Here is a 226,500-nt window from a genome sequence, read left to right as displayed (position 1 = left end):
TCGCGGCCTCGGGTGCGCGCGACTTCGACGACCACCGACGCCGGGCCGGGGGCCTCCCGCGGCTCGTCATCGTCATCGACGAGTTCCGGCTGCTCGCGGACGAGCTGCCCGACTTCGTCGACGGAGTGGTGTCGCTCGCCGCCGTCGGACGATCGCTGGGCGTCCACCTCGTCCTCGCCACGCAGCGCCCTGCAGGCGCCATCACGGCGGACATCCAGGCCAACGTCAACCTGCGGATCGCCATGCGCATGCGCGATGTCGCCGACTCCACCGATGTCGTCGGCGCCCCGGACGCTGCCCACCTCAGTCCTCACCTGCCGGGGCGAGGCTTCGCCCGCGGCGGTGACGGCGAGCTCCTCGAGTTCCAGGCAGCCCGCGTCGGCAACGGCACGGCCACGCCGACGACGCGGGTGAGCGTGCTCGACGCATCGGGTCTGCCGACCGGGCGGGACGTCACGTCGGTGGACGCTGCGGTCGACGCGTCGGCAGGTCGGGACCTGTCGGCGAGCTCGCCTGCCGAAGCGGACAGCCCCGGCCTGGCGACTCTCGCCGCGACGGCACGGCGGGCCGCCGCGCAGGCCGGGTCTGGTCGGCCGCACCGCCCGTGGCTGCCGCCACTGCCCGAGGTCCTTGGCAACGTGGGCATGGGGGTGCACTCGGTCGGGTTGCTGGACTCGCCAGCGCACCAACGTCAGGACGAGTTCGAGCACTCGGGCGGGCACGGCCACTGGCTCGTCGTCGGTGGGCCACGGTCGGGACGGACGGCGACCCTGCGGACGCTCCTCGCCTCGCACGTCGCACAGACCGGCAGCCCCACCCACGCCTATGTCATCGACACCAGCGGGGAGCTGGCCGACCTCGAGGCCCTTCCGCACGTCGGCGCCGTCGTTCGTGCCGACGACATCTCGCGCGTGCGGCGGCTCGTGGACAAGCTCCGTTCGCTGACGGATCGACCATCGACCCAGCACGGGGACGTGCCCACCATCCTGTTGCTCGTCGACGGCTGGGAACGGCTGGACTCCGACGAGACGCTCGCCATCGGTGGGCTGCGTGACGACCTGCAGGACCTCCTGCGCGCTGGTGGCAGTGCCCTGAGGGCGGTCGTCACCGGGGACCGGTCCGTCCTGTCGAGCCGGCTGAGCGCTGTGGTCTCGGAGACCTTCCTCCTGCCGTTCGCAGATCCATCCGAGGCGGCGTATGCCGGCCTCTCACGCCGGGACCTCCCGTCCAGTCGGGCGCCGGGTCGGGGGCTGCGGCTGCGTGATCGGGCCGAGGTGCAGTTCGCGCTGCGAGATCCTCTGGCGGAGGCGGCCCCTCGTGACGATCGCGCCGCGCCACCCTTCTCGCTGCCGCAGCTACCCGAGATCGTCGATCACGCCCTCCTGCTGGCCGGGCTGCCGGCTGGCTCCCCGGGCGACGAGAGCGGCACCACCGGCGGCGGGGCCGGGGGCAGTGGCAGGTCGAACTCCGACCGCGGCCGATCGTCGGCGCTGCCCGTGGGGCTGTCTGCCGAGACCGGCGGGGTGGCCACCCTGGACCCGGACGTCCACGGTCGGAGGATCCTGGTGGCAGGGCATGCACGGTCGGGTCGCTCCACCACGCTCGCAGCGATCGGCCGCTCTGCCGTCGCCTCGGGTCGGCCGGTCGCCGTCGTCGAGGGGCGCGGGGGCCAGGTCGGCCGCAGAGTCGCTGCCCACGTCACTGTCGACCCTTGGGACGACCGAGCCCTGGTCGAGGCGAAGCGTCGCCACCCGGACCTGGTCGTCCTCATCGACGACGCCGAACGTCTCGACGGGAGCCCCGTCGAGCCCGTGCTCAGCGAGATTCTCGCGCTCGTGGATCGCGACGGTGGCCTCGTCGTCGGCGCGACGACCCCCACAGCGGTCGCGACGGCGTTCCGTGGGATCGTCCATGCGGTTGCTCGGGAGCAGTCCGGCATCCTCCTCTGTCCACGCACGCCCAGCGACGGTGAGGCGTTCGCGATCCGGGCGCCGAGGGGGCTCACGTCGACACCGGGGCGAGCCCTCCTGATCAGTGGACGGCAGCACGAGGAGATCCAGGTGGCCCAGCCGCTACCCTCGGACCGCGTGCCTGCGTGAGGCGCCATGTCGGAACGGATTCGTCGCGCAGGTCGTTGCGCGAGGTGGAAGCCAGAGACGCCGCAGAGCGTGGACGCAGAAGTCCATTCCCCCGGAATCGCTGCAGAATTGGGACCCAGGGTCTAAACTAGAGGTTCGGACGTCTGTGTGTGTCTACGCCCGACTGGTTTGCAAGGACGCAACCCCCGGTTGGCCCTTGCTCACCCCTGCAAGCGGCCAGCACCACCTGAACTCCACGGACAAGGAGCACCACCCATGGATTGGCGCGACCGCGCTGCCTGCCTCGATGAGGATCCCGAGCTGTTCTTCCCCATTGGGAACACCGGCCCGGCGATCATGCAGATCGAGGAGGCCAAGGCTGTCTGCCGCCGTTGTGAAGTCGTTGACACCTGCCTCAAGTGGGCGTTGGAGTCCGGACAGGACGCTGGCGTCTGGGGCGGACTCTCCGAGGACGAACGGCGCGCACTCAAGCGCCGCAATGCCCGCGCACGCCGCGCAGGCTGACTCACAGCACGACACTCGACGGCCTCGCCATTGCGGCGAGGCCGTTCTTGTCTCTCCAGCATCGCCGACCACGTGCTGCTCAGGTGGTGGTGGTGCTGCGTGCTTCGTCGAGCATGCTGGCGAGGGCGTCGTCGAACTCGGCGTCGTGCAGCGCCTGTGAAAGCTCGCGGGTCCGCTCCTCCGCCATCCACTGGTCCACCCAGTGGGCGATGAGGTGTGCGGGCGGTTCGTGGGTCCAGGGGTCGGGTGGTCCGGTGTCGAGGCCGGTCCGTCCGACCGCGCCCGGCGCGTCCGGGCGGTTCTTCTTCGTGCGGGCGCGCCGGATCGCGGTCAGGCGTGCGGGCAGGTCCCGGTCGTAGGAGCCGGGCGTCAGCTCCCACGTCACCGACCGGCCGTGTTCGTCGGGTGGGTGCACCGTTGCGGTGAGGCGTTGGTCGTGAACCTGGGTGTGGTGCCGCTGACACAACAGCGCCGCGTTGGCCAGGTCCGAGGGGCCGCCGTCGACCCAATGGACCAGGTGGTGCGCCTTGGCCCACCCGGCCGGGACGTCACACCCCGGATAGGTGCACCCACCATCCCGAAGCCACAACGCGCGACGCTGAGCCCGGGTGAAGAGCCGCACCGCCCGGCCGAGGTCGAGGACCTCACCGTCGGCACCCAACACGACGGGGAGGACGTCGGCGTCGCAGGCGAGCTGCCGCACGACCGCCGGGGACAGCATCGTGGCCTGCGCCCGGGACACCATCACCCGCCCACACCCCGACCCAGCACCCGTACCCGTCATCGAGCCCGCAGAGGCGGTAGCAGTGCCGGCGTCGGCGTCGGTGTTGGTGTCGTCGCTGTCAGGGTCGTCGCTGCCCTCGCAGCCTTGGGTTCCGAGCCTGTCGAGCAGGTCCTGCAACGTCATCCTCACGTGCAACGTCGTCGACGCCGCACCAGGAGTGGTGTTCGCGGCGTCCTCGCCCGCGACCCGGCCGCAGACCGCGGCCAACGCTTCCGCGCGGCGTTGCTCGGCCGGACGGGTGTCCCGCTCTCCGGTGACGTCGTTGGGCGCGGGCTGGGACAGCGGCCCGATCGCCGCCTCCAACGTCGCCGCCTGTGCTGGGGTCAACCCCAACCGGTACTCCGTGATCTCCGCGTCGTTGACCCGTGGTGAGGTCAGGTACGCCGCCTTCCGCAACCTGACCTGCGCATCATCGAGCTCGCCCTCGACCCCGAACATCGCCAACAGGTGCGGCCGCAACCGCCGAGCCTCCGCGCACCCCCACCGCACCCCATGGTCCAGGACCGCGCCCGCCACCGTCGGCACCGCACCCGGGCGCAGGTGGTCGGACAGCTTGGCCATCTCCTTCAACGCCGTCAACGCCAACCCCGCACCCACCTCACCGGTGACCACCCGAGCCCACACCACCCCCTCAGCCCGCTCCGGGTCCGCGTACGCCCCCGCCCCCGGACCGGCCGTGGACCAGAGCCCGCCCGGGACCGAGCACGCCACGTCCTGCGCGAGCTGCGCCACCTGCCCCGCGCCCCCCTGCTGCAACGACGGTGCGTGCTCGCGCACCCAGGAGTGCACCGACCCCACCCCACGCCGGGCCGAGGTGAACTCCCCCCGGTGCGCCGCCTCCGCGACCACCCGCACCTGACCCGCCCCCGCCCGAGCCTTCACGTCATCCAACAACCCCATGAACTCCGCCAGCTCGGGACCGGTCAACCGAGCCAGCACCTCCCCCAACGGACCCGCCCCCGCAGCATCCGAAGCCAGCACCTCGCGAGCACCCTCCAACACCGCACGCAGCCGCGCGATGTCGTCCCCGGGTGCCTCGTTCATACCCACCATTATCCTCGAACAAGTGTTCGTATGTCAAGTTTCGAGGCCACAAGGATGGGGTGAATTCGCCACTGGCACAGTCGATTCGCGGGGACGCGCTTAGCGTCGGCCGACCCGAAACCCTCGGCTGGCGCGACGCTACTCAGGACCTGTGACAAGCGTCGGATGGTCGTCAAGGTGAGCCGGGCGGGCGGACGGAGTCACATAGGGCGATGCGCGCGTTTGCGACGAAGGAGCAACTGAGCGCGCGTCGCCCTATGTGACGGAGGGTCGCCCTCTGTGACAGAGGTTCGCCATGGGTGACGGAGGTTCGCCATGGGTGACGGAGGTGAGCAGGATGACGAGCGCGAGCGGACGGCATACGCCGGGGTTGGTGCCCTAGTGACGGGTGAGCGGGCGCAACCGGGCCGTGAACTCGACCCGCGTGCCCTGAGGAGACACCGACTCCCAGCGGATCTTGCCCTGCAGGTCCTGGACCAGCGACGTGACGATGCGCGTCCCGAGTCCGGCCAGCACCGGACGGAAGCCGGCCGGCAAGCCGGTGCCGTCGTCCGTGATCGTGACGGTGAGGCCCTCGACCCCGGGCTCCACCTCGGCCCGGTCCACCTCGATCGAGATCGAGCCACCGCGTGATGCCAGCCCGTGCTCCACGGCGTTCTGGACCAGCTCCGAGACGATCATCGCCAGTGAGGTCGCATCCTCGGCGCGCATCCTCCCGAAGGAGCCACGCACGGTCGAGTCCACCCGATGTTCGGTCACCGCGATGTCGACGACCGCCCGCAGGCCCCGCACCGCGATCTCGTCGAAGTCGACCGTCTCGTCGATTCCCTGGCTGAGCGTCTCGTGGACGAGGGCGATGGTCCCGACCCGCCGCACGGCCTCGTCGAGGGCGTTGCGCGCGCCCTGGTCGGGGACCCGTCGGGACTGCAGCCGCAGCAGCGCCGCCACGGTCTGGAGGTTGTTCTTGACCCGGTGGTGGATCTCGCGGATCGTCGCGTCCTTGGTGATGAGCTCCTGCTCCCGCCGACGCAGCTCCGAGACGTCGCGCAGGAGCAGCATCGCGCCGTCACGGCTGCCGCCCGCCGTCAGTGGAATCGCGCGCAGCGTGACACTGGCCGACTGGGTCGAGACCTCCGTCCACCAGGGGGCGCGGCCGGTGATGACGACGGCCAGGGACTCGTCGACCCCCGAGCCGGAGGCCTGCAGCAGCTCCGTGACCACCGTGGCCAGGACCTCGCCGATCACGTCACCGCGGTGACCGAGCCTATGGATGGCACTGATGGCGTTGGGGCTGGCATAGAGCACGGACCCGTCGACGTCGAGGTGGACCACGCCGTCCCCCACGCGCGGCGCCCCACGACGGGCACCGGTGGGCGCCGCGGTGCTCGGGAACTCCCCTGTCGCGATCATCCGCGTCAAGGCGTCCGCGAGCAGCCGATAGGTCAGCTCCAGCCTGCTGGGGGTGCGTCCCGACACGACGTTGGTGTGCCGGGTGATGACCGCGAGCGACCGCCCCTGGGTGACGACGGGGATCGCCTGCTCACGCACGGCCATCTCCCCCTGACGTTCGGGTTCGCGGGCGTCGACGATCCGCCGGTATCGGTAGGCCTCGTCGAGGATGGGGTCGCGCCCGCGCCCCGAGGTCCGCCCGACGACGTCGTCGTAGAAGACCATCGGCCCGGTGTTGGGTCGCACGTGCGCGACGGCCCGCCACCCCTCCAGCCCTGACGGAACCCAGAGGACGAGATCGGCGAAGGAGAGGTCGGCGATGAGCTGCCAGTCGCCGACCACGAGGTGGACCCACTCGATCTCGTGGTCCTCCATGGTCGTCGAGGCCCGCAGGGATTCGGCGAGGGTGCTCACGAGCCGAGCCTAGGTCCTGACGTGGTCACGTCCCCGAGCGGACCATGGACCGAAGGGCGCGCAGCGCGACCGACAGAGCAGCGATGTTGGGCTTCTCGAGCGAACGTATGCCGGTCAGCTGGCTCGCTCCGCGCGCCACCCCGTCCGCGTTGGCCCGGCTCCAGGCCTCGATGCGTTCCTCTGCGGTGACGACGCCGTCCCCGTCGAGGTCCTCCTCGAACTCGAAAGCGCTGCGGGTGAACGCCTCCAGCACGCCATAGAGGTCGTCACGCAGCGCGCCACGGGCCAGGGCGTCCCACCGGTCGTCACGTGGCAGGCCCGCCACCCGGGTGAGCATGCCGTCGATGCCGAACCGCTCGGACATGCGGAAGTAGACCTCCGCCACGTCGCGGCTCGTGCGACCGAGGTCGGTCGCGATGTCGACGACGTCGAGGAGCGAGTAGCAGTCGAGCAGCGTGGCCGCCCGCCTGGCGAGCCCGGTGGGCACCCCGGCCTCCTCCCATCGCGCCGACTGGGCGACGACCCGCTCACGCTCGGTCCCCTGCAGGAGCTCCGGGATCCGCGGGGCCAGCTCGGCGACGACCGGCGCGAATCGCTCGACCTCGGTGGTGATGTCGAGCCGCGAGGGCCGGGCCGCGAGCAGCCATCGCACCGCACGGTCGAGGAGCCGCCGGAACTCGAGATAGAGCTCGGTCTGGACCGCGGTCGGCAGGACGTTGTCGAGGGCCTCGACGGCCTCGACGTGACCGCGCAGGTCGAAGACCTCACGGCAGACGATGAAGGCGCGAGCCACCTGCTCCGGACTCCCTGCCGCCTCCTCCTGCGCGCGGAACGCGAAGGTGATGCCACCACGGTTGACCATCGAGTTGACGACCGAGTTCGTGACGATCTCACGCCGCAGCGGGTGCTCACCGAGCTCCGCGGCATACGTCTCCCGCAGTGCTGCCGGGAAGTACTCGGCGAGCGTCGCCTGGAAGTAGGGGTCGTCAGGCAGGTCGCTGACGAGGATGTCCTTCTTGAGGGCGAGCTTGGCGTAGGCGACGAGCACCGCGAACTCCGGCGACTTCAGCCCGATGCGCTCTGAGGCACGCTTCTCGATCTCGGCGTCCGTCGGCAGGAACTCCAGGGCACGGTCGAGCTCGCCGCGCCCCTCGAGCCACCCCATGAGGCGCATGTGCACCGGAACCATCGAGAGCTCCTGCGCCCGGGCGTTGCCGAGGAGGACGTTCTGCTCGTAGTTGTCGCGCAGCACGTGGTCGGCCACGTCGTCGGTCATGGAGGCGAGCAGGACGTTGCGCTCCTCCGTCGTGAGGTCCCCGCGTCGCACGACGTCGCCCAGGAGGATCTTGATGTTGACCTCGTGGTCGGAGGTGTCGACCCCGGCGCTGTTGTCGATCGCGTCGGTGTTGACGCGCACGCCCGCGAGGGCCGCCTCGATGCGCCCCAGCTGTGAGAGCCCGAGGTTGCCACCCTCGCCCACGACCTTGACCCGCAGCTCGTTCCCGTTGACGCGGATCGCGTCGTTGGCCCGGTCGCCGATCTCGAGGTGGGTCTCGCTCGACGCCTTGACGTAGGTGCCGATGCCGCCGTTCCAGAAGAGGTCGACCGGAGCGAGCACGATCGCGTGGATGAGCTCGGTCGGCGTCATCGTCGTGGCGTCGTCGGGCAGGCCCAGTGCCTCGCGGATCTCCGGCGTGACCGCGATGGACTTGAGCGAGCGCGGGAAGACACCACCACCGGCCGAGATGAGCGAGCGGTCGTAGTCGTCCCAGGACGAGCGCGGCAGCTCGAACAGTCGCTTCCGCTCCTGGAACGACTGTGCCGCAACCGGGTTGGGGTCGATGAAGACGTGACGGTGGTCAAAGGCCGCGACGAGCCGGATGTGCTCGGACAGGAGCATGCCGTTGCCGAACACGTCGCCGCTCATGTCGCCGACGCCGACGACGGTGAAGTCCTCGGACTGGCTGTCGACACCCATCTCGCGGAAGTGTCGCTTGACCGACTCCCACGCGCCGCGAGCGGTGATGCCCATGGCCTTGTGGTCGTAGCCGGCGGAGCCACCCGACGCGAAGGCGTCGTCGAGCCAGAAGCCGTAGGACTGGGCGACGCCGTTGGCGATGTCGGAGAACGTGGCCGTGCCCTTGTCCGCAGCGACGACGAGGTAGGGGTCGTCGCCGTCGTGCCGAACGACCCGCTCGGGCGCCTCGATCTCGGTGCCGGCCCGGTTGTCGGTGAGGTCGAGCAGACCGGAGATGAAGGTGCGGTAGGCCGACTGCCCCTCCTCGAGCCACTTCTCGCGCGAGAGTGCCGGGTCGGGGAGCTGCTTGGCATAGAAGCCACCCTTGGAGCCGGTCGGCACGATGACGGCGTTCTTGACCATCTGCGCCTTGACCAGTCCGAGGATCTCGGTGCGGAAGTCCTCGCGCCGGTCGCTCCATCGCAGCCCACCACGGGCCACGGAGCCGAACCGCAGGTGAACGCCTTCGACCTGGGGGCTGTAGACCCAGATCTCGTATGCCGGCCGCGGAGCAGGGAGGTCGGGGATCGCCTGGGGATTGAGCTTGAGCGAGACGTAGGGCTTGGCCCCGGCCTCGCCGTCGCTGGTGTCGTCGGCGTCCCCGACGGCCTGGAAGAAGTTGGTGCGCAGGGTGGCTTGCATCACCGCGAGGAAGGAGCGGATGATGCGGTCCTCGTCGAGCGAGCTCACCTCGTCGAGGGCGCTGGTGATGCGCTCGGCGATCTCCTGCTCGGCCTCCGCGCGCTCCGGTGTCGCGACACCCCCGAAGCGGTCCGGGTCGAACCGCGCCTCGAAGAACTCCACGAGGTCGGTGGCGATGGCCGGGTTGGAGACGAGCGCGTCCTCGAAGTAGGACTGGCTGAACGTCGCCTGCGTCTGGCGGAGGTACTTGGCGACCGTGCGCAGGATGACGACCTGGCGCCAGGTCAGCCGGGCGGCCAGGACGAGCTGGTTGAAGCCGTCGGACTCGGCGCGCCCGTCCCACACGGCGAGCACCGCGCTCTCGAAGAGGTCGCGCAGGTCCTCGTGGGTGACGCCGCCCCAGATCTTGGGGTCGCTCACGCGCAGCCCGAAGTCGTAGACGTGGAGTGGTGCGCGATCGGAGCGAGTCACCTCATAGGGCTGCTCGTCGACGACCTCGACCCCCATGTCGGTGAAGATCGGGAGGATGTCGGTGAGGGAGAGCGGGTCGATGCGGAACAGCTTGAAGCGGCGCAGGTTCTCGGCCGAGTCCGACGGGCGGTAGAGCGCGACGCTCGTGCCCTGCCCGTCGCCGAGCCGGTCGAGGTGGTGGAGGTCGGCCACCCCCTGGACCACCGAGAACGTCTCCTCGTAGGCGGTGGGGAACCCGCGACCGAACTTGTCGAGGAGGCGGTCACCCTCGACCTCGCCGAGCCGGTCGCGCAGGCCGTCACCGAGGCGGTCCGCCCAGTTGCGGCTGACCTCGACGAGCCGGCGCTCGAGGTCGGCGCGCTGCGCCTCGTCGAGGGACTGGATGCGCTCGCCGACTGGAACCCGGACGACGAACTGCAGTCTGGAGAGGGCGCGTTCACTCACCCTGGCCGTGAACTCGACGCTCTCACCGCCGAAGGCCTCCTTGAGGATCGAGGCCATGCGCGTGCGCACGCCCGTGTTGTAGCGGTCGCGCGGAATGTAGACCTGGCACGACACGAACCGACCGAAGTCGTCCTCGCGCAGGAAGAGCTTGGTCCGACGCCGTTCCTGGAGCTGGGTGACGGCCATGGCCGTCTCGAAGAGCTGGTCCGGCGTGGCCTGGATGAGCTCGTCCCGCGGATAGGTCTCAAGGACCTCCACGAGGTCCTTGCCGGTGTGCGAGTCGGCCGCCAGTCCGGATCGTTCGAGCACCGCGGCGACCTTCTCGGCGACGACGGGCAGCCGGAGGACGGACTCGGTGTAGGCCGTGGAGGCATAGAGCCCGAGGAAGCGCTTCTCGCCGAGCGTCTGTCCGTCCGCGGAGTAGGTGCGCACCCCGACATAGTCGAGGTATGCCGGACGGTGCACCGTCGAGCGCGAGTTCGCCTTGGTGAGGACGAGGACCCCTCGCTCGCGAGCCTTGGCGCTGGACTGGGGCGACAGCGGGATGAGCCGCTTGTCGGCGGGCGGGTCCTGCTGCAGCATGCCCAGGCCGGTACCACCGAGCGGGCGGATGACGTCGCCCTCGTCGGTGGCCTCGAGCGCGTACTCCCGGTAGCCGAGGAAGGTGAAGTGGTTGTCGGCCATCCAACGCAGGAACGCCACGGCCTGCGAGACCTCGCCCGGGTCGACTCCCCTGGGTGGCGCCCCCTCGAGCTCGGCGGCGATGACGAGGCACCGGGTGCGCATCGCGGGCCAGTCCTCCACTGCCTCACGCACGTCGCCGAGCACGTTCTCGAGGATCGCCTGGAGCTGCTCGCGGGCGGCCCCGTTGCTCTCGCGGTCGATCGTGAGCAGGATCCATGACTCCGAGAGGACGTCGGGGTCGCCGTCCCCGGCCGTGGCGCAGTCCTCGTCACAGGTCTCGAGCAGCCGCCCGGACTCGTCGCGGCGCACGCGCAGCTGCGGGTGGACCACGAGGTGGATGTCGATGTCGCGCTGGACCAGGGCCGAGGTGACGGAGTCGACGAGGAAGGGCATGTCATCGGTGACGACCTGGATGACCGTGCGGGCGCTCGACCAGCCATCGGTGTCGGTCGTGGGGTTGAAGACCCGGACCGCTGCCCTGCCGGGGACACGGGTCTGGGCGATCTCGAGGTGGGACTTGACCGCCCCTGCCAGCGTCTGCGCAGGTCGCGCGCTGAGCTCCTCGTCCGGCACGTGGCGGTAGTAGCGACTAACGACGACGGGCCCGTCCGGGCGGTCATCGAGGTCGGCGAACGCCGCGATGATGGCGTCGAGCGTGGTCGATCGGGGCTGGACCGATGACTCCGTCATGGTGCGCTGCAGATCCTTTGGTTGCGGCCTCGCCGATGGCGCCGGCGGGACACGTCTCTGTGTCCGAGACCGAGACTACTCACCCCGGTGGGGCTGTGGATGAGGGGCCGGGAGAGTGGCTCCTGAGCACTAGAGTGACGTGGTGCGCAGGCCCGTCGACTCCCCAGCACTCACTGAGGTGAGCGGCGTTCTCGAGGGCCTGTCGGAGACCGCCGCTGACGTCGAGGAGCGCCTGCTGTCCTGCCTCGTCGTCATGGGTGAGCCCGACGCACAGCACACCGTCGACGCATGGGTGGACCAGCTCGTGGACCTCCTCCGGGCGGTCGACGACATCACCGGTCAGCACCGGTCGACGCTGTCCCGGGTCACGACGCGGCTCGCCGACCAGCACTCCGCCGAGTCCCGGGAACCCTCGCTCCCCGTGGAGCAGACGTGAGGAGCTCGGTGCCCGGCGACCCGGGGTCCCTCGCAGCGGCCGGCACGGCCGCCCGTCAGTCAGCGCGCGACCTGGCCCGGGCGAGCGCAAGCGGCACGACGGCATACCTGTCCCTCAAGGACGTCTGGGGCACGTCGACGTCGGTGCGCACCCGCAAGGAGGGGCAACGGTCCATGGCGGCCCTCGCCGAGGCCGGCCGTCAGGCCGACGTCGTGGGCACTGCACTGCAGGGGTATGCCGCGGAGCTGAGTGCGTTGCAGGCTCGCGCTCGCCGGGTGGTCGACGCCGCAGACCTGGCCGGCCTGGTCATCGAGAACGGACAGGTGCGTCTCGGGTGGGGGGTGACGGGCGAGGCCGACCTGGAGGCGACCATCGACCGCTCGGCCCTGGTGGGCACGCTGCAGGCGGAGCTCGACGGGCTGGGGGCGCAGCACCGGCGTCGCCGCGACCGGCTGCTGGCGGAGCTGGCCACCTCGACGCGTGAGCTCGACGAGATCGCGACCGACCTCCGCCTTCGCTGAGGGGCGGCCGGTGAGAGGATCGGGATCCGCCACATGAGGAGACCCAGGTGAAGTTCACCCATCGAGCCGAGTACCCCGCCAGCGTCGACGAGGTCTGGGAAGTCATGAGCTCTGCGGACTTCCAGAACGCCAAGTGCGAGGCGACGACGACCGGTGACTGGACGTCGCACGTGTCGACGACGGCCGACACGACGAGGATCACGAGCGAGCGCGTCCTGCCGACCGATGACCTCCCCGACATCGCCAAGACCTTCGTGGGGCCGACACTCACGATCGCCGAGCTGCAGGAGTGGGGACCCCGCGCCGCTGACGGCAGTCGGACCGCCGACCTCCAGGTGCAGATCAAGGGTGCCCCGATGACCCTCAAAGGGACGGTCCGCTTGTCCCCCACCGCTTCTGGCAGCGTTCAGCTGATCGATGGCGACCTTCGGGTGAGCGTGCCGCTCATCGGCGGCAAGCTCGAGAGGGCGGCCTCGGACCCGCTGGCGCTGGCGGCGAGGACCGAGACCGACCTCCTCCGCCAGCGCGTCAGCTGAGCCTCAGCCCATGTGCGGGTAGGGGTGGGCCTTCGGCGGCACGAACGTCTCCTTGATGGAGCGCGGGCTCGTCCAGCGCAGGAGGTTCTGCGCCGAGCCGGCCTTGTCGTTGGTGCCGGACGCGCGCCCGCCACCGAACGGCTGCTGGCCCACGACCGCGCCCGTGGGCTTGTCGTTGACATAGAAGTTGCCGGCGGCGAACCGCAGGCGGTGTGACGCCTTGGCCACGGCCGCGCGGTCCTGTGCGATGACCGAGCCGGTCAGGGCGTAGGCCGAGGCGCTGTCGATGATGTCCATGACCTTGTCGAACTGGCGGTCCGGGTAGACGTGGACCGAGAGCAGCGGGCCGAAGTACTCGGTCGTGAAGATCTCGTCGTGCGGGTCCTCGCCGACCATGATCGTCGGTCGGACGAAGTAGCCCTCGGAGTCGTCATAGGTCCCGCCGGCGACGACGTCGATGCCGCTCGTCGCCTTGGCCCGGTCGATCGCAGCCTTGTGCTTGGCGAACGCACGGTCGTCGATGACGGCGCCCATGAAGTTGGACAGGTCGGTCACGTTGCCGACGGTGAGACCCTCGGTCAGGCCGACCAGGTCGTTCTTGATGACCTTCCAGACGCTGCGCGGGATGAACGCGCGCGAGGCCGCCGAGCACTTCTGGCCCTGGTACTCGAACGCGCCGCGGATCATGGCCGTGCGGACGACGTCGGGGTCGGCGCTCGGGTGGGCCAGGATGAAGTCCTTGCCGCCGGTCTCACCGACGATGCGCGGGTAGTGGCGGTAGGTCGTGAGGTTGGACCCGATCTCCTGCCATAGCTGCTGGAAGACCCGGGTCGAGCCGGTGAAGTGCAGCCCGGCGAACTCGGGGTGCTTGAGGACGACGTCCGAGACCTCGGTGCCGTGACCGGTCACGAGGTTGATGACGCCCGGCGGCATACCGGCCTCCTCGAGGACCTCGAGGACGAACTGCGCCGCGAGCGCCTGGGTGTGCGACGCCTTCCAGACGACGGTGTTGCCCATGAGCGCCGGTGCAGTCGGGAGGTTGCCGGCGATGGCGGTGAAGTTGAACGGAGTGATGGCATAGACGAAGCCCTCGAGCGAGCGGTAGTCCGTGCGGTTCCAGATGCCGGGCGCGTTGGCCGGGGGCTGCTCCTGGAGGATCTGACGGGCGAAGTGCACGTTGTAGCGCCAGAAGTCGATGAGCTCGCAGGCCGCGTCGATCTCTGCCTGGTATGCCGTCTTGCTCTGTCCCAGCATCGTCGCGGCGTTGACCTTGGCTCGCCAAGGGCCGGCCAGGAGGTCGGCGGCCTTGAGCAGGATCGAGGCGCGGTCGTCGAACGACATGTCGCGCCACGCGGGGGCTGCGGCCTGGGCGGCGTCGACGGCGGCTCGCGCGTCAGCCTTGGTGGCGTCGCGGATCGTGCCGAGGACCTGTGCGTGGGCGTGCGGCTGGACGACCTTGATCCTCTTGCCGTTGCCCTCGACCCGCTTGCCGCCGATGGTGTGCGGCAGGTCCCACGTGGTGCCGCCGACCTCGGCGAGCGCGATCTCCAGAGCAGCGCGCTCCGGGCTGCCGGGGGCGTAGTCGCGGACCGGCTCGTTGGTCGGGGCGGGGACCTGGGTCACAGCGTCCATCGGTGGTTTCCTCGATTCCATGGGTGTCTGGGGCCTTCCCATGGTCGCACGCTGCACCCCGCGCGACGTGCCCCCTCCCGGCCGCTGAGGTCTGCGCCGATGGCTGCTCCAGCGACCACCAGCGCAGACGGTGCGAACGTCGGGGCGGTCAGCTGCCGAGGAGGGCGATGACGTCGTCGAGCTCGGTGACGTCGTACCAGAGCAGGTCCGAGACGTCGCCGCCCGGCTCCTCGTCGATGTGGAACGAGGCGATGCGCGGGAGGGCGATCACCGTGTCGAGCTCCACGACGGTGTCATCGCTCGCTCCGTGATGGACCACGGCGGCGTCGACGTCGGCCGAGGCGATAACCCGCCGACCACCGTCGGGTGCACGGTCGGCAGCGTCGGCTGCGGCAGCCGACCACGCGGCATACTCACGCTCCTCGTCGTCGTTGCCGAGGCCGGGACGTGCCGGGGGCGTGAGGGCTGCGTGGGCTGCGACGGGAGCGGGTCCGACCTCACCGTTGCGGCGCAAAGCCGCGAGCGAGGCAGGGTCGAGCGGGACGTAGACGCGGACGAGGGGCACGACGGTTCCTTTCAGCGAGCCCTGGAGCGAGGGGCCTCGAGCAGCTCCTGGAGGGCGTCGACGATCGACTGGCCGAGCACGTCGACGTCGGGGAGGGCATCTCGATCGGCGTAGAGCCCGTAGTAGACGCCGCCGTCGTAGGACGTGACCCCGATCGACAACGCCTTGGACTGCCCGAGCGGCATGACCGGGTAGGTCGAGGCCATCTGGGCCCCCGCCACGAAGAGGGGGTGCTGCGGGCCGGGCACGTTGGTGACGGCGACGTTGTAGAGGCGGCGCGACATGGCACCACCGAGACGTGCGGCGAGGGTGTGCATCGTCGGCGGCGCGAATCCCCCGAGCCCGGAGAGGGTGTCGGCGTCGACCGCCCGACCGGCCTCCATCTGCTGGCGCATCGCGAAGGCGATCTGGTGCAGGCGCATGGAGGCGCCCGGCTCACCCACGGGCAGGTCGACGAAGCAGGCGGCGAGCTGGCGGCCGGGCGAGAGCTCGCTGTCGTCGCCGTGCACGCTCACGGGAACCATCGCGCGCACGGTCGTCCCGCCGTGCACGCTCTCGCCGCGCGTCATGAGCCAGGTGCGGAAGGCGCCGGTGACCGTGGCGAGCACGACGTCGTTGATCGTGACGTCGTCGGCGAAGGCACCCTTGGTGAGGCGGGACCGGATCTTCTTGTGGTCGTCGAGGTCGGTGCCGACCATGACGAAACGGCGGGAGCGCCCCACGGTGGCGTTGAGCGGTGACGTGGGGGCGGGGCTTGCCGAGGCGCGGGCCAGGGTCGAGACCACCGCCCCTGCTGCGCCGAGGAGGCGACCGGTCGTGGCCTTGACGTCGGTGATGCCCGACTGGACCGTGTCGACCACCTGGCTCGGAGTGCGCACGGAGTCGGCGAGCGCACTCACGACGAGCTCGGTCAGGGAGGGTTCGCGGCTGGGACGCCACGTGTCGTCGATGCTCTCGGAGCTGGGCGTGTCGGAGTCCTCGAGGATGAGGTGGGCGATGTCGACCGCGTGGACACCATCGACCAGCGCCTGATGGGTCTTGGTGATGATGGCGAACCGGTCGTCGGCGAGGCCCTCGACGAGGTAGACCTCCCACAACGGACGGCTGCGGTCGAGCGGACGCGGCTGGATGCGGGCGATGAGCTCCTCGAGCTGCTCGTCACCGCCGGGTCGGGGCAGGGCGGAGCGCCGCACGTGGTAGGTCACGTCGAAGCGCTCGTCGTCGACCCACACCGGGTTGGCGATGCGGCCGGGCACGGAGCGCACCCGCTGGCGGTATCGCGGGACGTAGGCGATGCGCCGCTCGATGATGCCGACGAGCCGGTCGTAGTCGAACCCCTCCGGGGGCGCATCGAAGACCATCACCGAACCGGTGTGCATCGGAGTGGCCGCTTCCTCGAGCGCGAGGAAGCTGCTGTCGAGGGGGCTCAGACGGTCGGACACGGCCCCATGCTCGCAGATCGCATCGCGCGACCCGGCCGAACTCTCACCCGGGCCGACGTGTTCCTCGTCCGAACCGGGTGCGTGCCCTGGCCCGGCCCACCCGGGTCTCGGCCGCCGGGGCGAGGTCGGGACGCACGACGTCGACGATGCGCGCCACTGCCCGGGTCACCGGCGCGGTCGGCGCGGACTCGACGAGGCTGCGGCCGGCAAGCAGGGCCGCGTCGCACTCGTCGGGAGCCCACGGCACGAAGATCGGCTCCTCGAGTCCGGCGAACCGGCCGAGCACGTCGCTGATCGCCCGCTCGGGCCGCGCTCCGGCAGCGGAGGCCCGCACCTTGTTGACGACGATGACCGGCGGGGGTGAGGGCACGACGCCGACGTCCTGCACGGCCCTGACGAGCCGCTGCAGACCGATGGGGTCGGCGCCACCGACGACGACGAGGCTGTCGCTGGTCTCCAGCGCGGTGAGCGTGGTCGCGTTGCGGCGCGGAGCGGCCGTGTCGTAGCTCAGCTCCTCGTCGTCCTCGATGGAGAACCCGCAGTCGACGACGACGTGGTCGACGAGACCGCGCGACTTCTCGAGGACGTCCTCGACCGCCGCGGCTCGCAGCTCGGGCCACCTCTCGGGCTTGGGTATGCCGGTGAGCACCCTGAGCCCGGAGCTCACCTCGGGCGCGACGCGAGAGAGTGAGGCCCGGTCGAGCGTCCCCTGCTCGGAGGCCCGGGCGGCGGCGGCGACTCCGGGCGCCTCGTCGATCAGCGCGAGCGCCTGGGCGACGCTGGCCCCCCACGTGTCGAGGTCGACCAGCAGGGTGCGGATGCCACGGGAGGCGAGGTCGGCGGCGAGGGTGACGGCGATCGTGGTGCGGCCGGGCGCACCTGCCGGGCCCCAGACGGCGGTGACGCGGGCACTTCGGGGCTCACCGAGGTCGGTCTCTCCAGCGTCGGTGGAGTCGAGTGGGGCCGAGCCGCCCGAGGCGGCCGAGGCGGCCGAGTCGGCCGGGGCCATCGGGTCGACACCGTCCCGTGTGGTGGCGGCCCCATCAGCCGTGCCGGTGTCGGGGTCCGAGTCGGGGTCCCGGCGGGGACCGGGCGCGCTCGTCGGATCCTCGAGCCAGCGGGCGAGGTCGGCGTCACTGACGCTCGTCGCGCTGCTGGGTCGGGGTCCTCCGGCCCGTGCCGAACGGTCGCCGCCCTCGGCCAGGTCGATGACGGTGCGGGCCAGCTCCTCAGGGTCGGCGCCGGGTCGGACCAGGGTGTTGACGCCGAGCTGACGAAGCCGCGCCTCGCCCGCGTCATCGCCCGTGGTGACGAAGCCCGCGACCCGGACACCGTGCCCGGCGAGATGACGCAGGGCGTCGCGGTCGAGCCCTCGGAAGTCGGCCGAGACGATGGCGACGTCGGCGATGCCCGAGGCGCCGGTGGACATGAGCTCGGCGACGTCAGCGCACCGACGCACGACGCTCACCCCGGAGGCGTCCTCGATCCTGGTGACGAGCTCCTGCTCGTGATGGTGCGAGACCCCGGTGATGACAGCGGTGGTCATGACGTCTTCGGCGCCACGGCGCCCGGGACCGCCACGAGGGTGATCTTGGCGCCCAGGTCGACGTCGCCGACGAGCTGCTGCACCTCGTCCTTGGGCACCATGACCTGGACGGGCCGGGTGTCGCCCGTCCCTCCACCCATGACGCTGTCCTCGCTCGAGAGTCCGACGACGGTCACACCCTCGAGGGCGAGGTTGGGTCCGGCGAAGGTGGCCGAGCCCACGGGGCCCTTGGCGGAGGCAGCCGGGCGGTTGACGTAGACGTCGACGACGGACCCGGTCTGGAGCGTGGCCGCCGACGTGGCGTCCACCTGGAGGGCGACCGGCTGGGCCGTGGCCCGGTCACGAGGGCCGACGGCACTCTGCGGGATGAGCTCGCCGGCGCGGACCTCGCGCAGCACGAAGTACGTCGGCGGCAGGCCGCCCTCTGCGCTCAGGTAGTCCGTGCCCGCCTCGCCGAGCTGCACGTCCACCCGGGTGACGTCCTCGGCGGTGAGCGGCTGGCCGGCCATGAGACCCGCCTTCGCGGCATACATCGGCACCCGGTCGTCGGCCCGGCTCATGGCGAAGGCACCGATGGCGGTCGAGGCGAGGACGAGCAGGAGCCCGATGAGGAGGCGGCTGTCGCGCCACGACGGCTTGCGCAGTCGTTGGGCGGTGGGCGTGGGCAGGTCACTCATCGCGTGCTCCGTGTCGTGTGAACTCGGCGGCCGGACATCGTCGGGGGTCGCCGCGCTCATCCCCCGCAGTGATTCTGACGCAGATCCGCGCACGCCGCGCGGGGAGGGCGGAGCCCTGTGGACAACCGCACGGTCCGGGTGGAGGCTGTGGAGGAGTGCCCCGGGGTGGCCTGCTGCGCGTGGCAGACTGTGCGTCGCAGACGACGAGAGGAGCCAGCCCGTGGCCAAGCGGTTCATCCCGCTCACCGAGGTGTCCGAGATCCTCGACATCTCCTCGGCGCAGGCCTACGCGCTGGTGCGCTCCGGAGACCTCCCCGCGATCAAGGTCGGTGGCCGCGGTCAGTGGCGCGTGGAGACCACCGCCCTCGAGGACTACATCCAGCGGATGTACTCCCAGACCCGGGACTTCGTCCGCACCCAGGGAGACGACTGAGCCCTCAAGGCTCAGCGTGCCTCGACGAGCACGACGGCCCAGAACGGGATCGTCTGGCGACCCCTGAGGTTCTCGGCGCGTCGGCTGTCCCCGATCTCGTGCTCCGCCAGGTCGAGCGAGTCCGCCCCGACGACGTCGATGGTTCCGGTGAGCACGTGCCCACTGGTGTCGGTGACGGCCACGGCAGCACGGTCGCGCGACAACCCACGAAGCGCATAGCCGAGCGCGAAGCGCCGGGCCGTGCGCGCCGCCGAGGCACGCACCGGTAGGCCGGCCACACCCGTGACCGAGGCGAGGGGGACGACGGCCTGACGACCGTTCTGGACCTGCACGAGGAGCCAGTCCTCGCCCAGGTCCAGCAGCTCCCCCTGCACCTGCAGCCCCGAGCGCAGCCGCAACCGCAGCACGGCGCCGACCGCTGCCGCCAGGCGAGCGCCGAGCTCGACGCTGGCCCGCTCGCGCCGGGTCCGGTCGGCCACCTCGGAGTCGCGCTCTCGCCGCTCCTCCGCCCCGAGCTGCGCCTCGAGGTCGTCGAAGAGCTGGTCCCACCTCATGCCCGGAGCGTAGAGCGCCCCGCCTCACACGTCCTGTTGCGTCATCAAGCGGGATGAAATACGGTCAATCACATGCAAAGCGCATCAAACAGCATCAAACGCCCTCGAAAGGGGCCCACGACGCATCTCATGGTTCGCACGGTGGTGGCGGTGGGGTCCCTCGTCGCCGGCGGTGCCGCCGTGTGGCTCCTCACCCGGGCCTGGCTCTCGGCCCACGCCGACGTCACTGCCCCCGGCCCTGCTACCAGCGACGAGCTGCTCGCCCTGGCAGCCGCCTCGTTCGCCCTGGCCATCGTGGCCTGGCTCGGGCTGGGCACCGTGCTCGAGCTCCTGGCGCGCCTGCCGGGACGCGTCGGGCGCCTCGCGCAGGTGTGGTCCGATCGGCTGACGCCCGTCCTCGCGCGTCGCGTCGCGGCGTTCGTGCTCGGCGTGGGAGTGGGCGTCGCAGGAGGCCCCACCCAGGCCGTGGCGCACCCTCGGCCCTCCAGCACCGTCGCCTCCGTCGCGGACCCGGGCTTCGTGCCCCACCTTCCTGTGCCGGATCCCGGGTTCGGTCCCGTCGCGGCCGCAACCGGCTTCACGCCGGCCACCCGACCCGCGCCCACACCCCCGGCCCCGGGCTTCACGCCCGCCGCCCCCCGCGTGCGCCCCCAGCCCGACGCCGGCCTCATCGGCGGGCGACCGGGTCCAGCCGTGGGCCACGAGGTCGTCGTCCACCGGGGCGACACCCTCTGGTCGATCGCCGCGCGTCACCTCGGCCCGCAGGCCTCCGACGCCGAGATCGCAGCGGCCTGGCCCGAGTGGTTCGCCCACAACCGTGACCTCATCGGGGACGACCCCGACCTCATCCTTCCCGGCCAGATCCTGCGTGCCCCCGACACCGACGAGACAGCGAGTGTGCACCGATGAGCCCGACGACGACGTCCCACTTGCGGTCCGTGAAGGTCCTCTCCCCCGCCACGCAGCGCCCACCCGCCATTCCCCTGGCCGAGGCCATGCGGCGGTCGGTCGACGAGCTGGGCCACCCGGCATACGTCCAGGACTCTCTCGCGGTCGACCTCGCGCACGCGAGCGACGAGCAGATCTTCGGCCCGCAGAGCACCTCGCGCGTCGACCTGCCGGACCCGGGCCCGTGGGCCGGCCAGATCGCACAGGCGATCGTCGAGGTCATGTCCGGACTGCGGCCGGCCCCCCAGGTCGTCCGGTGGACGACCCCTCAGGTGTATGCCGTGATCGCCCGTCGCGGAGCCCTTGCCGCCCGTCGGCGGGCGTCACGGTCGCGAGCCGTCGCCCAGCGCGCGATCGTCAGGTCCGTGCACGTTTGCGAGCCGGACGACGGCGTCGCCGAGTGCAGCGTCGTCGTCAGCGAGGGGGAACGGGTGCGGGCGATGGCGTTGCGCCTCACCGGACAGGACGGACGCTGGCGCGTCGAGGCCCTCCAGATCGGGTGAGCTCAGGCGCTCTGGCCGTGGCACATCTTGAACTTCTTGCCCGAGCCACAGGGGCAGGACGCGTTCTTGGGGGTGTTCGCCAGCTGGTCCGCCGTGAGACCGTCGCGCCCACCTCCAGCCGAACCGCCGTTGCTTCCGGCGCGCAACGCCACGTCGCGCTCCTCGACCTCACCGGTCTCGGACGGAGCCGTGTAGTGCAGCTGGGCCGGTTGGCGCGGCCGCTCGATGCCGACACCGGCCACCTCGACGTGCGGCTGCTCGGACGCCGGCGCCGCGGCTGAGTCCCCGCCAGCCGCGAGCCCACCGAACATGTCGGACACGTGCTGCGGTGCCGCCGCGACCTCGGGTGCCGGCTGGTCGACCTGGACGTCGACGTGGAACAGCAGCCCGACGGCCTCCTCCTTGACCGACTCGTTCATGGCCTCCCAGAGCTGGAAGCCTTCGCGCTGGTACTCGACGAGCGGGTCGCGCTGGGCCATGGCCCGCAGGCCGATGCCCTCCTGGAGGTAGTCCATCTCGTAGAGGTGCTCACGCCACTTGCGGTCGAGGACCGAGAGCATGACGCGGCGCTCGACCTCACGCATGACCTCGCTGCCGAGGAGCTCCTCGCGCTGGTCGTAGGCGTGGTGGGCGTCGGAGAGCAGCTCTTCCTTGAGGCTCTCGCTGCGCAGGCCCGACACACCGCCCGCGGCCTCGATGACCTGCTCCTTGCTGAGCGAGATCGGGTAGAGCGCGCGGATGGCGGTCCACAGGCGGTCGAGGTCCCAGTCCTCCGGGAAGCCTGCGGCGGTCTCGGCGTCGACGTAGCCACCGACGACGTCGTTGACGAAGAAGCGCATCTGCTCGTGCAGGTCCTCGCCCTCGAGGACACGCCGGCGCTCGTCATAGATGACGGTGCGCTGGCGGTTGAGGACGTCGTCGTACTTGAGCACGTTCTTGCGGATCTCGAAGTTCTGCGCCTCGACCTGGCTCTGGGCCGAGGCGATGGAGCGCGAGACCATCTTGGACTCGATGGGGGTGTCGTCCTCCATGCCGGCGGTGCTCATGACCCGCTCGACCATGCCGGCGTTGAACAGCCGCATGAGGTGGTCCTGGAGGGAGAGGTAGAAGCGGGACTCGCCGGGGTCGCCCTGGCGTCCGGAACGACCACGCAGCTGGTTGTCGATGCGGCGCGACTCGTGGCGCTCGGTGCCGAGGACGTAGAGACCGCCGGTCTCGGCGACCTCCTCGTGCTCGGACGCGACCTTGGCCTCGGCGGCCTCGAGCGCGGCCTCCCATGCGGCTTCGTACTCGTCGGGGGTCTCGACCGGGTCCAGGCCGCGGTCCTTGAGCGCGGCGACGGCCATGAACTCGGGGTTGCCGCCGAGCATGATGTCGGTGCCTCGACCGGCCATGTTGGTGGCGACGGTGACGGCGCCCTTGCGTCCGGCGTCGGCGACGATCGCGGCCTCACGCTCGTGGTGCTTGGCGTTGAGCACCTCGTGCCTGATCCCCCGGCGACGCAGCTGCTCGGAGAGGAGCTCGCTCTTCTCGACGCTCACGGTGCCGACCAGGACCGGCTGCCCCTGCTCGTGGCGCTCGGCGATGTCGTCCACGACCGCGGCGTACTTCGCCTCCTCGGTGCGGTAGACGAGGTCGGCCTGGTCCTTGCGCACCATGGGGCGGTTCGTGCGGATCGGGACGACGCCGAGCTTGTAGATCGAGTTGAGCTCGGCGGCCTCGGTCATGGCCGTACCCGTCATGCCCGAGAGCTTGTCGTACATGCGGAAGTAGTTCTGGAGGGTGATCGTGGCGAGCGTCTGGTTCTCGTTCTGGATCGTCACGCCCTCCTTGGCCTCGATCGCCTGGTGCATGCCCTCGTTGTAGCGGCGGCCCTTGAGGATGCGACCGGTGTGCTCGTCGACGATGAGGACCTCGCCGTCCATGACGACGTAGTCCTTGTCGCGGGTGAAGAGCTCCTTGGCCTTGATCGCGTTGTTGAGGTAGCCGATGAGGGGAGTGTTGGAGGACTCGTAGAGGTTGTCGATGCCGAGGTAGTCCTCGATCTTCTCGATGCCGGGCTCGAGCACGCCGACGGTCTTCTTCTTCTCGTCGACCTCGTAGTCGCCGCGCGCCTCGATGCCACGCAGCTGGTCGGCGCCCTCGCCGCGCTCGAGGTGCATGACGGCCTTGGCGAACTCGCCGTACCACTTCGTCGGCTGGTCGGCCGGCCCCGAGATGATGAGCGGCGTGCGGGCCTCGTCGATGAGGATCGAGTCGACCTCGTCGACGATGGCGAAGTTGTGGCCACGCTGCACGAGCTCGTCGGTCGACCAGGCCATGTTGTCGCGCAGGTAGTCGAAGCCGAACTCGTTGTTGGTGCCGTAGGTGATGTCCTTGGCGTACTCGGCGCGGCGCTGGTCAGGCGTCATGTTGGCCAGGATGCAGCCGGTCTCGAGGCCCAGGGCGCGGTGGACGCGGCCCATGAGCTCGGCCTGGTACTCGGCCAGGTAGTCGTTGACCGTGATGACGTGGACGCCCTTGCCCTCGATCGCGTTGAGGTAGGAGGGCAGGGTCGCGACGAGGGTCTTGCCCTCACCGGTCTTCATCTCGGCGACGTTGCCCAGGTGCAGGGCGGCGCCTCCCATGAGCTGGACGTCGAAGTGTCGCTTGCCGAGGGTGCGCTTGCCCGCTTCGCGGACCGCGGCGAAGGCCTCGGGGAGGATGTCGTCGAGGGTCTCACCGTCGGCGAGGCGGGCGCGGAACTCGTCGGTCATGCCGCGCAGCTCGTCGTCGCTCATGGCGACGAAGTCGTCCTCGATCGCGTTGATCTGGTCGGCGACGTTCTCGAGCTTCTTGACGATCCGGCCTTCACCGGCGCGCAGCAGCTTTTCCATGATCTTCACCACGGGTGGGACTCCTCGTTGCACATAGTCTCGCTCGGCATGCCCCGCTGACACTCGACGAGACCTGCCAAGGGTAGTCGAGCCCTGCGTGACGGGCTGCACCTGATGCAGCACTCCACGGTCCCCAACGAGGGGGTCGGTTAATTCGGTTCCGGGTGCGCGAGCACTGTGATGACATTCGGGTATGCCGTTCCCGGACTCCGTCCCGATCCTCACCGATGGTGTCGTGCGCCTTCGCGCCCACACCGAGCACGACGTCGACCGCATCGTCGAGCAGTGCATCGACCCCGACAGCCTGCGGTGGACCCAGGTGCCGCGCGGCTACACCGCGGACATGGGGCGCGAGTGGATCGGGGAGATCGCGAAGGGCTGGGACGGCGGGGGTGACCAGGTCTGGGCCATCGAGGAGGTCGCCGACGCCCAGGGCCGCTTCCTCGGCTCGATCGACCTGCGCCCGCGCGCGGCCGGTCGCGCCGAGCTCGGCTTCGGGCTCCACCCCGAGGGCCGGGGGCGTGGCCTCATGGCGCGTGCGGTCAGGCTGGTCAACCAGTACTGGTTCGATGCCGACGGCAAGCGGGTCGACTGGTATGCCGAGCGCGGCAACTTCGCGTCGTGGGCGGTGGCGCGCGCCGCCGGCTTCGAGTTCCTCACGACTCTCCCGGAACACGTCGCCCACGGCGACGGCGGCCTCGTCGACGCGTGGTTCGCGACGATCGGACGCAACGACGCCACGGAGCCACGCACGGCCTGGATCAAGCCTCCGCCTCTCGAGGCCGACGGAATCCGGCTGCGTCAGTGGCGCGACGACGACGTCGAGAGCGTCGAGGAGCCGAGCCACCCCCCGCACTTCATCCCCCCGCGGGCTGTTCCGACCGCCGACACCTGGGACGACTGGCTCACCCGAAGGCGCCTCAACATGGCCAGAGGCGTGGGCTCCAACTGGTGCATCGCCGACGCCGACACCGACGTCGCGCTCGGCGAGGTCCTCGTCTTCGTCCACGACGGTGCGCTGGCCGGAAGTCACACGGCCGAGCTCGGCTACTTCCTCTACCCCCGCGCCCGTGGCCGGGGTGCGGCTCGCACGGCAGCGCGACTTGCTGTCGGGCACGCCTTCGCGTCGACGGACGACGGCGGGCTGGGACTGCGCCGCCTTGTCGCCGAGACCGCGGCCGACAACGCAGCGAGCAACGCGATCCTGACGTCGGTCGGTTTCACCAGATGGGGCCACGAGGCGGCGGCTCAGGCACCGGACGGGTCCATCGGCCCGGCCGACCACTGGGAGCTGCTGCGACCCTGACCGTCCACGGGGGTGAGTTCGGGGCGGGGCACGGGGTCGAAGGTCGGTCCGGCGCCGAGGCCGAGCCAGTCCGCCATCAGCTCGAGCTCCTCGTGGAGCTCACGCACGTCGTCAGTGTGGCCGCGCCCGGGTTCCCAGGACACCTTGCGGGCGAGGAGCCGCCCAGCCGCACGGTCGGCCTTGAGGTCGACCCGGCCGACGAGGTCCTCGCCGAGCAGGAAGGGCAGCACGTAGTAGCCGTGGACCCGCTTCTCCTGCGGCACGTAGATCTCGAGCCGGTAGTCGAACCCGAAGAGCGCAGACGTCCGGTCCCGCTGCCACACCAGCGAGTCGAACGGTGACAGCAGCGCCCGTGCCGAGATCCGCCGTGGTCGCCGTGCACCCACGTGCAGGTATGCCGCCCGCTTCCATCCCTCGATCGCCACCGGCTCCAGCTCCCCCGCCGACACCAGGGCCTCGATCGCCGGTCGAGCCTGCTCGGGCTTGAGCCGGAAGTAGTCGCGCAGGCACTGCTCGGTGCCGACCCCGTGGGCCCGGGCGGCGATGCGGATGAGCTCGACGAACGCCTCGTCGTCCGGCGGCCGGGCAGCCGGGGACTCCGCCAGCTCGCGCAGGTGAGGTGGCAGCACCCGCGAGGGCACGGCATACCGGCGTTCGAACTGGCTCGTGCGTCCGGACGAGCTGACCTCGCCGGCCCAGAACAGCTGCTCCAGGGCGCTCTTGACCAGGGACCAGTTCCACCCCCACCCGTCGCGGTCGCGGGGCAGGTCGTGGGCGAGCGCTGACTCGAGCTGTCGGCTCGTCAGCGGGCCGCGCGCCCGGACCTCGGCCAGAACGGCCTCGACGAGCTCGGGGTGGTCGCGCTTGACGCTCTGCATGCCGCCCCAGGACTCGTCGTGGGCGCGGCGCATGCGGAAGTCGAGCAGCGGCCACGTCGCCGGCGGGATGAGGGAGGCCTCGTGCGCCCAGTACTCGACGAGGCGGCGCGGCGCCCGGTCGCGCGCCCGGTCGACGAGTCCGCTGTCGTGCGGCCCGAGTCGCGAGAAGAACGGCAGGTAGTGGCTGCGCGAGACGACGTTGACGCTGTCGATCTGGATGATGCCGACCGTGTCGATGACGCGCTGCACCTGGCGCGAGGTCGCGGTCCACGGCGCGGGCCGCGACCCGCCGAAGCCCTGCGCGGCAAGGGCGATCCGGCGGGCGGCGAGAGTGCTCAGGCGCATGGGGCCATCATCGCGGCCACCCCCGACAGCCGCCCACCGCGGCGCCGGACTGCTCAGGCGTCGGGCTCGATCAGGTTGCGCCGCATGGCATACAGCGCCGCCTCGACCCGGGAGTGGAGCTGGAGCTTCTCGAGGATGTTGCGCACGTGGTTCTTGACCGTGTTCTCGCTGATGAACAGCTGGGACGCGATCTCCTTGTTGGCCTTGCCCCGGGCCACGAGCCCGAGGACCTCGAGCTCACGCTCGGTGAGTCGCGGGCCGGGGGCGGCGTCCTTGGGCGGCTCGTTGCTCAGCCGGGAGAACTCGGCGATGAGCTGGCTGGCCATGTGCGGCGGGATCATCGACTGACCGTCGTGGGCCATGCGCACCGACTGCGCGATCTGCTCGGTCGGCAGGTCCTTGAGGAGGTAGCCACTCGCGCCGGCCTTGATGGCGGCGAAGAGGTCGGACTCGTCGTCGGACGCCGTGAGGATCAGGATCTTGGTGCGGGGCGCCTTCTCCTTGATCGCCGTGCACGCCTCGATCCCGCTGTTGCCGGGCATGCGGACATCGAGGAGGACGACGTCGGGGTCGAACTCGAAGCACTTCTCGACGGCCTCGATCCCGGACGCTGCCTCGGCAACGATCTCCAGGTCGGGCTCCAGGCCGATGACGGCCTGCATGCCACGACGGTAGAGATCGTGGTCATCGGCGATGACGATGCGGATGCGGTGGTCACGGGCCTCCCCCGAGGACGGGGCCCGTGATCCCTGCTCAGATGGGGGCGGACTCACCACGCAATCGTGACACGGCGTGTCCGCCCCCGTCTGACGATTGGACAACCTCGTCCGGGACAGCGACGAGGTCACGCCGTCAGGAGGCCTCAGCGCGCTCGACGACAGGGGCAGGGACGGGAGGACCGGGATCCACGAGGATGGCGTCGGGGTCCTCGGCCGTCTGCGGGGCCGACTCGTCGAGGTCGAGGTGGATCACACCGTAGGACCACCCGCGGCGCCGGTAGACGACGCTCGCCTTGTCGGTCTCGGTGTCGTGGAAGAGGTAGAAGTCGTGCCCGACGAGCTCCATCTCGCGCAGCGCCTGCTCGAGGTTCATCGGGGCGGACGTGTGGACCTTCTCGCGCACCTCGATGGGCGAGTCGACGAAGGGTCCCCCGTCGTCCTCGGGTGCTGCGGCGTCGTCGGGACCGGTCTCGTCGGGGACATAGGCGGTGGCGCTCGCCACCGACTCCTGCGTGTGGCGTCCACGTCGCACGGTGCGGTCGTGCTTGCGACGGAGCCGCTCGAGGAGCTTCTCGAGAGCGACGTCGAGCGCTGCGTACTTGTCCTCCTGGCAGGCTTCGGCACGCACGACGGGTCCCTTGATGTGACACGTGATCTCCACGCGGTCACAGGCCTTGGACTGTCGACGGTTCGCTTCGTGGCTGATGACGACCTCGATCCGGCGCGTGCGCGGCGCGAGCTGCTGGACCTTGTCGAGCTTCTCCGCGATGTGCTCCCGAAATCGGTCCGAGACGGTTGTGTGACGTCCGGTGACGACGATGTCCACTAGTCCTCCTGAGGATTGACGTGCCTGGCTCTACCAGTAGGCGCCTGTCGAGGGCTAAGGGCGGCGGCACCACCTCCACGGGATGCGTCTCATGCACCGACGTTAGACCTGTCCCCAGACCCTTTCAAGTGGAGGACCGTCTGTTTGTCCGTCGACCGGCAAACGCCTCCTCGTGGCACCGATGGCTGCGGCCAGGACCTCCGTCGCGCCCGCGTCGCGCAGGGCCCGCGACGCCTCGGCGAGGGTTGCTCCCGTCGTGATGAGGTCGTCGACGACCACGCACACCGCGCCCTCGACGACGCGTCGGTGACGCTCGCGCACGACCATGGCGCCGGCCAGGTTGAGGGCACGCTCCGCGGCGTCGAGGGCGGACTGGTCGCGGGTGATCCGCGTCGGCGCGAGCACGTCGGCGACGAGCGCCCGACCGGCCAGGCTCTCTGCAGCCGAGGTCACGAGCGGACGCAGGGGCACGTCGCCACGCCGCCGCCGGGCCCGCGGCGAGCCCGGCACGGGGACGACGACGAGCCCACGCCCGCGCAGTGCCCGGCGCGCGCCTGCGTTGCCGCCTGTCGCAGCTGCCAGGGCCGGAGCCAGCCAGGCGGAGAGCGGTCGCGCCAGGTCGCGGCGCTGCTCGTCCTTGTATGCCGTGACGACGGCCCGCAGCGCACCGCTCGCCTCCCCGGACACCCAGCACTGCGGCATACCGCGTGGGCACGGTGACGGCAGCGCGATCCGCGGCGATGGGTGCAGGCACTCGGCGACGGCTGCACGACACCCTGGGCACAACGGCCCGTGGGGACGGTGACAGAGCGCGCACGAGGCGGGCAGCATGAGGTCGAGCAGGTCGGAGAACATCGAACGACCCTGTCGCACAGGGTGATCGGGCGCCAGGAGCTGGAGAGGCCCTGTGGACGGGCCTGGCCCGTCCACGGACCTGTGGACGAACTAGCGGCCGGGGATGACGACGTTGGTCCCGGGGCCGAGCGAAATCCACTGCTGACCTGCTCGACTCAGCACGACGCCGTCGGACGTCGTCACGAGGATGTCGCGCTCGCCTCCACCTGATGTGATCGCGATGCCCCTCGACACCTCGGCGAGGGACTGCTCCTGACCATCGACCGAGATGACGTAGGGTCGGCGCTTCTCGGTCGACCCGGCGCGACGGGCCAGGGTCGCCACCGTGAGGTCGGAGAGCCACACGAGACCGGCGACCTCGACGAGGTTGGCGCCGAGGCGTTGGGGTGCCGCCAGCTGGGTCGGCTCCCCTCCCGGACCACGGACGACCCCGGCCAGGTCGAGCTGCGGCTTGGAGCCGTCCTGCGCCGTGTGGAGGATGGCGACCCGGGAGCCGTCGGGAGAGGGCTTGGACTCGATGACGCGGCGCGCCTTGAGCCAGTCCGCGGCGACCGCCTTGGCGGTCGGCTGGCGCTGGGTCGCGGGGTCACCGGCCATGTTGAAGGCCCAGAGCCTGAGGTCGGACTCCTCGTCGAGCCCGATGCCACCGGCCCACAGGAACCCTCGGGTGTCGTATGCCGGGTGGCCGACCTTGGTCCCGAAGAACGGCATCTCGTAGCGGGTCGTGCCGTGGAAGCGCGAGAGCCCCTGTCCGTCGGGGTCGACGGCGGTCATCTCGGTGGAGTCGGCGGACATGGCCAGGGAGTGGAACGTGCGAGCGAGGTCGACGTGGCCCGACTTCTCGGGCTCGCGGCCGGCCGCGCTCGAGCTGGGGAGGAAGAGGAGGGAGTCCCCCGGCGCACGACCGGCCGTCCGGTGCTCGAGGCCGGGGCGTCTGGGAAGCCGACCTGCTGGACGGTGCGCACGGGTAGGTCGACACCCGGCAGCTCCAGCGTGACGTCGCCGACCCGCACGGTCACTGCCTGCACGCGCGAGTCCTGAAGCAGGGTGGAGACGAGCTGCGCCCAGACGTTCTCCCGTTGCACCTTGTCGGTGGGGACGCTCCCAGTGATCTCGACGCGGGCGATGCCGTCGTTGACCGACACCGAGTCGGCCGTGAGCCGTGACCCGCGCGGGATGTCGTTGCGCACCGAACCGGCGAGGTATGCCGGTGGGTCGGCGAGCTGGGCCCGCGCAAGTCGCGTGGCGAGATGGTCACGCGGGAACCAGCGCCGGTCGGGGACCAGTGCGCGGCGGTCCTTGGCGAGGTAGTGGAGCGTGTAGGGCTTGAGCAGGTTGCCGAGGTCGGAGGTGGTGATCCACCGACCGAAGTCCTTGGGAACCTTGCTGATCCGCCACTCTCCCTTGACCCGGACGAACTCGAAGACCACCGTGCGACTCGTGGACGGGGCCGCGTTGACGTAGCGGCCGTTGACGTCGATGGTGCCCTCCACGCCACCGGAGAGGATGGCGACGTTGGGTGGCTTCGGGGTGACCGTGAGCGGCGTGCTGGTCGAGTAGAGCAGCACCTCACCCTCGGGCACCCAGGCCTTGGCCGCCTCCGGGGTGAGGAAGCTGCGAGCGGTCCCGTAGTCGCCGTCGCTGGCGGCACCGGCTCGGACGAAGCCGGCGGCGATCTGCTGCTGCGTCGCCTGCTCGGCCGGTCCGGGGAAGAACGCACGCACCGGCTGGGCCTCACCGCCGCGCACCTCCAGACCCGGCTCGACGGCCCTGCCTGCGCCCACGCTCCCGCTGCACCCGGCCAGCACCGCGGCGACCAGGGTCAGCACGACGCCGAGGGCAGCACCCGAACGACGTGGCCGGCGCGCGTCCCCCTGTCGCACGACGTTGCTCACCTCCGCTCCCCCGGCGAGAGCGCCAGGGGCGACGACGTCAGGGACTCGCCCGCACGCTGCGGCAGCGTGAGGCGGAAGCGAGACCCGACGCCTGACTCACCCCAGGCCTGGAGCCAGCCGTTGTGCAGGCGGGCGTCCTCGAGCGCGATGGCGAGCCCGAGGCCGGTGCCGCCTGTCGTGCGCGCGCGGGCGGGGTCGGCACGCCAGAAGCGGGTGAAGACCATCGAGGCCTCGCCCTGACGCAGGCCGACGCCGTGGTCCTCGACGACGACGGCGACCGCGCCGTCCCCCTCGCGCAGGCGCACGGTGATGGGATTGCCGTTGCCGTGCTCGATGGCGTTGACGACGAGGTTGCGCAGGATCCGCTCGACCCGGCGCTCGTCGACGTCGGCCTCGACCGGTCCGGAGGCGAGCACCGTGATCGTCGACCCGCGCCGGTCGGCCAGGGGCTGGGCTGCGTCGACGACCGCGGCCACGGTGCCGCGCAGGTCGACCGAAGCCAGGTCGAGTGCCGCAGCACCCGCGTCGAAGCGGCTGATCTCGAGCAGGTCGGACAACAACGACTCGAAGCGGTCGATCTCCCCCTGGAGGAGCTCCGCCGAGCGCCCGACGACGGGTGAGAAGTCGGCGCGGGAGTCATAGAGGAGGTCGCCGGCCATCCGGATGGTCGTGAGCGGTGTGCGCAGCTCGTGCGAGACGTCGGAGACGAAGCGCTGCTGCACCCGGCTGAGTCCCTCGAGCTGGCGGATCTGCGCCTGGAGGCTGTCGGCCATCGCGTTGAACGACGTGCCGAGCAGCGCGAGGTCGTCCTCGCCGCGCGCCGGCATACGTTCGTTGAGCTTGCCCGAGGCGAGGCGCTCGGACACCTCAGCGGCCCGACGCACCGGTGAGACGACCTGTCTGGTGACCACCCAGGCGACGGCGCCGACGAGGACCGTGAGGATGAGGCCGGCGATGCCGAACGCGGTGGAGATCAGGCTCATGGTCCTGAGCTCCTGCGTCATCGGATAGATGTAGTAGAGGTCGTAGCGACCGGCGCCGGGCACCTCGACCCCGCTGCCGACGAGGACCGCCGGGACCTCCTGGCCGTCGATGACGACGTCACTGACCATCTTCTGCTGATGTGTCGGGTCGGCCGCGACGCGCTCGCGGATCTCGTCGGTGATGGAGGCCAGGCCGAGGCCACCGGACTCGAGGGAGTTGAGGGCGATCGGGTTGTTGTTCCTCAGGCCGCGCAGCATGACGACGTAGCGCGACGGCTCGGGCCCGGGTGGGGTGAGCACGGACCCCATGATGTCCTTCGCCGCAATGTTGAGCTCCTCGGCGGTCGTCGCCGCGTTGTTGTCCCACTGCTGCTGCGCGGTGTTGGTGAGGGCCCTGGCTTCGTACTCGCTCGTGCGGATCTTGTCGTCCTGCAACCCGGTGGCGATCTCGTTGTAGAGGTAGGAGCCGAGCAGGGAGACGACGACGAGACCCAGCAGCACGGTGGTCGTGACGACCCGGAACTGGAGGGAGCGACGCCAGGTGCGCAGCAGGGCCGAGGCGGCCGCGACGATCGCCCGGGCCAGCCGGTGCAGGGCGCGCAGTGAGGTGCCCCCGAGCTGTTGGAGCTGTCGCGACAGCGTGGGGGACGGTGACGGTCCGGCGCCGGCAGCGGCGGTCGGCGTCTCCGCCATGGTCAGGCCGGTCCCGCCCGGTAGCCGACGCCACGCACGGTGACCACGATCTCGGGCCGCTCCGGGTCCTTCTCGATCTTGGAGCGCAGGCGCTGGACGTGGACGTTGACGAGGCGGGTGTCGCCGGCGTGGCGATAGCCCCACACCTGCTCGAGCAGCACCTCGCGGGTGAAGACCTGCCACGGCTTGCGCGCGAGCGCGACGAGGAGGTCGAACTCGAGCGGGGTGAGGCTGAGGGACTCGCTGTCGCGCTTGACCGCATGGCCCGCGACGTCGATCGTCAGGTCGCCGATGGTCAGGCGCTCGGGCTCGGCGTCGTTGTCGCGGCGCAGGCGGGCGCGGACGCGGGCGATGAGCTCCTGCGGCTTGAACGGCTTGACGACGTAGTCGTCGGCGCCGGACTCGAGCCCGACGACGACATCGATCGTGTCCGTGCGAGCGGTCAGCATGACGATCGGGACCCCGGACTCCGCACGGATGCGACGGCACACCTCGAGCCCGTCGATGCCGGGAAGCATGACGTCGAGGAGCACGACGTCAGGACGGGTCTCGCGGAAGGCCGCGAGCGCCCCCGAACCGTCGGCGACATGGTCGACGTCCAGGCCCTCGTTGCGCAGCACGATGCCGAGCATCTCCGCGAGAGCCAGGTCGTCGTCGACGACGAGCACGCGACCCTTCACGCTCACTCCTTCAAGTGCAGAGGTGATCCGGCGCTGTCCCCGCGCCGATTCCTCATGATCCCACAGCCGTGGCCGTGCCCGGTTCATCCAGCCCCAACCCGGCGCCTGCCTTGACCTCCACCTCGGGTGACCCGACGACACAGGGCGGGTATGCCGGAACGCGAGTGTGCGGCATACCCGGCGTGGTGCCGTGGTCAGGACGAGCCGCGCTCAGCGACGCGGGCGGACCGCCAGGTAGACCGTGTTGGTCGACTCGCCCCCGGTGAGCGGGTTGGGGAACGGGACCACGTGCGCGTCGGCGTGCTCGAAGGCCTCGCCCAGCCGCCGCACGACCTCGGGCTCGGGGGGCTCGTCGGACCAGATTGCAAAGGCTCCGTCGTCGGTGAGCATCGCGCCGACGCGAGCGAAGCCCTCGACGGTGTAGAGGTCGCCGTGGTCCTCGCGCAGCAGCCAGTCGGGTGCGTGGTCGATGTCGAGCAGCACCGCGTCGTAGGTCCGGTCGGCGCGGCCCGCGCGGACCATGTCGAAGAAGTCGTCGCGCACGAGGCGCACCCGCGGGTCGGCGGCCAGCCCCTCGGTGTCGGGCAGCAGGTCGCGCTCGTGCCACGAGATGACCAGCTCGAGGGCCTCGACCACGGTGAGCTCGGTGACCCGGTCGTCCTCGAGCGCGGTCAGTGCGGTGTAGCCCAGCCCGAGCCCACCCACCAGGACGGTCAGGGAGTCGCGGTCCGCGCCCAGTGCCGCGAGACCGATCCGCGCCAGCTCCCGCTCCCCCGTGGTGAACTGGCTCGACATGAGGAAGTCGTCGCCGAGCTTGACCTCGTGGACGTCACGCTCCGTGACTCGGTCCCGACGACGGCGCAGACTGATGACGCCCCACGGGGTGTCGCCGAAGTCGAGCTCCTGGATCCTCATTCCCGGAGACTAGTGGCGCTCCGGTCTGAATGTTTTTTCCACAAAGTTGTCCCACTCCGGGTCTTCCCAACACGCGGCGTCAGGCCTAGTGTCGAGGAAGTCCTCTCCCCTGGAGGCACCTGAGCCCGGAGGCACCACATGATCAATCGGCCAGCAACCCCCACCCGCCGCACCGTGATCCGGCTGCCCGCCATCGGCGTCGCCGTGGCGCTGACAGCGGCGTTCGGTCCGTCCGCGACCGGCGACCCGGGACGATCGGGCGACGCGCCCTATCACGGCAGGATCGTCAGCCTGATGAACCACATGACGTTGGAGCAGAAGGTCGGACAGCTCTTCGTCATCGAGGTGGCCGGTCGCGACGCCAACACGGTGAGCGCCACGGCCAGGGCCACGAACCAGCGGCTCTACGGCGTCGACACGCCCGCCCAGGCGATCGCGAAGTACCAGCCCGGCGGTGTCATCTACTTCACGACCCGCAACAACGACGACAACATCGGCGACCCCGCCCAGGTGGCCACGCTGTCCAACGGCCTGCAGGCCGCAGCCGTGGCCCAGCCCGCCAAGATCCCGCTGCAGATCTCCGTCGACCAGGAGGGCGGCGCCCTCGTCGCCCGCTTCGGTGCACCCGCGGTGCAGATGCCGGGCAACATGGCGCTCGGCGCCGGCCGCTCGAAGGCTGACGCCTTCCGCTCGGCCGAGCTCATGGGCAAGGAGCTGGCCGCCGTCGGTGTGACGCAGGACTACGCGCCGGACGCCGACGTCAACATCAACCCGAACAACCCGGTCATCGGGATCCGCTCCATCGGAAGCGACCCCGGCCTGGTCTCCGACCTCTCGGCGGCGCAGGTGCAGGGCTTCCGCGCGGGCGGGATCTCCGCAGTCGCCAAGCACTTCCCGGGCCACGGCGACACCGGCGTGGACAGCCACTACGGCCTCCCCTCGGTGACCCACACGCTGGAGCAGATCCACGAGATCGACCTTCCGCCCTTCAGGGCGAACATCGCAGCCGGGGTCGACTCGATCATGACCGCCCACGTCGTCATGCCGGCGATCGAGCCGGACGTCCCTGCCACGATGTCGCACAAGATCCTCACGGGGCTGCTGCGCGAGGAGCTCGGCTTCAAGGGACTCATCGTCACGGACGCCCTCGACATGGCCGGCGCCGCGGCGACCTACCCGCCCGATGTGGCTCCGGTCCAGGCCCTGCTCGCCGGCGCCGACCAGCTGCTCGTTCCGCCGCAGATGGACACCGCCTATGGCGCTGTGCTCGATGCCGTCGAGGCCGGTGTGGTCAGCGAGAAGCGCATCGACGAGTCCGTCTACCGGATCCTGCTCCACAAGCACAAGCGCGGCATCTTCCAGGACCCGATGGTCGACGTGGCCGCTGCACCCCAGGTCATGGGTGCACCTCAGCACTCCGCCGAGGCGCAGGCGATCACGAACCGCACGACGACCCTCGTCAAGAACGACGCCGGACTGCTGCCCCTGGCAGCCGGTCCCCGCAAGGTGCTCGTCGCCGGTTGGGGCGTCGGAACCACCCAGAACATGGCGAACGCGTTCGCTGCCCGTGGAGCCACGACCCAGGTCCGCGAGTCCGGGACGACACCGTCGCAGACGGCGATCAACAACGCCGTCGCCGCGGCACAGACCTCCGACCTCGTGGTGGTCTCGACGAACAACGCCTACGCCGTCAGTGCGGCCACCGGACAGCCGACTGCGGCCGCCGCGGCGCAGACCAAGCTGGTGAAGGCGCTGCTCGCGACCGGGAAGCCGGTCGTGGTGGCGGCGATGCGCAACCCCTACGACGTCGCATCCTTCCCGGAGGCGCCGACCGTGCTCGACAGCTTCGGCTACACCGCACACCAGGTCGAGTCGCTCGTGCGCGTGATGTACGGCGAGGTCAACCCGGTCGGCAAGCTGCCCGTCTCCATCCCCAAGGCGGATGGCTCAGGCGTGCTCTTCCCGTTCGGTCACGGCCTGGGTCTCTGAGGCGACAGAACAGACCCACGACGAAGGCCGGGTATGCCGGGAGCTCACGCTCCCGGCATACCCGGCCTTTGTCCGTGGTCACATTGTGACCGGTGCGTCGCCTCAGCTCGAGAGGTTCACTGGCTGCCGAACAGGTCGGAGATGTTGATCGCGGCCGGACCGAGGATGACGACGAAGATCACCGGGAAGATGCAGAGCAGCACCGGGAAGACGACCTTGACCGTGACCTTCTGTGCCTTCTCCTCGGCGAGCTGCCGGCGGACGACCCGCATCTCTCGCGTCTGCTCCCGCAGGACACCAGCGATGGGCACACCCAACCGGTCGGCCTGGACCAGGGCCGACACGAAGTTCTTGACCTCGGGTGAGGTGTTGCGCTGAGCCATCGCCTGGAAGGCCTCCCCTCGCGTCTTGCCGATGTGGAACTCGGACAGCACTCGCGCGAACTCCCCGCCGATCGGCCCCGTGACGTTGCGCGCCACCTGCCCCAGAGCCGCGTCGAAGCCCTGTCCGGACTCGACGCAGACGGTGAGCATGTCGAGGGCGTCGGCAAAGCCCTTGCGGAGCTGCTCCTGGCGCCTGACTCCGGTGTTGTAGACGAGGAGGTCGGGAAGGAAGAACAGGGCGGTGCCACCGATGACCGCATAGAGGATGCCGCGAAGTCCGAGCCCTCCGAGCAGCAGGCCGATGAGCGCACCGAGGACGAGTCCGATGCCCTTGGCGCCGAAGATCCGCTCGACCGGCCAGGCAGGGGGGTTGCCCGCGCGGTTGAGACTGGATGCCAGCCGCTCCGCGGTGCCGGAGGGGGAGATCCGGCGGGCCGCCCCCTTGAGCCCCTGCTCGAACGGCACGAGAAGGCGATCCTTGGCGGCGAGCTCGGACTTGGCCACGCTCCTGCTGTCGGGCCGGTAGTTGACCAGCTCGAGGGAGCGCGCCACACCCGTGGTCCCCGCGCCCATGGTCCCGAGCAGCGCGACGACGACGCAGAGGGCGACGGCGACGAGGACGACTGCGACGATGAGCATGTCTCACACCTCGATCTGGATGATCTTGCGCATCCACAGGTAGCCGATGACCATGCTGATCCCGCTGCCGATCAGCATGACGACGCCGATACTGCGCGTCCAGAGCAGCGACGTGTATGCCGGGTTGCTCCACGCCATGTAGAGGAAGAGCAGGATGGGGAGCGCGATGAGGATGTAGGCGGACAGCCGGCCCTCGGCCGAGAGGGCGTTCACCTGACGCTTGAGCGACTCACGCTCGCGCAGGGTGTTGGCCGTGGTGCGCAACGTGTCGGCGAGGTTGCCACCGACGTCACGCTGGATCCTGATGGCCATCGTCGTCCAGCGCATGCTCTCGCTGTCCATCCGCAGCGACATGTTGTCGAGGGCGTCGGAGACGTCCGCGCCGATGCGTGTCTCGGCCAGCGCTCGAGAGAACTCCTTGCCGGCCGGCTCGGCGGCGTCGCGAGCGATCGCGTCGAGCGCCTGGGTGAGGCTGAAACCGCTGGCGAGCGTGGTGGCCACGAGCATGAGGACGTCGGGGAGCATCCCTTCGAACTTCTTCGCCCGGCGCGCGGCGAGGAACCGAAGGACCAGTGCCGGGAGGGCATAGCCCAGGACGAGCCCGAGGGGGAAGGTCAGCCACCAGGGCATGGGCAGGAGGAACGGGAGCATGAGGCTCGCGACGATCACGGCGACCACGCGCAGGACGAACCACTCGCCGGCCCGCAGGGGAAGGTCCGCACGCTGGATGAGCCTCATCGTGTGGCTCGTCGACTCCCGCTGGGCCATCACCCTGTCACCGAGCCGTACCGCCGACTGAGCCACCGCGGACGGGGCTGCCTCCTCATGACGGGAGATGCGCGAAGCCCCTGCCAACGTGTAGAGCTCGACCTCGGCGACGCGGTCGTGGCGCCGGGACCGGAACGGGTTGAGCACGGCGACGGTGAGGATCAGCACCCCGACGAAGAGCGCGACGAGGGCAGCGATGAGAGAGGTGCTCACCCCTGCCTCAGCGCGCTTGAGGACGGTGGGTGCGGCGCCCGCGTCGGCGATCACGAGGGGCGTGGGTCGGGGTGATGGCTTCGCCACGCCACCGGAGCCGAAGTTGATCGTCGACTTCACGAGGAACGGGCGTCCGGTGGCTGTGCCCTTGAGGGTGAAGGGGACGGTGCCGGACAGACCGGGTGGGCGGGTGATGTCGAGCTGGACCTGTGAGTCGAGGACCTTCGCGGCGTTCTCGAAGGCGGTTCGGACCGCAGCCGTGTCGCCGGCCTGCACCACCGAGCCTCCCCCTGCCCTGGCGAAGGCCGCCAGAGCCGCTGGGTCGTTCTCTCCCGTGGTGAACCGGACCACCTCGACCCGCACCTGGGACGAGGTCAGCGCCTTCACCGACGCAGCCAGCCCGGGGGCTCGGTCGCCGACGGTGTTCTTGCCGTCGCTCAGCAGGACGATGCTGCGGTCCCCGTCCGCGCCGAGCATGGCCACGGCCTCGGTCACTCCGCTGAAGAGTGCCGTGTTCCCGTCGGCGCGCAACGCGTCCACCGCGCGTTGCACGGCAGCCCGGTCCTGGGTCGGAGCGACCTCGGGACCGGCGGTGTTGCCGAAGGACACGACACCCACCTTGACGTCCGCGGGCGCGGATGCCAGGAAGTCCTTGACCGCTCCTCGCACGGTCGCCATGCCCCTGGTCCCCATCGACCCGCTCGTGTCGATGAGCAGGACCGTGGTCCGCTGGCTTCGGGCCGCCGGAGTCGCTGAGACCGGAGCGAGCGTGTCCCCCAGCATCGCCGTCATCCCCGGGTCGACCGACGCGGCCCGGCCACCCGGACGCAGGGTGAGCACCCCGGTCACGTTGTCGCGTCCGATCGTCACCGAGCCGATCGTCGCCGGCACGGGGACGGGTTCGGCAACCGATGCTGCGAGCGGCACTCCGAGGGTCGCCGCAGCCGTCGCGGCGGTCAGCAGGACGGCTCGCCAGCCCCCGAGCCCGCCCATCAGTACCGCGGGGCGAAGAGCTGGATCGGCAGCTCGACGCCGAGGTCGTGGAGGTCCTGGGTGAACTTCGGACGGATGCCGGTGCTGCGCAGCTCACCCAGGAAGCGACCGCTGGCATCCCTGCCCGCGGCGTAGTCGAAGGTGAAGAGGTCCTGGAGGGTGATGATGTCGCCCTCCATGCCCACCACCTCGGTGATCTGGGTGATCCGCCGGGTCCCGTCCTTGAGGCGGGACTGCTGGATGATGAGGTCCACCGCTCCGGACACCTGCTCGCGGATCGCCCGGATGGGCAGCTCGATCCCGGCCATGAGCACCATCGTCTCCAGGCGAGAGAGCGAGTCGCGGGCGCTGTTGGCGTGGACGGTGGTGATCGAGCCGTCGTGGCCGGTGTTCATCGCCTGGAGCATGTCGAGCGCAGCTCCGTCTCGGACCTCCCCGACCACGATCCGGTCGGGACGCATGCGCAGGGCGTTGCGCACGAGGTCGCGGATGGTCACCAGACCGGAACCTTCGATGTTGGCCGGGCGCGACTCCATCCGCAGCACGTGCTGCTGGTGCAGCTGCAGCTCCGCCGCGTCCTCGATGGTCACGATGCGCTCCTCCTCGGGGAGGAAGGACGAGATGACGTTGAGGGTCGTCGTCTTCCCGGAGCCGGTCCCGCCCGAGATGATGATGTTGCGCCGGCCGATGACGCAGGCGTGGAGGAAGTCGCGCACCGGAGGGGTGAACGTCCCGAAGGAGAGGAGGTCCTTGTCGGTGAACGGGTCCGCCGCGAACTTGCGAATCGTCAGGATGGCGCCGTCGAGCGCGATCGGCGCCACGACCGCGTTGACTCGCGACCCGTCCGGAAGGCGCGCGTCGACCAACGGGCTCGCCTCGTCGACGCGGCGACCGACGCGGCCCACGATCTTGTCGATGATCCGTCGCAGATGGGTCTCGTCGGTGAACCGGGCCGAGGTCGGGTAGATCTTGCCGGCCCGCTCGATGAAGATGCTGCTGGCGCTGTTGACCATGATCTCGGTGACCTCCGGGTCACGCAGCAACGGCTCCAGTGGGCCGTGACCGAGGATCTCGTCGGAGACCTCCTGCGCGATGCGGGTGCGGTCCGAGAGGGTGAGCGGCTTCTGCTCCGCGTCGATGACCTCCTGCAGCGTCTGACGCACCTGGTTGGCGAGGTCGCTCTCCTTGAGGTGCGGGTCGTACAGCCGCGGTCCGAGCGAGTCGATGAGCCCCTGGTGGACCCGCTCCTTGACCTCGACGATCGGGTCGACCCGGTGGGACTGCGCCGAGGCGCTGCCGTGGACGGGAACCGTCTCCTGCGAGCGACGGGCGGTGTCGAGACGATCGGCAAGGCTGCTCATCGACTTCTCCTGCTGAAGAGGCTGCGGCGCTGGGGTTCCTCCACCGGGCCGCCGAAGCGGGCGCGGATGTGCGTGTCGGCGATCTCCCTGAAGGCCGCGCTCACCGGGTCACGCGGGGACTCGAGGACCAGGGGAACACCCCGGTTCACTGAGGCCGGGACGGTGTTGCTCGCCGGGACGCTCACCGCGATCGGTGCTCCGATGGCCTGCACGACGTCCTCCGGGCGCAGGCCCACCTTGACGTCGGCACGGTTGAGGACGATCACCCGGGAGTCCCGCGGGCTCCCGATGGCATCGAGCGTCTCGAGAGCGAGCTTGAGGTTCTTCACCGCAGGGATGTCCAACGTGGCGATGAGCACGAGGAGGCTGCTCACGTCGCAGGCGGCCAGCACGTGCTCGGTGAACGACGGTGGCGTGTCGACGATGACGAAGTCGTAGTGCGCTGCGGCCACCCGGAGCAGCTCGGTGACCACCTGCGCGCTGATCCGGTCGGCCAGGGACGGGTCGGTGGGGGCGGCGATGACGTCGAGGCCACTGGGCGCATGGTGCGTCACGAGCTGCGCCAGCCCCTCGCCGTCGAGGTGGCCCTGCATCCCGACCGCGTCGTGCACCGAGCTCGTGGGCAGGAGCTGCAGGCTGATGCTGACGTCACCGAAGGACAGGTCCAGGTCGACCAGCACGGTCCGCAGACCGCTGAGGGCGAGGTGGGTGGCGAGGTTGGTGGACAGCGTCGTCTTGCCCACGCCGCCCTTGGCCGAGAAGACCGTGACGATGCGCCCCTGAGGGGTGGCCACGGCTCCGTGGTGACCGGCGAGCTTGGCCGTGAGGTCACGGCTGCGCCGCACGGCGTCCGAGAGAGCGGGCGCGTCGTCGGACGCGATGACCTCGCGAAAGCCGCTGCGCAGGGCCTGCCCCATCGTGGTGACGTCCAGGCGGTGGCGCAGGAGGATGAAACCCACCTCGGGGCGCGACGCCCGGACCGACTCCACGAGCATCGACGCCTCGTCGATGTGCACCAGCGGACCGATGACGACGAGGTCCGCGCGCTGGTCGTCGTCGAGCGCACGGTGCACCAGCGGGGCTGACCCGAGGAGCAGGACGTCGCCCAGCGCGAAGTGGTAGCGCTCGCTGGCTCCGGGCTCGTTGTCCCACAGGATCGTCATCGAGGTGTCCCGTGATAGCTGAAGTCGTCCGTGCTCAGGTTCGGTGGCACGGTCGTGTCCGGTCCCTCGAGGCCGAAGTAGATGTGCTTGGCCGGGTTGTTCTGCAGGTTCTGGGTGTGCTGGATGGCGTGCACGAGCTTGAGCGAGTCCGCAGGCGAGAGCTCGACCGTGACCAGATAGGTCTGCACCGGGGTGGCGGCGGTGGGCGCCTGCTCCTCCGTCTCGTCCTTCTCGTCCTTCCGGGGCTCGGAGGCGCCTGTCAGGCTGGTCGTGCCGATGCCGATGACCGGGACCTTGGTGAGCAGCACGCTCGTCCCCTTGACGCTGAGGTCGTTGTACTGCGCGGTGGCGTCGTCGGTGCCGAGCCGTTTGCTGTCGTAGGTGTCATAGATGGTGATCAGGCTTCCCGGCGTCACGAACGCGCCTACCCGGTTGGGGTCCTCGAGGCTGATGGAGATGGCGACCTTGCCTGAGGCCACCCCGATCGCCTTCTGTCCCAAGCGCTCCGTCCCGAAGGCTGCCTCGAGGACGACCTGCCCGGGTGCGATGTCCGCCAGGGCGAGGAGACCGCTGTTCTCGGCGTTGATCGCGGTGAGGGCACCAGCGGGCTTGGCCTTGGCCGCGACCTGCGTCCGCGTGATGAGGCCGCCGCGCTCCGCGTCCTTGAGCGTGGTGCCCGACGGCACGACCTCGGCGGTGACGTAGACCGTCTGCGGCTGCTGTCCCTCGAGCGCACGCTCGTCCGCGCCATTGGCATAGAGCAGGACGAGGACGGCGCCGACCAGCGCGAGCAGGACGGCGACGATGAGGGCGATGACGCGACGACCCATGGGGTGCAAGCCTTTCGACAGGGCGTGTGTGGTTCAACCGGCGGCGACGACAGCCGAGAGACCGAAACCGGTGGTGGAGGACGGAGGGGCGATGGTTGCGGCAGGCACGTTGAGCACCCCTTGGACGAACCAGCCGGAGATGCAACGGCGGGGGTTGCCACAGGGAACAGCACCTGAGACGTGACTGGCCTTCGTCACCCCGCCGCCGATGCGGTAGCCGCTGAGGTAGAACTTCGCGATGCCTGCCACGTGGTAGTAGGTGTTGGCGCCGCCCGCGTCAGACGGGTCACAGTCCACAGGTGGCGCTCCGGAAGGGGTGCCGCTGGTGGACTTCACCATGCAGTCGAAGACCGGCAGGTCGATCACGGGGCCACTGGTCCAGATGTTCGACAGAGCGCTCTGGCAGCTGCCGGTGGTCGAGGAACCCGTGTCGATGTTGGCCCAGACGTTCACGCCGTTCGTCGTGGTGAGGGTCGTGCTGCACGAGCCGGTGGTGTCCAGGTAGCCGAAGCCTCCGGCCGTGTCCTTGCCCTTGTACGAGCACCCCGGCTTGGACGGGTCGTGCAGGTCGATGATGACCTCGCGGCCGGGAGTGTTCGGGGTCGTCGCCGGAAGCGGGTAGGCAGGCTGCCCGGCGCCGCCGTACCCGGGCCACGGCGAGACGGGCGGCTGGGCGACGTACGTGGCTCCGCCGCTGGTGTAGGTCTGCCACTCGCAGGTCGAGATGGTGATCGGCGACGTGAAGGTCGCGGAGGTCGGCGAACCCCAGGCGGCCCGGGCGCACGAGACGACGTTGCTCGTGTCAGGACCGGTGTTGTTGACCTGGGTGAAGAGGTTGGGGATGAGACCCGGACCGGTGTCGTTGGCGCGGACGCGAACCTCGACGTAGGGGAACCCCGAGGACAGCGACGACGGCAGGGGTGGGCACTCGCGCAGCTCCGTGACGCTGGGCGCCGAGGTGCACACGGGCAGTGAGCCCGGGATCGATCCCGTGGACTTGCACTGCCGCTCGATGGTGTGGGTTCGGGTGCCGATGTTGATCGTGTTGGCGTTGACCAGCGCCGGCAGGCCGTCGGCGTTGAGGTTGCAGTTCGTCTTGGCACAGCTCTGCGCCAGGGCGAGGGCCGCGGCGTCGGCAGCGTTCTGGGTCTGACGCCGCTCGAGGATGACCTGTCCGGCATCCACGGACCACGCCAGAAGGCCGGTGACCACGAAGAAGCCGAAGAGCATGGCCACGAGCACACCGACGGCTCCTCGTTCGTCGCGTGGACGACGGCGTGCCGGTCCCGTCATCCGAAGCACCTCATCGACGAGGTCGCCGTGGGAGTCGGCGGGGCGATCGCGCCTCCGGGGAAGAGGCCGCTGATGGCGCCGAGGGCGACCCAGCTGAACCCGTTCACCGTCACGCGCACCCGTGCCGCCTGCGCCGCGGTCGGGGCAGCCGGGCACGCGTCGAGGATCTGGACCGTGGTGGTACCCCCGGACACCCCGTTGATACCAGGCATCGACGCGTTGGCGCGGGTCGGCACATCCGCGTCGAGGCGGAAGGCGGCCATGCGCGCGCCCTCACGGGCCGCGTTGGTGACCATCGCCTGGGTGAGGAACATCCGACCCATGTCGATGAGACCGAAGAGGACCAGGAGGAGAAGCGGCAGAAGGAGGGCGAACTCGACCATGGTTGCTCCGCGCTCACGGTTGTGGCGCATGGGTCGACCCCCTTCGCTGCTGAGGTGATGCAAGAACTCGTGGAGAGAAACACTGCGGGTCGACGGCCGCCAGGCTGTCGACCCGCAGTGTCAACCGCTCAGATCGCGGCGGCGACACCGGCAAACATCGTCGAGATCGCCGCGCCAAGGGCGCTGGCGGCCACCCCTACGACGACGGCGACGAGCGCGACCATGAGGCCGTACTCCACCATCGTCGCGCCCTGCTCGGACCCCCAGTTCCACCGCAGCCGCTTGACGCGCTCAGACATGTGAAGCCCTTCGGTCCGTGACGAGATCAGGGGAAAGCGAGGCCGGCGAACATCGTGCTGATGTTGGTGCCGAGGACGGTCGCAGCGACAGCGACGACGACGGCGACGAGCGCGACCATGAGGCCGTACTCGACCATCGTGGCGCCCTTCTCTGCGGTGAGGCGCTGGTGGAACTTGATGAGGGCCTTGGACATGTCGTTCTCCTTGGGTGATCTGAGTGTTGAGGGTCGGGCTGCATCCGGACTGCCGGTCGGGCGACCGGCCTGCCGATCCGGGTCAAGCGTGGAGGTTCCGACTTTCCGCAGCCATGACATAAAGAGGCTGTTATGGACTGGTCATCATTGGCTAGCTTGACCTAGTCATCTCCACGACCCAGAAGCGCGACCATCTCACGCGCCGAAGCGCTGCGTCCAGAGAATCGCGAATTTTGTGCTTGGAAACCGTGGGGGGTCAGTGAACGTACCTCACTGATCGCCTTCTCTCCTGCCCACAGGTGACCCCTTCATGAATGGTCACACCGGGCTAGGTGCTTTTATGCAAGAAAAATCTCCAAAACCAGCGCCCCCACCGTCCTTCATGCCGGATACTGCGGCCATGTCCCGGACCACCCCGCTCGACCTCGGCCGCACCGTGCTCGTGCCCGTCTTCGCCTGTTTCGTGCTCCTCAACGTCGTCAAGCTGATCGACAACGACGACCGCACCGTGGTGGCCACGCTCGGTACCATCGCGGCGCTGTCCTTCAACGCGGCCCTGGCGGTGATGTACCTCCGTCGGGGGGTGGCCTCCCACACGGACAGACGGCCTCAGGTGTGGCTCGTCGCGGGCGCAGCGACGTTCTCCCCCTTCGCAATTCCCGTCGTGGCCCCCCATGAGGCCGGGCCCGCCGCATCCTCCGCAGGAGCCCTCCTCGTCGTGCTCGGCATCGGCCTCTCGATCTGGGCGCTGCTCAGCCTCAACACCAACATCAGCGTCGTGCCGCAGGCGCGCGAGCTGGCGACCACGGGTCCCTACCGTTTCTTCCGGCATCCGCTCTACGTCTTCGAGTACGTCGCGGCCATCGGTCTGGTGCTCGTCTCGGGTGGCGGCTGGGGTTGGCTCGTCGTCGCCGCCCTCGGCGTCCTTCAGGTCCTTCGCGCCCGTTGGGAGGAGCTTCTCCTGCGTGAGGAGGTCGCCGGCTACGCGGCATACGCCTCACGCACCCCCGGCTTTTCGTGAGGGCACGCTGGGACTGGGTCGTCCTCGGGAGCTGGGTCGCCGCCATCGTGGTCCTACGATCCGCGAGGATGACCGAGCGCGACCCCTACTGGCAGGCTCGCGACGGCCTGGAACGCTGGTCCGGCGCACCGCTGGCACGAGCGGACACGTGGAGCTGGGCGCAGCCCGAGGGCACCTTCCGTCCGACATCTCCGGCGTGGAACACCGCCCTCGGTCTTGGGCATGACGGGCTGGGCGTGGCGGGCATCGCTCTCGTCGGGGCGCTCGGGATGGCGGCCTACTTCGTCGTCGCCATCCGCGTGTCACGCCACCTCGGCGCGCGCGCCCTGCCCACCCTGGCGACGACGGCGCTCGTGGCCCTGCTGGCCCTCCCGATGGTCTCGCCACGGGCAACGATCGTCATCGAGGCCGTGCTCCTCCTGACCCTTCTCCTCGCCCACGTTCTGATCACCCGACCTCTGCCCCGACGGTGGTGGACGCTCGCCGGTGCTGCCGCCACCGGCGCAGCCCTCGGCTGGGCGGGTGCGTGGTTGCACGTGTCCTGGTCGGTCACCGCGCTCGGCCTGGCGGTCGGCCTGCCCCTTCTCGCAGTGCTTGCGGGCGTGAGCCGGTGGCGCGTCGGCGTCGCGGCCACGCTGGGGGTCGGCCTGGCTCTCGGCAGCCTCCTCGGCCCCTTCCGGTGGTCCGTGTGGCAGCTGCTGGCCGACATCGGTTCGGCGTCCGAGGGCCAGGTCGTCGAGTGGCTCTCGCCGTTCACCGAAGGGCTGCGCCTTCGATGGCTCCCCGTCGCCGGCCTCTGCCTCCTCCTCGTCACCGTGTGCGCGGGGCGGCTGCTGCGACACCGGCCCGGGGCGCGCGGCTCGGCCCAACGCGCCCGCTGGGCTCTCGAGGTCCTCCTCGTCAGCATCGCTCTGCTGGCAACGCTCGCCGGGCTGGTCGCCATCCGGTTCCTCGGTGTCGCGACACTCACCCTCCTGCCCGTCCTTGCGGCGGAGCTTCTCGGCGGCAACCGTTCGATGGCGCGCCCGTCCGGGCATGCACCCAGCCGTGCGCACCCGGCTCACCGCCCACTACTGGCGACCGATCCTCACCGGCGTGGTCGTCATCCTGCTGCCGCTCGCGGTGGTGAGGTCCGACACCCCGGGCCGACCGTCACCAGAGGCGGAGCTCCTCGTCTCGCTCCCCCGAGCTGCCAGCTCTTCAGCGACCCCGACACGGCCGGGGTGACGCTGCTCCTCCGCCCGGACATCAAGGTCTGGATCGACATGCGCACCGAGGTCCACGGCGCTTCGGCCTACTCGCAGGCGCGTGAGCGGCTCCTGACGTCGCCCGCCGTGTCCCTGCCCGACGGAGCGACCTGCGCCGTCGTGCCCTCCACAGCGTCGACCGTGCACGTCGACGCCAGCCCTGACGTGCCGTGGACGAGGTCGGCCACTCGAGAGGGACTCAGCGTCTGGCTCCCCTGAGGCGCGGCCGGTCTCCGCTGGGTCTGTCCCTCATGGACCCACACAAAGGCCGGGTATGCCGGGAACTCGCGTTCCCGGCATACCCGGCCGGTGTTCGTTCTGGGCGAGCCGGAAGGCTCAGTAGCGGTAGTGGTCGGACTTGTAGGGGCCGGCCACGTCGACACCGATGTACTCGGCCTGCTCCTTGGTGAGCTGGGTGAGCTCGACCCCGATGGCGGCGAGGTGGAGGCGGGCCACCTTCTCGTCGAGGTGCTTGGGGAGGACGTAGACCTGCTTGTCGTACTCGTCGTTCTTGGTGAACAGCTCGATCTGGGCGATCGTCTGGTTCGCGAACGAGTTCGACATGACGAACGACGGGTGGCCGGTCGCGTTGCCGAGGTTGAACAGGCGGCCTTCGGACAGGACGATGATCGAGTTCCCAGCGGAGAACGTCCACTCGTGGACCTGCGGCTTGATCTCGGTCTTGGTGACGCCCGGGACCTTGGCGAGGCCGGCGATGTCGATCTCGTTGTCGAAGTGACCGATGTTGGCGACGATCGCCTTGTTCTTCATCCCCTGCATGTGCTCGGCAGTGATGATGTTGAAGTTGCCGGTCGTCGTGACGAAGATGTCGGCGCTGTCGAGGACGCTCTCGAGCTTGGCGACCTGGTAGCCCTCCATCGCGGCCTGCAGCGCGCAGATCGGGTCGATCTCGGTGACGATGACGCGGGCGCCCTGGCCGCGCAGCGCCTCGGCGCAACCCTTGCCGACGTCGCCGTAGCCGCAGATGACCGCGACCTTGCCGGCGATCAGGACGTCGGTCGCGCGGTTGAGGCCGTCGATGACGGAGTGGCGGCAGCCGTACTTGTTGTCGAACTTGGACTTGGTGACGGAGTCGTTGACGTTGATCGCCGGGAAGAGCAGGTCGCCGGCGCGGGCGAGCTCGTAGAGCCGGAGGACACCGGTCGTGGTCTCCTCGGTGACGCCCTTGATCTCGGCGGCCACGGTGGTCCACTTCTGCGGGTCGGCGGCGAGCGTCTTGCGCACGAGCTCCTTGAAGACACCGACCTCCTCAGAGTCCTTGTCGTCGGTGGGGGGCACCTGACCGGCGGCCTCCCACTCGCGACCCTTGTGGACGAGCATCGTGGCGTCGCCACCGTCGTCGAGGATCATGTTGGCGCCCTCGCCACCGGGCCAGGTGAGGATCTGCTCCGTGCACTCCCAGTACTCGGTGAGGCTCTCGCCCTTCCAGGCGAAGACGGGGACGCCCTGCAGGTCCTGCGCCGAGCCCTCGGGCCCGACGACGACGGCCGCAGCGGCCTCGTCCTGCGTGGAGTAGATGTTGCAGGAGGCCCAGCGGACCTCGGCACCGAGCGCGGTGAGCGTCTCGATGAGGACGGCGGTCTGCACGGTCATGTGCAGCGAGCCGGCGATGCGGGCGCCCTTGAGGGGCTGGCTCGCGCCGAACTCCTCGCGCAGGCTCATGAGGCCCGGCATCTCGTGCTCGGCAAGACGGATCTGGTGACGGCCAGCCTCGGCGAGGCCCAGGTCGGCAACCCTGTAGTCAAAAGTCGTGGTGTCAGAGGACATGCGACATCTCTTCCGTTGAAAGTGTGGTTTGCGACCCGGCGCAGCCCATCTGGGCGGTCTCGAGGAGCGGGGTATCACCCGCGCCGGCAGCCTCCATGGTACCGACTCCCACGGTAGACATGGACGTGTGCGGGACCGACCCGCACGACGCACGGACGGAGAACCCGATGAGTGAGACCTTCGGCAGTGGCAGTGGCGGCGCCAGCGGTGACGAGGTGCGGGACGAGGTGCGCCTCGACCTCGACGAGGAGAAGCTCGACACGTGGGAGGACGTGCGCGCCGACTACGCCGTCGACCCCGACTCCGAGGTGGCCCGACCGGGGATCAACGACAGCGGCGAGAGCCACCGCGCCGACCCGGACGGCGGCGGGCACGACGACCGGGTGCTCGTGGAGGGCGAGCGCCACGACGACCTCGAGATGTCTCCGGACGGCACGAGCGCCGACGAGGAGTGAGAGTTCGCCGTGGGTACGCTGGGCGGGTGCCTCACCACTTCCTCCTCCCAGACCCTCGGGTGAACTGATGGCCGGCGGCCTCTTTGCCCTGCTCGACGACATCGCCCTGCTGGCCAAGGCCGCTGCCGCCTCGGTCGACGACGTGGCTGCCGCGGCCGGCCGCGCGAGCGTCAAGGCGACCGGCGTCATCGTCGACGACACCGCGGTGACACCGCGATACGTGCAGGGTCTGTCACCAGCGCGCGAACTGCCGATCATCAAGAAGATCGCCATCGGCTCGCTGCGCAACAAGCTCCTCTTCATCCTTCCGGCCGCCCTGCTGCTGAGCCAGTTCCTCCCGCAGGCGCTCACCCCGCTGCTCATGATCGGCGGCACCTACCTCTGCTTCGAGGGCGTCGAGAAGATCTGGGAGCGCGTCAGCGGGCACGCCGAGGACGCCGCCAGCCAGGCGCACGACGCCGGTGAGGTCGCCGACGAGGACACCATCACGAGCGGCGCGATCCGCACCGACTTCATCCTCTCGGCCGAGATCATGGTCATCTCGCTCAACGAGGTCGCGGACGAGAGCTTCGTCTCGCGACTGGCCATCCTCGCCGTCGTCGCGGTCGCGATCACGCTCCTCGTCTATGGCGTGGTGGCGCTCATCGTCAAGATGGACGACGTCGGCCTGCATCTGTCACAGAAGCCCGGCTCCCGCGCGCCCATCGGGCGTGCCCTCGTCGCGGCCATGCCCAAGCTCCTCACGACCCTGTCCGTCGTCGGGATCGCGGCCATGATCTGGGTCGGCGGGCACATCCTCCTCGTGGGCCTGGACGACCTCTCCAAGGAGTACGGCTGGTCGATCCTGCACCAGCCCTACGCCTGGGTGCACGGCGTCGAGGAGTCGGTGCACGACGCCACCGGACCCCTCGGCGGCGTCCTCGGCTGGGTCACCAACACGATCGGCTCGGCCATCCTCGGCCTCATCGTCGGGGCCATCGTCGTCGCGGTCATGCACGTCATCCCCCGCAAGGGCGGTCACGGGGCTGATGGGACGAGCAAGCCGGCGGTCGATGCCCCCGTGGCAGACGTCCCCCAGAACGACAAGCACTGACCCGTATGCCGTCCGCTCGCGGAACGCTCGACTGGTCGCCTGCCGCGTCGCACCCGGAGCTCCTCGCACCCTCGGTGGCCGCGGCCTTGGGAGCGGCCGCTGCGCCGGAGGCAGCCAAGGACAGCGGGATCGCGGCAGCGGCGGTGGCCTCCATCGACGCGACGCTCGCCGACACGGAAGCCTTCTGTGCGGCATACGACGTGGCACCGGGGGCCAGTGCCAACTGCGTCATCGTCGCCGGGAAGCGCGCCGGCGAGACGACGTATGCCGCGGTCATGGTCCTGGCGACCGACCGCGCCGACGTCAACGGGGCCGTCCGCAAGCACCTCGGAGTCCGCAAGATCTCGTTCGCGCCGCACGACGATGCGGTGACGCTCACCGGGATGGAGTTCGGTGGCATCACGCCGATCGGCCTGCCCGGCGCCTGGCCGGTCCTCGTCGACGCCGCCGTCGCCGCTGCGGGTGAGGTCGTCATCGGCAGTGGGTTGCGCCGCAGCAAGCTCCTCGTCGAGGGTGCTGCCTTGGCGCAGCTGCCGAACGCGACGGTGCTCGAGCTCCGTCAGCCCTGACCGGCGCCCAGCAGGTCGTCCAGAGCGTCCTCGAGACGCGGGTGGGCGAACTCGAACCCGCTCGCCGGCAGGATCGACGAGGTGGCCCGGCGGCCGGTGAGCCCGAGCGCTGCATCGGTCCGAAGGAGCACCGCGCCGAGCCGCATCAGCGGGACCGGCGTCGGTGGCGACCACGGGCGATGCAGCCGGAGGCGCAGCTGGGCCATGAGCTCTGAGTTGCGGACGGGGAAGGGTGCGGAGGCGATCACCACTCCGTCGGGCAGCCGCACACCCGGCTCGACGCCCAGTGCGGCGCGCACGACGGCAAGCCAGTCGTCGATGTGGATCCAGCTGATCCACTGGCGTCCGGTGCCGATCGATCCTCCCAGTCCGGCCCGGGTCAGCGCCACGAGCCGGTCGACCACGGGAGCACCCCGATCGAGCACGAGCGACGTGCGGAGGATGTGGAGGTGCTCGGCAGCCGCGCCCTGCACCGCGTCCTCCCACGGCTGCGCCACCCCGGTCATCTGGGGCAGTCCCAGGGGCACCGGGCTGGTCTCGTCGATCTCGGCCTCACCGGCGTCGCTGTAGATCGCGGTGCTGCTCGCCTGCACCCAGGCGGCCAAGGGGGCCGTGAGGCCACTGCTCGCACGGACGAGGGCGCGAGTGGAGTCCACCCTGCTGGATCGGAGGGAGGAGATGTTGGCGGTGGTCGGGCGGACATCGACGAGGCGTCCGGCGAGGTTGACCACCGCGGTGCGCGAGGCGGGCTCCAGCTCGGCGGCCCAGTCCTCCACCGTGACGCCGTCCCACAGTGCCTGGCGGATCGGCAGGTCGGGCTGAGGGCTGCGGGTGAGGACGACGACGTCGTGCCCACGAGCCGCGAGGTCAGCCACGAGCCGCCGCCCCAGGGTGCCGGACCCGCCCGCGACGACGACCCGGACCAGGTCGGGGTCGATGACCCCGCCGGCCAGACGCCACAGACGCAGGGCGTCCATGGCGAAGTCCGAGGCCAGGGCGTGACGAGCCACCGGGCCCATGCCGAACGACAGCGGACCCCGTCCGGCGAGGCGTTGGGTGAACAGGGTGTGGCCAGGTGTGTGCGAGTCCGCCGTGACGGTCCACTCGATCGTCAGGCTCCCCCCGGGCTGCGGTTGCTGCAGCACGATCCTGGATCCGAGCTCGAGCTCCCGGACCCTGACCGGCGGGGCGGTTGCGCGGTGGACGTGGCGCACGACAGGGACGTCGAGCGCCATCCGGGCGGTCTGACCGACCCACATCGGACCGTCGAGGCCGGCTTTGGAGACGCCACTGCACCACTGCCCCCACTGGTCCAGGTCGGCGAGGGCGGCGAAGACGGCGTCGGGAGCGGCGGCGAGCACCGCGCGGTTGGTCTGGTTCCAGGACATGACTCTCCTCAGGTCCGTACGGATCGGACGGTCTTGGTGAGGTCGCCGACGACCCCGCGCATGCCCGGAAGGCGGCTCAGCCGCACCAGCCGGTCCACGAGCGGCACCGCAGTGCGGATGAGGGTGCGGGTGCGTCGTTGGCCCGGGCTCTGGTCGTGGACCCAGAAGAGCACCACACCCATCTGGGCCAGCCAGAGCAGCTCGGGGAGCTCCTCGCGCAGCCCCCGCGCCACGGTGACGTCGGACTCCTCGATGACCCGCCGGTGGAGGGCGATGGCGGCCTCGCGCGCTGGGCGCGACTGCGGACTGAACGGCGACAACGGGCTGGTGGGTTCTGCCGCCGCCTTGAAGAAGGCACCGGCGAACTCGTGGAAGGGCTCGGCCACGTCGACCCAGGCCAGCAGGACGGCCTCGTAGCGGCTCGCGAAGGTTCGTCGACGACCCAGCGCCGTCGCGCTCGACGCCGCGTGCTCGACCTGGATGCGGTCGTAGAACGCCTGGACCAGGTGCTCCTTGGACGCGAACCAGTAGTAGGCGTTGCCCACGCTCACCCCCGCGCGTTCGGCGACCGCCCGCATCGTCGTGCGGTCGTACCCGTGCTCGAGGAACAGCTCCTGTGCAGCAGCAGCGATGGCGTCGCGCGTGGCCTCGCCTCGCGGTGGTCGCGAAGGGGCGGGCTCCGGGCCATCTTGAACGTGTTCAACATCCATGATCCCACCCTAGCGCGCAAGTTGAACGCGTTCAATAATCGCGCCCAAACGAGCCGACAGGCTCGGCTGCTGGCGCCTCCGGGCAGCACTGATCCCCGCCGCTGAAGGCACGGGCTACTGCACCGTGAGGGGGGATCAACGCCCCTCACGGTCCAGTGGGTGAGTGGCTAGGAGGTGCGGTCGCGCAGCTCGGTGACGTGGCGCGACACCGCGGGATCGAGTCCGAGCCCGAGGGCGAGGTAGGTCGCCGCGTAGTCGGTCATCGAGATGAGGGAGGCCAGCCGCTCGATCGGGTGACCCCCGAGCGCCTCGACCTCCCAGACACGCACCCCTGCGTCCCGCGCCGACCCGGCGACCGCATCGGCGAGTCGACCCGCCTCGAGCGCCTCCTGATGGTGGGGCGCTCCCGGCGTCACCGGATGGTCGCGCAGCACCAGCAGCCCGAGCTGGGGTGCCGGCGGAGCGTCCAGGAACGGGTCGGCGAAGAGATCGCTTCCGCCGTCGGGCGCCGCTCCCCCGGCACCGCTGAACGGCCCGTCGAAGCAGGCGACCACCTGGGAGGCTGCATCGGGGAGGGAGCCGTGGGTCGTGGGGATCCGGGCGGTGCGCGCGAACATCGCGGCGGCACGGCCCGCCGCGACCCCGGTGAGGGCGCCGTCGCCCAGCACGACGGGGACCGTCTCGGCGAGTCCGAGAGCGAGGACCTTGGCGGGGTTGACGAAGGACTCCGATGACGGACGACACTCCTCGGCGCGCTCGTCGAGCAGGTCGGCCACGCGCTCCAGCTCCGCCTCGGAGCAGTCGACCAGCCCGAGCCCGTCGGCAGCGAGCAGCACCGGCGTGAGCATCGACCACAGGGCCGCTCGGGACGTGGGCGCCGGAGAGGCGACATCGACATGGATACCGCGGCCGCGAGCGCAGACGTCGGCGAGCGGCGAGTCCGAGGCTCCGACCGTGAGCAGCGAGGCGCCCCGGCGGGCTGCCTCGGCCGCGAGGGCCAGTGGGCCCGGCGCACGACCGGAGAGGGAGACGGCGATGACGAGGTCGAGGGGGCCGATCCAGCCCGGCAGCGGCGCCTCACGCCTGGTGGTCACGGGGACGGGCGACCCGGGCTCGGCGAGGACGTCGAGGACGTCACAGACGACGGAGGAGCCGCCGAGGGAGGCCACAAGGACCGAGCGCGGGCGGTCGCCACCGGCGACCCGGTCGATGCCCGCCTCCCGCGCCGCGACGATCGCGCGCCGCACCTGGGCGCCCGAGGTCGCGAGCGCACGGAGCGAGCCCCGGCTGTCGAGAGCCTCGAGGGACTCGGCCGAGTCGAGGAACGCCTCGTCCAGGCGTGGCACGGTCGTGCTGCGCAGCCGGTCAGACCGGCGTGCGCGCCTCGTCGACGAGCAGCACCGGGACGCCGTCGTCGATCCGGTAGATGAGACCGCACGCATCGGCCGTGCAGACCAGCTCGGGGCCGGACTCGCCCGCCTCGTCACGCAGCTCGGCTCGGCACTTCGGGCAGCGCAGGATCTCGCGCAGCCAGGGCTCCATCGTCGACATCAGCTGACTCCTCTCGCAGTGCCTCGGACGAGGCTCAGGACATCGTCGCGTATCGCGGCCATCGTGTCCGCATCGGCTGCCTCGACATTGAGCCGGAGCAGGGGTTCGGTGTTGGACGCGCGCAGGTTGAGCCACCACATCGGGTCGCCCGCGCCGTCGCCCGCGTGCGTCAGGGTGAGGCCGTCGAGCTCGTCGACCTCGACGCCCCTGTCGGCAGCCCACTGCCGGACCTCAGCGGTCCTCGCGGCCTGGTCCTCGACCGTCGAGTTGATCTCGCCGGAAGCGGCGTATGCCGTGTAGTCGCCCATGAGCTCGCTGAGCGACCCGCTCTGCTCACCGAGGGCGGCGAGGACGTGCATCGCCGCGAGCATGCCGGTGTCGGCGAACCAGAAGTCGCGGAAGTAGTAGTGCGCACTGTGCTCACCGCCGAAGACGGCGTCGGCCCGGGCCATCTCGTCCTTGATGAACGAGTGCCCGACCCGCGTCCGGACGGCTCTGGCACCCAGTGCGGCGATGACCTCGGGGACCTGCGCGGACGTGATGACGTTGTGGACGATCGACACCTCGCTCGCCGCGGTGCCGGCGGCCACCTCACGAGCGACCTCGCGGGTGGCGATGAGCGCGGTGATGGCGCTGGGGCTGACGGCCTCGCCTCGCTCGTCGACGACGAAGCAGCGGTCGGCGTCACCGTCGAAGGCCAGCCCGAGGTCGGCGCCGTGCGTCAGGACCGCTGCCTGAAGGTCGCGCAGGTTCTCGGGCTCGAGCGGGTTGGCCTCGTGGTTGGGGAAGGTGCCGTCGAGCTCGAAGTAGAGCGGGATGACCTCGAGCGGCAGCCGTGGCAGGCCGGCGGCCGTCTCGAGGACAGCGGGGACGGTGTGACCGCCCATCCCGTTGCCCGCGTCGACGACGACCCGCAGCGGCCGGATGGCCGAGAGGTCGACGAGCCCCCGCAGGAAGCCGGAGTAGTCCGCGAGGACGTCCCGCTCCCCCGTGCTCCCGACCCGCGAGTCACGCTGCTCGCCCGTGCCGTCGAGGAGCTCCTGGGCGAGGTCGCGCACGTCCGTCAGGCCGGAGTCCTGGCCGACCGGGCGGGCGCCCGGGCGGCACAGCTTGATGCCGTTGTATGCCGCGGGGTTGTGGCTCGCGGTGAACATCGCACCGGCGAGACCCAGGTGACCACTGGCGAAGTAGAGCCCGTCGGTGCTGGCCAGTCCGATGTGCGTGACGTCGACCCCGCGGCTCGTCACACCCGCGCCGAACGCACGGGAGAAGCTCGGGCGACGTGGCGCGCATGTCATGACCGATGACGCAGCCGGATGGTCCGGTTCCGCCGGCTTCACCAAGGATGACCACCTCGGCGAAGGCCGCGCCGAGGGCCCACGCGACATCGACATCGAGCTGCTCCGGCACGAGGCCCCGGACGTCGTAGGCCTTGACGAAGTCAGCAAGGTTCTGGGGAGGCACGCAGTGACCCTACTAGCGCACTAGGTTTGGGCTCGTGACCGCCGAACCCCACGTTGCCGACAACCACGACCTCATCCGCGTCCAGGGCGCCCGCGAGAACAACCTCAAGGACGTCAGCCTCGAGATCCCCAAGCGCCGGCTGACCGTCTTCACGGGGGTGTCGGGGTCGGGCAAGAGCTCACTCGTCTTCGGCACCATCGCGGCCGAGTCGCAGCGGATGATCAACGAGACCTACAGCGCGTTCGTCCAGGGCTTCATGCCCTCACTCGCCCGGCCCGAGGTCGACCATCTCGAGGGCCTCACGACGGCGATCATCGTCGACCAGGAGCGCATGGGTGCCAACCCGCGCTCGACGGTGGGCACCGCGACCGATGCCAACGCGATGCTCCGCATCCTCTTCAGCCGCCTCGGCAAGCCCTACGTCGGTCCGCCGACGGCATACAGCTTCAACGTGCCCACGCGGAAGGCCAGCGGGGTCATGTCGACCGACAAGGAGGGTCGCACCGAGAGGGCCGTCGTCAAGGACGCCGTCTACCTGGGTGGCATGTGCCCGCGCTGCGAGGGCATGGGCAACGTCAGCGACATCGACAGGTCCGCGCTCTACGACGAGACCAGGACACTGGCCGAGGGTGCCCTGACGGTGCCGGGCTACTCGATGGACGGCTGGTACGGCCGGCTGTTCGAAGGCATGGGCCTTCCGATGGACAAGCCGATCTCGGCGTTCTCGAAGAAGCAGCTCGAGACGATGCTCTATGCACCACCGACCAAGATCAAGGTCGAGGGCATCAACCTGACGTTCGAGGGGATCATCCCCAAGATCCAGAAGTCGATGCTGTCCAAGGACCCCGAGGCGATGCAGCCCCACGTGCGACGCTTCGTCGAGCGGGCCGTGACGTTCCAGAAGTGCCCCGAGTGCGAGGGCACGCGGCTCACCGCCGAGGTGCTGAAGTCCAAGATCGGCGGCAAGTCGATCGCGGACCTGGCCGTCATGCAGATCAGCGACCTGGCCGACTGGGTGCGTGAGCTCGAGGAGCCCTCTGTCGCACCGCTGCTCGCGGGCCTGCAGCACCTGCTCGACTCGTTCACCGAGATCGGTCTGGGCTACCTCTCGCTCGACCGACCCGCCGGGACGCTCTCGGGTGGCGAGGCGCAGCGGACCAAGATGATCCGCCACCTCGGGTCCTCGCTCACCGACGTCACCTACGTCTTCGACGAGCCGACCATCGGGCTGCACCCGCACGACATCGCGCAGATGAACGGGCTGCTCATCCGCCTGCGCGACAAGGGCAACACGGTCCTCGTCGTCGAGCACAAGCCCGAGACGATCGCCATCGCCGACCACGTCGTCGACCTGGGTCCCAAGGCCGGGACCGCCGGCGGCGAGATCGTGTTCGAGGGCTCCATCGACGACCTCCGCAAGAGCCCGACCCTGACCGGTCGCCACCTCGACGACCGCGCGGCCCTCAAGGACGAGGTGCGCGCACCGACCGGATCGCTGGAGATCCGTGGCGCGTCGACCCACAACCTCAAGGACGTGGACGTCGACGTCCCGCTCGGGGTGCTGGTGGCCGTCACCGGTGTCGCCGGATCCGGCAAGAGCTCCCTCATCCACGGCTCGGTCGACGGACGCGAGGGTGTCGTGGTCATCGACCAGGCGGCCATCAAGGGCTCGCGTCGCAGCAACCCCGCGACCTACACGGGCCTGCTCGAGCCGATCCGCAAGGCGTTCGCCAAGGCCAACGGGGTCAAGCCGGCCCTCTTCAGCTCCAACTCCGAGGGTGCCTGCCCGACGTGCAACGGAGCCGGCGTCATCTTCACCGAGCTCGGGGTCATGGCCACCGTCGAGTCACCGTGCGAGGAGTGCGAGGGCCGCCGGTTCCAGGCCTCGGTGCTCGAGTACCGGCTCGGCGGCAAGAACATCTCCGAGGTGCTGACGATGTCGATGGAGGAGGCCGAGCTCTTCTTCAGCTCGGACGAGGCCAGCATCCCGGCCGCCCACAAGATCCTCGACCGCCTCGTCGACGTGGGCCTGGGCTACCTCACCCTGGGCCAGCCGCTCACGACCCTGTCCGGTGGCGAGCGCCAACGCATCAAGCTCGCCAGCCAGATGGCCGAGAAGGGTGAGATCTATGTCCTCGACGAGCCGACGACGGGGCTGCACCTCGCCGACGTCGAGAACCTCCTGGGCCTGCTCGACCGGCTCGTCGACTCAGGCCGGTCCGTCATCGTCATCGAGCACCACCAGGCGGTGATGGCCCACGCCGACTGGATCATCGACCTCGGCCCTGGCGCCGGCCACGACGGCGGCAAGGTCGTCTTCGAGGGCACGCCGAGCGACCTCGTGGCCCAGGCGAGCGCGAAGCCGAGGACGGCCACCCTCACCGGCAAGCACCTGGCGGCCTACGTCAGCTGACCTGGACACAGCGACACACGAAATGGTGCGCGTCAGCCCTCGCCGCTGCCGGGGACCATGCGCAGGTGCCCACGGCGGTGCTCACCGGCGACGGGTGCAGGCATCGCGCTGACCACGGCTCGGGCAACCGTGGGCTGCGGCGCCGAGTGCTCGCGAACGGCCTCGACCACGGCGACGAGGTCGTCGATCTCGGGGGCGGGCTCGTAGCCGTCGGACTCGAGGCGGACGACCTCCCAACCCTGCGGCACCGTCAGACGCGTCGCATGCTCAGCACAGAGGTCGTAGCTGTGCGGCTCGGCATAGGTCGCGAGCGGGCCCAGGACGACGGCCCGGTCGGCATACGCGTAGGTCAGGGTGGCCACTGCGTGACGGGAGCACGCGGTCTTGGTGCACTTCCTGGACGCGTTCACGCCATGGACTCTAGGTCACCGCTCCGAGCGCCGTGAGGTGGCGCGCCGTAGTCTCCCCATGTGGCCCCCAACGACCCCCGCACCCCGGCTCGCGCCCCCCGCCGCGACCGACGAGGCCGAGGCGTGCGCGGTCCTCTGGCCTGGCCCGCGGTGCCCGCCATGCGCACCCGGCGGGAGACCTTCGACGACGTCGTCATCGACGTCGCGGAACGGGCCCGGGCCTATCTCGGGACGCGCCACGCCGACGTCGAGTTCGCCGTCGAGGAGGTGCCGCCTGTCGACCCTGCGCCGTGGGAGGAGCAGGCTGCTGCGGTCGGGCGGCTCCTGCCCGTCGGCGGGACGGCGGGGCACCGGATCGTGGTCTATCGGCGCCCGGTCGAGACCCGCGCCCGCGACGTCGGCGAGGTGGCTGCCATCGTGCGCGAGGTCGTCGCCGAGCAGGTTGCCGCGCTGCTCAACGTCCCGCCATCCGAGATCGAGCTCTGAGGCTCCAGGGCGACGAGGCCCTCAGGACACCGGATGTGCGCGGCCCACTGTCGACGTGACCGGGCTGTCGACGAGCGGAGCCACCGACACCAGGCGCGCAGCATTGGGGCCGGTCAGCGAGCCGACACCGGCCCGCACCTCGCCGGTGCCCGACACCCGACGGACCCAGACCGCCTCGGGATCCCGGAGGATGACGAGCTTCGAGGTGTCGCGGGCGAGGTCGTGGGTCGTGGTCGACCAGGCACCGCCCACGCGGGACGTCACGGACACCGCCGCCGGGCCACCGCTGGCCGCGATGTTGACGATGCGGGTGAGTCGCTCCGGGCGTGAGGGATAGACGGCGCCGAGCAGGCCGTCGGCCGGGGTCGTCGAGGGAGCCCAGATGAAGTCTCCCGCGGAGGTCCCGACGCGCCAGGAGGCGAACAACGACGCGACGATCGGCACGTCCGCCGTGACCTCGACGGTGTAGGTGCCCTGGACCAGCCCGGTGAGCGCGAGCTCTCCGGTGCTCCGCCCGGGCACGCGGATCACTCCACCACCGGGCACGGGCACAGGCCCGTCCTCACCGATGACCCGGGCACTCACCACGGCCTGCTGACGGTCAGGGACGGCGATGCGGATGGAGCCGCCGGCGCGCATGATGGCGGCCGGGATCACCTGCCGCTTCGACGGGGCGGCCGTCGGCACGGTGGTCTCGGCGCCCACGGGCACCGACCCGTCGAGCCAGATGTCGCTCATGACGGCCCGGACCGTGCCCCCGTTGGCGCGCACGCGCAGGGCCGGTGACTCCTCGGCGCCGCTGATGGCGTCGACGAGCAGGGCGACGCGACCGCGTGCCGGCACGACCGTGGTGCCCGTGGGCGACGGGACGAGGCCCTTGCGACCGAGCACCTGCAGGTCCACCGTCACCTCGTTGGCGCCGGGGTTGCTGAGGACGAGCCGCTCCTGGCGCCCAGCCGCTCCCCCGCCGGCGACGAGCCAGAGGTCGGACCCGGGCCCGGCACACGGCACCGTGGCCAGCCCGTTGATCTCGTCGCGCCCGACGACCCATTCCTGGGTGGCCGCCAGCCCGGGAGCCATCGCACCCGTGGCGAGCACGTCGCTGGGGGCGGCCTGACGGCTCTCACGGCTGCTGGTGACACCACGTTCGGTGATCGGCGCGCTCACGTCCTGCCCGGTCCGGAACGTCAGCGTGCCCTGACCGGAGACGGTCAACGGCGCGAGGACGGCGTCCGGTGCGGTCGCGGCGGCGACCCTGGCCGGCACCTCGATGTCCTCGACGCCGGAGATCCCGCTGAGCTCGGGACCGGGGCACGACAGCGCCGCCGACGCCACCAGCTCGAGCGTGGACGCCGTGTCCTGGCGGTCGGCGGACGGGACGGCCCGGGTCGGTGGCGTCACGACGGCCAGCGTCACGAGACTGCCCGCGGCGACTGCGGTCAGGGCGAGCCGGCCGGGGCCGACCCAGCGTGAGCGCCTCATCGCCGCCTCCTCGAGGCGCGGGTGCCGAAGGGGATGGCGAGGAAGCCGACGACGAGGACCGCGATGCCCTGCAGCAGTCGCCACCACCCGTGTTCGGTCCTCACGTCGATGGCGAGCTCGGACGTGCCCTCAGGCAGGGCGTAGGTCGGCCGGTCAGCGTCGGATGTGGCGACCAGCTGCCGGCCGTCGATCTCGACGGTCGCGTGGCGGGCCCACTGCGCGGGTTCGGCGACGGTGAGCAGGTCACCCTGTCGAGCGGTGACCGTCGTCTCGGTGGCGCCGTGCTCGCCCGTCGCCGCCACCGGCGTGGGGTCGCCGCCGGTGACGATCGAGAGCCGGGTCGGCGCGACGGCTCGGTTGGTGGCGTTGCCGAGAGCAGCGATCCGCCAGACGTCGAAGCCGTCACGGCTGGCGAGGCGGGAGAGCCCCTGGGCCGAGTCGAGCCGCCGCGAGACGTCGTCACCGGCGCCCTGGGCCACGGCGAGGAAGCCGACAGCCTGCTCCGCCAGGCGCGGGCCCGCGTCGGCGCGGGTGCCGTCGAGGAGTCGGCTGACGTCGCTGGCGATGACGGCGTCACCGGCCACGCTCTGGGGAAGGGAGCGGGCCAGCGAGCCGGTCTCACGACCGACGATCCGGTATGCCGCCCCGCTGGGTCCCGGGGTGACGAAGACCGTGCGGTTGGCCAGCTCCCCGGCGGCCTGTTCGACGGCCACCGCCGGCCGCGGGTCGGACCACGTGCGCAGGGTGTCGCCGAAGCCGAACCAGCCGAGGGCACCGGCGCCCGTCAGGGCGAGAAGCCCGAGGGCCCCGACGGCGACGCCTCGGGCGCGGCGACGGAGCACTTCGGCGCCGATCACCGCCGAGGCGAGGAGGGCGAGGGTCAACGGCAGCATGAAGGTGCCGGCCCACGGAGTGACGACGTCGACCGCGCCGGTGTCGACCGTGGACTGCTTCGTGAGGTCGAGGTGCGGTGACGCGAGCACCCCGGCGAGCGCGGCCAGCCCGATGAGGGCGGCCGCCGTGGCCGTCGAGCGGATCGGCCACGGTGCCAACAGCCCGAGAAGGCCGGCAGCGATCACGACGCCGCCGACCCACACCGGCAGGCTGCCCGCCCCGCCGGGATGCAGGAGGGCGAGCTGGAGGGCGTCCGAGCTGGTGGCTCCCCACTGGCTGAGGCCGGGCCCGGTCGCGGCGAGCGCCCAGTCGTCGGCCACATCCGCCAGCCAGGGCCCCAGCAGGAGGGGCGCGACCACGGCCGGCACGAGAGCGAGGCGGCGTGAGACCGACGTGCCGGCCACGGCGACCCCCAGGCACACGAGCACGACGAGGAGGAGCAGCGGTGGGGCGAAGGCGCCCAGCACGGCCGCCCCCAGGGTCGTGGCGAAGGCACCGGTGGCCGTCGCGGCGGGTCGGGCGAGCAGGACGACACCGGCGAGGACCGCTGGGAGCAGGACGAGGGCGACGAGCGCACCGAGCCGGCCCTGGGCGACAGCGGCGCCAGCGGCTCCGGTCGTGGCCCAGGCCAAGCCCGCGGCGGCACGCACGACCCTCGACGAGGTGAGCACCCGCGCCGACGCGTAGGCGCAGAGGGCAGCGAGGGGAAGGGCGAGGACGAGGAGACCACCGACGACGGCGCCTGCCGGTGAGGCGAGGTCGCCGCTGCCGGGCAGGTGCTCGACGATCCAGGTGGGGATCGCCAGCAGGGCCAGGGACGGGCTGGCGGGACCGTCACCACCGAGCCCCGTGCCGTGCCAGCCGTCGAAGGCGGCGTGCCACAGGCTGCTCGACGTGGCCCGGGTCGTGATCAGCTCGCCGCCGGTGACACCGGACCCAAAGCGGTTGAGCAGCCCCCCACCGATCTCGCGCCCAGCGGCTGCGACGACCGCGATGGTGGCGAGGACCGTGAGGACCCCGGGATGCAGGGCCCCCTGGGAGACCAGTGACCGCTCCTGCGCCTCCGTGGTGTCCTCGCCGGGGAGACGCGATGGGGCGACGAGTGCCTCGTGGGCTCGGTCGAGGTTGGACCGCACCACGTCGGAGCCGGGGACGAAGAGGGTGGCGATGTCGCCGGGACGGACCTGTCGACGGCCACGGGTCCGCAGGCGGCCGAGGAGGCCACGGACCGGGTCGAGGCCGCCGAGGTCGCCGAAGGCCTCGGCGGCGGCCCGGGGCCGTTTGAGCAGGAGCAGGCCGATGGCGGCGGCGAGGGAGCTGACCAGGATCCACAGCGCGACGAAGGGTGCGGCCCACCACGAGGACCGCGCCAGGGCCACCCGCCGAGCCGCCCGGCGCCGCGCGCCGGTGGTGGCGGTCGCCAACCCCACCGATGCCACGGACCGCATCCGGGCATCGGGGGCGACGACCACGCGACGTCCGGCGAGCTGGGCCCGCCAGCCGAGGTCGAGGTCACCCCCGAGGTCACCGAAGGAGGACTCCCACCCGTCGAGCTCGCGGAGCAGCGCGGCCGTGGCGAGCATGCCGGCGAGCGGGATGGCCAGGACGTCGCGGCGCAGGTCGTACTGGCCCTGGTCCGGCTCACCCAGGGGTGGGTCCTCGACGACCCGGCCGCTGCGGGTGATGTTGATCCCGACAGAGCGCAGGGTGTGGGGGTCGGCCGCGGCGACGTGCTTCGGGCCGACGAGCCCCACGGACGGGCTCCGTCGGTGGGCGGCGAGCAGCCGCGACAGGGTCCCTGGCTCCGGGATGGAGCCGACCGGGAGCAGCCAGACGAGGTCGTCGTCGTCGAGGTCGGCGGACGGGACCCATTGCGTGACCGCCGCGCGATCCGGCATACCCGGATCAAGACGCACGTGCGAGATGGCGAAGGAGGGCGACTGCGCCGCGGCGACCACGTCGGCGACGGCAGTGCTCGAAGCGGGGGTCGTGTCGAGGACGACGACCCGGTCCGGGCGGGTCGAGGACGCGGCGACCGCGTCGAGAAGGGCGCGCAGGCCGGAGACGTCTGCCGACGTGAGGACGACCGCGTGGACCACCGCCGCGGAGGCCGGGGTGGAGGCAGGTGGCAGCACGGCGGCAGTCGTCAGCGTCATCGGGTGGGCGCGCGCCCGGGTCAGACTGCGCGCTTCTTCAGCTTGCGGCGCTCACGCTCGGACAGCCCGCCCCAGATGCCGAAGCGCTCGTCGTTGGCCAGTGCGTACTCGAGGCACTCGGACCGGACGTCACACCCGACGCAGACCTTCTTGGCCTCACGGGTGGATCCGCCCTTCTCCGGGAAGAACGCCTCCGGGTCCGTCTGTGCGCACAGACTGCGCTCCTGCCAGGAGAGCTGTGTCTCCTCTTCCACCATGGCGTCGATCAACGTCAACTCGTGCATCGCTGCCTCCTCGACCCTTCCGCGACCCAACTGCATGTTCCGACCCCTTCCCCCGAGCTGAGGGAACGCTTGTGCTGGAACACAATGATGAAATTACACGCGTGTCATCCCCATCCGTCAAGCCGAGTTCTGATATCGGGGCAACTTTCTTCGGGAAGACCGGCGTGTCGGCGGAACTCGCGGGTTGAGCCAGAATGTCCCGCATGCGAATCACAGCCCTCGCGGGCGGCGTCGGCGGAGCCCGGTTCCTCAGAGGCCTTCGAGCCCATCTCGACGTCGTGGCACCGGAATCCGAGCTGACCGTCATCGCCAACACCGGCGACGACATCAGCCTCTTCGGGCTCAGGGTGTGCCCGGACATCGACACGTTGCTCTACACCCTCGGCGGCGGGGTCGACGAGGTCCAGGGCTGGGGTCGGGCCGGCGAGTCGACCCGGGTGCAGGGTGAGCTGGCGGCCTACGGCGCGGTGCCGCAGTGGTTCACGCTGGGTGATCTTGATCTCGGCACCCACATCGTGCGCTCGCAGTGGCTGGCGCAGGGGCACACCGCATCGGTCGTGACGGCCCGGCTGGCGGAGCGGTGGGGGCTGCCCGAGCAGCGCATCCGACTGCTGCCGATGACGGACACCCCGGTGGAGACCCACGTCGTGCTCGACGAGGGAGAGACGCAGCGAGCCGTGCACTTCCAGGAGTGGTGGGTGCGCCTGCGGGCCGCGGTGCCCGCGTCGCGCTTCGTCGTCGCCGGTCTGGACCGGGCGGCCGCCGCTCCCGGCGTCCTCGACGCGCTGCGTGACGCCGACGTCATCGTGCTGCCGCCCTCGAACCCGGTCGTGTCGATCGGCATCATCCTCGGCGTGCCCGGTGTGCGCGACGCGCTGCGAGGCTCGACGGCCCCGGTCGTGGGTGTCTCGCCGCTCATCTCCGGGCGACCGGTGCGGGGGCACGCCGACGCCTGCCTGTCCGCCATCGGCGTGGAGTCGACGTCCGCTGCCGTGGCCGGGCTCTATGCCGACTTCCTCGACGGATGGCTCGTGGACCCGGCGGACGCGTCGGTGACGGTGCGGGGAGTGGAGACCGCGGTCCACGACGGCCCCCTGCTCATGACCGACGTGCCGGCCACCGCGCACATCGCGGAGAGCCTCCTCGCGCTCGCCGAGCGAGTCCGCACGTGACCCGATGACCCGGCCGCTGACGATCGTCCCTGTCCTCGGCGTGCCTGAGGTGCGCGAGGGTGACGACGTCGCCGCTCTGGTGCTCGCCGCCCTCGGTGACACCTCACTCGCTCCTGGTGACGTCGTCGTCGTGTCGAGCAAGGTCATCTCAAAGGCGTTGGGGCTCACCGGCGTCGGGTCCGACAAGTCCGTGCTCGTGCAGGACGAGTCCGTCCGTGTCGTGGCGGAGCGGACCTCCGGCGATCGCATCACCCGCGTCGTCGAGGCCCTTGCCGGACCCGTCATGGCCGCTGCGGGGATCGACGGGTCCAACACCGGCCCGTCCGGCGCGCTCCTGCTCCTGCCCCACGACCCGGACGCGTGTGCGCGTGCGTTGCGCTCGGGCCTGCTCTCCCTCTCCGGTATGCCGCCCAGCGCACCTCTCGCCGTCGTGCTCAGCGACACGGCCGGTCGGCCCTGGCGGGCCGGGCTGACGGACTTCGCCCTCGGTGCGGCCGGGCTGCGCGTGCTCCTCGACCACCGCGGCGAGTCGGACGCCGATGGGCGGGTGATGTCGGTGACTGCGCGCGCCGTGGCCGACGAGATCGCTGCCGCGGCCGACCTCGTCAAGGGCAAGGCGGACGGTGTGGCCGCGGCGGTCGTCCGCGGGCTTCCCGCGTCGTGGTTCGACGACGGCTCGGAGCACGAATCTGCCTCTGGTGCACGGCAGCTCGTGCGCACCGGCACCGGCGACTGGTTCGCGCTCGGCCACGTGGAGGCGCTCCGTCTGGCGCTGGGGGTCGCCCCGGGCTCCCCCGAGTCCGAGGCCGTCGGGATCCGTTCGGTCGGACCCGAGGCCTTCGCCGCGCGGGTGGCGCGCGTCGTGTCGCTGACGCTCCTGGCCGACGAGGACGCGAGCGTCGACCTCGAGGTGGCCACGACGGGGGGTGACCCCGCAGGCGACACCGAAGGCATGGCCACGGTGACCCTGGGGGCGGCCGACGACTACGCCCTCGGGCGCCTCAGCCAGCGGCTGGAGATCGCGGCTGCCTCCGAGGACCTGCACGCCGCCCTCATGGGCGAGCCCACCGCTGAGCACTCCGTCACGGCCACACTCACCGCCTCTGCCCCTCCCCCGCCCGTGGCGTGACCTGGCGATCCCACGCAACTTCGTGGCGGTGGGGCGCCGGATGAGCGACGCTCGTGGCCATGGCTCATGCGTCCGACTCCGCACCGACCTGGGTCCTCCTCGAGGGCACCAGCGACGTCGCCGCCGTGCGCTCCCTCCGAGCGGCACGAGGTGTCCGGCCGGCCGACGAACCCTGCCTCCTCGTGGACATGGGCGGCGCCACCAACATCCGACGCCATCTCGCCGCCGCCGCCGACAGCGACCCGCCGCCGAGGGTTCTCGGACTGTGCGACGAGCAGGAGGCGCCGTACTTCGTGCGGGCGCTCGCGGCATACCGGCCGGTCCTCCGGGTCCCCTCCCGTCCGGGACCGAGCGTCCAGCCGTCGGTGGCGACGTTGCCGGACTTCGGCTTCCAGGTGTGCCGACGCGACCTCGAGGACGAGCTGATGCGCGCCCTCGGCGTCGACGGCACGCTGGCGGTGCTCGCGGACCTCGACCTCGACGCGACGTTCGCCGCGTTCACCCGACAGCTGGCCTGGCAGGGGCGGCCGGTCATGGACCAGCTGCGGCGCTTCGTCGGCACGACCTCCGGGCGCAAGGAGCTGCTCGCGGGGGCCATGGCAGCGGCCCTCGCCGAGGATGACTGCCCTCCCCCGCTCACGGCGCTCCTCGACTCGATGCCCCTGTCCTGAGGGGCCGTCCAGTCAGCTGCGGCCGGGCAGGTGGGTCGGCAGGGTGAACCGGGGGCCCCGCCGCGGCCTCATGGCACCGGAGAGCTCGAGCAGGCGCTGCACGCGGTAGCGGTGGCCGGCATAGGGCTCGAGCAGCTCCGCGAGCCCGTCGTCGTCGACCGGCGACCCCGTGAGGGCCCACCCGATGTTCTTGGCGACGTGGTAGTCCCCGAAGCTCACGGCATCGGCGTCACCGAGGGCCCGGTGCGCGACCTCGTTGGCCGTCCAGCGGCCCACGCCGGGCACCGACTCGAGACGACGTCGGGCCTCGAGCGGCGGCATACCCACCACGCCCTCCAGCCGACCGGCACGGGAGGCGGCCGTCACCACGGGACGGGACCGGGCACCGTCGACGCCCGCGCGGAGCCACTCCCACGACGGGATGAGTGCCCACGTCCTCGGGTCGGGGGGAGCGACGAGGTGCAGTGCCGCACCGATGCCCGGGGCGGGAGTTCCGTTGCGGCGCACCAGTGCCCGGTATGCCGCGAACGCCTCTTTGCCCGTCACCCGCTGTTCGATGATGGTGGGGATGAGTGCCTGGACGACGAGCCCCGATGCGGGCACCCGCCAGCCGTCGAAGCGGCGATGAGCCTGCGCGACGACGTCATGGTGGGGCTCGAAGCCGGAGTCGTCGTCGTGCTCGCCGAGCACGTGCGGGAGCCGGTCGAGGACCCATTCGGCGCCCTCACCCCAGGCCTCTGCGGCGACCTCACCCACCCGAGGGTGGTCGACGAGACGCAGGGTGACCACCCCCGTCGGCACCCGCCATGCGAAGACCCAGGTGCGGCCACGGTCGGTCCAGGACGTCGGGTCCCCACCCCCCCGACGGAAGGTCGACACCACGGCGCCGAGCTGCACCGGCCGCGCAGGTCTCACCGTCCGGGTCAGCGGCGCAAGCTCGCTCATCCGAGGTGTCGGGGCGCGACTCGCAGCTCGGGACCAGCAGGCACGGCGGGCTCCTTGAACGCGAGCCAGACATAGGTCGGAACGAGCGGAAGGGTTGCGACCAGGGCCTTCTCGGGCAGACGACCGACCCACTGGGGCACGACGTCACCGCCGGAGAACGCGGTGGGGTCGCCGAGCACCGGCAGGGTGTAGTCCCACACGTCGAACGCTGCGAACATGCGCCTCAGCCCGGCCGGTGTCGAGTACTTCTCGTAGTAGTGCTCGCCCTTGCCGGCGAGTTGCAGGTAGCGGTCGGCGGCGCGCTGCGGCAGCCACGACAGGAACGGCAACCGGTGGTGTGGCTCGATCACCTGCCAGCGGTGTCCGATGCCGAGGTAGAGGACCCCGCCCGGCGCCAGCACCCGGTGGATGTCGGCGACGACGGCATCGGGGTCGACGACGTGCTCATAGATGTGGTTGAGGACAGCGACATCGACCGAGCCGTCCTCGAAGGGCAGGTCCTCGCCACGCGCGAGACGGAAGTCGACACGGTCCCCGAAGCGCTCGCGGGCCTTGGCCAGGCCGGGTTCGTCGATGTCGACGCCGGTGGTCTCAGCCCCCGCCAGGGCGAGCTCGTCGGCGATGAAGCCCGCCGAGCAGCCGACGTCGACCGCCCGCAGCCCGGCGAGTGCGCCCCCCTCGTCGGAGGCTGAGCGCCCCAGCCCGTGGGCGATGACCGCGATGAGCTTGTCGGCCTTCTGGCGCCGTGCCTGCTCGTCGAGCATCTTGCCCATCTGCTCCGAGTAGGCGAGCTGCTCCTCACGAGGCCTGTCGTTGCCGCTCATGTCCGTGATCCTAGGAGGTGGTGCGAACGTGCCCACGACCAGCCGACCGCGGCCACGACGACGTCGGCGACGACCGAGAAGAAGCGTGAGATCACGACGATGGCGAACGCGGCCGGCAGGGGCATGAGCGCCCCGAGCAGCAGGGCGAGCACGCCGTCGCGCACGCCGACACCCGCCGGCACGATGATCGAGAACATCCCGATCGCCGAGGCGAGGGCGAAGCCGCAGATCGACGTCACGACGAGGTCGCGCACCGGGGTGTCCGGCGACAGCGAGTGCGCGAGCACGAGCACCGAGAGGCCGGCGCTCAGCCAGGCAAGGACGAACCACAGCGTCGTCAGGGCGATGGCAGGTGCGGTGAGCTCGTGCTCGAGCGGTTCGCGACGCAGGATCCGCAGGGTGCGGGCAATGACCCGGTTGAGCAGCCGCGGCCAGAGGAGCAGGAGCAGCACCAGGGCGGGCGCGAACCACCACACCGACCGGAGCTCACCGGAACGCGCCAGCAGCAACGGCAGGGCGGGCACGCCGACGATGGCGCCGGTGAGCACCGAGAGCATGATGGACAGCAACCCGACGATGCCCATGCGTCGGCGGGGCACCCCGAGCCGTGAGCCCAGGTCGGCCTGTGCCACGACGCTCCAGACCGAGCCGGGGAGGTACTTGCCCAGCTGCCCGACGAAGAAGACGCTCGCCCCGGCGGGCACCGGCAGCCTGGTGCCGAGGTCGGCCAGCAGCACGCGCCAGCCCAGCAGGCTGAAGACGGGCGCGAGCATCCCGACGACGAAGGCACCGACGAGCGTCGCCGCCGGGACGTCGCGCAGGTGGGCCGACACCTCACCCCAGTTGCGCCACACCGCGATGACGACGCCCGCGAGCACCAGGACGGCGACGACGATCCGGACGGCGTCGAGCAGGCGCCCCCGCGTCATGAGCTCACGGCGTCACCGACGCCGGAAGGTGAGCCGCAGGATCCCGTATGCCGGGACCGCACCTGATCGACGCGCCTCCGGTTGCGCTGCGCGCACCTCACGGGCGGAGGCCGACGCGGCCCGGATGCGCTCGGTGATGTCGCCGTCGACGTCTCCGACGAGGACGAGGCCGAGGTCGTCGGCCCGGGCCAGGACGCCGCGGATGTCGGCTGGACTGATGGCCCACTCCGGGTCGTCCTCGCCCACGGGCAACGTGATGATGAGGAGGCCGCCCGAGCGCAGCGCCCAGGAGGCCTGTCCCACGGCGTGGTCGACGTCGTCGGCCCCACAGCCACCGGGGTGGAGGCGGGCGATGACGTCGAGGCTCGCGGTGTCGACGTCGAGGACCTCGACCGAGGTGCGCCGACCGGTGAGCTCGAGCTCGACCGGCTCGAACCCCAGCGCCCGGGACCATCGTGAGAACGGGCTGCGGGTGCCGGACTCGTCGACGATGAGCGCGCCCCGACGCCCGTCGTCCCGGATCCGCAGGATCGCGGCGAGGGCACCGAGCGCCGCCCAGGCCGAGACGGCGTCGGAGCAGCGCGGGAGGCCCAGCTGGCGGGCGAGGTGCTGCGCGTCGAGGGCGTCCTCGTCCACGGCGAGCAGGTCAGACGCCCGGACCCACTCGGGGAAGTCGGTGGGGCGCAGCGGGAGCTGCTTGCGACGGCGGAGCCGGACAGCGGTGACGAGGTCCTTGGCGCGCTGCACCGGGGTGTCCGGCGGCACGACGTCGCGCTCGACGTCGTCGACCAGCGCCTCGGACTCGGCGCTGGCCAGGGCCTCGATGCCGCCGACGTAGTGCGCCCACGGCCCGCTGAGATCAGGTGGGCGGACCCCGGAACGCAGCCGGGCGGCATACCCACGGTCGGAGAGGCGACGCAACGCCTCGACGAGGGACGCCCGGTCACTGGGCGGCACGAGAAGTCCGTCGACGCCGTCGCGGACCTGGCCGCCGAAGGTGCCGACGTGCGAGGCGAGGACGGGGAGGCCGTGCAGTCCGGCGAGCAGCACGTTCTGGGACGCGGTGGCGTGGCGGTAGGTCAGGGTCAGGACGTCGTGGCGAGCCATCAGCGCCGCGATGCGGTCGGCCGGGACGTAGCCGCTGTGCACCTCGACGCGTCCGGCCAGCCGCGGGTCGGCGGCGAGCTCCTTGACCCGGCGACCGCTGTCGCCCCACATCTCACCCGCGATGGTGAGGGTGAGCTCGGGGACCTCGAGCATGGCGTCGAGGAGCAGGTCCACACCCTTGTAGTCGCGCACGATCCCGAGCGCCAGCAGCCGCGTGGGACCGGTGGACTCGACGTGCTCCTCGGGTGGACCGCCGGGCAGGTGAGGCGGGAGGTCGAGCTCACGGACGTGCGCGGCGCCGAGCTCGGTCGCGAGCTTGGCCTGCGAGTCGGAGTGCACGACGACGGAGTCCACCCGTCCGAGGAGGGCGCCCATGAGCTGCCGGTCCCCCGGCCGGGTCTCGTGCGGCAGCACGTTGTGGGCGATGACGATGGAGCGCGGACCGAGACCGCTGCTCGAGGTGCGCCCGGCTCCGGCAGCCCGCAGGACGGCCAGGTTGGACGGGACCCCCTGCGGGATGACGTGGACGACGATGACGGCGTCCATGCCCCGCAGCCGCCGCCCGGTGCGCACCCACGTGTCCGGGCGCGCCCACGACAGCGAGCGGATGGTCCGCGGGAACGGCTCGACATCGGGTGCCCCACCGGGGACGGCCTGCTCGCCCGGGTAGAGGAACGAGGGGTAGAGGTGGCTCCACGAGACGAGCGTGACGTCGTGCCCCGCCTCGGCCAGCTCGTGGCAGAGCTCCGTCGTGTGCGAGGCGACGCCGCCCTTGTAGGGGTGGGTCGGCCCGACGACTGCGAGGCGGAGCGAGGCCGAGTTGTCCCGGTCAGACACCGTCTCTCGACCTCACGACGAGGTCGGAGAGCAGGGCGAGCGAGGCGATCATCATGCCGCTGACGATGAGCAGCACGGTCGACGCCGGGAAGTAGAACGGGTGCCGCACCATGTCGACGACGCCCTTGCCGAGGCCCAGGAGGATCATCCAGAGGGCCGGCGGCATGAGGACCTTGAGCGGGTCGAAGTACATGACCATGCGCAGGACCTGGAGGATGTAGCGGTAGGCGTCGCCCACGAAGTGGAACTTGCTCACGCCGGCGCGCTTGGCATAGGCCGTCTCGACGTACTTGATGTCGTGCTGGTTGCTGAGGAAGGCGATCGTGATCGTCGTGACGCACGAGAACCCGGCCGGGAGCAGCCGCAGGTAGGGCAGCGACACCTCGCGACGGAACGCGCGCAGGCCGCTGTTGAGGTCGGGGATCTTGGTCTTGGTCAGCCACTGCGCGACGTTGCGGATGAACCACTTCGCGGGGACGCGCGCCCACTTGTGGGTGCCCTCCTCGGTGGTGCGTGCACCGACGACCTGGTCGTAGCTCGCGTCGTCACGCAGGATCCGCACGAGCTCGGGGATGCGCTCGTTCTCGTAGGTCATGTCCGCGTCGGTCCACACGACGATCTCGCCGTGGGCCTGCTGGGTGCCGATGCGTCGGGCCGTGCCGGAGCCACCGTTGCGGCGGAACGGCATGATCCGCAGGTTGGCGAAGTCGCGCGCCGCCTGCTCCAGCACCTCGAGGGTGTTGTCGGTCGAGGCGTCGTCGATGCACAGCAGCTCGTAGGTGAACTCGCTGCTGTTCATCGCCGTCGTGATGCGGTCGATCTCCTTGAGGACGTGGGCGCCCTCGTTGAAGCAGGGCAGGACGATCGTCACGTAGGGCCGTGGCGTGCCGTCCTCGAGCAGGGCCGAGCGGGTGGCGGGCTCGACAGGCAGCTCGTATGCCGTCCGCTCACCGTGCGGTGCGCTGTCACCGACCTCGCCGGGGTCGTCACTCCCTCCCGCGAGCTCACCCGTGCGCACGGTGATGCGCTCGGTCGGTGGGGCCGTGGGCGCCGGCGGAGTGGTCGCGATGACCTCGGTCTCAGGGTGCTCGTTCATCGCTGCCGAGACTACCCGTCGGTGACGCGTTCTCCGGCGCCTCGACGACCCTGCCCACTAGCCTGCTGGCGTGAACTCGCTCGCCATCCCCCTCTGGATCGACGCCGTCGCGGTGGGGTTCGGCGGGCTGGCCGGTGCGTTGGCCGCGCGGCGTCAGGGGTTCGACATCGTCGGGGTGCTCTTCCTCGCCGTCATCGGCGGGCTGGGTGGGGCACTGCTGCGTGACCTCCTCCTGCAGGTGCCGGTGCGCGCCCTCACCTCGCCCTGGCTGCTGCCGTCGGCGTTCGTCGGAGGCGCGCTCGCCGCGCCGCTCCTCAAGGTCGTCGGGCCGTTGCGGTTCCGGCGGGACGTCGCGTTCACGCTGCTCGACGCGATGTCGCTCGCGATGTACTCGATCCTCGGCACGGATCGTGCGATGACGGTCGGGCTGCCGCCGATCTCGTGCGTCTTCGTCGGCACGATCGCCGGGGTCGGCGGGGCGCTCATCCGCGACGTACTCATCAACACCACGCCGGAGCACTTCAGGCCCGGGTCGTTCTACGTGCTCGCCGCCATACCTGGCTGCGTCACCTACTTCGTGCTGCGCTCGCTCGAGCTGCCGGTCCTGGTCTCCGCCCTCGTGTCCATCGGCGTCGTCATCGCCGTCCGCATGTCCTCGTGGTCGCTCGACTGGCAGACCGGCCGGCGTCCGAAGTCCGCGCGCTGACTCGGACGGGCACACGGCATACCGGCGTCGGATCGTCTCGGGCGCTTCAGCTGCGTCTGCTCAGGGGTGGAGAGACTGGTCTGCGTCGACGAGCCGCAGGTCGGTGAACCGCACGACCAGACCGGAGCGCGTGGGGGCGCAGCACAGAAGTCCCACGCGGAGCGGGCCGGGCGGCAAAGGCGCCACGCGGACAAGCCGCCAGGGCTCGTCGCCGCTTCGGGCCCGGACCGTGAGCGCATCGCCGGTGCGACTTGCGCGCACGACGACGGCCTGGCCCAACCACTCCGGCACGGGGGCCACCGACCAGTCCGAGACACCTCGCGTGACGACCGCCCCCAGCTGCAGGACGCCGTCGGCCAGCTCGACGCCGGCCTTGACCCACTGCTCCGCGTCGGCACGGATGAGCAGGCCCGCCTGGTCGAACTGGGCCGAGAAGTCGGCGATGAAGCTGACCTCGGCGGCCGTCCCGTCGGGGAAGTCGGTGAGCAGGGCGTGACCTGTGTCGTGGATGAAGCCGTACGAGGTGGTGCGCCACAGGTCGCTGCCCTCCGCCGCGGTGACCAGCAGGTCGTGCTGGTCCCGGACCACCTGCGGGGGTGGGTTCAGCCAGTCGAGATGCCGCCAACCCGTTCGCCACCCGTCGGCCGGTCCTCGATCGCTCATGGGGTCGACCCTCCCACGAGTTGCGCGCTGGAGATCGTGCGGTGATGCTCGTCGTCGAGGGGAGCTTGCTGACTGCCCCCAGAGTCCCGAGCTTCCGGATGGAAGGTGCGAGATGCCCCAGTTCGCCGTCCTCATCTACGCCGATGACTCTGCACACGAACCCGGAGAGACCGCTGCCACTTCCGACGACATCGCCGAGTGTGACGCGCACGCGGCCGAGCTCGCTTCGCAGTCCACCATGACTGCTGCGTGGGCCTTCACGCCCCGGGCCCTGGCCAAGGCGATTCGAGCCGGAACGGTCACCGACGGGCCGTTCGTCGACTCGCCGCAAGTGGTGGCTGGGATCTACATCCTCGACGCTCCAGATCTCGACGCTGCGCTCGCCACGGCGGCAACCAACCCGGTCGTGCGACAGGGAGGTGGGCTCGAGGTCCGGCCCATCCACAGCGGAGGTCCAACAGATCCTGCGCAGCCCTGAGGGAAGGCGCACGCTCTTGGCGGAAGTGCCCGAACCACTCCCGGCCACTTCCGGCTCAGGCGTCGTGGATGGGTTCCTTGGGCAGCTTGCGGACCTTGGCCCGGCGACGGCGCCGCTCGGGGATCATCGAGCGCATCTCCTCGAGCTTGCCGAAGCAGAGCAGGCGGTCCTCCGGCTCCAGCGCGGTGCGCCGACGCGGGTTGGGGATGACGGTGGTGCCACGGTGCAGGGTCAGCACCGTGATGTCCCGGTCCTCGAGCCCGGACTCCGCGATCGTCCTGCCGACGAGGTCGGCGCCGCCATGGACGACGAGCTCCGCGACGCCGTAACCCGTTGAGACAGTGAGGCGCTGGCGCACGTCGATCTCCGGGAAGGCCACCTGGTTGCCGATGTAGTCGATGATCGCGCCGGCGACGTCGAGCTTCGTCGCCGTCTCGATGCCCTCGAGTCCCGGCGAGGAGTTGACCTCCATGACGAGTGGGCCATCGGCGCCTTCGAGCATGTCGACGCCCGCCACGCGCAACCCCATGATCTGGGCCGAGCGCACCGCCGCCTCCTCGAACGCCGGGTCGAGCGTCACCGGCGCGACCGACCCGCCACGGTGCACGTTGGAGCGGAACTCGTCCCCCTGGGCGGTCCGGCGCATCGCGGCCACGACCCGGTCGCCGACGACGAGGGCCCGGATGTCGCGCCCCTTGCTCTCCTTGACGAAGCTCTGGATGAGGACGTTCTGGCTCGTGCTGTGCAACGTCTCGATGATCGCCTCGGCCACCTTGGTGTCCGGCGCGAGGATGACGCCGATGCCCTGCGTGCCCTCGAGCAGCTTGATGACGACGGGAGCGCCGCCGACCCGTTCGATCGCGGGCAGGACGTCAGCCCGGTTGCGCACGAAGGTCGTGGCCGGCATACCGATCTGGTGTCGCGACAGGATCTGGGTCGCGCGCAGCTTGTCGCGCGAGTTCGAGATCCCGTTGGCGGTGTTGGGGGTGTAGACGTCCATCTGCTCGAACTGCCGCACCACCGCGGTGCCGAAGTAGGTCACCGACGCCCCCACGCGCGGCAGGATCGCGTCGTAGTCCGAGAGCGTCCGGCCGCGGAACTGCAGGTCGGGCTCGGGCCCCGAGAGGTCGATCGCGAAGCGCAGGGTGTTGAGCACCTTGACGTCGTGCCCTCGGTCGAGTCCGGCGGTGCGCAGCCGCTGGGTCGAGTACGCCCGGGGCGCGCGAGAGAGGATCGCTAGCTTCATGTGGGGTACCTGCAAGGATGGTCGGGTGCCGGTCGAATCCCATCCAACCATCCGTGTCGGATGGCGTGAGTGGGTGCGTATGCCGTCCGCCGGCCTTCCGTGGATCAAGGCCAAGATCGACACCGGGGCCCGGTCCTCGGCGGTGCACGCGTTCGACGTCGAGCGCTTCGAGCGTGACGGGGAGCCGTGGGTGCGCTTCTCGATCCACCCCTGGCAGGGCAGTGACGAGGACGCCGTCACTCTCGAGCGTCCCGTCGTCGACGAGCGGCTCGTGCGCTCGTCCTCGGGCCACTCCGAGCAACGCCTCGTCGTCGAGCTCGAGCTCGTCCTCGCCCGCCGCCGTCGCACGACCGAGGTGACCCTGAGCCGGCGCGACGAGATGGGTTTTCGCCTGCTCATCGGCCGCGAGACCCTGCTCCACGGCTACGTCGTCGACCCGGCCGTGTCCTATCTCGGGCCCCGACCCAAGCTGCACCTGCGACGCCGCAACCGGGGCCGGTCATGACAGTCGCCAGGCCCGCTGCTCGCGCGTCGTTCGGCATCGGGACCGTGAAGGTTCGGCCCGGGCACACCCGCGAGATCGGGCTGCCCATCACCAAGCTCGTCACCGGGTCCGAGCTCAGCCTCCCCGTGCGCGTCGTCCATGGCCGTCACGACGGTCCGGTCGTGTGGGTCAACGCCGCGATCCACGGCGACGAGGTCGTCGGCGTCGAGGTCATCCGTCGTGTCCTGGCGACCCTGTCCCCCAAGACCTTCCGCGGCACGCTGCTCGCCGTCCCGATCGTCAACGTCCACGGCTTCATGGCCGGTGACCGCTACCTCCCCGACCGGCGCGACCTCAACCGCTCGTTCCCCGGCTCGCCCCGCGGCTCGCTGGCGGGGCGCATCGCAAGCCTGATGATGCGCGAGGTCGTCGCCAAGTGCGAGGTCGGCATCGACCTGCACACCGGCTCCGACCGGCGCACCAACCTGCCGCAGATCCGAGCCGACCTCGACGACCCCCGCACCCGTGCCCTCGCCGAGGCCTTCGGTGCGCCGGTGATGCTGCACGCCAGGCTGCGCGACGGGTCGCTCCGGGCAGCCGCCCGCGAGACCGGGGCGACGGTGCTCCTCTACGAGGCAGGCGAGGCGATGCGCTTCGACCAGTGGGCCATCGAGGCCGGCGTGGCCGGTGTCCTGAGGGTCCTCGAGGCCCTCGACATGGTCGACCCCGTGGTCGGCGCTCCTCCGGTGACCGGCCTGGTGAGCCGGCGCACCGGCTGGCTCCGGGCCCGACGCACCGGCATCGTCCACCTCGACGCGACCCTCGGTCAGCGCGTCGAGGTCGACGACCGCCTCGGCAGCCTGAGCGACTCCTTCGGCCGGACCCTGCGCCTCGTCCGGGCCGACCGCCCCGGCGTCGTCATCGGCCGCACGACCGCACCACTCGTCAATCGCGGTGACGCCCTCGTCCACATCGCCGAGATCGAGGGCGCCGAGCCCCCCGGCATCCCGGACAGCCCGGCAGCCAGCGACGGGTTCGACGCCCTCGACCAGATCCAGGTGCTCTGAGATGGCTGAGAGGGTGCGCTTCCCCAGCTCCTCCGGCGAGCTCCTCGCCGGGCTCGTCGACCTGCCCGAGGGCGAGCTCCGGGGCTGGGGGGTCTTCTCCCACGGGTTCACCCTCGGCAAGGACTGCCCGGCGGCCTCCCGCATCTGCAAGCAGCTGGCCGCCGAAGGCGTCGGCATGCTCCGCTTCGACAACCTCGGGCTCGGCGACTCGGCGGGCGAGTGGGGCGACGGGTCCTTCTCGCACAAGGTGGCCGACACGGTGGAGGCTGCGCGGTTCATGGCCGCGAGCGGCCGCCCGGTCGAGCTGCTCGTGGGCCACTCGTTCGGTGGCGCCGCCGTCCTCGCCGCCGCGGCCGACATCCCCGAGGCGCGGGCGGTCGCCACGGTGGGAGCTCCCTTCGACCCCTCGCACGTCGAGCACCAGTACGACGCGGTCGTCGAGCGGGTCATCGCCGAGGGTGAGGCCGTCGCGACGTTCGGCAACAAGGCGCTCACGCTGCGACGCGAGTTCGTCGAGGACGTGCGCCGAGCGGACCTGCGCGAGTGCATCACCAGCCTGCGTCGACCCCTGCTCGTGCTGCACTCCCCGACGGACAACACCGTGGGCATCGCCAACGCGAGCGACATCTTCCGCACGGCCCGGCACCCACGCAGCTTCGTCTCGCTCGAGGGCTCGGACCACCTGCTCACCGCACCCGGCCAGGCCAAGCGGGCCGCCCGCATCATCAGCGCCTGGGCCGACCAGTACCTCGTCGACTGAGCACCCCTGGACCCGCTGTGTCCGGAGCCACCCTCCTGTGGAAGCGTGGAGCGCGTGGACACTGGCGCAGTACTCGACCTCATGAAGCAGGTGGCCGCCGAGGTCATCACCCCCCGGTTCCGAGCCCTGGCCGATGGTGAGGTGATCGAGAAGAACCCCGGCGACCTCGTCACGGTCGCCGACCGCGAGGCCGAGGTGCTCCTCACCCAGGCGCTCAGCGCGGCATACCCCGATGCCGTCGTCCTCGGGGAGGAGGCGCACAGCGCGGACGGGAGCATCCTCGTGCGCTACACCGGGGCCGAGCACGCCTTCACCGTCGACCCGGTCGACGGCACCAAGAACTTCGTCCACGGCAGCCCCGACCACGCCGTGATGATCGCCGAGACCGTCGCGGGCCGGACGGTGCGCGGCTGGATCTGGCAGCCTGAGCACGAGGTGGCCTGGGTCGCCGAGCGCGGCGCCGGCGTCGAACGCAACGGCGAGCGCATCACCCGTCGACCCGTCGGACCCGACGACGCACCCCACGGCGCCACGTCCATCTGGTCGCTGCGCGGCCACGCGCTGGCGGACCTGCCGGCGCTCCGCCCGTCCTGGGTCTGCTGCGGCGTCGACTACCCCAAGCTCATCGAGGGCGAGGTCGACTACATCCTCTACAGCCGCTCCAACGCGTGGGACCACGCACCCGGGTCGCTCATGGTCACCGAGGCCGGTGGCCACGTCGGACACCTCGACGGCGTCGAGTACTCCCCGCGCTCGACGCAGCCGGGCCTCGTCGTCGCATCGGACCGGACGACGTATGCCGCCGTCGCCCGCCGTCTCCCGGACGACCTCACCCCTCGCTGACGCCCGTCCACACCTCGAGCGACAAGGGCACGAGCCCGTCCGGCCGCTGCTCGAGGAGCCGGTCGTCCTCGGCCACGAAGACGTCACTGACCTGACGGATGTCGTTGGCCCGCAACGCCTCCAGCTGCGCGGTCCCCTCCGCGGCGAGCAGGACGAGGCGACCGCCACGGGCCGAGACGGCCCGGTCGATCGTCGCGACGGTCGTCGCGAGTCTCGGCGGGTCCTGGCGCAGCGTCTGGGTCGTGGAGAGCGCGGCCCGACCACACTGCCCGCGGACGACCTGAGGCCACTCGTTTGCCGCACGTGAGTCGATGGCGAGGACGACGTCACCGTCCCTGAATGAGGCACACACACCCTCCACCGCCGCGAGAGCACCCAGCTCCACCCGTTCGGCACGATGTGGCCAGGTCGCGGACGCGGTCGGGATGAGGGTCGCCGCGACGACGGCCACCCCCGCGCCGACCGCCACGGCGACGGGAGCGCGCCGAGAGAGGTGGCGGACGGCATACGCCGCAGCCGCCACGCACAGCAGGATGACGAACGGCAGCACGATGACGAGGCGCCGCTCGGCCCACGGGTGGTCCGGCGTGATGCCCGGGCGCCAGAGGGTCATCGCCGTCGAACCGGCACCGACGAGCAGCGGTCCGGTCCAGGCCGGCAACGGCTCCCGCGCGACCCAGTGGGCCGCGACGAGGCGCACTGCCCAGGCGAGAGCGGCCAGCGCGATGACGAGCGCCGGGATGCCGACCCACCACGACAACCAGGCCACGGTCTGCTCGGCATAGGTGCGACCACCGTCGACCGTCAGGCCCTGACGCTGCTGGAGCCCGGCGACGACGCGCGAGCCGGGGTCGTCGGGTGACTGGCGCACCGTCTGCCACAGCGGTCGGCTCGCGAGGAGGAGGCCGAGGCCGACGACGGCAACACCCAGGGCGGTGGGCAGGACGCGTGAGAACGCCTGTGGCACAGCGCCCCCACGCCGTTGCCACCAGAGCATGGCGGTCGCGAGGAGGCCCATGATGGCGCCGAGTCCGACGAGCGGGACGAGGCTGGCGGCGATGGTGCCGAGGTACTGGTTCGACAGCCAGAGCGCTGCGAGACCGGCCAGCAGGGTCGAGGCTCCCGCCCCGAGCAGGGTCAGGCGTGGCCACCACTGGCCCTGGGCGAGCGCGAGGGCCGCGACGGGGATGAGCAGGATCGTCTCGCGCAGGCCGTCGATGCGGACGAACGCGGTGCCGCCGACGAGGACGCCGGCGAGGAGCGCAGCGCGGCCGACCTCACCGCGCGCACCCTCGCGGGCGGCGATGACGAGGGCGAGCAGTCCACCCCCGAGCGTCACCATGGCCAGCGGCTCGGAGTAGGTCGCCCGCGCCGTGTGCAGGACCGGGAAGAGCAGGGCGACGCCGACCGCGGCCACGGGTGACCAGCGCGGCGCGCCGACGCGTGAGGTGATCAGACCCAGCCCCAGGATGCCGAGCGCCGACATCAGCGCCGGGAGCAACAGGGCGCCCGTCGGGCCGCCGAGCCACACCCCCATCGACCAGACCGCGCCGGGCCCCACGACGAACTGAGGCTGGACGGCCGGGGCCGCGTCATCCCCGACCTCGTAGAACGCCGGGCTCGAGAGCGTGATGCCGTCGAGGGCGAGCACCTCCGGACCGCCGACCGAGGCCGGGTCGACGGGCACGACCCGGCGGTGCGTCTCCGCCATCGAGATCGCCGTCTGCAGATAGCTCGCGGAGTCACGCCGCGGCAGCACCTGCTCGGAATGCGTTGTGGCGGTCCAGATCCCGGCACCGACGCTGACGCCGACCAGCAGCGCTGCGGTCCAGACGGGCAACGACCGAGCGGGTATGCCGTGTGCCCACCACCCGCTCCCGGCTGCCGCGACGACGGCGAGGGGAAGGACGAGCCAGGGGAACCACCAGCCGATCCCGGAGAGGACGACGGCGAGCAGGGACATGACGACGACCCACGTCGCCGCCCCGAGGACGATCGTCTGGAGCCACCGACCTGCCGCTCGCTCGAGCGACGATGCGGGCAGGTCCTCCTCAGCGGTCGGCAGCGGGCGGCTCATGGTCGCCCACGCTATCTGGCGCCGGCTCCGTAGTCTGGGCCGGTGACCCGACCCGCCGACGTCCTGCAGCAGATGCTCCGCTCCGACTCCGCCAAGCCGCGGATCACGACCTACGACGACACCGACGGCCCGACGAGGGGCGAGCGCATCGAGCTGTCTGCGCGCGTCCTCGGCAACTGGGTCAACAAGGCGGCCAACGCGCTCCAGGACGAGTTCGACGTCGCCCCGGGATCGGTCGTCCGGCTCGACCTGCCGCCACACTGGCGCACCGCCTACTGGGCCCTCGCGGTCTGGTCCGTCGGCGCGACCGTCAGCCTCGACGCGCGCGACGCGACCCCTGGGCCGGACGTCCTCGTCACCACCGACCACGACACGGCGGCTGCCGCGACCGAGCACTCCCCCACCGTCCTCGTCACGCTCGCCGGACTCGCACGCGCCGCCACCCCGCCGGCGCCGGGCGGCATCATGGACGAGGCCAAGGAGCTCAGCACCCACGGCGACCAGTTCGCCGCGTGGGAGGAGCCGGCCGACAGCGACACCGCCCTGGTCGCCGAAGGTGGGCGGACGGCATACAGAGATCTGGTGGGTTCGGCTCTGCCGCAGGCGAGCTCAGCAGAACGCCGGCACCTCACGACGACGGACACGGTCGACTTCCTCCGCGCCTGCCTGGCCCTGTGGGCGGCAGACGGCTCGGTCGTGCTCAGTCGCGGCGAGGCGCCGGCGGACGTCCTGGCGGAGCGCTCCCGGATCGAGGGAGCCACGGGCCCCTGATCCGGGAGGGCGTCACATCTGCTTCTCGATGGCCTTCCAGGTCAGCGTCGCGACGACGCCGGTGGAGGCGAGTTTCGCGCGGGTCTGCGCGGCCTTGACGGCCGTCTCGGTGGCCGGGCCGAAGGAGCCGTCGGCGCCGATCCGCAGGGCCCGCTGGACCGCGAGGACGTGAGCGCCCTTGGAGCCGCGCTTGGCCACGCTGTTCCAGAAGGGCAGCAACGGGTGCACCTTGAGCTCGACCTTGGCCCACGTGGCGGCGTCGGTGACGCCGGTGGCCGGGAGACCGACGGACTTCTGGAACGCGACGACGCGTGCCGCCGTGGCTTGGCCGTAGGAGCCGTCCACCGCGAGCCCGCCCAGGCCGGCCTGCAGCACCTTGACGGCGGTGCCCTTGGAACCGGTGCGCAGGACGGTCGACTTGTATGCCGTGAACTCGGTCGAGAGGGCGGCGTTCGTCGGCGGCGGCGTGACGGGGGGAGGCGTCACCGTCGTGGGCTTGCCCATGAGGGCGGCCCAGGTCGACGCAGCCACCACTCCGGTCGGCGGGATCCGCTTCGACGTCTGGTAGGCCTTGACCTTGGTCTCGGTGTCCGGGCCGAAGGAGCCGTCGGCGGCGATCCTGAGGGCCTTCTGCAGCGCGACGACGGCAGGACCCTTCGACCCTCGCTGGAGGACGAGCTTGGCGTAGGCGGCCAGCGGCGACGTCGTGGGCGGCGGGGTGGTGGTGACCGGCGGGGGCGGGGTCGTCGCCACCCCCATGAGCGCCTTCCACGTCGAGGTGGCGACGATGCCGGTCGGGGCGATGCGCTTCGAGGTCTGGTAGGCCTTGACCTTGGTCTCGGTGCCCGGCCCGAAGGAGCCGTCAGCCGTGATCCTGAGGGCCTTCTGCAGGGCGACGACCGCCGGCCCCTTGGAGCCGCGCTGGATGACCGTGTTGACGTAGGGCGCGAGCGGGCTCGGCGCCGCCGCCACGCGTGACGGCACGAGTCCCCGCAGGACCAGTCGGGTCCACGTGGCGTTGTCGAGCTGCTTGGTGACGGCGATGGCCTGGCGGGACTGCCAGGACGCGACGGCCGACTCGGTGCCCGGACCGAACACGCCGTCCTTGGCCAGACCGAGGGCACCCTGGGCGAGGAGCAGGTCCTTGTGCGTGTCACCGCGCTTAAGCAGCGGGTAGCCGCTGGCGGTGACGGGAGGAACCGTGTTGGGGATCGGCGTCGCCGGACCGGAGCCGGAGACCGGGCCGGTGAGCTGGACCGAGGTGAGCGCCTGGCCGGTCCACCACGAGGTGCGCTTGTAGGCGCCGTCCCAGGTGAACGAGATGTGGATGTGGTCGGTGTGCGGCGAGACCCCCGAGTAGGGCGCCCAGCCACGGCCCGGGTCGTAGGCCCGCCACATCTGACGGTTCCAGATGATGTAGTTGATGCCGAAGCGGCGTGCCATGGCTCCGGGACGGCCCTGCTCGTCGGGTGCCGAGAGCCAGCGGGTGATCGCGTTGCCCAGCGCGAGTCCGTCGGCGCTGTAGGCGTTGACCATCCAGTCGAGCGCGCGACCCTCCCCGTGCTCGGCGGCACAGGTCCGGTTGATCCCGTAGACGTGCCTGCCGTAGTGGCCGTTGAGCAGCTGGGCGAACGCCGTCGGACCTGGCAGGTCACCGCTGAGGCAGCGGTAGCCCTCCTGGTACTTCGGGGCGATGTCGAGCTCGCTGGGGAGCGGCTTCGAGGGAGGCGTCGGGATGCCCGCCACCCGAGCGGCCGTGGCGGTCCCCCCGGCGAGGGAGAGGCCGAGCGGGATCGACAGGAGGGAGACGGAGACGGCACCGAGGGCGCGAACCGGTCCTCGGGTCGACGTGGCAGGCGAAGTGGCGCGCGTCAACGAAAGCTCCTCAGGGGGCAAAAAGTGAAAATTTGGTGCCGATGGTCAGTCACAGACGTCACACCAGACACGTGGGCCGTCACAGTTGTCCCATTGGCCACAGGGGTTCCGCAAGTGGAACGGACGAAATTACACACATGTACTTCGTCAGACCCCGTGTGGACACGCAGAATCTCCCGTTCAAGGCTCCAAACTCAGGAAGATCTCCGGCACGTGTTCGACGCCCATCAGGGCCCCGCCGTGCTGGCCCCCCACCACATCGAGGCCCCTCCCGTGGGGAACTAGAGTTCCCGCCATGGACAAGGTCGTCTCCTCTGCAGCCGCAGCCCTCGAGGACGTCCGCGACGGTGCCAGTCTGGCCGTCGGCGGGTTCGGGCTCTGCGGCATACCCAGCGTTCTCATCAACGAGCTGCACGCCATGGGGGTGCGCGACCTCGAGGTCTTCTCGAACAACTGCGGCGTGGACGACTGGGGCCTGGGCATCCTGCTCGGTGCCAAGCAGATCCGGCGCATGGTGTCGTCCTACGTCGGCGAGAACAAGGAGTTCGCCCGCCAGTACCTCGAGGGAGAAGCTCGAGGTCGAGCTCACGCCGCAGGGCACCCTGGCCGAGCGCCTGCGCGCCGGCGGCGCCGGCATCGCGGCCTTCTTCACCCCGACCGGCGTCGGGAGCCAGGTCGCCGACGGTGGACTGCCGTGGAGGTATGCCGCGGACGGGACCGTCGCTCTCGCCTCACCTCCCAAGGAGACCAGGTCCTTCTTGCTCGGCAGCGAGGAGCGGACCTTCGTCCTCGAGGAGGGCATCGCCGCGGACTTCGGCCTCGTGCGCGCCTGGAAGGGCGACCGCCACGGCAACCTCGTCTTCAACAAGTCCTCCCGCAACTTCAACCCGCTCTGCGCGATGTCGGGACGCATCACGATCGCCGAGGTCGAGGAGCTCGTCGAACCCGGGGAGCTCGACCCCGACGAGGTCCACCTGCCCGGGATCTATGTCCAGCGCGTGGTTCCCCTGACGCCAGAACAGGCCCAGGACAAGCGAATTGAGAAGCGCACCGTGACGACACCGAAGGAGGCCTGACGATGGCACTCACCCGCGACGAGATGGCAGCGCGCGCGGCCAGCGAGCTGACCGACGGCTCCTACGTCAACCTCGGCATCGGCCTGCCGACGCTCGTCCCCAACTTCGTCCCCGACGACGTCGAGCTGGTGCTCCAGTCCGAGAACGGCATCCTCGGTGTCGGCGCCTACCCCGCCGAGGACGCGGTCGACCCCGACCTCATCAACGCGGGCAAGGAGACGGTGACGACCCGACGCGGCGCGAGCTACTTCGACAGCGCCACGAGCTTCGGGATGATCCGGGGTGGCAAGGTCGACGCCGCGATCCTCGGTGCCATGCAGGTGTCACGCAACGGCGACATCGCCAACTGGATGATCCCCGGCAAGATGGTCAAGGGCATGGGCGGCGCGATGGACCTCGTCCACGGCGCGAAGAAGGTCATCGTCCTCATGGAGCACGTCGCCAAGGACGGCACTCACAAGATCGTCGACGAGTGCGACCTCCCCATCACCGGACTCGGTGTCGTGCAGCGCATCATCACCGACCTTGCGGTCATCGACGTGACCGCCGACGGACTCGTCGTGCGCGAGCTCGCTCCCGGTGTCACGCAGGACGAGCTGCGCGAGAAGACCGGGCCCGAGCTGACGTTCGACTGATCAGCCGGTGGCGCCGGGCGCGACGAGCTGCCAGGCCGAGGCGTCCGGCGAGTCGAACCGGGGTGTGGCAAAGGGCGCCAGCGTGTCGGCGTGGGGCATCAGCTTGTCGACATAGACCCAGCGGACGCCGAGGTCCCACAGCCGCTGACGGGCCTCCTCGGTGGGCGCGGCGATGAACTCGTCGTTCAGCCGCAGGATGTCGGGCTTCCAGTAGTCGACAGTGATCGAGTCACGACCCTCCGGGGCCTCGCGCGATGCCCGAGGCGTGGCGGTCCACCCCTCCACGAGCGACTGGCGTTCGCTGAACGCCGTGACCAGCCAGCGCCGGCTGTCGCAGCCACCGAAGGGTGCTCGGATCGCGGTGCAGTGACGGTTGGTCATGATGACGTCCCGAGGTCCCGAGTGGTCCCGGATGTAGCGAGCGGCATCGAGCTGGTCCTGGGAGACGGCCAAGGGCTGCCTGAGGGACTCGGTCGGCAGAACCGGAGGGAAGAGCGGAGCCCTGACCGTGTCGAACCCCGCGATGACTCCAGTGGTCAGTGCGGCGACTGCCAGGGTGGCCAGGCTGGCACGCAGGCGAGCACCCGGCCGACCGAGCACCCATCCCGCGCCCGCGCCCAGGACCACGACGGCCACGACCACCGCCAGGGCGTTCCAGAACAGCCCGACGTTCTCCTCGCCCAGCCTGCCCACGAGTCGCGTGGGAGCAAGGTAGACCAGGGCGCCAATCCCTGTTCCCAGCGCCAGCAGCGGGCCGACGACGTGACGCCCGAGGGCCTGTGCCAGCGCACGGGCACCCAAGGCGGAGCCGATGGCCGCCAACGGGATCGCCGTCAGCAGGAAGTAGTACTGGCTGCGGCCGGGGTGCGAGAAGAGCCCGACCGCGGCAGCTCCCGCGAAGGACCCACCGGCGAGGAGCCACGGGAGGGGGTCACGACGGGTTCCGCGCCCGAAGAGGGGGGCGAACGAGAGCGCTGCGGCGGTGAGCCCCCCCAGAACGGCCAGAAGCGCCGCGGCTCGCACGAAGCCCTGGTCCGGCAGCGAGCCCAGCATCGAGAAGACGTAGCTCTGCTCAGCGGCCTCCTCCACTCCCAGCGCGAGTCCGGCACTGGAGCCGTGGAAGACGACGATGATGGCGAAGACGAGACCCGCGGCGACGACGAGCAGGTCGACGACGACTCGTGCGACCAGGGCACGGTTCCACAGGAACATCGCGACGGCGGCGAGGCCGAGACCGGCGACGACGAGCGGTGACGTCCCGCCCTTGGTCCCGGCCGCGATGACGGACAGCAACGGCACCAACAGGTAGGCGGCTCGTGGCAGCTCTCCTCGCCAGCGCTGGTCCAGGAGCACGACCAGGGCCAGGAGGGTCGGCACGCCCAAGGCCAGGGTGGGCGAGTCAGGGGTGAGCGGGAGGCTCAGCCCCGGGATCGCGAACGGGTTGCCCCGTGAGGCGAACATCGCCAGCACACTCGCCAGGAGGGCCACCCTGGAGCTGCCCCCCGACAGCCGCAGGGCGGCGACCATGACGCAGACGGCCACCGTGAGCGGCATGAGGGCAGGCATGAACCGGAGCAGGACCAGGTCGAGCCCTGCCCCGGACGTCGCCGTGACATGGGCGAGCCAGGCGTGCGTGAACCAGTGGTAGCCCAGGTCCTCGCCCATCACCGTGGGCCAGCTGGTCGGCCCGCGGTGCAACAGCTGCGATGCCAGGGCCTGGTGCAGGTAGGCGTCGATGTGAGGTCGGCCCAGCCCCTCCCAGGTGACCTGGTTGGTCCGGAAGTAGGCGACGAGCTGCCGCAGCGCCCAGAAGGAGCTCAACGCGGTGAGCGGTGCGAGCCACCACGGGATGGGCGTCCAGCGCGCTGACCGGATCCGGGTGCGAGTCGCCGGGACCGCGAGCAGGATCACGGCGATCACGAGCGGGATCACCGTCGCGAGCCAGAGCTGCCCCGTGAGCCCCGCGATCACCTGCGTCGGCACGGCGATGGCGATGCCCAGCGCGAAGCCCATGGCGAGGTCCTCGAGCAGCCAGCCACTGCGCGGGCGCACGGCTCGCCACAGCAGGGCGCCGGGCAGGATCTGGGTCACCCCCACGGCAGCGCTCGCACGCAGGGCAGCGCCGATGGGCAGGTCGGTGCGCACGGCATACACGAGATAGACCCCGGCCGCACCCGCGACGAACGCCACGGACAGCAGGTTGCTCCACGTCGCCAGATCAAGACTCCCCCGCAGACGATTCGCTCGGCCGAGGGGACCTGACTTCGTGTTCACGTGGCTCCTGGGTGCGGGGGTTTGATGGACGGATCTCGCTCTCCGAGTGGGCCGGGGCGGCTGTTAGAGTCCGTGCGTCATCTTTACATCCAGACCTCAGGAGCACGAAACACCCATGTCGACGGAGTCCGGAACGCCTGAGAACTCTCCCGGCGTCTACACCCCAGGGTATTTCGAGACTCGTCTCAAGCAGGATGCGAGCCGCGCCAAGGTGTGGGAGCACCTGTGCGACTACCTGCAGAGGTTCGTGCCCGCGGACGCGGACGTCCTCGAGCTCGGCGCCGGCTGGTGCGACTTCTCCAACCAGGTCAAGGCCCGCCGGGTGGTGGCCATGGATCTCGATGCCACGGTGCACACCGCTGCCGCCGACCACGTGGAGTCGGTCGTGGGTGACTCGACGGACCTGTCCCAGTTCGACGACAGCTCGTTCGACGTCGTCTTCGCGAGCAACCTCCTCGAGCACCTGCACCGCGACCAGTCCGACTCGCTGCTGTCGCACGCGCAGCGGGTGCTGCGCCCAGGTGGACGGCTCATGCTCATGCAGCCCAACTTCCGGCTCAACCCCGGACGCTACTTCGACGACTTCACCCACGTCGCGATCTACACCGACCAGTCGCTGTCGGACTATCTCGTGTCGCAGGGCTGGTCCATCGAGCAGGCGATGGCGCGCTTCATGCCGTTGACGCTCAAGTCCAAGGGATCCAAGCTCACGTTCGTCGTCCCCTGGTATCTCCGCTCCCCCATCAAGCCCCTCGCCGGGCAGATGCTCATCGTCGCCAACCCCGGAAGGGCCTGACCATGTGGCAGGGCAAGTCGCTCGCCGTCGTTCTCCCGACCTACAACGAGAAGGACAGCATCGCCGAGTGCATCCGACGCTTCGAGGCGCTGCCCGAGATCGACAAGGTCATCGTCGTCAACAACAACGCGGCACAGGGCACCTCCGAGGAGGTCGCCACGACCGGCGCGATCGAGATCATCGAGACGACCCAGGGCTACGGCGCGGCCATCAAGCGGGGCCTGACCGATGCGGGGACCGACCTCATCGCGATCTGCGAGCCCGACGGCACGTTCGCGCCCGAGGACCTCACCAAGCTCCTGGCCTTCCTGCCCGAGTGCGACGTGGTCATCGGCTCGCGCACCGTCTCGAACTTCATCTGGAAGGGCGCCAACATGGGTTGGTTCCTCCAGTGGGGCAACTGGGCCGTCGCCAAGCTCATTGAGGTCCTCTACAACACGACCTACCTCAGCGACGTGGGCTGCACGTTCCGGGTCATGACCAAGGAGCACGCCGAGGTCATCCTCGAGCGCTCGCGACTCGACGGCTCTGCCTATGGGCTGGAGATGCTGCTGATCTCGGTCATCACCAAGGCCCGGATGGTCCAGATCCCGGTCAACTACCTCCCCAGGGTCGGCGTCTCGTCCGTGACCGGGGAGCTCGGCAAGACCATCTCACTGGGCACCGAGATGATCCTCCTGACCTTCAAGATGCGCCTGCGCGCCAGGAGCATTCGTCGTGGCTTGAGGACTCCCAAGGGGCCCCACCGCCAGGTTCGCGCCTCCTGACCACGGCCGGGGCAGCGGCCCCGGCCCCCTGTCTCAGGTGCGCGGGCTGGTCCACTCGTCGGACAGGTGCCCCTCGGCGATCTCGCTCATCCCACTGTGGTCGCCGTGCTGGCTGAAGACGTGCCGTCGGTAGGCCCAGAACCGGAAGGCCGTCCCGAGCACCAGGCCGACGCCGTTGGCCGAGACGTTGTCGGCCAGGGCTGACTGGAACCCGAGCCCATAGTGCGAGACCCACAGGCACGCCATGGAGATGAGGGTGCCGAGGGTCGCGACGACGGCGAAGAGCAGGAACTCGTGGTGGGCCTTGTCGCGTCGGGTGTTCCTGAAGGTCCAGAACCGGTTGCCGAGCCAGGCCACGATCGTCGCGAGGGTGCCCGAGACGACCTTGGCCGTCAGCGGGTAGTCGTGGAGCGGGCCCTCACCACCGGCGAAGCGCAGGAGGTTGAACCCTCCGACGTCGGTGATGAACCCCAACGCGCCGACCACGCCGAACCGCCCGAGCTGACCGAACATGGCGGACGAGGGCAAGCGAGGTGCCACCAGCACCCTTTCGGTCGAGGAAGGAGGCAACACCATAGCAACGCCTCACTCGTCGGTGACCGTCACCGCCCCGGTGGCACGGTGCCACCGCATCACGCCGCCCTGGAAGTCCTGCTCGTAGCCACCGGACCAGAGTCGGTTCTCCCCCACCGGGAACCCGAGCGAGGACGTCGGCCCACCCATCTCGACGTAGGCCTCGTTCATCGAGCCGAAGATGCCGTGCGCGCCCGTGGCCGGGTGCCAGGCGAGCCCACCGAGCTGGAAGACCTGGGACCTGCCGCCCTTCGGAGCGGACTGCTCCGCGGCGGGGTAACCGAGCCGTCCCGGGCTGGCACCGAACTGCAGGAACCGCGCCAGGATCTCACCGGACACGAACCTCGCACCCGTCGTGCCGGTGTAGTGGATCTGTCCGTTCTGGAAGGTCTGCGCCCACCCGGTCGGCGTGGGTCTCCACATGTGCGATGCGGGCATCCCGGGCGGTGAGGACGGCCCACCGCGCGCGTCCCAGGAGGTGCGGATCGCGCCGTGGACGGCATACGCCTGGTCGAGGTCGAACCGGAGGATGGCGGAGACCCCCTTGGCGAAGTCCGTCCGCTTCCCGCCGATGATCGACCTCTCGCCGGCCACCGGTGGCCCCCAGGCTGCCTCTCCACCCTGGAGCTCGTACAGCCGGGTCGCCTCCGGCCCGATGTGGAAGACGTTCGACGCCGTCGACCAGAGGGAGGTGCCGCTGCCGAAGATGGTCCGCATCCCGAAGGGGGTCGCTCGCTCACCCTGCTCGACCGGGCCGAGCCACCGCTCCCCGCCGCGCGCGAGCCACGAGCGGTGGATGCGGCTGGTCGTGTGGTCGGCGAGCGCGTCGACCGCGGACCGCAGTGCCGGCAGGCGCGAGTAGAGGTTGCTGCCCGGGCACTCGGTCGTGTTGGTGTCGCGGTGTGCACTGATGAAGGGCAGCGTCACCTTCGTCCCCTTCGGGAAGCGGGAACCCGAGTCAGCGCTCGTGAGGGTGGTCGTCCCCGTGGGCTCACGGTAGAAGGAGCTCGAACGCCAGGCGATGACCCGGGCCAGTGCGGACATCGTCGCGGAGGTCGGTGTCGCGGTCGAGTAATTGCCGAGCACGGAGACGCCCCACGTGCCGCTGTTGAATCCCAGGGCGTGGGCTCCCGTCACCACTCGCTCCAGACCACCGGCACGGCCCTCGAACGTCTGGCCGTACTTGTCGACGAGGACGTTGTAGCCGACGTCGCACCACCCGAGACTCCTGGTGTGGTAGGCGTAGATGCCCCTCACGATGCCGGCGGACTCCGATGCCGTGTAGCTGTTGGAGCCAGCGGTGTGGTGGACGAAGACGCCCTTGAGGGTCTTGCCGTAGCTCGGTCCGCAGGTGCGCAACGACTCGTCGGCGCCCCACCCTGCCCGCGAGACGATGTCCGGACGGGCCGTGACGGCCTGGACCGAGGCCGTGGAGGCCGTGGAGGCCGTGGCGGATGCGTCTGCGTCGGCTCGTCCGGGATCGATGAGCTCGACCTGGCCCAGGCTCGCCACGGATCGGGCGCCGCTCGCGGCGGACAACCCCTTGTCCGCCTTCGGGAGGCGGATCTGCACGGCGGACCCGCCGGGTCCGACCCACACGGGGTCGGTACCGACCCGCTGGGTGTGCGAGCTGCTCGGGTCCGTGGTGTCGTCGACCGACGTCGCCAGCCACGGTCCCCATCCTCCGCGCTGGGCCCGGACCCGCACGAGGATCGTGGCCTCGGCGGGAGGTGCCTCCCCCGCCTTCCAGGTCAGCGCCACGATCGGAGCCGACTGCGGCACCTCGACGGTGTCCGGAGCCACGGTGCGCAGGTCGGCCACGGCCCGCTTCGTCAGCGTGGGCCTAACCGGTTTCGCTGCGGCTGCGGGCGCGGTGGACGCTGCCCCCACGGTTGCGGGAGAAGCTGCGCCCGCCCCGGTCATCGGGAGGGCGGTCAGGCCGACCGACCCGAGCAGGACGAGGACGGGCACTCGAGCGGCACGGGCGGCGATGGGACGGCGGGTCGATCGCAGGGCGAGTGACATGGCGGCTTCCAAATCGTCTGGGGCCACCCATTGAACCGTGTGACTAGTGTGAATGGAGTAAACAACTGGTAAAGATGGTCCCCATTGTGACTAGACGCTTCTGGTCATGAACCTGTCAACCGCCACGAGCGACCTCGAGCGCTCGGCTGAGCCCTTCCCGGTGCCGAGCGTCGATCGGCGGAGGGAGGAAGGCCGCCAGCAGGCTGCGTTGCTCCCACCCCAGTCCACGCTCGAGGCGACGCAGCTCGGGAAGCGTCACCCGCAGCGCCGGCCTGCGCTGCACGGCTGCGAGGTTGAGCAGCGCCGTGCTGTCGGTCCCGAGCACGACCTGCGCCCCCACCACGGCAGGGTCGAGCTCGGCCGGGAGACTCCGCGCGAGCTCGGGCCACGCGGCATACCGGCCTCCCCCCTCGGCAGGGTGCGGACGCACCGCAAAGGCGAGCCCGACGTCGGCACACGCCGCGGCGACCTGCTCGAGGTGGGCCCGGAAGCCGTCCTCGGTGACGAGACCGAGCTCGACCCATGGTTGGGTGAGGTAGACCGCGCGGGCCTCGCCGGCTCCGGACGAAGGGGCGACCGACGCGTCGGCAAAGCCCGCCGCGACCTCCGGCACGACGCGCCACGTCCCACCTGCCTGTTCGTAGAGCGCCCATCGGAGGTCGGTGAGGACGCGCCCGGCACCGGTCACCGCCCACGAGCGGACGGTCGGCCACGGCTCGCGACCGCCCTGCCGACGCCACGCGTCACGGCGGGTCCGCCAGTCGCCGTAGGTCCCGATCCCCTCGTCCACGACGACGACCTCGGGCCGGGTGCGCGCTGCGGCGACGAGCCGCAGGTAGGGCTTGATGCCGGGGGCGCCGACCGACAGCAGGACGTGATGCTCACCGGCACCGATCGGGTCGGCGCGGGGCTCAAGCGCGTCATCGTCGCCGTCCGACCTTCGGACGGTGAGCCTCGGGTCATCCGGGAGGAAGGCGGTGACATGGTGCGGTCGGACGTTGTCGCGCCCGAGGAAGGACCCCGACCCCAGGTAGTCCACGACCACCTCACCCGAGGTGCGGCGCAGGAGGTGGCGCAGGTAGCTGCCGGCGTGCACGAGATGGGTCGCGCTGCGCACACCGGCAAGGGTGACGCGCACGACGGGCTGCGTGCTCACACCACCGGTGGGCGGCCAGCCCGCGTCAACCGCCAGACGGTCCGCCACCGCATCGGGTGGCGCTCCCCCGGGTCCACGCGCCAGCCCTCGGCGAAGCCCCTGAACCACACGCGGAGCGGCTCGGCCTCGTGGACGCGAGCCAGGGTGGCCGCGGTCCACACGCCGAGGTAGACGGGCACGAGTGGGGCGGGGAGGTTGCGCCGGGCGACCCAGACGCGGTTGCGGGCATTCATCCGATAGAAGACGGTATGCCGTGCTGCCTGCGTCGCAGGGTGGTGGACGACGACGTCCGGGCAGTACTCCAGCGACCAGCCGGCATCGACCAGCCGGAAGGCGAGGTCGATGCCCTCGTGCCCGTACCAGAAGTGGCCGGGCCAGCCGCCCACCGCCTCGAAGGCGGTGCGACGGATCATGCAGACGCCCTCCCAGAAGACGACGACGTCACCGGGGGCACCACCACCCTCGGTCCGCAGCCGCGGGACCCATCGCCTCGGCGACGGCTTGCCGTCAGGGTCGGCGCCCCGAGGCTGGGCCACCGCGCGTCGAGGGTCGTCGAACTGGACCGCGAGCCTGGCGAGGACGTCGGTGCTGGGGAGGTGCGCGTCGTCGTCGTAGAAGAAGAGGAGGTCACCACGCACGGCCCGGGCGCCGACGTTGCGACCCTCGGGGATGCCGACGTTCTCGGGCAGGTGAACCGTGCGCACCCCTGCTGGAAGGCCCGACGGCTCCCAGCCGTTGCCCACGAGGACGACATCGAGATCGACGCCCTCTTGCGCGAGAAGGGTGTCGAGGGCCGTGGCGAGCTCGGTCGGACGATTGCCCATGCTGAGGACGACAGCACCAACGCTGGGTCGTCCTGGCATGCACCACACTCCTGGAATCGCTGTCCGACCCCGACTCAGGTCGCCGTGACGTCGCCGTGACGCGGCCTCGATCGTCGCGCCGCTAGTGTAGGTGACACCCTTGCCCGGCACCCACCGGGCGAAGTCGATCGAACACTGAGAGGCCCCACGTTGGCAGCCAACCCCCAGTCGACGCGTTCACGCGATGGCGTCACCGGAGCCGAAGTCCTCACCGGTGAGATGCTCGTGTGGTCCGACCTCGGCTGGATCGCCGCACCTCTGGCGGTGGAGGTGGTCGTCGCTGACGTGGTGCGTGCCCGCTCCCCCCAGCGTGTGCTCCTCGCCGGTCCGCGCGCCGCAGCACTCGTCACGACCCTGCCGGAGAGCGCCAGGGTCGAGATCCTGTTGCGGTCCATCCCCGACTCTCGAGTGGCGAGCGACGCGGCCGGCCTCCACGATCGCGCTTCGCTCCACATCGGCGGTCTGGACGCCTACTCCGACGACAAGGGCTTCGACCTCGTCGTCGGCCTCGGTGGCCCGACGCGCCTGCTCGGCCCCGACTCGACCGGCATGGGCGAGGCCGACGTGCTGAGCAAGCTTCTCGGCCCTCGTGGCCGACGGCGGCACGCTCGTCGCGGACGTCGGCAACGAGCTGGGGCTCCACGAGCTGCTCGCGGCGCAGCCGCTCCTCGACATCGACTCCGACGACGCCTGGCACGTGGGCGCGGACGGGTTCAACCACCGACGTCTGCACCTCGTCGAGCTCGAGGCCTGGCGGCAGGAGCAGGGACTCACCACCGACGTCCTCTTCGGCGCCTACCCCTCACCGGACCAGCACCACCTCCTCATCGACGGTGCGGCGCTCTCGGCCGGCCACCCCGATCTCCTCGGCGCCGCTCGCGTCCGCAGCTGCCGCGCAGTCGAGCGCCACTTCCAGGACTTCCCGGTCCTGCGCGACCCGCGGAGCACGGTGGAGCGGCTCGTCGACGGCGGTCTGGTCACCCAGCTGGCCCCCGCCTGGCTGCTCGTCGCGCACCGCGGAGACGCCGCGTCCGACCTCACGCTGCCGGCCGTCATCGACGCCGAGACGTGGGTCGACCCGGCCTGGGCGCGGGTCAACCGCGTCGACCGGGCCGGCGGATCGACGGCGGTGTGGGCGAGCGACAACCGCGATGCCGAGGTCAACGTCGGGGCGATCACCCGGGACCTGGCTTCTGAGTCCGTGACCCACGGACGCCTCCTGGAGATGGAGCTGCGTGACGCGTGCGGTCGCCGCTCCCACCGCGACATCCGGGCTCTGATCCGCCAGTACAACAGCTGGCTCCACGACGCGAGCGTCTGGGACACCTCCATGGCCGAGCGTCGCAGCTTCGCCACGCTCGACAACGTGGTCATCGGGGACGACGCCACCTTGAGCATCATGGACGGGTCCTGGCGCCGAGCGGGCGTCGTCGCGGCCGACGACATGCTCGTCCTCGCCCTGCGCCAGTTCGCGACCAGGCTCGTGGCGTCTGCTGCGAGCCACCCGTGGAAGACGAGCACCACTCCCGACGACCTCACCGCCTCCCTCGCCGCCATGGTCGGCGTCGTGGTCACCGACGACGTCGTGCGGCGCGCGGTGCGCGTGCAGAGCGAGATCGCCTCCGTCATCACCCCGAGTGACCTCACTGTCGCCGAGATGGTCGACGCCGACCTCGAGCAGGGCGAGCTCCCTCGCAACCTCCCGTCAGCCACCGCCACCGGCTTCCGGGAAGCTCCTCGCCCTCGATCGAGCGCGCTCTCGGCGCATGCGTGAGCACGACGGCCAGGTGGCGTGGCTCGAAGGGACGCTGCGACACCGCGACCGCTACATCCGCGACCTCGAGCGCATCATCGAACGCTACGAGGACACGCTCACCTGGAAGACGGTGCAGGCCATGAGGGCCCCGCGTCGCATCGCCACGGACAAGGCCGTCGCCACGGCCAAGTCGACTGCCAACCAGGTCCTGCCCCCAGACTTCATGAGCAAGGCCCGTCGGCTCGCACGCCGGGCCGTCAAGTAGCCGTCCGGTCGCTCGTCAGGACGTCGTGCTCGAGATGGCGCAGGCCACCACGAGGTCGCCTTCCTGCTTGACGGCATACGTCACGGTTCTGCCCTGGAGGGTCACGGGACTTCGGCCCACCGGCCCCCGGGCAGCAAGCACGATGATCGGCACGTCGCCGAGCTTGGCGCACACCTCGGTGGCGCACCACGCGCTCCAGAAGCTGTCGTGCGCGTCCCAGAGGCCGCGCCATCGTCGGCCCAGCTGCGTCGGCACCGCCTGCGCCGCGATCTCGGCGTCCACTGCCCGGGTCTGACCCTCGCGTGCCGGCGGTGACCAGCACACGATCCGGCCGTCCGCGACACGTGAGTGCGCACCACCGGTGCACGTGTGGGTCGCGGCGGGCTCGATGAGCAGCGGCGAGCGCATCGCCTCCTCGAGGCGCGCGTCAGCCAGGTCGGTCATGTCCTCAGATGCTGCCGCCACCGTCGACAGTGATGACCTGCCCGTTGATGTTGGTGTCCTCGAAGAGGAGCGAGTGCACGACGGGCACGATGTTGGCGGGCTCCACGAGCCGACCCGACGGTGTGCGGCGGGTGATCGTGTCGAGCTGCGTCTGGCCCAGCACCGATGACATCTCGGAGGCGAAGAAGCCGGGCGCCACGCTGTTGACCAGCGCTCGTCCATGCATCTCACGTGCCAGCGTGCGCATGGCACTGTCCAGACCACCCTTGGTGGCCGAGTAGGCGACGAGTCCCGAGTAGCCGCGCTGAGCGCAGATCGAGGTCACCATGACGATGCGACCACGGTTGCCCTTGGCCATGATGCGGCGCAGCACCAGGCGGGTGAGGAGCAGCGGCGCGGTGAGGTTGGTGTCGATGATCCGGGCGATGTTCTCGGGCGAGGTGTGCACGTGCAGGCTGTCCTGGCCGGCGGCTGCGTTGTTCACGAGGGCGTCGATGGGACCCAGCGTGGCCTCGGCCTGCTTGAGGAAGGCCGACACTGCCTTGTTGTCGGTGGTGTCCACCGCCCCTGCGACGACCGACTCGGGGTTGTCCTTGGCGAGCTGTTCGAGCTCGGGCGTCACCGTCCGGGCGAAGGCCGCGACCTTGGCACCCTGGGCGAGGATGTCCTCGACGATCGCCAGTCCAAGACCGCGCGACCCCCCGGAGACGACGACGACCGAGGCGGGTCCGATGGGGGTGGTGGTGTCAGACATCGCTCTTCAGAGTCTCCTTGATGGGAATGGTGTCGAGGAACCGGATGCGCCTCGGGACGGAGTAGTCGGGGAGCCGCTCCGCGCACCACTGGGTGAGGTCGGAGTCGGTCGCCGGGCCGTCGAGGACGACCTCGGCCGTGACGATGCTGCCGACGATGGGAGCCTTGCGACCACGGACCGAGGCCCAGGCCACCGAGGGGTGGGACTGCAGGACGTTGCGGACGGCAGAGGCCGAGACCTTGGCTCCTCCGACGTTGATCTCGTCGCTCGCGATGCGGCCGGTGATCACCACGCGCCCGTCGGCAACGTCGACCCGGTCCCCCGTGCGCAGCCGGGCGTCGATGCCCTCGGCGCGCTTCGGTGAGTCGATGACGAGCTCTCCGTCCTCGACGCTGAGCGTGGCCCTGCCGGGCGCCTCGCGGTCGAGCCACTCCTGCGGGAACCCGGCTCGACCGTCGTGCACGGCGATGGTGGCACCGGCCTCGGAGGAGGCGTAGATCCATGACACCCGCGCCTGCGGGAACATCTCGGTGAGCCTGGTGAGGATCGCCTGGTCGACCGGCTCGCCGCCGAGGGTGACCTGCTCCAGTGGCAGTGCCGCCACGCTCTCGGGGTCGCGATACAGGGCCTGGCGCCAGAAGGTCGGGGTGCCCGACGCTGCGGTGACACCGGCGTCCAACGCGCGTGCCGGCCAGCTCTCGAGCTCACTCGGCTCGACGAACACGATGTGCTGCTCGGGCTGGGTCAACCCCAGTGTGACGAGCTGCCACCAGGCATACGCCCCGTGGGCATACGGGCACAGCCAGGTGCGAGGGGGCTGTTGTCCACCCACCGTGGTGAGCGAGTCCAAGGTGTGAGCCACGCGCTTGGGTCGGCCGGTGCTCCCACTGGTGAGCAGCCAGATGCGGCCCGGAATGAGGGGGCGCTCCGTCGTGGCCGGCAGCACCTCGTCACCGTCGACCACTGCCAGGCCCGAGGCACGCAGCTCCTCGACCAGCTCGGGAGTCCTGCGGCTGCGCGAGCCGATGAGCAGCTCTCCGTCACCCCGGCCCAGGTGCGCGGAGATGGCACGAGCAGCTTCGAGGTTGTCCCCGACCAGGACCGCGGCAGCGGCCGGAAGGGCAAGGGGCTCGAGCTCGCCCCACGTCAACGTCCCGGCGCCTGTGACGATCCGGTTGGCAGTGCCAACCGGATTCGAGCCACCGGACGTCACGCTGCTTGCAGCTGCTCGAGGAAGTCGAGCACGTCGGAGATGGTGCGGATCTGGCGCAGCTCGGGAGCGTCGAAGTTGAGCTCCTCGCCGATCTCGTCCTCGACACGGAGCGCCAGCTCGGAGAAGTCGAGCGACCGGAAGCCGATCTGCTCCAGAACGGCGGAGTCCTCTGCGGGAATGGACTTGCCCTGCGCAGCCAGGACGTCAGCCATGATGCTCCGAAGTTCGTTCCGGCTCAGCGCACCCATGAATCCACCTCAAAGTCGGGAAGTTGGTTTCGGATAGTCTACCCGTCACGAGGGCGCGCCCAGATCGGCGTGCCGCACCGCCAGACCCGCGAGGAGCACGATGCTGCGTCCTGCCACGGATGCCGACAGCGCCCAGATCCTTCAGTGGCGCAACCACCCCGAGGTTCGCGCGGTCTCCCTGACCCAGCACGAGATCTCGGCGCAGGAGCACAGCAGGTGGTGGGAGGCGACCAAGGGCACGGACACCCGTGAGGTCTACATCTTCGAGCGGCACGACGTGCCGTCCGGTGTGGTCACCTTCTTCGACATCGACCGGGACACCCGGACCGCCTGGTGGGGCTACTACCTCGACAACGCCGGGTTGAGCGAGCGCGGTGAGCTGCTCCCCGCCTGGATCGAAATACAGCGGCAGGCCAAACGGTTTGCCTTTGAGCAGCTCGACCTGGACACGCTCGAGGGCGAGGTCCTCGAGGCCAACGACGCGGTGCGGCGGTTCAACAAGCGCAACGGCTTCGCTGAGATCGAGTCCTCGGTCCGTGACGTCGACGGCACTGCCACGACCGTGATCCGCGTGCGCGCGACGCGCCCCTGACACATCCACACCTCTGAGACGAGAACGCCATGACCGACTCCACCACTGCCCCCGTCGACCCCGGCGCCTCGCGCCCCGCCACGACCTCGCTCACGATCGGGTCCCACGAGGTGGGACCGGACGCTACGCCGTTCATCATCGCCGAGATGTCGGGCAACCACGACGGCTCCCTCGACAAGGCGCTCGACATCGTCCGGATGGCCGCTGACTCGGGCGCTCACGCCGTGAAGCTCCAGACCTACACTGCCGACACGATCACCATCGATGTCGACGCGCCGGCCTTCCGCCTCTCCTCGGGTCACGAGCTGTGGGGATCGCGCCGTCTCTACGAGCTCTACCAGGAGGCGCACACGCCGTGGGAGTGGCACGAGCCGATCTTCGAGCTCGCCCGCGAGCTCGGCATCCTCGCCTTCTCCTCACCCTTCGATCCGACAGCGGTGGAGTTCCTCCACGATCTGGACGTGCCGGCATACAAGATCGCGTCCTCCGAGATCGTCGACCTGCCGCTGATCCGGCACGCCGCGTCGAAGGGCAAGCCCCTCATCATCTCGACCGGCATGGCGTCGGTCGGCGAGATCGCGGCCGCCCTGGGTGCCGCGCACAGCACCGGCAACGACCAGGTGATGCTGCTCAGCTGCACGGCGAGCTGACCCCGCCGATCCCGCAGCGTCCAACCTGCGCGGGATCCCGGTGATGCGCGAGGCCTTCGGGGTGCCGGTGGGCCTGTCCGACCACACGGCCGGCATCGGCGCCGCCGTGGCCTCGATCGCCTTCGGATCCTGCCTCGTCGAGAAGCACGTCACGATGTCGCGCGAGGGTGGAGGCGTCGACTCGGCCTTCTCCCTCGAGCCGGCCGAGCTCGCCGCCCTCCGCCGCGAGACCGAGGTCGCCTGGCAGGCCCTGGGTCAGCCACGCATCGGGGCTCGTGCCGCCGAGCGCGAAGGCCTGCGCTTCCGGCGCTCCCTCTTCGTCGTCGAGGACGTGCGCGCGGGCGACCCGGTCACCCCGGCCAACGTCCGGTCCATCCGCCCCGCCGGCGGCCTGGCACCCGACGACTTCAGTCGCGTGGAAGGGCGCCTCTTCCGGGAGGACACCGCCAAGGGCACGCCCATGGACTGGGACCTCGTCTGATCGCTTCCCGGCGGACTGCTTCCCGGCGGACTGCTTGTCGGCGGGTCGCGTCTCCGGCGCGATGACTCGCGCCGTCAGGGCGTAGCCGTGGCCACTCGGCTCAGCGAGCGGCCCCCTCTGGAGGGGACGGGGGCTCCGGGTGTGCTGCGTCGGGAGGTGAGGCGTCCACCGTCGCCGCTGTGCTCGAGGAGGCATCGGGAGCAGTCGTGTCCGAGTCCGGCTCCCGATCGCCGGAGGCGGAGCCCTTGGTGTCAGGGCGATCGGTCGAGTCGTCGCTGTCGACCTCGTCCGTGTCGCCGTCCGCGAGCCAGATCGTCTCGACCATGGCCTGCTCGGCGCCGGCCGGGCCCGTGTGGCTGTTCGCCCTCGACCTTCGACTGAGGGCGAAGAAGCCTGCCGGGAACTCCCGCGACGGAGCCGGGGGCGGTGCCGAAGGCTGCGGACCCATGGTCTTGGCCCAGCCGAACGCATCGATGACCTCTTCGGGCTGCAGCACGTCCAGGGCGCCCAGCTCCTCGTCGGCGACGGCCTTCGCGTAGTCCATGGGGATGGACACCTGGTGCATCTCGGGCCACATGCGACGCGGCTTGCCGACGCCGCCGAGGATCGCGTGGTCGGACTCCAGGGCCATGGGGTCGCCATAGATCCCCGCCTCGACGCCCGCCGCCGCGGCATAGAGGATGGCGCTGCTCATCCGGTTGGAGACGACCCGCTTGTGGCGCCGCATCTCGTCGAGCTGGCGGTAGAGGAAGGCCACGTCCGTGTCCTTCCAGAGGAAGCCCCGCTGCCCGTGCGTGATGACGCGGACCCCGGCGTCCTCGTACTCGCTGCGCACCTTCGGGTTGTCGAACTCGTTCCAGTGCAGGCAGACGGTGATCGGGACATCGCCCTCGGTGCTCTTGATCTCGTCGATGTATGCCGCGTGGTTGCCGACCACTTGCTGTCCCTCCCATCCGTGGAAGGGGTAGACGATGGTTCCCTCGCGCTCCTGCGCGGTGTTGCCCGCCTGGGTGAGCCACCGCTCCTGCTGCTCCATCCGCAGGAGGTAGAGCCACGGCGCGGCCACGAGCCGGTAGTCGCGCAGCCCTGCAGCCCAACCGCGGCGGGCGCACGCCTGGGACCAGACCAGCTTGGGGTAGCCAGGCGCGAAGACCGTTCCGACGGCGAAGCCGTCATGCATGTTCCACCCGTGCTGCAGGTAGCCCCAGATGCGCAGCGGCTCCTCGAGCCCGACGTAGCGCGCCATGATGTGGGCATGGCCGTAGAAGTGGTTCGCGTGGTGCATGTCAGCCTCGAACTGCGCGGTGCACGGCGTCGATGACGTGGTCGATGTCGCTGTCGCGCAGCCCCACGAACATCGGCAACGAGATCTCCTCGCCGTAGAACTTCTCCGCGACCGGGAACTGTCCGCGCCGGTAGCCCAGGTCCTCGAAGACCGGGTGCCAGTGGACGGGCATGTAGTTGACCTGGACGCCCACCCCGTCGTTGCGCAGGGCATCGAAGACCTCGCGCCGCCGACCTTCGAGCACACGCAGCGGGTAGAGGTGCCAGATCGGGTCGACGTGTCCCCGTTGCGTCGGCAGGCGCACTCCCTCGAGTCCGGCCAAGCCCTCCTGATAGCGCGCGAAGATCTCTGCGCGCCGCGCCTTGAACGCTGCCAGCCGACGCAGCTGTGAGAGGCCGAGGGCGCACAGGACGTCGGGAAGCCGATAGTTGAGTCCGACCTCGTGGACCTCCTGGTGCCACGGCCCCTCGTCGGGGTGACGCATGCGCTCGGGGTCGCGCACCAGCCCGATGAAGTGGAACTCGTGGGCGCGCTGCCCCAGGTCGCGGTCGAGGGTGGCGACGGCGCCGCCCTCGGCACTCGTCAGGTTCTTGGTCGGGAAGAAGGAGAAGGTCGTGATGTCCGACAAGGACCCCACCGGGCGTCCCTTGTAGGTCGAGCCGATCGAGTGGGCCGCGTCCTCCAGCAGCAGCGTGCCCGTGCGTTCGGTGATGGGTCGCAGCTCGTCGATCTCGATGGGGTGACCGGCGTAGTCGACGCCGGCCACGACCTTGGTGCGCTCGGTGATGGCGTCCTCGACGAGAGCCGGGTCGATGTTGAGCGTGTCGTCCTCGACGTCGACGAACTGCACCTTCGCGCCGAGGGCCATGGCCGAGGAGGCCGTGGCCACGAACGTCATAGGAGTCGTGACGACCTCGTCGCCGGGGCCCACACCTGCTGCGGCGTAGCCGATGTGCAGCGCAGCCGTCCCGCTCGTGCAGCTGACGCAGCGCGTGGCTCCGGAGAGGTCCTCGAGCGCCTTCTCGAAGGCCGTGACCGTGGGACCGGTGGTCAGCCAGTCACCCCGCAGCACCTCGACGACGGCCTCGATGTCGGACTCGTCGACGGACTGCCGACCATAGGGGATCACGAGTCAGACCTCGGTCTTGAGGATGGAGATCATCTCCTCGCCAGAGAACCAGCGGTCGTTGTTGTCCGAGGTGTAGTGGAAGCCGTCGGCCACCGCTTCGCCACCCTTGGGAGCGGTGTAGCCCCAGGACGCGAGGTCCGGCTGCAGGACGTAGCGATCGCCGATGAGCAGGGCGCGACGTCCCTCCTCCGCCGAGATCATCTCCTCGTGGAGCTTCTCACCGGGGCGCAGGCCGATCTCGTGCATCTTGGCTCCGGGCGCAACGGCCTGGGCGAGGTCGACGATCTTCATCGAGGGGATCCGCGGGACGTAGAGCTCGCCGCCCTGCATCTGCTCGAACGAGTCGGTCACGAACCTCACGGCCTGGGGCAGCGTGATGAAGAACCGGGTCATCCGCAGGTCGGTGATGGGCAGGGACTCCCCCGCCTCGGCGAGACCGCGGAAGAACGGGATGACGGAGCCGCGGCTGCCCATGACGTTGCCGTAGCGGACGACGCAGAACCTCGTGTCGTATGCCGCGGCGTAGTGGTTGCCGGTGATGAAGAGCTTGTCGGCGGTCAGCTTGGTCGCGCCGTAGAGGTTGATCGGCGAGGACGCCTTGTCGGTCGAGAGCGCGACGACCTTCTTGACCCCGGCGTCGATGCAGGCCTCGATGACGTTCTGCGAGCCGACGACGTTGGTCTGGACGAACTCCCACGGGTTGTACTCGGCCGTGTCGACCTGCTTGAGGGCGGCAGCGTGCACGACGTAGTCGACGCCGTGCATGGCGCGGTTGAGGCGGTGCTGGTCACGGATGTCACCGATGAACCAGCGAAGACGGGGGTCGTCACCGAACTTCTGGCGCACCTCGTACTGCTTCAGCTCGTCACGGCTGAAGATGACCACGCGCTTGGGGTTGTGCTTGGCCAGGACCTCGGCGATGAAGGCCTTCCCGAAGGAGCCCGTCCCGCCAGTCACCAGAATCGACGAACCCTCGAGCATGCTCACGAACAGACCTCCACAGCTTGATGACCACGACATCCACCATGGCGGGTTCGCCGGCGGCCAGCTCCTCGTCACGGCGGCCGCCGATGCGACCGGCCCGATCGCCTGACGGAGGCGACGCGAGCGAGGCTCAGGCTAACATCCACGTGATGCCCACCCTGTCCCCAACACCCCCAGGCCACCGGCTGCGTCACCTGCCCGATGTGCACGTGGGACTGCGGTGTGACGCGTCACCCGCCACGGGCGTCGGCCATCTGGCCCGCTGCCTGGCACTGGCCGACGAGCTGGGCACTCGAGCCGTCGACGTCACCGTCCTGGGAGGCATCGACGGCGCGCCCTGGCTCGTCCGGGCGGTCGCGGACCGCGGCCTCGACGTCGTCCCAGCACCCGAGGAGCCGGTCGAGCTCGCCTCGCTCTGTGGCGACCTCGGCCTGGACGGGCTGGTGCTCGACGGCTACACCCTGGACCCCGGCTGCGGGCGGGCAGCGCGCGATGCCGGCCTCACCGTTCTCGCTCTGAGGGACGGGCCGTTCGGTGCCGCGCAGTCCGCCGACATCCACCTCGAGCAGAACCTCGGTGCGACCCCGGTGGAGACCCTTGCCGCGGGGGAGATCTCCCTCGCCGGGGTGGAGTTCGCCCTCCTGCGCGACGACGTCCTGCGCCACCGCCGAGATCTCGACGCGCCCTTCCAGCCGCCCTCGCCGCCCAAGGTCCTGGCCTTCTTCGGCGGGACCGATGCGGCCGGGGCGGCTCCCACCGTGGCCTCGTTGGTGCTTGCCACGGCGCTCCCCCTCCATCTCACGGTCGTCGCGGCGACGCAGGAGATCGCCGACGACCTCGCCGCCCTCGAGCCACCGGCCCACCAGCAGCTCGTCGTCATCGCACCGACACCCGAGATCGCGGCTCTCGCGGCGAGCGCCGACCTCGTCGTCACGGCTTCCGGGTCCTCCGTGGGCGAGCTGCTCGCGATCGGTTCTCCCACGGCTGTCCTCACCGTCGCCGACAACCAGCTGGTCGGCTACACGACGCTCGTCGAGCACGGCGTCGTGGCACCGCTGGGAGGTCTGGATGCCCTCCGGCACGACGCCGCCGCGGCCACGACCCAGCTCGGCCAGCTGCTCAACAGCCCCGGGGCCCGCCTGCTGCTGGCCAGGCGTGGCCGCGCACTCGTCGACGGCCGTGGCCGCGAGCGGGTGGCCGACGCACTGCTGGCCGCCATCGAGGCCCGTCCTGCCCCATGAACCGAACCGAACCCGCAGGAGACACCGTGCGCCGCACCCGAGTCGTCATCCAGTCCCGTCTCAACTCTTCGCGACTGCCCGGCAAGGCGATGCTGACGGTCGGCGGTATGCCGCTCATCGAGCTCGTCGCCCGTCGCGCCTCTCGTGGTGGTCACGAGGTGGTGGTCGCCACGAGCGTCGAGGACTACGACGGCTTGATCGCCGAGCACCTGGAGTCCGTGGGGATCTCCGTCGTGCGGGGCTCGCTGGACGACGTGCTGGGCCGCTTCGTCGTGGCCTGCGAGGGTCTGGCCGACGACGACTTCGTCGTGCGCCTGACCGGCGACAACCCGGTGGCCGATGCGGACCTCGTCAACGAGCTGATCGAGTCCACGGTCGCGTCGGGTCACGGCTATGGCCGGGTCGACATGGAGGCGGTCCCGGAGGGTCTGGGCGCCGAGGTCTTCACGGCAGGCGCGTTGCGCGAGGCCGCCGCGAAGGCGGTCGACGCCTATGACCGCGAGCACGTGACCCCGTGGCTCATCCGGACCTTCGGCCAGCACAGCTTCGCTCCGGTGGACGCACCCACAGACATCCATGCCTTCCGGGCCACGGTCGACTCCTTGAGTGACTACGTCCGGGTCTCGCGACTGTTCGACCGCACGCAGGATGCCGTCTCCGTGCCATGGCGCACCGTCATGGACGCCCTCCGGCGCGACGTCGAGTCCCGGGGCGCGCTGGTGCCACGCAAGGACGCCTCGCTCGGCGGCCAGTCCTGCCTCGTCCTCAGTGCCCGCACCTTCGCGACCGGAGGGGTCCACGGCCAGAGCGCGAGCCAGCGGGCCGCCGACCTGCGCTCCCTGCTCGCCCGTGCCGTCGAGCTCGGCGTCAGCCATGTCGACGTGGACTCATCGGACACCGGCGCGGCCGAGGCTCTCGTCGGCGCCACCGAACCCGCGTTGACGCGTCGACTCAGGACGATCCTGCACGTCGACGCCGAGGGGAGCCAGTTCCCGTATGCCGTGGAGCGCGCCTTCGCTGCGCTCGGCCGACGATCCGTCGCCTGCCTCGTCGTGCCCTCCTCGAGCGCCAGGACGGACGTCTGGGACATCGCGCGCGAGTACGCGGCGACCGGAGCCGTCGCTCGGATCGGCATCGTCGCCACCACCCCCGGCGAGCTGGCGGCGGCTCTCGAGCTGCCGGGCCTCGGCTACCTCGAGGTGCGTGGGGGCGGCGGGGCTGCCTGGGCGCGCGAGCACGACGACGCGCTCACGCGACTCACCGAGACCGGTGTGGTGGTGAGCGTCGCCCTCGGGGACGCAGCCGAGACGACCGACCTCGACCTGGAGGCGGTCCTGAGGCCGCCGTGGGTGACCTCTCTCGTCATCGCCTGCGACGACGAGGAGCAGCTGGTCTCCGTCATCGCCGCCCTCACCTGACCGGCTAGGACGCGTTGTCGGCCTTGTAGGACTTGAGGATCGTGTCCATGGGACCGTCGTCGACCAGCTTGCCCGAACGCAGGTAGATGCCTCGGGTGCAGAACCGACGGAGGTCGGGCTCGGAGTGCGAGACGAGGAAGAGGGTCTTGTCCTGCGCGAGCAGCTCCTCCATGCGCTTGTAGCACTTCTCCTTGAAGTTGGCGTCGCCGACGGCGAGCACCTCGTCCACGAGGATGATCGGCTCGTCGAGAGTGGTGATGACGGCGAACCCGAGGCGGACCTGCATCCCGGAGGAGAAGTGCCGGAAGGGCATCTCCAGTCCTTCGCGAACCTGCGGTCCCGCGAACTCAACGATCTCGTCGAACCGCTCGTCGACCTGGTCCTTGCTGAGCCCGTGCAGTCCGGCAGTCAGGTAGATGTTCTCGCGGGCGGAGAGCTCGCCGAGGAAGCCGCCGGTCAGCTCGATGAGCGGAGCGACACCGCCATGGATGCGGGCGTGGCCCTCGTCCGGGATGAGCACGCCGGCGATCGTCTTGAGCAGGGTGCTCTTGCCCGTGCCGTTGGACCCCACGAGGCCGACGGCCTCGCCGTGTCCGACCGTGAAGTTGACGTTGTGCAGCGCCCAGAACGTCTCCGACGGCGCGCTGTTGCGTCCGAGGAAGACCATCTCGCGCAGGGAGAGGTTGCGGCGTCGCGAACGATAGAACTCGATCCCGAGGTTCTCCACCTCGATCATCACGTCGTTGTCCTTCATCAGATCTCCTTGAGGACGGAGCGCTCAAGGCGCTTGAAGACGGTCAGGCCGACGACGAGTGAGACCAAAGTGAGGACGACGCTCGTGATGATCGGCTGGGGCACGAGGGGCTCGTCGAACAGGCCCGCGCGATAGATCTCGAGGACCCCGCTCATCGGGTTGATCCAGAGCACCATGCGCAGGGACTCGGGCACGGTGTCGAGGCTGTAGATGACGGGGGTGCAGTAGAACGCCATGCGCATGATGATGCGCACGACGCGCTGCGTGTCCTCGACGAGCACCGTCAGCGGCGCGAGCAGCAGGCCGATCCCGATCTGCACGAGGAACTGGAGGGCGAAGCCGATCGGCAGCAGGACGAGGCGCCAGTTCAGCGAGGCCTCACCGGTGACGAGGTAGAAGATCGCGAAGGCGACGAGGATCGGCAGCGACAGGAGGTACTCGACGCCCTTGGCGATGACGACCCGGATGACCCACAGCTCCCGCGGCAGGCTCGTCGACCGCACCAGCTTGGCCTCGGAGAGCAGGGCGCGAGAGGTCTCGGTGACCGAGGAGCTGAACCACTGCCAGGCGAGCAGCCCCACGAGCAGGAAGAGGAAGTAGGGGTGGTGGCCGGCGTCGGGACGCTTGAAGATCACCGCGAAGATCATGAAGTAGATGAACGCCATGGCCAACGGGTCGATGATGGTCCACAGGTAGCCGAGAACGCTTCGCGCATACCTCACCCGCAGGTCTCGCCGCACGAGGGTCTGGAGAATTTCTCGACGCGCCCACAGGGCCTTCAGGCGGCCAGTATCCACCGAATGCACACTCCTCGATCCCGGAAACCACAAGGCCGCTCAGTCTGGCACACGGCTCGGGGCGGCACGTTCAGCTGCCCGCTCGACGCCCGAGGTGCCGAGGACTCGTGACGAAGCCGACCCCCCACGACCAGTGCATGGTCGCCAGGACGACCGGGGTGAGGAGCCGGGTGCGCACGGGTTCGCCGCCGCTGATCGCGACTCCCCCGAGGCCGATGCCCACGACGTATGCCGCCGGCACCAGGAGCGCTGGCGGCCAGAGCAGTGCCGCGAGGGTGGCGGCCGTCGTGCCGACGACCATGACCGGGGGTGCGAGGTAGCGGGGGTTGAGCGTCTCGGGGTGCTCGCGCGCGACGACCCGGCGCCACTGGCCGTACTGGAAGTACTGACGGGCCAGGGCTGCGACCGTGGACCGCGGCCGGTAGGTGACCTCCATGTCGGGGGTGAACCAGACGGTGCCGCCGGTCTGTCGCAGCTTGAGGTTGAGGTGCCAGTCCTGGGTCCTGGTGTAGCGCTCGTCGTAGCCACCGACGCGCTCCAGCCCGCTGCGGCGGAAGGCTCCGAGGTAGACCGTGTCGACCGGACCCGCTCCCCCGCCGACGTGGAACGTGCCGCCGCCGACCCCGATCCGGCTGCGCATCGCGCAGGCCACGGCCCTCTCGAAGGCGCTGCGTCCGACCGCCTTCATGAGACCACCCACGTTGTCGGCGCCGGTCTCCTCGAGCGTTCGGACGGCGGTCGCGACGTAATCGGCGGGGATCTCGGCGTGACCGTCCACCCGCACGATGACGTCGTGCCGGGCCGCGCGGATGGCGGCGTTGAGGGCCGACGGGGTGCGCCCGGTGGGGTTGGGCACGGTCCGCACCCGCGTGTCGGAGGCCACGAGGTCCGCAGCCACCGCGTCGGTGTCGTCGGTCGACGGACCGAGGGCGAGGACGACCTCGAGGTCACCGGCATACGACTGCCTGAGCACCTGGCTGACGGCATCGCGCAGGTGTCGACCCTCGTTGAGGACGGGGATGACGACGCTCACCGCCGGCAGTCCGGCGGTGCCGTCCCGACGGTCCCTGTCGGCCTCGCCCACAGGGCCGGAGTGCTCACTCATCGGGTCGATCATCCCCCAGCGGCGGTCGGTGATGGCGAGGAGGGGGTCGGCGCGCCGTTTTGCTTCTCCGGCAAGGGTCAGCGGAGGATGAGCCCGTGTCCGAACGCCCGCCCCGCGGAGACGACGTCCGGCCGACCCGCCCCACGGATCGGCCTCGTCGTCCCCCTCGCGACGCCGAGGACGACGACGAGGTCTACACCGTCGACACCCGCGGGCGGCGTCCGCCGCCCCGGACACCGCGGACGGCCGGTGCCGCCCGCCGGCAGCCACCTCGGCGGGCACCGCTCGACGCCGAGCGCCCTGCGCCTCGTCAGGACCGTGGCACGCGACCCCCTGTCGTGCCGGACCCGCGTCGCCAGGGTCCCCCGCGCGGCGGTCGCCCGGCGGCCGAGCCGCTCGACGAGGCCCGGCCGCGTCGCCGTCGCCGGTGGTGGCGGCTCGTCCCGCTGCTCGTCGTCCTCTGGCTGGCCTTCCTCGTCCTCACCCCGTTCCACGCGTGGAGCTCGGTCTCGCGGGTCGACGACGCTCCCGCCGGCGACCGGCCGGCCGAGACGCCGGGCAACACCTATCTGCTCGTCGGCTCGGATGCACGCGACGACCTCACGGCCGCCGAGCGCAGGGAGCTGGGCACGGGCAACGCCGAGGGTCGGCGCACCGACTCGATCATGCTCGTGCACGTGCCCTCCGGCGGTGGCAAGTCGGCCATCATCTCGATCCCACGCGACAGCTTCATGCCCATCCCGGGCCACGGGAGCAACAAGGTCAACGCGGCCTTCTCCATCGGGGGCCCCAGCTGCTCGTCCAGACCCTCGAGCAGGTCACCGACCTGCGCATCGACGGCTACCTCGAGATCGGCTTCGGTGGTTTCAACGCGGTCGTCAACAGCCTCGGCGGCGTCGACATCTGCGTCCCGTTCGACATGGACGACCCCAAGGCCCACATCAACCTCAAGAAGGGCTGCCAGACGCTGGACGGCAAGAACGCCCTCGGCTTCGTGCGAGCCCGCTACTCGGACCCCCGTGGCGACCTCGGCCGCGCCGACCGCCAGCGACAGTTCCTCGCGGCGATCATGAAGGGCGCAGCGACTCCGTCGACCGTCCTCAACCCCTTCCGCTACTGGTCCTTCACCCACACAGCCGCCGGTGCGGTGGGCGTCGGCGAGGACACCTCGATGAAGGACGCGTCCAACATCCTGCTCGCCATGCGGGGCGCCAGCAACGACTCCACGCTCAGCCTGACCGTGCCGATCGAGAGCGCGAACTACCAGACCTCGGCCGGCTCCTCGGTCAAGTGGGACACCGAACGTGCGCAGGCCCTCTTCACCATGCTGCGCGAGGACCAGCCGCTCGAGGCTCCCCCGGCCGGCACCGACGGCAAGCCCTCGCAGGGCTGACCCGGGCCGACGCTCCTCGCCTCACGGCTACTTGAGGACCTGTCGTGCCATGACGATGCGCTGCACCTGGTTGGTGCCCTCGTAGATCTGGGTGATCTTGGCGTCGCGCATCATCCGCTCGAGCGGGAAGTCACGGGTGTAGCCCGCCCCACCGAGGAGCTGGACGGCGTCGGTCGTCACCTTCATGGCGACGTCGGACGCGAAGCACTTGGCCGCCGCACCGAAGAAGGGCAGGTCGGCGTCGCCACGTTCCGACTTCGCGGCGGCCACGTAGACCATCTGGCGCGCGGCCTCCAGCTCCATCGCCATGTCGGCGAGCATGAACTGGATGCCCTGGAACTCGGCGATGCTCTTGCCGAACTGCTTGCGCTCCTTGACGTAGGCCAGGGCGTGGTCGAGCGCGCCCTGGGCGATGCCGACGGCCTGGGCGCCGATGGTGACGCGGGTGTGGTCGAGGGTGCGCAGGGCGATCTTCAGCCCCTCGCCGGGCCGGCCGACGATCCGGTCGCCGGGGAGGCGCACGCCGTCGAAGATCAGCTCGCGGGTGGGGCTGCCCTTGATGCCGAGCTTGCGCTCCTTCTCTCCGAAGGTGAAGCCCTCGTCGGACTTCTCGACGACGAACGCGCTGATGTTGCTGCCGCGAGGGCCGTCGGGGTCGGTCACTGCGAGGACGGTGTAGTAGTCGGAGACACCGGCATTGGTGATCCACGACTTCTGGCCGTTGAGGACCCACCCGTCCCCGTCAGCCCTGGCGCGGCACTTCATCGCGGCCGTGTCGGAGCCCGCCTCGCGCTCGGACAACCCGTAGGAGAAGGAGGACCTGCCCTCGGCCAGCGGCGTGAGGTAGGTGCGCTTGAGCTCCTCGGAGCCGGCGAGGATCACGGGCATCGAGCCGAGCTTGTTGACGGCCGGGATGAGCGAGGAGGACGCGCACGCGCGGGCGACCTCCTCGATGACGATGCACGTGGCGAGGGCATCGGCGCCGACGCCGCCGTACTCCTCGCCGACGTGCGGGGCGAAGAAGTCGGAGGCGACGAGCGCGTCGTGCGCCTCCTGCGGGTAGCGCGACTCCTCGTCGACCGCAGCCGCGAAGGGAGCGATCTTGGCCGCCGCCAGGTCCCGGACCGCTTCGCGGATCGCTTCGTGGTCCTCGTTGACCTGGAACAGGGGGAAGTCGCTCGATGCACTCACGGCCGTGATCCTACCGACGCGTATGCCGCCCGCCCGCCGGATCCCGTGTGGCACCGCCCACTCAGCGCAGGGCGGGGATGACCTCGCGCTCGAACAGCTCGACGCCCGAGAGGTCGTAGGCGGACTCGATGAAGTTCGTGATCGCGTAGGTCATCCCGAGGTCCTGCAGGTCGGCGAGCGCGCCGGCCACCTGGTCGGGCGTGCCGACGGCGGGGCCCTCGCGGTTGGTCTTCATCGTCCGCGCGACCGCCTCCTCGGGCACCCCCGCACTCCGGAGGTGGTTCTCGATCCAGCGCAGCCGCTCCTCCACCTCCTTCTCGTCGCGCCCGATGATGACGTTGAAGTCCGCCGACCGCGTGATCGAGTCGAAGTCACGACCTACGTCGGCGCAGTGCGACTTGAGGACCTCGCTCTTGTGCCTGAAGACCTCGGGCGTCCCGTCGAAGTTCGTGTAGTCGGCGTACTCGGCCGCGATCCGCAGCGTCTTGCGCTCACCTCCCCCGGCGATCCACATCGGGATGCCGTTCAGCGCCGAACCCTCGAAGGCGGTGCCCTGCAACGGCCTCGGGAAGCACATGGCCCCGTCGACCTGGTAGTGCTCGCCGGCATACGTCGCCGTCCCGGTCGTCCACATCTGACGGAAGATCTCGACACCCTCGCGCAGCCGCGCGAGCCGCTCCCCCGCGCCGGGGAAGCCGTAGCCGTAGGCGCGCCACTCGTGCTCGTACCACCCGGCGCCGATGCCCATCTCGAGCCGGCCCTCCGAGATGACGTCGACGGTCGCGGCCACCTTCGCCAGATAGGCCGGGTTGCGGTAGCTCATGCACGTGCACATCTGACCGATGCGCACCCGGCCGGTCACCGCTGCGAACGCCGCCATGAGCGACCACGCCTCGTGCACGGCCTCCTGCGTCGGGTGCGGCACCGGGTGGAAGTGGTCGAAGACCCAGATCGACTCCCAGTCGCGTATGCCGTCGGCCCGCCTCGCCAGGCCCGCCATCACGCCCCAGTGCTGGGCCGGCTCGATGCCGACGAGGTCATGACGCCAGCCCTGGGGGATGAAGAGTCCGAATCGCATGCCCTCAACTCAACCCGTCAGCCCTCTCGGCCGCAACCCCCCGCGCTGGGGTGCATGATGCCAAGCATGACGTTCAAGCACCGCAACGACCCCGATCTCATCCGCGAGCTCCTCAACGACCCCGGCACCTGGGTCGTCGTGGGCCTGAGCAACCACGTGGAGCGACCGGCATACGGCGTCTCGCAGTGGCTCAAGCACGAGCTGCACAAGGGCATCATCCCGGTGCACCCGAACGCCGAGACCGTCCACGGGCAGCAGGGCTACGCCACCCTCGCGGACATCCCCGACCAGGACGTCAAGGTCGTCGACTGCTTCGTCAACTCCACCCACGTCGGCGCCGTCGTCGACCAGGCCATCGAGCACAAGGACCGCCTGCAGATCGACGCCATCTGGATGCAGCAGGGCGTCGTCGACGAGGCCGCCGCCGGTCGGGCCCGCAAGGCCGGGCTCGACGTCGTCATGGACACGTGCCCCAAGATCGAGTGGCCCCGGGTCAAGGGCGAGGGCTCGGCCCGCTGACCTCAGTCGCCCTGCTCGGCCCGGCGCCGGCGCAGGGCCTCACCCTTGGCGTGCGCCTGGTTGCGCAGCCCCTTGCGGAACTCGCCCATCTCGGAGCGCAGTCGAGCGGCCTCCTCGCCCTCACCGGCGCCGAGGATGCGGGCCGCGAGCAGGCCGGCGTTGCGGGCGCCACCCACCGACACCGTCGCGACCGGCACGCCGCTCGGCATCTGCACGATCGAGAGCAGCGAGTCCATGCCGTTGAGGTGCTCCAGGGGCACGGGCACCCCGATGACCGGCAGCGAGCTCACCGACGCGAGCATCCCCGGCAGGTGGGCCGCACCCCCTGCGCCGGCGATGATGACCCGCAGCCCGCGCTCCTCGGCGTCCAGCCCGTAGGTGATCATCTCGTCGGGCATCCGGTGGGCCGACACCACCTCGACCTCGTGCGCGATGCCGAAGTCGTCGAGCACCTTGGTGGCGAGCTGCATCACCGGCCAGTCGCTGTCGCTGCCCATGACGACGCCGACGACGGGCGCGGCCGTGCCGGAACCGGCGCTGTTGATGCTTGTCATTCGAGAACTGCTCCCTCGATGTAGTCGGCGGCGTGGCGCGCGCGCTCGCGCAGGTCGGCGAGGTCGTCTCCGCTGACGTTGACGTGCCCGATCTTGCGACCGGGACGCACGCCCTTGCCATAGAGGTGCGCCTTGATCTCCGGGTCACGAGCCATGACGTGACGGTATGCCGGATAGAGCTCCGGGTGCTCACCGCCGAGGATGTTGCCCATCACTGTCCACCGGTGACGGGGCCTCGGTGAGCCGAGCGGCAGGTCGAGGACGGCGCGCAGGTGCTGCTCGAACTGGCCGGTGACGGCACCGTCCATCGACCAGTGGCCACTGTTGTGCGGGCGCATCGCGAGCTCGTTGACGACGAACTCGCCGCCGGGCAGCTCGAAGAGCTCGACGGCGAGGACACCGGTGACGCCGAGCTCGCCGGCGACGCGCAGCCCGGCCTCTGTGACACGCGCGGCGAGGTCGGGGTCGAGGTCGGCGGCGGGTGCGATGACCTCGGTGCAGATGCCGTCGGTCTGCACCGTCTCGACCACGGGCCACGCAGCAGCCTGCCCGGACGGGCTGCGGGCCAGCAGGACGGCGAGCTCACGGGTGAACGGCACCTTCTCCTCGAGCAGCAGCGGCGAGTTCTCTGCCGCCGCGCGCTCGAGCCAGTCGGTGAGCTCGGCGGACGAGCCGACGACCCTGACCCCCTTGCCGTCGTAGCCACCGCGTGGTGTCTTCGCGACGACCGGCCAGCCCACGTCCTTCCCAAAGGCCTCGACGTCAGCGGGCGTTCGAGCCGACGCCCAGCGCGGGCACGGGATGGCGAGCGCCGTGAGCCGCTCACGCATCGCCAGCTTGTCCTGGGCGAAGACGAGGGCCGCGGGCGTCGGGTGCATGGCGACCCCGGCCTGCGCCAGCGCGGCCAGCACGTCGGCCGGGACCTGCTCGTGGTCGAACGTCACGACGTCGCACTCGCGGGCGAACGCCAGGACGGCGTCGATGTCGCTGTGGGCACCGACCGGAGCCGACGGGATCACCAGGGCGGCGCTGGCGTCGGCCGCCTCGGCCAGCACGCTCAGGGTGAGCCCCAGCTCGGCCGCCGGCCCGGCACACATCCGGGCCAGCTGGCCCGCGCCGATGATGCCGACGACGGGGAACCCTCCGGGGGCGCGCTGGGGGACAGTCACCCCGGGAGGATAGCGGCGTGAAGTGCGCACACGGCATACCGGGATGGTGTCGGCCGGAGACGCACCGCGACGTTTCCGCCGGTTAGGCTCACTCGGTGACGTCCACGCCGCCCGCAGGGGGCCCGATCGACCGGCTCCGGGGAGCGATCGACGTGCTCTATCGCGAGGTCATCAAGTTCGGCGTCATCGGGCTGCTGGCGTTCGTCATCGACATGGGCAGCTTCAACCTGTTGCGCCACACCGTCCTCGAGGACAGGCCGACGGCGGCCGTCATCATCTCGGCCTCGCTCGCCACCGCGTTCGCGTGGGTCGGCAACCGCACGTGGACGTTCCGCCACCGGCGCAACCGCCCCGCCCACCACGAGGCGGCGCTCTTCGCCGGGACCAACGGTGTGGCGCTGCTCATCCAGGCCGCTGCCGTCGCGATCTCCAACTACGTCCTCGGGTTCGACTCGCTCGCGGCCGACAACGTCGCCAAGGTCGTCGCCATCGGGCTCGGGACGCTCTTCCGCTTCTGGGCCTACCGCCGCTTCGTCTTCGCCGGCGAGCCGATCGAGGTCGACCAGTCCCCTCTGGCCGACCTCAAGCACCACCCCGAGGACACGCACTCCTGAGCGGCACCCGCCGACGACGGACGCGTCGGGCTGGTGAGTCAGTCGTCTGCCTCGGAGAGGAAGACGGCGAAGACCGCGGGCTGGGTGCTGACCAGCTCGAGCCGCCCACCGTTGTCCTCGGCGAGGTCCCGCGCCAGCGTCAGCCCCAACCCGGAGCCCGAGGACGACACCGACCGCTCGAAGATGTGCGGGGCGATGGTGGGCCCCACCCCCTCGCCCTCGTCACCGAGCTCGATGACGACCGACGGCCCGGCGCGGCGGGCGGCGATGTCGACCGTGCCACGGCCGTGGGCGAGGGCGTTCTCGATGAGCGTCGAGACGATCTGGGCCAGGGCCATCGGCGTGGCACGGACCCGCAGGCCGCGCTCGCCGTGGATGCGCATGCTCCGCTTGGACGCGGCGAAGGCCGGCTGCCACTCCCGCTGGAGCGAGGCCAGCACGGCATCGAGCGAGACGCTGGGTCGCGTCGGGTCGCTGACCCGCGTGCGGCCCATGAGGTCGTCGACGACCTTGCTGAGCCGCTCCACCTGACCGATGGCGACCTGCGCCTCCTCCTGCACGACCGTGAGGTCGTCGGTCGAGGCGATCTCGTCGAGGCGCATGAGCAGCGCGGTCAGGGGTGTGCGGAGCTGGTGGGAGGCGTCCGCCGCGAAGTCGCGCTCGGCAGCGAGGTTGCGGGTGACCTGGTTGGCGCTGCGCGAGAGGACGTCGCTGATCCGGTCGAGCTCGCCGATGCCGGAGTCGAGGGGCAGGAAGCGCGACTCACCGGCCCCGAGCCGCTCGGCGCGGGTCGCCAGCTCGGTGAGGGGGTCGCCCAGGATGCGGGCCTGCCGCCGGGCCACGAGGAAGCCGGCGCCGAGCCCGAGCAGACACAGCCCGATGACCCCGGCGCTCAGCACCGCCGCCGGGCCGAAGCCCGACAACGAGTCGACGAGATCCTGTCGAGTGGGTCCCGAGAGCGCCGCGACCCACCAGGCGAGCCCGAGGAGCGGGATCGCGAGCAGCGCGAGCGTGGCACCGACGGCAGCAAGCGTTGACCTCAGCAGGAGCCGACGCACGGGCGGTCACTCCCCCGCAGGGTCGAACCGGAAACCGACACCACGGATCGTCGTGATGTAGCGCGGCTGCATGGCGTCGTCGCCGAGCTTCTTGCGCAGCACCGAGATGTGCATGTCGAGGGTCTTGGTGGAGCCGTACCAGGCCGTCTCCCACACCTCGCGCATGAGCTGCTCGCGCGAGATGACCTTGCCCTGGTTGCGTGCCAGCACCCGGAGGAGCTCGTACTCCTTGGCCGTCAGCTGGATCTCCTCCTCGTGGAGGAAGACGCGCCGCGACTCGGCGTCGACCCGGATGTCGACCTGCCCGGTCGGGGCCGCCTCGGGGATGCCCCGCCGGAGCAGGGCCCGGGCGCGGGCGAGGAGCTCGGCCAAACGGAAGGGCTTGGTGACGTAGTCGTCGGCTCCGGCGTCGAGACCGACCACGGTGTCGACCTCGTCGGCGCGGGCCGTGAGGACGAGGACCGGCACGGTGTGCCCCTCGCCACGCAACCGGCGGCAGACCTCGAGTCCGTCCATGGTGGGCAGGCCCAGGTCGAGGACGACGAGGTCCGGGTTCTCGCGAGCCGCCTCCAGCGCCTCGCGTCCGTCGGCGCGGACGATCACCTCGTAGCCCTCTCGCCTCAGCGCCCGGGCCAGGGGCTCCGAGATCGCCGGGTCGTCTTCGGCGAGCAGCACACGAGTCATGCCGGTGATGCTAGTGGGCGGGGGTGGTTCACGCGTGCTGATCCCACGGCCGGTCGCGCCGCGCACCGCTCGACCGGGCCAGCTCGAAGGGGGTGATCGAGCCGATCCCCCGCAGATGGCGACGGCGCTGCTCGATCATCGAGAAGCCCGACAGCGCACCGAGGGCGCGTGCGACCTCGTCGTCGACGAAGACCCGCCCGGGCGGGGTGACGGCCGTGAGCCGGCTGGCCCGGTTGACCGTCGTGCCGAAGACGTCCCCGAGCCGGCTGATGACCTTGCCGAACGCCATCCCGACGCGCACGTCGGGCAGCAGCGGGTCCTCCCCCATGGCGTCGACGAGGTCCAGACCGATGGCCGCGGCGGCGTCGGCATCCACGTGGACGAAGAGCACCTCGTCGCCGACCGTCTTGATGACGCGCCCTCCGTGCGTGGTGACGACGTCGCTCGCCAGCTCCTCGAACCGCTGCACGAGCGTCGCGAGCTGCCTCTCGGTCATGCGCCGCACGAGCGAGGTGAAGTTCACGAGGTCGGCGAACCCGACCACCCGCAGCGGCGCGCTGGGGTCGTGGTCGGTGTCGCGGGCGTCGGCGAGCATGCGGGTGATCGCAGCCGTGAGGTGGCGTCGCCACACATAGACCATGAGGGGCTCGAGCTGGTCGACGATCTCGACGAGCACCGTCGCCGCTGCCTCGGCCACCCCGCGGTCGGGAACCGACCGCGCGTCCTTCTCGCCGATCTCGGCCTCCTGCTCGGGCGGCGTGAGGTACTCGGCCACGAGCTGCGTCTGCCACACCGCGAGCCGGTCGGAGGTGCGGGCGAAGGCCCGCGTCATCGACAGGGCGAGGTCCTCCTCGAGGTCGTTGTCGCGGATGAGGTCGGCGACCCGGCGCAGCGCGTCGAGGTCGGCCTCGGTGAACATCAGCTCTTCGTCGTCGACGATCTGGAAGCCCAGGGCGTGCCAGAGCTTGCGTGCCGACATCACCGACACCGCTGCCTCGCGGCTGATCTCGCGGCGACCCATCGTCGCGGGACGCCCGAGCAGCCGTTCCTCGACCTCGGCCTCGAGGTCGCGCGGGATGTCGGTCACCTGGGCCCTCCCCTCATCGGACGTGGACGACGTCACCCGCCGCCACGGCATACGGACCGTTGTCCGTCCTCAGGCACAGTCTGCCGTCTGCGTCGACCTCGGTCGCGACTCCGTGCACCTCACCGTTCGGCAGGTGCGCGACGACGGTGCGTCCGAGCGTGCCGCAGGCGGCGGCGTAGGCGGCGCGGACGGCATACGGGTCGTCGTCAAGTCTGCGCAGAAGCGTTGCGAGAGAAGCAAGGTATGCCGTGAGCACGCCTTCGCGGCTCACTCCCGGTGCGCCGGCGAGACGCAACGACGTGGCGGTGTCGACGGGCAGGTCGGCGCGCTCCTGGTCGATGTTGATGCCGGTGCCGACGACGACGCCGACCGGGGTGAGCTCGGCGAGGATGCCGGCGAGCTTGCGGTCGCCGTCGGCGGGGACGAGCAGGTCGTTGGGCCACTTGAGGCTGACCTCGACGCCGCTGACCTCGGTGAGGGCGCCGCGCAGCGCGAGGCCGACGACGAGCGGGACCCAGCCGATCGGAGCGCTGTCCGGGCGGGGCACGAGGACGCTCGCGGCGATGCTCGTGCCGGGTGTCGTGGTCCACGCGCGGTCGAGGCGCCCGCGACCGGCCCGCTGCTCCTCGGCGGTGACGACCCGCCACGGTCGGGGGTCGCGGGCGAGCTCGGCGTTCGTGGAGTCGACGGACGCGTGCACCTCGACCGGGAGCCACGGTGGACCGGGTGTGATGAGGGACGCATCCATCGGGCGGGAGGCAGCAGGAAGGGTCACGTGACCAAGGCTAGAGTCGCCACCATGGCTCAGACGGACACCCAGCCCACCGGCGGAACCGACCTCCCCCCTGCGGACGCGGGCATCGACATCCACACCACTGCCGGCAAGCTCGCCGACCTCAAGCGTCGGGTCGGAGAGGTCGCCCACGCGGGGTCCGAGCGGGCCGTCGAGAAGCAGCACGCCCGTGGCAAGAAGACTGCCCGCGAGCGCCTCGCGATGCTGCTGGACGAGGGGTCGTTCGTCGAGATGGACAAGTACGCCCGGCACCGCTCGGTCGCCTTCGGCCAGGACGCGAACCGGCCCTACGGAGACGGTGTCGTCACCGGCTACGGCACGGTCGATGGCCGGACCGTCGCCGTCTTCGCCCAGGACTTCACGGTCTTCGGCGGGTCGCTGGGCGAGGTCTTCGGGGAGAAGATCACCAAGGTCATGGACTTCGCGATGAAGGTCGGCTGCCCGGTGGTGGGGTTGAACGACTCCGGGGGTGCGCGCATCCAGGAGGGTGTCGCCTCGCTCGGTCTCTATGGTGAGATCTTCCGCCGCAACGTCCACGCGTCCGGGGTCATCCCGCAGATCTCGCTCATCATGGGGCCGTGCGCGGGTGGGGCCGTCTACTCGCCGGCCGTCACCGACTTCACCGTCATGGTCGACCAGACCTCGCACATGTTCATCACCGGACCCGACGTCATCAAGACCGTCACCGGTGAGGACGTCGGCTTCGAGGAGCTGGGTGGGGCGAGGACGCACAGCTCCAAGTCCGGTGTCGCGCACTACATGGGCACCGACGAGGAGGACGCCGTCGAGTACGTCAAGGCGCTGCTGTCCTACCTGCCCTCCAACAACATGGAGGAGCCGCCGTCGTTCGAGGACGGCGAGCTCTCGCTGGAGGTGAGCGACGGGGACCGCTTCCTCGACACGATCATCCCGGACAGCCCCAACCAGCCCTATGACATGCACCAGGTCATCGAGTCCGTGGTGGATGACGGCGACTTCCTCGAGGTGTCGCCGCTCTTCGCGCCGAACATCGTCATCGGTTTCGCCCGCATCGAGGGTCGTTCGGTCGGCGTCGTCGCCAACAACCCCATGCAGTTCGCGGGGACGTTGGACATCGATGCCTCCGAGAAGGCTGCGCGTTTTGTCCGCACGTGTGACGCGTTCAACGTGCCGATCCTGACGCTCGTCGACGTGCCGGGGTTCCTGCCGGGCACCGACCAGGAGTGGGACGGCATCATCCGCCGCGGCGCCAAGCTCATCTACGCCTACGCCGAGGCGACGGTGCCCCTCGTCACGGTCATCACGCGCAAGGCCTACGGCGGTGCCTACGACGTCATGGGGTCCAAGCACCTCGGCGCCGACATCAACCTCGCCTGGCCGACGGCGCAGATCGCGGTCATGGGTGCCCAGGGCGCCGTCAACATCCTCTACCGCAAGCAGCTCGCCGCGGTGGCGGAGCGCGGCGAGGACGTCGACGCGGCTCGGCAGAAGTTCATCGCCGAGTACGAGGACACGCTGGCCAACCCCTACGTCGCGGCCGAGCGTGGCTACATCGACACGGTCATCACGCCGTCGAACACGCGGATGAACGTCACCAAGGCGCTGCGGGCGCTGCGGACCAAGCGCGAGACCCTCCCGCCCAAGAAGCACGGAAACATTCCCCTCTGATGGCTGAGTCAGCAGAGGGTCAGCAGGGGATCGAGGTCCTCGGCGACGCCACGCCCGAGCAGGTCGCGGCCCTCGTCGCGGTCCTGTCGGCAGCGTCGGGTGGGGCGAGCGATGAGGTGCCCGTGCGGCATACGTCGCGCTGGTCGGCACCAGCAGGACTCGTCCGTCGCCCGGTGACCCCGGGCAGCCGGGCCCAAGGCACCTGGCAGCACTCCCTCCGCTGAGACCGTCCCGAACCCACCTCGTGGGTTTCCCACCCAATTCCCCCGAATCCCACGAACGGGACTCGTGAGTTTCCCACCCAATTCCCCCGAATCCCACGAACGGGACTCGTGGGTTTCTCACCCAATTCCCCCGACTCCCGTGGGTGACGCGCCCGTATGCCGTCCGCTCGCCTACTGCTCCCAGCGCGCGAGCTTCTTGGCCAGCTTCGCGTGCTCCCTGTCCGCCATGACGCGCTCGGCCAGGACCTTGCGGGCGAGCTCGCGGTCACCCATGAAGGCCCGGAACACCTCGGGCGGGGTGACGCCGTGACTCGGCCGGGACAGCACCTCGATGCCGTCTCCCGGCCGGATCGTCCCGGACTGCGTCACGGCCAGGTAGGCCCCGGTCCGGCCCCGCGCCGCGAACTTCCTCACCCATCCACGTACACCCATGTGCGCCGCAAAGGTCGCGCAAGGCTCGCGAGGCCCGGTGACCGTCAGGACGACCGACGACCCGACGCGCCACTGCTCCCCGACCACCGCGGCGTCGACGTCGAACCCCTCCGTGGTGAGGTTCTCGCCGAAGGTGCCCGGCGCGAGCTCTCGCCCCAGGTCTGCGGCCCACCAGTCCAGCTCCTCGCGGGCAACGGCATACACGGCTTGGTCGGTGCCCCCGTGGTGCCTGAGGTTGACGACGGTGTCGTCCTGGACCCCGCTCGCGCCGACGCCCTTGGGGCCGGGGTCGAAGACCGCGATCTCGTCTGTCGGGTGCTTGTCGATCCCCGTGAGCCGGTTGATGATCCCGGCGACGGGGCGGCCGGTGTTGACGGAGAGCACGCGGGCGGTCATGGCCGCAGCCTAGGTGTCACTGTGGATAACTCAGAACCGGATTTCGCCGGACCCGACACAGTGTGGCGATGTCCGACTTCGACCCCTTTCGACCGTTCCGCACCGAATGGGCGCTGGCAGCGGGCGTCTCTTGGCGCGAGCTCGGCGGGCCCGCATACAGGCGCGTCTTTCACGGTGTCCACATCAGTGCGATGGTGCCCGACTCGCTCGTGGTCCGGAGCCGCGCCGCCTTGCTGCGTGCCCCCGGTCACGCGCTGCTGAGCCATGAGACAGCCGCGCAGCTGTGGGTTCCGTCGTGGCCTCGATCCAGCCAGATCCATGTGGCGTTCAGCCGGGATGTGAAGACGCTCGGCGACGGGATCCGCACACACCGTTTCACCTACCCCATGGAGCGTTGGTACCGGCACGGCCTGGCTGTGACCGGGCCGGCGATGACCTTCATCCATCAGGCGGTTCGCCTGGACCTCGTCGACCTCGTCTGCCTTGGCGACCGCCTCGTGGCTCGCGACGCGATCTCACCCGCAGAGCTCGTTGCAGCCGCAGAGGCTTGGGACGGTCATGGGAGGAGGGCTGCGGTGAACGCTGCGCGGCTCGTGCGTGCCCGGTCGGAGTCCGTTCCCGAAAGCCAGTCGCGCCTCCTCGTGGTGTTCGCCGGGATGCCGGAACCGCGATGCAACCACCCGTATGCCGTGGGTGGCGTGGAGCGCTACCGGCTCGACCTTGCGTGGCCCGAGTTCAAGGTGGCGCTGGAGTACGACGGGCGGTGGCACGACGAGCCGGAGCAGCGAAGGAAGGACGAGGCCAGGCGACAGGAGATGCGAGACGCCGGGTGGATCATCATCGTGATTCGCGCCGAGCACCTCTACGACGACCCCGATGAGGTGGTGAGCCGTGTCGCGGACGCGTTGCGCCAGAGAGGTTGTCCCGTCTCCCTGAGCGCGGCCTACCAACGCTGGTTCCAGGCGCGGGGTCGGATTGCGTGAGTTCTGGGGGAATTGGGTGAGAAACCCACGGGAAGGGGACGGACGGCATACCGGCGTGTCCGTGAGTTCTGGGGGAATTGGGCGAGAAACCCACGGGCGGCGGATCGGCGAGGTGGGTAGCGTCGCCCTCGTGACTGACTCCCCTGCCCCTGCCGCGGCCACCGCCTCGCCCACCCACCGCACCCCCACCGCTGTCGATGCCATCGCCGAGCGACACTTCGACGCCGTCATGGCGAGCAGCCCGATCGAGGCGACCTATCTCGGCATCGAGGTGCGCCAGGACGAGCTCGACGACTTCTCACCCGGGGGCTACCGCGCTCGCGCCGACCTCGCCCGCGCCACCCTCGCGCAGTTCGCCACCGCCGAGCCGGTCGACGACATCGACCGCGTCACCGTCGCAGCGATGCGGGAGCGGCTCCAGCTCGAGGTCGACCTCCACGAGGCCGGTCTCGACCAGTGCGACCTCAACGTCATCGCCTCGCCGATGCAGTCGGTGCGCGACGTGTTCGACCTCATGCCGACCGACACGCAGGAGCAGTGGGCGACGATCACCCGCCGGCTGGGCAACCTCCCACGAGCCCTCGACCAGTGGCGCGAGTCGCTGCTCGCGTCCGTCGACGCCGACCCCAGGCGCATCTCGGCCCGGCGCCAGGTCGAGTCCTGCATGAAGCAGTGCGACGACCTCGTCGGCGACGACGGCTTCTTCGCGACCTTCGCCGGTGACGCCCGCACCGACGGTGACACACCCCTGCCCGACGCGCAGCAGGCCGAGCTCGCCGCGGCAGCCCGACGGTGCGCCGACGCCTACGCCGACCTCAGGGCCTTCCTCGGGGAGCAGCTCCTCCCCCGTGCGCGCGAGGAGGACGCCGTGGGGCGCGAGCACTACCAGCTCGCCAGCCGCCACTTCCTCGGCGCGACCGTCGACCTCGAGGAGACCTACGCGTGGGGCCAGGAGGAGACCGCCCGCCTCGACGCCGAGATGCGCAGGACTGCGGACCGCATCGTCCCCGGCGGCACGATCCAGGACGCCATCGCCGCGCTCGGTGACGACCCGGCATACCGGCTCGACGGCACCGACGCGCTCCGGCAGTGGATGCAGACCAAGGCCGACGAGGTCATGGACCTGCTCGACGGCACGCACTTCGACATCCCCGAGCCCGTACGCACCATCGAGTGCATGATCGCGCCGACCCACACCGGCGGCATCTACTACACCGGCCCGAGCGAGGACTTCACCCGCCCCGGCCGCATGTGGTGGTCGGTGCCCAAGGGGGTCGAGACGTTCGGGACGTGGGCCGAGCTGAGCACCGTCTACCACGAGGGCGTCCCCGGCCACCACCTCCAGATCGCCCAGACGACCTACCGTGCGGAGCTCCTCAACCGGTGGCGCCGCATGCTCTGCTGGGTGAGCGGCCACGGCGAGGGGTGGGCGCTCTACGCCGAGCGGCTCATGGTCGAGCTCGGTCACATGGAGGACCCGGGCAACTACCTCGGCTTCCTCAACGCGCAGTCCTTGCGAGCCGCCCGGGTCGTCCTCGACATCGGCATCCACTGTGGCTTCGAGGCGCCGGCCGAGGTCGGCGGTGGCGACTGGACCTATGACAAGGCGTGGGCCTACCTCACCGCGCACAACACCGACGCGGAGGCATCCCTGCGCTTCGAGCTCGACCGCTACCTCGGCTGGCCGGGCCAGGCCCCGAGCTACAAGATCGGTGAGCGCATCTGGATGCAGCTGCGTGACGAGACCGCTGCGCGAGAGGGCGACTCGTTCGACCCGAAGGCTTTCCACCGTCGCGCCCTCGACGTCGGTTCGGTCGGACTGGACGTCCTGGTGGAGGCGATGCGTCCCTGACCGGTCGCGTGGGAAACGGGGGAATTGGGTGGCAAACCCACAGACGTGGGTATGCCGCCCGCTCTCGTGAGCGGACGGCATACCTTGCGTGGTGGTTCAGTCCGTGCGGGTCACCGGATCGCCCAGCAACTGCTCGCCTGCGGCAGTCCCGCGAAGCGCGCCTCGAAGAACGCGTAGCTCTCTGCCGAGGACGGAAGGGTGCCACCGAGGTGGGTGGGTCCCACGTTGCTCGACAGCCGCACGTTGGCACCGAGAGCACACCAGTCCTTGCCGAGCTGCCTGCCCACGGCGTAGGGGATCACGTCGTCGAGCAGCGAGTGGGAGAGCAGCACGGGGGCCGACGGCTTGCGGTTGCCGATGCGGTTCTCGGCGACGACCGAGGCGAACGGCTCCTCGGCGAGGTAGGCCGTGAGCGGCCGCCCGTCCCGGGTCAGGGTCGCCGAGTCCTGGAAGGCCGACTGCGCGAGGTCGAAGACACAGCTGCCCTCGGTGCGCTGCGCGACCGCCCTGCCCCTGTCGTTGAGGTAGCCGGCGACGTCGACCCCATGGCCGGCGGACAGGCCGAGGAGGGCGTAGTTGAGGAACTCCGCATAGAGGCTCCTGTCGAGGTTCGCGGCGACCTTGACGAGGCCGGCCGGGACGGCCCCGGCAACGGTGCCCCTGACCCTGAGCTCGGGTGCGTAGGTGCCGGCCAGCTCGGCCGCCGAGGCGGCAGCACCGCCACCTTGTGAGTAGCCGTAGAAACCCACGGGTGTCGTGCTCCGCAGCGTCGTCCCGGGCCGGGCGAGGGCGGCACGCGCCATGTCGAGGACGGCGTGACCCTGCGCGACGCGGTTGACGTAGGTGTGGGTGCCCGGCGTGCCGAGCCCCTGGTAGTCCGTGAGCGCGACGGCATACCCACGGGCGAGCAGGCCCTGGAGGAAGTAGTGCTCATACATCGTCAGGCTCTCGGCCAGCTGACGCGACGGGGCGCAACGGTCGCCGAGGCCCATCGTCCCCACCGCATAGCTGATGAGCGGACGCGAGCTCAGCCCGAGCCACGGCTTCCTGGGCTCGAAGATCGTGCCCGTCACCGCGATCGGTCGTGCGACGCGGTCCGTGGACGCATACATCACCCGGGTGGCGGAGACGTTGAGGGTGGACAGGCCCAACGGGTCGATGAACTGCGTCGCCGGCTCGGTGCGCAGGATCGCTCCCGGCGTGGCCGGTATGGCTGCCGGTGGCTGGTAGAAGGCCGGTCGCGGCGGCTCGGGGGTGTCGGTGACTGTCGTCGCGCCGGCCGTGCCGGGGACGGAGTCGGGGCCGGCGGTGGCGGGCGCCGCCAGCGCGGCGACGAGCCCCAGGGCAGCGAGCGGGGCGAGGGCCCGGCGGAACATGCGTGACGTCATTGTCAGCCTTTGGTTCGAGTGTGGCGAGGGCGAGCACTGCGCGGTGCGCCGAACCTACCGCCGGGTAACCGGGGCCGCAAGACGGGCCGTCACGTCGGTTGCGTCACACCTTCGGCCATCCACGACAATGAGCCGGTGACTCTCGCTCTCACGCTCGCCGCCATCGCCGTGACCGTCATCCTCGTCGCCCGCCTCAGCGCTCCTCTCGGTCTGCCCGCCCCGATCGCCCTGCTGGTCGTCGGGCTCATCGCGTCCGTCCTGCCGTTCATCCCCGACGTCTCGCTCGATCCGGATGTCGTCCTGCTGGGCCTGCTCCCCCCGTTGTTGTATGCCGCCGCCCTCAACACCTCGCTCGTCGACATCCGTGCCAACCGGCTCCCGATCCTCGGCCTGTCGGTCGGCCTCGTGCTCTTCACGACGTTCGGCGTCGCGCTGCTCGCGTGGTGGCTGCTGCCGAGCGTCCCGTTCACCGTGGCGGTGGCCCTCGGCGCGATCGTCGCCCCGCCGGACGCCGTGGCTGCGACGGCGGTGGCTCGCGGGATCGGGCTGCCGCGCCGGATCACGACCATCCTCGAGGGGGAGTCCCTCCTCAACGACGCGACCGCTCTCGTGACGCTGCGGACGGCCATCGCGGCTGCGGGGCTCGCCTCGTCGCACCACGGGTTCGCCTCTCACGGAGCGGTTTCGGTGGGATCCGTCGCGCGCGACTTCGGCCTCGCCGTCGTGGGTGGCGTCGGCGTGGGCTGGGTCGTGTTCATGCTCATCGGCCTCATCCGCAAGAACCTCACCGAGGCCAGCTCCGACACGGCGCTCTCCTTCGCGGCGCCGTTCCTGTCCTACCTTCCGGCCGAGCAGCTCGGCGCCAGCGGCGTGCTCGCCGTCGTCACCACCGGCCTCCTCCTGGCCCACAAGTCCCTCGTCCTCCAGTCCGCGGCCTCGCGTCTCAGCGAGCGGGTCAACTGGGCCAGCATCACCTTCCTCCTCGAGAACACCGTCTTCCTCCTCATCGGGCTGCAGCTGGCGAGCACCGTCGGCGACGTCCGGGCGAGCGAGATCTCGCTCGGCCGGGCCGTCGTGGTCGGCCTGGCCGTCCTGCTCGCCGTCCTGCTGCTGCGGCCGGTGTGGATGTTCCCGTTCAGCTACCTCTCGGGCGTGCTCGGGAGGGCGGAGCGTATGCCGGGCAAGGCCGCCAGCGTCGCCGTCACCTCCTGGGCCGGGATGCGCGGCGTGGTCACCCTCGCCGCCGCCCTCACCCTCCCGCCGGAGACTCCGGAGCGCCCGACGCTCATCCTCATCGCCCTCATCGTCACCGTCGGCACCCTGGCCCTGCAGTCGTCGACGCTGCCATGGCTGGCCCGCGCCCTCGACGTGCGCGGCCCGGACCCGCGCGAGGACGCCCTGCAGGAGGCGACCGTCGTGCAGGCCGCAACCGGTGCCGGACTGCGCTCGCTCGACGACGAGCCCGGCGTCGATCCCGTTGTGGCACAGGAGCTGAGGGACAATGCCGAGATCCGGGTCAACCGCATCTGGGAGCGGCTCGGCACGCTGGGACCCGGCGACGGCGAGCCACCCACAGAGACCCGCAGGCGACTGCGCATGGTCATGCTCGACGCCGAGCGCCGTGAGCTCGTCCGCATCCGCGACGAGGACGACGTCGACCACGAGATCCTCTCCAGCGTCATGAACCAGCTCGACGCCGAGGAGGCTGCCCTGACGTGGAGCATGGCCAGGGCAGCCCGGCTGCGTGATGCCCCGCTGCTCGCTCCCGACCAGGTGTCACCGGGTTGCGAGCACCTCACCTCCCTGCCCGACTGTGCGGTCCCCTCGAACGTCGAGGGCTGTGAGGAGTGTCTGCGTGAGGGTCAGACGTGGGTGCACCTGCGGATCTGTGTGTCGTGCGGCCACGTGGGCTGTTGCGACTCGTCGCCGGGGCAGCACGCCGGGAAGCACTTCACCGCAGAGCGTCACGCCGTGATGCGCTCGCTCGAGCCCGGCGAGGCGTGGCGCTGGTGCTTCGTCGACGAGGTGCTCGGATGACGGCGCAGACCATCACGCTCGTCCTGGCATCTGCCTCGCCGGCACGGCTCGCGACCCTGCGCGCAGCTGGTGTCGAGCCCCTCGTCCAGGTCAGCCGGGTCGACGAGCACGCCGTCGTCGCGGCCGTCGAGGCGGTCCACGGACGACTGCCCGCCGCCGACGTCGCGCTGCTCCTCGCCCGCGCGAAGGCCGAGGACGTCGTTCGCGCTCGCACCGACGCCGATGAGCCGGGTTGCCTTGTCCTGGGCTGCGACTCGGTCCTCGAGCTCGACGGCGAGGTCCACGGCAAGCCCGCCGACGCGGCGGAGGCGACATCGCGGTGGCAGCGGATGCGGGGACGTTCTGGGGTGCTCCATACCGGACACTGGCTCGTCGACGACCGGGACACCGACGACGGTGGCACGCAGGGCGTCGTCGGCGTCACCGCGTCGACGACCGTGCACTTCGCCGACCTCGACGACGCCGAGATCGAGGCGTATGTCGCGACCGGCGAGCCGCTGCACGTCGCCGGCGCCTTCACCCTCGACGGGCTGGGTGCGCCCTACGTCCGCGCCATCGAGGGCGACCCGTCCAACGTCGTCGGGGTGTCCCTGCCGGTCCTGCGCGAGCTCCTGGCCGAGCTGCACCTCCCCTGGCGGGCCCTTCGAGCATCCGCCCGAGACGCAGGTATGCCGTGACGCAGGACTCGCGCCACGGCATACCTGTGTTCGTGGTTCAGCGAGCGGACGCGACCGCTGCCTGGGCGTCGACGATGCCGTAGCCGTAGAGCGGGGTGAACGCTCCCTTGAGGCCGAGCACCGGGGTCCGTGCCGTGGTGAGCAGCGCCTTCTCGGTCTGGTCGACCGAGCGACCCTGGGCGAGGAGCAGCGCGGCAACGCCCGCGACGTGCGGCGTCGCCATGGAGGTGCCGGCGAAGGAGTCGTAGCCCGCGACACCGCAGCCGCTCGTGGCCTCGGTCGGCACGGTCGACCACACGTCGTCGTCGCAGGCGCCGAAGGCGAAGCCACCGGGGGCCGAGACCACCTTAAGGTCCGGCTTGATCGGCAGCTCGGAGAACGCCGAGTGCAGCTCGTTCCTGTCGGTCGAGCCGACGCAGATGCCGGTGCTGGAGAAGCCGGGACTGGTGCACGCGATGGTGGAGGTGTTGCCCGCGGCGATCACCGAGACGGCGCCCTTGGTGCGGGCGTAGGCGATGGCCTGCTCGACGGCCGTGTCGAGACCGATGACCGACAGCACCTGCGTGCCCGGCAGCGAGCCGAGCGAGAGGTTGATGACGTCGGCGCCGTGGTCGGCCGCCCAACGGATGCCGTGGGCGATGTCATCGGTCGAGCCGGAGCCGTTCTCGAGCACCTTGATCGGCATGATGCTCGCGTCCGGCGCGACGCCGGCCACACCGGTCGCGTTGTCGGTGATGGCCGCGGCGATGCCCGACACGTGGGTGCCGTGCGCGTCGACGTCCTGGCCGACCCCGTCGACGCCCTTCCAGCTGCCGTCACTGCAGACCGTCGCTCCGCCGGCACAGCCGACGAAGGTCGCCCCCGGCACGAGCTGGGCAGCGAGGTCGGGGTGGGCGAGGTCGACGCCCGTGTCGACGACGGCGATCGTCGTGCCGGCGCCCCGCGAGGTCGCCCACGCCTGCTCGGCGCGGACCTGGGTCAGCCCCCACTGCTTGTTGCGCAGCGGGTCGTTGGTGGCGGCGCTGGCAGGCGACGCGGTGGCCACGAGGGCGGTGAGTCCGAGCACGCCGGCGAGGGCGGCGGTGCGGCGTAGTGCACGCATCAGGAGAACCTTTCGGTGGGATCAGCCTCGACAGTGAGGCCTGACCCCATCGAGGCTACCCAGAGAAACCACCGAAGTGCGACCCGAGCGAGTCGCCCGACACGTCTCAGACAGGAGGTATGCCGCGTCGCTTGGTCGCGAACGAACGGTCCCGATTCGCTGCATAGCGCAGCCTGCGGAGCAGCTCGTCGCGCAGGTGCTCAGGCTCGGTGACCTGGTCGATGACGAGGTCGGCCGCGAGGCGTTCGAGGTCGACGTCCTCCTCGTACTCACGACGCTTCTCCGCGACGAACGCGTCCCGCGCCTGCGCGCCCTCGGCTGCCTCGACCTCGGCGATCTTGTTGGCATAGACGGCGTTGACCGCGGCCTCGGGACCCATGACGGCGATGCGCGCCGTGGGCAGCGCGATCGTCGCATCGGGGCCGAAGCCCGGGCCGCCCATGGCGTAGAGCCCGGCGCCGTAGGCCTTGCGCACGACCACGCAGAACTGGGGCACGGTGGCGCTCGACACGGCGGAGACCATCTTGGCTCCGTGCCGGATGATGCCGCCGCGCTCCACCTCGGAGCCGATCATGAAGCCGGGGACGTCGGCGAGGTAGACGAGCGGGATGGAGTAGGCGTCACAGAGCCAGATGAAGCGAGCGGCCTTGTCGGCGCTGTCGGTGAAGAGCACCCCGCCCTTGACCATCGAGTTGTTGGCGACGATGCCGACGGTCTCGCCACCCATGCGGCCCAGTCCGATGACGAGCTCGGGGGCGAAGAGCGCCTTGATCTCGAAGAAGCTGTCGTCGTCGAGGAGGCCGTCGATGACGTCATGGACGTCGAACGGCTGGCTCTCGCGCTCGGGCACGGAGTCGTGAGTGAGCGGGGCCTCCGGCGCTTCGGTCTCGTAGGACGGCGTCGGCGACCGCCAGTTCTGCGGGACGTAGGAGAAGTAGAGCTTGGCCATCTCGATGGCCTCGGCGTCGTCCTGGACGAGGATGTCACCAACCCCGGACACGGTGCAGTGCATGCGCGCCCCGCCCATGTCCTCGAGGGAGACCTTCTCCCCCACGACCATCTCGGCCATGCGCGGACTGCCGAGATACATGGACGCGTTGCCCTCGACCATGATGAGCAGGTCGGTGAAGCTCGGGATGTAGGCACCCCCGGCGGCAGACGGGCCGAAGAGGCAGCAGATCTGTGGGACCTTGCCCGAGAGCGCCACCTGGTTGTGGAAGATGCGACCCGCACCCCGCCGCCCGGGGAACATCTCGACCTGGTCGGTGATGCGGGCACCCGCCGAGTCGACGAACCAGAAGATGGGCAGCTCCTCGCGCAGCGCCATCTCGGTGGCGCGCACGATCTTCTCGACGGTGCGAGCTCCCCACGACCCGGCCTTCACGGTGGGGTCGTTGGCGATGACGATGACGGGGCGGTCATCGACCGTGCCGCGGCCGGTGACCACGCCGTCGGCCGGCAGGCCCGGAGCCAGGGCGTTGGCGTAGCGGCCGTCCTCGACGAAGCTGCCCTCGTCCACGAGCAGGGCGATGCGGTCCCGGACATAGAGCTTGCCCTGCGCGGCGAGCTTGGCCGCCGCCTTCTCGGGAGCGCTCGCCGAGGCGGTGTGCGCGGCCTCGAGCCGGCGACGGACGTCGGCGACCCGAGGGTCGCTGGAGGTGGACGCGGAGTCGCTCACCGGCATACCTTCCTTCTTCTCGTCGGCCGGGGGTCGGGGGTCAGCCGAGGCCGAGGTGGCGGGCGATGAGCATGCGCTGGACCTCGCTCGTGCCCTCGCCGATCTCGAGGATCTTGCCGTCACGGTAGAAGCGGGCGACGGGGTACTCCTCCATGAAGCCGTTCCCACCGAAGATCTGGACGGCGATGCGGGTGGCGGTGACGGCGGCCTCGCTCGAGTAGAGCTTGGCGATCGACGCGGCCTGCTTGACCTCCTTGACGGACCGGCGACCGGCCTCCAGCTCGTCCTTGAGCCACGCGGCCTTGTAGGTCAGCAGGCGGGCGGCCTCCACCGACACGGCGAGGTCGGCGACCTGGAAGGAGACGCCCTGGTTGGAGCCGATCGGGCGGCCGAAGGCGGTGCGGGTCTTCGCGTAGTCGGTGGAGAGGTCGAGCATCGCCTGGGCCATGCCGAGGGCGAGCGCCGAGATCGCGATGCGTCCGTCGTCGAGGGTCTTGAGGAACTGCTTGAACCCCTGGCCCTCCTCGCCGAGCAGGTTCGCCTCGGGCACCCGGCAGCCCTGGAAGGTGAGCCCGTGGGTGTCCGAGATGTGCCAGCCGAGCTTGTCGTAGGCCGGCTCGACCGTGAATCCCGGTGTGCCAGAGGGGATCATGATGGCGCTGATCTGGGCGTTGCCCTTGTCATCGGTGCCGGTGCGGGCGGTGACGGTGACGAGCGAGGTGATGTCGGTGCCGGAGTTCGTGATGAACGCCTTGGCCCCGTCGACGACCCACTCGTCGCCGTCACGCACGGCCTTGGTCCGGGTGGCGCCGGCGTCGGAGCCCGCATCCGGCTCGGTGAGACCGAAGCCGGCGAGGGCGCGGCCGGCGACGAGGTCGGGCAGCCAGCGCTGCTTCTGCTCGTCCGTGCCGTAGGTGAGGATCGGGTTGATGCCGAGCCCGACGCCCGCGGACAGCGTGATGCCGATGGACTGGTCGACGCGACCGAGCTCCTCGATGGCGACGCAGAGGCTGGTGAACGCCCCGCCCTCCTCGGTGTCGAGGCTGCCGCCGAACTCCTCGGGCACGACCAGGCCGAAGAGCCCCAGGTCGCCCATCTTGGGGACGAGGTCAGCCGGGAAGTGGTGGTCCCGGTCCCACTGCGCGACGTGGGGAGCGACCTCGCGCTCGGCGAAGTCACGCACGACCTTGCGGAAGTCCTCATGGTCCTGGCTGAGCTCGAACATCGATGTCCTCTCACACTGCTTCTTGACGTTGACGTTAACGTAAAGCAATACTGGCGCGCGTGGCAAGCCGATCCGAGGACAAGCAGACCTGGACGATCCGTGAGGTCGCCGACGAGTTCGACGTGACCCATCGGACCGTGCGGCACTACGAGGAGCTCGGCCTCATCACCCCCGAGCGCCTCGGCACCACCCGCGTCTACCACCGCCGCGACCGGACCCGGCTCGGACTCATCCTGCGGGGCAAGCGCCTGGGCTTCCCGCTCGAGGAGATCCGCACGATCATCGACCTCTACGACGCGCCCCGCGGTCGCAGGAGCCAGCTCGAGTACGTCCTGGCGCAGATCGACGAGCGTCGTGCCGACCTGGAGCAGCGACGCCGCGACCTCGACGCCGCGATCGACGAGCTGGGACGGTTCGAGGAGGCCTGCCGAGCCGACCTCGAACGGCGGGCCTGAACCCACGGCTGTATGCCGTTCCCACCTGGGGCGACCCTCTCGCCTAGCGTGGGTGGAAGCATCCGCCCTGCACAGCAAGGAGCCCTGTCATGGACCGCTCGGACGAACGATCGGCGCTGGCCTGGATCATGTCGGGGACGGTCGGAGCCGTCGTCGCCGCAGGCCTGGGCAAGGTCTTGCTGGATCGGCACCGCGCCCGTGCGCTGGACCAGGCGCGCGAGGAGGTCGAGGTCGAGGAGCAGGCCGAGGCAGAGGGGCACCCGAGCTGACGCGCGTGGTCGGTCAGGCGTGCTGGTCGAGGAACGTGTCGATCTCGGCTGCCGTCGGGGCCGTCGCCGGACCGCGGCGGGTCACCTTGATCGCTCCTCCGGCGTTGGCTCTGCGGGCAGCCTCGACCCAGCTCGCGCCGGCTGCGCGGCAGGCGATGAGCACACCCGTGTGGGTGTCGCCGGCGCCGTTGGTGTCGACCGGCTGCTGCGGATAGCCGTCGAGGTCGGTGGTCTCGTCGTCCGCATGGACCGCGCACCCCTCCGGTCCGTCACGGACGACGGCCACGGCCCCCTCCGGCAGGTGGTCGAGGCACTTCCCGGCCGCCACCACGATGTCGGCCTCGCCGGTGAGGGCCTGGCTCTCCTCGGCGTTGCCGGTCCACACCGTCGTCATCTCGAGCATCCGGCCGCGGATCTCGTCATCGAGCTCGGCGAAGATCGCGCCCGGGTCGAGCACGACCTCGACATCGCCCGGTAGCCCGGCAAGCCACTGCAACAACGGATCTCGGGTGGTGCCCGTCAGGCTGTAGCCGCTGACGCACACGAGATCACCCGCCTGCGGGTCGGAGGTCTGGAGCGACTCGACGGTGATGACGCGCTCAGCGGCCTGGGTGGTGACGAACGTGCGCTCCGCCGTGGGTTCGAGCATGACGACGCAGATCCCCGTGTCCAGGTCGGGCACGACAGGGCTGGAGACAGTCACCCCCTCGGCCGCGAGCGCCTCGCGGACGAGGTCGCCGTGCGGACCTGTGCCCGTCGCGCCCGCGTGGACGCAGTGCGCGCCCTGCCGCGCGGCGGCGAGGAGGATGTTCACCGCTCCCCCGGCATACTCCTTCGGCGGCGGTGCCATGACGTTGCCGCCGCGGCGGGGCAGCGAGGGCACCTCGACCACGACGTCGACGAGTGCCTGTGCGGTGTGGATCACGCGGGGAGCCATGAACGGCAGGGTATGCCGTGCGCCGTCGGCTGCGAGGATGTCACCGTGAGCACCTCGGCAGCCTCCCCGTCAGCCACGACACGGTTCGACTCGATCGACGAGGTGCGAGAGCGCCTGTCCGAGGCCGGCTACCTCGCCTCCGACGCCATCGCCACGACGACGTTCCTCGCCGACCACCTCGGCAAGCCGCTGCTCGTCGAGGGACCGGCCGGTGTCGGCAAGACCGAGCTGGCCAAGGCTGTGGCCGAGGCGACCGGGGCCAGGCTCATCCGGCTCCAGTGCTACGAAGGGGTCGACGAGGCTCGCGCCCTCTACGAGTGGAACCACGCCAAGCAGCTCCTGCGCATCACCGCCGAGCGCGACTCCGCTGACGGCTGGGATGCGCTGCGCGACGACATCTTCAGTGACGAGTTCCTCCTGCCCCGGCCTCTGCTGGCCGCCATCCGCAGCGACGAGCCGGTCGTGCTGCTCATCGACGAGCTCGACAAGGCAGACGTCGAGATCGAAGGGCTGCTCCTCGAGATCCTCGGCGACTTCCAGGTGACGGTGCCGGAGCTCGGCACGATCACCGCGACCCACCGCCCGTTCGTCGTCCTCACGTCCAACGCGACCCGCGAGCTGTCCGAGGCCCTGCGTCGACGCTGCCTCTTCCGCCACATCGACTACCCGGACGCCGAGCTCGAGCAGCGCATCGTCACCCTCCGCGCGCCCGGGCTCGACGACGCCCTCGTCGCCTCGGTCGTGCGCCTCGTCCAGCGCCTGCGCGAGCTGCGTCTGCGCAAGGCGCCGTCCGTCTCGGAGACCGTCGACTGGGCTCGCACCCTCATCGCCCTCGGCGCCACCAGCGACGTCGACCTCACGGCTGAGCTCGTCCGCGACAACCTCGGCGTCCTGCTCAAGCACCAGGACGACATCGAGCGGGCTGCCGTGGCCCTCGACCTGCCCGCCCCCGCCTGACCGTTCGCAGCATGTCCACCGCACTCGACTCCCGGCTCGTCGGCTTCGCGCGTGCCCTGCGCGGCCACGGAGTCGTCCTCGGGACGAGCGAGATCGTCGACGCCGGCGCCGCCGTCCGGGTCCTGGGGCTCGAGGACCGCGGGCGCCTGCGCGAGGGCCTCGCCGCCGCGCTGCTCCGTCGCTCCGGCCAGCGACAGGTCTTCGACGACCTGTATGACGTGTGGTTCCCCGCTGCCCTCGGGGAACGCTCCGGGGTGAGCGCGGATGCACCGCCCGGCACGCTGCAGGACCGGCGCTCCCGGGCCGCCGAGCTGCGCGACGACCTCGCCCGAGCCCTGGCCGCCGGCGATGAGCGGGCCCTCGACGAGCTCGCGGCCCGCGTCGTCGCCGAACTTGGGGCCCTCGCCAACGCCGCCACCACCGGGTCGTTCTCGGCGCAGCAGGCCCTCGACACCCTCGCCCCCCAGACCGCCGTCGCCGGAGCCGTCGCACGCCTGCAGGACGCTGCCGAGGACGCACCCGGCGGCTCCGGCGACGGCAGTGGTGGATCGGGCGGCTCCGGCTCCGGCACGGGCGGCCCTGCTTCGGGCAACAACTTCGCCTCCCGCTTCACCCGCGACGAGGTGCGCACGGGGGTCGCGGCCTTCCGTCGTCGGGTCGAGGCCGAGACGCGCCGTCGCAACGCCGAGGCCCGCGGCCCCGAACGGATCAGCCGGTATGCCGTCCGCCCACCTGCCGAGCAGACGCCCTTCCTCCTCGCGGGACCGGCCGAGCTCGAGGAGCTGCGGGGCGCGATCCAGCCGCTCTCACGCAAGCTCGCGACGCGGCTCGCAGCCCGCCGACGACGCGCCTCGCGGGGTCGGATCGACGTGCGACGCACGCTGCGTCGCTCACTGTCCACGGGCGGCATACCCATCCGTCCTGCACTGGAGCGTGCGAGCCCGCACCGTCCCGACCTCGTCATCCTCTGCGACCTGTCGTCCTCCGTGGCGGGCTTCTCGCGCTTCACGATCCTGCTCGTGCAGGCCCTCGCGACGCAGTTCCGCCGGGTGCGCATCCTCGGCTTCGTCAACCGCGTCGACGACCTCACCGAGCAGGTCATCGGCGCCCCACCCGGCAGCGACCTGGGTGACGCCTTCGACGACCTCTCCCGGATGACGCGGTGGCACCGCAACAGCGACTACGGCGCGGTCTTCGCCGACGTGGTCGAGCACCACCTCGACGTGATCGGCCACCGCACGGCGGTCCTCATCCTCGGTGACGCCCGCTCCAACCACACGGACCCCCAGTTCGACGCCCTCCGTGAGATCGCTGCGCACGCCCGACACGTCTCCTGGCTCAACCCCGAACCCGTCCGCATGTGGGGCAGCGGCGACTCGGTCGCCCTGCGCTACAGCGAGATCGTCGACATGCACGAGTGCCGCAACGTCGCCCAGCTGAGGGAGTTCGTCGGCCGCCTCCTCCCCGTCTGAGCCCCTGGGCGACGATCGCGAGTCGAGTGTCGGTGATCCGGGCCCTCCTCGTCCTCGATGGCCCCGATTCTCCGACTGTGGCCGCCGTCCACAGGGGCACGACAAACCCTGGGCCGTCCACAGAAACCGGTCACGGGAAGGCGTGGTGGTCCCAAGGCGGCGAGGCTCGTCGCATGTCCCGACCTCCCGCACCGCTGCCATCCGGCCTGGGCAGAGTCTTTCCCACGTCAACGGCGATGAGTGCCGGGGCCACTGCCGACCGCCTCCGAGCGAGCGACCTGCGCACGCCCACCTCCGGGGTCCGTTCGATGGGGTCGGACAGCCACAGCGTCGAGGCGATGGCTCGGGCCTACGCCTTGGTCCTTCCCCAGCCCTTCGTCTACTCGCATCGCACTGCTGCTCGGATCCACGGCCTGCCCGTGCCTCGCCCTTGGGACCCGAGCGAGTGCCTGCACGTCATGCGGCCTTCCGGCACACCTCTCGTGGTGCGAGCCGGTGTCAGGAGCCACCGCGGCCTCGAGCGACGTGACACCGAGCTCGTCGACGGCCTGCCCGTGACGGATCCGCTCCAGACGTGGGCAGACCTGGGTCACGAGCTGCCCGACGGTGACCTCCTCGCCATCGCTGACGCCCTGCTCGCTCGTGACCTGACACGGCCCAAGGACCTTGAGCGAGCGGCCGCGGATCGGCGAGCCCGCGGCGCTGTGGCACTGCGGCGGTGCGCGGCACTGGCTCGGCCGGGTGCGGCGTCACCCTGGGAGAGCAAGGCTCGGCACGCGTTCGTGACGTGGGGGCTCCCTGAGCCGGAGCTGAACGTGGACGTCTTCGACGCCGGCGGACACTGGCTTGCCAGGCCTGACTTCCTGTGGCGCGAGCGCAAGGTCGTGGGTGAGTACGACGGCGACCAGCACCGCACCGACCGCAGCCAGTGGCAGTACGAGCGGGAGCGGCGGGCCCGGCTCGAGGACGTCGGCTACACCTACGTGGAGATGACTGCACTCAGCCTGGTCGCGGCTCGCCACCGCATCGCCTTGCGTGAGCGGCTGGTCCGCCTGCTGCTTCACTGAAGGCCGGGTGAGTGTCGGGGATCTGGGCCGACACGTCCGTGTGAGACCCCGAATCCCCGACACCCAGCCGTGCGCGTCAGCCGTTGAACTTGTCGGGGTCGGGGCCGGTGCGGAATCCGCGGTCGAGGGTCGCGATCTGCGCCATGTCGTCCTCGGTCAGCGAGACTGACGTGGACTGGAAGTTCTCGGTGATGCGGCTCGGGGTGACGGACTTGGGAAGGACGACGAAGCCGCGGGCGAGGTGCCACGCGATGATCACCTGGGCGGGGGTGACGTCGAGGCGCTCGGCGATGGCGCCGATCACCGGGTCGTCGAGGACCTCCTTGCCGGAGGCGAGCGGGCTCCACGACTCGGTGACGATCCCGTGCTCGGCGTTGAACTCCGCGACCTCGCTCTGCTGGAGGTAGGGGTGGAGCTCGATCTGGTTGATCGAGGGCCATTCGCCGGTCTCGTCGAAGAGGCGCTGCAGGTGGTCGACGTGGAAGTTGCAGACGCCGATGGCCCGCACGCGGCCGGAGTCCCGCAGGGCCTGCAGTGCCTTCCAGGCGTCGACGTAGCGGTCCTGCTCGGGGAAGGGCCAGTGCAGGAGCAGCAGGTCGAGGGTCTCGAGGCCGAGGCGGTCCATCGAGCCGGTGAACGACTCCACCGTCTCCTGCGCGCCGAACTCGCTCGGCCAGACCTTGGTCGTCACGAAGATGTCGTCACGGGGGACGTCGGTGGCGGCGAGCGCGCGGCCGACGCCGGCCTCGTTGTCATAGAGCTTGGCGGTGTCGATGTGGCGGTAGCCGGTCTCGAGGGCCGACAGCACGGCGGCGTCGACCTCGGCGTCGGGCACCTGCCACACACCGAAGCCGAGCTGGGGGATGTCGACCTGGGTCGATCCGGACTTCAGGACGATGTCGTTGATGGGCATGCATCCACCGTATGCCGGGTGCCCACCCAGCGTTGACCGGTCCACCCTCGAAGGACCGACCGAAGCTGCGGCTGGGCCAGCAGGACGCTGCCGAGGACGAGACCCATGCCGAGGAGGTGAACCGCCCCGAAGGGTTCGCCGAGCAGCACGACGCCGAGCAGGGTGCCGGCCACGGGGTTGAGCAGCCCGATGACGGCGACGGCGCCGGCGCTCATGGTGGCGAGCCCCTTGAACCAGGCGACGTAGGCGACACCTGAGCCGATGACGCCGAGGTAGGCCAGCGCCACCCAGCCCGAGAGGGGCAGGCTCGGCGGCGCGCCCTCGAGGAGGAGGGCGAAGGGCAGGAGCACCAGTCCCCCGGCGACGAGCTGCCACGTGGTGACGACGAGGACGCCCTCGTCCACGGCCCATCGCTTGGTGAGCACGAACCCGATGCTCGCGGAGGTCACCGCCCCCACCGCGGCGACGAGCCCCACGAGGTCGACGTGACCGCCGACCTCGCCCTGGAGGACGAGGATGATGACGCCGAGCGCACCGACGAGCGAGGCGACGACGGTTGCCGAGGTGGAGCGTTCGCGAAGGATGGCCCAGGCCAGACCCATCGTGATCAGCGGAGCGATCGCCGTCATGGTCGAGCCCAGCCCGCTCGGAAGGCGGGTCGCCGCGACGAAGAGCAGCGCCACGAACAGCCCCATCGTCAGCGTGCCGAGGACGACCGAGCGCCACCACCACGACCCGCGGGGAAGGCGCCGGTGCCACGCGAGTATGAGCAGCCCGACGGGAAGGATCCGCATGACCCCCGCGAAGAGCGGGCGGTCGGCGGGGAGGAAGAGGTGCGTCACGGCATACGTCGATCCCCAGACGACCGGAGCGATCGCAGTGACCGCGACGAGCGCCAACCCACCGAGCTTGCTGTCCGAGATAGTTTCCACGGAAGGTACAATACCTTCCAGGGAAGGTATATTTCCACCTCATGCCACAGAAGCCCGAAAGGACGCCCTCCGACGACAGGGACATGGCGGACCACGTCGTCGAGCAGTGGCGGGCCGAACGACCCGACCTCGACCCGACCCCGTTCCTCGTCATCGGGCGGATGCACCGGGTCGCCAACGCGCTCACCGCCGAGCTGGTGAGCGTCTATGCCGAGTTCGGGCTCGGAGAGGGCGAGTTCGACGTGCTGGCAACCCTGCGGCGACAGGGCGGTGACCACGCCCTCACCCCCTCGGACCTCTCGGAGCAGACCGTGGTGACGTCGGGGGCGGTGACCAAGCGGGTGGACCGGCTCGTGGCGAGGGGCTACGTCGAGCGGCGCCAGAGCGGCACCGACGGCCGCTCTCGGCTCGTCGCCCTGACACCTGCCGGCAGGAAGCTCATCGACCGGGCCTTCACCGCCCACATGGCCAACGAGGCCCGGCTGCTCGAGGCCCTCTCCTCCACGGAGCGCGCCGGTCTCGAGCGCGGGCTGCGGGTCCTGGCCCAGTCCCTCGGTGTGTGACCGACCCCGCTCCACCACACCCCGCACGTGCTGGGGCGACCCACTACAGTCCGGGACATGGCCATCAGCAAAGTCCTCATCGCCAACCGTGGCGAGATCGCCGTCCGCATCGCTCGCGCCTGCAAGGACGCCGGCATCGGCTCCGTCGCCGTCTATGCCGAGCCCGACCGTGACGCCCTGCACGTCAAGGTCGCCGAAGAGGCGTTCGCCCTCGGCGGCACCACGCCCGCGGACTCCTACCTCCTCCAGGACAAGCTGATCGAGGTCGCCAAGGAGGCTGGCGCAGACGCGGTGCACCCCGGTTACGGCTTCCTCGCCGAGAACGCCGAGTTCGCACAGAAGGTCATCGACGCGAGCCTCGTCTGGATCGGCCCGGGCCCCGCCGCCATCGACTCGCTCGGTGACAAGGCCAAGGCCAAGCACATCGCGGTCAAGGCGAACGCGCCCCTGGCCCCCGGCACCAAGGACCCGGTCAAGGACGCTGACGAGGTGGTCGCCCTGGCGAAGGAGTTCGGGCTCCCCATCGCGATCAAGGCCGTCTACGGCGGTGGCGGTCGCGGCCTCAAGGTCGCCCGCACCCTCGAGGAGATCCCCGAGCTGTTCGAGTCCGCCGTGCGCGAGGCGGTCACCGCCTTCGGTCGCGGCGAGTGCCTCGTCGAGAAGTTCCTCGACAAGCCGCGGCACGTCGAGACCCAGTGCCTGGCCGACCAGCACGGCAACGTCGTCGTCGTCTCCACCCGTGACTGCTCCCTCCAGCGTCGCAACCAGAAGCTCGTCGAGGAGGCGCCCGCGCCGTTCCTCACCGAGGAGCAGAACGCCGAGCTCGTCCGCGCCTCCAAGGCCATCCTGCGCGAGGCCGGCTACGTCGGCGCCGGCACGTGCGAGTACCTCGTGGCCCAGGACGGCACCATCAGCTTCCTCGAGGTCAACACACGCCTCCAGGTCGAGCACCCCGTGACCGAGGAGGTCACCGGCATCGACCTCGTCCGCGAGCAGTTCCGCATCGCCGACGGCGAGGAGCTCGGCTACGACGACCCGACGCCGGTCGCGCACTCCTTCGAGTTCCGCATCAACGGCGAGGACGCCGGCCGCAACTTCATGCCCGCGCCGGGCACCGTCTCGCGCATGGTCGTCCCGCAGGGCCCGGGCGTGCGCTGGGACGCCGGCATCGTCGAGGGCGACACCGTCGCAGGCGCGTTCGACTCGATGATCGCCAAGCTCATCGTGACCGGCCGCACCCGCGAGCAGGCCCTGGAGCGCTCACGCCGGGCGCTGGCCGAGCTCGAGGTCGACGGCATGCCGACGGTGCTGCCGTTCCACCGAGCCATCGTGTCCGATGCGGCGTTCGCGCCGGAAGGTGACGCGGCCTTCACCATCCACACGCGCTGGATCGAGACCGAGTTCGACAACCAGATCGCACCCTTCGCGGGTGAGGCCGCCTCCGCCGACGGCGCGGAGGAGCAGGGCGAACGTCAGCGCGTCACCGTCGAGGTCGGCGGACGTCGGCTCGAGGTCGTGCTCCCCGCCGGTCTGTCCCTCGGGGGCGGTGGTGGTGGCGCCGCGAAGAAGAAGGCACCGAAGCGCTCCGGCGGCAGCAAGGCCGGCGCCGCGGCGTCCGGAAACTCCCTCACCGCGCCCATGCAGGGCACCATCGTCAAGGTCGGCGTCGAGGACGGCCAGCAGGTCGCCGCCGGTGACCTCGTCGTCGTGCTCGAGGCCATGAAGATGGAGCAGCCGATCACCGCTCACAAGGCAGGCACCATCAGCGGCCTCACCGCCGAGGTGGGCGCCACGGTGACCAACGGCGCCGTCCTCTGCGAGATCCAGGACGCCTGACGAACCCCGCACAACCGGTCGTCCCGGCCTGTGCCCTCCGAGACGACCAGCGCGGCCCACCGCTCCCTGTGAGGCGAGCCGCGCTGTGGGTCCTCGTCGAGCCCACTTTCACGCTAGGACCGTCGTCGGCACCCCCGCAAGCAGATGCGGCGAGGTCGACATGAACGTTCGTGAAGGCCGTGAAGCAGGACGAATGCTCAGCGGGTGCGGGTGTCGTCCTGACCGAGGTCGATCGTCTCGCCACCGTCAGCCGGCTGGTTGCCGCCCGGGGTCTGCGCCGACCCCGGATCACCCTGCTGGGTGGGTCCCCCCTGGGGCAGCCCACCAGCCTCCCCCTGGCTCGGGGAGCCCTGGGTCTGCGGCTGGGTGTCCGGCGACGGGAAGGACGGGTCGTCGGGCGCATCGGCACCCTCACCCGGGATGGTGGAGGGTGCGCCGGTGCCCGGCGCACCGCCCGGGTCCAGGGGGCCGCTCGGGTCCTCCTGGGGCTGCGGGTCACCGGTGCCGGGCGACGGGTTCGGGACGGGCACCTCGCCCGGCTGCTCCGGGGTCGACGGCGTCGTCGGGGTGGTGGGAGTGGTGGGAGTTGAACCCGGGTCGGCCGGGACCGGGGTCGTCGGCTCGGACCCGGCCGTTCCGCCGTGGTTCGAGGGCAGGCCCAGCTTGTCCTCGATGAAGTCGCCACCCCTGTCGATGGCCGACGAGAACTTGCCGCCAGTCCTCTGGTCGAGCAGGTCCTCGACCTTGTCGATGGCGCTGCGCGCCGAGTCGGGGTTGTCCTGGGCGTAGTCCTTGGCCCTGTTGAGGGCCTCGTCGCCAGTGATCGGCTGCTTCTGCTCACTCATCGGAAGTCTCTCCCACGGTGTCGGGGTTCGGATGAGTCCCAAACTAGCCACGCGTGGGTTCCGTGTGGGGCTTGGCACCAGCCGAGCACCCCTTGGGCACCCAGCGCCCCCGGACGCCTCGGTCAGCTCGTGGTCGTGTGCAGCCGTCGCGCGGCTTCGGCGATCGAGCCGGACAGGGACGGATAGACCGTGAAGGTGCTGGCCACCTGGTCGACGTTGAGCCGGTGGTGCACCGCCAGGGTGACCGGGAAGATCAGCTCAGAGGCTCGCGGCGCCACGACGACGCCACCGATGACGGCGCCAGAACCCTTCTGCGCGAACAGCTTCACGAAGCCGTCGGTGATGCCCGACATCTTCGCGCGCGGGTTGCGTGCCAGGGGGAGCGTGACCACGTCGGCGTCGGCGCTGCCGTCGTCGATCGCCTTCTGCGAGATGCCGACGGTCGCGATCTCGGGGTCGGTGAAGATGTTGGCCGAGACGACACCGAGGTTGAGGGGAGCCACGGCGTCACCGAGGGCGTGCGACATCGCGATGCGGCCCTGCATGGCGGCCACCGACGCGAGCGGGAGGACTCCCGTGCAGTCGCCCGCGGCATACACACCTCTGACCGACGTCCGCGAGACACGGTCGACCACGATGTGGCCGGACTCCGAGAGGTCGACCCCGACCTCCTCGAGACCCATGCCGGAGGTCTGGGGGACGGAGCCGACGGCCAGCAGTGCATGCGACCCCTCGACCTCACGCCCGTCCTCGAGCCGGACGACCACTCCGTCGCCACGCGTCTCGACGGCGGCCATGCGGGAGCGCCCGAGGACCTCCATGCCGCGCCGCCGGAAGACGTCCTCGATGACGGTGGCCGCGTCCGGGTCCTCGCCGGGGAGGACCCGGTCGCGCGAGGACACGAGGACGACGTCGGAACCGAGGCCGAGGTAGGCCTGCGCCAGCTCGGCGCCGGTGACGCCGGAACCCACGACGATGAGGCGCTCGGGCAGGGCGTCGAGCTCGTAGATCTGCTGCCAGGTGAGGATCCGCTCGCCGTCGGGCTGGGCCGTGGGCATGGTGCGAGGGGTGGCACCCGTGGCGAGGAGCACGACGTCGGCCTCGACCAGCTCGGTGGCTCCGTCGAGGAGGGTCGCCTCCACCTGGGTGGCCGACAGCAACCGGCCGGTGCCACGGAGCACGCTCACCCCGACCTCGGCCACTCGCTCGGCGATGTCACGGCTCTGCGCGGCGGCGAGGTCCTTGACGCGTGAGTTGACCTCGGCGAGCTCGGCCTTGGCGTCGCGGACCGCGTCTCCCTCACCGTCCTCGAGGTGGACGCCGAGGTGGGCCGCCGTCTCGAACTCGGACATGTAGTCGGCCGTCGAGATGAGGGTCTTGGACGGCACGCAGTCCGTGAGGACAGCCGCACCACCGAGGCCGTCACGGTCGACGATGGTGACCTCTCCCCCGAGGTGTGCCGCGACGAGCGCCGCCTCGTAGCCTCCCGGCCCGCCACCGACAATGACGACCCGAGTCGTTCGCGCATTCACGCGGTCCATCCAACCACGCGGCGGCTACCCTGCTCGCGTGACCGACAACGCCTGGGCCTCCTCCCCGCTCGACCTCGCCGACCCGGCGACCGACCCCTTCGCCGTCGCTGACGCGGCCGCTGCGGTGATCCGCGAGCGCACGGGCATCGAGCAGCACGACGTCGCGCTCGTCCTCGGCTCCGGCTGGGGACAGACCGGGGACCTCATCGGCGAGACGCTCACCGAGATCGACAACACCGACGTGCCGGGCTTCGGCAAGGCTGCCGTCGCCGGCCACTCGGGCACGATGCGCTCGGTCGCCATCGGCGACACGGGCCGGCGAGCCCTCGTCTTCGGCACTCGTACCCACTTCTACGAGGGCCGCGGCGTGCGCGCCGTCGTCCACGGCGTCCGCACCGCTGCCGCCCTCGGGTGCGGCACCGTCGTCCTCACCAACGGGTGCGGCGGCCTGCGCGAGGAGTGGCCTCCCGGAACCCCTGTCCTCATCCGTGACCACATCAACCTCACGGCACACTCCCCCATCGAGGGTGCGAACTTCGTCGACCTCACCGACGTCTACACCCCCCGGCTGCGTGACCTGGCCCGCGAGGTCTACGGCGGGCTCGACGAGGGCGTCTACGTCCAGTTCCGAGGCCCGCACTACGAGACCCCGGCCGAGGTGCACATGGCCAAGGTCCTCGGTGGTGACCTCGTCGGCATGTCCACCTCGCTCGAGGCCATCGCCGCCCGCCAGAGCGGCATGGACGTCCTCGGCATCTCCCTCGTGACCAACCCCGCAGCGGGCATCTCGAAGACGCCGCTCAACCACGAGGAGGTCCTCGAGGCCGGCGCGGCCGCGGCCGAGCGATGCGGCCAGCTGCTCGCCGCCGTCGTCGCGAAGATCTGAGGAACCCATGTCGTATGCCGCCCGCCACGAGTCCGTGCCGACCGTCCCGTCCGAGGCCGGGACGGAGAACGACGAGCTGATCGCCGCTGCTCGCGCGTGGGCTGCCGACGACCCGGACCCGGAGACGAAGGCAGAGCTCGTCGCCGTGATCGACGCGGCCGAGTCCGGCGACGCCACTGCCGCCGCCGACCTCCTCGACCGCATGTCGGGCCTGCTCCAGTTCGGCACGGCCGGTCTGCGTGGCGCCCTCGGTGCCGGTCCCAACCGGATGAACCGCTCGGTGGTCATCCGAGCGGCAGCCGGCCTCACGGCATACCTGAAAGGACAGGGCCGGGCCGAGCCGTTCGTCGTCATCGGGTTCGACGCGCGGTTCAACTCCGACGTCTTCGCCCGCGACACGGCTGCGGTCGTCGTGGGAGCCGGTGGTCGGGCCAATGTGCTGCCGCGTCCGCTGCCCACACCCGTTCTCGCGTATGCGATCCGGCACCTCGGCGCTGACGCCGGGGTCATGGTCACCGCGAGCCACAACCCGCCCCAGGACAACGGCTACAAGGTCTACCTCGGCGACGGCTCGCAGATCGTGTCGCCCTCCGACGTCGACATCGCTGCCGAGATCGCGCGCATCGACCGGACCCTGGACGTGCCGCTGGCCGACGACGGCTGGCAGACGCTGGACGAGGAGGTGCTCGAGAGCTACCTGACGCAGGTCGTCGACGTCGTCTCGTCGGACACCCCTCGTGACCTCGTGGTGGTCCACACCGCGCTGCACGGGGTGGGTTCCGAGACCGTCGCGCGTGCGTTCGTCGCTGCCGGTTATGCCGCTCCACTGCCGGTTCCCAGCCAGGCACAGCCGGATCCGCTCTTCCCGACGGTGCCGTTCCCCAACCCCGAGGAGCCCGGCGCGATGGATGCGGCCCTCGAGCTGGCCGAGCAGACCGACCCCGACGTCGTCATCGCCAATGACCCGGATGCCGACCGGTGCGCTGTCGCCGTTCCGGGCCCGGGCGGGTGGCGGATGCTGCGCGGTGACGAGGTCGGGGTGCTGCTCGGTGCGCACCTGCTCGATCGCGGCGTGCCCGCGGATGCGGTGTTCGCCAACTCGATCGTGTCGTCGCGGATGTTGGCGACCGTGTGCCGGTCGGTCGGCATCGCGCACGAGGAGACCCTGACGGGGTTCAAGTGGATCTCGCGGGTGCCCGGGCTGCGCTATGGCTACGAGGAGGCACTCGGCTACTGCGTCGACCCGGAGCAGGTGCGTGACAAGGACGGTGTGTCGGCTGCTCTGGTGGTCGCGGAGATCGCTGCGTCTCTCAAGGCTGCCGGGGGCTCGATCTCGGAGCGGCTCGACGAGCTCGCGGTGGCGCACGGGGTGCACGCGACGGATGCCTTCTCGGTGCGCGTCGAGGACCTCGCACTTCTCGGCCAGGTCATGGCGCGGCTGCGCGCAGAGCCGCTGAGCAGCGTTGCCGGAGTTGAGGTCTCACGGGTCGACGACCTGGCCGCTGGTGACGGTGGGCTGCCACCGACCGAGGGCCTGCGCTACTTCCTGGCGGACGACTCGCGCGTCATCGTGCGCCCGTCCGGGACCGAGCCGAAGCTCAAGGTCTATCTCGAGGTCATCGAGCCGGTCGTCGACGGCGACCTCGCCGCTGCCCGCTCCGTAGCAACCCAGCGACTGGCCGGCATCAGGGCCGACCTCGAGGCCGCCACGGCACTCTGACGCCGAGGATGGACAAGCGGGTCCACCGACAGGTGGAGGCGCCGGCGGCACCTCCGTGGGCAGGATGGAGCCATCAAGGGGGAAGACTTCCCACGTGCCGAAGGAGAACCTCATGGAACGCCGCTACCTCAACATCGCCTGGCTGCTCACGGCGATCCTCGCCATCTGGGCGATCATCGCCGGGAACGTCGACAGCATCCCGAGCTGGACCATCGCCATCCCCGCCGTCCTCACCGGGTTCTGGTGGGCCTTCGGCCGCGGCGCCCTCGGGGACGGCCCCCGCAAGGACGAGGGCCCGAGCGTCTGACCGCCCACGCGGGCACACTGGTGTCATGGCTTTCCACGAGTCGTGGGTCGAGAAGCAGATCCGTGAGGCGCAGGAGCGCGGCGAGTTCGACAACCTGCCGGGCGCCGGCAAACCGCTGACCGGTCTCGACGACCCCGACCCCGACTGGTGGGTCAAGAAGATGATGGCCCGCGAGGGTCTGAGCATGTCCGATGCCCTGCCACCGGTGCTCCAGCTGCGGCGTGAGTACGCGACCTTCCCCGAGTCGCTGCTCGACGTCCGGACCGAGGACGGGGTCCGCGAGGTGCTGCGCGACTACAACCTGCGCGTCATCGACGACCGGCGACGGCCGGTGCTCGGCACGCAGTCACCGGTGTGGGCGCCGACCGTCGACGTCGAGGCGATGGTCGCGCGCTGGCGTGAGCTCCGCGACGAGCAGGCTGCTGCAGCTGCCGCAGCCGTCGAGGTCGCAGCGGGCGTCAGCGAACCCGACCCGCCTCGGAAGCGGTGGTGGCAGCGACTCCGGCCCTGACGGCATACGCGATGCCGGCCAGGCCGAGAGTGGTCAGAGCGCCGGCGGCGACGAGGTTGGAGGTGCGAACGGCCACGCTGTCCATCTGCGACGACAGCCACCACCCGACGAACCAGGGCTCAACGACTGCTCCGAGCGGCACGACCATCCGGGCCGCGATTCCCCATCGGCTGCGGAACCGCGCCAGCGCACCCACAAGTCCCAGGGGCGCTCCGGTCACGGCAGCAGCCACGAACCACAGGGCATTCGAGCTGAAGGACCCGAGCGGCATGAGCCCGGTCAGCTCACCGACGCCGTAGTGCACCACCAGCGCCCCGGAGCCGGCGAGGAGCCCGGCGAGCGCGGCCGGAGCACGGCGTCGCAGCAGTGCGCCCGCGAGGACGGAGATGCCGGCCCATACGGTGCCCGCGTTGAGCAGCAGGCTGAAGGTCCGCCGGACGCCGAAGAGCACCTGCTGCTCGCCCGAGAGCTGGGCGTCGGTCGTGATGTTGACGATGAGGGACGCGACGCCCAGAGCCACCACCGCCAGCGCCACCCACGACGCGCGTCGCGTCCATTCCCCCATCACCCGGGCAACCCTATTCGGAACGATGGCCACCGTCGTCGCGGTGTTGGGCGGACGCGGTCGACCGCCTCGGTCAGGCGAGGTGGCGGGCGAACCAGGCGTGACGGGTGATCGCGTACTCGACTTCCGCGTCGGCTCAACCCATCGGGTGCCACTCCATTTCAGATCTGTCACGTCAGTCGCGTCGGTCGTAGTGTGTGGCGCGGTAGATGAGTTGGGTTGCGCTGCAGCGGAATTGGTGTGGATATCGTCGTGACTGTCACCGAACACGTGTACGATGAGAGGTATGGAGGGGACACCAGCAACCGGAGGGCCTGAGGTTCAGGTCCGCTCCGTGGTGTCCAGTCTTGCTGCTGTGAATCCGGAGGGTTTGACCGAGCCGGAGCGGGTCGCGGCGGTGTCGGCGCTAGAGGCGTTGAAGGGTGCGGCAGCGGCTGCACAGGCGCGACTGACGGCGGCTGCAGTGCTGGATCGTGAGGCGTTGGGTGAAGACTCGCGCAGTGTGCGCGCGGACCTGGCTCTGGCGCGGCGCTGCTCGCCCACGTCGGCGGACCAGCACGTCGGTGTCGCGAAAGCGCTCGTGGGTGAGATGCCCGAGACGATGGCGGCGTTGACCCGTGGGGAGATCAGCGAGCGGCGGGCGATGATCGTGGTGCGGGAGACGGCCTGCCTGAGTGTGGAGCACCGCGCGGAGGTCGATCGCCGCCTCGCACCCACGATCGGGTCGTTGGGGGACAAGGTGCTGGCCGGGGCGGCCCGGCGTGCGGGTGCCGCGTTGGATGCGGCAAGTCTTGCTGAGCGCAACCGCCGCGCTGTCGCGAGTCGTCGTGTCAGTGTCCGCCCAGCCGCCGATGGGATGGCATGGCTGTCGATCCTGGGTCCGATGAAGGAGATCATCGGAGCCCACGTCGCCCTGACGGCCGAGGAGTCTCGCCGTCACCAGATCGACCCGGACCTGCCGGCGGAGCAGTGGGAGGCCGCCGCGGCAGCGGCACGTGCCGACACCCGCGGCAAGGGTGCGTGGCTCGCCGACCGGGCCCTCGAGCTCCTCAGTGGTCGGGCGAAGGGTCAGCCGCAGCCGGTCGAGGTCAACATCGTCATGACCGACAAAGTCCTGCTACCGGCCGCGTTCGGTGGCCAGCCGCCTGCTGACGACGTGGCTGTCGTTCCTGGTTGGGGCCCGATCCCCGGCGCCGAAGCTCGCGCCCACCTCGCTGCACTGCTCGACGACGCTGACGTGGACGCCAAGACCACCGTGTGGCTGCGAAGGCTGTTCACCGACCCCTCCGGTCGCGACCTCGTCAGCCTGGACTCCAAGCGTCGCCGCTTCCTCGGCGGGCTCCGCCGCTTCCTGGAACTGCGCGACCCCACCTGCCGGGTCCCATGGTGCGACGCTCCCGCGATTGAGTCAGATCACGTGGAGGCGATCCATACCGACGGCACCACGTCGGGAGCCAATGGCGCTGGGCTCTGCAAACGCCACAACCTCGTCAAGGAAGAACCCGGCTGGCACGTCAGGGTCCAGTCGACAGGCCTCGACGGGACCGGAGCACACGGCATACGCATCACCACCCCGACCGGACGCGTCCACGACTCCACCGCTCCACCCATCCTTGGTGAGGGCTCGGTTCCACCCGATCCCGTCCACCTCCAGGACCGGCCCCTGCCCAACGACCCCTGGGGTGGCTGGATCCCCGACCCACCCGACGACTGGTTCACCCAGGACGTCGAGATGCGGGTCGCCTGATCGTCGTGCAGTTCTCACGCGGGCGTCGGCTCGTGTTCGCCTGGTCTGCCTAACGTCGACGGACGTGACCCGACGCCTTCGACCGATCCTTCTCCTGACCGCCGCCACGATGACCGTGCTTCCGGGGATCGCCACAGCGAGTCCTCAGCCGGGCCAAGGACGGGGCTCCGAAGCGTCCGCCGCGCAGCTCCGGGTGATCCAGCACAACACCGACCACGTCCCCGCCGCCTGGGACTTCGTCGTCGGCCAGGTCGACGCCTTCGAGCCCCAGCTCGTGGCCGTGCAGGAGGTGTGCCGGCCGTGGTTCGAGGCGCTGCAGGCCGAGCACCCGAGCTGGACCTTCGCCTACCACCCGCGCAAGCTTCCACTTCGGCAACAGCAAGAACCCCGGGTGTGGCGGCGACTGGATCGGCGAGCTCATCATCTACACCGGCGCAGCGAACCGCCCGACGATGACGCCCGACTACCCCAACAACAACGCCGACGGGGTCGAGAAGTTCGGCATGGCCTGTGTCGAGTTCCGCCGCGAAGGCATCCCGACCCTGGGTTGCTCGACCCACCTGTCAGCCTTCCCGACGTCCGGGGGACGCGGCACCCAGCCCGAGCGCGGTCCGCAGGTCCAGGCGGTCATCGACCACACCCAGCCCTACCGCGCAGCAGGGTGGGCCGTGGTCGTCGCTGGTGACCTCAACATGACCTCGGCCGCCGACAACCCCGACAACACGCCCATCATGAGCCAGCTCGTAGGGCCCGAGGTCGGCGGCACTGGAGACTTCTACGACGGCTCCCAGCACGACTGCACCTGTCGGCTCACCACCCCGACCACCGACAAGAACCAGCGCATCGACTACGTCCTCTGGTCGGGGAACCGGACGCCTTGGGCCGGTGCAGCCACCATGGAGCGGCTCGACAGCCCCGCGGGCCACCACCTCCTACGCTCCGTCGGCACGCTGTCCCGGCGGATAGACTCCCGGAGTGAGTACCACCAAAGCGGCCGTTGAGACGACGCTCGACCCGACGGCCCGAGCCCGGGACCTGCTCGACGTCTCCCGGCTGACCAACCAGTCCCTGACGCGCTGGCTCCACGGGCTCCCGGGCGTCGACCAGGTCGGCTGCGAGGCCCGCGCGGCAGATCTCGGCACCCGTTCGATCAAGACGACGAGCAAGGCGTGGGCCGTCGACCTGGCCATCTCGATGATCGACCTCACCACGCTCGAGGGCGCGGACACCAAGGGTCGTGTCCGGGGCCTCGCGTCCAAGGCGCTCCTCCCCGACCCGAGCGACCTCAGCACCCCTCGCCCGGCGGCGGTCTGCGTCTATGGCGACATGGTCAGCACCGCCAAGGAGGTGCTTGGCGACAGCGGAGTCAAGGTCGCAGCCGTCGCCACCGCCTTCCCCAGCGGGCGCGCGAGCCTGGCCGTCAAGCTCGCCGACACCAAGGACGCGGTCAGGGCCGGCGCCGACGAGATCGACATGGTCATCGACCGCGGCGCCTTCCTGTCCGGCGACTACCTCACGGTCTTCAACCAGATCGCCAAAGTCAAGGAGGTCTGCGGAGACGCTCGGCTCAAGGTCATCATGGAGACCGGCGAGCTCAACACCTATGACAACGTCCGCCGCGCCAGCTGGCTCTCGATGCTCGCGGGTGGCGACTTCATCAAGACGAGCACCGGCAAGATCCAGCCCGCCGCAACGCTCCCCGTCACGCTGATCATGCTCGAGGTCGTCCGCGACTGGCGCGACCTCACCGGCACCCAGGTCGGCGTCAAGCCGGCTGGGGGCATCAAGACGAGCAAGGACGCCATCAAGTTCCTCGTCACCGTGAGCGAGATCGCGGGCGAGGACTGGCTCGACAACCACTGGTTCCGCTTCGGCGCGAGCAGCCTGCTGGGCGATCTGCTCCTCCAGCGCCAGCGGATGACGACGGGCGCCTACTCGGGCGCCAACTACATCGCCGACGACTCCCCCTCCACGGCCTACTGAGCCCCGTGACAACGAAAGACGAAGCCTGATGCCCACGTTCGAGTACGCACCGGCTCCCGAGTCCCGCGCCGTCGTCGACCTCAAGAGCTCCTACGGGCTCTTCATCAACGGCGAGTTCGTGAGCGGGTCCGGAACGAGCTTCAAGTCGATCAGCCCCGCCACCGAGGAGGTCCTCGCCGAGGTCTCCGTGGCGAGCGAGGCGGACATCGACGCCGCCGTCAAGGCTGCGCGGACGGCATACACGCGCGTCTGGTCCCGGATGAGCGGCGCCGACCGCGGCAAGTACCTCTATCGCATCGCCCGCATCCTGCAGGAGCGTGCGCGCGAGTTCGCGGTCCTCGAGAGCCTCGACAACGGCAAGCCGATCAAGGAGAGCCGCGACGTCGACATCCCGCTCGCCGCAGCGCACTTCTTCTACAACGCCGGTTGGGCCGACAAGCTCGGGTATGCCGCGTTGCCCGGTGGTGACAACCCGCAGCCTCACGGTGTGGTCGGGCAGATCATCCCGTGGAACTTCCCCATGCTCATGCTCGCGTGGAAGATCGCCCCGGCCCTCGCGACCGGCAACACCGTCGTCCTCAAGCCCGCCGAGACGACACCGCTCACGGCGCTGCTCTTCGCCGAGGTGTGCCAGCAGGCCGACCTCCCGCCTGGCGTCGTCAACATCGTCACCGGTGCCGGCCCGACCGGTCAGGCGATCGTCGACCACCCCGGCATCGACAAGCTCGCCTTCACCGGCTCGACCGGCGTGGGCAAGATGATCGCCCGCGCGATCGCCGGCACCCGCAAGAAGGCCACGCTCGAGCTCGGTGGCAAGGCAGCCAACATCGTCTTCGACGACGCCCCCATCGACCAGGCCGTCGAGGGGATCGTCAGGGGGATCTTCTTCAACCAGGGTCACGTCTGCTGCGCCGGCTCGCGCCTGCTCGTCCAGGAGTCCATCGCGGACGAGGTCGAGAGCCGGCTCAAGCGCCGCCTCGGCACCCTGCGGGTCGGTGACCCCCTCGACAAGAACACCGACGTCGGCGCCATCAACAGCCGCGCCCAGCTCGACCGCATCATCGCCCTCACGGACGCCGGCGAGGGTGAGGGCGCCGTCCGCTGGGACAACGGCTGCGATCTGCCGAGCAAGGGATTCTGGTTCAGGCCAACGGTGTTCACCGGTGTGACGCAGACCCACCGCATCGCGCAGGAGGAGATCTTCGGTCCGGTGCTGTCGGTGCTGACCTTCCGCACCCCGCAGGAGGCCGTCGCCAAGGCCAACAACACGCCCTACGGCCTGTCCGCGGGCATCTGGACCGAGAAGGGCTCGCGCATCCTCTGGATGGCCGACCAGCTTAAGGCCGGGGTCGTCTGGGCCAACACGTTCAACCAGTTCGACCCGACCAGCCCGTTCGGCGGCTACAAGGAGTCCGGCTACGGCCGCGAGGGCGGCCGACACGGACTCGAGCCCTACGTGAAGACAGGGGTATGACCCACATGCCTAGAGTTGATGTGAAGAAGACCTACAAGCTCTACATCGGTGGCAAGTTCCCGCGCAGCGAGAGCGGTCGCTCCTACGAGGTCTACTCCGCCGCGAAGGGCAAGGCTCAGAAGGGCACCTTCCTCGCCAACGCGGCGCAGGGCTCGCGCAAGGACGCCCGGGACGCGGTGACCGCAGCGCGAGCCGCGCAGCCGGGCTGGGCCAGCAGAACGGCATACAACCGCGGTCAGGTCCTCTACCGCGTCGCGGAGGTCATGGAGGCCCGTCGCCCACAGCTCGTCCAGGAGGTGCGCGACGCCGAGGGGCTGACGGCCGCGGCGGCGGAAGCCGTTGTCTCGCAGGCGATCGACCGCTGGGTCTGGTATGCCGGGTGGTCCGACAAGTACGTCCAGATCCTCGGCGGGATGAACCCCGTCGCCGGCCCGTACTTCAACATCTCGGCGTCCGAGCCGACCGGTGTCGTCGCGGTGCTCGCGCCGCAGGAGTCGAGCCTGCTCGGCCTCGTCTCGGTCATCGCGCCCGCCATCGTGTCCGGCAACGCGGTCGTCGTCGTCACGAGCGCTGACCGTCCGTTGCCGGCGATCACCCTGGCCGAGTGCCTCGCCACGTCGGACGTGCCCGGTGGCGTCGTCAACATCATCACCGGCAGGGCGGCCGAGATCGCTCCGTGGCTCGCGAGCCACCGCGACGTCAACGCCATCGACCTTGCCGGCGCCGCCGGCGCCGAAGGCGTGGACTGGGGCGCCCTCGAGGAGGCCAGCGCCGAGAACCTCAAGCGCGTCCTGCGGCCATCGGGCACCGGCACGGCTGCGGTCGAGCCCGACTGGACCGCCACTCCCGACCTGTCCCGACTCACCGCCTTCCTCGAGACCAAGACGGTCTGGCACCCCAAGGGCCGGTGACCGCCTCGGATCACCGGGCCCGCGTCGTCGTCCTCGCCGGACCGAGCGGGGCCGGCAAGTCGCGGTTGGCCGAGCGCCTCCATGCCGCCCACGGGTGGCCGATCGTCCGGCTCGATGACTTCTATCGCGACGAGGACGACCCCTCGATGCCCCGCAGCGACGAGCTCGGGATCATCGACTGGGACCACCCGGACTCCTGGAACGCGTCGACGGCGGTGGACTCGCTCGTCCAGCTCGTCGACACCGGCTCGACCTCGACTCCGGTCTATGACATCTCGCTGAGCCGGGCCGTCGACACGACCACCGTGGAGGCCGCACCGGACGACCTCGTCCTCGCCGAGGGGATCTTTGCCGCAGAGATCGTCGCCGCCCTGCGTGAGGCCGGGGTCCTGCACAGCGCGTGGTGCATCCACCACCGGCCGCTGGTGACGTTCGTGCGGCGCCTCGCGCGCGACCTCAAGGAACGACGGAAGAGCCCGATGGTGCTCGTGCGGCGCGGACTCGCGCTCATGCGGGCCGAACCCGAGGTCGTGCGTCGACAGGTCGCACTGGGGGCAGAGTCCGCGCGCGCCAAGGACGTCGAGGCCCGCCTGGCCCAGTCCGCGCTCCAGTCCTGAGGACGGGGTCTGGGGCGCGGAGCGCGGGGCGCGATCAGTCTCCGCGAAGGAGCCGGACCAGCCGGGCGCCCAGTCCCGGGCGCTCCCTGCCAGCGGTGGAACGCGGCGGCTGCGAGGTCGCCGGCGCGTCCGTGGTTGCCGTCCCCGCGCCGGTGGCCTGACGGACCACCTCGTCCAGGAGGGCGTCGACGTCGCCAAACTCATAACCTCGTCGCATCGACGTCGTCGGGAAGCTCGCGTTGCTCGCGATGGCCGCCACCTCGGCGCCCGACGCGCCGCCCTGCACCGCGCGCACCAGCTCGTCGAGCAGCTGGTCGGTCGCGACCTCGTCGTACCCACCTCGCAGCTGGGTCGTCCCGAAGGTGGCACTGCGGATGGTCTCGGCGAGCGTGGCGGGGTCCATCGCCCAAGGGTAGATCCGTGGCACGGCGACGTCGTCGCTCGGTTAGGGTCGAGACCAGTCACTGCCACGGGGAGAAGCGCATGAGCGAGCAGGGTTGGACCGCACCCGGCGGGGATGCCGGCCGTCAGGACCCGCCGCCGCCCCCGCCCCCGTCGCCGACTCCTCCGGCCCCACCGGCGAGGTACGTCCCGACACCACCGGCCTGGGCCCAGCCGGCACCGGGCGCCTGGCAGCAACCCCAGCACGCGCAACCCCGTCACCTCCCGCCGTACCAGCCCCGCCCCCCGATGGACTTCCGGCCGGGCATCATCCCGCTGCGGCCGCTGACGATGAACGACCTCTTCGGAGGCGTCTTCCGTGCCGTCCGCGGCAACGTCGCCGCCACCGTGGGCCTCGCCGCGCTGACCTCGCTGATCTTCCTCGTGCCGTTCACCGCGCTCGGCGCCTGGGTGTCGAGCAACGAGGAGTCGGTCTCGCTCGAGGAGTCGGTCAACAGCGACACCGCTGGTCTCGTGGGCTCGCTGGGCTCCCTCATCCCCTCGATCGGCTCGTGGTTCTCGACCATCCTGCTCGCGGGGTTCCTCGCCTACGTCATCGGCCAGGCCGTCCTCGGACGCAAGGTGAGCGCCGCAGAGACGTGGCGCGGGACGAGCCGGCGCATCGGCGCCCTCATCGGCGCGACCCTGCTCACCTCGGCGATCTTCATCGGCACCATGGCGGCCATCGTCGCCATCCCGATCATCCTCCTCGTCGCGGGAGGGACCGCCGGCAACGACGGCACCATCGCGGCCGGGGTCGTCCTGCTCGTCCTCGCCGTCCTGCTCGCCATCGTCGCCACGCTCTTCCTGTGGACCCGGCTCGCGTTCGTCACACCCTCCATCGTCCTCGAGAACCTCGGAGTCACCCAGGCGTTCGCCCGCTCGTGGAGGCTGAGCGGCGGGAGCGTGTTCTGGCGCCTGCTCGGCATCCGGGTCCTGGCAGCCATCGCCATCGGCATCGTCGGCTCGCTCATCACCGCCCCGCTCGCCCTCCTCGGCGTGGCCTTGGCCTTCACCGGCATCCCCCTCGACCAGATGTATGTATGGCAGGCCGTCATCACTGGTCTCAGTGGCGTGGTCGCCGGCGCCATCACGACGCCCGTCACCGCCGGGATCGACGCCCTCCTCTATGTCGACCACCGCATCCGGCGCGAAGGCCTCGACGTGCACCTCATCCAGACCGCGCAGGGCACGGCCGCCGCACCGTGGCCACGTGCCGAGGCATGACGCTTCGTCTCGCGCACCTCGACACGCCTCCCCTCGACCCGTCACGGAGCGAGGGCCGTCGCCTTCTCGAGGACGAGCTCGCCAAACCTCGGTATGCCGTGGAGCCGAGTCTCTGGGACCGCTTCCGGGACTGGCTGCTCGGTCTCTTCGACAGCAGCGGCCCCGGGCTGCCCTCATGGGTCTTCGGCATCGTCGTCGTCCTTGCCCTGGCCGTGCTCGTCCTCGTCGTCGTCCTGTTCCTCCGGCCGGAGGCCCGAGCCCGCCGCTCGGGAACCGACCGCGGAGTCCTCGACGAGCGCGGAGTCGACGCAACGGCATACCGGGCTCGCGCGCAGAGTGCTGTGCAGCAGCGGGACTGGGACACGGTCGTCCTCGACGGTTATCGCGCCATCGTCGCCTCCGGCGTGGAGCGCACGATCCTCGACCAGCTGCCGGGACGCACAGCGCGCGAGGCCTCGCTTGAGCTGTCGCGGGCCTTCGCCGGCGAGCGCGAGGCCCTGAGTGCGAGCGCGCACCGCTTCGACGCCGTGCGCTACGGCCACGACTCCGCCACCGAGGACGAGGCCCGTGCGGTGCTCGCTCTCGACGACCGTCTGGCTCGTGCCCGCCCCGGGCTGGCGCCTGCCGGAGCCGGGCCATGAATGCCGTGAACGCCGGAGACGCGGTGGCCCTGTGGCGTCGCGCGGGACTGTGGGCGCTCGTCGTCGCCGTGGGCGTGGGTGCCCTCGCCGCCATCGCCATCGCGACCACGCCCCCGGGTGACGCGATGGAGCCCGAAGGAGTCGGGCCGGCAGGTGGGGCAGCCCTCGTCGCGGTCCTCGAGCAGAACGGTGTCGACGTCGAGACGGCCACCTCCGTCGACGACGTCACGACAGCGCTGCGCGAGCGCGATGACGACACGAGCGTCGTCATCGCCAACACGTCCAACCTGGGCACCGCCGCCGCCGCGACCCTGCGGCAGGAGTCGCGCGAGGTCGACCGGATCGTCGTGCTCTCCCCGTCGACCGCCCAGCTGCGGGCGCTGGGAGCCGACGCGACCGCCCTGCCCGTCGGAGCCGCCATCCAGGTCGAGAGCCGCTGTGACATCGGCACCGTCGACGAGGGCGACTCCCTCATCGGCATCGACACCCGCTACGAGCCCGGCAGCGTCCTGACCGGAGCCGAGGTCTGCTTCCCGCTCACGCTCCGGGCTCAGGACGGGGACGAGAGCGGTGAGGGCGAGCACGGCGCCGGGCTCCTCCAGCTGCCTCCGACCGCGGAGCACCCCCCGATGACCATCGTGGGCAGCACCACGGGGTTCGCCAACGGGGCCATCACCGACGAGGACAACGCCGCCATCGCGTTGCGGCTCCTGGGCGCCTCGTCACGGCTCGTCTGGTACCAACCCGACGTCGCGGACCTCGTCGACGGCGCCGGCGCCGACGACGGCTCCCTCCTGCCGCGGTGGCTCATGCCGACGCTCGCGCTCGGCTCGGTGGCCATCATCCTGCTGTCCGTGGTCCGCGGCCGTCGGCTGGGGCGACTCGTGCGCGAGCCGCTGCCCGTCGTCGTGCGCGCCGTCGAGACCACCGAGAGCCGCGGGCGGCTCTATCGTCGGGCCCAGGACCGGCCGCGGGCCGCCGCCGTCCTGCGGATCGCCACCCTGGACCGGCTCCGCGCGCGCCTCGGCCTGCGTCGCGGCGACTCCGTCGAGACCGTCGCCCGCGCCATCTCCGCCGCCACCGGCCGCCCCGTGCGTGAGGTGCTCGACCTCGTCGCCGGCCCCCACCCCACCGATGACGCCGCGCTCGTGCGGCTCGCCCAGGACCTGTCCGACCTCGAGGAGAAGGCTCACCGCCCATGACCGAGAACACCACCGCCCGCCAGCCCGCCGCACGTCAGGCGGCCGCCCCAGAGGCACGCGAAGCCCTGCTGCGGGTGCGCACCGAGGTCGCCAAGGCCGTCGTCGGGCAGGACGCCGCCGTCACCGGCCTCCTCGTCGCACTGCTGTGCCGCGGCCACATCCTGCTCGAGGGCGTGCCGGGCGTGGCCAAGACCCTCCTCGTCCGCTCGCTGTCGCAGGCGCTGGCCGTGCAGACGAAGCGGGTGCAGTTCACGCCCGACCTCATGCCGGGCGACCTCACCGGCTCGCTCGTCTTCGACTCGCGCACGAGCGACTTCACCTTCCGCCAGGGTCCCGTCTTCACCAACATCCTGTTGGCGGACGAGATCAACCGCACGCCTCCCAAGACGCAGTCGGCCCTCCTCGAGGCGATGGAGGAGCGGCAGGTCAGCGTCGACGGCCACCCGCACCCGCTGGCGCCGCCGTTCATGGTGGCCGCGACCCAGAACCCGGTCGAGTACGAAGGCACCTATCCCCTGCCCGAGGCGCAGCTCGACCGCTTCCTCCTCAAGGTGACGCTGCCGCTGCCGCCGCGCGCCGACGAGGTCGCGGTGCTCCGCCGCCACGCCGACGGGTTCGACCCCCGTGACCTCGGCGCAGCCGGTCTCGGCGCCGTCGCCTCCGCGGCCGATCTCGAGGCCGGGGCCGACGCCGTGCGGCAGGTGGAGGTCAGTGACGACATCGCGGCATACGTCGTCGACATCGCCCGCGCGACGCGCACCTCGCCGTCACTGTCCCTCGGCGTGAGTCCCCGTGGCGCCACCGCACTCATGTCCACGGCGCGGGCCTGGGCCTGGCTCAACGGTCGGGGCTACGTGACGCCCGACGACGTCAAGGCACTGGCGCACGCGACCCTGGCCCACCGGCTCTCGCTGCGACCCGAGGCCGAGCTCGAGGGCGTCGACGTGGCCGCCGTCCTCGACAGCGCCCTGGGCTCCGTCCCCGTTCCTCGCTGACGTGGGCTGACGCCTCATGGCTCTCACCTCCCGGGCTCTCTGGCTCGTCCTCCTCGGCATCGTCCCGGTGGTGCTCCGCCCCACCGCCTCGACGGTGTGGCTGTGGCTGCTGCTGTCCGCCGTGGTCATCGCCGTGGACGTGCTCCTCGCGCCCGCACCGCGCTCGATGCAGCTCGCCCGGTCGGCGCCGACCACCGTGCGGCTCGGGGAGTCGGTGACCACGTCGCTGCTCGTCACTCACCCCGGCTCCCGCCTGGCCCGGGGCCTGCTGCGTGACGCGTGGCCGCCCTCGGCGGGAGCCGAGCTGACGCGCCACCCCCTCCGCCTGCCGGGCGGGGAACGCGCACGCTTCACCACCACCCTCACGCCGACACGGCGTGGTGACCGCGACGCCGACCGTGTCACCCTGCGCCTGCGCGGACCTCTCGGGATGGGCGCACGTCAGTCCTCGGTCGAGGTGCCCGGCAGGCTGCGGGTGCTCCATCCGTTCCCCTCACGCAAGCACATCCCCAGTCGGCTCGCAGTGCTCCGTCAGCTCGACGGCCGCGCGGCGATGCGCACTCGTGGGCAGGGCACGGAGTTCGACTCACTGCGCGACTACGTCGAGGGCGACGACGTGCGCTCCATCGACTGGCGTGCGACGGCCCGACGCCGGGACCTGGTCGTGCGCACCTGGCAGCCCGAACAGCACCGCCGCATCATCATCGTCATCGACACGTCCCGCACGAGCGCCGGACGCATCGGCGACGCCCCGCGGCTCGACTCGGGCATGGACGCCGCGCTCTTCCTCACGGCCATCGCCGGCCACGCACGGGACCGCGTCCACGTGATCGCCGGCGACCGGGTCGTGCGCGCGCACGTCTCGGGTCACGACCGGGTCGGCGTCCTCCATGACGCGATCTCCGAGCTCGCGCCCGTGGACGCGCAGCTCATCGAGGCCGACTGGCGGCTGCTCGCGACCGAGGTGACCCGGGTCGGCACCCAGCGGGCGCTGGTCGTGCTCATCACACCGCTGGAGTCGTCCGCGCTGGAGGAGGGACTCCTCCCGGTGCTGCCCGCCCTGGCCTCACGGCACCGGGTCGTCATCGCCTCGGTCGCCGACCCCGCCGTCGAGGCGTTGCGTCGTGGGCGGGACACCGCAACGGACGTGTATGCCGCTGCGGCGGCCGAGCGGACCGTCGGCCTGCGTGCCCGGACGGCCGGGGCCTTCCGGTCCCTCGGGGTGGAGGTGCTCGACGAGACACCCGACAAGCTGCCGCTGGCACTGGTGGACCACTACCTCGCGCTCAAGCGCCAAGGACTCCTCTGACCTCAGCCGAGCGGGTCGGGCGGGAGCAGCCGCTGGGCCCTCGCACCGTCGGCGATCATGCGGTCGAGGTCGCGGCGACGCCGCTCCGCGAGGACCGCTCGCAGGACCCACTCCGGGTGCACGCCGGGAGGCGGCGGGGGTGACACGTGCCGCAGCACCTGGGCGCAGAGGTCGTCACCGAGGTGCTGGCGCGATGCCGGCGTCAGGGCGCCTGTTCGGGTGAGGAACTGGCGCACACCGATCGTCAGCGACGCCGACATCGGGCCGATGTCGGTCGCGCGGACCCAGTGCTCGAGCGCAGGCGGCGCCTCGGGAGGTGCTGTCAGCTCCAGCTTGTGGCGCAGCGACATGACGTAGGTGCCGGCGGCCATGTCGCCCAGGCGCTTGGCCCGCGGGTGGATCACGGCGGCGATGATCGCCGGGGCGCCCTGGAGGAGATAGAACTCGACGAAGCCGACGAGGTGACGAATCACGCTGTGGCGCAGCGTGATCGGTCCACCATCGTCACGCACGGTGCACAGGCCGAGGGCATACTTGCCGGGGCTGCGACCGCGCGTCAGGGTCTCGAAGACCGCCGGCAGGATCACGGTGAGGCCCACCATGAGGACGATCGCTGCGGCCGTGCCCGCGGCGTCCGACATCAGGCCGACGAGCGAGCCGACGACGAAGAACGCGCCGATGGCCAGCACGATCGTGATGACGAGGTCGATGAGGCGAGCGGCCACTCGGCTGAGCACGCCCGCCACGGGGACCTCGACCGAGACGCCCTCGCCGGTGACGAGGTCCTCGCCGGCGTAGGTGCGATATCCCCCGTCCACGCTCATGCCGTCGAGAGTACTTGTGCCGAGTCCGGCGCGGGTCGGTGACGCATAGAGTGGCGCCGTGGACCTCGACGCCTACATCGCCACCCATGTGGGTCAGTGGCGCCGCCTGGAGGAGCTGGTCGGTCGGCGCCGGCTCTCGGGGGCTGAGTCCGACGAGCTCCTCGACCTCTACCAGCGGGTCTCGACGCACCTGTCGGTCGTGCGCTCGGCCAGCCCGGACCCCTCGCTCGTGAGCTACCTGTCCACGCTCCTGGCGCGCGCCCGGCATACCGCCACGGGGTCCCGGACCACGTCGTGGGGCGACGCGGGCCGCTTCTTCACCCAGACTTTCCCGGCAGCGCTCTACCGGACGCGACGCTGGTGGCTCGCGACGACGATCGCCAGCGTCCTGCTGGCAGTGGTCGTCGGCGCATGGGCGGTGCGTCACCCGGAGGTGTTCACCCAGCAGATGACGGCCGCCGAGATCGAGGCCTATGTCGGGACGGACTTCGAGAACTACTACTCCGAGTACCCCCACCACGAGTTCGCGACCCTGGTGTGGACCAACAACGCCTGGGTGGCGGCGCAGTGCATCGCCCTCGGTGTGCTCGGCCTGCCCGTCCTCTACATCCTCGCGCAGAACGTCATCGGCGTCGGCATCGCCGGTGCACTCATGGTGAGCCACGACCGGGGCTCCCTCTTCTTCGGGCTGATCCTCCCCCACGGCCTGCTCGAGCTGACGGCCGTCTTCGTCGCCGCGGCAGTGGGTCTGCGGCTCTTCTGGTCGTGGATCGAGCCCGGCCCCCGCAGTCGACTCGACTCCTTCGCCGCCGAGGGCCGGACCGCCGCGGCCATAGCCCTCGGCCTGGTCGTCGTGCTCTTCGTCAGTGGCGGCATCGAGGGGTTCGTCACGCCGTCGGGTCTGCCGACCTGGGCGCGCATCCTCATCGGAGTCGTGGCAGAGGTGCTCTTCTTCGCCTACGTGTTCGTCGTGGGTGGGCGAGCCGCGCGGGCCGGCATCACCGGTGACGTCGCAGACAGCGACCAGCCGGCAACGGCTCCCGTCGCGGCCTGAGCGAGTAACACCCTTCTCGCAACGTCTGCGGATGTGGTCGATAGAGCAACCACCTACGCAGACGCAAGCCGCACCTTGGCCTTCTCAGCCGGCCCATCCACGGGCGCGCAGAACCTGGACTAGGGCGTCGAAGAGTGGGTCAGGATCACATCGAAGCGTCAGCACTGACAGCGGTATCACAGCATGGCCCTGTGCCTGGAGATCCGCGATCCGCACCTCATCGCGCATCGCGACGTCCAGGGCGTCGTGTCCGGCGCCGTTCACCTCGACCACCACGCCGTAGTCCTCCCAGAACACATCCAGCACAGCTTTGCCCTGCGAGATGTGGCGCACCACCTGCCGCGTCGGTTCAGGTATGTGTCGCCGCCTGCACGCGACCGCGAAATCAAGTTCGTTGAGCGACTCGGCGCCCAACGAGATGTCGCGGAGCCCGGCCAACAGCGGTTTGCGAAAGCGATGCCTTTTGATCGGTTCGAAGGCGACGGCGACGTCGTCCGCCCGGACAAGGCCCTGTTGAATCGGCATCACCAAGCACAGCATCGCCTGTCGAAGGGAGACCGCCCACAGGGCACCCTGGACGGTAGCCACCGCGGGACGGGAGCGCGGAAGTCCTACGGTCGTCGCATCCTTCGCGGTCCATCGCCTGGTCTCGTGTAGGCGCACACCCGTCACGGGCTGCTTCTCAAGCCCTTTGGGCACCCAGATGTGGATCATCGCCTCGACGTAGCCCTTCAGTCCGTCAGACTCCAGCGCCGTCATGCCGCCCAGCCGGGCCCCAGGGCCAACGGCGAGCAGGGCCTCACGCCATGCGGCCTCACCACTTGTTGCGACGGTGCTGGTGACGACACCCTTGCCGGGGAGAACTCGCCAGCGTTCAGCGGAGACCATCGCCCGTCGGCGGCCTCGGCTCACTCCAGCGTCGCGAAGTATGGACAGCGGAACCACGCCACACCGTTCATCGATGAGAACGCTGAGGTCCGGATGTGGTCGTTGGATCGGCATGGCGACCACGATCCGCGGCCAGGACCTTGGACGGAGGAGTCATGTGTCGACGTGTGGACAAGACAAGGTGCGGCGATGGCCTGTGGATGAGCGAACGGCATACACGATGTCGGTGCTGCGTCTGCGGGAACGGTCGCCAGAACCGCCACATCCGCCGACGCAAGTAAGTGTCTCGCTCACTGCGTCTGCGCAAACGGTTGCTAGAACGACCACCTCCGCAGACGCAAGCTGGAGGGAAAACGCGGGCTCAGGTCGCCGCGGACAACGCGGCATACCCCGGCTTGACGACCCGCTCGATGATCGCGAGCCGCTCGTCGAACGGGATGAACGCCGACTTCATGGCGTTGATCGTCGCCCAGCGCAGGTCGTCGAGGGTCCATCCGGCCTCGTCGACGAGCTGCTGCATCTCGCGCGACATCGACGTCCCCGACATGAGGCGGTTGTCGGTGTTGATCGTGACCCGGAAGCGCAGGTCCTTGAGCATCGTGATCGGGTGTGCAGCGATGGACTCGGCCGCACCCGTCTGCAGGTTGGACGTCGGCGCCATCTCGAGCGGGATCCGCATGTCCCGCACGTATGCCGCGAGGAGACCGAGCGTGTGCGTGTCGCCCCTGGTGGTGATGTCGTCGACGATCCGCACCCCGTGACCGAGACGGTCGGCGCCGCACCACTGGATCGCCTCCCAGATGCTCGGCAGCCCGAAGGCCTCGCCCGCGTGGATCGTGAAGTGGGCGTTCTCGCGGCGGAGGTACTCGAAGGCCGACAGGTGACGGCTCGGAGGAAATCCGGCCTCGGCGCCGGCGATGTCGAACCCACCGACGCCCTCGTCGCGATAGCGCACCGCCAGCTCGGCGATCTCGTCGCTCTTGGCGGCGTGGCGCATGGCGGTGAGCAGCGAGACCATGCGGATCGGCGTGCCGGCGGCAGCCGCTTCGGCCTCCCCCTCACGCAGGCCCTCGAGCACGGCCTCGATGACCTCGGTGAGGGCGAGACCCTTCTCGACGTGCAGCTCCGGGGCGAATCGCGACTCGGCATAGACGACTCCGTCGGCGGCGAGGTCGACGGCACACTCGCGCGCCACCCGACGCAGCTCGTCAGGGGTCTGCATCACGGCAACCGTGTGGCTGAAGGTCTCGAGGTAACGCACCAGGGAGCCCGAGTCGGCGCTGTCGCGGAACCAGCGCCCGAGCTCGTCCGAGTCGGTGGCGGGCAGCGCGTCGTAGCCCGACTCGGCGGCGTGGTCGAGGATCGTCTGCGGTCGCAGGCCACCGTCAAGGTGGTCGTGCAGCAGCGCCTTGGGTGCGCGTTTGACGATGTCGGCGGGGACGGCCGAGGCGAGGGTGCTCATCAGGAGATCCTGTCGATGACGAGTGGAAGCAGGTCGGGGCGAGACCCCTCGGGCGCGATGGTGAAGCCGCCCTCGAGGGCCTCCTTGGCCCGCTCGAACTTCTCGGGGGTGTCGGTGTGGAGGGTCATGAGCCTCTCGCCGCCACGCACCGTCGCGCCGGGCTTGTAGTGCAGCTCGATGCCTGCGCCGGCCTGCACCGGGTCCTCCTTGCGTGCGCGACCGGCGCCGAGCCGCCACGCGGCGACCCCCACGGCATAGGCATCGAGCTGCGTGAGCACACCGTCGGCCGGCACGAGGATCTCCTCGGTGTGCCTGGCGACCGGCAGCTCGGCGTCCGGGTCGCCACCCTGCGCGGCGATCATCCGGCGCCAGACGTCCATGGCCCGACCGTCCTTGAGCGCTGCGCCCACGTCGTCACCGTCGCGACCGGCGGCCTTCAGCATCTCCTGAGCCAGTGCCACGGTCAGCTCGACGACGTCCTCGGGCCCGCCACCGGCGAGCACCTCGACCGACTCACGGACCTCGAGCGCGTTGCCGGCCGTCAGCCCCAGCGGCGTCTGCATGTTGGTGAGCAGCGCGACCGTCCTGACGCCGGCGTCGGTGCCGAGCTCGACCATGGTGCGGGCGAGCTCGGTCGCGTCCTCGCGGTTCTTCATGAAGGCACCCGAGCCGACCTTGACGTCGAGCACGAGCGCGCCGGTGCCCTCCGCGATCTTCTTGCTCATGATCGAGCTGGCGATGAGCGGGATGGCCTCGACCGTGCCGGTGACGTCGCGCAGGGCATACAGCTTCTTGTCAGCGGGGGCCAGTCCGGAGCCGGCCGCGCAGATGACGGCGCCGACCTCGTCGAGCTGCCGAAGCATCGCCTCGTTGGAGAGGTCGGGCTTCCAGCCGGCGACCGACTCGAGCTTGTCGAGGGTGCCGCCGGTGTGGCCGAGGCCGCGACCGGAGAGCTGCGGCACGGCCACGTCGAAGACCGCGACGAGGGGCGCCAGGGGCAGGGTGATCTTGTCGCCCACCCCGCCGGTGGAGTGCTTGTCGGCGGTCGGGCGGGACAGTGACGAGAAGTCCATCCGCTCGCCGCTGGCGATCATCGCGGCGGTCCACGTGGCGATCTCACGGCGGTTCATGCCGTTGAGCAGGATGGCCATGGCGAGGGAGCTCATCTGCTCATCGGCGACCGCCCCGCGGGTGTAGGCGTCGATGACCCAGCGGATCTGGTCGTCGCTCAGCTCGTGCTCGTCCCGCTTGGCGGTGATGACGTCGACGGCGTCGAAACTCTCGCTCATGGCGTCATCATGTCACCCGCCACGAGCCCCTCAGATCTGGCTGAGGTTCTCCGGGCCGAAGGCCTGCGGCAGGATCTGCTCCATGGTCTGCACGCCCTCCGGCGTCATGACGAGGCACGAGGCGCCACCGTTCTCCCACAGCAGCTGGCGGCAGCGACCGCACGCCATGAGTGCCTCTCCCCGCCCGTCCACGCAGTAGACCGCGACGAGCCGACCACCGCCGGTGGCGTGCAGCTCGGAGACCATGCCGCACTCGGCGCAGAGGGCCACGCCGTAGGCGGCGTTCTCCACGTTGCAGCCGGCCACGATGCGGCCGTCGTCGGTGAGCCCCGCAACCCCGACGCGGTAGTTCGAGTAGGGCGCGTACGAGCGGTTCGTCATCTCGACCGCCCTGTCGCGCAACGCATCCCAGTCGACGTCACTCATGCGCACCTGCCTGCCCCTCGAGGTGGCCGAGGGCGAGGGTGTCGCCGCCGGCCTTGACGGTGTGGGCCACGACGACCGTGGCGAGCAGCCGCGCGCCGCAGCCGATGGCGTCCTCGTCGATGACGACGTCACCCTGGTGCAGGTCATAGGTGCGCCCGCCCGGAGTGCGCGTCCCGAGGCGCGCCATGGCGCCGGGAGCGTGTGAGAGGTACCAGGAGTAGTCCTCCCCGCCGAGCGACTGGACGGTCGGTGCCATGTGCAGTCCCGAGCCGAGACAGGCGAACCGCAGCGCGTCGATCGCATCCGCCTGGTTGACGACCGGCGGCACACCCTTGATCCGCTCGAGGGAGGCGGTGACGCCATAGGGGGCGACGACGGCCTGCACGATCTCGTCGAGCAGCGGTCCGACGGTGAGCCACGCGTTGGCGTCGAGCATGCGCAGGGTCCCGCTGCACTCGCCCGTGCTCGGGATGACGTTGCTCGCCGTCCCCGAGCGCACGACTCCCCAGACCAGTGCCGCCCCCGCGCGGGGGTCGAGCCGACGGGACAGCGCGGCCGGGACGTCGGTGACCACCTTGGCCAGCGCATAGGTGAGGTCCTCGGTCAGCTGCGGACGCGAGGTGTGACCGCCTCGACCGGTGAGGCTGACCCGGATGTGGTCGCACGCGGCGGTGATCGGTCCTTCGCGCAGCCCGACCTGCCCGACGTCGAGCGAGGGGTCGCAGTGGATGGCGAAGATCGCGTCGACCCCCTCCATGACGCCCTCGGCGATGGCCTCGTGGGCGCCGCCGGGGATGACCTCCTCGGCCGCCTGGAAGATCGCGCGCACGCCGGTGCCCCGCTCGAGCAGCACCTCCTCGTGCTCCTTGAGCGCCAGCACCGCGCCGAGGAGAGCACTCACGTGGACGTCATGGCCACACGCGTGCGCCACCCCGTCGGTCGTCGAGGCGAAGGGGAGGTCCGTCTGCTCCTGCACGGGGAGCGCATCCATGTCCGCACGCAGGGCGACCCGGTATGCCGCCTGCTCGGCTCCGAGGTCGGCGACCAGTCCCGTGCCGCCGAGGCGGCGGACGCGCACGCCGGCCTGCTCCAGCCGTCGGGCGACGATGTCGGTCGTCCGCGTCTCGCGGCGCGCCAGCTCGGGGTGGGCGTGGAGGTCACGGCGGATCGCGATGAGCTCTGGGATTGCCGACGCGACGCTGGCGCCGAGCGTGGTGAGGGTGTCAGTCATGAGGACCCCCATGCTACTGGGACGGCCCCGTGCGCCCGACGCTCATCTCGTGCGCCGGTGGGCGTCCCATCGGTCGAGGATCCCGCTCATCTCGTGGGAGACGAACTCGAGGAACTCCCTGGACAGCTGGAGCCGCCCCCCGGCACTGCTCCCGGCCCCGAGGTGGTCGACGCCGTCGGCGAGCGCAGCCACGATCGGCGCATGGACCTGGTCGGTGCTCGTGAGGGCGGCGTGCCAGGCGTCGTCCAGGACAACGAACACGTCCTTGCGCCCCCCACGCTCGCGCTCACGACGGAGCAGTCCGACGTGACCGAGGTGGCGCACCGCTCCCGACACCGCCGCCGCGCTCACGGAGAGCTCCCGGGCCAGCTCGGCGGCGGTCATCCGCCCGTCGTCGTCGACGAGGAGCGCGGCGAAGACCCGTGACGGCATGGGCGGGAACCCGGCGCCCGAGAGGGCCGCCCCGAGCCGCTCGACGACCGCGTGCGACTCCTCGTTGCTCACCGCGGGGCCACCGTCGGCGGCCCCGCGGTCGGCGGCACGGCCACGGTTGCGGGAGGCGGACACGGACGGCGAGCGGGACGGCATACCCGAGTTTAGAGCCTTCACGTTTTTGTGAACTCTGCGTCGGGCTACGTCAGGTCGGTGCGGCCCAGCGCCTTGAGCTGCTCGACGACCTGCTTGACGTCCTGGGCCCGGTCCCGGGTCGTCACGAGCACCGCGTCACCGGAGTCGATGACGACGACGTCCTCGATGCCGACGACGGCGATCGGGCGGCCTCCGCGCGGTGAGACCAGACCGGTGGAGTCGACGGAGTGGACCAGCGCGGCGTCGCCGAGGACGCGCGGACCCAGCTCGGGCTCGGGCAGGAGTGACGCGAGGCTCGAGAAGTCACCGATGTCGTCCCAGGCGAAGTCACCCGGGACGACGGCGACCACTCCGATGTCGGCCGCAGGCTCCGCGACGGCGTGGTCGATGGCGATCTTCTCGAGCGTCGGCCAGATCTCGTCTAGCCGGCCCGGCTCGGCAGCGATGGCTCGCACCCCCTCGGCGAGCTCGGGGTGCCAGCGTTGGAGCAGGTCGAGCAGTGTCGCTGCGCGGACGACGAACATGCCTGCGTTCCAACGGAACTCACCCGTGGACAGATAGGCGGTTGCGCGGCCGGAGTCCGGCTTCTCGACGAACTGGCGCACTCGCCGGGCCGTCGCCACCCCCGGGATCGGGGCCCCCATCTGGATGTAGCCGAAGCCCGTCGAGGGATGTGTGGGCTCGATGCCAATGGTGACGACCAGGCCACTGCGAGCGACCTCGACGGCCTCGGCGACACAGGCGTGGAAGGCCGCACGGTCGGGGATGACGTGGTCCGCAGCGAAGGAGCCGACGACCGCCTCGGGGTCGCGGGCCTCGACCACCGCCGCAGCCAGTCCGATCGCCGCCATCGAGTCACGCGGGGCCGGCTCGGCGAGCACCTGCCCGGTCCGCAGCGTGGGCAGCTGGTCGCGCACCGCCGTCGCGTGGGCGGCGCCGGTGACGACGATGACGCGGTCGTCGGCGAGGGGGGTCACGCGGTCGACCGTCTCCTGGAGCAGGCTGCGCCCCGAGCCGGTGAGGTCGTGGAGGAACTTGGGATGACCCGCCCGTGAGAGCGGCCACAGGCGGGTCCCGGCTCCCCCAGCAGGGATGACGGCCCAGAACCCCGCAATGTCTGACATGTCCGTCAGGCTAACCACCCCGACACCTACGATGGCCCGATGGATCTGCTGGAGCCGGTGCTCTTCACCGACGCCTGGGGTTCGCACGTGTCCATCGCGAGCCTCCAGGGACGCAGCATCCCGAGCGCCGAGCCCGAGTCCGAGCTGTGGATGGGCGCCCACGAGAGCGGCCCGTGTGGCATCACCCGGCACGGTGTCCCGACGACGCTCGCCGACGTCATCCGCGCCGATCCGGCCGGCGAGCTCGGAGGCCGGTGCGCCGCCGACTTCGAGGGGCGCCTGCCCTTCCTCCTCAAGGTCCTCGCCCCCGGTCGCGCGATCTCGATCCAGGCCCATCCCACCGCCGAGCAGGCTCGTGTCGTCCGCGACCAGGACCGGAAGCGGAGCCACGTCGACGCGACCTATGTCGACGACTGGGCCAAGCCCGAGATGCTCGTCGCGATCGCTCCCTTCACCGTCTTCGTCGGCATGCGCACTCCCGAGGAGGTGGCCTCCCTCGCCAAGCGCCTCGCCATCCCCCGGCTCACCGACCTCGTCGAGGCCGCGAGCACCCGGACCGACCCCAGCCATGCCCTGCTCGCCGCCATCCTCGCCACGCCCGAGGACGAGCACACCGGTTTCGCCCGCGAGCTCGTCGCCGCCTGCGTGCGCGTCTCGGCCAGTCCGGACGACGAGGGTCACCAGTGCGCCGCGATCGCGCACGTCGCCGAGGACCACCCCGACGACATCGGCCTCGCCGTGCTGCTGCTCATGTACCACCGCGTCCTCGAGCCGGGTGACTACATCGACGTGCCCGCGGGCGTGCTGCACTCCTACGTCGGCGGACTCGGCATCGAGGTCCTGGCCAACTCCGACAACGTCGTCCGCGCCGGACTGACCGACAAGGAGCTCAACGTGCCCGAGCTCCTGCGCATCGTCGACCCCGACGCCGACGGCAGGGTGGGTCACGCCGACCCAGACCCACAGCTCCCGGCGACCGAGCGCTTCCCCAGCGAGTCCGACCGCTTCGCCCTGCGCCGCCTGCACTCCCCCGACCAGGTCGCGATCCCGGGCGACGGCACTCCCCGCATCGTCTTCTGCCTCCACGGCGACGTCACCCTCACCAGCTCGGAGGCGACGCTCGCGCTGGGACCGGTGCGGGCGGCATACCTGTCAGCGAGGGACCACGACGTCACGGTGACGGGCAGCGGCGAGGTCTTCCTCGTCACGTTGCCGGGCGTCTGACGTTCACGTCGTGCTCACCTGACACACCTCCAGGGGCTGCTCACGCACCACCGGACCCCGGGACCGTGGACGCATGCGAGTTGCCATGGTGACGGAGTCCTTCCTCCCCACGCTCAACGGTGTGACGACGAGCGTGTGCCGCGTGGCCCAGTCGCTGCGCGCGCTCGGTCACGAGGCACTCATCATCGCGCCGGGTCCGGCTCCGACGACGTTCGAGGGATTCCGCGTCCGCGGCCTGCCGTCGGTCAGCGTGCGCCAGTTCCCCACCGGTGTGCCGACTCCGGCGCTGCGCCGAGCTTCTCGAGGAGTTCGCGCCGGACGTCATCCACGCAGCCTCACCGTTCATCCTCGGCGCCCGCGCCCTCCAGCTCGCCGACCTCACTGGCACGCCCGCCGTCGCGATCTACCAGACCGACATGCCCAGCTATCTGGCCCAGCACGGTCCGGGCCGCCTCGGCGCCGGCGCGGCGAACGCCGCCTGGCGATGGATCCGCCGCATGCACGCCCACGCCGACCTCACGCTCGCACCGTCGAGGTCGACCCTGGCCGACCTCCGCTCGCACGGAGTTCCGCGCACCGACCTCTGGGCCCGCGGCGTCGACACGAGCCTGTTCTCGCCGCGGTGGCGCACCGACCCCAGCACGCTCGAGCTGCGTCGGGCGCTCGCACCGAGCGGTGAGGTGCTCCTCGGCTACGTCGGTCGGCTCGCCCCCGAGAAGGAGCTGTGGCGTCTCACCGAGGTCGCGCAAATCCCCGGCACCCGGCTCGTCATCATCGGGGACGGCCCCAACCGGGCCCAGATCGGAGCCCAGCTCACCGAGGCGGTGGCATCCATGCCGGGCCGTCCGAACCGCTCACCGATCTTCCTCGGACGCCAGTCCGGCGACGACCTTGCCCGCTCGTATGCCGCCCTGGACGTCTTCGTGCACACGGGCACCCGCGAGACCTTCGGCCAGACGCTCCAGGAGGCGGCGGCGTTCGGCCTGCCCGTCGTCGCACCGGCTCGAGGGGGTCCACTCGACCTCGTCGACCACGGCCGGACAGGCCTGCTCTTCGACCCCGACCTACCCGGCTCACTGCACGACCACGTCGACGCCCTCGTCGGGGACCCGCAGTGGCGCTCGAGACTGGGCACGGCGGCGGAGCAGGCCGTCCGCGGTCGTTCGTGGGAGACCCTCACCGAGCAGCTCGTGGGTCACTACGGGTCCGCCCGCCTGGCCAGGTCTGTTCGCGCCGCCTGAACCGCCCCGTCGCGTAGGGTCGATCGGTGGCCCCTTCCCGTGCGTTCGCCGTCACCATGACGGCCCTTGTCACGGCGGGGCTGACGGCGGCCCCGGTCACGGCATCGGCCCAGGATGGGCCCGCGTTCGGGCCGAGCTCCAGCGCCGGCGGCAGTGCGAGCCCCAGTCCCAGCGCCAGCCCCAGCGCCAGCCCCAGCGCCAGCGCCAGCGCCAGTCTGCCGCGGGTCACCGACACCCTCGACCCCGCGCTCAGCATCGGCGGTCCCCGCCTCGCGCAGATGAACAGCGTCATCGTCGACACCCCGGCCGGTGTCCCCGCACCTCCAGCGGTGAGTGACGTCGCCTGGGTCATCGCCGACGCCGACACCGGTGAGATCCTCGCCGCCAAGAACCCCCACGCCCACCTCCTGCCGGCGAGCACCCTCAAGACGCTCACCGCGATCCACCTCCTTCCTCGGATCCGGCCCACCGCCGTCCTCACGGCCACCAGGGCGGAGGCCGACGCCGACGGCACCCGCGTCGGCATGGTCGCCGGGGCCACCTACACGGCCCAGCAGCTCTTCCAGGCGCTCGTCATGTCGTCCGGCAACGACGCGGCATACGGCCTGGCGGCACTCAACGGTGGCCTACCCAAGACCGTCACCGAGCTGGGCGTCCTCGCCGACGAGCTGGGGGCGCACGACACCGTCGTCGTCGACCCGAGTGGCCTCGACGCTCCCGGCCAACGCAGCAGCGCCTACGACCTCGCGCTCTTCGGTCGGGCCGCGATCAGGCTGCCGGCCTACGCCAGGCTCGCGACGACGAAGACCGCGACCTTCCCCTCCGTGCCGACGCGCACCTCACGCGCCCGGGGCACGTTCGTCATCGGCAACCACAACCGGCTGCTGTGGAACTACCCCGGCACCATCGGTGTCAAGAACGGCTTCACCAAGGCCGCCCATCGCACCTTCATCGGCGCGGCGCGCAGGGGCGGGCGGACCTACATCGTCACGGAGATGTATGGCACGGGCAGCAGCTGGCGGCCCGCCGCGTCACTCCTGGACTGGGCCTTCGCCCACGGCGAGTTGGCCCGTCCGGTCGGGCGCCTCGTCGAACGCGGCGAGTTCCCCGAACCGCCTGTCGTCCCCGACGACACACCGGCCGCTCCCGCACCACCTGAGGCACCACCTGAGACAGGATCCAGCGCGGCAGCCGGGCCGGGGGCCGACGCGGTCGCCAGCCCGGGCGCCCACGCGGCCGCCGTCCGCCCGTCCGACGGGGAGGTGACCCGGTCACCGGTGGCCTTGCTCGGCGGCGCCGCACTGCTCGCCCTCGTCGTGGCGGCGGGTGCCGGCCGTGTGTCTTGGCGTCGGCGTCGAGCCCTGACGGGTCGTCACCGCTGAGCAGACGTGACCGGGGTCGGGGCGCCCCGCCTACAAGCGGCCGACGTGCTCCTGCCAGTCGGCATAGGTCGGGAGGAGCCCCGCACCCCTCGCGTCAGCCAGGGTGGGCGCGGCCTCGTCCTTGGCCGACAGCGTGACGTCCAGGCCGACGGGGATGGACAACCCGATGTCCGGGTCCAGTGGGTGGATGCCGTGCTCCCCGGTGGGGTTGTAGGCCGCGGTGCAGAGGTACATCGCCGTCGTCCCGTCCTCCAGCGCGCAGAAGGCGTGGCCCAGCCCCTCAGTGAGATAGACGGCCCGGCGGGCACTGGCGTCGAGCAGCACCTCCTCGACCCAGCCGAACGTGGGCGAACCCTCCCGGAGGTCGACGACGTAGTCGATCAGCGAGCCGGTGAGGGCGGTGACGTACTTGCCCTGCCCCGGGGGGATGTCGGCGAAGTGGATGCCTCGCACGGTCCCCCGCGACGACACGGAGACGTTGGTCTGCACGATGTCGGGCCGATGGCCGAGGTGCTCGGCGAGCCGGTCGCCCCGGAAGGACTCGAGGAAGACTCCCCGGTCATCGGGGAACTGTCGCGGCGTGATGACGTAGGCGCCCTCGATCCCGAGCGGTTCGATCTGCATCAGGCCCGCCTCCTGGCCTCGGCCAGGCAGGCGTGGAGGTAGCCGCCGTAGCCGCTCTTGGCCAGGTCGTCGCCGAGCTGGGAGAGCTGCGTGTCGTCGATCCAGCCCGCCCGCCAGGCGATCTCCTCGACGCAGCCGATCTTGGTCCCCTGGCGAGCCTCGATGAGGTGGACGAACTGGCTGGCGTCCATGAGGCCTTCAAAGGTGCCGGTGTCGAACCAGGCGGTGCCCCGGGGCAGGACCGTCACGGTGAGGTCGCCGCGGCGCAGGTAGGCGTCGTTGACGCCGGTGATCTCGAGCTCGCCGCGATCACTGGGCTTGAGCTCTCGGGCGATCTCGATGACGTCGTTGTCGTAGAAGTACAGACCGGGCACGGCAAAGCTGGACTTCGGTTCGGAGGGCTTCTCCTCGATCGACAGCACTCGTCCGTCGTCGTCGAACTCCACCACGCCGTATGCCGTGGGCTCGCTGACGTGGTGCGCGAAGACGTGTCCGCCGGTCACGTCGGACAGGCTGCGCAGGGAGGTGCCCAAGCCCGCGCCGTAGAAGATGTTGTCGCCCAGCACGAGGGCGACGGTGTCGTCGCCGATGAAGTCAGCACCGATGATGAAGGCCTGGGCGAGCCCGTCGGGACTCGGCTGCTCGGCATACGAGATCTCGATGCCCCACTCGTGCCCGTCGCCGAGCAGGCGCACGAACTGGTCGCGGTCCTGGGGGGTGGTGATGACGAGGACCTCCCGGATCCCGGCCATCATCAGGGTGGACAGCGGGTAGTAGACCATCGGCTTGTCATAGATGGGCATGAGCTGCTTGCTGATGCCGCGGGTGATGGGATGCAGGCGCGTGCCAGAGCCCCCGGCCAGAATGATGCCCTTCATGCGCGCCACCCTAGCTCCCGCCGCTAGGCTCCCCCGCGTGCGCATTCTCGTCACCGGTGGAGCCGGTTTCATCGGATCGAACTTCGTCCACCTCACCCTGGCCACGCGGCCGGACGTCACCGTCACGGTGCTCGACGCCCTGACGTATGCCGGCTCGCGGGCCTCGTTGGCCGGGCTCGACGACCGCGTGGACGTCGTCGAGGGCGACATCACCGACGCCACCCTGGTGGAGCGTCTCGTCGCCGAGCACGACCTCGTCGTGCACTTCGCGGCGGAGTCGCACAACGACAACTCGCTGTCGGACCCGTGGCCGTTCGTCCACACCAACGTCATAGGCACCTACACGTTGCTCGAGGCCGTGCGGCGCCACGGGGTGCGCTACCACCACGTCTCCACCGACGAGGTCTACGGCGACCTCGACCTCGACGACCCGGCCCGCTTCACCGAGGCCACGCCCTACAACCCGTCGAGCCCGTACTCGTCGACCAAGGGTGCGAGTGACCTGCTCGTGCGCGCGTGGGTGCGCTCCTTCGGCGTGCGGGCCACGATCTCGAACTGCTCCAACAACTACGGCCCGCGCCAGCACGTCGAGAAGTTCATCCCCCGACAGATCACCAACCTCATCGACGACGTCCGGCCCAAGCTCTACGGCGACGGGCTCAACGTCAGGGACTGGATCCACGTCGACGACCACAACCGCGCGGTGTGGGCGGTCATCGAACGTGGCGAGATCGGCGAGACCTACCTGATCGGCGCCGACGGCGAGGTCGACAACAAGACGGTCGTGCGCGACATCCTCGAGCTCATGGGCCGGGCGCCCGACGACTTCGACCACGTCACCGACCGGCCAGGTCACGACCGCCGCTATGCCATCGACTCGACGAGGCTGCGGACCGAGCTCGGGTGGGAGCCCGAGTACCCCAGCTTCCGCGAGGGGCTCGAGGCGACCATCGAGTGGTACCGGGACAACGAGGCGTGGTGGCGCCCGATGAAGGACGCCACCGAGGCCCGCTACGCCGCCACGCAGAGCGTCATCCAGCACTGATGGCACGCTGGCTCGTCACCGGCGCGGGCGGGATGCTCGCCCACGACCTCGTCCCGACCCTGATCCGTGCCGGTCACGAGGTCACGGCCTGCGCCCGCACCGACCTCGACGTCACCGACCCCGTCGCCTGCGCCGGAGCGGTCGAGGGCCATGACGTCGTCGCGAACCTCGCGGCCTGGACGGCCGTCGACGACGCCGAGACCCAGGAGGCCCAGGCCTTCAGCGTCAACGCCGTCGGCGCCGCCAACCTCGCCGTCGCCGCCTCCCACGCCGGAGCGCGTCTGGTCCACGTCTCCACGGACTACGTCTTCGCCGGAGACGCCACCGTCCCGTATGCCGTGGATGCACCCATCGCTCCCCGCTCGGCCTACGGCCGGACCAAGGCGGCAGGAGAGTGGGCCGTCCGGACGCACTGTCCGTCGGCCCTGGTCGTGCGCACTGCCTGGCTCTATGGTGCCGGCGGACCGAACTTCGCTGCCACCATGGCCCGGCTCGCCGGTGAGCGCGACACCCTCTCTGTCGTCGACGACCAACGAGGTCAGCCGACGTGGACGGCTGACCTCGCCGCCGGCCTGGTGCGCCTCGTCGAGAGCGAGGCGCCCGGAGGTGTCTGGCACGGCACGGGTGCCGGCGAGACGACGTGGTTCGGCTTCGCCCGGGCGATCTTCGAGGAGCTGGGCCTCGACCCCGAGCGGGTCACCCCCACGACGACCGACGCGTTCCCGCGACCGGCGCCACGGCCGGCTTACTCCGTGCTCTCCCACGAACGCTGGGCCACCGCGGGCATCGAGCCCTTGGGGCACTGGCGCGACGCCCTGCGCCGCGCAGCACCGACGGTGCTCGGCACGACCTAAGCGTCAGCGGCGGGCGCCGAGGCGGCGAAGTCCCCTGCCGACGACGGCGACGCCGGCCGCCGCGGACGCACCGAGCACAGCGCCCAGGGCGAGGTTGACCCGGTCATCCGCGCGCTTCGCCGTGGGCGCGAGCACTCGATCCGTATGCCGTCGTGCCGAGTTCGCGTCCGGCGTCTCGATCGGCGCGTCCGCCAGGTCCGCGGGCTCCGGTCCCTCGAGCAGCTTGACGCGCTGCCCCTCGGTGAGGTCGTGCTCGTCCAGGTCGAGGGAGTTCGCGCTCCAGGCCGCTGCCAGGAGGATGACGCGCGACATGAGGTTGAGCCAGGCCAGGAGTCCGACCACCACGGCGATCGACGCGAAGAGCGGGTTGCTCGTCGTGCCGGCGATGAGGGTCGCGCCGAGGACCTTGAGGAGCGTGAGACCGATCCCGCCCACCACGGCACCACCAATGAGGCCGCGCCGAGGCACGTCGACTCCGGAGAGCAGCCGCAGCATGACGAGGACGACGAGCCCGTCGAGCACTGCCCCGACGGCGAACGCGATGACGGACAGCAGCCACTTCTGTCCCCCGAGCCCGACCTGCTCCGCGAGCCAGGACGTGGTTGCGCCGGCGACACCGGTCACCGCGGCCGAGACGACGATCGCGAGACCGAGGATGACGAGGACGCCGAGGTCGCGCAGCTTGGCGGTGACGACGTTGCCCGGTGCGCCCTCGGCGCCGAAGATGGCGCGGATGCCGTCCCGGAGTGCGCCGAGCCAGCCGAGTCCCGCAAAGAGCAGACCACCCAGACCGACGAGTCCGGTGACGGTGAGGGTGTTGCCGGTCGGGACCTCGAGCGGGATGAGCCCGTCGTTGTCACCCTGCTTGATGAACCCTGGCAGCGTGCTGTCCAGGTAGCTGCGGATCTGGTCGAGCCACTGCTCGTTGTCCTGCAGCAGGACCCCGAAGATCGTGAAGGCCAGCGCCACCGCCGGGAAGATCGAGAAGAACGCGAAGTAGGTCACGCCACCGGCGAGAAGGTTGCCGCGGACGTCGCCGTAGCGCTTCCAGGCGTGCCAGATCCGCGTCCGCTGCAGACGCGCCCACACCTGCTTCAACCGATCCATGGTCAGGCCTCCAGCGTGAAGGAGGACAAGGGTCGCCACACTCCGTCGTCGGTCTGGTGGAACAGCTCGAACGACGCGACCTCGAACGTGCACCGGAAGTCGACGAGACCCTCGAAGGCCTCGTCGAGCCGGTCCTCACCCAGGTTGTGCGCGACGGTGACGTGCGGGTGGTAGTTGAAGTCGAGGCGGCGCTCGACCGGCCCTTGCCGAACGGCGGTCTCGAGGAGCTCGCACTGCGAGATGCCCGACGACACCTGGACGAAGACGACCGGCGACAACGGGCGGAACGTCCCGGTGCCCGACAGCGTCATCCGAAAGGGTGCGTGCGACCGCGCCACGACGGCGAGGTGCTCCTCGAAGGCGTCGAGGGAGGTCGCGTCGATCTCGGTGGGCGGCAGCAGCGTCACGTGCGGCGGGATGAAGCGCGCCAGCGGGTCCCCGAAGCGCTCCCGAGCCTGCTGGAGGACGGACCCGTGGGGTTCGGGCACCGTGATCGACACGCCGTGGGTGGGCATGCGCTCGACCCTATCGGCCGGCAGGGAGGAGGCCGACGCTCTCGCGCACACGCGCCATCGTCGACTGCGCCACGGCCCGGGCCCGCACGGCGCCGGACGCCAGGATGCGGTCGAGCTCGGCCGGGTCGTCGAGCAACTGGCCCATCCGCGCCTGGAACGGCTCGACGGCGGCGACGACGACGTCGGCGACCTCCTTCTTGAGGTCACCGTAGCCACGCCCCGCGAACGACCTCTCCAGGTCCTCCACCGACGTGCCGGACAGGGTCGAGTGGATGACGAGCAGGTTGGACACGCCCGCCTTGTTGTCCACGTCGTAGCGGATCTCGGCCTCGGTGTCGGTGACGGCCGAACGGATGTTCTTGGCGATCTTGGCCGGGTCCTGCATGAGGTCGATGAGGCCCTTGGGTGACGAGCTGGTCTTGCTCATCTTCGACGTCGGGTCCTGGAGGTCCATGATCTTGGCCGAACCCTTGACGATGTAGGGCTCGGGCACGACAAGGGTCTCTCCGAAGCGGGTGTTGAAGCGCTCGGCGAGGTCGCGCGTGATCTCGAGGTGCTGGCGCTGGTCCTCGCCGACGGGCACGACGGCGGTGTCGTAGAGGAGGATGTCCGCCGCCATGAGCATCGGGTAGGTGAACAGGCCGACCGTGGCGCTCTGTCCCTTGGCCGTCTTGTCCTTGAACTGCGTCATCCGGTTCGCCTCGCCGAAGGACGTGAGGCAGTTCATGACCCAAGCCAGCTCAGCGTGCTCAGGGACATGGCTCTGGCAGAACACCGCAGACCGCTCCGGGTCGACGCCACCGGCGACGAACTGCGCGGCTGTCAACCGGGTCCGGTTGCGCAGGACCGCAGGGTCGGTCTGCACGGTGAGCGCGTGCAGGTCGACGACCGGGTAGTACGCGTCGTACGTGTCCTGCAGCTTCACCCAGTTGACCAGTGCCCCGAGGTAGTTGCCGAGGTGGAGGGAGTCACTGGTGGGCTGCATCCCGGAGAGGATCCGGGGAGCCGCCGTGGGCGCGTCGGGTGCGGACATGCGCGTCATTGTGTCAGGTGGCCGCACCTAGACTCGCAGCGTGCCAAGCCTCACGGAGACGTTCAGCGCCCGCTTCGGCCACGCCCCTGACGGCGTGTGGTCCGCCCCCGGTCGGGTCAACCTCATCGGTGAGCACACCGACTACAACGGCGGCCTGGCCCTCCCCATCGCCCTGCCCCAGCGCACGATGTGCGCCGCGTCTGCACGTGACGACGACGTCCTGCGCATCCACTCGCTCCAGGAGGACTCCTCCGTCGAGGTGCGCATCAACGACGTGGCACCCGGGCACCCGGGCGGCTGGACGGCATACGTCGCCGGTGTCCTGTGGGCGCTGCGCGAGGCCGGGTATGCCGTCCGCGGACTTGACGTCGTCGTCGACGGCCAGGTGCCCCTCGGGGCCGGACTGTCCAGCTCCGCAGCCCTCGAGTGCTCGGTGGCTGCAGCGGCGTCGGACCTTTTCGGGCTGGGGCTCCTCGAGACGACAGAGGGACGCTCCGCGCTCGCCGCGGCCTGCCAGCGTGCCGAGAACGACGTCGCCGGAGCGCCCACCGGCGGCATGGACCAGGCGGCCGCGATGCACTGCACCGAGCGTCATGCGTTGCGGTTGGACTGTCGTGACGGCTCCACGAGCCAGGTGCCGTTCGACCTGTCGGCCCACGACGTCGTCCTGCTCGTGACCGACACCCGCGCGAGCCATGCCCTGGCCGACGGTCAGTACGGCGCTCGCCGCGACTCGTGCGAGACCGCCGCCGACCTCCTCGGCGTCGAGTTCCTCCGGGACATCGACCCCGGAGCACTCGACGAGGCCCTCGCGCGGCTCCCGGACGACGTGCTTCGGCGCCGGACTCGGCACGTCGTCACCGAGATCGCCCGCGTCGACGAGGTCGTCGAGGCACTGCGCAGGAACGACCTCGAGGAGGTCGGGCGGCTGTTCGTCGCGTCCCACGAGTCGTTGCGCGACGACTACGAGGTGTCGTGCACCGAGCTCGACCTCGTCGTCGACACCGCCGTCGCCGAGGGTGCGCTCGGCGCTCGGATGACGGGCGGAGGGTTCGGCGGCTCGGCCATCGCGCTGGTCCCCGTCGCCGACGTGGACCGCGTCTCTGCTGCCATCGAGGCGGCCTTCGCCGACGCGAAGCTCACGGCGCCGAAGTCGTTCTCCGTCACCGCAGCGGGCCCCGCCGCCAAGGACCTCACTCCAGCGTGAGCTCGTAGTCGACCGTCAGCGGCGCGTGGTCGCTCCAACGGTCTGCGTATGCCGCCGCGCGGCCGACCTCCGCACGCGTCGCCAGGTCGGCGAGCGGCGCGCTCGCGAAGTGGTAGTCGATGCGCCACCCCGCGTCATTGTCGAAGGCCTTCCCCCGCCACGACCACCACGTGTAGGGACCGGGTCCGGGACCATGGAGAGTGCGGTGGACATCGACGTAGCCATGGGCGCTCACCCACGTGTCGAGGTGCGCCTGCTCCGCGGGCAGGAAGCCGGACCTGCCCAGGTTGCCCTTCCAGTTCTTCAGGTCGTCGGCCGAGTGGCAGATGTTGAGATCACCAGTGAGGACGGCATACCCGCCGTCGCTGGCGAGGTGCTCGAGACGCGAGCCGACTGCGTCGAGGAAACGCAGCTTCTCGTCCTGTTTCGGCGTGTTCGCCTCTCCGGTGTGGACATAGGTCGAGATGACCGTGACCGGGCCGTGCGGCCCACGCACGTCGACCTCGACCCATCGTCCGGCACCTGCGAACTCCGGTGAGCCGATGTCATTGCTCACGCGAGATGGTGGCTGGCGGGTGAGGACCGCGACGCCGGCCTGGCCCTTGGTGCTGGCCTCAGCAGATGCGATGAACCACTCGCCCAACCCCCCGTGCGCGAGGACGTCGCGCAGCTGGTCACCACTGGCCCGGACCTCCTGCAGGGCGATGACGTCGGCGTGCTGCTCGGCGAGCCAGGAGAGCCCACCTCGCCGGGCCGCGGCGCGAATACCGTTGACATTGGCTGAGACGAGACGCACCTGGTGAGACTAAGCCAGGCTGGTTAGCCCGGACGGACCAGTCCCGCATAGGGTGAGCACATGGCCCCGGATGTCGTTGCCCAAGCCCCCACTGGCCACGTCCTTGTGGTATGCACCGGCAACGTCTGCCGCTCGCCCTACATCGAACGTGTCCTCGCCCAGGAGCTCGCCGGGACGGCGATCACCGTCTCCAGCGCCGGCACGGGGGCCCTCGTCGGCGCCCCGATCGACCCGCAGTCCGCCCGACGCCTCGGAGCCACCGGGGCCAGCGCCGTGGACTTCGCCGCCCGGCAGGTCGCCCGCGAGATCGTGGCCGAGGCCGACCTCATCATCACGGCGACGCGCGAGCACCTTTCGCAGGTGGTCCCGCTGCACCCTCGCGCCCTTCGCTATGGCTTCGCCCTGCACGACCTCGGCGACCTGCTCGCCGCCGTGACTCCCGCCGAGATCGACGCGGCGCAGGGCGACAACCATGTGGCGAGGGTCGCGGCTGCGGCCATCTCGAAGCGCGGCGTGGTCAACCCGCGGCTGCCGAAGGACTCCGGGGTCGTGGACCCCTACCGACAGCCGATGCACGTGTTCGACCAGATGGTCGCCGAGATCGCGACGTCACTGCCGGCCGTGGTCAAGGCCCTGCGCGGCTGACCGCCCGAGCACTCCCGCTCAGCTACCGACGAGGTCCTTGCGTGGGCGCGTCGTGTCGTCCGTGACCTTGCGACGAGCCCGCCGGGAGCCGCGCGGCTGGGGCTGCGGCGCCGAGTCCGGACGGTACTCGTAGCGGTAGTCGTAGGCGCCCCGCGCCTGACGCGGGATGCGGTTGATGACGATCCCGAGGACGGTGCCGTTGACCGTCTCGAAGGTCTCGAGAGCGTGGCCGAACTGGTCCCTGCTGACGATTCCGCTGCCGGCCACGACGATGGCGCCGTCGGCCAGTCGGGTCAGGACCGTGGAGTCGGTGACCGGCAGGACCGGTGCACCGTCGATGAGCACATAGTCGAAGCGGTTGCGGAGGTCGTCGAGGACCGTGCGCATCGAGGTCGAGCCGAGCAGCTCGCTGGGGTTGGGCGGTGCCGCCCCCGCCCCGAGCACAGTGAGGGAGTGCGCACCGAAAGGCTGCAGGACGTCGTCCAGGTCGTACCGCCCGATGAGGACGTCGGTGAGCCCGACCGAGCCCTCGAGCCCGAGGTAGGTGAGCAGTCGGGGCCGACGCAGGTCTCCCTCGACGACGCACACGCTGGCTCCCGACTCGGCCATCGCCAGAGCGAGGTTGGCGGTCGTGCTGGACTTGCCCTCGCCCGCGATGGACGAGGTGATGACGATGACACGCGGGTGGTTCGTCGCATCGACGAACTGGAGGTTCGTGCGCAGGCTCCGGAACGCCTCCGCGCGACCCGCGAGCGGGTCCGCCTGGATGATCAGCGGATGCTTGGCGGCGTCGGGGTCGAAGGGGATTCCACCCAGGACGACCGTCTCGGTGAGGTCCTCGACGTCCTCCTTGGTGCGCAGCTTGGTGTCCAGCAGCTGCTTGAGGACGGCGGCGACGAAGCCGAGCAGGAGCCCGAGGACGACGCCGAGGCCGATGTTGCGCAACGGGCGTGGGCTCACCGGAGACTCCGACTCGGTGGGCTCCCGCAGCAACGTGACCTTGACCGGGCTGACGGTGTCAGCACTGACCCGCTCGAGCTCCGAGACCACCGTGGGGAAGGTCTCGGCGATCGCCTGCGCGATGTCGCGTGCCTTCGTGGGGTTCGCGTCTGTCACCGTGACGTCGATGAGGACCGTGTCCGGCGGGGTGGTCGCCGTGATCTTGCCTGCCAGCGCGCCGGGCTTGTCGTCGATGCCAGCCTTGGCGATCACCGGGTTGAGCAGTTTCGGAGCCTTGAGCAGCTCGCTGTAGGACTTGACCCGCTGCTGCGTGAACGTCCCGCCCTGGGCGAGCTGGCTGCTGTCCTGCGAACCGGCCGTCGACACGAAGAACTGGGTGCTCGACGTGTAGAGCGGAGTGGCCATGAGGGTCAGCAGTGCCGAAAGCCCGACGACGACGAGAGCGACCGCAGTCAAGGTGCGCCAGCGACGTCGCAGGATCTGCACGTAGCTCATCAGGTCCAAAGGACAATCCTCACACTGGGTTTCGACCTCTCGGTCGGCGGTTTGCATTCCACAGTACCGGTCACTCTCGACTAGTCTGGTTGCGCGACGTCAATGGCGATTCCTCACCCCATTGAACAAAACGACCACTTCACGAATCCCGGAGCAAGTAGCCACTGTGTCCCCGAGCTTGGAACGCCGCGACCTCGCTGTCCGCATCGGCTGGACCTTGCTCGATGCGCTCATCGTGTCGCTGGCTGTCCTGGCCGCCGCATGGATCCGGTTCGACATGGACGCACGCCTGGCGACCGATCCCGAGATCCTGCGCTACGCGAGCGCCGCCGGCCTGCTGCAGCTCGTCGCCGGCGTGACCCTGGGCATGGTGCACCACCCGCACCGACGGGGCTCCTTCGAGGAGACCGCGCAGGTGGCCAGGACGGCCTTCATCGTGGGCGTGGCGCTCATCGCCCTCCGGTTCTTCACCGACTGGTTCACCATCCCTCGCAGCCTGCCCTTCATCGTGCCGATCATCGCCCTCGTCGGCATGTTCGCCCTGCGCTTCATCATCCGTTCGTATCGGTGGGGCCGTCTCGACGTCGGGGACAACGACACCCCGGTCGTGGTCTATGGAGCCGGCGAGGGCGGGCGACAGCTCTTGCGAGCCCTCAGCAGGGATGCCTCCGCCAACGGCAGGCTGGTGCCGGTGGCGGTCGTCGACGACGATCCACGCAAGCGCCGCATGCTCATCGAAGGGCACCGCGTCGCCGGCGGCACCGACCGTCTGTCCGAGGTCGTCGAGCGGACGGGCGCGACCACCCTCGCCGTGGCGATGCCGTCGATCACCGCCGAGCGGCTGCGCGAGATCCGCACCCTCGCCCGAGGCCATGCACTCGACCTTCTCGTGCTTCCGCCCGTGGGGCGCCTGCTCGGTCCGGCCAGCGGGGCGGACCTGCGCCAGCTCAACCTCGAAGACCTCCTCGGCCGTCAGCAGATCACCATGGACGCAGCGACCATCTCCGACACGATCACCGGCAAGCGGGTTCTGGTCACGGGTGCCGGCGGCTCGATCGGCTCCGAGCTCGTCCGTCAGATCGCCAAGTTCAGCCCAGCCAAGCTCGTCCTCCTCGACCGTGACGAGTCGGCCCTGCACGCCACCCAGATGAGCCTCACGGGTCGCGCGCTGCTCGACGACGGGACGCTCGCGCTCTGCGACATCAGGGACCCGGCCGCCCTCCAGCGGGTCTTCGAGAACGAGCGACCTGAGGTGGTCTTCCACGCCGCGGCGCTCAAGCACCTCACCCTGCTCGAGCAGTTCCCTCTCGAGGCCTGGCAGACCAACGTGCTCGGCACCGCCAACGTGCTCGCCGCGGCCGAGTCCGTCGATGTCGCCACGTTCGTCAACATCTCCACGGACAAGGCCGCCAGCCCCACCTGCGTCCTGGGCTACAGCAAGCGGTTGGCCGAGCGACTGACCGCCGAGTTCGCCGAGCACCGCCAGGGCACCTATGTCAGTGTCCGCTTCGGCAACGTCCTCGGGTCCCGCGGTTCGGTCATCACCGCCTTCACGGCGCAGATCGAGCGAGGTGGGCCGGTCACCGTGACGCACCCCGAGGTCGAGCGCTACTTCATGCTCATCCCCGAGGCCAGCCAGCTCGTGCTGCAGGCCTCCGCGATCGGCGCAAACGGTGACGTGATGGTGCTGGACATGGGACAACCGGTCAAGATCCTCGACGTGGCCCACACCCTCATCGACCTGTCGGAGAAGCTGGACATCGAGGTCGTCTTCACCGGGATGCGTCCCGGCGAGAAGCTTCTCGGAGGAGCTGTTCGCCCGCGGTGAGGAGATCTCCTCGGCCGGCCACTCACTCATCAACAAGGTGGCGGTGCCGAGGATCTCGCTCCAGGAGATCGCCGACGCCGCTATCGACCAGCCCGAATCCGCGCGAGAGTGGATGCTCCAGAAGTCGACGACGGGCAGAGTACTCACATGACCGAGCGCATCTTCCTCTCGCGGGCCCACGTGACCGACGTCGAGGAGAAGTACGTCCTCGAAGCCCTCCGCTCCGGTTGGGTCGCCCCGCTGGGGCCCATGGTCGACCGGTTCGAGCGCGAGATCGCAGACCGTTGCGGCGTTGCTGGAGCCCTCGCCCTCTCCTCCGGCACGGCTGCGCTGCACCTGGCACTGCTCGATGCCGGTGCCGCCCCCGGCACCGTGGTCGTGCTGCCGACGATGACCTTCGCCGCGTCCGCCAACGCCGTCGCCTACACCGGGGCCGAGCCCGTCTTCGTCGACTCCCGCGACGACGCCAACATCGACGTCGACCTGCTCGTCGACACCGTTCAGGCCCTGCAGGTCGAAGGCCGGACGGTCGCCGCGGTGATGACCGTGGACCTCTTCGGCCGGTGCTGTGACTACACGAGCCTCGGCGACCAACTCGAGGCCCTGGGCGTCCCACTCGTCGAGGACGCCGCCGAGGCGCTCGGTGCCGACCACGCGGGGCGTCCCGCCGGCTCGTTCGGCCGCGCTGCGGCGCTGTCGTTCAACGGCAACAAGATCATGACGACGTCCGGCGGGGGCATGCTGGTCAGCAACGACGGCGAGCTGCTCGAGCGCGCCCGCTACCTCTCCACGCAGGCACGTCAGCCCGCGCCCTGGTACGAACACACCGAGGTCGGCTACAACTACCGCATGTCCAACATCCTGGCAGCGCTGGGGATCGGCCAGCTCGAACGGCTCGACGAGATGATCACCCGCCGTCGCACGATTCGAGACCGGTATGCCGCTGCGCTCGACCACCTGGACGGTGTCACCTTCCTCGGTCGGGACCAGGGCGGCGATGCTGGGGACAACCACTGGCTCACCTGCATCACCCTCGATCCCGAGCGCCTCGCCGTCGACCCGACCACGGTCATGGAAGCGCTCGACGCGGCCGGCATCGAGGCCCGGCACCTCTGGAAGCCCATGCACCTGCAGCCGCTCTACGCCTCCGCTCGAGCGGCCACCACCGGCGTGTCGGAACGGCTGTTCGACACCGGCGTGACCCTGCCGTCGGGGTCCGAGCTCACCGACGCGCAGATCGACCGGGTCCTCACGACCCTCGTGCCGCTGCTCGAGGGGCGCACCGGGTGACCGACGGCAAGCGGGTCCTCGACCTCGCCGTGTCGCTCCCGGTCTTCGTCCTCTCTCTTCCGGTCCAGGCCGTGGTGGCCGTGGCGGTCCGCAGGAAAGCTCGGGTCACCGGTCCTCTTCAGCCAGGAGCGCCCGGGACTCGGCGGACGGGTGTTCGTCATGCGCAAGTTCCGCACGATGCTCGAGCCCGATCCCGCCATGGGCCTCGTCACGGACGCCGACCGGCTCACCCCCTTCGGCACCTTCCTGCGGTCGACCAGTCTCGACGAGCTGCCGACGTTGTGGAACATCGTGCGCGGCGACATGTCCCTCGTCGGTCCGCGACCGCTTCTGGTGCGCTACCTGGACCGCTACTCCCCCGAGCAGGCGCGACGCCACGAGGTCCGGCCGGGGCTCACCGGCCTCGCGCAGGTGGCGGGGCGCAACACGGTGAGCTGGGAGCAACGGCTGGGACTCGACGTCGAGTACGTCGACAACCACAGCTTCCGCGGCGACCTCGCGATCATCGCGCGCACGGTCGCTGCGGTTCTGCGGCGTGACGGGATCTCCGCCGAGGGCGACGTCACCATGCCCGAGTTCATGGGTTCGCCGAGGACCGGGCCATGAGCGGTTCTCGAGTCGTCATCGTCGGTGCCGGCGGGTTCGCCCGCGAGACGGTCGAGATCGTGCGTCTGCTGCAGCCTGACGCCGCTGTCTGCTTCGTCGACGACGACCCGACTGACGACGCCCTCAGGCTCATGGCGCGGCATGAGGCGACCCACCTGGGCACGGCCCTGTCCTGGTCTCCTTCACCGGGCGACACATGCGTCATCGCCATCGGCGACCCCGGCGCGCGCGCGTCACTGGCCGCGACCCTCGGCGAGCGCGGGGCCACCTTCACCGTCCTGGTGCACCCGGATGCGACGGTCGCCGCGTCTGCCGTGCTCCACGCCGGTGTCATCGTCGCCCCCGGCGCGCGCGTGAGCGCCGACGTCGTCCTCGGCGAGCACGTGCACGTCGACCAGAACGCGACGGTCGGCCACGACACCACTGTGGGGGCGCACTCCAGGCTCAACCCGATGGCGTGCCTCTCGGGCGCTGTCACGGTCGCGGAACGCACCTACGTGGGGGCTGCGGCCGTCGTCCTCCAAGGGCTGTCCCTCGGAGCGGGCAGCCTCATCGGCGCTGGTGCCGTGGTCGTGCACGACGTCCCGGCCGGCGCCACCGTCAAGGGAGTGCCCGCCCGATGACGGCGGCTCCTCCTCGGCTTCGGGCAGGGCGACGCGTTCTCGGCGTCGCCCTCGTCTATGGGCTCTCCGTCCTCGCGCTCTTCGTCGGTGAGCTGGTGTTCGCCAGGAACGCCTCCCGCAGCGAGTTCGGGCAGTACAACCTCGTCCGGCAGGCAGTCCCACTGCTGTCGACCCTGGCCCTCATCGGCTACGACCAGGCACTCACCCGTGAGGTCGCCGCTGCCGGGGGCCGGCTGCCACGCCTCGACGCCCGCCAGCTCCGGCTCATCGGGGCAGCTTTCGTCAGCGGGTCGCTCGTCGCGGCCTACCTGTGGGCCCGCCTGGACGTCGCGCCCGTCGTGGCCGCGTCGGTCCCCGTCGCAGCTGCCGGGGTGGCCGCGAGCAACCTGGTCTCGGGGTTGCTGCGCGCGTCCGGAGGCAGCTTCGCAGGCGCCGCGATCCAGCAGGGCCACCGTCTGGTCACGGGCCTTCTGCTGGTCGCCAGTGGCCTGGCCGCCACGGCCGTCTTCGGCACCTGGGTGCTCGGCCTGGCAGCCGTGGCGATCGGGGCGACCGGACTGGTCCTCCTGCGCCGCCGGTCCGGGGACGGGGAACGCATTCCTGACGACCAGCATCGCCACCTCAGACACCTCGGCATCGGCTACAGCCTCTCGATGCTGTCCCTCGCCGCCGGGGACTGGCTCGACCAGGTGATGGTGGCCGAGCTCGGGGGTGGGACGGCCGAGGTCGGGCTCTACGGCCAGCTGAAGCTCGTCTCCATCTATCCCCTCCTGTCCATCGGGTCAGTGCTGGGCTTTCTCGCGCTGCCGATGATCGCCGCCCGTCGCGACACCCTCACGGTCGCCATCGCGCGTCGATGGATGCTGCTGGCCGGTGCCACGACTCTCGTGCTCGGCGCCATCGGGGCTCCGGTCTCGCGCCTCGTGATGGAACACGGCCTCGACCACCGTCCCGACTGGTCCGTGGTGGGTGTCCTTGCCGCCGTCGGCGCGTTCCGACTGTTCTACGTCCTGCCGAGCGCCCTGCTCGGGGCCGTCGCTCCCGCCCGCCTCCTCACGACCTTCGGCGGCCTGACCTTCGTCGGGCTGGCCGTGCAGGTCCTCACGACCGTCCTCCTGCGCGGCGAAGGACTCGTGCTGGCCGCGTCGTTGGGGCTCCTCGCCTCCACGCTGCTGCGTTGTGTCCTCTCCTGCGCCCTGACCCTGCGCACCATCGCGCGTCGACCTGCGGCGCTCTCCCCCGATCCGGTAGGCACCTGACCCCATGCCAGACATCTCCTCCTCCCCCACCCCCGGCGCCAGCCACACCCTGGTGCTGTCGATGCCACCGTTCGCCCACGCGACGCGCACTCGCAAGGCCGCCCTCGAGTACCTGGTCAGGGGACCCGTCACGTTCCTCGCCCCCCAGAGCGTCGGCCGGACCGGCAAACGCGATGTGGCAGGCGACGACGTGCGGCAGGGGGTGCAGGTGAGTCACGTGCCGGTGCCCGAAGTCTCGTCGGCACCGTCCAGGGCCGCCCAGATCAGCAACCTTGCCCGCGCCTACCTGCCCGCCCTGACACGCATGGCCCTTCGCACGCTCCGGACCCCGGCCGAGGTCGTCCACGTCACCGGCGTCCCGCTCCTGCCCCTGGGCCTGCTGCACCGTGCTCGTCACCGCTCGCAGATGGTCCTCGACGTCAACGAGCGACCGGCAAGCGTCGGCGCGAAGGGATCTCTCTTCGGCGTGGTGGCCCGGCTCGAGCCGTGGCTGCTGTCCCTCGGCAGACCCCGAGCCGCCCTCGTCACCGTGGTCAGTGAGGGCCATGCCGACATCCTCGAGAGGGAGCACGGGTTCACTGACGTGGTCGTCGTGCGCAATGCTCCTCCCTCCTCGTGGCGAGCGCCGTGGCACCTGCCGCCGGAGCACGCTCCGGGCGTGGACCTCAAGGTCGTCACGGTCGGGACGATCTTCGAGGGACGCGGTTTCGAGATGCTCATCGATGCGGTCGCCCTGGCCGCCGACTCCGGTGTCGTCGTGGACGTCGACATCTACGGCGGCGGCCGGGACGACTACGTCGCCACGCTCGAGCAGCGCATCACCGACGGCGGCCTGGGCCATCACGTGCGGCTCGCGGGTCGCCTGACCGGAGACCAGGTCAGCGCGGCCTACCTGACCGGCGACGTCGGTCTCGCGCTCTACGAAGCCAGTGACGCCGGCAACGACTCACTGTCCAACAAGATCATCGAGGTCGTCGCCAGTGGACGCCCCGTCATCGCGGGGAACCTTCCCGAGAACGCGCGGTTCGTCGAATCGCTGCAGGTAGGGTGGCTCACCGCCGTGGACCCGTCCTCGCTGGCCGAGGCCTTCGTCCGCTGTGCACGTTCGGGCGATGCCGCTCGGCTGGCCGAGCACTGTCGTGACCTGGCCATCACCTCCCTCACCTGGGAGGCCGAGTTCGCACCGGTCCTCGCCCGACTCCAAGGAGCACACACCCCATGAGCCGTCTCGCGACGATCCGTCGGGACCTGGTCGCACTCGGGCCCATGGCCCCGGTGCGTGCCGGCTACGAAGTGCTCAAGCGCACGGGCGCCCACGGTGCGCTGCTGACGGCGGCCGCCCACCGGGGACGCCCCCTGACCCTGCACGCCGTGCCCGCCTTCCGACCAGCAGGTCCCGCGCCGGATGCCGTCCGTCACCGGTGCCTCGAGGACGCCCGGCTCATCGTCGACGAGGGCCACCGTGCCTTCGGTCGCCGAGTGCCGATCCGGTCGGCGAAGGACTGGGCCTCTCTCGTGGACGGTCCCGGCCACTGGCCGACCGACCGTGCCTGGTGGGACATCGACATCCGGACGGATGAGCGCGCCGGCGACGTCAAGTGGGCCTGGGAGCTCGGCCGCTGCCGCGACCTCGTGGTCCTGGCTCGTGCCGCCCACCTCGACCCCGACGGCCCCTGGGCCGGAGAACTGGCCCAGCGCCTGCGCTGGTGGTTCGAGGTGAACCCGCCCGAGCAGGGCGTCCACTGGTACTCCAACCTCGAGATCGCGCTCCGGGTCATCGTGTGGATCCAGGTGCACTCCCTCGCGAGCACCGTCCTGCCGGACGACGTCATCGAGTCGATGGGGCTGCACGTGGACCTGGCCCGACGCCACATCCTCGTCGACTTCGCGTACACCGCGAGCAGCATGCGCAACAACCACCTGCTGGGTGACTGCCTCGGCCTCCTCGCGATCGGCGTCTTCACCGGACAGGCAGCCTCCAGCCCCTCGATCCGCACCGCCGAGCGCTACTTCACGGCGCAGCTGGCCCGCCACATGCGCGCGGACGGCTCGATGATCGAGGACTCGTTGTCGTACCACCGCTTCGTGCTGGAGATGCTTGCCGTCAAGGTGCTCCTGGGGGACCGCTCCCCCTCGGTCACCACAGCCCTGGCCGGCGCGTCCCGCCACCTCGACGCACTGGGCTGCTTCGGGGGCCCGCTGCCGGCATACGGCGACTGGGACGAGGGACGCGTCCTCGCCTCGTCGGGCGACGCCCTGTCCGTAGCCGGCTCGGCTGCTCTCGGCCTGGCGCTCACCGACGGTCTGGACGAGCGATGGAAGGACGAGCACGACGAGGTCTACTGGTATGCCTCCGACGTCGCCACGTCCGCATCGAAGCCGGCCCAGCAGCAGGACCAGCCCCTCGTGCGCGAGTCCGGCGGGGTCACCGCAGCGACGGTCGGAGAATGGCGCGTCTGGTTCAAGTCAGGCACCGGACCCTCGCACCAGCACGCGGACCTGACCCACCTCAGCATCCGCCGTGGGGACGACTGGGTGACCGTCGATCCCGGCACGGGGACCTACAACGGGCCACTCGTCGTACGCAACGCCTTCCGCACGAGCACCGCACACAACGGCATACGTCCCGGCGGAGCCGAGATGTTCGAACCCCACCGGGCCTTCCGGTGGCTCACCTCGGCAACCACCGCAGCAAGCCACACCAGTGCAGACGGGGGGCCGCTCGTCCTTGCCGCCATCCACGACGCCTTCGTCCGGGTGGGCGCCGGACGGGTCCTGCGCACCGTGGTCACGAGTCACGACGGGGTCACCGCAGTGGACTGGAGCGAGTCCGGCCCGGCCAGCAGGATCACGATCGCCCTGCCACCCGGTTCAAGCGGAGACGTGCGGGCTTCCCACCCCCTGCGTCCCGTGAGCGGCGACGACGACCCGATGGTGGGCTGGTTCAGCCGCACCTATGGTCAGTGGGAGGAGGCGCCCTGGCTCCTCGGTGTCGCTCCGGCCGGCAGTCCGTCATGGTGGCAGGTCGGCACCGGACCGCGCCCGACGACCGATGGACCGCGCGTCACGGTGGGCGAGGTCACGCTCGAGGCGTCCTTCACCGTCGACGGGGCCACGGTCATGGTCACCGGGCCCCATGGCCAGAACCGACTCGACCTGCCCAAGGTGCCGGCCGCATGACCCCCCGTCCTCGAGTTCTCGTCCTCAACCACTTCGCCGTCCCTGCGGGTGAGGCCGGCGGCACCCGGCACACCGAGCTCTTCTCCGCCCTCGACGGCTGGGACCACATCATCTTCGCCGCCCGGACGAACTACACGACTCGTCGGCACCAGGAGGACCAGGACGGGTTCCACTTCGTGCCGGTGACGGCATACGCCTCCAACGGCATCTCACGCATCCTCAACTGGGGGTCGTACTCCGTCATGGCGACGCTGGCCGGGCTCCGGATGATCCGACGTCGCCCCGACGTCGTCTACGCCTCGAGTCCTCACCTCCTTGCCGGCGCGACCGGAGCACTGCTGTCCAGCGTCTTCCGACGCCCCTTCGTGCTCGAGATCCGTGACCTGTGGCCCAAGGTCCTCGTCGACATGGGGCAGCTGAGTCCGGAGAGCCGCCTGCACAGGTCGCTGGAGGGCCTCGAGTCGGCGCTCTACCGACGCGCCGACCGCATCGTCGTCCTCACCCCGGGCGTCGTGACGGAGCTCATCGACAAGGGGGTCAAGGCCGACAAGATCGAGCTGATCCCCAATGCCGCGGATCCTGCCTACTTCCACGTCGACGAGGACCGCGCCCTTGTCCGTGAGCGACTCGCCTTCGACAAGGTGACGGTCCTGTATGCCGGGGCGCACGGTCCCGCGAACGGTCTGGACCTGGCCCTGGATGCAGCCATCGAGATCCGTGACCTCCAGGTCGAGATCATCCTCGTCGGCGACGGAATCAGCCGCGACGGACTGCGCAACCGCGCCGTGCGTGAAGGGATCGACAACGTCCGCTTCCTGGATCCCGTCAACAAGGACGCCGTCCCCGAGCTCTTGGCGGGGGCCGACATCGGGTTGCACTGCCTCGCCGATGTCCCGCTCTTCCGCTACGGCGTGAGCCCCAACAAGATCTTCGACTACATGGCTGCTGGGCTCCCCGTGCTCACCAACACCCCTGGTGAGGTGACCGAGCTGGTCGAGGGTGCTGGCGCCGGCGTGGCCGTCCAGCCGACCGGGATCGCAGCCGGGATCCGCCGCATGGTCGACGCGGGCACCGACGGGCGAGCGCGCTGGGGGGCATCCGGCAAGTCGTGGATCACCGCCAACCAGACGCGGGCCGCCATGGGCCTCAGACTGGAGCGTCTGCTGGACGCAGTGCGATGACCGGCTCCCCGGACATCACCCGAGCACGCGAGGACGAGCACCCCGTGGACTCGGGCCGCAGTCGGCTCGGAGACGTGCAGGGCCTTCGTGCGGTCGCCGTGCTGCTGGTGGTCATCTATCACGCGGGCCTGCCGTTGCCGGGCGGCTTCGTCGGCGTGGACGTCTTCTTCGTCATCTCCGGGTTCGTCATCACTGCCCTGCTCGTGCGAGAGCTGCGGGCTCACGGGCGGATCCGGTTCGCGCGGTTCTACACCCGCCGAGTGCGACGACTGCTGCCTGCGCTGACCGTTCTCCTCCTGTGCACGGGTGTGGCTTCCATGGTGATCCAGTCACCGATCGGCGCCCAGCAGGACACCGCGCTGGCGGGGATCGGCTCGAGCACGTGGCTCGCGAACGGCGCGCTCTACTTCATCACCGGCGACTACTTCGACAACGCGGCCGACACCATCCCCGTCCTGCACATGTGGTCCCTCGCCGTGGAGGAGCAGTTCTACCTCGTGTTCCCGGCTCTGCTGTTCGCAGGTTTCGTCCTCGCCCGCCGAATCGGTCGGAGCGGGCTGCGCGGAGCGACGGTCGTCATGGCAGTGGCGTTCGCCCTGTCGTTCGCGCTGTCGCTCTGGCTGAGCAGCGGCCATCACCTGCCCGGAGTCGCCAAGCCGGAGACGGCCGCCTTCTACCTCGCACCGACCCGGGCCTGGGAGTTCGGCGCCGGGGCGCTCGTCGCGATCTGGGCGGCTCGCTCGCCCCGCCTCGGGCGCAGGTTCACGCTCGCCGCCGCCGCTCTGGGGGCGACCCTGCTGGCGCTGTCGGCCGTGCTGATCCACGGCACCACGCCCTTCCCCGGGTACGCCGCCCTCGCACCGGTCGCGGGCACGGCTCTGCTGATCGTCGCGGGGCGGGGTGCGGCCAACCCCGTATCCACCCTGCTCGGCTCACGCGTCCTGCAGCGGATCGGCGACCTGTCCTACAGCTGGTACCTCTGGCACTGGCCGTTCATCGTCTTCGCCGGTCTCCTCTGGCCCGACCACTCCTGGGTCAAGGTCGTGGCGGCGGCAGTGTCCCTCGGCGCCGCGTGGCTCTCCTTCGCGTACGTCGAGGAGCCGATCCGACACCGGGAGAGCCGTTCCGGGTGGGCGACCCTGCGCCTGGTTGCCGCAGGGGTCGTCGCTCCCCTTGTCGTGTTCGTCGGACTGTATGCCGGGTCGTCACGGAGCTGGGGCAACGACGAGATCGCCGCCATGGCGGCGCAGGTCCGACCCAAGCCCCTGGGCTATGCGGAGGGGTGCCACACCACGTCCCCGATCTCCCGCCGCAACCTCGAGGTGTGCACGTGGAACCGTCAGGCCACGGGCGCGCCGGTCTACCTTCTCGGGGACTCCAACGCCGTCCAGTACTCGGACGGGCTCGTCGCGGCGGGCAAGGCGACGGGACACCCCGTCACGGTGGCCACCATGGGCGGCTGCCCGCTGGTGGCCGTGACCCTCATCCAACAGGGCAAGGTGCAGGCCGCCTGTCGCGACTATGTCGCCGACGCCCGGCGCTGGCTGAGGGCGGCACCCAAGGGCATCGTCGTGGTGTCCGCAGCGAACCACGCCATCGACCAGAGCACGACCGAGCTGCGGTCAGCGTCGTCCTATGCCACGGCGACCTCGATGGCGGACAAGGCCAAGGCCTGGGAGTCCGGCCTGGCCGAGGTGCTGGACAGCATCAGGGCAGCGGGACAGCATCCGGTGGTCGTGCGGACCATCCCTCACTTCGGCACCGGCGATGGCCCATACTGGAATCCTGCGGACTGCCTGCTCCCCCAGATGTGGGGGGATCCCGGGCGCTGCGGAGAGGAACAACCGCTGGCGGAGGCGACTCGCCTCCAGTCGCTGTCGCTCCGGGCAGAGGAGGCCGCACTGAACCGCAGCAAGACGCAATCGGTTGACCTGCGAGCGGAGCTCTGCCCAGCGGGCACGTGCTCCACGGACCTCGACGGCAGGTGGATCTACCGTGACGGCCTGCACATCAGCACTGCCGCGAGCCGTGACCTTGCTCCGCTTCTGGTGGGAGTCCTGAACGCGGCGCCGCGCTGATGGGGGCCTCCCTCCGACCGGCGGTGCTGGCCATGCTCCTGGCCGCCGGACTCATCGGCAACAGCCTCGTGGTGCTTGCCATCACGGGACTGGCGGCGCTGCTGATCCTCGACACCTTCGCGTCCATGTTGCCGGTGCTCCACCCGGTCCTGTTGGCCGCGGCAGGTCTCTTCGGTGTGATCACCATCTACGCCCTGCTCACACCTCCGGCCTCGGAGTACGCCAGCGCCAAGCTCACCACCCTGCTCACGGCCACCCTCGTGACAGCCCTCGCTGCGTGCCTCCTGCGCGACGAGCAGGAGGTCTCGACGTTCGCGAAGCTTCTGGGTCGGGGGCGCCGTCCTCCTGGCCCTGGCTGTCATCGTCATGGGCATCGGCGGGGTGGGGCGCACCTACATCCTCGGCATCAACCCGATCTGGCTCGCCCGAGTCCCGGCCTCCGCGCTGGTCATCACCGTCTGGGCGCGAGTCACGGGCCGGATCGCCACACCACCTGCCCTGGCCATCTCGGGGATCCTCCTGCTGTCGGTCATCATCACCGGCTCCAAGGGCCCGCTCCTCGCCGCCGTGGCCGCGTCGTTCGCCCTCGCCCTGGCCATCTCCGGTCTCACCGTGGCCCGACTGAGTGCCAGCATCGCCGTTCTGTCCGGGATGTACTTCGGGCTCACCCACGGACCACTGGCCCGCACGAGGATCGGCAGGTTCGCCTCGGACCCCCTGGCGGTCCAGGACGTGGCCCGTGAGGCGGCCCTCTCGAGGTCCTGGCTCATCTTCCAGGACCGGCCACTGTTCGGCGTCGGCTTCGGCAACTGGGGCGCGGAGGCGGGACTGCGGTCGCGGCTCTACCCGCACAACGTCTGGATCGAGCTGGTGACCGAGCTGGGGATCATCCTGGGCGTGGCAATATCGCTCTGGTTCGTGGTGATCGCGGTGCGCCTGTGGCGGCGATCCCGGACCGACCAGGTCTGCGCTCTCGTCCTCGGCCTCCTCCTGTGCGAGATGGTCAACTCCTCCGTGAGCGGCGACCTCAACGCGCGCTCCCTGTGGTGCTACTCGTTCCTGGGGCTGTGGGTCTCGAGCGGGTTCTTCGGGGTGAGCAAGGCACGCCACGCTCTTGGGGCCACGAGCAGGTCCACGCGCCTAGCCCGATCCGTCCATCCGGATCTCCAGACCCGTTAGCAGGACGACGACCTCGGCAGGGACGTCGGCCAGCTGCAGCAGCACTTCGACCGTGTCTCCCGCCACCTCGGCCGGGTCACCGAGGTTCTCGACCAGGTTGAGGCCGACGGACGCGGCCGTCGTGAGGTCCAGCCCGCGCTGCCGCTGGCGCGCGATGGTGACCTTGCTGCTGCGAGAGTCGAGCAGGCTCACTCTGAGCGTCAACCGGCCGGACGAGGCGGCGGCACCCAGTCTCTCCGTCCTGGCCGCTGCGCGCACAGCGAAGACGGTCGCAGCGCCACGATCAACGCGTTGGCGCCACGAGGCGCTGCTCACGTTGGACACCTGGATCCCTGCCCCGGTCGAGAGGACCTGGGCAGGCCCAACGATCCCTCTCGACGTCGCAGGGCCCAGGCCAGCCGTCGTGAGAGCGCCAGCCTGAGTCCGGTCGGGACGCCCCGCCATGAGCAGGTCGACGACACGGGCGGTGACTGATGACGGCGACGCGAGTCGGGCCTTCAGCAGCGTCGCGACGAGATCGGGCTCGGCGTCGCCCTGCTCAGCGATCCGGTCCAGGATGTTCCACCAGAGGTCGCCGTTCACTCCCGACCAGGCCAGCTCTCTCCGCAGTCCGGCCGAGATCACACCAGCCTCCAGCATGGCCTCGGCGGCCGCGGACCGTTCCTTGACCTGACGTGTCCGGGCGTCCGTCGTCTGCACGAGCGCAGCGACCTGCGCCTGCGCCTGAGTGCTGTTCCTCGGGGGTGCGTAGGGGCGCGGGTAGCTCTGGACGGATGCCTGGTAGTACTCCAGGCTCGTACGAAGTCGCCGGACCCTCTCGATCTGCGGCTGCGTCACCGCAGCCTTCGCGGCCGCGTCGAAGAGCCGCGCCGCGCCCGCCACCCTGGCCGGCGACACGGCCTCGAGGTAGGCCGCGTCCCGGGGCAGGAAGAACTCGCGATCGCGACCAAGGGTGAACCACTCGGTCGTGGGCACATCGTTCGCCCAGATGTCGCGCCAGGTGTCGAAGTACTCGAGAAGGGCGTTCGCCCCTTCCGCGCCCACCGTCCCCTCGCACCACTCGCGCTCGAGCGTGCGGACGTCCTGGCGTGGATTCCACATGAGTTTGGCCATGACCCACGGCTTGGGTCCCTCGCCCCAGTCCGGGTACAGCTCGGCGTGGATGTACCTCGCACCGGCCCCGAGTGCGGAGCGGTACCCGCGCGCCGTGGCCTCCAGCGTCATGCGCGGGATGACGTAGGGCTGCCCGTAGGCATAGTCGTACAGGCCCAGCTGGGCCGTCCGGTCGGCCCACCCCCGGAGGACGCGGTCCTGCTCGCGGTCGAGCGCCGCGGAGACTCGCCCGTACTGGTCCCGGCACACGAACGGCACGACCTGCGGCCTCAGAGCGAAGCTCGGCGGATCGAAGACCTCGGCGTAGGCCAGCACGCCGAACGAGCAGTCGCCGAGGTCGGGGCGGAGCTCGAGCACCCGGTCGACGACCGCGTTCACCCAGCGGTAGTAGGCCTCCGACGCACTGGGTCTGTTGACCGAGTTGGGCCTGGGGTCCAGGACGGCGTCCCCGAACCCACCGTTGTCGTTCATCCCCAGGGAGAACGAGCGACGACCGGTCCGGTCGAGATCGTCGATCGCGGCACGTGCGGCCAGCTCCACGGTGCGCGTGCTGGTCACGTCCGGTTGCCACCTGTCGGCTGCAGCGAGACCGCGCGCGGGTGGTGTGCCGGGGGCGTACAGCTCGGGCGCGTAGTCGGGCGAGGAAGGGTCCGCGTAGGTGGACACAGGAAAGATGTTGCCCAGGTTGTGGTGGAACTCGACCGTCCAGTGCAACCGCGCGTGCGCTGCCCAGCGCCGCATCGGATCCTCGTCCGCCGACGTGTCGGATCGCTGGTCGTTGAACAGCGGGCTGAGCATCCGCGAACGGAACACGGGCGCGTCCTCCACAGTGCCCTCCGGGATGGTGAGGTCCGGAGTACGAGGAACGTGCGTGCCCGACGGGCCGGGCATCAACCAGCGGACGCCGGCGAAGCGCTCAAGAAGCTCGTGGACTCCGAACTGGGTGCCCCACGAGGTGCGCGCCGAGATGTCGACCTCGTTCTCACCGACCTCGATCCGGAAGCCGTCACCCGACTCCTCCATCCTGTCCGGGTCGGTGCGGAGAACCACCCGTGAGACCGGGCCGACGTCGGAGGTCCCCGTCTGCTGCTCCGGCCAGACGGGCAGCGACACCCCGGTGGCCAGCTCGACGTGCGACACCAACGTCATGGCCGCCTGCCTCAGCTGTGGGTCTGCCGGGTCGGACAGGACGATCGCCGCCATCGGTGCCCGGCCGCTGACAAGGGGGGCACCTGCTGTCGGCGGCTGCACGGAGTTCGGGCGTCCGGCACCGAGGGCCCACCCCGCGCCGGCACCCCCGGCTGCGAGCGCACCACCGATCAGAGCGCGGCGACCGAGTCCCGCGCCAGGAGTTGACTCCGAGGCGTCAGCCGCCGATGTCATCGACTTCGACAAGCCGCTCCAGCGACACCGTCGAGCCCTCGAGCAGTGACCGAGCTGCCCCCAGCATGAGCGCCGTCGACTCGAGTGAGGCCTGCAGGTCCTTCACGCCGTCCTCGGCACCCGTCACGACGGCACGGAACTTCGCCAGGTTCGCGCTGTGGCCCTTGCCGGCCTCCGCGAGCTTCACGTCCTTGCCGTCGACCACCAGCGAGCGGAAGTCGTCGATGAGAGCCGAGTGCGCGCGGCCCAGGACCTCGAGGCGCTCCTTGCTCGTCGCCCCATGGCCGTTCTCGGCATAGGTGACCGTGCCGATGGACCCATCGGCGTACTCCACGGAGACCACGAGGTTCTCCTGGACGAGGCCCTCGGCGCCGGTGGACCCCAGGCAGGAGACCCGCACGGGGCGTGACTGCGTGATCCAGCTGATGACGTCGACGAAGTGGCAGACCTCACCGAGGAGGCGACCTCCCTGTCGACGGTCCTTGTACCAGTGGCCCTCGGGAAGTCGTCCGGCCGAGACGCGGTAGTTCGCGACGAGCGCGCCGCCCCCCGCCGGGAAGAGCTCGCGCACCCGGGAGACGGCTTCGCTGTGGCGACGGTTGAAGCCGACCCAGAGATGTCCCTGGCTCTCGTCGATCGCCCGCCGGATGTCGGCCAGCTCGTCCTCGGTGAGCGCCAGCGGCTTCTCCACGAACACGCTCTTGCCTGATCGCAGCGCGCGGGTCACCAGCTCGCCGTGGCTGTCGTGGCGACTGAGGATGAAAACGGTGTCGAGGTCCATCTCGAGAAGGTCGTCGACGGACGCGGCAACCGTCGCCACCCCGTGCCGCTCGGCGAAGTGACGGGCGGTGAGCCCTCCCGAGGACGTGATGGCGTCCAGATCGGGCCACCCGGCCTTCTTGAGCGCGGGGATGAACGTGGCCTTGGCGAAGTTGCCCGCGCCGATGAGACCCGCGGAGCCGGCGCCGCCGCCGGCGCGCGTCCGGAGGACGATGCGCTCCGAGGCCGCCGTCGGGTCCAGGTCGTAGGAGAACTGGACCGCGAGCGCGCGGTCGTCCGAACCGATGGTCCGGTAGGCCTCTTCGGCCTGGTCGACTGTGAAGACGTGGGTGACGAGGTCGTCGACCCGGACGCGGCCACTGGCCACAAGGTCGAGGTAGGCCTCGATGTTGCGTGCCTCCGTCCAACGGACGTGGCCGACGGGATAGTCGACCGCAAACTCCTCATAGGACCGCTCGTAGCGTCCGGGTCCGTAGGAGCGGGCGAAGCGAAGATCGATCTCCTTCTCGTAGAAGGGGGTTCGAGCCAGCTGCACGCCCACGTCGCCGACCACGACGATGCGTCCTCGGTCACGGACCCGAGCGCAGGAGGCCATCACCGGGTCCGAGGACGGGGTCGAGGCGGTGACGAGCACCGCGTCGGCTCCACGACCGCGGGTCGCTGCCCGCACTGCCTCGGTGGTGCCGTCACCGTTCTCGACCAGACCCACAGCTCCTGCTGCGACCGCGAGGTCGACCGTCCAGCCACGCAGGTCGACACCGATCACGGACAGGCCGGACGCAAGGGCCAGGCGCACGGTGAGCTGGCCGACGAGTCCCAGACCGACGACGCAGACGGTGCCGCCCGGGCCGACCTCTGCCTGGCGCAGGCCCTGCATCGCGATGGCGGCCACGGCGCCGAACGCGGCGGCCTCGTCGCTCACGCCGTCAGGGATGGGGACGGCGAGCAGGCCCGGAACGACCTGCACCTCGGCGTGTCCAGCCGAGGCGGTGGCGACCCGGGTGCCCGGCGCCAGCGAGGGTGCGGACTCTCCCGCGCTGATCACGACGCCGGCCGCGCTGTAGCCGAGGGGCATGTCCTCGTCGAGGCGGCTGCGCACCGCGTTCATCGTGGACATCACCCCCTCGGTGCGAGCCTTCTTGAGCACCTGCTTCACGAGGTCGGGGCGGGCCTTGGCCTTCTGGAGCAGGCTGGCGGAGGCCAGCTGCCGCACTGCCTTCTCGGTGCCCGACGAGAGCAAGGAGCGGCGGGTGGCCACCAGGACGTCCGTGGGAGAGGGAGTGGGGTTCGGCACCTCCACGACACGAAGCGCTCCATCGCCGACGGCCTGGACAACCTGCTTCATGGAATCGAGTTCCTCACTGGGGACGGAGCGGTGCGCCTTGCGACGCGGCACATCGTATCCGTCCCGGGGTGCCGCTCCCGAACCCTCCCACCGCCGGATAGCCTCGACCCGGCACTCACACCCGTTCCGGAGGAACCATGCAAAACCTGACCGTTGCAGTCATCGGCCTTGGCTACATCGGGCTACCCACGAGTGCCGCTCTGGCGACCGTCGGAGTCCGCGTCAAGGGCGTCGACGTCAACGAGCACTATGTGTCCGAGGTCAACGCGGGGCGCGTCCCGATCGTGGAGCCGGACCTCGACACCGCCGTCGCCGGAGCGGTCGCGCGCGGCCGGCTCAGTGCCTCCACGGAGGTCGAGGAGGCCGATGCGTTCCTCATCGCCGTGCCCACACCCTTCCAGGACGACCACCGGCCGGACGTGAGCTACGTCCGCGCTGCGGTCGAGGCGATCGCCCCCAAGGTCAAGACGGGCGACATCGTGATCCTCGAGTCGACGTCGCCGCCCGGCACCACGCGCGCGATCAGCGAGTGGTTGGCCGAGCTGCGTCCTGACCTGCGCTTCCCCCATGACAACCCCACGCCTGACGTGCATGTCGCGCACTGCCCCGAACGCGTCCTGCCCGGCCGCATCATGATCGAGATGGTGACCAACGACCGCGTCGTCGGAGGCCTCACCCCGGCCTGCGCCGAACGTGCTGCCTCCATCTACCGGCTGTTCTGCGAGGGCGAGATCGTCCTGACCGACGCCACGAGTGCCGAGATGGCCAAGCTCACCGAGAACTCCTTCCGGGACGTCAACATCGCGTTCGCCAACGAGCTGGCCAACGTCTGCGACCACATCGGCGTCGACGTCTGGGAGGTCATCCGCCTGGCCAACCACCACCCGCGCGTCAACGTCCTGAACCCCGGGCCCGGGGTCGGCGGTCACTGCATCGCCGTGGACCCGTGGTTCATCGTCGCCGCCGCACCGGAGCAGGCGCAGCTGATCCGACGAGCACGCGAGACCAACGACAGCCGTCCTGACCAGATCGTGGACCAGGTGGGGGCCCTCGTCGAGGGGACCTCGCCGACCATCGCCTGCCTGGGCCTGGCCTTCAAGGCCAACATCGACGACCTCCGCGAGAGCCCTGCCCTCGACATCACCGAGCGGCTGGCCAAGGCCTACCCGGACGGGCGCATCCTCGCCGTCGAGCCCCACGTCACCGAGCTTCCCCTGAGCCTCGCCGACTTGGCGAACGTCACGCTCTCCGATCTCAGGTCAGCCATCGACCTCGCTGACGTCACGGTCCTGCTCGTGGACCACGCCGTCTTCCGAGACGTCGACCGGGCCACGATGGCCGGCAGGAAGACCGTCGACACGCGCGGCTTCTGGAGGTCGTGAACCGACGAGGGGAGACTCAGCCGGCCGGGCTGAACTCCGGCAGCCGAGCGCCCAGGCCGAACAGCTGCTCGATCGCCGCCACGCCGCGCTCGGCTGCCCGTCCGTCCCCATAGGGGTTGACGGCGTTCGACATCGTGGTCCAGGCGGCCTCGTCCTCGAGCAGCTCGAGGGTGGCATCGCGCACTGCCAGCCGGTCGGTGCCCACGAGGCGAACCGTCCCGGCGTCGACGGCCTCCGGCCGCTCGGTCGTGTCGCGCATGACGAGCACCGGCTTGCCGAGGCTGGGGGCCTCCTCCTGAACGCCCCCCGAGTCGGTCAGGACGACCTTGGCCGCCTTGAGCGCGTGCGCGAACTCGTGGTAGCTCAGCGGTGCGGTGAGCAGCACATTGTCCAGACCCGCCAGCGCACTCTCCACCACGTCGCGGACCAGCGGGTTGCGGTGCATCGGGAGGAGCACCCTGACCTCGGGATGGCGCTGCGCCACCTCTGCGACTGCCGACATGGTGGCCGCCATGGGGGCACCCCAGGACTCGCGGCGGTGCGTGGTCACCAGGAGGATCGGGTCCCCCGCCCCCAGGAGCTCGGGCACCCGCGGGTCGTCGAACGTGGGCTCGACAGTGGTCGAGGTCAGGAGCGCATCGATCACCGTGTTGCCTGTGACAGTGATGGTCGACGGGTCGATGCCCTCACGCTCGAGGTTGCCTCGGGAGGTTGCCGTCGGCGCCAGGTGCAGCGCCGTGAGCGGGGCCGTGAGGCGCCTGTTCACCTCCTCCGGGAAGGGGGAGTAGATGTTGCCGGTCCGAAGGCCCGCCTCGAGGTGGACCACCGGAACCTTGTGGTAGAGCGCAGCCAGTGCGCCGGTGAAGGCGCTCGTGGTGTCACCCTGGACGACCACCGCGTCGGGCATCGTCTCCTCGATGAGCCGCGAGGTCGCCGTCAGCGTGTTGGTGGTGATCTCGGTCAGCGAGGCACCGGGTCGCATGAGGTCGAGGTCGTGGAGCGGGGTGATGCCGAACAGCGAGTTGACCTGGTCGAGCATCTCGCGGTGCTGGCCGGTGACGGCCACGATCGCCTCGAGGGTCTCGCTGGCCTCCAGAGCCTTCACCAGCGGCGCCATCTTGATGGCCTCCGGACGGGTGCCGTAGATGGTCATGATGCGCTTCACGGTGCGGCGTCTCCTCGGATGGTGCGTGGACTGCGACAAGTGTCGGGCACGGGCTCCCGGATCCGGCAATCCCCAGGTCCGCCGGAGGTGGGTCAGTCACGTCCGAAGAGGTCACGGGTGTAGACCTTGTCGACCACGTCGTCGAGCGAGTCGCTCACCCGGTTGGCCACGATGACGTCGGACCGGCGCTTGAACTCGTCGAGGTCCCGGATGACCTCGGAGTGGTAGAACCGGTCCTCGTCGAGCGCGGGCTCGTAGAGGACGACCTCGATGCCCTTGGCCTTGATCCGCTTCATGATCCCCTGGATGCTCGACACCCGGAAGTTGTCGGACCCGGCCTTCATGATGAGGCGGTACATGCCGACCACCTTGGGCCGGCGGCGCAGGATGTCGGTGGCGATGAAGTCCTTGCGCGTCGTGTTGGAGTCGACGATCGCACGGATGAGGTTCTGCGGGACGTCGCTGTAGTTCGCGAGGAGCTGCCTGGTGTCCTTGGGCAGGCAGTACCCGCCGTAGCCGAACGACGGGTTGTTGTAGTGCGAGCCGATCCGCGGGTCCAACCCGACCCCGTCGATGATCGAACGGGTGTCGAGACCGTGCGACACGGCATACGTGTCCAGCTCGTTGAAGTAGGCGACGCGCATCGCGAGGAAGGTGTTGGCGAACAGCTTGATCGCCTCGGCCTCGGTCGGGTTCGTGTGGAGCAGGGGCACGTCGGCGTCCAGCGCCCCTTCGACGAGCAGCTCCCCGAAGCGGTGCGCCGCCTCGCTGTGCCCGCCGACGACGACCCGGCTCGGGTGCAGGTTGTCGTGCAGGGCGCGACCCTCCCGCAGGAACTCCGGCGAGAAGACGACGTCGAGACCCGGGTGAGCGGACCGCATACGTTCGGTGAACCCCACCGGCACCGTCGACTTCACGACGACGGTCGCCTCGGGCGCCAGCGTCGCCACCGACGCGATGACCGACTCGACGGACGAGGTGTCGAAGAAGTCCCGGACGGGGTCGTAGTCGGTCGGGGTCGCGACGATGACGAAGTCCGAACCGGGCAGCGCGGTCGCGGCCTCCGTGGTGGCGGTGAGCGACAGGTCGTGGTGGGCGAGGTAGTCCTCGAGCTCCGGGTCCACGAGCGGTGACTCGCGCCGGTTGACCTGTGCGACGCGCTCGGCATTGAGGTCCACGGCGACGACCTCGTGGCGTTGTGCAAGGACGACGGCGTTGGAGAGTCCGACGTATCCGAGGCCGACCACGGAGATCTTCACGCCGGTCACGCTACCCGTCGACTGTGTCGCATCACGCACCACGCCCGGGCGGTGGGCCACAATGGGCGCCATGCAGACCCATGCGATGTCCAAGCGCCTCACTGCGGAGTTCGTCGGCACCTTCTGGCTCGTCTTCGGAGGGTGCGGGTCAGCGATCTTCGCGGCCGGCTTCCTGTCCACGCCGACCCTCGGCGCCGGGGCGCCGGTCCACCTGGGCATTGGGTTCCTCGGTGTCGCCCTCGCCTTCGGGCTCACGGTCGTGACCATGGCGTATGCCGTGGGGCACGTCTCCGGTGCTCACTTCAACCCCGCGGTGACGCTGGGTGTGACCATCGCCAAGCGCTTCGAGTGGAAGGACGTGCCCGGCTACGTCGGGGCACAGGTCCTGGGTGGCCTCGCAGCGGGTGGCGCCCTGTGGGCCATCGCGCGGGGCCGAGACGTCTTCGACGCCACCGGCAACATGGCCGCCAACGGCTTCGCCGAGCACTCGCCGGGCGGCTACTCGCTCATGGCGGTCCTGTGCGCCGAGATCCTGCTGACGATGTTCTTCGTCTACGTCATCCTCGGCGTGACCCACGAGAGCGCTCCCACGGGCTTCGCACCACTGGCGATCGGCCTGTGCCTCACACTCATCCACCTCATCTCCATCCCGATCTCCAACACCTCGGTCAACCCGGCGCGATCGACCGCCGTCGCCTTCTTCAACGGCAACGGGGCGCCGGGGCAGCTGTGGCTGTTCTGGGTCGCGCCCCTCATCGGCGCCGCCATCGCCGGTGCGACGTTCCACCTCATCACCGGGGTCGACCGTCGTGACCGCGACATCACCGGCGAGGTCGCGCTCGAGGACGTCGTCGTGCCGGACGGGGTCGACCCCGACGCACCGCGCGCTCTCTGACGCCGATAGATTCGGCGCCATGGCGAAGATCATCTACACCCTCACCGACGAGGCACCCCTCCTCGCGACCTACTCCTTCCTCCCGGTGATCGAGGCCTTCGCCTCCACCGCCGGCGTCGACGTGGAGACCCGCGACATCTCGGTCGCCGCACGCATCCTCGCGGCCTTCGCCGACCAGCTCCCGGAGGAGCAGAAGGTCGCGGACGCCCTCGCCGAGCTCGGGGAACTCGCGACGACCCCCGAGGCCAACATCATCAAGCTGCCCAACATCAGCGCCTCCGTGCCGCAGCTCAAGGCCGCGATCAAGGAGCTGCAGGGGCAGGGGTTCGATCTTCCGGCATACAGCGACGAGCCGAGCACCGATGCGCAGAAGGACGCCAACGCCCGCTACGCCAAGGTCATGGGCAGCGCGGTCAACCCGGTTCTGCGCGAGGGCAACTCCGACCGTCGCGCCCCCGCCGCGGTCAAGAACTACGCCAAGGCGCACCCGCACTCCATGGGGGCCTGGAGCGCCGACAGCAGGACCAACGTCGCGACCATGGGTCACGACGACTTCGCCAGCAACGAGAAGTCGGTCGTCCTCCCCGCTGACGACACCCTGACCATCCAGCTCGTCACGGACGCCGGCACCACCGTCCTCAAGGACGGCCTCAAGGTCCTCGAGGGCGAGGTCGTCGACGCGACCGTCATGCGCGCGGCCGCGCTCGACGCGTTCCTCACCGAGCAGATCGCCCGGGCAAAGGCCGACGGGGTCCTCTTCTCCGTGCACCTCAAGGCCACGATGATGAAGGTGTCCGACCCGATCATCTTCGGCCACGTCGTGCGCGCGTTCCTGCCCGAGGTCTTCGCCAAGCACGGCGCCGCGCTCGACGACGCGGGCCTCTCCCCCAACAACGGTCTCGGTGCGATCCTCGACGGTCTGTCGGCACTTGACAACGGCGACGAGATCAAGGCCGACATCGAGGCCGGACTGGCCGCCGGTCCCGAGCTCGCCATGGTCAACTCCGACAAGGGCATCACCAACCTCCACGTCCCGAGCGACGTCATCATCGACGCGTCGATGCCGGCGATGATCCGCACGTCCGGTCACATGTGGGGTCCGAGCGGCGAGGAGGCCGACACGCTGGCCGTGATCCCCGACAGCTCGTATGCCGGGATCTACCAGGTCGTCCTCGACGACTGCCGCGCCAACGGCGCCTTCGACCCGACCACGATGGGCTCGGTCCCCAACGTCGGCCTCATGGCGCAGAAGGCCGAGGAGTACGGCTCGCACGACAAGACCTTCGAGATCTCGCAGGCCGGTCGCGTCGAGGTCGTCAACGCCGCTGGTGACGTCCTCATCGAGCACGACGTCGAGCCCGGCGACATCTGGCGTGCCTGCCAGACCAAGGACGCCCCGATCCGCGACTGGGTCAGGCTCGCCGTGACCCGCGCCCGCGCCTCGCAGACGCCCGCCATCTTCTGGCTCGACGAGAAGCGCGCCCACGACGCCAACCTCATCGCCAAGGTCAACACCTACCTCGCCGAGGAGGACACCGAGGGCCTGGACATCCAGATCCTCAGCCCGGTCGAGGCCACCAAGGTATCCATCGAGCGCATCCGCCGCGGCGAGGACACCATCTCGGTCACCGGCAACGTCCTTCGTGACTACAACACGGACCTCTTTCCCATCCTCGAGCTCGGCACCAGCGCCAAGATGCTCTCGGTCGTGCCGCTCATGAACGGCGGTGGGCTCTTCGAGACCGGCGCCGGTGGCTCCGCGCCCAAGCACGTGCAGCAGCTCGTCCAGGAGAACTACCTCCGCTGGGACAGTCTCGGAGAGTTCATGGCTCTCGCCGAGTCGTTCCGCCACCTCGCGGACTCGACCGACAACGCCAAGGCCCGCGTCCTCGCCGAGACCCTGGACCGCGCCACCGAGACCCTCCTCCAGGAGAACAAGGGCCCGGCACGCAAGGTCGGCCAGATCGACAACCGCGGCAGCCACTTCTACCTCGCGCTCTACTGGGCGCAGGAGCTGGCCAAGCAGACCGACGACGCCGACCTCGCGACTGCGTTCGCGGGTGTCGCCGAGCAGCTGACCAGCCAGGAGCAGCAGATCAACGACGAGCTGCTCGCCGTGCAGGGCTCCCCTGCGGACATCGGTGGCTACTACCGTCCCGACGAGGCGAAGGTCACTGCCGTCATGCGCCCGTCCGCCACCTTCAACGAGGCGCTCGCCAGCCTCCGCTGAGCCAGCTGAGACCTGAGCCGCTGAACCTCCGATCTCGACACCCTCGTGAGTGAGCTCACGGCACCGCGTGGCGCCGATGCAGGACGGTCACCTGTCGCACCGTGGCTCGGTCCTGCGTTGGCAGGGATGGTGGCAGTCGCCAGCGTGGTGTGGTCGCTCCCCCGTGGCCTGGACGGCACGGACGAGGGCTACTACCTCAACGAGATCGCCCACCCGTCCGACAGCTCTGCCACGGCCCTGCTCTTCGGCTGGTTCTGGCACCCGTTGTATGCCGCGGTGGGCGAGTCCGTGGTCGGTCTGCGGTTCATCGGGATGGCCCTCGTCAGTGCAGCCACTGTCGCACTGACCCTCGGGCTGCTGCGCCTGGTCTCGACGCGTGACGTGCCAGCGCCAGGATCGGAAGCACCGTCCCGACCTCACCGGTCGGTTCCCGCTGCTGTCGGTCTGTGCCTCATCGCCGTGGGACTCGCGCTCATCCCGCTGTCGGTCCTGCCACTCACTCCCTCCTACAACACGCTCGCGCTGCTCGCGCTGCTGTGCACCGCAGTGGGATGCAGGTACGCCTGGGTGGGGGAACGGATCCTTCTCGGTGGCGCCATCATCGGGCTGGGGGGGTTCCTGGCCGTGATGGCGAAGCCGACGACGGCCCTGGTCCTCGGCACCGTCGTCCTGGTCCTGACGCCCTGGTCCCGACGGCTGCTCCCCGGTGTCGGGGCGGCCGCCGGCGTGCTCCTGCTCCTCGGCACGATCCTGGTGGCGGCGTTCCCGGGCCACCTGCCCACGCTCGTGACCGTGGTCGAGCGTGGCGTCGAGGCCACCGTCGGTCACCCCCACCTGGTGCGGTTCGACCGGTTCAGGGTGGATCGGGTGATGCTGCTCTCTGCCCTGACGGCAGGAGTCCTGGGGGCCCTCGCCGGACTCGTCGCGGGGCGCAGCGGAGCTGCACGGTCGCGGAGGAAGCTGCTGTCGAGGCAGGCAGTGGCCACCTTGTTGGGGCTCGCGGCCGCCCTCCCTGCGGTCATCGCCCTGACCAGGGCGTGGCAGGCCGGCACGACCCGCAGCTTCGACCTCTTCCAGCCACAGGCAACTCTCTACGTCTTCGGACTGGCCCTCGCGCTGGCGGCTCTGACGTCACTGGCCGCCCTGGTGCGGCGGTCGGTCGATCGACCGAGCCCGGTCGAGCTGCGTCTGGCCGCCCTGCTCGCGTGCCTGCCTCTCGCCTACGCGTTCGGCACGAACACCAACCTGTGGAGGTTCTCCGGGCACGTCGTGGTCTTCTGGTTCCTGGCCGTCCTCATCCTCACGCGTGGGTCGGGGTGGCTGGCCACCTCGGCGGCGGGGGTCGCTACCTACGCCGTCGTGATCGCCGGGGTCGGCACCCCTCTGGCTCCCTACCGAAGCGCGCCGATCCTCGACACTGCGGCGACCCAGGTCAGCCGCGACGGCCAGAGCATCGCCCTGCCACCAGCGCAGGCCCGACTCACCGCCGGAGTGCTGGAGGTCGGTCGTCAGCTGAGGGTCTCTCGAGAGACGACGGTGCTCGACCTCACCGGGGAGTCGCCCGGCACGATCTGGGCCTGGGGCGCCCGGCCCCTGGCCCAGGGCTGGGTCATCGGAGGCTATGCCGACAGTGCCACCGCCGCACGCGTTGCCATCACCCCGGTCGCCTGCCGGCTGAGGACGGCCCTCGTGCTCAGGGCCACGGAGGGTTCGCGCCGAGCACTCCCCGATGACGTGCTGGCGCAGTGGGGCGTGCGCGTCCCCGACGACTACCGCGTGGCGGCCGAGTACCTCGTCCCGGCGGACCCGCTCGTTCCGACAGGGTCAGTGCGTGCCGTGCAGGTGCTGATGCCCGTCACCGCCCGCCCGACGGGGTGCGGGGCGTAGCGTCCGACGCATGAGCGATTTCAACGCAGAGGTCATCAGGGAGTTCCGCGAGAACGAGGGCCGGGTCGGCGGGCCGTTCGAGGGGGCGCCGATGATCCTGCTCCATCATCTCGGCGCGAGGACGGGCACCGAGCGGGTCACGCCGCTCATGTACTTCCCGCAGGACGACGGCTCGATGGTCATCGTCGCGTCCAAGGCCGGCGCACCCGACAACCCCGACTGGTTCCACAACGTCAGGGCCAACCCGCGCTTCGACGTGGAGGTCGGCACGGAGACCTTCCCCGTCGAGGCCGAGGTGCTGCCCCGCGAGCAGCGCGACTCCATCTGGCCGAGCATCGTGGAGACGGCGCCCGGCTTCGGGGACTACGAGAAGAAGACCGACCGGGTCATCCCGGTCATCCGCCTGCGCCGCGCTGCCTGACGCGGCTTCCCGGGCACGGGTCAGAGCGACAGCTTCATGCCGACGTGGGACGCGACGAACCCCAGTCGTTCATAGAAGCGGCGCGCGCCCTCTCGACTCGTGTCGGTGGTCAGCTGCACCATGACCGCACCGCGGCGGCGGGCCTCCTCGATCGCCCACTGGAACAGCCCTTCGCCGAGGCCCTGGCCCCGTCGGCTCGAGGCGACGCGCACGGCCTCGATCTGGGCGCGCAGGGCACCGCCGCGAGAGAGGCCCGGCAGCAGGGTGAGCTGCAGCGTCCCGATGACCTCTCCGTCGTCCTCGAGGACGACGAGCTGGTGGGCCGGATCGGCGTCGATCGCCTCGAAGGCCGTCAGGTATGCCGCGTGCTCCCCTTCGCTCTCACGCGTGGCTCCCAGCGGGTCGTCCACGAGCAGCGCGACGATCGCGGGCACGTCGTCACGCGTCGCCCGTCGAACCTGGGCACCCGTCACGGGTAGCCGTCGGGGTTGGCGCTCTGCCACCGCCACGTGTCGACGCACATGTCGTCGACGGTCCGGGTCGCCCTCCAGCTCAGCTCGGCCTCGGCCCTCGTCGGGTCGGCGTAGGACTCGGCGATGTCACCGGGGCGGCGGTCCACGATCTCGTGCGGAAGCTCGCGACCGGCAGCCCGCTCGAACGCATGAAGCATCTCGAGCACGGACGTGCCGCGACCGGTGCCGAGGTTCCAGGTGTTGACGGGACTGTCGGTGGCGCCGAGGCGGTGCAGTGCGGCGACGTGGCCGGCTGCCAGGTCCTCGACGTGGATGTAGTCCCGCACGCCGGTGCCGTCGGGCGTGGGGTAGTCGCCGCCATAGATCGACAGCTTCTCTCGGCGACCGACGGCGACCTGGGCGAGGAAGGGCATGAGGTTGTTGGGGATGCCGCTCGGGTCCTCGCCGATCGTGCCGCTGGGGTGGGCACCGACCGGGTTGAAGTAGCGCAGGAGCGCGATGCGCCAGGTCGGGTCCGCGACGGCCATGTCGCGCAGGACCTGCTCGTTCATGACCTTGGTCCAGCCATAGGGGTTGGTCGCCGAGGTGGGCGCGTCCTCCTGCATCGGCACGGCGGCCTCTGCGCCGTAGACCGTGGCCGAGCTCGAGAAGACGAGCTTGCGGACCCCGTGCCGGTCCATCGCGCGGAGCAGGGACAGCGTGGTGTCGAGGTTGTTCTCGTAGTAGCTGAGCGGCTCGGCCACGCTCTCCCCGACGGCCTTGAAACCGGCGAAGTGGATGACCGCGTCGATCGGGGTGTCGGCGAAGGTCGCCTCGGTCTTGTCACGGTCGGTGAGATCGAAGGACCGCACGTCCAACGGCATACCGGTGAGCGCCTCGACACGACCCACCACCGACGGCTTCGCGTTGGCGAAGGAGTCGACGACGACGACGTCGTGCCCCGCGGCGACGAGCTGGATGACCGTGTGCGAGCCGATGTAGCCCGCACCACCTGAGACGAGAACGCGCATGCCCACACCCTAGAGCCGCCCCGGCGACCCGCGCTGATAGCGTCACGACCGACCACATCTGCCCCGTACGAAGAGGTACCCATCGTGAGCCAGACCCCCGTCAAGGTGGCCGTCACCGGCGCCGCCGGTCAGATCGGCTACAGCCTGCTCTTCCGCATCGCGTCCGGTGCCCTCCTCGGACCCGACACCCCCGTCGAGCTGCGCCTGCTCGAGATCACCCCGGCCCTCAAGGCCCTCGAGGGGGTCGTCATGGAGCTCGACGACTGCGCCTTCCCGACGCTGGCCGGCGTCCAGATCGGCGACGACGCCGAGAAGGTCTTCGACGGCGTCAACCACGCCCTCCTCGTCGGCGCCCGACCCCGCGGTCCGGGCATGGAGCGCGGAGACCTCCTCGAGGCCAACGGCGGCATCTTCGCGCCCCAGGGCAAGGCCCTCAACAAGGTCGCGGCTGACGACGTGCACATCACCGTCACCGGCAACCCGGCCAACACCAACGCCCTCATCGCGATGAGCAACGCGCCCGACATCCCCACCGCGCAGTTCTCGGCCCTGACCCGCCTCGACCACAACCGTGCGATCAGCCAGCTCGCGGCCAAGCTCGGCGTCCCGGTCACCGAGATCAAGAAGATGACGATCTGGGGCAACCACTCCGCGACCCAGTACCCCGACCTCTTCCACGCCGAGGTCTCCGGCCGCAACGCTGCCGAGACCGTGAACGACCAGCAGTGGCTCGCGGACACCTTCATCCCCACGGTCGCCAAGCGCGGCGCGGCGATCATCGAGGCTCGCGGCGCGTCCTCGGCGGCCTCCGCCGCGTCGGCCACCATCGACCACGCCCGCACCTGGGTCGAGGGCACGGCCGAGGGTGACTGGGTCTCGATGGCCGTGCGCTCGGACGGCTCCTACGGCGTCGAGGAGGGGCTCATCAGCTCCTTCCCGGTCACCGTCAAGGACGGCCAGTGGAGCATCGTCCAGGGCCTCGACATCGACGAGTTCTCGCGCGGCAGGATCGACGCCACGGTCGCCGAGCTCGCCGAGGAGCGCGACGCGGTCAAGGAACTGGGCCTGATCTAGCCCCAGCGCGACAGCGCAACCGCTCGCACGCGGCATACTCCGAAGTCCTTTCGGGTATGCCGCGTGCGCACGTTCGTGCCCGGTCCCTCGTGTTCCGGTGAATCGCACAAAAATGTGTGGGAACTATGGACTCCGCCCCCTGGGCGCTGGCAGGGTGCAGCGTGGGATCGCGATGATGCGGTCCACGACCAGGAGGAAAACGTGAACTCGACCTTCATGAAGAAGGCTGCCGTGATCGCCGCGACCGCGACGTGCGCTGTGGCCACGACGGCACTGGCCATCCCGGCCGGCGCTGCCCCGCTCCCCGGACCGACGTCCTTCGTCGTCGCCCAGGGCGGCACCGGCACCGACAAGGCCGTCGCCGCTATCGAGGCCGCAGGCGGCACCGTCGTGCAGGAGTGGCCCCAGATCGGCGTCGTCATCGCCACCGCGAGCGACGACACCTTCGACGACCGGGCCCGCCAGTCGCCCGGCATCATCGCGGCTGGTCCCTCCCGCGCGCTCCAGGCCTACGTGCCGGGCGCGGGCATCGTGCCCGACGGCAAGGTCCAGGGCCTCGGCCCAGGCACGAGCGGTGGCGACGACACCAAGGAGCCGCTCTTCGCCGACCAGTGGCACATGCGCCAGATCGGCGCTGACAAGGCCCACCTCGTCACCGACGGCAACCGCGACATCACCGTCGGTGTGCTCGACTCCGGCATCGAGGCAGACCACCCGGACCTGGCCCCCAACGTCGACGCGTCGCAGTCCGTCGACTGCACCGACCGCGGTGTCCCGAACACCGACCCCGTTGCCTGGCAGCCCACCACGTCGTCGCACGGCACCCACGTCGCCGGCACGATCGGCGCCGCCCGCAACCAGCAGGGTGTCATCGGCGTCGCTCCGAACGTCAAGCTCGCCTCGGTCAAGGTCGTCGAGGACGCCGGCTACATCTACCCGGAGTACGCCATCTGTGGCTTCATCTGGGCAGCCGACAAGGGCATGGAGGTCACCAACAACTCCTACTACATCGACCCCTACGCCCTCTGGTGCAAGGCCAACCTCGACGAGAAGGCCGCGATCCTCGCCGTCGAGCGTGCGCTGAAGTACAGCGAGAAGAAGGACGTCGTCAACGTCGCTGCGGCCGGCAACTCGGCCTGGGACCTCTCCAAGCCGATCCTCGACACGACCAGCCCCAACAACACCCCGACGCCGACGCCGCGCGACACCGACCAGCGCTGCTACGACATGCCCACCGAGGTCGGCAACACCGTGACCACCTCCTCGGTCGGCCCGACGGCCGTGAAGTCGTACTACTCCAACTGGGGCCGGGGCGTCGTCGACGTCGCCGCTCCCGGTGGGGACGCGCGCGTGGCCGCTGACACCCCGTCCAAGAACGGCCGGGTCCTCTCGACCGTCCTGAACGGTCAGTACGGCTACTCGCAGGGCACGTCGATGGCCTCACCGCACGCCGCCGGGGTCGTCGCGCTCATCCGCGGCACCGACACGGGCATGAGTGCCAAGCAGGCGATGAAGACCCTCGAGCGCGAGGCCGACACCTTGTCGTGCCCGACGTTCTACGACGCTGACCGGGACGGTGTCAACGACGCCACCTGTGAGGGCGGCGCGTCCGGCTCCGGCTACTACGGCGCCGGCCTGGTCGACGCACTCGACGCCGTCACCAAGTGAGCACCGAGTGACTGCATGACCGGATGACCGCCTGACCTGTCAGGCACAGGGCCCGTGCCCCCTCCCTGGGGGGTGCGGGCCTGGTCGGTTCCTGGAGGGGGCTGGACCCGCTGCCGCTCAGGGGACGGCGGCGAGGAACAGGTAGGCCGCACAGAGAGTGAGGTGCACGCTCGCCTGGAGGCGGGTGGCCCGTCCCGGCACGACCGTGAGCACCCCCGTGACGATGGTGATGGCCAGCAGGGTGATCTGGGTCGCGTCCAACCCGAGGTGCAGCGGCGTGTCGATCCAGATGGTGGCGATCGCCAGGACCGGGATGGTGAGGCCGATGCTCGCCATGGCGGAGCCGAGGGCCAGGTTGATGCTGGTCTGGATGCGCTCACGCCGGGCGGCGTTGACCGCGGCGAGTGTCTCGGGCAGCAGCACGAGCAGGGCGATGACGACACCGACGAACGAGTGCGGGAGCCCGGCGGCCGCCACGGCCTCCTCGATCGACTTCGACTCGACCTTGGCCAGCCCGACGACGGCGACGAGGGACAGGACCAGGAAGGCGAGCGAGGTCCACGTCTCGGCGTTGGTGGGTGGGGTCGCGTGCTCGTCCTCGGGGATGGGCTTGCCCTTGGCACCGACGGGTAGGAAGAAGTCGCGGTGACGGACGGTCTGGGTGAGGACGAACGCGGCATACAGGCTCAGTGACGCGACGGCCGCGAAGGCGAGCTGGCTCGGCGTGAACGAGGGACCGTCCTCACCCGTGGTCACGGTGGGCAGCACGAGGCAGACCGCAGCAAGGGTCGCGACGGTGGCGAGCGCGCCTCCCGTGCCCTCGGCGTTGAACCGGACGGTGCCGAAGCGCCGTGAGCCCACGAGGAGCGAGAGCCCCAGGATGCCGTTGACCGTGATCATCACGGCGGCAAAGACGGTGTCCCGGGCCAGGGTCGAGGTGCCTTCGCCGCCGCTGAGCATGAGGGTGACGATCAGCGAGACCTCGATGACCGTGACGGCAACGGCCAGCACGAGGGAGCCGAACGGCTCACCCACCCGGTGGGCGACGACCTCGGCGTGGTGGACGGCGGCCAGGACGGCGCCCCCGAGGAGCACCGCGACCATGGCCACCACGATGCCGCTGATGTCGCGACCCCAGGTCAGCGCGAGGGCGACCAGCGCCAGGACGGGGGCGATCGTCGTCCAGTGGAACAGGTGCTTGTGGGTCGCGGTGGTGGGCGTGGTGTCGTTCCACGTCTCAGGCATCAGCCCGCTCCGTGCTCTGCCGAGACGAGCTCCGCGGCCCGCTTCTCGGCGATCGCGACGACGTTGCTGAGGAGCATGGCGCGGGTCATCGGGCCCACTCCCCCGGGATTGGGGCTGACCCAGCCGGCGACCTCGGCGACGTCAGCGGCCACGTCACCGGCGATGACGGAGCGGCCGTCGTCCTCGACGACGCGACTCACGCCGACGTCGAGGACGGCTGCGCCGGGCTTGACCATGTTGGAGGTGATGAGGTTGGGGACCCCGGCCGCGGCGATGACGATGTCCGCGCGGCGCACCTCGGCAGCCAGGTCGACGGTGCCGGTGTGGCACTGGACGACCGTCGCGTTCTCGGAGCGGCGGGTGAGGATGAGGGACAGCGGGCGACCGACGGTGATGCCGCGACCGACGACGACCACGCGCGCGCCGGCGATCGGCACGTCGTGGCGGCGGAGCAGCTCGATGCACCCGACGGGCGTGCACGGCAGCGGGGCCTCCTGGCCCAGCACGAGCCAGCCGAGGTTGGTCGGGTGGAGCCCGTCGACGTCCTTGGTGGGGTCGACGGCCGCGAGGATCTGGTTCTCGTCGAGGCCGGTCGGCTGCTGCACGAGGAAGCCGGTGCAGGCCGGGTCCTCGTTGAGCTCGCGCACGACCGCGAGGACGTCGTCGAGGCTGGAGTCAGCGGGCAGGTCGCGGCGGATGCTCGAGATGCCGATCTCCGCGCAGTCCTTGTGCTTGGCACCCACGTACCAGCGGCTGCCGGGGTCGTCGCCGACGAGAACGGTGCCGAGGCCAGGCGTGATCCCGCGTTCGGCCAGCGCGGCGACACGACCGCGGAGCTCCTCCTTGATCGTCGCGAGGATGGCCTTGCCGTCGAGTGTCTGAGCAGTCACACGTCAATTCTCCCAGACGCTCAGCGCGGCCCCGACCCCCGCGCCGCAAGGGCCGAGAGAGCTGCGGGGAAGCACTCGGCCGGCGGTGTCACGAGGCCCGCGCCGACCTGCCCCGTCCCCGCGACCCGACCGGCCATGCCGGTGTTGATCTGCGGCAGGATCCCGGTGCGCACGACCGACACGACGTCGATCCCTGTCGGGGTCCCGCGGAAGTCGAGGATCGGCACCTGGAACATCGGGTGCTCGCCCACGGTGATCTCGTACATCGTCTGCGTCGCCCGCAGAGCAAAGGCCACGTCGCCGCCGACGAACTTCACGATCGCCGGTGCAGCGGCCATGGCGAACCCGCCGATGCCGCCCGTCTCCGTGATCGCCGAGTCGCCGATGTCAGGGTTGGCGTCGTCGGGTCCGTAGTCGCCGAGGAAGAGACCCTCCGGGGTGTTCGCCGGCCCGGTGAACCACTCGTCTCCGGTGCCGGAGACCCGGATCCCGAAGTCGGTGCCGTTGCGCGCCATGGTCGTCACGACCGACGAGCCGGGTATGCCGTGTGCCGCCATCGTCGCGAGCTTGCAGGCCGGCATACCGAGATTGAGGAAGAAGTGCTCGTTGGCCCCGGAGAAGCGGACGGCCTCGGCGATGTCGGTCGAGCTCGCGTCGGCGGTGATCATGCCCGGCAGCAGCTCGCGAAGCAGCATGAGCGAGCCGGCACGGTTGCGGTTGTGGCCCTCGTCGCCCATCTGGAGCATCTGGGCCAGGATCGCCTTGATGTCGAAGGGGCCGGTGGCGCGCACCGACTGCTGGAGAATCGGGCCGAGCACATCGGTCATCCAGTGCAGGCGGTCGACGACCTCGGGGCCGTAGGCGCCGTAGCGCAGGACCTTGCCGAGGCCCTCGTTGAGCGAGCACCAGGACCACGCGTCATGGACCTCGTCGCGCAGGCCATACATCCACATGGACGGCGACACGACACCAGCCATGGGTCCGACGGCGTCGCGGTGGTGACATGGCTCGAACGCGAACTTGCCTGCTGCGAGGGCCTTCTCGGCCTCTTCCGCGTTGTCGGCGAGACCCTCGAAGAGGACGGCGCCGATGAGCGCGCCCTTCATCGGCCCGGACGCACGCTCCCACGCCAGGGGTGGTCCCGCGTGGAGGAAGGTGCCGCGCTCGAGGCCGAGGGCGTCCTTGGCCTGCTTGACGTCGCAGAGCTCGGCGGTCGAGGCCGTCATGCGCGCGTATGCCGTCGCGTTGGCTTCCGCTCGTCGAGCGTCCGCCATGACCGTGGCCAGGTCGGCCTCGGTCCCGGGCATCGGCGGCTGCCAGTCGGCCTCGGTGACCTTGACCGCCTGTCCGCGCAGGGCGTCGGCGAAGAGCTGGACGCCGGCCGTGGCGACCGACGGCGACTCCACGGAGAGCAGTCCGTGCAGGGGCTGGTTCATCGAGCTCCTCCGAGGAAGGTGAGGGCGTGCCGGGTGGCGTCACGGTTGGAGAGGAAGACGGACGCACCCGCGGCGGCGAGGGCCTCGCCGGTGGCGTCGAAGTCCTGCGGGTCGCCCCGGGTGCCGGTGAGCGACACCACGACGGGCAGCTCCCGACCGCTGTCCCGAGCTGCCTGCCTCGCCGCGCGGATCGCGTCGGCCAGCTCGGCGGCGGGGTCCGGGTGGGCACCGAAGCCCAGCACGAGGTCGAGCAGGAGGACGCCGCAGGTGGGATCAAGCGCCTCGGCCGCGATGCGCTCCATCCGCAACGAGGGGTCGATCATCGGATGGGCCCGACCCTGGGTCAGGGCGTCGTCACCGAAGTCGATGACGAGGTGCCCGTCGTCCTTGAGACCCGGGCCGAGGGCGAGGTCGTCGCGCAACGGGATGTTGGACCGGATGTCGCCGAGCGTGTCGGCGGCCAACAACATCGCCTCGTCGGCCAGGGTGCCGCCGCAGAACAGTCCACGCAGGCTTGCCCCCACCGAGCCGGGCTCGGGGTCGCTGTCCGACAGCCACTTCGGCCACTCCGGGGTGTCGCTCCCTTCGGCCCGGAGCACCGACTCGAGAGCGGTGGTGAGGTCGGGTCGACCGGCACCGAGCGTGGCCCAGTGGACCGGGAGACCCAGCCCGGCGGCATACGCCTCGAGGTCCGCAAGGACCTCCTCGTCCGGTGGTTTGGAGACGACGACGATCGACGTCGTCGCGGGGTCCGCGGCCAGGGCAGCGAGCGCCTGGCGTGTCGAGCGGCCACCCACGGCGGTCTTGAGGTCCCGTCCACCGACACCGAGGCAGTGCGAGATCCCGACACCGGCGGCGTCGAGGAGGCACATGACCTGCTGCGCGCCGGTGCCCGATGCGGCGACCATGCCGACGGGGCCGGACTCGACGACGTTGGCGAAGCCCAGCGCGACTCCCCCGACGACGGCCGTGCCGCAGTCGGGGCCCATGACCAGGACGTCTGCCTCGGCTGCAGCGTCCTTGAGCCGGACCTCGTCCTCGACCGGGACGTTGTCCGAGAAGAGCATCACCGAGGCGCCGGCGCTGATGGCGTCGAGGGCCTCGGCGGTCGCGAACCGCCCCGGAACCGAGATGAGGGCCAGCTCCGCCTCCCCGACGCGCACGGCTCCACTCGTCGTGCGTGGCGCCGGGGCGTCACCGAACCCACCACTGGGCGCTGACTTCGCGCCGAGGGCGGCGGTGGCTGCTCCCAGGCCCGCGGCGACGGCGTCGTCGTCGACGGCACGGACCGCGACGACGAGGTCGTTGGGCCCGGCGCCCTCAGGGACCTCGAAACCCATCCCGGTGAGCACCTCGACGTTGAGCTCGGTCGCCATGGCCACCTGCGCGGCCTCCACCCCCGCGACGTCGGCGACGGTGCGCGAGACCTGGAGCAGGCTCACGGAGTCGTGGTAGGCGCCTCGGCGCACGTCGACGTGGGTGGTGCTCACGACGGGATTCCTTCCAGCAGAGGGCAGTGGGCGGCCAGCAGGACCTGGTCGATGCCGTCGAGGAGACCGGCGCCAGAGGTGTGACCGATGGAGAGCACGAGCTCCCGGGTGCGGTCGACGTCGTCGGACCCGGCCACCGCGTCGGTGACGTGGTCGACGACGGCGGACACGGCATACCCGGCCCGCGCAGCGAGCACGAGGGAGGCCGACAGGCTCGTCGTGCGCCCCACGGGGATCTCGTCCGGCAGGTCGAACCCGACGGCGCGAGCGGCGAGGAGCGCACCGCAGAGGACGTCGTCGGACCGAGGAGTGAGGCCCTCACCACGACCGAGGTCAGCGAGCAGCGGGTCCCAGTCGAACGGCGCGACGAGGGGTGGTCCGCTCACGACCCGGCGTGGTCGCCACGTGCGGACGACGTGTATGCCGTGGCTCGGGAGGGTGACCTCGTCACGACCCACGGTCACGACGTCACCGGGCGCCACGCCCCAGACGTGAGGGGCCGGGCCGGCCAGGCGCAGGGCGGTGGGCAGGACGAGCGCGTCGCTCGTGACCACCGGCAGGACGTCGGTGTGGGCGGCGGGCTCGTCGGAGAGCGCGAGGTAGAGCGCCGTCGGGAAGGCGGCGAGGACCACGGCCGGTCGCCGTGGACCCGCGAGGAGGCCCCGGGTGAGGGGCGAGGCCGCGGCCACAATTCTGGGTTGCACCCTTGGAACGCTAGTTCTCGTGGCTACAGTGGCCGGATGGTAAAAGTTGCCAACGATCTCGCGGCTCAGGCTCAGCAGTTGCCAGCAGAGGAGACCATCGCGTCGCTGCGACGCGTCGTGGACCACCAGGCGGAGCTGTTGCGCCGCGAGGACGAGGTCAACCGCATCCTCGTCCAGACCGTGCTCACGGGCGGGTCCCTCGAGGATCTCGGCGCAGCCCTCGTCGGGCTCTTCCCGGGCGTGACGCTCGTGACGACGACCGACGGACGCATCGTGGCCACGGCCGGGTCGGACGCCGACCGCGCCACCGTCATGGCGCTGGACTGCTTCGACCGGACGGGACGCCTCATCGTCGAGGAGGAGCCGGTCGGGGTGCGCGCGCCCGGTGAGGTCAAGTCCGAGCGCACGATGGTCCGGATCGTCGCGGGGACGTCCGACCACGGGCTGCTCGCGGTGTTCACGCCCGGCCGGGTGCTCACGACGACGGACGTGCACGGGTTGGAGCGCGCGGCCGCGGTCGCCGCACTGGCGATCACCAAGGAGCAGGCGGTCTCGGCCGTCGAGGGCAAGTACCGCGCGGAGTTCCTGCGCGACACCCTCGTCGGGCGGGTGGGCGCGCCCGAGGAGGCGATTGCCCATGCCTCCTCGTTGGGGTGGACCCTCGACCGGCGGATGGTCGTCGTCGTCGCCGAGACCGACGAGGACGACGTCCACACGACCCGCGACAGTGACGAGCTGCGTTCTCTCCAGGACCGGTTCGTCCGGGCCTGGGTCCAGGCGGTGCGGACCCGTGAGCCCAAGGCGCCGGTCGCCGGGTTCTCCCAGGAGGTCGTGGCGCTGCTCCCCGCACCCTGCGGCGGCGAGGGCGAGCAGGAGACCCTCATGCGATCCGTGGGTGAGGTCGTCAAGGTCGTGCGGGGTGACGGCGGCGGCGGTCGGCGGACCTTCTCGACCGGCGTCTCACGGCCCGTCGACTCGGTCGCGGACATCCCCCGGGCCTATGCCGAGGCGTTGCGCGCGGTGGCCGTCGGCCGCCAGATGCAGGGCGAGTCCGCGGTCATGCACTTCGACGGGCTCGGCATCTATCGGCTGCTGTCGCTCATCCCCGACACGGCCGACCTGCGAGCCTTCGTCGACGAGGCGCTCGGTGAGCTCGCGACCGACGCGCAGCCGTCGTATGCCGACCTGCGCCAGACGCTGCAGGTGCTGCTCGACACCAACCTCAACGTCGCCGAGACCGCCCGGGTGCTCTTCTTCCACTACAACACCCTGCGCTACCGGATCACCAAGCTCGAGCAGATGCTGGGACCCTTCACGAGCGACCCGCAGCTGCGGCTCACGCTGTCGCTGGCCCTGCGGATCCGCCAGATGCGCGGGGTGTGAGGATCACCCTCTCCGCCTGCTGGTTCCCAACCCGATGCCTTGGAAGCCCAGGCGACACACGGTTGCTCACGCCTCCAGCTTGGCTCGGAGCCACTGGTTGCGTTGGGCGAGCAGACGCGGCATGTAGCGGCTGAGGACCAACGCCTCGGCCAGCGCCCCGAGCGGTCCGAGCGGTGCCCTGAACCGGACGTGGTCCGTCATGAGGGTGCCACCGCCGGGAGCCGGCTCGAAGGTGTGCTCGTGCCACCACTGCTTGAACGGGCCGCTCACCTGTTCGTCGACGAACCGATGAGGAGCGTCGTATGCCGTGATGGCTGAGGTCATCGTGAAGGTGACACCGAAGTGCCGCGCCCGCCACGTCACCACGTCGCCGAGCGCCATGATCCCGTTCTGGACCCCCGCGATGGCCTGCTCACCCGAGTCGCCCATGGACTCACGGTGGGCGTCCACGGAGAGCGACAGGTCGAAACACGCCGCGACCGGCGCGCGGATCGTGGTGAGCAGCTCCAGTTCAGGCATCGGGCCATCATCGTCGACCCGCTACCGGGTCTGACGCCCTCCTGCCTCTCGCAGCCGGTGTCGGGTTCTCGGGGCTATGGCCCTCGATGTGCGCCCGGATCGCCGACACTGGCCGCCACAGTGGTCCGGGCGCTCGGAGCGCTCAGTCGTCGAGTCCGAGTCCGCGGCGGCCGATCTCGTTGAGCTGCTCGACCTGGAAGCGGCCGTCCCAGTCGCGCTCGTAGTGCTCCTCCGGGAAGTCGCCCGGGCTGGAACCGGTGAGGAACGCCTCACGCACGCTCGCGGCATACGCCTCGTTGCGGGGGCACCACGGCGCGGCCGGGATGTACATGACGTTGCCCCACCCGACCTGGTCCTCGACTTCGGCGACGGCGTGGATGAGGTCGCAGTGCCACCACACGGTGTCGCCGGCCTGCACGTCGGGAATGCCCGAGACGGCTTCCATGAGCAAGGGGTGCCACTTCCAGCTGATGGGGAAGGTCTGGTTGTGCGCGACCCCGCAGAGCTCGCCGTCGGGGACGTCGTCGAGCAGCGGCCGGAGGAGGAGATAGGCCATCGCCTCGGGGATCGGCACCGTGTGGAGCACGCCCTGGTCGTGACCCATGTCGGACAGGGCGGTCCAGCCCTGGAAGGTCCGGAACGCCGAGCACATCGTCGACGCCGGGTAGTTCACCGCGTCGGTGCGGTGAGCGGCGTCCCACGGGTCATCAGCTCTCGACGGTGCCGTCGAAGAGGTGGCGGAAGACCTCCTGGTAGCCCCTCGTCAGGTAGAGGTCGATCGACCCGGTGTCGAGGTGGGTCCCGAGTCCGGCGGAGTCGGTGCCCGGCGGGCGACGCCGGATCCGGTCGGGATAGAGCGAGTCCCGGTCGGGGTCGAACCACGTGCGGCCCTCCGACTGATGCGTCCACTGGCTGTTGAGGAAGCCCTGCACCGCTGCCATCCGGGGGCTCTGGCGCGCCTCCATCTGGGGCTGCGACCAGTAGATCGGGTAGATCTCGGGTGTGCTCCCGACGCTCGCGAAGAAGTCGTCCGCCGGGCCGGTGTAGGTCTCGAAGAACCGGTTCCGCTCGACGTAGTCGACGATGTCACGGTCCCACTGCAGCGCCTGCTCGTGCGGGAAGGTGCCACGCACGACGGCGCATCCACGCTCCTTGACCTTGGCCACCAGCTCGGGTGCGACGGTGCCGGCCTCGATGTCGGCAAAGTCGATGACCGGCCACACCTGCTCGCCGCGAGCGCGTTCGGCCTTGATCTGCTCGACGCGCGCGGAGATGCGGGCCTCGAGGTCGGCGAAGTGCTCCTCGACCGTTCGGCCGCTCCGGGCGATGCGCGCCCGCAGCGCCGCCTTGATCTCACGGATGGCGCCCGTGACGTCCTCGGGCTTGCTCTCCCAGTGAGGCAGGGGCTGGGTGTCGTCGTGGGTGGTGGTCATCCGGGACCGCTCCTTTGGTTAGGACTCCTGACTGGTACTCACGTCAGGCTAGCGCCCACCTCTGCTAGTTTGCAAGGACTCCTAACGAAAGGCTGGGTCGTGGCTGCCGATCTCCCGTCGCTCGACCTGCTCCGCTCGCTCAGCGACCGTCACGTCCTCACCGCGGTCGCCGAGGCGGGCCAGCTCACCAGGGCCGCGGTGGCCGCCACCACGACGCTGTCCAAGCCGACCGTGTCGCAGAGCGTGACCCGCCTGCTCGCTGCCGGCGTGCTCGTCGAAGGAGGACGCACCTCGGGCGGTCGGGGCCGAGCCGGCACCTACCTCACGGTCAACGATGCCGCCGGGTGCGCACTTGCCGTACAGGCCGGGCCCCAGGGAGTCGTCGGCGAGGTCGTCGCCCTCGACGGGCGCATCCTCGCCGCCCGTCAGCGGGCCCTGGCCGTGCCCGTCACCTCGGGCGCGTTGGGGCGTGCGCTCGTCTCCGTATGCCGTGCCCTCGCCTCGGAGTCCCCCGGCCCGATCCGGGCCCTCACCCTGTCGGTGGCCGACCCCGTGGACCGCCGCACCGGACGGGTGGTCGAGCTGCCGGCCAGCCCGTTCCTCGTGGGCGAGCTCGACCCCGTGCGGCTCCTCACCGACGTCGTCCCGGTGCGCCCCGTCGTCGACAACGACGTCAGCTGGGCCCTGCTCGCCGAACGTGAGCAGGGCGTCGCCACGGGGGTCGACGACGTCCTCCACCTCTATCTCGACGAGGGCATGGGCGCCGCCATGAGCAGCGGTGGTCGACCGATGCATGGCGCGCGCGGCCTTGCGGGCGAGATCGCCTACTCCCGCACCCTCGTCCCACGGTCAGGTCGGCGCGCAGCGGTGAGTGGCACTCTCATGGAGTGCGTCGAGGCCCTGGGCTACCTGCGCGAGGGCAGCAAGGCGGTCGAGGTCGAGGCGTTGATCGACGACCTCGACCGGGGCATCGGCCAGGCCACGGCCCTCGCCGACGCCGTCGGCGAGCTCGCCCGGGCACACGCCTACCTCCTCGACCCGGAGCTGGTGGTGCTCAGCGGACGGTGGGGGCGGCATACCCGGATCGTCGACGCGGTGACCACGGCGATCGGGGACGCGGGAGGACTTCAGGCCCGGGTTGCCGCCGCGCAGGTCGCCGACGACGCCCCCCTCGTCGGCGCTCGGATCGCCGCCCTCGGCGAGTTGCTCCGGACCTGGGCCCCGGAGCCGCACACCGTGCCACGATGACCGGTGTGACAGGCGCGTGAGAGCGCCCGTCGACTTGCCAAGGACCACGTCGGTCCGCTGTCAGTGATTGACGAATGCCCCCGGGGGCGCCGCGGTTAGCGTCCTCATATCCACGACGACGTGGCGCTCGGCACGTGGTCCCCTGAGGAAGGCAACACACATGGCTCTCGGTCTTGGTTGGAAGGTGAAGGAGGGCGCGCTCGGGCCCGACGAGGTCGTCGCCCCCGACGAGCGGCTGGACTGGGGGCGCACCGTCGGGCTCGGGGCCCAGCACGTCGTCGCCATGTTCGGCGCCACCTTCGTCTTCCCCCTCATCATGGGTCTCAACGCCCAGCTCGCGATCATGATGAGCGGCATCGCGACGATCGCCTTCCTCCTCATCGTCCAGGGCCGCGTGCCCAGCTATCTCGGCACGTCCGCCGCGTTCGTCGGCGGTGTCGGCGCGATCCGCGCGCAGGGTGGGGACTCGTCCGAGGTGACCGGCGCGATCCTCGTCGCCGGCGTCGTGCTCGCCCTCGTCGGCGTGGCGATCCACTTCCTCGGATCGAGCATCCTGCACCGGGTGCTGCCGCCCGTGGTCACGGGCGCCGTCGTCATGCTCATCGGCTTCAACCTCGCACCGGTCGTCGCCAACATCTACTGGCCGCAGGACCAGTGGGTGGCCCTGCTCGTCATGCTCTTCACCATCGTGTGCGCGGTCGCCTTCAAGGGCTTCGTCAGCCGCATCGCTATCTTCCTCGCGCTGATCTTCGGGACGCTCCTCTCGTGGCTCCTGGACAACACCATCGGCCCGATCACCTCCGTCCTGGGCGGCGCGACCGAGGCCACGGAGCACCTGCGCTGGAACACCTCCGGCGTCGGTGACGCGGCCTGGCTCGGCTTCCCCGCCAAGACCATGGTGGGCGCCGACGGCATGGAGGTGGCCGGGTGGCACACGCCGACCTTCGCGACGGGCGCGATCCTCCTCGTC

Annotated in this window: 207 protein-coding genes and 4 pseudogenes (2 of these 211 cut by a window edge); 98 read left to right on the top strand and 113 right to left on the bottom strand. The window is 70.5% G+C overall.

All coding sequences use genetic code 11. The features are described 5' to 3' along the window. Positions 1-2,099, top strand: the end of a protein-coding gene (locus ACZZ98_RS14085) for an FtsK/SpoIIIE domain-containing protein (RefSeq protein ID WP_463516833.1). Its footprint begins 2,155 nt before the window's first position; only the last 2,099 of its 4,254 coding nucleotides appear in the window; its start codon lies beyond the left edge, outside the window; it ends in the stop codon at positions 2,097-2,099. 255 nt (positions 2,100-2,354) lie between these two features. Beyond that, positions 2,355-2,603, top strand: coding sequence for a WhiB family transcriptional regulator (locus tag ACZZ98_RS14080; RefSeq protein WP_035905910.1), 249 nt, complete (start codon positions 2,355-2,357; stop codon positions 2,601-2,603). A 79-nt stretch (positions 2,604-2,682) separates the two neighbouring features. Here the strand turns inward: ACZZ98_RS14080 and ACZZ98_RS14075 are convergent, their stop codons facing one another. The 3 genes from ACZZ98_RS14075 to ACZZ98_RS14065 form a co-directional block, all read right to left on the bottom strand. Further along, positions 2,683-4,431 (bottom strand): HNH endonuclease signature motif containing protein, encoded by a 1,749-nt coding sequence (locus ACZZ98_RS14075; protein WP_463516832.1) that lies wholly within the window; start codon positions 4,429-4,431, stop codon positions 2,683-2,685. Between the two features lie 378 nt (positions 4,432-4,809). After that, on the bottom strand, positions 4,810-6,294 hold the full coding sequence (locus ACZZ98_RS14070) for a sensor histidine kinase (protein WP_463516831.1): 1,485 nt from the start codon (positions 6,292-6,294) through the stop codon (positions 4,810-4,812). Positions 6,295-6,319: 25 nt separating this feature from the next. Then, positions 6,320-11,242 carry an NAD-glutamate dehydrogenase gene (locus ACZZ98_RS14065; RefSeq protein ID WP_463516830.1) on the bottom strand — a complete coding sequence of 1,641 codons (4,923 nt, stop codon included), beginning with the start codon at positions 11,240-11,242 and terminating at the stop codon, positions 6,320-6,322. 142 nt (positions 11,243-11,384) lie between these two features. Between ACZZ98_RS14065 and ACZZ98_RS14060 the strand changes: the two genes are divergently transcribed. Genes ACZZ98_RS14060 through ACZZ98_RS14050 form a run of 3 tightly spaced genes read left to right on the top strand, consistent with a single transcriptional unit; the run spans position 11,385 to position 12,735 of the window. Further along, a complete protein-coding gene (locus ACZZ98_RS14060; protein ID WP_463516829.1) occupies positions 11,385-11,678 on the top strand; it encodes a hypothetical protein in 294 nt (97 codons plus the stop codon). An 8-nt stretch (positions 11,679-11,686) separates the two neighbouring features. After that, positions 11,687-12,199 (top strand): hypothetical protein, encoded by a 513-nt coding sequence (locus tag ACZZ98_RS14055; protein WP_463516828.1) that lies wholly within the window; start codon positions 11,687-11,689, stop codon positions 12,197-12,199. A gap of 47 nt (positions 12,200-12,246) precedes the next feature. Next, a complete protein-coding gene (locus ACZZ98_RS14050; protein ID WP_463516827.1) occupies positions 12,247-12,735 on the top strand; it encodes a DUF2505 domain-containing protein in 489 nt (162 codons plus the stop codon). A 3-nt stretch (positions 12,736-12,738) separates the two neighbouring features. Here the strand turns inward: ACZZ98_RS14050 and pruA are convergent, their stop codons facing one another. The 5 genes from pruA to ACZZ98_RS14025 all read right to left on the bottom strand — a co-directional run bounded on the left by pruA (position 12,739) and on the right by ACZZ98_RS14025 (position 18,597). Beyond that, entirely contained in the window at positions 12,739-14,367 is a 1,629-nt protein-coding gene (pruA, locus tag ACZZ98_RS14045; protein WP_463516826.1) for an L-glutamate gamma-semialdehyde dehydrogenase, read from the bottom strand. A gap of 148 nt (positions 14,368-14,515) precedes the next feature. Next, positions 14,516-14,932 carry a DUF6912 family protein gene (locus tag ACZZ98_RS14040; RefSeq protein WP_463516825.1) on the bottom strand — a complete coding sequence of 139 codons (417 nt, stop codon included), beginning with the start codon at positions 14,930-14,932 and terminating at the stop codon, positions 14,516-14,518. Positions 14,933-14,943: 11 nt separating this feature from the next. After that, entirely contained in the window at positions 14,944-16,374 is a 1,431-nt protein-coding gene (locus ACZZ98_RS14035) for a WS/DGAT/MGAT family O-acyltransferase (protein WP_463516824.1), read from the bottom strand. A 43-nt stretch (positions 16,375-16,417) separates the two neighbouring features. After that, a complete protein-coding gene (locus tag ACZZ98_RS14030; RefSeq protein WP_463516823.1) occupies positions 16,418-17,920 on the bottom strand; it encodes an AAA family ATPase in 1,503 nt (500 codons plus the stop codon). After that, a complete protein-coding gene (locus ACZZ98_RS14025) occupies positions 17,917-18,597 on the bottom strand; it encodes a CpaB family protein (RefSeq protein WP_463516822.1) in 681 nt (226 codons plus the stop codon). Before ACZZ98_RS14025 ends, ACZZ98_RS14030 begins: the two co-directional genes overlap by 4 nt. 220 nt (positions 18,598-18,817) lie before the next feature. Here ACZZ98_RS14025 and ACZZ98_RS14020 point away from each other — a divergent pair, with 220 nt between their 5' ends. Next, positions 18,818-19,030, top strand: coding sequence for a helix-turn-helix domain-containing protein (locus tag ACZZ98_RS14020; RefSeq protein WP_463516821.1), 213 nt, complete (start codon positions 18,818-18,820; stop codon positions 19,028-19,030). A gap of 11 nt (positions 19,031-19,041) precedes the next feature. Here the strand turns inward: ACZZ98_RS14020 and ACZZ98_RS14015 are convergent, their stop codons facing one another. Next, positions 19,042-19,584 (bottom strand): hypothetical protein, encoded by a 543-nt coding sequence (locus ACZZ98_RS14015; protein WP_463516820.1) that lies wholly within the window; start codon positions 19,582-19,584, stop codon positions 19,042-19,044. A 129-nt stretch (positions 19,585-19,713) separates the two neighbouring features. Between ACZZ98_RS14015 and ACZZ98_RS14010 the strand changes: the two genes are divergently transcribed. Both ACZZ98_RS14010 and ACZZ98_RS14005 read left to right on the top strand, forming a co-directional pair. Then, the gene (locus ACZZ98_RS14010) at positions 19,714-20,493 is read left to right on the top strand and encodes a LysM peptidoglycan-binding domain-containing protein (RefSeq protein WP_463516819.1); all 780 of its coding nucleotides are present in this window, start codon (positions 19,714-19,716) and stop codon (positions 20,491-20,493) included. Then, positions 20,490-21,035 (top strand): Rv3235 family protein, encoded by a 546-nt coding sequence (locus tag ACZZ98_RS14005; RefSeq protein ID WP_463516818.1) that lies wholly within the window; start codon positions 20,490-20,492, stop codon positions 21,033-21,035. Before ACZZ98_RS14010 ends, ACZZ98_RS14005 begins: the two co-directional genes overlap by 4 nt. 2 nt (positions 21,036-21,037) lie before the next feature. Here ACZZ98_RS14005 and secA read toward each other — a convergent pair whose 3' ends face one another. Next, positions 21,038-23,923, bottom strand: a complete 2,886-nt coding sequence (gene secA / locus ACZZ98_RS14000) for a preprotein translocase subunit SecA (protein WP_463516817.1) — start codon at positions 23,921-23,923, stop codon at positions 21,038-21,040. 181 nt (positions 23,924-24,104) lie between these two features. Here secA and ACZZ98_RS13995 point away from each other — a divergent pair, with 181 nt between their 5' ends. Beyond that, positions 24,105-25,217 carry a GNAT family N-acetyltransferase gene (locus ACZZ98_RS13995; RefSeq protein ID WP_463516816.1) on the top strand — a complete coding sequence of 371 codons (1,113 nt, stop codon included), beginning with the start codon at positions 24,105-24,107 and terminating at the stop codon, positions 25,215-25,217. On the opposite strand, the gene ACZZ98_RS13990 is transcribed toward ACZZ98_RS13995, so the two are convergent. The 9 genes from ACZZ98_RS13990 to ACZZ98_RS13950 all read right to left on the bottom strand — a co-directional run bounded on the left by ACZZ98_RS13990 (position 25,160) and on the right by ACZZ98_RS13950 (position 34,006). After that, positions 25,160-26,440 carry a winged helix-turn-helix domain-containing protein gene (locus tag ACZZ98_RS13990; RefSeq protein ID WP_463516815.1) on the bottom strand — a complete coding sequence of 427 codons (1,281 nt, stop codon included), beginning with the start codon at positions 26,438-26,440 and terminating at the stop codon, positions 25,160-25,162. The genes ACZZ98_RS13995 and ACZZ98_RS13990 overlap by 58 nt on opposite strands. Before the next feature lie 53 nt (positions 26,441-26,493). Then, positions 26,494-27,213, bottom strand: coding sequence for a response regulator (locus tag ACZZ98_RS13985; RefSeq protein ID WP_463516814.1), 720 nt, complete (start codon positions 27,211-27,213; stop codon positions 26,494-26,496). 79 nt (positions 27,214-27,292) lie between these two features. Continuing rightward, on the bottom strand, positions 27,293-27,985 hold the full coding sequence (gene hpf / locus ACZZ98_RS13980) for a ribosome hibernation-promoting factor, HPF/YfiA family (RefSeq protein ID WP_463516813.1): 693 nt from the start codon (positions 27,983-27,985) through the stop codon (positions 27,293-27,295). Between the two features lie 102 nt (positions 27,986-28,087). After that, a complete protein-coding gene (locus tag ACZZ98_RS13975; RefSeq protein WP_463516812.1) occupies positions 28,088-28,840 on the bottom strand; it encodes a ComF family protein in 753 nt (250 codons plus the stop codon). Between the two features lie 90 nt (positions 28,841-28,930). Next, complete coding sequence (locus tag ACZZ98_RS13970; RefSeq protein ID WP_463516811.1) at positions 28,931-29,635, bottom strand: LpqB family beta-propeller domain-containing protein; 705 nt, start codon at positions 29,633-29,635, stop codon at positions 28,931-28,933. Beyond that, positions 29,611-30,735, bottom strand: a complete 1,125-nt coding sequence (locus tag ACZZ98_RS13965; RefSeq protein ID WP_463516810.1) for a GerMN domain-containing protein — start codon at positions 30,733-30,735, stop codon at positions 29,611-29,613. The genes ACZZ98_RS13970 and ACZZ98_RS13965 overlap by 25 nt, the downstream gene beginning before the upstream one ends. Then, entirely contained in the window at positions 30,732-32,411 is a 1,680-nt protein-coding gene (gene mtrB, locus ACZZ98_RS13960) for an MtrAB system histidine kinase MtrB (RefSeq protein WP_463516809.1), read from the bottom strand. The genes ACZZ98_RS13965 and mtrB overlap by 4 nt, the downstream gene beginning before the upstream one ends. 2 nt (positions 32,412-32,413) lie before the next feature. After that, entirely contained in the window at positions 32,414-33,091 is a 678-nt protein-coding gene (mtrA, locus tag ACZZ98_RS13955; RefSeq protein ID WP_463516808.1) for an MtrAB system response regulator MtrA, read from the bottom strand. Between the two features lie 210 nt (positions 33,092-33,301). Further along, positions 33,302-34,006 (bottom strand): spermidine synthase, encoded by a 705-nt coding sequence (locus tag ACZZ98_RS13950; RefSeq protein WP_463516807.1) that lies wholly within the window; start codon positions 34,004-34,006, stop codon positions 33,302-33,304. A gap of 138 nt (positions 34,007-34,144) precedes the next feature. Between ACZZ98_RS13950 and ACZZ98_RS13945 the strand changes: the two genes are divergently transcribed. Further along, positions 34,145-35,995 (top strand): glycoside hydrolase family 3 protein, encoded by a 1,851-nt coding sequence (locus tag ACZZ98_RS13945; RefSeq protein WP_463516806.1) that lies wholly within the window; start codon positions 34,145-34,147, stop codon positions 35,993-35,995. Positions 35,996-36,111: 116 nt separating this feature from the next. Here the strand turns inward: ACZZ98_RS13945 and ACZZ98_RS13940 are convergent, their stop codons facing one another. The 9 genes from ACZZ98_RS13940 to ACZZ98_RS13900 all read right to left on the bottom strand — a co-directional run bounded on the left by ACZZ98_RS13940 (position 36,112) and on the right by ACZZ98_RS13900 (position 44,514). Then, positions 36,112-37,017, bottom strand: a complete 906-nt coding sequence (locus ACZZ98_RS13940) for a type II secretion system F family protein (RefSeq protein ID WP_463516805.1) — start codon at positions 37,015-37,017, stop codon at positions 36,112-36,114. 3 nt (positions 37,018-37,020) lie between these two features. Then, positions 37,021-38,991 (bottom strand): type II secretion system F family protein, encoded by a 1,971-nt coding sequence (locus ACZZ98_RS13935; RefSeq protein WP_463516804.1) that lies wholly within the window; start codon positions 38,989-38,991, stop codon positions 37,021-37,023. Then, the gene (locus ACZZ98_RS13930) at positions 38,991-40,352 is read right to left on the bottom strand and encodes a CpaF family protein (protein ID WP_463516803.1); all 1,362 of its coding nucleotides are present in this window, start codon (positions 40,350-40,352) and stop codon (positions 38,991-38,993) included. Before ACZZ98_RS13930 ends, ACZZ98_RS13935 begins: the two co-directional genes overlap by 1 nt. After that, the gene (locus tag ACZZ98_RS13925; protein ID WP_463516802.1) at positions 40,349-41,515 is read right to left on the bottom strand and encodes an AAA family ATPase; all 1,167 of its coding nucleotides are present in this window, start codon (positions 41,513-41,515) and stop codon (positions 40,349-40,351) included. Before ACZZ98_RS13925 ends, ACZZ98_RS13930 begins: the two co-directional genes overlap by 4 nt. After that, positions 41,512-42,345, bottom strand: coding sequence for a Flp pilus assembly protein CpaB (cpaB, locus tag ACZZ98_RS13920; RefSeq protein WP_463516801.1), 834 nt, complete (start codon positions 42,343-42,345; stop codon positions 41,512-41,514). The genes ACZZ98_RS13925 and cpaB overlap by 4 nt, the downstream gene beginning before the upstream one ends. Before the next feature lie 33 nt (positions 42,346-42,378). Beyond that, complete coding sequence (locus ACZZ98_RS13915; protein ID WP_463516800.1) at positions 42,379-43,638, bottom strand: pilus assembly protein TadG-related protein; 1,260 nt, start codon at positions 43,636-43,638, stop codon at positions 42,379-42,381. Next, positions 43,635-44,051 (bottom strand): TadE/TadG family type IV pilus assembly protein, encoded by a 417-nt coding sequence (locus ACZZ98_RS13910; protein ID WP_463516799.1) that lies wholly within the window; start codon positions 44,049-44,051, stop codon positions 43,635-43,637. The genes ACZZ98_RS13915 and ACZZ98_RS13910 overlap by 4 nt, the downstream gene beginning before the upstream one ends. A gap of 98 nt (positions 44,052-44,149) precedes the next feature. Then, positions 44,150-44,320 carry a Flp family type IVb pilin gene (locus tag ACZZ98_RS13905; protein ID WP_380088064.1) on the bottom strand — a complete coding sequence of 57 codons (171 nt, stop codon included), beginning with the start codon at positions 44,318-44,320 and terminating at the stop codon, positions 44,150-44,152. Positions 44,321-44,346: 26 nt separating this feature from the next. Further along, on the bottom strand, positions 44,347-44,514 hold the full coding sequence (locus ACZZ98_RS13900; RefSeq protein WP_463516798.1) for a Flp family type IVb pilin: 168 nt from the start codon (positions 44,512-44,514) through the stop codon (positions 44,347-44,349). Between the two features lie 400 nt (positions 44,515-44,914). Here ACZZ98_RS13900 and ACZZ98_RS13895 point away from each other — a divergent pair, with 400 nt between their 5' ends. After that, positions 44,915-45,535 carry a methyltransferase family protein gene (locus ACZZ98_RS13895; protein WP_463516797.1) on the top strand — a complete coding sequence of 207 codons (621 nt, stop codon included), beginning with the start codon at positions 44,915-44,917 and terminating at the stop codon, positions 45,533-45,535. 68 nt (positions 45,536-45,603) lie between these two features. Further along, complete coding sequence (locus ACZZ98_RS13890; RefSeq protein WP_463516796.1) at positions 45,604-47,001, top strand: hypothetical protein; 1,398 nt, start codon at positions 45,604-45,606, stop codon at positions 46,999-47,001. A 117-nt stretch (positions 47,002-47,118) separates the two neighbouring features. Here the strand turns inward: ACZZ98_RS13890 and ahcY are convergent, their stop codons facing one another. Next, the gene (ahcY, locus tag ACZZ98_RS13885; RefSeq protein WP_463516795.1) at positions 47,119-48,570 is read right to left on the bottom strand and encodes an adenosylhomocysteinase; all 1,452 of its coding nucleotides are present in this window, start codon (positions 48,568-48,570) and stop codon (positions 47,119-47,121) included. 167 nt (positions 48,571-48,737) lie between these two features. On the opposite strand from ahcY, the gene ACZZ98_RS13880 reads away from it, so the two are divergent. The 3 genes from ACZZ98_RS13880 to ACZZ98_RS13870 all read left to right on the top strand — a co-directional run bounded on the left by ACZZ98_RS13880 (position 48,738) and on the right by ACZZ98_RS13870 (position 50,687). Continuing rightward, positions 48,738-49,025, top strand: coding sequence for a hypothetical protein (locus ACZZ98_RS13880; RefSeq protein WP_463516794.1), 288 nt, complete (start codon positions 48,738-48,740; stop codon positions 49,023-49,025). Between the two features lie 67 nt (positions 49,026-49,092). Beyond that, positions 49,093-50,118: a DUF808 domain-containing protein gene (locus ACZZ98_RS13875; RefSeq protein ID WP_463516793.1), complete on the top strand. Its 1,026-nt coding sequence runs from the start codon at positions 49,093-49,095 to the stop codon at positions 50,116-50,118. 5 nt (positions 50,119-50,123) lie between these two features. Then, complete coding sequence (locus ACZZ98_RS13870; protein WP_463516792.1) at positions 50,124-50,687, top strand: YbaK/EbsC family protein; 564 nt, start codon at positions 50,124-50,126, stop codon at positions 50,685-50,687. On the opposite strand, the gene ACZZ98_RS13865 is transcribed toward ACZZ98_RS13870, so the two are convergent. The 5 genes and pseudogenes from ACZZ98_RS13865 to ACZZ98_RS13845 form a co-directional block, all read right to left on the bottom strand. Next, positions 50,678-52,075 carry an epimerase gene (locus tag ACZZ98_RS13865; RefSeq protein ID WP_463516791.1) on the bottom strand — a complete coding sequence of 466 codons (1,398 nt, stop codon included), beginning with the start codon at positions 52,073-52,075 and terminating at the stop codon, positions 50,678-50,680. The genes ACZZ98_RS13870 and ACZZ98_RS13865 overlap by 10 nt on opposite strands. 8 nt (positions 52,076-52,083) lie before the next feature. After that, positions 52,084-52,785 (bottom strand): TetR/AcrR family transcriptional regulator, encoded by a 702-nt coding sequence (locus tag ACZZ98_RS13860; protein ID WP_463516790.1) that lies wholly within the window; start codon positions 52,783-52,785, stop codon positions 52,084-52,086. Positions 52,786-52,952: 167 nt separating this feature from the next. Continuing rightward, positions 52,953-54,131 (bottom strand): SIS domain-containing protein, encoded by a 1,179-nt coding sequence (locus ACZZ98_RS13855; protein WP_463516789.1) that lies wholly within the window; start codon positions 54,129-54,131, stop codon positions 52,953-52,955. 19 nt (positions 54,132-54,150) lie between these two features. Next, positions 54,151-54,336 (bottom strand): Trm112 family protein, encoded by a 186-nt coding sequence (locus ACZZ98_RS13850; RefSeq protein ID WP_463516788.1) that lies wholly within the window; start codon positions 54,334-54,336, stop codon positions 54,151-54,153. Beyond that, positions 54,336-55,800, bottom strand: a pseudogene (locus ACZZ98_RS13845) (phosphomannomutase/phosphoglucomutase). Before ACZZ98_RS13845 ends, ACZZ98_RS13850 begins: the two are co-directional and overlap by 1 nt. Positions 55,801-55,834: 34 nt before the next feature. On the opposite strand from ACZZ98_RS13845, the gene ACZZ98_RS13840 reads away from it, so the two are divergent. Then, complete coding sequence (locus ACZZ98_RS13840) at positions 55,835-58,213, top strand: ATP-binding cassette domain-containing protein (protein ID WP_463516787.1); 2,379 nt, start codon at positions 55,835-55,837, stop codon at positions 58,211-58,213. Positions 58,214-58,245: 32 nt separating this feature from the next. Here the strand turns inward: ACZZ98_RS13840 and ACZZ98_RS13835 are convergent, their stop codons facing one another. Further along, positions 58,246-58,623 carry a DUF3499 domain-containing protein gene (locus ACZZ98_RS13835; protein ID WP_463516786.1) on the bottom strand — a complete coding sequence of 126 codons (378 nt, stop codon included), beginning with the start codon at positions 58,621-58,623 and terminating at the stop codon, positions 58,246-58,248. A 123-nt stretch (positions 58,624-58,746) separates the two neighbouring features. Between ACZZ98_RS13835 and ACZZ98_RS13830 the strand changes: the two genes are divergently transcribed. Then, on the top strand, positions 58,747-59,109 hold the full coding sequence (locus ACZZ98_RS13830; RefSeq protein ID WP_380088039.1) for a metallopeptidase family protein: 363 nt from the start codon (positions 58,747-58,749) through the stop codon (positions 59,107-59,109). A gap of 21 nt (positions 59,110-59,130) precedes the next feature. On the opposite strand, the gene ACZZ98_RS13825 is transcribed toward ACZZ98_RS13830, so the two are convergent. The 3 genes from ACZZ98_RS13825 to ACZZ98_RS13815 are packed head-to-tail and all read right to left on the bottom strand — an operon-like array spanning position 59,131 to position 63,925. Next, a complete protein-coding gene (locus ACZZ98_RS13825; protein WP_463516785.1) occupies positions 59,131-60,591 on the bottom strand; it encodes a DUF5719 family protein in 1,461 nt (486 codons plus the stop codon). Continuing rightward, positions 60,588-63,641 carry a glycosyltransferase gene (locus tag ACZZ98_RS13820; RefSeq protein WP_463516784.1) on the bottom strand — a complete coding sequence of 1,018 codons (3,054 nt, stop codon included), beginning with the start codon at positions 63,639-63,641 and terminating at the stop codon, positions 60,588-60,590. The genes ACZZ98_RS13825 and ACZZ98_RS13820 overlap by 4 nt, the downstream gene beginning before the upstream one ends. A gap of 20 nt (positions 63,642-63,661) precedes the next feature. Next, on the bottom strand, positions 63,662-63,925 hold the full coding sequence (locus ACZZ98_RS13815) for a WhiB family transcriptional regulator (protein WP_353950824.1): 264 nt from the start codon (positions 63,923-63,925) through the stop codon (positions 63,662-63,664). Between the two features lie 203 nt (positions 63,926-64,128). Between ACZZ98_RS13815 and cofD the strand changes: the two genes are divergently transcribed. From cofD to ACZZ98_RS13800, 3 genes are read left to right on the top strand one after another with little or no spacing between them, the layout of a single operon-like run. Then, a complete protein-coding gene (gene cofD / locus ACZZ98_RS13810) occupies positions 64,129-65,097 on the top strand; it encodes a 2-phospho-L-lactate transferase (protein WP_463516783.1) in 969 nt (322 codons plus the stop codon). A gap of 4 nt (positions 65,098-65,101) precedes the next feature. Further along, positions 65,102-66,226 (top strand): coenzyme F420-0:L-glutamate ligase, encoded by a 1,125-nt coding sequence (locus ACZZ98_RS13805; RefSeq protein ID WP_463516782.1) that lies wholly within the window; start codon positions 65,102-65,104, stop codon positions 66,224-66,226. Between the two features lie 59 nt (positions 66,227-66,285). Further along, the gene (locus ACZZ98_RS13800) at positions 66,286-66,897 is read left to right on the top strand and encodes a hypothetical protein (protein ID WP_463516781.1); all 612 of its coding nucleotides are present in this window, start codon (positions 66,286-66,288) and stop codon (positions 66,895-66,897) included. 12 nt (positions 66,898-66,909) lie between these two features. Here ACZZ98_RS13800 and ACZZ98_RS13795 read toward each other — a convergent pair whose 3' ends face one another. The 5 genes from ACZZ98_RS13795 to ACZZ98_RS13775 are packed head-to-tail and all read right to left on the bottom strand — an operon-like array spanning position 66,910 to position 72,635. After that, on the bottom strand, positions 66,910-67,842 hold the full coding sequence (locus ACZZ98_RS13795; protein ID WP_463516780.1) for a DNA-3-methyladenine glycosylase family protein: 933 nt from the start codon (positions 67,840-67,842) through the stop codon (positions 66,910-66,912). Then, entirely contained in the window at positions 67,839-68,666 is an 828-nt protein-coding gene (locus ACZZ98_RS13790) for a class I SAM-dependent methyltransferase (RefSeq protein ID WP_463516779.1), read from the bottom strand. The genes ACZZ98_RS13795 and ACZZ98_RS13790 overlap by 4 nt, the downstream gene beginning before the upstream one ends. After that, positions 68,663-69,595 (bottom strand): lysylphosphatidylglycerol synthase domain-containing protein, encoded by a 933-nt coding sequence (locus tag ACZZ98_RS13785; RefSeq protein WP_463516778.1) that lies wholly within the window; start codon positions 69,593-69,595, stop codon positions 68,663-68,665. The genes ACZZ98_RS13790 and ACZZ98_RS13785 overlap by 4 nt, the downstream gene beginning before the upstream one ends. 12 nt (positions 69,596-69,607) lie before the next feature. Next, positions 69,608-71,539, bottom strand: coding sequence for a glycosyltransferase family 4 protein (locus ACZZ98_RS13780; protein ID WP_463516777.1), 1,932 nt, complete (start codon positions 71,537-71,539; stop codon positions 69,608-69,610). Continuing rightward, a complete protein-coding gene (locus ACZZ98_RS13775) occupies positions 71,532-72,635 on the bottom strand; it encodes a glycosyltransferase family 2 protein (protein WP_463516776.1) in 1,104 nt (367 codons plus the stop codon). Before ACZZ98_RS13775 ends, ACZZ98_RS13780 begins: the two co-directional genes overlap by 8 nt. Positions 72,636-72,705: 70 nt before the next feature. Between ACZZ98_RS13775 and ACZZ98_RS13770 the strand changes: the two genes are divergently transcribed. Then, positions 72,706-73,341, top strand: coding sequence for a trimeric intracellular cation channel family protein (locus ACZZ98_RS13770; protein WP_463516775.1), 636 nt, complete (start codon positions 72,706-72,708; stop codon positions 73,339-73,341). A 60-nt stretch (positions 73,342-73,401) separates the two neighbouring features. On the opposite strand, the gene ACZZ98_RS13765 is transcribed toward ACZZ98_RS13770, so the two are convergent. After that, entirely contained in the window at positions 73,402-74,004 is a 603-nt protein-coding gene (locus ACZZ98_RS13765) for a DUF1349 domain-containing protein (RefSeq protein WP_463516774.1), read from the bottom strand. Positions 74,005-74,116: 112 nt separating this feature from the next. On the opposite strand from ACZZ98_RS13765, the gene ACZZ98_RS13760 reads away from it, so the two are divergent. Continuing rightward, entirely contained in the window at positions 74,117-74,482 is a 366-nt protein-coding gene (locus ACZZ98_RS13760; protein ID WP_463516773.1) for a YciI family protein, read from the top strand. Positions 74,483-74,537: 55 nt separating this feature from the next. On the opposite strand, the gene ACZZ98_RS13755 is transcribed toward ACZZ98_RS13760, so the two are convergent. Further along, a complete protein-coding gene (locus ACZZ98_RS13755) occupies positions 74,538-75,728 on the bottom strand; it encodes a RimK family alpha-L-glutamate ligase (RefSeq protein ID WP_463516772.1) in 1,191 nt (396 codons plus the stop codon). On the opposite strand from ACZZ98_RS13755, the gene ACZZ98_RS13750 reads away from it, so the two are divergent. The 4 genes from ACZZ98_RS13750 to ACZZ98_RS13735 are packed head-to-tail and all read left to right on the top strand — an operon-like array spanning position 75,727 to position 78,882. After that, the gene (locus ACZZ98_RS13750; RefSeq protein ID WP_463516771.1) at positions 75,727-76,233 is read left to right on the top strand and encodes an ATP-dependent zinc protease family protein; all 507 of its coding nucleotides are present in this window, start codon (positions 75,727-75,729) and stop codon (positions 76,231-76,233) included. The genes ACZZ98_RS13755 and ACZZ98_RS13750 overlap by 2 nt on opposite strands. Further along, on the top strand, positions 76,230-77,279 hold the full coding sequence (locus ACZZ98_RS13745; protein ID WP_463516770.1) for a succinylglutamate desuccinylase/aspartoacylase family protein: 1,050 nt from the start codon (positions 76,230-76,232) through the stop codon (positions 77,277-77,279). Before ACZZ98_RS13750 ends, ACZZ98_RS13745 begins: the two co-directional genes overlap by 4 nt. Before the next feature lies 1 nt (position 77,280). Then, on the top strand, positions 77,281-78,039 hold the full coding sequence (locus ACZZ98_RS13740; RefSeq protein ID WP_463516769.1) for an alpha/beta hydrolase family protein: 759 nt from the start codon (positions 77,281-77,283) through the stop codon (positions 78,037-78,039). A 54-nt stretch (positions 78,040-78,093) separates the two neighbouring features. Further along, entirely contained in the window at positions 78,094-78,882 is a 789-nt protein-coding gene (locus ACZZ98_RS13735; protein ID WP_463516768.1) for an inositol monophosphatase family protein, read from the top strand. Here ACZZ98_RS13735 and ACZZ98_RS13730 read toward each other — a convergent pair. Further along, positions 78,869-80,959 carry a hypothetical protein gene (locus ACZZ98_RS13730; protein WP_463516767.1) on the bottom strand — a complete coding sequence of 697 codons (2,091 nt, stop codon included), beginning with the start codon at positions 80,957-80,959 and terminating at the stop codon, positions 78,869-78,871. The two genes, ACZZ98_RS13735 and ACZZ98_RS13730, sit on opposite strands and share 14 nt — an antisense overlap. A gap of 42 nt (positions 80,960-81,001) precedes the next feature. Here ACZZ98_RS13730 and ACZZ98_RS13725 point away from each other — a divergent pair, with 42 nt between their 5' ends. Beyond that, positions 81,002-81,730 carry a TIGR03089 family protein gene (locus ACZZ98_RS13725; protein WP_463516766.1) on the top strand — a complete coding sequence of 243 codons (729 nt, stop codon included), beginning with the start codon at positions 81,002-81,004 and terminating at the stop codon, positions 81,728-81,730. A 12-nt stretch (positions 81,731-81,742) separates the two neighbouring features. Here ACZZ98_RS13725 and ACZZ98_RS13720 read toward each other — a convergent pair whose 3' ends face one another. Beyond that, entirely contained in the window at positions 81,743-83,605 is a 1,863-nt protein-coding gene (locus tag ACZZ98_RS13720; RefSeq protein WP_463516765.1) for a peptidoglycan-binding domain-containing protein, read from the bottom strand. A gap of 295 nt (positions 83,606-83,900) precedes the next feature. Here ACZZ98_RS13720 and ACZZ98_RS13715 point away from each other — a divergent pair. Both ACZZ98_RS13715 and ACZZ98_RS13710 read left to right on the top strand, forming a co-directional pair. Then, positions 83,901-84,681, top strand: a pseudogene (locus ACZZ98_RS13715) (CoA transferase subunit A). 2 nt (positions 84,682-84,683) lie between these two features. Beyond that, positions 84,684-85,316, top strand: a complete 633-nt coding sequence (locus ACZZ98_RS13710; protein WP_463516764.1) for a CoA transferase subunit B — start codon at positions 84,684-84,686, stop codon at positions 85,314-85,316. Here the strand turns inward: ACZZ98_RS13710 and ACZZ98_RS13705 are convergent, their stop codons facing one another. Next, the gene (locus ACZZ98_RS13705) at positions 85,317-87,590 is read right to left on the bottom strand and encodes a hypothetical protein (protein ID WP_463516763.1); all 2,274 of its coding nucleotides are present in this window, start codon (positions 87,588-87,590) and stop codon (positions 85,317-85,319) included. Between the two features lie 115 nt (positions 87,591-87,705). On the opposite strand from ACZZ98_RS13705, the gene ACZZ98_RS13700 reads away from it, so the two are divergent. Continuing rightward, complete coding sequence (locus ACZZ98_RS13700) at positions 87,706-88,386, top strand: class I SAM-dependent methyltransferase (RefSeq protein WP_463516762.1); 681 nt, start codon at positions 87,706-87,708, stop codon at positions 88,384-88,386. Positions 88,387-88,388: 2 nt separating this feature from the next. Beyond that, positions 88,389-89,153, top strand: a complete 765-nt coding sequence (locus tag ACZZ98_RS13695) for a glycosyltransferase family 2 protein (RefSeq protein WP_463516761.1) — start codon at positions 88,389-88,391, stop codon at positions 89,151-89,153. 33 nt (positions 89,154-89,186) lie between these two features. On the opposite strand, the gene ACZZ98_RS13690 is transcribed toward ACZZ98_RS13695, so the two are convergent. From ACZZ98_RS13690 to ACZZ98_RS13670, 5 genes are all read right to left on the bottom strand, one after another. Continuing rightward, entirely contained in the window at positions 89,187-89,666 is a 480-nt protein-coding gene (locus ACZZ98_RS13690; protein ID WP_463516760.1) for a GtrA family protein, read from the bottom strand. A gap of 72 nt (positions 89,667-89,738) precedes the next feature. After that, entirely contained in the window at positions 89,739-91,751 is a 2,013-nt protein-coding gene (locus tag ACZZ98_RS13685; protein WP_463516759.1) for an N-acetylmuramoyl-L-alanine amidase, read from the bottom strand. 115 nt (positions 91,752-91,866) lie between these two features. Then, positions 91,867-92,907 (bottom strand): hypothetical protein, encoded by a 1,041-nt coding sequence (locus ACZZ98_RS13680; protein WP_463516758.1) that lies wholly within the window; start codon positions 92,905-92,907, stop codon positions 91,867-91,869. Further along, positions 92,904-93,731: a glycosyltransferase family 2 protein gene (locus ACZZ98_RS13675; protein WP_463516757.1), complete on the bottom strand. Its 828-nt coding sequence runs from the start codon at positions 93,729-93,731 to the stop codon at positions 92,904-92,906. Before ACZZ98_RS13675 ends, ACZZ98_RS13680 begins: the two co-directional genes overlap by 4 nt. A 216-nt stretch (positions 93,732-93,947) precedes the next feature. Further along, the gene (locus ACZZ98_RS13670) at positions 93,948-94,376 is read right to left on the bottom strand and encodes a hypothetical protein (protein WP_463516756.1); all 429 of its coding nucleotides are present in this window, start codon (positions 94,374-94,376) and stop codon (positions 93,948-93,950) included. On the opposite strand from ACZZ98_RS13670, the gene ACZZ98_RS13665 reads away from it, so the two are divergent. Together ACZZ98_RS13665 and ACZZ98_RS13660 are read left to right on the top strand one after the other, a co-directional pair. After that, complete coding sequence (locus tag ACZZ98_RS13665; protein WP_463516755.1) at positions 94,360-95,544, top strand: hypothetical protein; 1,185 nt, start codon at positions 94,360-94,362, stop codon at positions 95,542-95,544. The two genes, ACZZ98_RS13670 and ACZZ98_RS13665, sit on opposite strands and share 17 nt — an antisense overlap. Then, positions 95,537-95,791, top strand: coding sequence for a hypothetical protein (locus tag ACZZ98_RS13660; RefSeq protein WP_463516754.1), 255 nt, complete (start codon positions 95,537-95,539; stop codon positions 95,789-95,791). The genes ACZZ98_RS13665 and ACZZ98_RS13660 overlap by 8 nt, the downstream gene beginning before the upstream one ends. 15 nt (positions 95,792-95,806) lie before the next feature. Here the strand turns inward: ACZZ98_RS13660 and ACZZ98_RS13655 are convergent, their stop codons facing one another. From ACZZ98_RS13655 to ACZZ98_RS13640, 4 genes are read right to left on the bottom strand one after another with little or no spacing between them, the layout of a single operon-like run. Continuing rightward, a complete protein-coding gene (locus ACZZ98_RS13655; protein WP_463516753.1) occupies positions 95,807-96,235 on the bottom strand; it encodes a hypothetical protein in 429 nt (142 codons plus the stop codon). A 4-nt stretch (positions 96,236-96,239) separates the two neighbouring features. Then, entirely contained in the window at positions 96,240-96,989 is a 750-nt protein-coding gene (locus ACZZ98_RS13650) for an SDR family NAD(P)-dependent oxidoreductase (RefSeq protein WP_463516752.1), read from the bottom strand. Next, positions 96,982-98,139 (bottom strand): AMP-binding protein, encoded by a 1,158-nt coding sequence (locus ACZZ98_RS13645; RefSeq protein WP_463516751.1) that lies wholly within the window; start codon positions 98,137-98,139, stop codon positions 96,982-96,984. The genes ACZZ98_RS13650 and ACZZ98_RS13645 overlap by 8 nt, the downstream gene beginning before the upstream one ends. A gap of 59 nt (positions 98,140-98,198) precedes the next feature. Then, entirely contained in the window at positions 98,199-98,450 is a 252-nt protein-coding gene (locus ACZZ98_RS13640) for a phosphopantetheine-binding protein (protein ID WP_463516750.1), read from the bottom strand. A gap of 100 nt (positions 98,451-98,550) precedes the next feature. Here ACZZ98_RS13640 and pseH point away from each other — a divergent pair, with 100 nt between their 5' ends. The 3 genes from pseH to ACZZ98_RS13625 are packed head-to-tail and all read left to right on the top strand — an operon-like array spanning position 98,551 to position 100,173. Then, positions 98,551-99,042 (top strand): UDP-4-amino-4,6-dideoxy-N-acetyl-beta-L-altrosamine N-acetyltransferase, encoded by a 492-nt coding sequence (pseH, locus tag ACZZ98_RS13635; protein WP_463516749.1) that lies wholly within the window; start codon positions 98,551-98,553, stop codon positions 99,040-99,042. 29 nt (positions 99,043-99,071) lie between these two features. Beyond that, the gene (locus ACZZ98_RS13630; protein WP_463516748.1) at positions 99,072-99,692 is read left to right on the top strand and encodes an N-acetylneuraminate synthase family protein; all 621 of its coding nucleotides are present in this window, start codon (positions 99,072-99,074) and stop codon (positions 99,690-99,692) included. A 43-nt stretch (positions 99,693-99,735) separates the two neighbouring features. Beyond that, positions 99,736-100,173: an N-acetylneuraminate synthase family protein gene (locus ACZZ98_RS13625; protein WP_463516747.1), complete on the top strand. Its 438-nt coding sequence runs from the start codon at positions 99,736-99,738 to the stop codon at positions 100,171-100,173. Positions 100,174-100,273: 100 nt separating this feature from the next. On the opposite strand, the gene ACZZ98_RS13620 is transcribed toward ACZZ98_RS13625, so the two are convergent. The 3 genes from ACZZ98_RS13620 to pseB are packed head-to-tail and all read right to left on the bottom strand — an operon-like array spanning position 100,274 to position 103,568. Further along, on the bottom strand, positions 100,274-101,458 hold the full coding sequence (locus ACZZ98_RS13620; RefSeq protein ID WP_463516746.1) for a hypothetical protein: 1,185 nt from the start codon (positions 101,456-101,458) through the stop codon (positions 100,274-100,276). Between the two features lies 1 nt (position 101,459). Further along, positions 101,460-102,587: a DegT/DnrJ/EryC1/StrS family aminotransferase gene (locus tag ACZZ98_RS13615; RefSeq protein WP_463516745.1), complete on the bottom strand. Its 1,128-nt coding sequence runs from the start codon at positions 102,585-102,587 to the stop codon at positions 101,460-101,462. A gap of 3 nt (positions 102,588-102,590) precedes the next feature. Then, positions 102,591-103,568 carry a UDP-N-acetylglucosamine 4,6-dehydratase (inverting) gene (pseB, locus tag ACZZ98_RS13610; RefSeq protein ID WP_463517784.1) on the bottom strand — a complete coding sequence of 326 codons (978 nt, stop codon included), beginning with the start codon at positions 103,566-103,568 and terminating at the stop codon, positions 102,591-102,593. Between the two features lie 152 nt (positions 103,569-103,720). Here pseB and ACZZ98_RS13605 point away from each other — a divergent pair, with 152 nt between their 5' ends. Further along, a complete protein-coding gene (locus ACZZ98_RS13605) occupies positions 103,721-104,812 on the top strand; it encodes a PseG/SpsG family protein (protein WP_463516744.1) in 1,092 nt (363 codons plus the stop codon). Positions 104,813-104,838: 26 nt separating this feature from the next. Beyond that, entirely contained in the window at positions 104,839-106,230 is a 1,392-nt protein-coding gene (locus ACZZ98_RS13600; RefSeq protein WP_463516743.1) for a cytidylyltransferase domain-containing protein, read from the top strand. 4 nt (positions 106,231-106,234) lie between these two features. Here the strand turns inward: ACZZ98_RS13600 and ACZZ98_RS13595 are convergent, their stop codons facing one another. From ACZZ98_RS13595 to ACZZ98_RS13580, 4 genes are all read right to left on the bottom strand, one after another. Then, entirely contained in the window at positions 106,235-106,984 is a 750-nt protein-coding gene (locus ACZZ98_RS13595) for an ABC transporter ATP-binding protein (RefSeq protein ID WP_463516742.1), read from the bottom strand. Continuing rightward, positions 106,984-107,781, bottom strand: a complete 798-nt coding sequence (locus ACZZ98_RS13590; protein WP_380087949.1) for an ABC transporter permease — start codon at positions 107,779-107,781, stop codon at positions 106,984-106,986. The genes ACZZ98_RS13595 and ACZZ98_RS13590 overlap by 1 nt, the downstream gene beginning before the upstream one ends. A gap of 70 nt (positions 107,782-107,851) precedes the next feature. Next, positions 107,852-108,886, bottom strand: coding sequence for a glycosyltransferase family 2 protein (locus ACZZ98_RS13585; RefSeq protein ID WP_463516741.1), 1,035 nt, complete (start codon positions 108,884-108,886; stop codon positions 107,852-107,854). 77 nt (positions 108,887-108,963) lie between these two features. After that, entirely contained in the window at positions 108,964-109,563 is a 600-nt protein-coding gene (locus tag ACZZ98_RS13580; RefSeq protein WP_463517829.1) for a hypothetical protein, read from the bottom strand. On the opposite strand from ACZZ98_RS13580, the pseudogene ACZZ98_RS13575 reads away from it, so the two are divergent. Further along, a pseudogene (locus tag ACZZ98_RS13575) lies at positions 109,552-110,279 on the top strand (LCP family protein). The gene ACZZ98_RS13580 and the pseudogene ACZZ98_RS13575 sit on opposite strands and share 12 nt — an antisense overlap. Positions 110,280-110,306: 27 nt before the next feature. Here ACZZ98_RS13575 and ACZZ98_RS13570 read toward each other — a convergent pair. After that, positions 110,307-111,470 carry an acyl-CoA dehydrogenase family protein gene (locus tag ACZZ98_RS13570; protein ID WP_463516740.1) on the bottom strand — a complete coding sequence of 388 codons (1,164 nt, stop codon included), beginning with the start codon at positions 111,468-111,470 and terminating at the stop codon, positions 110,307-110,309. Positions 111,471-111,531: 61 nt separating this feature from the next. Beyond that, complete coding sequence (locus tag ACZZ98_RS13565) at positions 111,532-112,548, bottom strand: LLM class F420-dependent oxidoreductase (RefSeq protein ID WP_463516739.1); 1,017 nt, start codon at positions 112,546-112,548, stop codon at positions 111,532-111,534. 57 nt (positions 112,549-112,605) lie between these two features. Here ACZZ98_RS13565 and ACZZ98_RS13560 point away from each other — a divergent pair, with 57 nt between their 5' ends. After that, a complete protein-coding gene (locus ACZZ98_RS13560) occupies positions 112,606-113,067 on the top strand; it encodes a CoA-binding protein (protein WP_463517783.1) in 462 nt (153 codons plus the stop codon). A gap of 2 nt (positions 113,068-113,069) precedes the next feature. On the opposite strand, the gene purE is transcribed toward ACZZ98_RS13560, so the two are convergent. Together purE and ACZZ98_RS13550 are read right to left on the bottom strand one after the other, a co-directional pair. Then, complete coding sequence (gene purE / locus ACZZ98_RS13555) at positions 113,070-113,621, bottom strand: 5-(carboxyamino)imidazole ribonucleotide mutase (protein ID WP_463516738.1); 552 nt, start codon at positions 113,619-113,621, stop codon at positions 113,070-113,072. Continuing rightward, the gene (locus tag ACZZ98_RS13550; protein WP_463516737.1) at positions 113,618-114,790 is read right to left on the bottom strand and encodes a 5-(carboxyamino)imidazole ribonucleotide synthase; all 1,173 of its coding nucleotides are present in this window, start codon (positions 114,788-114,790) and stop codon (positions 113,618-113,620) included. Before ACZZ98_RS13550 ends, purE begins: the two co-directional genes overlap by 4 nt. A gap of 95 nt (positions 114,791-114,885) precedes the next feature. Between ACZZ98_RS13550 and ACZZ98_RS13545 the strand changes: the two genes are divergently transcribed. Next, entirely contained in the window at positions 114,886-115,404 is a 519-nt protein-coding gene (locus ACZZ98_RS13545) for a GtrA family protein (RefSeq protein ID WP_463516736.1), read from the top strand. Positions 115,405-115,442: 38 nt separating this feature from the next. Here ACZZ98_RS13545 and ACZZ98_RS13540 read toward each other — a convergent pair whose 3' ends face one another. From ACZZ98_RS13540 to ACZZ98_RS13525, 4 genes are read right to left on the bottom strand one after another with little or no spacing between them, the layout of a single operon-like run. Continuing rightward, positions 115,443-116,462 carry a sensor histidine kinase gene (locus ACZZ98_RS13540; protein ID WP_463516735.1) on the bottom strand — a complete coding sequence of 340 codons (1,020 nt, stop codon included), beginning with the start codon at positions 116,460-116,462 and terminating at the stop codon, positions 115,443-115,445. Positions 116,463-116,468: 6 nt separating this feature from the next. Further along, positions 116,469-117,146: a response regulator transcription factor gene (locus ACZZ98_RS13535; RefSeq protein ID WP_463516734.1), complete on the bottom strand. Its 678-nt coding sequence runs from the start codon at positions 117,144-117,146 to the stop codon at positions 116,469-116,471. A gap of 28 nt (positions 117,147-117,174) precedes the next feature. Beyond that, on the bottom strand, positions 117,175-118,233 hold the full coding sequence (locus ACZZ98_RS13530; protein WP_380087931.1) for an adenylate/guanylate cyclase domain-containing protein: 1,059 nt from the start codon (positions 118,231-118,233) through the stop codon (positions 117,175-117,177). A gap of 13 nt (positions 118,234-118,246) precedes the next feature. Further along, a complete protein-coding gene (locus ACZZ98_RS13525) occupies positions 118,247-119,008 on the bottom strand; it encodes a biotin--[acetyl-CoA-carboxylase] ligase (RefSeq protein WP_463516733.1) in 762 nt (253 codons plus the stop codon). 24 nt (positions 119,009-119,032) lie between these two features. On the opposite strand from ACZZ98_RS13525, the gene ACZZ98_RS13520 reads away from it, so the two are divergent. Continuing rightward, the gene (locus tag ACZZ98_RS13520) at positions 119,033-120,673 is read left to right on the top strand and encodes an acyl-CoA carboxylase subunit beta (RefSeq protein WP_463516732.1); all 1,641 of its coding nucleotides are present in this window, start codon (positions 119,033-119,035) and stop codon (positions 120,671-120,673) included. After that, the gene (locus ACZZ98_RS13515) at positions 120,673-120,897 is read left to right on the top strand and encodes an acyl-CoA carboxylase epsilon subunit (protein ID WP_463516731.1); all 225 of its coding nucleotides are present in this window, start codon (positions 120,673-120,675) and stop codon (positions 120,895-120,897) included. The genes ACZZ98_RS13520 and ACZZ98_RS13515 overlap by 1 nt, the downstream gene beginning before the upstream one ends. Positions 120,898-121,068: 171 nt before the next feature. On the opposite strand, the gene ACZZ98_RS13510 is transcribed toward ACZZ98_RS13515, so the two are convergent. Continuing rightward, positions 121,069-121,725 (bottom strand): MOSC domain-containing protein, encoded by a 657-nt coding sequence (locus ACZZ98_RS13510; RefSeq protein WP_463516730.1) that lies wholly within the window; start codon positions 121,723-121,725, stop codon positions 121,069-121,071. A gap of 191 nt (positions 121,726-121,916) precedes the next feature. Here ACZZ98_RS13510 and ACZZ98_RS13505 point away from each other — a divergent pair, with 191 nt between their 5' ends. Beyond that, positions 121,917-122,708, top strand: a complete 792-nt coding sequence (locus tag ACZZ98_RS13505) for an endonuclease domain-containing protein (RefSeq protein ID WP_463516729.1) — start codon at positions 121,917-121,919, stop codon at positions 122,706-122,708. Between the two features lie 130 nt (positions 122,709-122,838). Next, positions 122,839-124,560, top strand: coding sequence for a DUF885 domain-containing protein (locus tag ACZZ98_RS13500; RefSeq protein ID WP_463516728.1), 1,722 nt, complete (start codon positions 122,839-122,841; stop codon positions 124,558-124,560). Positions 124,561-124,670: 110 nt separating this feature from the next. Here ACZZ98_RS13500 and ACZZ98_RS13495 read toward each other — a convergent pair whose 3' ends face one another. Beyond that, a complete protein-coding gene (locus ACZZ98_RS13495) occupies positions 124,671-125,948 on the bottom strand; it encodes a lipase family protein (RefSeq protein ID WP_463516727.1) in 1,278 nt (425 codons plus the stop codon). Between the two features lie 135 nt (positions 125,949-126,083). Between ACZZ98_RS13495 and ACZZ98_RS13490 the strand changes: the two genes are divergently transcribed. Together ACZZ98_RS13490 and ACZZ98_RS13485 are read left to right on the top strand one after the other, a co-directional pair. After that, positions 126,084-127,985, top strand: a complete 1,902-nt coding sequence (locus ACZZ98_RS13490; RefSeq protein WP_463516726.1) for a Na+/H+ antiporter — start codon at positions 126,084-126,086, stop codon at positions 127,983-127,985. Then, positions 127,982-128,662 carry a Maf family protein gene (locus ACZZ98_RS13485; RefSeq protein ID WP_463516725.1) on the top strand — a complete coding sequence of 227 codons (681 nt, stop codon included), beginning with the start codon at positions 127,982-127,984 and terminating at the stop codon, positions 128,660-128,662. The genes ACZZ98_RS13490 and ACZZ98_RS13485 overlap by 4 nt, the downstream gene beginning before the upstream one ends. 37 nt (positions 128,663-128,699) lie before the next feature. Here the strand turns inward: ACZZ98_RS13485 and ACZZ98_RS13480 are convergent, their stop codons facing one another. From ACZZ98_RS13480 to ACZZ98_RS13470, 3 genes are all read right to left on the bottom strand, one after another. Continuing rightward, positions 128,700-129,764 carry a S8 family serine peptidase gene (locus ACZZ98_RS13480; protein WP_463516724.1) on the bottom strand — a complete coding sequence of 355 codons (1,065 nt, stop codon included), beginning with the start codon at positions 129,762-129,764 and terminating at the stop codon, positions 128,700-128,702. A 106-nt stretch (positions 129,765-129,870) separates the two neighbouring features. After that, positions 129,871-131,448: an acyl-CoA carboxylase subunit beta gene (locus ACZZ98_RS13475; protein ID WP_463516723.1), complete on the bottom strand. Its 1,578-nt coding sequence runs from the start codon at positions 131,446-131,448 to the stop codon at positions 129,871-129,873. A gap of 34 nt (positions 131,449-131,482) precedes the next feature. Further along, positions 131,483-132,667 carry an acyl-CoA dehydrogenase family protein gene (locus ACZZ98_RS13470; protein ID WP_463516722.1) on the bottom strand — a complete coding sequence of 395 codons (1,185 nt, stop codon included), beginning with the start codon at positions 132,665-132,667 and terminating at the stop codon, positions 131,483-131,485. Between the two features lie 59 nt (positions 132,668-132,726). Here ACZZ98_RS13470 and ACZZ98_RS13465 point away from each other — a divergent pair, with 59 nt between their 5' ends. After that, entirely contained in the window at positions 132,727-133,122 is a 396-nt protein-coding gene (locus tag ACZZ98_RS13465) for a MerR family transcriptional regulator (protein ID WP_463516721.1), read from the top strand. A gap of 89 nt (positions 133,123-133,211) precedes the next feature. After that, positions 133,212-133,391, top strand: coding sequence for a hypothetical protein (locus ACZZ98_RS13460; protein WP_463516720.1), 180 nt, complete (start codon positions 133,212-133,214; stop codon positions 133,389-133,391). A 13-nt stretch (positions 133,392-133,404) separates the two neighbouring features. Here the strand turns inward: ACZZ98_RS13460 and ACZZ98_RS13455 are convergent, their stop codons facing one another. Further along, entirely contained in the window at positions 133,405-134,328 is a 924-nt protein-coding gene (locus tag ACZZ98_RS13455) for a PfkB family carbohydrate kinase (protein ID WP_463516719.1), read from the bottom strand. 45 nt (positions 134,329-134,373) lie between these two features. Between ACZZ98_RS13455 and ACZZ98_RS13450 the strand changes: the two genes are divergently transcribed. The 3 genes from ACZZ98_RS13450 (at position 134,374) to ACZZ98_RS13440 (ending at position 137,824) form a co-directional block, all read left to right on the top strand. Beyond that, on the top strand, positions 134,374-135,285 hold the full coding sequence (locus ACZZ98_RS13450) for an AAA family ATPase (protein WP_463516718.1): 912 nt from the start codon (positions 134,374-134,376) through the stop codon (positions 135,283-135,285). An 11-nt stretch (positions 135,286-135,296) separates the two neighbouring features. After that, positions 135,297-136,757 carry a VWA domain-containing protein gene (locus tag ACZZ98_RS13445; RefSeq protein ID WP_463516717.1) on the top strand — a complete coding sequence of 487 codons (1,461 nt, stop codon included), beginning with the start codon at positions 135,297-135,299 and terminating at the stop codon, positions 136,755-136,757. A gap of 236 nt (positions 136,758-136,993) precedes the next feature. Beyond that, a complete protein-coding gene (locus ACZZ98_RS13440) occupies positions 136,994-137,824 on the top strand; it encodes a hypothetical protein (protein ID WP_463516716.1) in 831 nt (276 codons plus the stop codon). Between the two features lie 76 nt (positions 137,825-137,900). On the opposite strand, the gene ACZZ98_RS13435 is transcribed toward ACZZ98_RS13440, so the two are convergent. Next, entirely contained in the window at positions 137,901-138,737 is an 837-nt protein-coding gene (locus ACZZ98_RS13435) for an aldo/keto reductase (protein ID WP_463516715.1), read from the bottom strand. Then, complete coding sequence (locus ACZZ98_RS13430; protein ID WP_463516714.1) at positions 138,713-139,669, bottom strand: EamA family transporter; 957 nt, start codon at positions 139,667-139,669, stop codon at positions 138,713-138,715. Before ACZZ98_RS13430 ends, ACZZ98_RS13435 begins: the two co-directional genes overlap by 25 nt. Positions 139,670-139,752: 83 nt before the next feature. On the opposite strand from ACZZ98_RS13430, the gene ACZZ98_RS13425 reads away from it, so the two are divergent. Then, the gene (locus ACZZ98_RS13425) at positions 139,753-140,232 is read left to right on the top strand and encodes a MarR family winged helix-turn-helix transcriptional regulator (protein WP_463516713.1); all 480 of its coding nucleotides are present in this window, start codon (positions 139,753-139,755) and stop codon (positions 140,230-140,232) included. A gap of 57 nt (positions 140,233-140,289) precedes the next feature. Next, on the top strand, positions 140,290-142,068 hold the full coding sequence (locus tag ACZZ98_RS13420) for an acetyl/propionyl/methylcrotonyl-CoA carboxylase subunit alpha (RefSeq protein WP_463516712.1): 1,779 nt from the start codon (positions 140,290-140,292) through the stop codon (positions 142,066-142,068). A gap of 197 nt (positions 142,069-142,265) precedes the next feature. Here ACZZ98_RS13420 and ACZZ98_RS13415 read toward each other — a convergent pair whose 3' ends face one another. Together ACZZ98_RS13415 and ACZZ98_RS13410 are read right to left on the bottom strand one after the other, a co-directional pair. Further along, a complete protein-coding gene (locus ACZZ98_RS13415) occupies positions 142,266-142,913 on the bottom strand; it encodes an antitoxin (protein WP_463516711.1) in 648 nt (215 codons plus the stop codon). Between the two features lie 122 nt (positions 142,914-143,035). Beyond that, a complete protein-coding gene (locus ACZZ98_RS13410) occupies positions 143,036-144,454 on the bottom strand; it encodes an NAD(P)H-quinone dehydrogenase (RefSeq protein ID WP_463516710.1) in 1,419 nt (472 codons plus the stop codon). Positions 144,455-144,482: 28 nt separating this feature from the next. Between ACZZ98_RS13410 and ACZZ98_RS13405 the strand changes: the two genes are divergently transcribed. The 4 genes from ACZZ98_RS13405 to ACZZ98_RS13390 all read left to right on the top strand — a co-directional run bounded on the left by ACZZ98_RS13405 (position 144,483) and on the right by ACZZ98_RS13390 (position 147,869). Next, positions 144,483-145,331 (top strand): purine-nucleoside phosphorylase, encoded by an 849-nt coding sequence (locus tag ACZZ98_RS13405; protein ID WP_463516709.1) that lies wholly within the window; start codon positions 144,483-144,485, stop codon positions 145,329-145,331. A 7-nt stretch (positions 145,332-145,338) separates the two neighbouring features. Further along, entirely contained in the window at positions 145,339-147,051 is a 1,713-nt protein-coding gene (locus ACZZ98_RS13400) for a phospho-sugar mutase (protein ID WP_463516708.1), read from the top strand. 94 nt (positions 147,052-147,145) lie between these two features. Continuing rightward, positions 147,146-147,358, top strand: a complete 213-nt coding sequence (locus ACZZ98_RS13395; protein ID WP_463516707.1) for a hypothetical protein — start codon at positions 147,146-147,148, stop codon at positions 147,356-147,358. A gap of 25 nt (positions 147,359-147,383) precedes the next feature. After that, positions 147,384-147,869: a DnaJ family domain-containing protein gene (locus ACZZ98_RS13390; protein ID WP_463516706.1), complete on the top strand. Its 486-nt coding sequence runs from the start codon at positions 147,384-147,386 to the stop codon at positions 147,867-147,869. Here ACZZ98_RS13390 and ACZZ98_RS13385 read toward each other — a convergent pair. Next, positions 147,817-148,434, bottom strand: coding sequence for a hypothetical protein (locus tag ACZZ98_RS13385; RefSeq protein ID WP_463516705.1), 618 nt, complete (start codon positions 148,432-148,434; stop codon positions 147,817-147,819). The two genes, ACZZ98_RS13390 and ACZZ98_RS13385, sit on opposite strands and share 53 nt — an antisense overlap. Before the next feature lie 355 nt (positions 148,435-148,789). On the opposite strand from ACZZ98_RS13385, the gene ACZZ98_RS13380 reads away from it, so the two are divergent. The 6 genes from ACZZ98_RS13380 to ACZZ98_RS13355 all read left to right on the top strand — a co-directional run bounded on the left by ACZZ98_RS13380 (position 148,790) and on the right by ACZZ98_RS13355 (position 155,166). After that, complete coding sequence (locus ACZZ98_RS13380) at positions 148,790-150,181, top strand: HNH endonuclease signature motif containing protein (RefSeq protein WP_463516704.1); 1,392 nt, start codon at positions 148,790-148,792, stop codon at positions 150,179-150,181. 452 nt (positions 150,182-150,633) lie between these two features. Further along, positions 150,634-151,182 carry an endonuclease/exonuclease/phosphatase family protein gene (locus tag ACZZ98_RS13375; protein WP_463516703.1) on the top strand — a complete coding sequence of 183 codons (549 nt, stop codon included), beginning with the start codon at positions 150,634-150,636 and terminating at the stop codon, positions 151,180-151,182. After that, positions 151,157-152,164 (top strand): deoxyribose-phosphate aldolase, encoded by a 1,008-nt coding sequence (deoC, locus tag ACZZ98_RS13370; RefSeq protein ID WP_463516702.1) that lies wholly within the window; start codon positions 151,157-151,159, stop codon positions 152,162-152,164. The genes ACZZ98_RS13375 and deoC overlap by 26 nt, the downstream gene beginning before the upstream one ends. A 28-nt stretch (positions 152,165-152,192) precedes the next feature. Continuing rightward, entirely contained in the window at positions 152,193-153,638 is a 1,446-nt protein-coding gene (locus ACZZ98_RS13365) for an aldehyde dehydrogenase family protein (protein ID WP_463516701.1), read from the top strand. Between the two features lie 5 nt (positions 153,639-153,643). Further along, complete coding sequence (locus ACZZ98_RS13360) at positions 153,644-154,549, top strand: aldehyde dehydrogenase family protein (protein WP_463516700.1); 906 nt, start codon at positions 153,644-153,646, stop codon at positions 154,547-154,549. Next, the gene (locus ACZZ98_RS13355; protein WP_463516699.1) at positions 154,546-155,166 is read left to right on the top strand and encodes a uridine kinase family protein; all 621 of its coding nucleotides are present in this window, start codon (positions 154,546-154,548) and stop codon (positions 155,164-155,166) included. Before ACZZ98_RS13360 ends, ACZZ98_RS13355 begins: the two co-directional genes overlap by 4 nt. Positions 155,167-155,200: 34 nt before the next feature. Here the strand turns inward: ACZZ98_RS13355 and ACZZ98_RS13350 are convergent, their stop codons facing one another. Beyond that, on the bottom strand, positions 155,201-155,569 hold the full coding sequence (locus ACZZ98_RS13350; RefSeq protein ID WP_463516698.1) for a DivIVA domain-containing protein: 369 nt from the start codon (positions 155,567-155,569) through the stop codon (positions 155,201-155,203). Between the two features lie 80 nt (positions 155,570-155,649). On the opposite strand from ACZZ98_RS13350, the gene ACZZ98_RS13345 reads away from it, so the two are divergent. Genes ACZZ98_RS13345 through ACZZ98_RS13325 form a run of 5 tightly spaced genes read left to right on the top strand, consistent with a single transcriptional unit; the run spans position 155,650 to position 160,981 of the window. Further along, positions 155,650-156,834: a hypothetical protein gene (locus tag ACZZ98_RS13345; RefSeq protein WP_463516697.1), complete on the top strand. Its 1,185-nt coding sequence runs from the start codon at positions 155,650-155,652 to the stop codon at positions 156,832-156,834. Beyond that, positions 156,831-157,475, top strand: coding sequence for a DUF4129 domain-containing protein (locus ACZZ98_RS13340; protein WP_463516696.1), 645 nt, complete (start codon positions 156,831-156,833; stop codon positions 157,473-157,475). The genes ACZZ98_RS13345 and ACZZ98_RS13340 overlap by 4 nt, the downstream gene beginning before the upstream one ends. Continuing rightward, positions 157,472-158,677, top strand: coding sequence for a DUF4350 domain-containing protein (locus tag ACZZ98_RS13335; RefSeq protein ID WP_463516695.1), 1,206 nt, complete (start codon positions 157,472-157,474; stop codon positions 158,675-158,677). Before ACZZ98_RS13340 ends, ACZZ98_RS13335 begins: the two co-directional genes overlap by 4 nt. Beyond that, complete coding sequence (locus tag ACZZ98_RS13330; RefSeq protein WP_463516694.1) at positions 158,674-159,672, top strand: AAA family ATPase; 999 nt, start codon at positions 158,674-158,676, stop codon at positions 159,670-159,672. The genes ACZZ98_RS13335 and ACZZ98_RS13330 overlap by 4 nt, the downstream gene beginning before the upstream one ends. Positions 159,673-159,688: 16 nt before the next feature. Next, positions 159,689-160,981 (top strand): DUF58 domain-containing protein, encoded by a 1,293-nt coding sequence (locus ACZZ98_RS13325; protein ID WP_463516693.1) that lies wholly within the window; start codon positions 159,689-159,691, stop codon positions 160,979-160,981. A gap of 2 nt (positions 160,982-160,983) precedes the next feature. Here the strand turns inward: ACZZ98_RS13325 and ACZZ98_RS13320 are convergent, their stop codons facing one another. Further along, entirely contained in the window at positions 160,984-161,805 is an 822-nt protein-coding gene (locus ACZZ98_RS13320; RefSeq protein ID WP_463516692.1) for an RDD family protein, read from the bottom strand. Between the two features lie 58 nt (positions 161,806-161,863). On the opposite strand from ACZZ98_RS13320, the gene ACZZ98_RS13315 reads away from it, so the two are divergent. Then, positions 161,864-162,859 carry a stage II sporulation protein M gene (locus tag ACZZ98_RS13315; RefSeq protein WP_463516691.1) on the top strand — a complete coding sequence of 332 codons (996 nt, stop codon included), beginning with the start codon at positions 161,864-161,866 and terminating at the stop codon, positions 162,857-162,859. An 84-nt stretch (positions 162,860-162,943) separates the two neighbouring features. Here ACZZ98_RS13315 and ACZZ98_RS13310 read toward each other — a convergent pair whose 3' ends face one another. The 7 genes from ACZZ98_RS13310 to ACZZ98_RS13280 form a co-directional block, all read right to left on the bottom strand. Continuing rightward, on the bottom strand, positions 162,944-163,861 hold the full coding sequence (locus ACZZ98_RS13310) for a hypothetical protein (RefSeq protein WP_463516690.1): 918 nt from the start codon (positions 163,859-163,861) through the stop codon (positions 162,944-162,946). Between the two features lie 247 nt (positions 163,862-164,108). After that, positions 164,109-165,209, bottom strand: a complete 1,101-nt coding sequence (locus tag ACZZ98_RS13305) for an adenosine deaminase (RefSeq protein WP_463516689.1) — start codon at positions 165,207-165,209, stop codon at positions 164,109-164,111. Further along, entirely contained in the window at positions 165,209-166,498 is a 1,290-nt protein-coding gene (locus tag ACZZ98_RS13300) for a thymidine phosphorylase (RefSeq protein WP_463516688.1), read from the bottom strand. Before ACZZ98_RS13300 ends, ACZZ98_RS13305 begins: the two co-directional genes overlap by 1 nt. A 30-nt stretch (positions 166,499-166,528) precedes the next feature. After that, a complete protein-coding gene (locus ACZZ98_RS13295) occupies positions 166,529-166,924 on the bottom strand; it encodes a cytidine deaminase (RefSeq protein ID WP_463516687.1) in 396 nt (131 codons plus the stop codon). Next, positions 166,917-168,155: an amidohydrolase gene (locus tag ACZZ98_RS13290; protein WP_463516686.1), complete on the bottom strand. Its 1,239-nt coding sequence runs from the start codon at positions 168,153-168,155 to the stop codon at positions 166,917-166,919. The genes ACZZ98_RS13295 and ACZZ98_RS13290 overlap by 8 nt, the downstream gene beginning before the upstream one ends. A 42-nt stretch (positions 168,156-168,197) precedes the next feature. After that, positions 168,198-168,743 carry a GbsR/MarR family transcriptional regulator gene (locus tag ACZZ98_RS13285; protein ID WP_463516685.1) on the bottom strand — a complete coding sequence of 182 codons (546 nt, stop codon included), beginning with the start codon at positions 168,741-168,743 and terminating at the stop codon, positions 168,198-168,200. 44 nt (positions 168,744-168,787) lie between these two features. Next, positions 168,788-169,867, bottom strand: coding sequence for a mannose-1-phosphate guanylyltransferase (locus ACZZ98_RS13280; RefSeq protein ID WP_463516684.1), 1,080 nt, complete (start codon positions 169,865-169,867; stop codon positions 168,788-168,790). Between the two features lie 39 nt (positions 169,868-169,906). On the opposite strand from ACZZ98_RS13280, the gene manA reads away from it, so the two are divergent. The 4 genes and pseudogenes from manA to ACZZ98_RS13260 all read left to right on the top strand — a co-directional run bounded on the left by manA (position 169,907) and on the right by ACZZ98_RS13260 (position 173,714). Next, on the top strand, positions 169,907-171,091 hold the full coding sequence (gene manA, locus ACZZ98_RS13275) for a mannose-6-phosphate isomerase, class I (protein WP_463516683.1): 1,185 nt from the start codon (positions 169,907-169,909) through the stop codon (positions 171,089-171,091). Positions 171,092-171,342: 251 nt separating this feature from the next. Further along, positions 171,343-171,639: pseudogene (locus tag ACZZ98_RS13270) on the top strand (glycosyltransferase); the annotation flags it as partial. 132 nt (positions 171,640-171,771) lie between these two features. After that, positions 171,772-172,332, top strand: a complete 561-nt coding sequence (locus ACZZ98_RS13265; protein ID WP_463517782.1) for a glycosyltransferase — start codon at positions 171,772-171,774, stop codon at positions 172,330-172,332. Positions 172,333-172,358: 26 nt separating this feature from the next. After that, positions 172,359-173,714 carry a D-alanyl-D-alanine carboxypeptidase family protein gene (locus ACZZ98_RS13260; protein ID WP_463516682.1) on the top strand — a complete coding sequence of 452 codons (1,356 nt, stop codon included), beginning with the start codon at positions 172,359-172,361 and terminating at the stop codon, positions 173,712-173,714. A gap of 30 nt (positions 173,715-173,744) precedes the next feature. On the opposite strand, the gene ACZZ98_RS13255 is transcribed toward ACZZ98_RS13260, so the two are convergent. Both ACZZ98_RS13255 and rfbA read right to left on the bottom strand, forming a co-directional pair. After that, the gene (locus ACZZ98_RS13255) at positions 173,745-174,338 is read right to left on the bottom strand and encodes a dTDP-4-dehydrorhamnose 3,5-epimerase family protein (RefSeq protein ID WP_463516681.1); all 594 of its coding nucleotides are present in this window, start codon (positions 174,336-174,338) and stop codon (positions 173,745-173,747) included. Continuing rightward, positions 174,338-175,216, bottom strand: a complete 879-nt coding sequence (gene rfbA / locus ACZZ98_RS13250) for a glucose-1-phosphate thymidylyltransferase RfbA (protein WP_463516680.1) — start codon at positions 175,214-175,216, stop codon at positions 174,338-174,340. The genes ACZZ98_RS13255 and rfbA overlap by 1 nt, the downstream gene beginning before the upstream one ends. Before the next feature lie 37 nt (positions 175,217-175,253). On the opposite strand from rfbA, the gene rfbB reads away from it, so the two are divergent. Both rfbB and rfbD read left to right on the top strand, forming a co-directional pair. Beyond that, positions 175,254-176,261, top strand: coding sequence for a dTDP-glucose 4,6-dehydratase (gene rfbB / locus ACZZ98_RS13245; protein ID WP_463516679.1), 1,008 nt, complete (start codon positions 175,254-175,256; stop codon positions 176,259-176,261). Next, positions 176,261-177,115, top strand: a complete 855-nt coding sequence (rfbD, locus tag ACZZ98_RS13240; RefSeq protein WP_463516678.1) for a dTDP-4-dehydrorhamnose reductase — start codon at positions 176,261-176,263, stop codon at positions 177,113-177,115. The genes rfbB and rfbD overlap by 1 nt, the downstream gene beginning before the upstream one ends. Before the next feature lie 3 nt (positions 177,116-177,118). Here rfbD and ACZZ98_RS13235 read toward each other — a convergent pair whose 3' ends face one another. Genes ACZZ98_RS13235 through trpS form a run of 3 tightly spaced genes read right to left on the bottom strand, consistent with a single transcriptional unit; the run spans position 177,119 to position 179,779 of the window. After that, complete coding sequence (locus ACZZ98_RS13235) at positions 177,119-178,222, bottom strand: YihY/virulence factor BrkB family protein (protein ID WP_463516677.1); 1,104 nt, start codon at positions 178,220-178,222, stop codon at positions 177,119-177,121. 2 nt (positions 178,223-178,224) lie between these two features. Then, complete coding sequence (locus ACZZ98_RS13230) at positions 178,225-178,737, bottom strand: 2'-5' RNA ligase family protein (RefSeq protein ID WP_463516676.1); 513 nt, start codon at positions 178,735-178,737, stop codon at positions 178,225-178,227. A gap of 10 nt (positions 178,738-178,747) precedes the next feature. Next, a complete protein-coding gene (gene trpS / locus ACZZ98_RS13225) occupies positions 178,748-179,779 on the bottom strand; it encodes a tryptophan--tRNA ligase (protein ID WP_463516675.1) in 1,032 nt (343 codons plus the stop codon). Between the two features lie 31 nt (positions 179,780-179,810). Here trpS and galK point away from each other — a divergent pair, with 31 nt between their 5' ends. Beyond that, positions 179,811-180,977 (top strand): galactokinase, encoded by a 1,167-nt coding sequence (gene galK / locus ACZZ98_RS13220; RefSeq protein WP_463516674.1) that lies wholly within the window; start codon positions 179,811-179,813, stop codon positions 180,975-180,977. Here galK and ACZZ98_RS13215 read toward each other — a convergent pair. After that, positions 180,964-181,773: an exodeoxyribonuclease III gene (locus tag ACZZ98_RS13215; protein WP_463516673.1), complete on the bottom strand. Its 810-nt coding sequence runs from the start codon at positions 181,771-181,773 to the stop codon at positions 180,964-180,966. The two genes, galK and ACZZ98_RS13215, sit on opposite strands and share 14 nt — an antisense overlap. A gap of 60 nt (positions 181,774-181,833) precedes the next feature. Between ACZZ98_RS13215 and ACZZ98_RS13210 the strand changes: the two genes are divergently transcribed. Then, a complete protein-coding gene (locus ACZZ98_RS13210; RefSeq protein WP_463516672.1) occupies positions 181,834-182,418 on the top strand; it encodes an arsenate reductase/protein-tyrosine-phosphatase family protein in 585 nt (194 codons plus the stop codon). 18 nt (positions 182,419-182,436) lie between these two features. Here the strand turns inward: ACZZ98_RS13210 and ACZZ98_RS13205 are convergent, their stop codons facing one another. Next, a complete protein-coding gene (locus ACZZ98_RS13205) occupies positions 182,437-183,873 on the bottom strand; it encodes a tyrosine-protein kinase domain-containing protein (protein ID WP_463517781.1) in 1,437 nt (478 codons plus the stop codon). A gap of 166 nt (positions 183,874-184,039) precedes the next feature. Here ACZZ98_RS13205 and ACZZ98_RS13200 point away from each other — a divergent pair, with 166 nt between their 5' ends. The 10 genes from ACZZ98_RS13200 (at position 184,040) to ACZZ98_RS13155 (ending at position 197,097) form a co-directional block, all read left to right on the top strand. Then, positions 184,040-185,701: a polysaccharide biosynthesis protein gene (locus tag ACZZ98_RS13200; RefSeq protein ID WP_463516671.1), complete on the top strand. Its 1,662-nt coding sequence runs from the start codon at positions 184,040-184,042 to the stop codon at positions 185,699-185,701. 147 nt (positions 185,702-185,848) lie between these two features. Next, a complete protein-coding gene (locus tag ACZZ98_RS13195; RefSeq protein WP_463516670.1) occupies positions 185,849-186,991 on the top strand; it encodes an aminotransferase class I/II-fold pyridoxal phosphate-dependent enzyme in 1,143 nt (380 codons plus the stop codon). 159 nt (positions 186,992-187,150) lie between these two features. Further along, positions 187,151-187,597, top strand: coding sequence for a sugar transferase (locus ACZZ98_RS13190; protein WP_463516669.1), 447 nt, complete (start codon positions 187,151-187,153; stop codon positions 187,595-187,597). Then, positions 187,594-188,220: an acetyltransferase gene (locus tag ACZZ98_RS13185; RefSeq protein WP_463516668.1), complete on the top strand. Its 627-nt coding sequence runs from the start codon at positions 187,594-187,596 to the stop codon at positions 188,218-188,220. The genes ACZZ98_RS13190 and ACZZ98_RS13185 overlap by 4 nt, the downstream gene beginning before the upstream one ends. After that, the gene (locus ACZZ98_RS13180; protein ID WP_463516667.1) at positions 188,217-189,479 is read left to right on the top strand and encodes an oligosaccharide flippase family protein; all 1,263 of its coding nucleotides are present in this window, start codon (positions 188,217-188,219) and stop codon (positions 189,477-189,479) included. Before ACZZ98_RS13185 ends, ACZZ98_RS13180 begins: the two co-directional genes overlap by 4 nt. 4 nt (positions 189,480-189,483) lie before the next feature. Beyond that, a complete protein-coding gene (locus ACZZ98_RS13175; protein WP_463516666.1) occupies positions 189,484-190,701 on the top strand; it encodes a glycosyltransferase in 1,218 nt (405 codons plus the stop codon). Next, positions 190,698-192,659 (top strand): heparinase II/III domain-containing protein, encoded by a 1,962-nt coding sequence (locus ACZZ98_RS13170; RefSeq protein WP_463516665.1) that lies wholly within the window; start codon positions 190,698-190,700, stop codon positions 192,657-192,659. Before ACZZ98_RS13175 ends, ACZZ98_RS13170 begins: the two co-directional genes overlap by 4 nt. Continuing rightward, positions 192,656-193,840 carry a glycosyltransferase family 4 protein gene (locus ACZZ98_RS13165; RefSeq protein WP_463516664.1) on the top strand — a complete coding sequence of 395 codons (1,185 nt, stop codon included), beginning with the start codon at positions 192,656-192,658 and terminating at the stop codon, positions 193,838-193,840. The genes ACZZ98_RS13170 and ACZZ98_RS13165 overlap by 4 nt, the downstream gene beginning before the upstream one ends. After that, positions 193,837-195,918, top strand: a complete 2,082-nt coding sequence (locus ACZZ98_RS13160; RefSeq protein WP_463516663.1) for an acyltransferase family protein — start codon at positions 193,837-193,839, stop codon at positions 195,916-195,918. The genes ACZZ98_RS13165 and ACZZ98_RS13160 overlap by 4 nt, the downstream gene beginning before the upstream one ends. A gap of 366 nt (positions 195,919-196,284) precedes the next feature. Then, on the top strand, positions 196,285-197,097 hold the full coding sequence (locus tag ACZZ98_RS13155; RefSeq protein ID WP_463516662.1) for an O-antigen ligase family protein: 813 nt from the start codon (positions 196,285-196,287) through the stop codon (positions 197,095-197,097). On the opposite strand, the gene ACZZ98_RS13150 is transcribed toward ACZZ98_RS13155, so the two are convergent. Both ACZZ98_RS13150 and ACZZ98_RS13145 read right to left on the bottom strand, forming a co-directional pair. Next, complete coding sequence (locus ACZZ98_RS13150; RefSeq protein ID WP_463516661.1) at positions 197,059-199,593, bottom strand: DUF4838 domain-containing protein; 2,535 nt, start codon at positions 199,591-199,593, stop codon at positions 197,059-197,061. The genes ACZZ98_RS13155 and ACZZ98_RS13150 overlap by 39 nt on opposite strands. Continuing rightward, entirely contained in the window at positions 199,577-201,718 is a 2,142-nt protein-coding gene (locus tag ACZZ98_RS13145; protein WP_463516660.1) for a bi-domain-containing oxidoreductase, read from the bottom strand. Before ACZZ98_RS13145 ends, ACZZ98_RS13150 begins: the two co-directional genes overlap by 17 nt. Positions 201,719-201,855: 137 nt before the next feature. Between ACZZ98_RS13145 and wecC the strand changes: the two genes are divergently transcribed. Further along, on the top strand, positions 201,856-203,100 hold the full coding sequence (gene wecC / locus ACZZ98_RS13140; RefSeq protein WP_463516659.1) for a UDP-N-acetyl-D-mannosamine dehydrogenase: 1,245 nt from the start codon (positions 201,856-201,858) through the stop codon (positions 203,098-203,100). A gap of 16 nt (positions 203,101-203,116) precedes the next feature. Here wecC and wecB read toward each other — a convergent pair whose 3' ends face one another. Both wecB and ACZZ98_RS13130 read right to left on the bottom strand, forming a co-directional pair. Next, a complete protein-coding gene (gene wecB / locus ACZZ98_RS13135; RefSeq protein ID WP_463516658.1) occupies positions 203,117-204,265 on the bottom strand; it encodes a non-hydrolyzing UDP-N-acetylglucosamine 2-epimerase in 1,149 nt (382 codons plus the stop codon). Positions 204,266-204,357: 92 nt separating this feature from the next. Next, positions 204,358-205,524, bottom strand: coding sequence for a nucleotide sugar dehydrogenase (locus ACZZ98_RS13130; RefSeq protein WP_463516657.1), 1,167 nt, complete (start codon positions 205,522-205,524; stop codon positions 204,358-204,360). Positions 205,525-205,585: 61 nt separating this feature from the next. On the opposite strand from ACZZ98_RS13130, the gene aqpZ reads away from it, so the two are divergent. From aqpZ to ACZZ98_RS13110, 4 genes are all read left to right on the top strand, one after another. Then, positions 205,586-206,419 (top strand): aquaporin Z, encoded by an 834-nt coding sequence (aqpZ, locus tag ACZZ98_RS13125; protein ID WP_463516656.1) that lies wholly within the window; start codon positions 205,586-205,588, stop codon positions 206,417-206,419. A 19-nt stretch (positions 206,420-206,438) separates the two neighbouring features. After that, a complete protein-coding gene (locus ACZZ98_RS13120; protein ID WP_463516655.1) occupies positions 206,439-208,649 on the top strand; it encodes an NADP-dependent isocitrate dehydrogenase in 2,211 nt (736 codons plus the stop codon). Between the two features lie 126 nt (positions 208,650-208,775). Next, positions 208,776-210,536: a hypothetical protein gene (locus tag ACZZ98_RS13115; protein ID WP_463516654.1), complete on the top strand. Its 1,761-nt coding sequence runs from the start codon at positions 208,776-208,778 to the stop codon at positions 210,534-210,536. 10 nt (positions 210,537-210,546) lie between these two features. After that, positions 210,547-210,957 carry a nitroreductase family deazaflavin-dependent oxidoreductase gene (locus ACZZ98_RS13110; protein ID WP_463516653.1) on the top strand — a complete coding sequence of 137 codons (411 nt, stop codon included), beginning with the start codon at positions 210,547-210,549 and terminating at the stop codon, positions 210,955-210,957. 20 nt (positions 210,958-210,977) lie between these two features. Here the strand turns inward: ACZZ98_RS13110 and ACZZ98_RS13105 are convergent, their stop codons facing one another. Together ACZZ98_RS13105 and galE are read right to left on the bottom strand one after the other, a co-directional pair. Continuing rightward, positions 210,978-211,430, bottom strand: coding sequence for a GNAT family N-acetyltransferase (locus ACZZ98_RS13105; protein WP_463516652.1), 453 nt, complete (start codon positions 211,428-211,430; stop codon positions 210,978-210,980). Continuing rightward, complete coding sequence (gene galE / locus ACZZ98_RS13100; RefSeq protein ID WP_463516651.1) at positions 211,427-212,440, bottom strand: UDP-glucose 4-epimerase GalE; 1,014 nt, start codon at positions 212,438-212,440, stop codon at positions 211,427-211,429. The genes ACZZ98_RS13105 and galE overlap by 4 nt, the downstream gene beginning before the upstream one ends. A gap of 84 nt (positions 212,441-212,524) precedes the next feature. Here galE and ACZZ98_RS13095 point away from each other — a divergent pair, with 84 nt between their 5' ends. Both ACZZ98_RS13095 and ACZZ98_RS13090 read left to right on the top strand, forming a co-directional pair. Continuing rightward, a complete protein-coding gene (locus ACZZ98_RS13095; RefSeq protein ID WP_463516650.1) occupies positions 212,525-213,514 on the top strand; it encodes a malate dehydrogenase in 990 nt (329 codons plus the stop codon). A gap of 201 nt (positions 213,515-213,715) precedes the next feature. Continuing rightward, the gene (locus tag ACZZ98_RS13090) at positions 213,716-215,182 is read left to right on the top strand and encodes a S8 family peptidase (RefSeq protein ID WP_463516649.1); all 1,467 of its coding nucleotides are present in this window, start codon (positions 213,716-213,718) and stop codon (positions 215,180-215,182) included. 117 nt (positions 215,183-215,299) lie between these two features. Here the strand turns inward: ACZZ98_RS13090 and ACZZ98_RS13085 are convergent, their stop codons facing one another. The 5 genes from ACZZ98_RS13085 to ACZZ98_RS13065 are packed head-to-tail and all read right to left on the bottom strand — an operon-like array spanning position 215,300 to position 220,947. Then, positions 215,300-216,427 (bottom strand): calcium:cation antiporter, encoded by a 1,128-nt coding sequence (locus ACZZ98_RS13085; RefSeq protein WP_463516648.1) that lies wholly within the window; start codon positions 216,425-216,427, stop codon positions 215,300-215,302. Then, positions 216,427-217,317: a bifunctional methylenetetrahydrofolate dehydrogenase/methenyltetrahydrofolate cyclohydrolase gene (locus ACZZ98_RS13080; protein ID WP_463516647.1), complete on the bottom strand. Its 891-nt coding sequence runs from the start codon at positions 217,315-217,317 to the stop codon at positions 216,427-216,429. The genes ACZZ98_RS13085 and ACZZ98_RS13080 overlap by 1 nt, the downstream gene beginning before the upstream one ends. A 20-nt stretch (positions 217,318-217,337) precedes the next feature. Beyond that, a complete protein-coding gene (locus ACZZ98_RS13075) occupies positions 217,338-218,753 on the bottom strand; it encodes a YlbE family protein (RefSeq protein WP_463516646.1) in 1,416 nt (471 codons plus the stop codon). Continuing rightward, positions 218,750-220,243, bottom strand: a complete 1,494-nt coding sequence (locus ACZZ98_RS13070) for an FdrA family protein (RefSeq protein WP_463516645.1) — start codon at positions 220,241-220,243, stop codon at positions 218,750-218,752. The genes ACZZ98_RS13075 and ACZZ98_RS13070 overlap by 4 nt, the downstream gene beginning before the upstream one ends. Then, positions 220,240-220,947, bottom strand: coding sequence for an oxamate carbamoyltransferase subunit AllH family protein (locus ACZZ98_RS13065; protein ID WP_463516644.1), 708 nt, complete (start codon positions 220,945-220,947; stop codon positions 220,240-220,242). Before ACZZ98_RS13065 ends, ACZZ98_RS13070 begins: the two co-directional genes overlap by 4 nt. Positions 220,948-220,983: 36 nt before the next feature. Between ACZZ98_RS13065 and ACZZ98_RS13060 the strand changes: the two genes are divergently transcribed. Next, positions 220,984-222,330 carry a PucR family transcriptional regulator gene (locus ACZZ98_RS13060; protein ID WP_463516643.1) on the top strand — a complete coding sequence of 449 codons (1,347 nt, stop codon included), beginning with the start codon at positions 220,984-220,986 and terminating at the stop codon, positions 222,328-222,330. Between the two features lie 66 nt (positions 222,331-222,396). On the opposite strand, the gene ACZZ98_RS13055 is transcribed toward ACZZ98_RS13060, so the two are convergent. The 3 genes from ACZZ98_RS13055 to ACZZ98_RS13045 all read right to left on the bottom strand — a co-directional run bounded on the left by ACZZ98_RS13055 (position 222,397) and on the right by ACZZ98_RS13045 (position 224,282). Beyond that, complete coding sequence (locus ACZZ98_RS13055; RefSeq protein ID WP_463516642.1) at positions 222,397-222,849, bottom strand: SRPBCC family protein; 453 nt, start codon at positions 222,847-222,849, stop codon at positions 222,397-222,399. Between the two features lie 142 nt (positions 222,850-222,991). Then, positions 222,992-223,522: a YbiU family protein gene (locus ACZZ98_RS13050; protein ID WP_463516641.1), complete on the bottom strand. Its 531-nt coding sequence runs from the start codon at positions 223,520-223,522 to the stop codon at positions 222,992-222,994. 34 nt (positions 223,523-223,556) lie between these two features. Further along, positions 223,557-224,282, bottom strand: a complete 726-nt coding sequence (locus ACZZ98_RS13045) for a YbiU family protein (RefSeq protein WP_463516640.1) — start codon at positions 224,280-224,282, stop codon at positions 223,557-223,559. A 99-nt stretch (positions 224,283-224,381) separates the two neighbouring features. On the opposite strand from ACZZ98_RS13045, the gene ACZZ98_RS13040 reads away from it, so the two are divergent. Continuing rightward, positions 224,382-225,530, top strand: a complete 1,149-nt coding sequence (locus ACZZ98_RS13040) for an ROK family protein (RefSeq protein WP_463516639.1) — start codon at positions 224,382-224,384, stop codon at positions 225,528-225,530. Between the two features lie 160 nt (positions 225,531-225,690). Beyond that, positions 225,691-226,500, top strand: partial view of a uracil-xanthine permease family protein gene (locus ACZZ98_RS13035; protein ID WP_463516638.1) — the 5' portion only. Its footprint extends 684 nt past the window's final position; 810 of the gene's 1,494 nt are visible here — the first part of the coding sequence; the start codon lies at positions 225,691-225,693; the stop codon falls past the right edge of the window.

The sequence above is a fragment of the Knoellia sp. AC549 genome, assembly GCF_979258975.1.
This window is presented reverse-complemented; position numbering and strand designations above follow the sequence as displayed.

Coding starts and splice junctions, on each gene's coding strand:
- ACZZ98_RS14080 (WP_035905910.1), top strand. CDS start 2,355: ATGGATTGGCGCGACCGCGCTGCCTGCCTCGATGAGGATCCCGAGCTG.
- ACZZ98_RS14075 (WP_463516832.1), bottom strand. CDS start 4,431: ATGAACGAGGCACCCGGGGACGACATCGCGCGGCTGCGTGCGGTGTTG.
- ACZZ98_RS14065 (WP_463516830.1), bottom strand. CDS start 11,242: ATGACGGAGTCATCGGTCCAGCCCCGATCGACCACGCTCGACGCCATC.
- pruA (WP_463516826.1), bottom strand. CDS start 14,367: ATGGACGCTGTGACCCAGGTCCCCGCCCCGACCAACGAGCCGGTCCGC.
- ACZZ98_RS14030 (WP_463516823.1), bottom strand. CDS start 17,920: ATGACCACCGCTGTCATCACCGGGGTCTCGCACCATCACGAGCAGGAG.
- ACZZ98_RS14025 (WP_463516822.1), bottom strand. CDS start 18,597: ATGAGTGACCTGCCCACGCCCACCGCCCAACGACTGCGCAAGCCGTCG.
- ACZZ98_RS14015 (WP_463516820.1), bottom strand. CDS start 19,584: ATGAGGTGGGACCAGCTCTTCGACGACCTCGAGGCGCAGCTCGGGGCG.
- ACZZ98_RS14010 (WP_463516819.1), top strand. CDS start 19,714: ATGGTTCGCACGGTGGTGGCGGTGGGGTCCCTCGTCGCCGGCGGTGCC.
- ACZZ98_RS14005 (WP_463516818.1), top strand. CDS start 20,490: ATGAGCCCGACGACGACGTCCCACTTGCGGTCCGTGAAGGTCCTCTCC.
- ACZZ98_RS13995 (WP_463516816.1), top strand. CDS start 24,105: ATGCCGTTCCCGGACTCCGTCCCGATCCTCACCGATGGTGTCGTGCGC.
- ACZZ98_RS13990 (WP_463516815.1), bottom strand. CDS start 26,440: ATGCGCCTGAGCACTCTCGCCGCCCGCCGGATCGCCCTTGCCGCGCAG.
- ACZZ98_RS13975 (WP_463516812.1), bottom strand. CDS start 28,840: ATGTTCTCCGACCTGCTCGACCTCATGCTGCCCGCCTCGTGCGCGCTC.
- ACZZ98_RS13970 (WP_463516811.1), bottom strand. CDS start 29,635: ATGTCCGCCGACTCCACCGAGATGACCGCCGTCGACCCCGACGGACAG.
- mtrB (WP_463516809.1), bottom strand. CDS start 32,411: ATGGCGGAGACGCCGACCGCCGCTGCCGGCGCCGGACCGTCACCGTCC.
- ACZZ98_RS13950 (WP_463516807.1), bottom strand. CDS start 34,006: ATGAGGATCCAGGAGCTCGACTTCGGCGACACCCCGTGGGGCGTCATC.
- ACZZ98_RS13945 (WP_463516806.1), top strand. CDS start 34,145: ATGATCAATCGGCCAGCAACCCCCACCCGCCGCACCGTGATCCGGCTG.
- ACZZ98_RS13940 (WP_463516805.1), bottom strand. CDS start 37,017: ATGCTCATCGTCGCAGTCGTCCTCGTCGCCGTCGCCCTCTGCGTCGTC.
- ACZZ98_RS13935 (WP_463516804.1), bottom strand. CDS start 38,991: ATGGGCGGGCTCGGGGGCTGGCGAGCCGTCCTGCTGACCGCCGCGACG.
- ACZZ98_RS13930 (WP_463516803.1), bottom strand. CDS start 40,352: ATGAGCAGCCTTGCCGATCGTCTCGACACCGCCCGTCGCTCGCAGGAG.
- ACZZ98_RS13925 (WP_463516802.1), bottom strand. CDS start 41,515: ATGACGATCCTGTGGGACAACGAGCCCGGAGCCAGCGAGCGCTACCAC.
- cpaB (WP_463516801.1), bottom strand. CDS start 42,345: ATGGGTCGTCGCGTCATCGCCCTCATCGTCGCCGTCCTGCTCGCGCTG.
- ACZZ98_RS13915 (WP_463516800.1), bottom strand. CDS start 43,638: ATGACGGGACCGGCACGCCGTCGTCCACGCGACGAACGAGGAGCCGTC.
- ACZZ98_RS13910 (WP_463516799.1), bottom strand. CDS start 44,051: ATGCGCCACAACCGTGAGCGCGGAGCAACCATGGTCGAGTTCGCCCTC.
- ACZZ98_RS13905 (WP_380088064.1), bottom strand. CDS start 44,320: ATGTCTGAGCGCGTCAAGCGGCTGCGGTGGAACTGGGGGTCCGAGCAG.
- ACZZ98_RS13900 (WP_463516798.1), bottom strand. CDS start 44,514: ATGTCCAAGGCCCTCATCAAGTTCCACCAGCGCCTCACCGCAGAGAAG.
- ACZZ98_RS13895 (WP_463516797.1), top strand. CDS start 44,915: ATGTCCCGGACCACCCCGCTCGACCTCGGCCGCACCGTGCTCGTGCCC.
- ACZZ98_RS13890 (WP_463516796.1), top strand. CDS start 45,604: ATGACCGAGCGCGACCCCTACTGGCAGGCTCGCGACGGCCTGGAACGC.
- ahcY (WP_463516795.1), bottom strand. CDS start 48,570: ATGTCCTCTGACACCACGACTTTTGACTACAGGGTTGCCGACCTGGGC.
- ACZZ98_RS13880 (WP_463516794.1), top strand. CDS start 48,738: ATGAGTGAGACCTTCGGCAGTGGCAGTGGCGGCGCCAGCGGTGACGAG.
- ACZZ98_RS13875 (WP_463516793.1), top strand. CDS start 49,093: ATGGCCGGCGGCCTCTTTGCCCTGCTCGACGACATCGCCCTGCTGGCC.
- ACZZ98_RS13870 (WP_463516792.1), top strand. CDS start 50,124: ATGCCGTCCGCTCGCGGAACGCTCGACTGGTCGCCTGCCGCGTCGCAC.
- ACZZ98_RS13865 (WP_463516791.1), bottom strand. CDS start 52,075: ATGTCCTGGAACCAGACCAACCGCGCGGTGCTCGCCGCCGCTCCCGAC.
- ACZZ98_RS13860 (WP_463516790.1), bottom strand. CDS start 52,785: ATGGATGTTGAACACGTTCAAGATGGCCCGGAGCCCGCCCCTTCGCGA.
- ACZZ98_RS13850 (WP_463516788.1), bottom strand. CDS start 54,336: ATGTCGACGATGGAGCCCTGGCTGCGCGAGATCCTGCGCTGCCCGAAG.
- ACZZ98_RS13825 (WP_463516785.1), bottom strand. CDS start 60,591: ATGAGGCGCTCACGCTGGGTCGGCCCCGGCCGGCTCGCCCTGACCGCA.
- ACZZ98_RS13820 (WP_463516784.1), bottom strand. CDS start 63,641: ATGACGCTGACGACTGCCGCCGTGCTGCCACCTGCCTCCACCCCGGCC.
- ACZZ98_RS13815 (WP_353950824.1), bottom strand. CDS start 63,925: ATGCACGAGTTGACGTTGATCGACGCCATGGTGGAAGAGGAGACACAG.
- cofD (WP_463516783.1), top strand. CDS start 64,129: ATGCGAATCACAGCCCTCGCGGGCGGCGTCGGCGGAGCCCGGTTCCTC.
- ACZZ98_RS13805 (WP_463516782.1), top strand. CDS start 65,102: ATGACCCGGCCGCTGACGATCGTCCCTGTCCTCGGCGTGCCTGAGGTG.
- ACZZ98_RS13800 (WP_463516781.1), top strand. CDS start 66,286: ATGGCTCATGCGTCCGACTCCGCACCGACCTGGGTCCTCCTCGAGGGC.
- ACZZ98_RS13795 (WP_463516780.1), bottom strand. CDS start 67,842: ATGAGCGAGCTTGCGCCGCTGACCCGGACGGTGAGACCTGCGCGGCCG.
- ACZZ98_RS13790 (WP_463516779.1), bottom strand. CDS start 68,666: ATGAGCGGCAACGACAGGCCTCGTGAGGAGCAGCTCGCCTACTCGGAG.
- ACZZ98_RS13785 (WP_463516778.1), bottom strand. CDS start 69,595: ATGACGCGGGGGCGCCTGCTCGACGCCGTCCGGATCGTCGTCGCCGTC.
- ACZZ98_RS13775 (WP_463516776.1), bottom strand. CDS start 72,635: ATGAACGAGCACCCTGAGACCGAGGTCATCGCGACCACTCCGCCGGCG.
- ACZZ98_RS13765 (WP_463516774.1), bottom strand. CDS start 74,004: ATGAGCGATCGAGGACCGGCCGACGGGTGGCGAACGGGTTGGCGGCAT.
- ACZZ98_RS13760 (WP_463516773.1), top strand. CDS start 74,117: ATGCCCCAGTTCGCCGTCCTCATCTACGCCGATGACTCTGCACACGAA.
- ACZZ98_RS13750 (WP_463516771.1), top strand. CDS start 75,727: ATGTGGGGTACCTGCAAGGATGGTCGGGTGCCGGTCGAATCCCATCCA.
- ACZZ98_RS13755 (WP_463516772.1), bottom strand. CDS start 75,728: ATGAAGCTAGCGATCCTCTCTCGCGCGCCCCGGGCGTACTCGACCCAG.
- ACZZ98_RS13745 (WP_463516770.1), top strand. CDS start 76,230: ATGACAGTCGCCAGGCCCGCTGCTCGCGCGTCGTTCGGCATCGGGACC.
- ACZZ98_RS13740 (WP_463516769.1), top strand. CDS start 77,281: ATGGCTGAGAGGGTGCGCTTCCCCAGCTCCTCCGGCGAGCTCCTCGCC.
- ACZZ98_RS13730 (WP_463516767.1), bottom strand. CDS start 80,959: ATGAGCCGCCCGCTGCCGACCGCTGAGGAGGACCTGCCCGCATCGTCG.
- ACZZ98_RS13710 (WP_463516764.1), top strand. CDS start 84,684: ATGGCACTCACCCGCGACGAGATGGCAGCGCGCGCGGCCAGCGAGCTG.
- ACZZ98_RS13700 (WP_463516762.1), top strand. CDS start 87,706: ATGTCGACGGAGTCCGGAACGCCTGAGAACTCTCCCGGCGTCTACACC.
- ACZZ98_RS13695 (WP_463516761.1), top strand. CDS start 88,389: ATGTGGCAGGGCAAGTCGCTCGCCGTCGTTCTCCCGACCTACAACGAG.
- ACZZ98_RS13690 (WP_463516760.1), bottom strand. CDS start 89,666: ATGTTCGGTCAGCTCGGGCGGTTCGGCGTGGTCGGCGCGTTGGGGTTC.
- ACZZ98_RS13685 (WP_463516759.1), bottom strand. CDS start 91,751: ATGTCACTCGCCCTGCGATCGACCCGCCGTCCCATCGCCGCCCGTGCC.
- ACZZ98_RS13675 (WP_463516757.1), bottom strand. CDS start 93,731: ATGGGCAATCGTCCGACCGAGCTCGCCACGGCCCTCGACACCCTTCTC.
- ACZZ98_RS13660 (WP_463516754.1), top strand. CDS start 95,537: ATGCGTGAGCACGACGGCCAGGTGGCGTGGCTCGAAGGGACGCTGCGA.
- ACZZ98_RS13655 (WP_463516753.1), bottom strand. CDS start 96,235: ATGACCGACCTGGCTGACGCGCGCCTCGAGGAGGCGATGCGCTCGCCG.
- ACZZ98_RS13650 (WP_463516752.1), bottom strand. CDS start 96,989: ATGTCTGACACCACCACCCCCATCGGACCCGCCTCGGTCGTCGTCGTC.
- ACZZ98_RS13640 (WP_463516750.1), bottom strand. CDS start 98,450: ATGGGTGCGCTGAGCCGGAACGAACTTCGGAGCATCATGGCTGACGTC.
- pseH (WP_463516749.1), top strand. CDS start 98,551: ATGCTGCGTCCTGCCACGGATGCCGACAGCGCCCAGATCCTTCAGTGG.
- ACZZ98_RS13630 (WP_463516748.1), top strand. CDS start 99,072: ATGACCGACTCCACCACTGCCCCCGTCGACCCCGGCGCCTCGCGCCCC.
- ACZZ98_RS13625 (WP_463516747.1), top strand. CDS start 99,736: ATGCGCGAGGCCTTCGGGGTGCCGGTGGGCCTGTCCGACCACACGGCC.
- ACZZ98_RS13620 (WP_463516746.1), bottom strand. CDS start 101,458: ATGCACCACGCGAACCACTTCTACGGCCATGCCCACATCATGGCGCGC.
- pseB (WP_463517784.1), bottom strand. CDS start 103,568: ATGCTCGAGGGTTCGTCGATTCTGGTGACTGGCGGGACGGGCTCCTTC.
- ACZZ98_RS13605 (WP_463516744.1), top strand. CDS start 103,721: ATGCCCACCCTGTCCCCAACACCCCCAGGCCACCGGCTGCGTCACCTG.
- ACZZ98_RS13595 (WP_463516742.1), bottom strand. CDS start 106,984: ATGAAGGACAACGACGTGATGATCGAGGTGGAGAACCTCGGGATCGAG.
- ACZZ98_RS13585 (WP_463516741.1), bottom strand. CDS start 108,886: ATGAGTGAGCACTCCGGCCCTGTGGGCGAGGCCGACAGGGACCGTCGG.
- ACZZ98_RS13565 (WP_463516739.1), bottom strand. CDS start 112,548: ATGCGATTCGGACTCTTCATCCCCCAGGGCTGGCGTCATGACCTCGTC.
- ACZZ98_RS13560 (WP_463517783.1), top strand. CDS start 112,606: ATGCCAAGCATGACGTTCAAGCACCGCAACGACCCCGATCTCATCCGC.
- purE (WP_463516738.1), bottom strand. CDS start 113,621: ATGACAAGCATCAACAGCGCCGGTTCCGGCACGGCCGCGCCCGTCGTC.
- ACZZ98_RS13535 (WP_463516734.1), bottom strand. CDS start 117,146: ATGACTCGTGTGCTGCTCGCCGAAGACGACCCGGCGATCTCGGAGCCC.
- ACZZ98_RS13520 (WP_463516732.1), top strand. CDS start 119,033: ATGGCTCAGACGGACACCCAGCCCACCGGCGGAACCGACCTCCCCCCT.
- ACZZ98_RS13515 (WP_463516731.1), top strand. CDS start 120,673: ATGGCTGAGTCAGCAGAGGGTCAGCAGGGGATCGAGGTCCTCGGCGAC.
- ACZZ98_RS13510 (WP_463516730.1), bottom strand. CDS start 121,725: ATGACCGCCCGCGTGCTCTCCGTCAACACCGGCCGCCCCGTCGCCGGG.
- ACZZ98_RS13505 (WP_463516729.1), top strand. CDS start 121,917: ATGGTGCCCGACTCGCTCGTGGTCCGGAGCCGCGCCGCCTTGCTGCGT.
- ACZZ98_RS13495 (WP_463516727.1), bottom strand. CDS start 125,948: ATGACGTCACGCATGTTCCGCCGGGCCCTCGCCCCGCTCGCTGCCCTG.
- ACZZ98_RS13485 (WP_463516725.1), top strand. CDS start 127,982: ATGACGGCGCAGACCATCACGCTCGTCCTGGCATCTGCCTCGCCGGCA.
- ACZZ98_RS13480 (WP_463516724.1), bottom strand. CDS start 129,764: ATGCGTGCACTACGCCGCACCGCCGCCCTCGCCGGCGTGCTCGGACTC.
- ACZZ98_RS13475 (WP_463516723.1), bottom strand. CDS start 131,448: ATGCCGGTGAGCGACTCCGCGTCCACCTCCAGCGACCCTCGGGTCGCC.
- ACZZ98_RS13470 (WP_463516722.1), bottom strand. CDS start 132,667: ATGTTCGAGCTCAGCCAGGACCATGAGGACTTCCGCAAGGTCGTGCGT.
- ACZZ98_RS13460 (WP_463516720.1), top strand. CDS start 133,212: ATGGACCGCTCGGACGAACGATCGGCGCTGGCCTGGATCATGTCGGGG.
- ACZZ98_RS13455 (WP_463516719.1), bottom strand. CDS start 134,328: ATGGCTCCCCGCGTGATCCACACCGCACAGGCACTCGTCGACGTCGTG.
- ACZZ98_RS13445 (WP_463516717.1), top strand. CDS start 135,297: ATGTCCACCGCACTCGACTCCCGGCTCGTCGGCTTCGCGCGTGCCCTG.
- ACZZ98_RS13440 (WP_463516716.1), top strand. CDS start 136,994: ATGAGTGCCGGGGCCACTGCCGACCGCCTCCGAGCGAGCGACCTGCGC.
- ACZZ98_RS13435 (WP_463516715.1), bottom strand. CDS start 138,737: ATGCCCATCAACGACATCGTCCTGAAGTCCGGATCGACCCAGGTCGAC.
- ACZZ98_RS13425 (WP_463516713.1), top strand. CDS start 139,753: ATGGCGGACCACGTCGTCGAGCAGTGGCGGGCCGAACGACCCGACCTC.
- ACZZ98_RS13420 (WP_463516712.1), top strand. CDS start 140,290: ATGGCCATCAGCAAAGTCCTCATCGCCAACCGTGGCGAGATCGCCGTC.
- ACZZ98_RS13415 (WP_463516711.1), bottom strand. CDS start 142,913: ATGAGTGAGCAGAAGCAGCCGATCACTGGCGACGAGGCCCTCAACAGG.
- ACZZ98_RS13410 (WP_463516710.1), bottom strand. CDS start 144,454: ATGGACCGCGTGAATGCGCGAACGACTCGGGTCGTCATTGTCGGTGGC.
- ACZZ98_RS13400 (WP_463516708.1), top strand. CDS start 145,339: ATGTCGTATGCCGCCCGCCACGAGTCCGTGCCGACCGTCCCGTCCGAG.
- ACZZ98_RS13390 (WP_463516706.1), top strand. CDS start 147,384: ATGGCTTTCCACGAGTCGTGGGTCGAGAAGCAGATCCGTGAGGCGCAG.
- ACZZ98_RS13385 (WP_463516705.1), bottom strand. CDS start 148,434: ATGGGGGAATGGACGCGACGCGCGTCGTGGGTGGCGCTGGCGGTGGTG.
- ACZZ98_RS13375 (WP_463516703.1), top strand. CDS start 150,634: ATGACGCCCGACTACCCCAACAACAACGCCGACGGGGTCGAGAAGTTC.
- ACZZ98_RS13365 (WP_463516701.1), top strand. CDS start 152,193: ATGCCCACGTTCGAGTACGCACCGGCTCCCGAGTCCCGCGCCGTCGTC.
- ACZZ98_RS13360 (WP_463516700.1), top strand. CDS start 153,644: ATGCCTAGAGTTGATGTGAAGAAGACCTACAAGCTCTACATCGGTGGC.
- ACZZ98_RS13350 (WP_463516698.1), bottom strand. CDS start 155,569: ATGGACCCCGCCACGCTCGCCGAGACCATCCGCAGTGCCACCTTCGGG.
- ACZZ98_RS13345 (WP_463516697.1), top strand. CDS start 155,650: ATGAGCGAGCAGGGTTGGACCGCACCCGGCGGGGATGCCGGCCGTCAG.
- ACZZ98_RS13340 (WP_463516696.1), top strand. CDS start 156,831: ATGACGCTTCGTCTCGCGCACCTCGACACGCCTCCCCTCGACCCGTCA.
- ACZZ98_RS13335 (WP_463516695.1), top strand. CDS start 157,472: ATGAATGCCGTGAACGCCGGAGACGCGGTGGCCCTGTGGCGTCGCGCG.
- ACZZ98_RS13330 (WP_463516694.1), top strand. CDS start 158,674: ATGACCGAGAACACCACCGCCCGCCAGCCCGCCGCACGTCAGGCGGCC.
- ACZZ98_RS13325 (WP_463516693.1), top strand. CDS start 159,689: ATGGCTCTCACCTCCCGGGCTCTCTGGCTCGTCCTCCTCGGCATCGTC.
- ACZZ98_RS13320 (WP_463516692.1), bottom strand. CDS start 161,805: ATGAGCGTGGACGGGGGATATCGCACCTACGCCGGCGAGGACCTCGTC.
- ACZZ98_RS13310 (WP_463516690.1), bottom strand. CDS start 163,861: ATGCCGATCCAACGACCACATCCGGACCTCAGCGTTCTCATCGATGAA.
- ACZZ98_RS13305 (WP_463516689.1), bottom strand. CDS start 165,209: ATGAGCACCCTCGCCTCGGCCGTCCCCGCCGACATCGTCAAACGCGCA.
- ACZZ98_RS13300 (WP_463516688.1), bottom strand. CDS start 166,498: ATGAGCGAGAGTTTCGACGCCGTCGACGTCATCACCGCCAAGCGGGAC.
- ACZZ98_RS13295 (WP_463516687.1), bottom strand. CDS start 166,924: ATGAGTGACGTCGACTGGGATGCGTTGCGCGACAGGGCGGTCGAGATG.
- ACZZ98_RS13290 (WP_463516686.1), bottom strand. CDS start 168,155: ATGACTGACACCCTCACCACGCTCGGCGCCAGCGTCGCGTCGGCAATC.
- ACZZ98_RS13285 (WP_463516685.1), bottom strand. CDS start 168,743: ATGCCGTCCCGCTCGCCGTCCGTGTCCGCCTCCCGCAACCGTGGCCGT.
- ACZZ98_RS13280 (WP_463516684.1), bottom strand. CDS start 169,867: ATGTCAGACATTGCGGGGTTCTGGGCCGTCATCCCTGCTGGGGGAGCC.
- manA (WP_463516683.1), top strand. CDS start 169,907: ATGGATCTGCTGGAGCCGGTGCTCTTCACCGACGCCTGGGGTTCGCAC.
- ACZZ98_RS13255 (WP_463516681.1), bottom strand. CDS start 174,338: ATGCAGATCGAACCGCTCGGGATCGAGGGCGCCTACGTCATCACGCCG.
- rfbA (WP_463516680.1), bottom strand. CDS start 175,216: ATGAAGGGCATCATTCTGGCCGGGGGCTCTGGCACGCGCCTGCATCCC.
- rfbD (WP_463516678.1), top strand. CDS start 176,261: ATGGCACGCTGGCTCGTCACCGGCGCGGGCGGGATGCTCGCCCACGAC.
- ACZZ98_RS13235 (WP_463516677.1), bottom strand. CDS start 178,222: ATGGATCGGTTGAAGCAGGTGTGGGCGCGTCTGCAGCGGACGCGGATC.
- ACZZ98_RS13230 (WP_463516676.1), bottom strand. CDS start 178,737: ATGCCCACCCACGGCGTGTCGATCACGGTGCCCGAACCCCACGGGTCC.
- trpS (WP_463516675.1), bottom strand. CDS start 179,779: ATGACGCGCATGTCCGCACCCGACGCGCCCACGGCGGCTCCCCGGATC.
- ACZZ98_RS13210 (WP_463516672.1), top strand. CDS start 181,834: ATGGCCCCGGATGTCGTTGCCCAAGCCCCCACTGGCCACGTCCTTGTG.
- ACZZ98_RS13205 (WP_463517781.1), bottom strand. CDS start 183,873: ATGAGCTACGTGCAGATCCTGCGACGTCGCTGGCGCACCTTGACTGCG.
- ACZZ98_RS13195 (WP_463516670.1), top strand. CDS start 185,849: ATGACCGAGCGCATCTTCCTCTCGCGGGCCCACGTGACCGACGTCGAG.
- ACZZ98_RS13190 (WP_463516669.1), top strand. CDS start 187,151: ATGCGCAAGTTCCGCACGATGCTCGAGCCCGATCCCGCCATGGGCCTC.
- ACZZ98_RS13185 (WP_463516668.1), top strand. CDS start 187,594: ATGAGCGGTTCTCGAGTCGTCATCGTCGGTGCCGGCGGGTTCGCCCGC.
- ACZZ98_RS13180 (WP_463516667.1), top strand. CDS start 188,217: ATGACGGCGGCTCCTCCTCGGCTTCGGGCAGGGCGACGCGTTCTCGGC.
- ACZZ98_RS13175 (WP_463516666.1), top strand. CDS start 189,484: ATGCCAGACATCTCCTCCTCCCCCACCCCCGGCGCCAGCCACACCCTG.
- ACZZ98_RS13170 (WP_463516665.1), top strand. CDS start 190,698: ATGAGCCGTCTCGCGACGATCCGTCGGGACCTGGTCGCACTCGGGCCC.
- ACZZ98_RS13165 (WP_463516664.1), top strand. CDS start 192,656: ATGACCCCCCGTCCTCGAGTTCTCGTCCTCAACCACTTCGCCGTCCCT.
- ACZZ98_RS13160 (WP_463516663.1), top strand. CDS start 193,837: ATGACCGGCTCCCCGGACATCACCCGAGCACGCGAGGACGAGCACCCC.
- ACZZ98_RS13155 (WP_463516662.1), top strand. CDS start 196,285: ATGGGCATCGGCGGGGTGGGGCGCACCTACATCCTCGGCATCAACCCG.
- ACZZ98_RS13150 (WP_463516661.1), bottom strand. CDS start 199,593: ATGACATCGGCGGCTGACGCCTCGGAGTCAACTCCTGGCGCGGGACTC.
- ACZZ98_RS13145 (WP_463516660.1), bottom strand. CDS start 201,718: ATGAAGCAGGTTGTCCAGGCCGTCGGCGATGGAGCGCTTCGTGTCGTG.
- wecC (WP_463516659.1), top strand. CDS start 201,856: ATGCAAAACCTGACCGTTGCAGTCATCGGCCTTGGCTACATCGGGCTA.
- aqpZ (WP_463516656.1), top strand. CDS start 205,586: ATGGGCGCCATGCAGACCCATGCGATGTCCAAGCGCCTCACTGCGGAG.
- ACZZ98_RS13120 (WP_463516655.1), top strand. CDS start 206,439: ATGGCGAAGATCATCTACACCCTCACCGACGAGGCACCCCTCCTCGCG.
- ACZZ98_RS13115 (WP_463516654.1), top strand. CDS start 208,776: ATGGTGGCAGTCGCCAGCGTGGTGTGGTCGCTCCCCCGTGGCCTGGAC.
- ACZZ98_RS13110 (WP_463516653.1), top strand. CDS start 210,547: ATGAGCGATTTCAACGCAGAGGTCATCAGGGAGTTCCGCGAGAACGAG.
- galE (WP_463516651.1), bottom strand. CDS start 212,440: ATGCGCGTTCTCGTCTCAGGTGGTGCGGGCTACATCGGCTCGCACACG.
- ACZZ98_RS13085 (WP_463516648.1), bottom strand. CDS start 216,427: ATGCCTGAGACGTGGAACGACACCACGCCCACCACCGCGACCCACAAG.
- ACZZ98_RS13075 (WP_463516646.1), bottom strand. CDS start 218,753: ATGAACCAGCCCCTGCACGGACTGCTCTCCGTGGAGTCGCCGTCGGTC.
- ACZZ98_RS13060 (WP_463516643.1), top strand. CDS start 220,984: ATGGTAAAAGTTGCCAACGATCTCGCGGCTCAGGCTCAGCAGTTGCCA.
- ACZZ98_RS13055 (WP_463516642.1), bottom strand. CDS start 222,849: ATGCCTGAACTGGAGCTGCTCACCACGATCCGCGCGCCGGTCGCGGCG.
- ACZZ98_RS13045 (WP_463516640.1), bottom strand. CDS start 224,282: ATGACCACCACCCACGACGACACCCAGCCCCTGCCTCACTGGGAGAGC.